Genomic DNA, 230,686 nt, shown 5'->3' with positions numbered 1-230,686 from the left:
TCTTTTCAGCCTTTTCTCAAAAAAATTACCATTCAACCAAACGCTACAAATTGAAACCATTTGCCATTGCCGGAATACAGATGCGGGTGTCGGCGACCTACGCCAACGTCGAACTGATGAAACTGAAACTGGACATCGCCATGAATCTTTACCCCTGGGTGGAAATGGTGGTATTCAGCGAATTGTGCGCTTACGGTCCGTTGCTGCACCATGCTCAGGAGGTACCGGGGCTTTTTGAGGAAGAAATGCGGGCCGCGGCCAAAAAGCATGGCGTGTGGTTGTTGCCGGGTTCTATCTTTGAGAAAAGGGACGGCAAGCACTACAACACCGCCACGGTGATCGACCCCCAGGGTGAAGTCGTGACACGATACAGCAAGATGTTCCCCTTCTATCCCTTTGAGGTAGGCGTGACGCCGGGCCACGAATTCTGCGTGTTCGACGTGCCGGATGTGGGTCGCTTCGGGGTGTCGATCTGTTATGACATGTGGTTTCCCGAAACTATCCGTACACTGACCGTGATGGGAGCCGAAGTCATTCTACATCCGACCATGACGGGTACCATCGACCGCGACGCAGAACTTTCCATTGCCCGCGCGATGGCCACTGTGAACCAATGCTACCTATTCGATGTAAACGGCCTTGATTCGGGCGGCATTGGCCGCTCCATCGTGTGCGGTCCCGACGGCCGGGTCATCTACGAAGCCGGCACGACGGAAGAGATTTTCCCCCTCGAGCTGAACATCGAACGCGTGAAACGCAGCCGGGAGCTGGGGGTACTGCGCCTGGGTCAACCCCTGAAAAGTTTCCGCGACCACATCGGCGATTTCAAGATCTACCAGCCTGGGGCCAAGCATCCTTACCTCGACTCGCTCGGCCCGCTTATCAAACCTACCCGGCTGAACAAGCTGACTGAACTCAAACAAAAGGAAGCCGACCTGGAAATTCCCGTCAGCGGCATCGGCTACAAAGGCGACGAGGCGCTTACTAACGAAATCAATTTTGAATGATGGCATGACTGCTCCGGCATAGCGGCCGCGCGGTAAATGATAGAATATTTTCAATAACTACTAGCCTATCATTTCAACCCTCTATCATTCTGTCATTCAATCAACAAACTATGAAACCCAAAAAGCCCCAATCTTCACCCTATTTTAGCATCGGTCAGCTTCGGCTCGACCATTGGAATGAATTAAAAAACGAGGCCTCCTTTCTGGCGCGTGGCAAGCCGGACTCCAAGCTAGCCAAGCAACACAAGGCCCGCATCGAGGAGCTACTGGACCATCTCAAAACGGTAGAACGGTACTATACTTTTCCGGGCAGTGGGAAGGTGGAAAAGCTACGGCACATGCTGGACCGTGAAGAACACAACGCTCTGGCGCACAATGTGGCCGTTACGACGCGCCAACTCGTGGGCGATGCCTACCGCAGCCATCCGCTATCGGCGCTGGAAGTGGAAAGCGAGCAGGGCGGCGTTCAGGAGATTCGGGAAGCGGGAAACGGGACACAAAAAAATTACTTCGAAGTGCTTTTCGTCGAAGACCTGACTGCCATCGACGAAACGGCCCTGCACGAAAAATTGCAGGATTTGCGCGCTCCCAATGAACAGTTCGTGTACGACGTGCTGGTCCAGCGTTCCTTTCAGGATGCGCTCATTGCCTTGATTTTCAACCATAACATTCAGGCAGTTGTCATTCGCTACGCTCCACCGTTCCTTTCCGAAAACATTTCGCCGCTCATCAAACCCTACATTCAAAATGTACTGAATATCGACCTGGAAGACCGTCCCGAAGCGGAACTCGGTCCGCTTCTGGGTGAACTGGTAAAGCGTTTCCGGCCCGAACTGGACATTTACTACGTCACCGATACTTCGCTCACCGATCTGAAAGACAGTACCCTACAGACTTTCCGTCGGATTTATTACCGCCGCGAGGATTTACAGGAACTGCATCTGGGCATTATCCGGGGAATCCGCGAGCGCTACGAAACGCCGTTTTTTAGTGCTTTGAAAGAATATAGCCAAAAACCGACGGGTGTTTTTCACGCCATGCCGATCTCCCGGGGAAATTCGGTGTTTAAGTCGCGCTGGATCAAGGATTTCGGAGATTTTTACGGACGAAATATGTTTCTCGCCGAGACATCATCCACCACCGGCGGTCTGGATTCCTTGCTGCAACCTACGGGCACCCTGAAGAAAGCCCAGGAAATGGCCTCGGCCGCCTACGGTTCGCAACATACCTACTTCGTGACTAACGGTACCTCCACAGCCAACAAAATTGTGTTGCAGGCGCTCGTAGAGCCCGAAGATCTGGTATTGATTGACCGCGATTGCCATAAGTCGCACCACTATGGCATGGTGCTGGCGGGCTCGTATCCCGTGTACCTCGACTCCTACCCCATCGAAAAATACTCGATGTACGGCGCGGTACCTTTGGCCTCGATCAAGGAAAAGCTGCTGCAACTGAAAGCCGCCGGGCAACTGGATAAAGTAAAAATGCTGCTTCTGACCAACTGCTCATTCGACGGACTGGTGTACAACGTGGAGCGCGTAATGGAGGAAATCCTGGCCATCAAGCCCGACATGATCTTTCTCTGGGATGAAGCCTGGTTTGCCTTTGCGGGTTTTACTTACATCTTCAAGCAGCGCACGGGCATGTACACTGCCAAAAAACTATACGATAAATATCGCACTGAAAAGTACCGCACCAAGTATGGCGAACATATCAAGCAACTAGCCAAGGGCGAGGTACCCCGCATGCCCGATCCCGATCAGGTTCGTATTCGGGTGTACTCTACCCAAAGTACCCACAAGACACTGAGCAGCTTCCGACAGGGCAGCATGATCCATATCTGGGACGAGGATTTCCGCAAAAAATCCGAGACTACTTTCCTGGAAGCTTACATGACCCACACCTCCACCTCTCCGAATTACCAAATGCTGGCCTCGCTGGACGCGGGCCGCCGACAGGTACAGTTTGAGGGGTACGAGATGGTGGAAAAAAGCATCGAATTGGCGATGGTACTGCGCGCCAAAGTCAATGACGACCCGCAGCTCAGCAAATACTTCGATGTATTGACGGTGAAAGATTTTATTCCCGACCAATACCGCCAAAGTGGTCTGGGCGAATACTACGACAAAGAGCGCGGCTGGAACCGCATGGAGGAGGCTTGGGAGAAGGACGAATTCATGCTCGACCCCACCAAAATCACGCTGTTTATCGGTCGGACGGGGGTAGATGGAGATACTTTCAAGAATAAGTACCTCATGGATCAATTCAACATCCAAATCAACAAAACCTCGCGCAACACCGTCCTGCTGATGACCAACATCGGTACTACCCGCGGCAGCGTGGCCTACCTTACCAATGCCCTGCTGACCATTGCCAAGCAACTCGACGAAGAGTTTCTATCGCTCAATCGGCGCGAAACCGAAATTTCTGACGCCCGCATAAAATCCCTGACACAGGATGTACCCCCGTTGCCGGATTTCAGCCGTTTTCATGCTTCGTTCAAAGCCATTCCCGACGTACCGGGCGGCAATCTACGGGAAGCGTACTTCCTGGCCTACGACGAAGACAACTGCGAGTACATTTCGATGGCCGACTGCCGCAAGGCGGTCGAAGCGGGCAAAGAACTCGTCGCTTCCTCGTTTGTGATTCCCTACCCGCCGGGCTTTCCGGTGCTGGTACCGGGTCAGGTGGTAAGTAAGGAAATCATCCGCTTCATGATCGCCCTCGACGTCACCGAGATCCACGGCTTCCGCGCCGACCTGGGTCTGCGCATTTTCACCGAAAAGGTTTTGAATAGAAAAATCAAAATGGTGGAGATCAGTGCCAACGGCAAAGTCGAACAGAAGAAAACGCTGGAAGTCAGCGAAGTTTGAGGCTAGCCAATAGCTGTTAGCTGATGGCTAATTGCTTTAAACCTTTACTATTTTTCCCAAAAGGCTATCGGCCATCAGCCACTAGCCAACAGCTAAAAAAAACCATGACTACCCAACAAATCAACCCTACCCCACCTTTGAAAGGCATTCCTGACATTCGTCGGTATTTTCATAAAAACGAGGTACCCCTGTATTTCATCAGTGCTACCAACTTCAACCTACTGGGGGCCGATGAGTGGATCAAAGGCTTCAAGTTCATCTGCCATATCGAGTGCTTCGACGGGCTCCATCCCAATGTGTTTTCACCGAAGGAAGAGATGCCGCATGACGAATTCCAGAGTATCGAAGACATCAACAACTACCTGCTGATGCATCCCGAAGTGCAGAACTACATCAAACTCCGCTCCAAAGACGGCGTGGCCGGGAAGGTTATGTTCCTGATGTTTGATGAGAAGACGGAAGAACTGGCTGAAAAGCTGGGTCTGGAAATTATGTTTCCGCCCGCTGAAATGCGGACCTTCATGGATAATAAGGTCAATACCAACCGCATCGCCGAAAAAGCCGGCGTGGCTTGCGTACCTTATGTGTTGTCCAAAGTGAAAAATTATCAGGATTTAGGTAAAGTTTCGGCCGAAAAACTGGGTACCGATCTGGTGATTCAAACCCCCTTTGGCGATTCGGGGCACACGACTTTCTTTATTTCCAACGAGGAAGAATACGATAAGTACGCCGAGGAAATCGAGCAGGAAGAGGAGGTGAAAATCATGAAGCGTATCAACTGCCGGGGTTCGGCCATCGAAGCCTGCGTAACCAAGCATGGTACCGTCGTCGCCCCGTTAATGACGGAATTGGTCGGTTTCAAGGAACTGACGCCCTACAAAGGCGGCTGGTGCGGGAATGAGATCTTTCCCGATTCCTTCTCGGACGATATTCGTAAGAAAGCCCGGAAATATACCCAGCTTTTTGGCGACCAGTTGCGTCAGGAAGGCTATAAGGGGTACTTTGAGCTGGATTTCTTGATTGATCAGGACAATGGCGAAATCTACCTCGGCGAACTGAATCCACGTGTGACCGGCGCGAGTTCGATTACCAACCACGCCGTGTTTGCCCTGGCCGACGCACCCCTTTATCTGTTCCACATCCTGGAATGGATGGACGTGGACTATGAATTCAGCGTGAAAGCCATTAACGATCGCTGGGCGCGGCAGGAAAATTCCGATAGCTGGAGTCAAATGGTCATCAAGCACACCCAGAACACCATCGAATACGTCACCGATGCCCCGCAGTCGGGTATCTGGCATATGTTCGACAATGGTCATATCCAGTTCGACCGCATGGATACACACCGCCGGGCCGTCGAGAGCGAAAATGAGGCGTTTTTCCTCCGCATTTCCAAGCCGGGCGACTATTTCTACGAGGGAGCCGACATGGGCATCCTGGTAGCCCGGGGCCGCATGATGACCGAAGACTTCCAACTCACTGACCGCGCCCGCAGCTGGATCGCTGCCATTCACTCCAAGTTCTCCTCTAACCTGATCGAGGATAAGCGGGAGATGCCGGAGTTGATCGGGAGCCTGACTAAATGACTTTGAATTGCGATCGGATTACTAGTACGATGAGTGAATGTCGGAATATTATTCTCTCATTCACTCATTCACATTTTAAAACTATTGCTAGTATGCAATAATTGTTCTAGTTTTCGTGAAAATTTTCTTTCAACCCTTCTCATTTACCTAAACCTCACGACTACGCATGGAACAACAGCTCCCTCTGGAAAAAGAATTACGCGATGTCTTCGCAAATTTCCCCGCCTTCCCCGAAAGCCTCATTGAATTACTGGTCACGATTGCTCCCTGGGGAGCCCTGATAGGCGCAATATTTGGCATTCTCGGGTTCCTGAGCCTAGTAGGTATCGGATCTTTTGTGAGTGTCGCCTCTATTGGGATGGGGGCTTACGGCTCCACCTGGAAAATGTGGGTCAGTATACTCGGATTGGGCATTGCATCGGTCATTTACCTGCTGGCCTTTTCCCCTTTACGTGCCCGCCGGAAGCGGGGCTGGGACCTGATGTACTACGCTTTTCTTCTGAATCTGGTAATCAATGCAATCACCTTCAGTATTTTCGGCCTCATCATCAGTTTCCTGATCGGTGGCTGGATTCTCTTTCAGGTTCGTCCCAAGTATATCTGAAAAACCTAGTGCAAATAATAAAAAACGAGCGGGAGTCCTCCCGCTCGTTTTTTATTATTTGCCACTTATCCCCATTCCTCCTCACTTTATCCTGCGCACCGTTGTACAGGGAAGTAATCCTTTGCAACTTTGAGCAATGGATACCAAGCCATCCAAACATTTTCCTGGCTGAAACTCCTATACCAGTCCCGTACCCTATACTCCTGATTCTGAACCTATGAACTTACTCGAAACCCGCCACATCATCAAGGATTATGCCGAACACCGCGCCCTCGATGACGTAAGCATCAGCATACCGAAGGGCAGTATTTTCGGTTTACTCGGCCCGAACGGTGCCGGAAAAACGTCCCTGATCCGCATTATCAATCAAATCACCGGCCCCGATTCGGGTGAAGTGTTTTTCGATGGCAAGCCCTTGGACGACAGCCACATCCAGCGCATTGGCTACCTACCCGAAGAACGGGGCCTGTACAAGAAAATGAAAGTCGGCGATCAACTGCTGTATTTGGCCCGCCTGAAAGGTCTTTCCAAGAGCGAAGCCATGGATCGGCTGAAAATATGGTTCACCAAGTTCGACATCAAGACCTGGTGGGACAAGCAGGTGGCCGACCTCTCCAAAGGAATGCAGCAGAAGGTACAATTCGTGTCCACCGTGCTGCACCAGCCCGACCTGATAATCCTGGATGAACCCTTTTCGGGCTTCGACCCGATCAACGCCAATCTGATCCGGGACGAGATTCTGGAACTGCGCCAAAAGGGAAGTACTATCATTTTCTCTACGCACCGTATGGAAACCGTGGAAGAACTCTGTGACTACATCGCGCTCATTCACCGCTCCAAAAAAGTGCTGGACGGACCTAAGAAAGCGATTAAGGAGCAGTTCAAAACCAATACCTACTTCGTAGAGTACACGGGTACCCTCAACGGAATTGGCGAGCGTTATGATGTTCAAATGGCACGGCCGCTAACGGCGGGCCTTCAACGCGCCGACATCCGTCTTCCCGCCGGAAGTACCGCCAACCAGCTGCTACAGGAACTGATTCCGCAGATTGAAATCCACGCCTTCGGTGAAAATATCCCCACCATGAGCGACATCTTCATGCGCGCGGTCAACGAAGTACCCGAGGGATAGTCAGGTTCTGAACATTGAGTTCAAAGTTCGTGAGCCTGACTATATTGAATTCAATGTTCCCGACTCTTCTTTTCCCTTCTCATCAACTTATAGACTTTAGACTCATAAATTCCAATGAAAAACATCATACTTGTCCTCCAACGCGAATACCTGGTGCGGGTGAAGAAAAAATCCTTCATCATCATGACCTTCCTGACGCCGTTCCTGTTTGTGGGATTTTACGCGGCAATCATTTTTATTGCCATTGGCAGCAAGGAAACCAAAACCATAGAGGTACTTGACGAAAGTCAACTCTTCGCCAATCAGTTTAAGGAGACTGACGAGCTAAAATTCAGATACATTTCCATGTCGCTGGATTCGGCCAAGACGGGCTTTAAAGAAAATAAGAAAGGCGTGGACGCGCTGGTCTACATTCCCGAAAACGTGCTGGAGAACCCCAAAAATGTACGCATTTATGCCGCCAAAAACGTAAGCCTCGACTTGAAGAGGGACATTGAAAAAACCATCGAGCGCCAGATCGAAAATATCAAACTCACCGAAGCCGGTATCACGCGCAAAATAATCGAAGATGCCCGCGTCAATGTGCAGTCCGAGACCATTAGCCTCAACGAAGAAGGCGAGAAGAGCAGTAGCTCGGGAGCGGCTACGGTAATCGGAGGTATCTGTGCTTTTCTGATCTATATCTCGGTGTTTGTATACGGTACGCAGGTGATGCGCGGTGTTACCGAAGAAAAAACCAGTCGGATTGTGGAGGTTATCATTTCCTCGGTAAAGCCTTACCAGCTTATGATGGGCAAAATCATTGGTGTGGCCTTAGTTGGGCTCACACAATTTATCCTCTGGATTCTGTTAACCGTTATGCTTACCACCGCCGCGGGCTATATTTTCAAGGATAAAATTGGGGAGGGTACCAAGGCCCAGATGGAGCAGGTGCAAAAGGACATGCCCAGCGGCTCGGTAGGAATGGCCGCCGCTTCGGCGGGCAACGACAACCCCGTGACCGAGGTACTTAGCGCGGTCAATAGCCTGAACATCCCCTACATCATTGCCTGTTTCCTGTTTTTCTACCTGGGAGGGTACCTGTTTTACAGCGCTTTGTTTGGAGCGGTGGGCGCCGCCGTCGACAACGACGCCGATACGCAGCAATTCATGCTACCCATCACGATGCCTATTGTCTTTTCGTTCCTTTTTGCCCAGATGGCCCTCCGCGATCCCGATGGCAGCCTGGCCTTCTGGACCTCCATCATACCGTTTACATCTCCCATCGTCATGATGGTACGGATTCCTTTTGGGGTACCTGTCTGGGAACTGGTCCTCTCGATGGTACTGCTCGTGCTGGGCTTCATGGGTACCATCTGGCTGGCTTCGCGCATTTACCGCGTGGGCATCCTGATGTACGGCAAAAAGGTATCCTATAAGGAGCTGGGCAAATGGATCTTCTACAAGATTTGATCTAGAGTTCAAAGTCTGTGTCTTTCGGGTGCGTGCATAAATGGATTTATGCGCACGCACCCGAAACGCGTAGCCCATTAATCCTCCTTTAACCTTTTTTAAGAACGCCAAAAACTTGCCATTGGGGTTATTTTACTAATTTTGGCACCAGGATTCAACTTCCTGAATCTAAGGTTCTACGAGTAGTCGTGAGAAAAGCACCCACGGCCCACTCTCCACTTTCAACTTTCAACTAGTAAAATGACCCGTTTCAACCGCTTTAACAACCTCACCGGTTGGATTGTATTCGCGATTGCTTTCCTGACTTACGCCCTTACCGTCGAACGTACTGCTAGCTTCTGGGACTGTGGCGAATTTATCGCCTGTGCTTTCAAGCTGCAGGTACCCCACCCCCCGGAGCACCCTTCTTTCTGCTGATCGGACGACTCTTTTCCATGCTGGCCCTGGGCGATGTCACCCAGGTGGCCTATTGGGTCAATATGGTCTCGGTGCTGAGTAGCGCGTTTACTATTCTTTTCCTTTTCTGGACCATTACCTTGCTGGGGCTGAAGCTCTTGAACAAATCGGAAGAAAACCTTTCCCTGGCCGATACGGTACTGCTGCTGGGAGCGGGTGTGGTAGGCTCGCTGGCCTACACTTGGTCCGACTCCTTCTGGTTCTCGGCGGTGGAGGCCGAGGTATACGGTATGTCGTCATTTTTTACGGCCATCGTCATTTGGGCCGTGTTCAAGTGGGAGCGTATCGAAGATCCGGCCGCCGAAAACCGCTGGCTGATTTTCATCGCCTACCTGGTGGGTCTTTCCATCGGCGTTCACTTGCTCAATCTGGTCACCATCCCCGGCCTGGCGTTGGTGTATTACTATAAAAAATACCAAAAAATAACTTTTTTCGGCGGCCTGATGGCCTTTGTCGCGGGTGGACTGATTCTCGTTATCATCAACTCGGGCGTCATTCCCGGCCTGCCCAGTCTGGCGGGCTGGTTCGAGATCCGGTTCGTCAATACCCTAGGGCTACCTTTCGGCAGCGGTACCATTTTCTTCGTCATCCTGTTCCTGGGCGGTCTGATCTACGGCATTCGCTACTCCCATATCAAGGGGAATGTCCTGCTCAACACCGGATTATTGTCGCTGGCCTTCGTGCTGATCGGCTACGCCTGCTACCTGATGGTACTCGTACGGGCCAATTACAATCCGCCCATTAACGAAAACAACCCCGATGGTACCCTGAGCTTTGTGTCCTACCTCAAGCGCGAGCAGTACGGCAGCCGCCCGCTGTTGTTTGGCCCTACCTTCGTGGCCCGGCCTATTAGCCAGAAGCGGGGCGAGCCCATCTACCGCAAAAAAGGAGACAAGTACGTCATTTATGACTACCGTCCTGAATACGAATACGAAGCGGGTTCCAACATGCTGCTCCCGCGGATGTATAGCACCCAGGGTAACCACCCCCAGCTCTACCGCCAAATGGAGAACCTGGCCGAGGGGCAGAAGCCTTCGATGGCCGACAACCTGGGCTTCATGTTTAAATACCAGATCGGACATATGTACTGGCGGTACTTCATGTGGAATTTCGTGGGCCGTGAAAGCGACGAGGAAGGGGCGGGCAATCTGCTGCCGTTCGATGCCTTCAAGAAATTCCCCGCTACGATCGCCCATAACAAAGCGCACGATAACTACTTCATGCTGCCATTCATCCTGGGGCTGATCGGAATCGTGATCCAGTACTTCCGCCGTCGACGCGACCTGCTGGTGCTGGGCCTGTTGTTTTTCCTGACGGGTGTCGCGCTGGTGGTGTACCTCAACTCCCCACCCACCGAACCACGCGAACGGGATTACATCTACGTAGGTTCGTTCTATATTTTCTGTATGTGGATCGGCTTCGGTGTTATCGCCGTGGCGGAAGGGCTCGCCTCGTTTCTGAAAAACGCCACCGCCCGGGCTGGGGTAGCCACGGCGGTAGGACTGATCGTGCCGATCATCATGGGCTTTAAGGGCTGGGGTAATCACGACCGTAGCCACCGCTACCATTCGGTTGATTTTGCCAAAAACCTTTTGAATAGCTGTGCCCCCAATGCCATCCTGTTCACGGGTGGCGACAACGATACTTTCCCGCTCTGGTACGTGCAGGAAGTGGAGGGCTTCCGTACCGATGTGCGGGTCTGCAACCTTAGTTTGTTGGGTACTGACTGGTACATCGATCAGATGAAACGCCAGACCTACGAGTCGCAGCCACTGCCTATTTCGCTGGAACACGACAATTACATGTTCGGTAAGAACGACATTGTACCGTTCTATGAGATTCCCGGCGTGAAGGGCGGCATCAACCTGAAGGAGTACCTTGGCCTGGTCAAGACCGAGAATCGGGCCATTCAGGTACCCCTCACCAGTGGCGACATGACTGCCATCCTGCCTTCTTCAGTGCTGTTTTTACCCGTCAATGTAGCCAATGTCAGTAAGATGAACCTGTTGAAGCCCGACGTGGCTCCTTTCCTGCGCGACTCCATCAGTTGGACAATCGGGAAAAACGACCTCTACAAGTCGGATCTGATCATGCTGGATATCATCGCCACCAACGATTGGAAACGCCCCATTTATTTCTCTTCTACGCTGGCGACCAGCAACTATCTCAATCTGAAAGAATACATGCAGGTAGAAGGCTATGCCTACCGGCTGCTTCCGGTTTTCGTGCCGGGTGCCAACGATGGCTACGTGAACTCCGACCTGATGTACAATAACCTGATGACCAAAATGGCGTGGCGTGAGCTGGATAACCCCAATAGCTATTACGACAACACCTACCTGGGCTCACCGGTGTTCACGGCCCGCATCGCTTTCCTGCGCCTGGTGGGTCAGTTGATCGCCGAAAACAAAATGGATAAAGCCAAGCTGGCCCTTAACAAAATTCTGACGGTGATGCCCGACAAAAGTATTCCGTACGATCAGATTACGGCCAATTACATCCGGCCCTTGTTCCAGTTGGGCGAAAACAAAAAAGCAATGGAGATTGCCGAAACAATGGCCGCCCGCTCCGACGAGAATCTGAACTATGCCCAGGAAAACGGCGCGGGCAATCGGCGTGACAACAACATCGACCTCTACATTCTGCAATCCATCGTGGGAGCCCTGCGTGAATCCGGTCAGGAAGAAGCGGCAAAGAAATACGACGCCATCTTCCAGAAACATATTACGGGTTTTAACGTAATGCAGCAATAAGGTTGACTGTAAATGAGTGAGGAGACCTTCCCATGGTGAGAGAATAAAAAAGAGTCGTTATCATAAATAAAAATGCCCTTCCATCTGACACGTGGAAGGGCATTTTTATTAAAACAAAAAAGTGATTTTCAATTCATTCAATCACCTATTCTCTCCTTCACAATTAAATTTTCAATGAAAGAAATCCTTCATTTTATCGAAGAAGCCTTTTTCATTTTTGCCCGGTTTGGGCTGAAAATTGGGTGAGTTACGAAACGTTTCCAAAGCGCTGCGCTCCTCTGAAGACAACTGCTGGGGTGTCCACACATTCACGTGAACCAGCTGGTCACCCCGGCCGTAGCCGTTCAGGTCTTTGATGCCTTTGCCTTTGAGGCGAAGAATCTTACCCGCCTGCGTACCCGGATCTACTGTGATGCGGGCTTTGCCATCGATCGTCGGAATTTCCATGGAGGTACCTAGGGCGGCATCTACAAAACTCAGGTGCATATCGTACACCACGTTGTTGCCGTCGCGTTTGAGTTGTTCGTTTTCCTCTTCCTCGATTACGATCAGCAGGTCACCCGGTGCTCCGCCGCGCTGGGGTACATTCCCCTTGCCCGACATCGAGAGCTGCATACCATCGCCTACTCCACCGGGTATATTGAGCGTAATCAGGTCGTCTTGCATCAGGCGGCCTTCACCGGCACACACGTCGCAGCGGTCGGTGATAATCTTTCCATCGCCATTACAGGTAGGGCAGGTACTGCTCGACACCATCTGACCCAGCATCGTGTTGACAACCTTACGTACCTGACCGTTACCCTGGCAGGTCGAACAGGTCGTGAGGGCGGTACCATTCTTTGCGCCGTTTCCCCCGCAGGTTTCGCAGGTCACGTGGCGCTTGACCTTTATTTTTTTCTCCGCTCCGTTGGCTACCTCGTTGAGGTCCAGCTTCAGTTTGATGCGTAGGTCAGAGCCCCGTCGCTGACGACGTCCCCCACCCTGGCCACCGAACATATCGCCAAAAGGACTACCTCCGCCACCGAAGATATCACCGAACTGCGAGAAAATGTCCTCCATCGTGAAGCCGCCACCGAAACCTCCGGCCCCTGCCCCGGCGCCACCACCCACACCCGCATGACCGAACTGATCATAACGCTTGCGTTTGGCATCGTCGCTCAGAATGCTGTATGCTTCGGCGGCTTCCTTAAACTTATCCTCGGCGGTGGGGTCGTCGGGATTTTTATCGGGGTGAAACTTGATCGCCAGCTTGCGGTAGGCTTTTTTAATGTCCTCAGCCGTTGCCTTACGGTCCACGCCCAATACCTCGTAATAATCTCTTTTCTGTGCCATGTGATTTTTTATAAACAGTACCCTTTATTCGCCTTTGCTCAGGCCCCCACCACGACTTTCGCGTAGCGTATTACTTTATCGTTCAGGAAATAACCCTTTTCTACTTCGTCCACTACCTTGCCCTTCAACTCTTCGCTCGGAGCCGGATACTGCGCAATGGATTCGTGCAATTCGGCATCGAACGGCAAACCGACGGTTTTCATCGCTTTCAGGCCTTTCGCTTCCAGGGTCTTGTACAATTTGTTGTGGATCAGTGCCACACCTTCTTTGAGGGGTTGTACTTCGGTGGTAGCGTCGAAAGACTGCGTGGCCCGTTCGAAATCGTCTACAATGGGCAGGATAGTCTTCATCAGATCGGCGTTGGCAGTACCCAACAACTCCAAGCGCTCTTTGGCAGTGCGGCGGCGGAAGTTTTCAAAATCCGCATAGAGCCGAATGTACTTGTCTTTTAATTCGGCCAGTTCCAGTTTGAGCTTTTCCTCGGCACTCAACTCGGTCTTAAAGCTGTCTGCCGCTTCTGTTTCGGCTCCGGAAAGTTCAGTTTCTGACAATTCATCCGCAAAAGTGTCGGTTTTGCGTTTTTCCGGATTGTCAGTATAGTCCGACGATCCCCACGTCATATCTTCCTGTGGATTGTTATTCTCTGTCATAAAATTACCTGTATGCTACTGTTAAAAACTGGAATATCAGTAAATAGTACAAAAATTAATTCTTTCAACTAACTGACCTTCAAATATATAACAATTAATATTTGGGTCAAATTTTCAATTCACCATAGTACGTTAAAATAAACTTGCCAGCCTTACACTTCTGCCAGATTGACATTTCCGTTATCATAGTACCAATCAATGCATCAAAGCCTGCTCATTAAAAGCCCGGTCATTGCGAGGTTTCCAATACGGGGCAGGTAAAAGAGGTGAGGGTACCCTTCGTGGCACTACTGTCGATGGTCAGGTGTCCGTGCAGGGTTTTCGCCCGCTGCCGCAGACTCAACAGTCCGTTGCCGGGCGGACAAGTCGTAATATCGAAACCACAGCCGTCATCCTGCACCGACAGTTCGATCGTGTCGCGCGTAGCATTGAACTGAATGTGAACATTTTTGGCTTCGGCGTGGCGCAATGTGTTATGCAGGAGTTCCTTATAAATCAAATACAAATCCCGTCGGACAAATGAGGGTACCGTGGCCTTGTCTTCCCCGAAATCAAAATGGAGCTGAATGGGATGGTGTTCGAACATAGTATGGGCGGTTTCGCGCAGCCGTACCACAAAATGATCGGCCGAATCATGGGCCGAATGCAGGCTCCATACGATCTCGCGCATAACCCGGATCACCTTTCGGGCCGTTTCACCAATCTGCCGGAGCGACTGCCGTGCCAGCGCGGGGTTCGTGTTCATCTGGTGGACCGCCGCGTGGCTTACCATACTAATGCTCGCCAGGTCGGCACCGAGTTCGTCGTGAAGGTCTCGGGCGATATCATCCCGGATTTTCAGAAGTTTTTGCTGTTTTTGCTCGTTTTCACGTAGTTGCTCGATAAGCTGTTGTTGTACTCTGATCTTTTCAAGTTCGTTTTCCCGGTTCCTGAGCGACATACCCAATGTAAAGCACAGTACCTCGCCCACGACCCCCAACTCCATATACGTAACCGGAAAGCTGAACGGACTGTCGAGCGAACGGGTGAAAATAGCCGGAATGTAATTGATGAAAAGTGCCAGCAAACAGCCCGCCACAAACAGTAGCGAACCCGTTATGAAATAGGACACCACAGGCTGCCGGAGCTGCAGCAGACGTGGTACCACCACCAGCGCCCCCGCGGCCAACGCAAAGCGAAACAGAGTGTAGCTCAGGCTCTTGATTCCGTTGGATGCTCCCCCCAGGAAGAGTAAGCTTTCGAAAACGGTTTCGATGACCAGTACCAGAAGCATGATCCGCAGAATACGGTAACTTCGCGGGTCACTTTCCCGAATCCCGATAAGTTGTATGGCAAAACTGATATACATGGCAAAAGCCAGGGATTCCAGTACCGATATGAGGTAATTGGTTCCGGGCTGGTAATCGACCCGTCCGTAATCCAGGTCATTGAGGTAGAAGGTAAAAGTGATGCATACGATGTACAGAGCATACTGCCAGTAAATCGCCTTGCGTTGCTGTAGGTAGCTCAGTAATGAAAACAGAGCCATCATGTAGAGCATACCATCCAGAAAAAACCGAAGTCCCTCGTACGTCTGCATGTAGTGTGCCGGTTCTTTTTTACAAATCTATCATTCTCAGGCCGGGAAGCAATTACTTTTGTTGAGGATTCCCCTGCTTTCTATTCCCTATGACAACTGACGACCTAATCCAGACTGAACGGGCGACGCTCATCAAAACCAAAGCCAAAGCCTTGGGCTTTGATTTTTGCGGCATCTCACGCGCGGAGTTTCTGGAAGAGGAGGCCCCGCGCCTGGAAACCTGGCTGAACCACAATTATAACGGAAAGATGGCCTGGATGGCCAATCACTTCGACAAACGCCTCGACCCGCGCAAACTTATGGATGGCGCCCGATCAGTGGTATCGGTGCTGCTCAACTACTACCCTGAAGAGCGCCTGCCCGAAGGCTCCGACGATTACAAACTCTCCAAATACGCATACGGACAAGACTACCATTTTGTGTTAAAAGACAAGCTGAAGGATCTGCTAACCTACATCCAGACCGATATCGGTGAGGTACATGGCCGGGCCTTCGTTGATTCGGCTCCCGTCATGGACAAAGTCTGGGCAGCCCGCAGCGGACTGGGTTGGGTAGGCAAGCATACCAATCTGCTCAACCGCGACATGGGTAGCTTCTTTTTCATCGGCGAACTGATCCTCGACCTCGACCTGGCACCCGATAGTCCGGTAGCCGACTACTGCGGTACCTGCACGCGGTGCGTGGACGCCTGTCCCACCGACGCCATCACCGAGCCCTATGTAGTGGATGGCAGCAAGTGCATCAGCTACTTCACCATCGAACTTAAGGAAGCGATTCCCCAGGAAGTAAAGGGCAAATTTGAAAACTGGATTTTCGGTTGTGATATCTGCCAGGATGTCTGCCCCTGGAATCGTTTTTCCCGGCCGCATCATACCCCGGAATTCAACCTTTCGCCAGAATTACAGGGCATGACGAACTCCGATTGGGAAGAAATCACCGAGGAAGTTTTTAAGGAAATCTTTCGCCGCTCGCCTGTGAAGCGGACAAAACTGGAAGGACTGAAGCGGAATGTGGGGTTTGTGAAGTAGACGATAAAACACCTGCAGAATAAACCGCCTGCCCGACTTACCTTTTGTGGGTTTATTTGATATAGCTTGGTAATCAAGGCACCGCCTTACCGAATAAGCTAAATAATTCCTCATCAGCCTACAAACCCATGAAATCATTCTCTACGATTCGTCTATCCTTCCATGCGCTTCGCAGTACGCGGGCGATCAACTGCTTGTTCCTGGGTGTTCTTCTTGTATCTTGCTTTTCAGCTGCCGCCCAACCTGGCCTCGTGGCGCACTATGCTTTCAATGGGACCTTCACCGACCAAACCACCAACGGCAACCACGCCTTACCCACGGGCAATCCGGCTTTTATTTCCGACCGGAAAGGAATAGCTAACCGTGCCCTTGCACTGGGAGGCTGTGGTAATCTGCAATTCCTAAGGGTACCTAATTCGGCTAGTTTGCAAGTAACCAACGCCCTAACGGTCGCCTTTTGGGCTCAGGTTGACCTCAACAGCGGCATGGATCCCGGCACGGGGGCCTGTAACGCGAATGGCGGCCAGGTGTTTTTTGCCAAAGCGGGTGATGGCTACGGGGTTTCACCTCCTGGACTACAGGGCCTTACCTACCTGGCTGAGGGGCAGCAGCGCATTACTTTTGAAGCCAACGCCGGGCAAGTCGCTACGGGTTTCTCTCGAGAACTTCCCGGCTACACCTGGCACCATTATGTTTACGTACTGAGTACCAGCGAAGTAAAATTATACATAGATGCTCAGTTGGTGCATACATCTCCCGCTGCTTTGTCGTTCGAGGCCGCCAACCAACAGGACCTATACCTTGGCGCGATGGGCCCAAAATCGTCACCCGTACTGGGCACCACCCATTGGTACCCGCTTAAAGGCGCTCTCGACGACGTACGGATATTCAACCGGGAACTCAATTCAGCAGAAATCAGCACCGTGTATGCCTCCGACGATTCGGGAAGCTGTACTCCGGCTCTATCCGTATTGCCCACCGCAGATCAGACGATTTGTGCCGGACAATCTATCACCTTGAAGGGGGTACCTTCAGCGGAGGTACAGTTGCAATGGTTAAAAGACGGACAGCCGATTGCTCAGGCTATACTGGATAGCCTGGTGGTGAGCCAGGCGGGCGCGTATCGGCTTACGGCCACCAGGCGGACTGACAACTGGAAGCACGACATGCAGGGCTTTGACAATACACTAAACGATGTACAGTACATAGGTACTACGGGTTGGATCGTGGGCGAATACGGTACCCTACTGAAGACAACGGACGGAGGTACCTCTTGGGATACCCTCCCCACCTTTCGGGATACCCATTTCTATACGGTCAACTTCATAGACACGCAGGCAGGCTGGATTGGCGGAGCCGGTGGATTGCTGATTAAATCAACCGATGGCGGATCGAACTGGCAGCCACAGTATTTTCCCACCACGGGCGACGTGAATAAGATTCAGTTTCTGGATCAAAATGTAGGCTACGCGCGGGGCGGTGAGTTGCTTTATAAGACGACGAATGGGGGGAATTCGTGGCAAGCCGTGCCCCTGCCCGAATCATTTCCCGTGAATTTCAGCTTTGTGGATGCTGACTTTGGCTGGATTATCATAGGGAAGAATATCTACAAAACGGAAAATGGAGGCGACAGCTGGAATCTGCAAAAGTCGTATTCACAATATTTTTTTCTGGGAAATCTGTATGCCTTGGACCGCAATAGGGTTTGGGTCACCTACTTTCAGGATCAGAATTATTCTTCCGTAACCAGGACTACCGACGGGGGCCTCACTTGGTCTTTCACTGACTTTCCCATACCTGCGCAATACCCGAGCTTATCCGACTTTGGAGCCAGCGATCTTCTCTTTATAAATGCTCAGATTGGCTATGCTATTGGACGCATGTACACCAGAGTGTATGCGAGGTATGGCGTTAATTCCGGTGCCATTTTCAAAACTGAAGATGGTGGTCAAACGTGGTCATTGATTTTTGACAACCAGTACTTTATCTACCCCCGTGCGATTTCGCTTACCAGTCCAACGGAAGGTACGGTAGTCGGTGCGGGCGGATTTTTAGGCAAGCTGAGCGGTTCGCCTACAACCGTTTCGTTACCTTCTGAACGAACCTTTTTACCACTCACTTCGGTCGGAGGTACTTCTGATAGCGTGTTTGCGGTGGGAGGATTTCCCCGAATAATTGAAGAGGGAACACATCCTGATTCTAAGGCGGTATTATTGTCCAAGGTGACCGGGCAGTCGTGGGTAAAAAACGAAACCGGATTTGGCAGGTCTCCCATCGGTGGGTACCCTTTTAACAATGGCTATACCATCCGCCAGATCAAATTCAAAAATGACCAACTGGGCTGGAAAGTGGGGCTTGGGGCACTTTATTCTACTACGGATGGCGGTACTACTTGGAAGTACCTTTTTCCGACCGATTTGCCGCCGCCTACCTCCCTGATAATTGAGAAAGCGTATTTCAAGACCGATACCACCGGATTTTTCATTGCTCGGTACCCGGCCTATGACGGGGCTGGCTTGTTTCGTTTTTCAGGCAAGACCCGCACAGGAATCCCCATAAACTTTAAAGATCCAAGTGATCCCAGCACTACCGGAATGCTCGACCTACAATTCATCAACGATCAGGTAGGTTTCATTACCACCAGCAACGGCAAGCTCATCAAAACCACCGATGGGGGTACCTCGTGGAGCGTTCATGTAGTACAGGCTAACACCGCGCTCAACCGCTGCTACTTCGTCACGGCCCAAACGGGCTGGGTCGTGGGTGAAAATGGATTGATTCTAAAAACCATCAACGGTGGTCAATCCTGGACTACCCAGAATTCAGGCTTGGCGGTTAGCTGGAATGGAATTTACTTCCTGTCGGCGCAGGAAGGGTACCTGGTAGGCAGCCAAGGTACCCTCATCAAGACCTCCGATGGCGGCAACTCCTGGGTCAGAATTGAAACCAATACGCATAATACGCTGAACGATATTACCTTCACAACCCGCGATAAAGGGTACATTGTGGGCGACTACGGCACCATTCTTTCTTTCAACCCTACCCTCTTGCCTGACTGCAAAGCTACTTCCGAGGCCGTTTATGTGAATGTTTCATCGGGTACCCTCTGCCAAACCACCACTACCGGTACGTGGAATAACGTGGCCACTTGGAGCTGTGGGCACGTGCCCCTGGCGTGCGATCAAGTGGCCATCAATCCCGGGCATGTGGTTACGCTTACCGAGTCGGTACAGGTTCACGGTATCGAAATTCGGCAGGATGGGCAATTGCTTATGCAGGGTGGGAATGTGCTGATTCAGGAATAGTTAAAAAGTCCTTTTTTAGCCATAAATCGGATTTGAAATCGGAATGTCACTGTCCACTAAGTGTTTCCAATAAATCAGTTACACGTATTTTTCCGTTTCAATTTAAAAAAACTACTGAGCAGATTTTCAAGATAGTGTTCCGGTGCTTATGGGTGAAACGAACCTGATTGGAAGAGTTAAACGCAACGACAGACCAGTGAAATAAAGCAATACTCTTAGCTTTAATCAACTTACATACAACCTCTTGTCAATATAAATACAAGCCAAAGCTTCTTTGAATAAAACCACGTCTCAGGCTTTCTAAAAGCAGTCTGTATACCCGGAATCGGTTAATTAAAAGATCATTAAAAAGGATTGTAGTATTCGGGATTTTACTTATCATTGCACGCACAACGTCCCTTCGAACCTACCGACTGAATACTATTTATTTCAAGTGCTTACCCATGAGATTAGTCTTTACGTGTTCGCTTCGTCGTTTCCGTTTTGCATGCAATGCCTCTCCGTTGATTCTTTTTTTACTTTGCGCTTTCAGTGCAAAGGCCCAACCTGGACTCGTGGCGCACTATACTTTCAACGGTACCTTTTCTGATCAAACCGCCAATGCCAACCACGCCCAGGCTTCGGGCAATCCGGGTTTCGTACCGGATCGCAAGGGGGTTGCCAACCGCGCCGTGGGCCTGGGTGGCTGCGCCAGCCCCCAGTTTTTGAGGGTACCTCATTCGGCAAGTTTACAGATGACCGGCGCAATGTCAGTTTCTTTCTGGGCTTTGGTAGACCTTAGTAGCGGCATGGATCCGGGCACCGGAGCCTGTAACGCCAACGGTCGCCATGTTTTTTTTGCCAAAGGCGGAGACGGATTCGGGGGTTCGCCGCCGGGGGTACAGGGGTTGACCTACCAACAGAATGGCCTTCAGCAGGTTAGCTTCGAATCAGCAACCAATGCGGGACAGTATAGCGTTATGAGTGCCCGGCCGCTTCCCGGCAACAGCTGGCATTACTATACCTACACCATTACCAACTCACAGTTTCGCCTGTATGTAGATGCCCAACTGGTACGTACCCTGCCCGTTTCTATCGATTTTACGCAGGTCAACCAGCAGGACTTGTTTCTGGGGGTTATGGGACCCAAGTCTCCTCCGGTGCTCGGCATTACCAACTGGTACCCCCTCAAAGGTGCTTTGGACGACGTAAAAGTGTTTAACCGGGAGCTTACGCTGCAAGAGGTAGCGGCCCTGTATTATTCCGATGATTCAGGTAACTGTACACCCAGTGTGTCCGTACTACCTTCCGGAAACCAGACCATCTGTGAGATTCAGCCGCTGACCCTGAAGAATACCTCCTCACTTACCGATGTACAGTGGCAGTGGCTTAAAAACAGTCAGCCCATTGCCCAGGCTACCCTCGATAGTCTGGTGGTGAACCAGGTAGGTAGCTATCGGCTGGAAGCCACCCGACGAACTTCTACCTGGAAGCACGCCATGGAAGGACTGGACAACACACTGAACGACGTGCAATTTGTGGGAAATACCGGTTGGATTGTGGGCGAGTACGCCACTTTACTGAAAACCACCGATGGAGGTACCACCTGGGACACCATACCTATGAATCGGGAAGATACTTTTTACGATGTGCACTTTATCAATGCTCAAACAGGCTGGATTGGAGGTGCGAATGGATTACTGTTGAAGTCGATCGATGGGGGATTGAGCTGGAGTCAGCAGTATATCCCAATTACGGGAGATGTGAGAAAAATTCAATTTTTGAGCGAAACCACAGGGTATGCCCTGGGAAACGGGCAATTATTAAAATCGACTGATGGGGGTATTTCCTGGGCGGGAGTTGCGGCTCCTACTACTAACTTGTTGGTCGATCTTACATTCGGTAGCGTGAACACGGGATGGATCATCACCAACGACCAGCTCTTTAAGACTACCGACGGGGGTACCAGTTGGTTTCTACAGAAAAGTTCGCTTCCGTCGCCTTGCCAGTTTTCCAGTTTTCAGAAGATCTTCGCCCTCAATCCTGACTCTTGCTGGGTAACGTACTATTCGTCATACTGTGAAGGCAAAGCTGTTTCAAGAACGACCAATGGCGGCACGACCTGGACGGATTACAGCATTGACGTCCCTGGCTCCAGTTACCGCGAACTGTCCTACCTGAATCTGAGCGACCTGGTGTTTACGGATGCCCAAACCGGCTATATTACTGGTACCCTTTACAGCCGGACAACGGCCCAATACGGTATAACCGGGGGGGTGGTGTTTAAATCTCAGGACGGAGGGCAAACCTGGACCTCCATCTATGTCAATTATTTCAATGTTCAGCCCAAAGCAGTGGCTTTCGCCGCTCCATCGCGGGGGGTAGTGGTAGGTGCGGGTGGGTTGTACCTGAGTACGGTTACCAACTTTGCCCCCCATCGAACCTACTTGCCCCTAAAGTCAGTCGGAGGAACCACCCAGAAGATCATTTCCGTGGGAGGTAAGTTCAAACCTAGGGAAGATGGAGCACATCCTGACTCCAAGGCTGTGACTCTCACTTCGTCCAATGGTTCGGATTGGACGAAAGAAGAAACCGGTTCGGGCAACGGAGTGGGTAATACTTTGAGCCAGGTCAAGTTCAAAAACAGCCAGTTCGGTTGGAAGGTAGGATACTTCACGTTAAGTACCACCCACGACGGCGGCAACAGCTGGCAATCCTTATTAGCGCCGGGCCCGCCAAGTTCTTTCAATTACATCGTCGAAAAAGCCTACTTTACGGGAGATACCACCGGGTTCTGTCTGTTAAGAACTCACTTTGAAAATTCAGCGGCTGGGTTGATCGCATTTTCGGGCTCCCAATTTGTTACCCCACCTGTTTATTTTAAAGATGGAGGTGACCCTTCCAATACCGGTTTACTCGACCTGCAATTCATTAATGACCGCACTGGTTTCATCACGACCAGCAACGGCAAGCTTATCAAGACCACCGACGGCGGAGCTACATGGAACGTGCTTCTGGTACAAGCTCACGCCCGACTCAACCGCTGTTATTTTGTTACGGATCAAATCGGCTGGGTAGTGGGTGAAAATGGGCTGATTATGAAAACTACCAACGGCGGGCAAAGCTGGACCAATCAGACTTCCGGTCAATCGGCCACCTGGAATGGTATCTATTTTTTGTCGGCCCTGGAGGGTTATGTCGTTGGCGCCGAGGGTACCCTCGTCAAAACCTCCGATGGGGGCAATTCGTGGGTGACAGTTGTGACCAACACGCATCAGAACTTGAATGATATTACGTTCATAACTCCCGACAAAGGCTTCATCGTCGGCGATTACGGCGTCATTCTCACCTTCAATCCCACCCTGCTACCTGCCTGCAAAACCACCTCGGCGGCAGTCAATGTGAGCGTGACCTCGGGCGAGGTATGCGAATCCAGTACCAGCGGTTCGTGGGATAATCTGGCCACCTGGAACTGCGGCCATATCCCCCGGGTGTGTGATCAGATCGTGATCAATCCCGGCCATGTCGTGCAGCTCGGCCAGTCGGTGCAGGTGCGGGGCATCGAAATTCGACAGAATGGTCAACTTTCCATGCAGGGCAAGAACGCCCTGCTTCAGAACTAGAACGCGCGCTGGCAAAAATCAATAAAATATATAGGGTTGGTCGGCTATTTTGGTCAATCTGTATAATAGTTGTGTCTTCCAATTCCCAATTTGCTTTATTTGTAGCCAAACTTGTTTAAATCATCACCTTATCAAATGGCAGCTACCATGTTCAAAAAAACTCTTCTTATGTTCGCTCTCCTGGCGGGTACCTTCGGCGCCTTCGCCCAAACCTGGAAAATGGACAAAGCCCATTCGAAGCTTGGCTTTACTGTTACCCACCTATTGATTTCGGAGGTGGATGGTAGTTTCAGAGACTATGATGTCACGATTACTTCGGCCAAAGACGACCTTTCCGATGCAGTGATCGAGCTTACGGCCGATATCAACAGCATCGATACGGATAACGAACGCCGCGATGGCGACCTGAAAGGGGCCAACTGGTTCGACGCCGCTACGCATCCGACCATGACCTTCAAAAGTACGTCTATCAAAAAAGTGGCGGATAAAAAATACACCCTGATGGGCAACCTCACGATGCATGGAGTTACGAAGCCCGTCACGATGGATATGGCGCTCCTCGGAACGCGGGAGCATCCTCGCACCAAAAAACCCATGGCAGCCATTAAGGTCACAGGAAAAATAAATCGTGTTGACTTTGGCGTAGGAAGCGACAATACCGCCACAGTAGGTGATGAAGTGGAGATCAGAGGGGTAGGTGAGTTCACCAAAGAATAGAACTTCATTTTTCCTTTGTCAACACGCGAAAAGGCGGGCCCGGGCCCGCCTTTTCGCGTGTTGACCCCTGGCTTAACAAACAGGACTTCTGCTTTCTGGCATTATTCTTTACAGGTACTCTGGCGATACCATTTGGTTTCCTACTCAATCAATGTTTTAGCCTAACTACTGAAAAATCATGATAATGCGTATGCACGTACCCGGCATGGCCCTCGCCGCCCTACTCACCCTTTGGGGTTGCGACTCTCAGGAAAAAAAAGAAGCGACCGCTCAAGGCCCCGACCAGGTGCAGACCGAAGTGGATTCACTTACCCTACCCGCTCCCTTCGCCACCGAGTCGGTGCGGAATGAAAGCAAAACCATCGGCTGGGAAGACGGGCAGACGCCCCAGGCGCCCGCTGGCTTCAAAGTGGAGCAATTTGCTGCCGGCCTGGAACATCCCCGCTGGATATACCAGGCACCCAACGGCGATATTTTCGTGGCTGAATCCAACACCAAAAAATCCGCCGACCGTATCACCCTTTTTCGAGATACCAATAACGACGGTAAGCCCGATCAAAAAGAAACGTTCCTGGAAGATCTGAATCAGCCCTTTGGCATGCTGGTGTTGAACGGCTTTTTCTATGTGGCCAATACCGACGGTCTGCTGCGTTTCCCCTACCAGGAAGGCCAAACCAAAATGACGGCCAAGGGCGTAAAAATCCTGGACCTACCCGCTGGTGGATATAACAATCACTGGACGCGCAATCTGTTGTCCAATGCCGATGGTTCCAAAATCTATGTATCCGTAGGCTCGGCCAGTAATGTGGCCGAGCATGGCATGGACGAAGAAAAACGCCGCGCCAATATTCTGGTCATCAATCCTGACGGTACCGGTGAGCAGGTGTTTGCCAGCGGGTTGCGTAATCCCGTGGGCATGGACTGGGCACCCGGTACCAATACCCTATGGGCCGCCGTAAATGAACGCGATGAGCTGGGTGACGAACTCGTCCCGGACTACATAACCAGTGTGAAGCAGGGAGGCTTTTACGGCTGGCCGTTTTCGTACTACGGCGATCACGTGGACCCGCGCCGCAAGGGCGAAAATCCCGAACTGGTCAAGCAAGCCATCGTCCCTGATGTACCCCTGGGATCGCATACGGCTTCATTGGGTTTAGCCTTTTACGATAAGGAAAAATTCCCGGCCAAGTACCGCAATGGTGCTTTCATAGGGCAACATGGGTCCTGGAATCGCTCAAACCTAGTAGGCTACAAAGTGGTTTTCGTGCCTTTTGCTAACGGCAGGCCCACTGGCAAAATGGAGGATTTCCTGACCGGTTTTGTGGCGGATAATGAAGCCAGTAAGGTACATGGACGCCCGGTGGGTGTCACCGTGCTGGCAGACGGCTCGCTCCTGGTGGCCGACGATGAGGGCAATACCATCTGGCGGGTTAGTGCGCAGTAGCCTGGCGGGCATAGCGGGCGAGTAACGGCCGGTTATGAGTAGGATCAGTTCTATCCTTGATTTTATTCACATAAATTTAATGGTCGTCCCAGGTAGGATTTATCTAAATTGGGCAGTCACTCAAAATGTACCCATCTCATGAAAAAGATACTGATTCCTATTGATTTCTCGGAGAACGCCGACCGGACTCTGAACGCCGCCAAAGCGCTGGCCGATAAGGGCGAAACCCAGTTGCTCATTCTGCATGCCTATCAGCCTCCCGTTCCGGATCTGACCGTACCGTCGGGCGCAGGCATGGTACCGTTACCGCCCGACCTGGAAGAAACATTCAGAAAACGACTCGAAGAATTCGTCGCCACTGCCCAGAACCAGGGGTACCGCGCGGAAGGCATCTGGTCGGTGGGCGGAATCCATCCGGCCGTTTTCGACGCTATTAAACACCATAGGCCTGACATGGTGGTGCTGGGACGCTCCGGCACCGGAGGCTTCCTGGATCGGCTGCTGGGTAGTTCGGCCACCCACATCGGTCTCGACGCCACCTGTCCTGTCCTCATAGTACCCCCGCAGGCTACTCCCAAGAAATTCAAAGAAATCGTATATGCCACCCAGTTAGAGTACGATGAGAATGAGATTCTGCGCCGGGCTTTCCCCTTGTTCCAACGACTTGGGGGTAGGGTATCTTTTATAAAAATCAACTCGGACGCGCAGCCCGACATTCAGTCGGACCAGCAGTACATCGATCAGATCACCAGCGAGTTCAGCCTGATGCCGGACGATTTTGTAGTACGGGAATCCGATTCGGTTTTGCAGGGCATCGAAGACTACTGTGATGAAATCCGGGCGGATTTGCTAGTCATGTCCACCCGGCCCCGCGGCTTTCTGGAAGCCTTCATCACCAACCCGAGTGTTACCAAAAAAATGATCGTAGACACGCATGTACCGCTCCTGGTGTACCATATGAAAGAGTAGGTCTTGAAACGTGTTATTTGATTTTGATTACGAGGAAGCCAAGCTTCTGCGGCCCGGGGGTACCCTCGGGCCGTTTCTACTATACGAAGCAGGTCATTCACTGGCTCTTGGTCATTGCCCGTACCGGGAAGCGTATTACTTTTGTCCGATCGGGCCTTTATCTTGGATATAATTAAACCAAAAGCCCGAAAAGCCTGATCGCCTATGGCCAGACCCAACCATCGTAAGCATCGAAAAAACCTTCTTACCTCACCGGGTACCCTTACCTATGTGGGTGAGAAAACGAACATCAAGACGGTGATCAAGCGCATCGAGTACAACGATTCCTTTTATCAGGAAGAAGTGGCCTCGACGATGGAAGTCTGTATTCCCAAGAAGGTACCCACCGATCAGCCCTACATCACCTGGCTCAATGTTACGGGTATCCACGAACCGCAGGTGATGGAGCAGATCGGCAAACTCTACCAACTCCACCCCCTTCTGCTCGAAGATGTGATGAACAGCTACCAGAAGCCTAAGGTTGAAGCCTATGAGGATGGCCACCTGTTCATTACCATGAAGATGCTTCACCTGGGCAAAACCGGCGCAGGCGGTATCTGGGGCGAACATGTGTCGTTTGTATTGGGTAAAGATTACCTGGTTTCTTTTCAGGAACAGCAATCGGGCGACGTTTTCACCCCGGTAATTGATCGCCTCAAAGGTTCCGTGGGAAAAACCCGCCGCAGCGGCTCCGATTACCTCCTGTATGCCCTGATGGATGTCATCGTGGATAATTATTTTCTCCTCTTGGAGAATTTCAGTGACCAACTCGATCAGATGGAGGACCAGGTCATCAACGGCCGTCACAGTCAGTCGTTGGGAGACCTTTACGACTTGAAGCGCGAACTGACCTACACGCGCCGGCTAATCTGGCCACTGCGGGATATGCTGACTCAGTTAGTACGTGCCGATGATCCACTCGTTTCCAAACGGGTGTTTCCCTACATGCGCGACGTGAACGACCACGTGATGCAGATCATCGAAAATCTGGATGCCTACCGCGAACTTCTCGCCAGCCTTGTGGACGTCCATCTGTCGACGATCAGCAACCGCATGAATGAGGTGATGAAAACACTCACCATCTTCTCGGCCATCTTCATGCCCATTACCTTCATTGTGGGGGTTTATGGGATGAATTTTGACAACATGCCCGAACTGCACGAGCGCTACGGCTACTACACCACCTGGGCAGCGATGGCGCTTGTTACCCTGGGGATGCTGCTATATTTCCGCTGGAAAAAATGGCTGTAATATTCATTTCCCATTCTTAATTTGGTACCCTTTTTCATGCGATTGATCGAAGCCGAACCTTCCGACATTACCACCCAGGCACAATACTTGCTCACAGACAGCCGACAATTGAATTTTGCGGCCCGAAGCATCTTTTTTGCCCTACCGGGCGAACATCACAACGGCCACCAATTCCTGAATGAACTGTACCAACGCGGAGTACGCGAATTTGTGGTGGAAAGAACCTCGCTCACCCCCACCCTGAGAGCCCAGCTCACTTCCTGGTCCGATGCTACTATATGGGTAGTAGCCAGCAGCCTGAGCGCCCTACAAAACCTTGTTGCCCGACATCGCCACCAATTTTCGGTCCCCGTAGTGGGCATCACGGGAAGTAACGGTAAAACCACTGTAAAGGAGTGGCTGGCTCAGTTGCTTGGTCCCTCAGAGCGCGTCGTGGCCAGCCCCAAGAGCTACAATTCACAAATCGGTGTACCGCTATCAGTCTGGAACCTGAACGCTTCCCACACACTAGCGTTGTTCGAAGCGGGATTGTCCCGGCCGCACGAAATGGAATACCTGCAGCCCATTATCGATCCTACCCTCGGAATCTTTACCAACATCGGTTCGGCCCATGACGAAGGTTTTCGCAGCCGGAAACAGAAAATTGCCGAAAAGCTCCGCCTATTTACCCACGTGAAGACCCTGATCTATCGGAAAGACTACCGGGAAATCGACGAAGAGATAAACCTGATCCTGCGGCATGTGAACCCGACCCTGAGAACCCTGGCCTGGGGTACCTCGCCCGATGCCGAGGTGCAGGTAGGGTACCTTCCGGGTGAACAAGCCACCACCATCACGCTAACGGGTACCCTGGGCGACTACCAGTTCGAAACTAATTTCCGCAACGAAGCCTCCCTTGAAAACCTCACGCACTGCCTGGTCTTTCTGCTGGATTTCGGCCTCGACCCTTCCGTGATTCAGGAGCGCATTCATGCGCTTCGTCCGGTGTCCATGCGGCTTCAGCTCAAGGAGGGCATTCACCACTGCTACGTGATTGACGATACCTACAACAACGATGTTCAGGGAATTACCATGGCCCTCAACTTTCTGGCGCAGCAGGATACCCGCAGCCGGAGGGCGGTCATCCTGTCGGATGTATTGCAGAGCGGGCAGCCTGCTCCCGAGCTGTACGGTACCATTGCCCAGTTATTGCACCAGAAAAAGATTGATATTTTTGTAGGCATTGGAGCGGAAATGACACAACAAGCCCCGTTGTTTGAGGTACCTGAACGGTATTTCTTTTCTGACACCAACGCTTTCCTACAGGATTTCCCACTGGCTAATCTGACTGATAGCGTCGTGCTGGTGAAAGGAGCGCGGACGTTTCATTTTGAAAAAATCGTCCACCGGTTGCAGCAGAAAGTCCACGGTACCGTGCTGGAAATCAACCTGGATGCCCTGACCCACAACCTGAACTACTACCGGAATAAGGTAGGTGCCCAAACCAAAATCATGGTGATGGTGAAGGCTTTTGCTTACGGAAGCGGCAGTACCGAAGTAGCCAGCCTGCTCCAGTTCCATCGCGTGGACTATCTGGCCGTTGCCTATGCCGATGAAGGAGTAGTCCTGCGCCAGAACGGCATCATGCTTCCTATCATGGTCATGAACCCGGCACAGGGTACCTTTGAAACCCTTTGGGAATACCGTCTCGAACCCGAGATTTATAGCCGCAAGATCCTCGGCGAATGGACGGCATTCGTCGACACCCGGCTCAGCAAATCCCAGCCCCTTTCTCAGCGGGGTACCGCGGGCATGCATCTCAAACTGGACACGGGCATGCATCGCCTGGGTTTTGTGGAAGACGACTACGAGTGGCTGCAGGAGCATTTGTCCGTTCATCCTCAACTTCGGGTCCTTAGTGTATTCAGTCATCTGGCCGGGGCTGATGAAGGGGAGCTCAATTCTTTTTCGCGCCAGCAATACGAACGCTTTGTGCGGGGAGCCATGCAATTAGAACAGGCTTTAGGCTATCCGGTAATCAAACACCTGCTCAATTCGGCGGGTATTGTGCGTTTTCCCGAATACCGGCTGGACATGGTACGCCTGGGCATCGGCCTGTACGGATTGGAAGCATCCGGCCAGGAACAACGGCATCTGCAAACCGTAGGTACCCTCAAAACTACCATTTCACAAATCAAAGCCGTAAAGGCGGGTGAAACCGTCGGATACGGCCGCCGGGGGCGCATCACCCACGACACGCTTGTGGGTACCCTGGCGTTGGGCTACGCCGATGGCTACGACCGCGGGCTGGGCAACGGCGTGGGACACGTGTGGATCAAAGGGGCGCTCTGTCCTACCATTGGCAATGTGTGCATGGACATGACGATGGTCGATCTTACCGGAGTCAACGCCGAAGAGGGTGACGATGTGATCGCTTTTGGCGCCGAAGTACCCATCACCGACCTGGCGCGACGCATTGGCACCATTCCTTACGAGATTCTGACCGGAGTCGGCGAGCGGGTAAAGCGAGTCTTTTTTAAAGAGTGAGATTGGGTACCTATAAAGGTACCTATTTCCTGGTGTAGATATGATTGAGTGATGTATATAAAAAGGAGGCTCCCTGAATCATTCGGGGAGCCTCTTTTTTTTGGTTACTGGCTATCAGCCATTCTATTATACCATATTGTAGACCGTTTCGCCGTGCTCGTACACATCGAGACCTTCTTCTTCGACGCGCTTGGATTCACGCAGGCCAATGGTTTTCTTAATGACAAAGAAGAGGATGAATGAAGTGCCGATCACCCAACCCATGGTTGAGAATACACCGACGGCCTGCACACCCAACTGGGCGAATCCGCCTCCGTTGAGCAGCCCTCCTTCGGTAGCAAAAACGCCCACGAGCAAGGTACCCAAAGCTCCGCACACACCATGTACTGAAATGGCCCCCACGGGATCGTCGATTTTGAGGGTACGCTCGATGAATTCCAAAGAGAAAACCAGCACAACGCCCGCAATGGCACCGATGATGGCCGCACTACCTAACGATACTGCCGCACAACCAGCCGTGATACCAACCAGTCCGGCAAGTGCGCCGTTCAGGGTGATGCTCAGCGAAGGGCGCTTGTAGCGCATCCAGGAAATGATCATGGAGGCCAGTGCCCCCGCCGCCGCAGCCAGGTTTGTAGTGGCAAAAATGTGGGCAATGGCAATCGCATTATCTTTCCCGGCAGCGGCCAGTTGTGAACCCGGGTTGAATCCGAACCAGCCCAGCCACAGGATAAAAACCCCTAATGCACCCAATACCAGATTATGCCCCGGAATTGCCCGGGGTTTGCCGTTGGCGTACTTGCCTACACGCGGTCCCAGAAGAGCCGCTCCCATCAGGGCAGCCCAGCCACCTACGGAGTGTACGACGGTGGAACCGGCAAAGTCGATAAAGCCCATTTCTGACAGCCAGCCGCCGCCCCAGGTCCAGTGTCCGGAAATGGGATAGATGACCAGCGTAATCACCAGGCTATAAATAAGATAGGCACTAAACCGGGTACGTTCGGCCATTGCGCCTGACACAATGGTAGCGGCCGTGGCGGCAAATACAGTCTGGAACATTAGTTTCGTAATTTGGGGCAATCCATCAATTTCGTCGGGACCGAAGAAGAGAGTTATCTGGCCCATGAAACCCGCGATGTCCTCCCCAAACATGATACTGTATCCGATGGCCCAGAAAGCCAGCGAACCGACGGCAAAATCCATCAGGTTCTTCATCAGAATGTTAGCGGCGTTCTTGGCACGCGTGAAACCTACTTCCACGAGCGCAAAACCTGCCTGCATGAACATGACCAGGCACGTCGCGATGAGTACCCACACGTTATCAACGGACATCGACAGATCACTTACTGTTGTAGAAAGCTCTTCCATATTGTAATTAATTGTGAATTTTGAATGAGTGATTGAGTGAATTTTGAGGGGGATATTAGGTGAAGGAATAGTTGAACAAGCAGCGTTGGGTTAGTAGCTCATCCAAAATCCAATCATTCGCTATTAATTCAGCGCATCTACCCCTTCCTCTGAGGTGCGAATCTTGATTGCTTTTTCTACATCCGAGATAAAGATCTTCCCATCGCCGATTTCGCCCGTTTTGGCCGAAGCCATAATAGCCTTGATCGCAGGCTCAATAAACTGATCCTGGCAGTAGAAGGTAACCATAATTCGTTCAATGATACTTGTGTCGTACACGATGCCCCGATACGACCTTTCTTCAACGGCCTTCCCCACACCCCGCACTTCCCAATAGCTCATAAAGTCAATGCCTGCCTCGTGCAGAGCCTCCTGCATTTCGGTAAACTTGGTCTTTCGAATAATAGCCTCTACTCTTTTCATAATAGTTAGAAGGATGGTTTAAGTGAATTAAGATTTTAGCGAATTACGTATGGCATCCGCCCGCCATAAAGTGGATTTCCACCGGATTAATACCCTAAACAAATACAAATTAATAAGTAAGCAAAATATTATAGCGATAAAATGGAAATTATACAATTAAATGGTTCATTATTTATAGATACTTACAATATACTACTATAAAAGTAACTAAATCCAGAATATAATACGGTCAATATAAATATTTTTCACTAGTAGATTTTACCCTATAAATTCAATTTTTATAGTATTCCTACAAAAACTTAATTGATTTTAAACTCAAAACACTAAAAAAAGCGCGTCGTTTAGAAATAGATATGCTATTTCTAAACGACGCGCTCTGTATTCGGAATACTCTACTACCGCATTCAGATGGCTTCCAGAATCCGTTCGATGGCCACAGCCTGACCAATCTTGTCTTTCAGTTCGCTAATGGCTACACGTTCCTGTTCCATGGAGTCGCGGTGACGGATCGTAACCGTGTCATCTTCCATCGTCTGGTAGTCCACGGCGATGCAGAACGGCGTCCCGATCAAATCCTGCCGGGTATAGCGCTTGCCGATGGCGGCGTTGTCATCGTATACGGTCCGGAACGAGGATTTCAGCGAAGCGGCAATACTCTGAGCTTTTTCGGCCAGTCCATCTTTTTTCACCAGCGGCAGCACGGCGGCTTTGATAGGCGCCAGGGCCGGATGCAATTTTAGATAGGTACGTTCTTTGGCGCTATCACCCTCCCCGACCGACTCACGTGTGTAAGCATTGCAGAAGGTAGCCAGAAAAAGTCGATCGGCTCCCACGGAGGTTTCCACCACGTAGGGAATATAATTGCCGTACGGTTTGCCGTTCTCGTCCAGGTCGGCATCGAAGTATTGCTGCTTCTTTTTAGATAGTTCCTGGTGATTGCGGAGGTCGAAATCCGTGCGGGAGTGAATCCCCTCGATCTCGCGGAAACCAAACGGAAACTCGTACTCGATGTCCACGGCGGCATTGGCGTAGTGGGCCAGTTTGTCGTGGTCGTGGTATTTGAGCTTCTCGGCGGGCAGGCCGATGGCTTTATGAAATTTCAGGCGGGTTTCCTTCCAGGCTTCGTACCACTTCATTTCGGTACCAGGGCGGATAAAGAATTGCATTTCCATTTGTTCAAATTCCCGCATCCGGAAGATAAACTGCCGGGCGACAATCTCGTTGCGGAAGGCTTTGCCAATCTGCGCAATGCCAAAGGGTACCTTCATACGTCCGCTTTTCTGGACATTCAGGAAGTTCACGAAAATGCCCTGCGCCGTTTCGGGCCGCAGGTAAATCACGCTGGCGTCTTCCGCCACGGAGCCGATTTGGGTACTAAACATCAGGTTAAACTGCCGTACCTCGGTCCAGTTGGCGGTACCCGACACCGGACATTTAATTTCTTCGGCGATAATTAGCTCCCGAACACCGTCCAGATCCTCGGCCGATAGCAAACGTCCCATTTCGGTCAGCAACGCCTGGCCTTTTTCGGCTTCTCCGGCGGCGGCGTAAGCTTCGGCTTTGCCTTCCAAAAGCTGATCGGCGCGATACCGCTTCTTAGAATCCTTGTTGTCGATCATCGGGTCGTTGAAGCCGTCCACGTGGCCGGAAGCCTTCCACGTCAGCGGGTGCATGAAGATAGCCGCGTCGATACCCACGATGTTGTCATTGAGCTGCGTCATGGCTTTCCACCAGGCGGATTTGAGGTTGTTTTTCAACTCCACACCATTCTGTCCGTAGTCGTATACGGCCTGCAGGCCGTCGTATATTTCGGAAGAGGGGAACACAAAGCCGTATTCCTTAGCGTGGCCGATGATATCTTGCAGTGAAGTGGTAGGGGTAGTACTTGCGGCGGATTCCTGACTCATAGTGATTTGATTGATAAGTAAATGCTACCCGAAGGCAGCGCACAGGCGCAAAATTAGGCATTTTGGCGTTACCCTTGAAGGGGTAGGTTATTTTCGTATTTTTGAATGAATTATAAAAGGCAGCTTATGAAGACGAATGTTGAGATCAATGAAAAACTACTGCAAGACGCGATGATGCTTAGTGGAGCAAAGACAGCGGAAGAGGTCATTAACAAAGCGCTGGATCATTTAATTTACAAATTGGCTCTCAAAAAATTAGAAGCCGCCCGGGGGCCCGAACTCTGGCAGGGAGATCTGGAACAGATGCGCGGCAACACCAATAACCAGGGCGAATGATTCTGTTTGATACAACAATTTGGATTGACCATTTTAAAGGAGTCAGCACTGCAAAGTCCAACTTTCTAAGTCAAGTTTTGACAGACGACAAAAAGGTATTCATTACACCAACAATCATTCAAGAAGTACTTCAAGGATTTTCTGATCCAAATTATTTTCATATAGCCGAAATCGTATTGATCAGACAGCAAGTATTAGATTATGATCCGGTTGGGGCGGCTTTGGCAGGTGCCAAGTTATATGCGAATTTGCGCAGAAATGGCGTTACGATCCGCAAACCAAACGATTGCCTGATTGCCGCCTTTGCACTTCATTTTAATATCGAACTCTGTCATAATGACCGCGATTTCGACCTCATAGCGTCTCATACTGGGCTGAAGATCTGGAAAGAGTAATTCGCAAACCGTCCTTACGAAACCCTTGCTTTTTAGGCTCTTCCACCCTCTCAACTTTCCACCCAACAAAAATGCTCCGCAAAATCCTTTACAAAATCCAGGATTTCTTGGGTATCTCGCCCAAAGAATCACGCGGAGCCTTGGTGTTGATCATCCTGAGTTTCGGATTAATCTGGACACCTACTGTATTCAAGTGGTGGGTGCTTCCGCTTTTTCAAAGCGATACGGTACCGTTCACGATAGAGCAGCTGGACAGCACGGCGGCTTTGATTCCTAAATCAGGTTCGTCATCCAACACCGATCGGAATTTTAGCGAAAACGAGGTACCCTATTCCCGCGATGATGAAAAATCAGCTCCCCCTACTCGTTTTTTTGCCTTTGACCCCAATACCGCATCGACCGCAGAATTGCAGGAATTGGGGGTACCCCGCTTTCTGGCGCAGCGGATTCAGAAGTACCGGGAGAAAGGCGGAAAATTTAGGAAGAATGAGGATTTGAAGAAAATATACGATTTCCCACCCGCGCTGTACAACCAGTTGGAAGGGTACATCGTATTGCCGGGCAGCGGACCGAAATTCGCCGAATCGGAAACGCGTTCCGATGAAGGTACCCCCACGCCCACGCTCCGCGAATTCAAAACCTTTACACGCCCGGTACCGACCGCTTTCGACATCAATACTGCTGACACCACCCAACTCGCCGAGTTACGGGGAATCGGCAGTAAACTATCGGCCCGGATCGTCAAATTCCGTGATGCCCTCGGTGGGTTTTATTCTACCGAACAGTACCCCGAAATATTTGGCCTGGATTCGCTGGCACTTTCCGAACTCCGGCGTTACGCCCGGGTGCAGAGCCCACCCACTAAAATTCCGATCAATACCGCCACCGTTCAGGAATTGAACCGGCACCCGTATTTCCGAAACCGGAAACTCAATGAAGTGATCGTGCGCTACCGCGAGCAGCACGGGCCATTTGCATCGGCCGAGGCGATGAAGGAAATACGTATTCTAGATGAAGCTACCCTGCGGAAAATGGTACCTTATCTGGCTTTTTAAAGGCACAAAGTTCCAAAGGCACATAGGCACAAAGCAGGGTACCCCCTGCCGTGGGGTATCTTCTACACACTAATAATCGAATTATATTTTCCCTTTGTAGCTTTGTCCTCTACCCTATTCAAAAATTGGGCTTCAACAGGTACTTCGAATAAAATTCCTCGATCACCCGCACTGCCTCGTCGGGCGTTTCGACCACGCTGAAAAGCTTCAGATCGGGCGCGCTGATGTTATTTTCTGCTTCCAGGAGGGTATTTTGAATCCAGTCGATCAGGCCCGACCAGTATTTCTTACCTACCAGAATAATAGGGAAACGGCCGATTTTCTTGGTCTGGATCAGGGTCAAAGCCTCAAACAGTTCGTCCAGGGTACCAAACCCGCCGGGTAGTACAATAAAACCCTGAGAGTACTTGACGAACATCACCTTACGGACAAAGAAGAAATCGAAGTCCATATTCTTGTCGGGATCGATATAGATATTGCTTTGCTGCTCAAAGGGTAGAGTGATATTCAAACCCACTGATTTACCGCCTTGCTCGAAAGCACCCTTGTTGGCCGCTTCCATAATACCCGGTCCGCCGCCCGTGATGACTCCATAGCCGTGGCGCACCAGTTTGGCCGCGATTTCCTCAGCCACCTTGAAGTAGGGATTGTCGTCGGTAGTGCGGGCAGAGCCGAAAATGGACACGCAGGGACCGATCTTGGCCAGTTTGTCGAAGCCTTCCACAAACTCGGCCATTACTTTGAAAATCACCCAGGAATCGGCACTTTTAATTTCGTTCCAGTCCCGGTCTTGGAACGCTTCTTTAATCCGTGCCTCATCTTCGGGCACGGCGGGATTCATCAACGAGATATCGGTAGGGTCGGCCGGAAGGCCGTTGTTTTTTACGTTTTGACTCATAATCTCTAAATTGTTTCGGGTACTAAATGGTATAGCTGCTACCTTTGTAACGGTGCCCCCTTAAGGGACAATACTAACGATATTCGCTCGAATGTTGTTACAAGGGTAGCCTTACTTAACACAAATACAATGAAAAAGATTGCGATTGGCGCCGATCACGCCGGATTTCCTTATAAGCAGCCAATCAGCGAATGGCTGCAAAAAAATGGCTACAAAGTGACGGACTACGGCACCAACAGTCCCGATTCGGCCGACTACCCCGACTTTGCCCATCCGGTGGCCAGTGCCGTTGAAAATGGTGAATTCGAGCGGGGCATCCTGCTGTGTGGCAGCGGACAGGGCGTGTGCATCACCGCTAACAAACATCAAGGTATCCGGGCCGCGCTGATTTGGCAGGAAGATTTGGCCGAGCTTTCCCGGAAGCATAACGATGCCAATATCATTTGCCTGCCAGTGCGCTTCATTGAATTAGAACTGGCACTGAAATGCGTGGAAAAATTCCTCAGCACGGATTTTGAAGGGGGCCGGCACCAAACCCGGGTCAATAAAATTGCCTGCTGACCTAGCTGGTTTTCTCGTAGATACCCTTCCAGGGACTGGGCTTGTAGCGTTTTTTCAGGGCGGGTACCCGGTTGAATAATTTCGGCATTACGTTTTCCTTATCGATGACATAGTCGGGCGGGTCCTGCCGAAAATTATCGTAGACATGGATCACGCTATCGAAATTATCCAGATTTTTCAGGTCATAACGGGCCAGATCCCAGTTCAGATAGGGTGTAGCCGTAAAGTTATTCAGGTACTCGCCCTCGTCTTCTCCAATCACCAGAATCCGTTTCTGGCGAATCTGGTCGGGCAATAAGGCGGGTTTGGCTCGCAGGTTTTCGAGCCGGCCGACAGAAAGGGCTGGATTCAGATTCAGCAGCCCCTGGTACTGGATCAGGGCAATTCCGCCCACGAATCCCAGAAACAGCAGCTCAGCCAGCCAGCGTTTTTTAAAACTCAGAAAATAGTAGGTGGCAAAGTAGGCCAGTGCGGGTGTGAATACCACGAACTGCATGGGGGCCAGGTACTGCATGAGCGGGATCATGAGCACGGCCACAATAAGCCAGATGGCCATCATCTGTTGGATTCGGGTTTGATAATTGACAAACCGCGTGGCTGTCAGCATCCGCATGAATCCCAGCCCCCCTACGATCAGCGGGATCAGCAGCGAAATGATCAGCGAAGAAAAGTCGTTCAGGTCATACTGCCGCACCTGGAAAACCGAAGTGAGCAGGTTACGATTAAGGCTCGCCACGCCATCGTTCAGATAAAAATATAGCATAACCATCAGAAGTGGGAAAATCGAACCGAAAAATCCCAGTACGTGCTGACGCAAGGTGGTACCTGTGTAAAAGATCAACGAAATAAAGGCCCACACCATAAACAGAGCCGCAGGCAGATAGAAGAGGGTGGCCAATCCAATGTATAAGCCCATTTCGAATATTTCGTTCGTAATCTGTCGTTTTTCGAGCATTTTGATCACGACTCCCAGCGCTAGCAGCAGGAAGGTAGCGGCCATGAGCATGGGCGAAAGGGTAGCCAGGTCGAACGAGATGGTCAGAAAGATGGCATAGATGGCACCTGGTACCTGGCTGCGCTCGGGTAGCACATCGCGGGTACGGATGATATAGTTGAAATACAGGATCTGAAATACTGAAATCACCGCGGCCACGACCTGATAAGCCAACTGGGAGCGACCGAACAGCCGATCAATGGCCCAGTACACCATGCCCGAAAGGGGGCTGATGTTGTCCCACACGTCGCGGTAGAGCATGAACCCCCGGTTCATTTGCTCTCCGACCAGCATCCAGCTTAGTTCGGGAATGAGCAGGGGTACCTCGCTCCACAAAAAAGGCAAACGCAGCAACATGAAAAACAACACGAGGCTGATGTTTTGGGAGGTGGCGTTAGCACGAAAAAAACTCAGCAAGAAGATAGGAGGTTAGTTGGGATACGCGAATAGTTTTACGAAATTACACCCCCCTTTTCCACAAAAACAAAATAAGTGCGGATATTTGTAAGAATCGTCAGTAATGGGGACTATGAATAATAATCGGAATCGTCGGGTTCGACGGTGCGTCGATTAGCTCATTTGAAAAGTACACAGAATGGAATCCAAAAGACAACAAAAAGTGGCTCGCCAGATCCAGAAAGACCTGGGCGATATTTTCCAGCGGGATGCCCAGCACCTGGTCAATGGTGCTTTCGTAACCGTCACGGGCGTTCGCATGACACCCGATCTGGGCATTGCCCGCGCCTATCTGAGTTTCCTGCCCGAGAAGAAAAAAGAACTCCTGTTTGAGGGCATTCAGGAAAATACACGTTTCATCCGGCAGAAACTGGGTGAGCGTGTGCGTCACCAGCTGCGCATTGTGCCGGAGCTGCAGTTTTACCTCGACGACACGGCTGAGTATGCCGCCAAGATGGATGCCCTGTTTGCTAACCTGGTGATCCCACCCGCGGAGGATAACAAGGAAGACGAAACGGAATAATCTTTTCGTTAGAGGAGCATGAATGTACCCCTTCGGATTGCCCGGCGCTACTTTGTGTCGCACAAAAAGCGCAGCTTCATCAGTATCATCGCCCTTATTGCCATGGTAAGCGTGGGGGTAGGTACGGCGGCGATGGTGGTAGTACTTTCGGTATTTAACGGCATGGAGGCCCTGAACCGACAGATTTTCAAGACCTTCGACGCCGACATTGAGATCACAGCCCGCGAGGGTCGGCGGTTTGGAGTGTCGGAAGCGTTCCTTGACAAAATACGGAAGACCGAAGGCGTGGCGGTAATGACGCAGGTCATTGAAGACAATGCCCTGGCCCGCTACCGCGACAATCAGACGGTCGTGCGCCTGAAGGGGGTGGATAGTACGTTTGCGCAACGGGGACAACTGGATACCGCGATGATCGAAGGCAACCTGCAATTGATGGGGCCTAATGGGACGCCCTTTGCGGTCGTATCGGAAGGAGTGCGCTCGGCGTTGCTCATCTCCACAAACGATCCTCTGACCCCTCTGGAGCTCTGGTACCCACGCTCCGACCGCCGCACGCTTAGCCTGTCGTCGCCCGATGCATTCAATCAGGTGTCGGTTCGGCCCGGTGGCACATTTTTTATTGAAAGCCGCTACGACGACTACGTGATTGCCCCTCTGTCCACGGTTGCCACGCTGCTTCAGTACGGCCGGCAGCGCACCACGCTGGAGATCCAACTCAAACCTGGAGCCTCCGCCGATCTGGTACGTGACCGATTGCAACGTGCGGTGGGAGAAACTTTTGTGGTGAAGGACCGCGACGAGCTGAATGCCGATCTGCTGAGGGCTATTCGCGTGGAGAAACTCTTTGTAACGGTAACTCTCTCTTTCATCATTTTGGTAGCTGCCATCAATATTTTTTTCTCGCTGAGTATGCTGGCGATCGAAAAGAAGGAAGATATCCGGATGCTGTTCGCCATGGGGGCTACCGCTTCGCTGGTGCGGCGGATTTTCCTGTCGGTCGGTGCTATCGTGGCTTTGTCCGGCGCAATTTTGGGTTTAGTTGTGGGCGTTGGCCTCTGCTGGATACAGCAGAAGTATATGCTGGTTTCCATGGGTATGGCGAGTTCGCTCGTGGATGCCTACCCGGTTCAGCTGGTGTGGAGCGACGTACTGCTGACGGCCCTTATCATCGTGGCCATTACCATAGCAGTGTCATTTGTTCCGGCCCGGCGCGCGGCACAGACAGTCAATACCTCGCTACTAGGGTAGGGAATTTCATACCTACGTTTTGAAATTGGTATACTTTGTGCCTGGTTTGTCGGGATAACCCCGTTGATTCTTGTGAAGATAGGATGTATTGATTTTTTAAAAAGCAGGCGGACAATCCGTTTGAAATCCGCCCGATTATTAAAGCAAAATACCGGTATGAATATTAAAATAAATACGGTCAAACTAGCATTCCTGAGTTTGTTCCTTTGGGTGGTATCGGCAGGTAGCACCCAGGCTTCCTCTTCGGTGCTACCTGCCGATACCACCCGCCGGGCGCCGGGTATCGTGACCGCCCAGGGTCCCTACCGCCCCACCCGCACGCTCAAAAATGACATTCTTCATACGAAATTGGCCGTCCGTTTCGACTGGCTGCGTCAGCATGTGCTGGGCAGCGCGGTCATTACTTTCAAACCCTATTTTTATCCTCAAAATACACTAGTACTTGACGCTAAGGGATTTGATATTCAGCGTATCTATCAGTTGGACACCCTAGTCCGGTTCGATTCGCTGGCTAACAAGACTACCCGCGAACCCATTCGCGATTCGCTGGAATACACCTACGACCGCCGTCAACTGACTATCCGGCTGCGTCGGGCCTACACCCGGAAAGAAACACTTCATGTCCAGATCGACTACATCGCCAAGCCCAATGAGCTTCCCCGCGGTGAGCCTGACGACCATCCTGACGACAAGGGTTTGTACTTCATCAATGCCGACGGGCTGGACGAAGGCAAGCCGCGCCAGATTTGGACCCAGGGCGAAACCGAGTCCAACTCCGCCTGGTTTCCTACGGTAGACAGCCCCAATGAGAAATTCCTTCAGGATATCTACATTACGGTAGACACTACCTACAAGACGCTTTCCAACGGACTGATGGTGGCTTCGGTCGGAAACGGCGACGGTACCCGTACCGACCATTGGAAGCAAACCTTGCCCCATGCCCCCTACCTTGTCATGCTGGCGGTAGGCGATTTTGCTGTAGCTAAAGACCTGATGCCCAATGGCCTCGAATTGAGCTACTATGTAGAGCCAAAGTACGCCCAGGATGCCAAAGCTATTTTTGGCCGGACTCCCGAAATGATCGGCTTCTTTTCCAATATCTTCGGCATGGATTTTCCGTGGGAAAAGTACGCCCAGATCGCCGTGCGCGACTTTGTGGCAGGTGCCATGGAAAATACCACCGCCACTGTTCATGAGGAAAGCATACAGGCCGACTCCCGCGCCTTGGTGGACGGAAATTCAGACGGAGTGATTGCGCATGAGCTGGCCCACCACTGGTTTGGCGATCTGGTCACCTGCGAAGAGTGGGGACAATTACCACTCAATGAATCGTTTGCCAACTACGCCGAGTACCTCTGGATGGAGTACTACACCGGAACCGATGAAGCCGACTGGCAGCATTTGCAGGAAATGAAGCAGTACTTCGGCGAGGCAGACCAGAAGCAGGTACCCATGATCCGGTATTTTTACAAAGACCGGGAAAATATGTTCGATAGCCATTCCTACGCCAAGGGCGGACGGATCATGCACATGCTGCGCAGGTACGTGGGCGACGAGGCTTTCTTTCTATCCTTGCAGACCTACCTGAAGGAACACCGTTTCGGAACTGCCGAAATAAACGACCTGCGGCTGGCTTTCGAAAAAGTGACGGGTGAGGATTTGAATTGGTTCTTCGACCAATGGTTCATGAAACCCGGCCATCCCATTCTTAAGGTAGAGCAGCAATATTCATCGGCCAATCAGAAGGTAAGCCTGAAAGTCAGTCAGCTGCAGGATACGTTGGCGACAACAGTATACCGCCTGCCGCTCAAAGTGGATGTGTGGGTAGACAGCGTGAAGACCCGCTACGATGTGGTGCTTAACAAAGCGAAGCAAACCTTGGAGTTCCCGGCCAGACACCGGCCCGATCTGGTGATTTTCGACGCCGAAACCCAACTGCTCGGAACGGTCGATCATGAAAAAAGTCGTCCCGAATACGTTTTTCAATTTTATAAAGCCGACAAGTTTCTATCCCGATACGATGCCCTGACCCATCTGGAAGGTAAGTTGATCGATTCTACTATCCGGCACCTGATGATGACTGCCATGGTCGATCCCTTCTGGAAAATCCGGCAGGTGGCCGTTTCTAATTTTGCCGATTACGACGGTCTGGAATTCGTGGATGTCGAACGTCTCGTGCAAAGCCGCGCCCGCATCGACCCCAACTCCCAGGTACGTACCGAAGCCATCCTGACACTGGCCTCCTTTGGCGACAATTCCAACGATCCGTTGTTTCGCGAGGCGCTCAACGACACTTCCTACCTGGTGGTTTCGGTGGCTCTTGATGCCTACCTGATCGGGAAACCGGGCGATGCCGCCGAGATTGCGGAGCGCTTTGAGAATTCACCCAACGATGCCATCGTCGCCGCTGTGGGTAATTACTACGCCGGTCTGGCTACCCCGGAGCGTTACGAATGGTTTTTGCAGAAAATGGAAACCATGAATCCTTCGGACCGCTACAACTTCCTGCAGGTTTTTGGCAAGTACCTGATCAAATCGCCCTCCGACGTGCAGCGCCGTAGTATTCCGATACTGGAAAGTCTGGCGCGAAACAATCCGGCCTATTTCGTACGGTTCGGGGCCTATCAGGTACTGGGCTTGCTTACGGACATTCAGGGGGTAGCTTCGATTCGTAAAGATATCCGCAGCAACGAGCGTGATCCCAAGCTCAAGGAAATGTACAGCCAGTTTGGGGAGTTATGAGCCGTAGTCTGAATCAGGAATTTTGAGGAAGGTACCCTGGGCGCGCGCAAAAGGGTGATGGTAGAAATGGCTAAAAAATTTCTTCCCGATTCCAACCTTTTATGATTTGGCGAACTCGTCATTTTCGTAACCAAACCCTTTTACGGACATGAACAAACTCATCTACCTAGGCTTACTTACCGCCGTCACGCTGATTACGGGCTGTACCAGCGACTCACCCGCCCCCTCTACCGACATCAGCCAGTTACAGGGCGAGTACCGCACCAATGCTAGTCTCGATCTGAGTTGTGCAGCCATCACCGATGAGCGTCAGTTGCCACAACTTTCCGTGACTCAGAAGTCCGACGGTACCTACACGTTGGTTCGCACCGATTTTATCCCTTCCCGGCGAACTACCGAACTGACTAATGTTACGGTACAGTCCAAACCAGATACCTTGCTGATCTTTCGGGACAACCAGAAGATAGGTAGCTTGTACTTGGGTACCTGGCGGGATTACAGCGGCAAGAAAGTCCGCGAAGTAACGGCCCCGATGCTGTTGGTTTCTATGAACGACACGATCTCGGAAACCTATTTTTTCTTCCTCGGCTACCGGCAGTGAATCTTCTTACATCAAACCTAGCTGGATCTTTTTTTAGCATGGTAGGAAAGGAGTAGCATTATATCCTGAAACTTTCATCTGGCTCTGTGGCCCGGGTAAAAATTGGATGATACCTAACGGCATGATTATTTTGCCTTTTTAACAAACTTTTCCTGGAAATCGGGAAACCTTTGTATCGAAGAAGAATTATTATGGAAAAATCAAGGGAAGAAGTAATCCGTGAAATAGCCGCCGAACACGGGGTCACGGTAAGTACGGTCGCCACGCTGCTGCATGGTTTACAAGCCACGGGCGGCAATCAGGTTCAGTTCAATGTTTCAGAATTGGGCGGAATGGGCCAATGGCAGCCGGGTATGATCATGGTCGGTGATATGTTCAACCACGGCCTCAAAGCCAAAGTGGACCGTTTGTGTACCGCGATTTCGGCCTTGTCGCGGCAACTGCCCCGCGAAGTGGCCGATACGACCGGTACCTTGCTCGGCCGGACTAAAGCTACCTTCAAGGGCAGTCAGAATGACACCCATTATACCTATTATGCCGATGAGCACCGCCTCGTCATTTACCACGAAGGCAAAAATACCAGCTACGATACCACAGGCTACCCGCTAACCGGCGTACAACAGGCCCAGAACAATGGTGGCAAACGCCTGAGTTTCACGCACCCGGGTGGTACTGTCGAAGCAAGGGATCTAAAGGAAATCGAACCGTAGGGCTACGTTTGTTTCGAAATTCTCGAACGGTTGGCACCCAGGCAGCTTCGGCTATCGATTAATGAAAAGGCGCAGACTCATTTTGCATGAGCTGCGCCTTTTTTTGGCTTCAAAGCGGTCAACCGCTTTGAAAAAGCAGATGAATCTCCGCACTAATCGCTAAACCCGAATAGTTCCGCGGCTTCTGCGTACGTAAGTTTCTCGTAGCTGATCCGTCCGGCCTGTCCGCCCGGAATGAGCACATAACGGAACGAGTGATTGGGCGAAGGCGCTACCGGCAGAGCGGGGCCCCGCACCGGAGTGGACCAAACCCGGACTTTTGCGAGAATGAGGGAAAAATCAATGATATCTTCGGTAAACTGGGCGTATACCGTAACGGGCAGTTGCCGTACTTGGTTGTTATCGGTTTCGAGCTTGGCGTACACCAGAACGACACCCCGATCCAGGATTTCCTGGGAAAGGCGATCCGCCTGCAATTCGGTATAAAAACGATCGACTCCAAACACATTCGTCTTGGTCCAGGTACCGGCTCTGATCCAGCTGGAGTAAACCACATTCGCCGTTCCTGTCGGTCCCGCAGGACCTTGGGCACCCGTAGGTCCCTGCGCGCCGGAAGGACCCGCCGGTCCGGCAGGTCCTTCCGGACCCTCGCAGGCGCTCATCCACACCGAGGACAGCAGCACCAGACAAACCCCCAGCCTGCCCCACCGGGATAAATTCTTTTTTATTTTCATTGCGCAAAGTTTTTCCATAGTTTGAAATTTGGCCCGAATATCCTGATTAGGGTAGACAATAGCAAGAAATGTTGTGCGATTGGCAATTTTGCCCGGGGAGATTTCGCCGTACCTGCCTTTGTTTTGGTACGAGCTACTATCTTTGAATGATTATGCGAATCCTGAATTCCGACCGCTAACAGCACTTAACCACAAGTACCCAAGCCCCACCCTATGTCTTCTAAACCTGACCAGAAACTTTTTCTTCTCGATGCCTTTGCCCTGATCTACCGGGCGCACTTTGCTTTTATCAAGGCACCCCGTATCACCTCTACCGGTATGAACACGAGTGCTATTTTTGGGTTTACCAATACCCTGCTCGAGGTACTGAAAAAAGAGAAACCTACCCATATTGGTGTCGTCTTCGACACCCCCAAGCCTACCTTCCGGCATGAGCAGTTTGAAGCGTACAAAGCCCAGCGCGAGGCCCAACCCGAAGACATCACCTTGGCCATTCCGTACATAAAAAAGTTAGTGGATGCAATGAATATCCCCTGCCTGCACCTGGATGGCTACGAAGCCGACGATGTGATAGGTACCCTAGCCAAGCGCGCCTCGGAGGCTGGTTTTGAAGTGTTCATGATGACGCCTGACAAGGATTATGGACAGCTGGTGGAAGAGCATGTATACATGTACAAGCCCGCCTTCATGGGGAAAGGCGTGGAAAAACTGGGGGTACCCGAGATTCTGGACAAATGGCAGATCGAACGCATCGAGCAGGTTACGGATATTCTGGGGCTGATGGGCGACGCCGTGGATAATATCCCGGGGGTACCCGGTGTGGGTGAAAAAACGGCCCAGAAACTTATTGCCCAGTACGGTAGCATCGAAAACCTTATTGCCCACGCCGACGAAGTACCGGGTAAGCTGGGCGAAAAAATCCGGGCTCATACCGAACAGGCCCTGCTCAGCAAGCAGTTGGCCACCATTCATGTAGAGGTACCCATCGAGTTCAATGCCGGTAAATTACTCTACGAAGAACCGGACCGCGATAAGGTGAGCGCCCTGTTCGACGAGCTGGAATTCCGCACGTTACGCAAGCGGGTACTAGGAGATGAGCCGGAAGACGTACCCGTACGTTCCACTACCGCTAAGGGCAACGGGCAGCTGGATTTGTTTGGATCCAGTGCGGCGACAAATCCAGACATCGCGGCGTTTGAAAATTCAACTTCGCGTCCTGGAGATGAACCCGTGGCCCCTACCCTGCGGACGATCGCCACCACCTACCACAACTACCAGACGGTCGACACACCCGAGTTAATGGAAAGCCTGGCTTACTATTTGAGCCAACAGGATGCGTTTTGCTTCGACTCCGAAACTACCTCACTCGACGCCCTGGACGCCGATCTGGTAGGCTTGGCCTTCGCTTACCGGCCCGGTGAAGCCTTTTATGTGCCCGTTCCTCCCGAGCGCGAGGCGGCGCAAGCCATTGTCGAGATTTTCCGACCCGTGCTAGAAAACGAGAACATCATAAAAATCGGACAAAATCTAAAGTACGACCTCATGGTCCTGGGTACCTACGGTCTGGATGTACGGGGCAAACTAGCCGATACCATGCTGGCGCACTACCTGCTCGAACCCGAAAAACGGCATGGCATGGATCGGTTGTCGGTGCAATACCTCAACTACGAACCCGTGTCGATCGAGGAGTTGATTGGCAAAAAAGGGAGCAAACAGGGTAACATGCGCGATGCGGCAATCGCCGAAATCACCGAATACGCGGGGGAAGACGCGGATATTACCCTACAACTGCACCAGATATTGATTCCCGAATTGGCCGAAAAACAAGCGGTCAAACTATTCGAGGGTGTGGAAATGCCGCTTGTGCGCGTACTCACCAGCATGGAGAGTGAGGGAGTACGGGTCGATACCGACGCGCTTTCTTTTATTTCGAACGAGTTGGAAAACGACATCAAACTGCTGGAAACGAATATTTTTGCTTCGGCGGGTACCGAGTTCAACCTCAATTCGCCCAAGCAACTGGGTGAGGTACTGTTCGACAAAATGCAGTTGATTAAAAATCCCAAGAAGACCAAAACCGGGCAGTATGCTACCGGGGAGGACATCCTGTCGGACCTGGAAAGCGAACACGAAATTGCCCGGAAAATTCTGGATTACCGCGAATTGCAGAAACTGAAATCGACCTACGTCGATGCCCTGCCATTGCTGATCAATCCAAAAACCGGCCGGATTCATACCTCGTACAATCAGGCCGTTACCGCGACCGGGCGCCTCAGTTCCACAAATCCCAACTTACAGAATATCCCGATTCGCACCATCCGTGGCCGCGAAATCCGTAAGGCGTTTGTCCCCCGGTCGGATGAATTCCTCATTCTTTCCGCCGACTATTCGCAGATCGAGCTGCGGATCATGGCAGCGTTCAGTGGCGACCCCAGCATGATCGAGGCCTTCAATCAGGGCAGGGATATTCACGCCACCACCGCCAGTAAGGTTTTTCATGTACCCCTGGAAAACGTTACGTCCGACATGCGGCGACAGGCCAAATCGGTCAACTTCGGAATTATTTACGGTATTTCGGCCTTTGGGTTGGCCCGCAATCTGGGAGTTTCGCGCAGCGATGCCGGCGAGATCATCAAAGCCTATTTTGAAGAATTTCCGGCTGTGAAGCAATATATGGACGATACCATTAAGAAAGCCCGCGAATGCGAATACGCCGAAACGATTCTGGGACGCCGGAGGTACCTACCCGATATTAACTCGCGCAATCAGACCAACCGGAGCTTTGCCGAACGCAACGCCATCAACGCTCCCATTCAGGGCTCAGCGGCGGATATGATTAAACTCGCGATGATCAATATCCACGATTTTATCCGGAAAGAAAAGCTCCGGTCCCGCATGATTTTGCAAGTGCATGATGAACTTATCTTCGATGCTCACCGCGACGAGCTGGCTTTCCTGACTCAGAACGTGGAGCATCTTATGCAGAATGCCCTGCCGATGGAAGTGAAGATGGAAACCGGAATTGGCTCGGGCGCCAATTGGCTGGAAGCCCATTGATGCTACCATCTGTTGCCAATCCGAAACAAAATAGCTCCTGGAAGTGAATTATGCATACGTTTTTCTAGTAAGTATTTTTTTATCGGGCGGACGGGTACCCGGTGCGCTTACGACCGCCATACTATTGTACCCCATGCCCTCCGAAACCCAGCTTACCCACGACGCCAAAGGCCACACCCTGAATAATACCCAGGCTTTTTCGCCCGATGACCAGTGGCTGGTGTACGACACCCGAAATCTCGACACTGAACTGGGGCAAACCTGCTGTGTCAGGATGGTGAATGTACAGAACGGCGAAGATCGGCTGCTGTACCAGACTCAAAACCAGACCAGCTTCGGTCCCGGCGTGGGAGCGGCAACTTTTTCACCTACCCGTCCCGAGGTACTTTTCCTGCACGGATTACGCAACGCGGATAATCTACAGCCCTACGCCATGACCCGCCGCACGGGTGTCTTCGTTGCTATTGAACAGCCCCAAAAGCCCCATTTTCTGGATGGGCGAGACATAACCCCTCCTTTCACCCCGGGGGCCTTGCGGGGAGGTACCCACGCCCATCAGTGGAGTGGTGACGGCAGGTTGATCAGCTTCACCTACAACGATGCGGTCATGGAACACCTGGCCGCTTCCAATCCGGCGGTGGCCGATCTGCGGACAGTCGGCGTGATGGACCCCGCGCAGCCGGTAACGGTAGTAAATGGCAACAACCAGGACGAATTCAGTGGAGAAGCATTTGCCGTCGTCGTGGCGCGGGTAACCGAAGTACCCCGGCCCGGCAGTGATGAAATCGACCGGGCTTTCGACGAAACTTGGATTGGTCTGAATGGCTACCAAAAGCCTGACGGAAGCCACCAACGCCGGGCGTTGGCATTTCAGGGCAACGTCCGGAATGAAGCCAATCAATCAATAACCGAGGTATTCGTGGTCGACTTACCCGAGAACCTGACCGCGCCCCTACCCGGTCATCCTTTGGAAGGCACCCCCTCTACCCGTCCCAATCCTCCCGCCGGGGTAGCCCAGCGCCGCATCACCTTTTCCCAAAGGGGCATCGAAGGCCCCCGGCACTGGCTACGCACCACGCCGGATGGTACCCTGATCGGTTTTCTGGCCAAAGATCCGGCAGGATTGATTCAGTTATTCGGAATATCGCCCAATGGTGGGGTACCCCGACAGCTGACACACCAACCTTTCTCAATCCAAACTCCTTTCAATTTCAGTCCAGATGGGCACTTCGTAGCATACGCCGCTGACAATTCTATTTTTATCACTGATCTACGGGATGGAAAGCCACGTCGTCTCACGCCGCCCACGACCGACGACGACCGTCCCATCAACGGTGTAGTGTGGTCGCATAAAGGCGACCGACTGGCGTACAATCGTTATGTCAGCACAACCGCGGGCAGGTACATTCAGATTTTTCAGTTGACAATGAATTGATTAGTCACTTACGCTTCATAAGTTTCTACGCTTTTCCCAAGGTACCCCTTCTCTTTGGCGCGTATCAGTAATCTGGGGGTAGGTTCACATAAAGCACATAAATCAATCAGACTAAAATTCCCTCTATCCAAAGTAGGGAAAGGCGTTCCTGTGCTTATAAATTTTGTTTGACGAATTGACCCAAAGGCAATTTCCAGATACATAAACTTCATGATCGCTTATGCAAAAACCTTTACTCTCAACCTCCTCCGAGGACCACGAAGTAATATGGAAACGCACCTTAGCCGGCCATGTCTCTGCCTTTGAAACGCTTATGGATTCTCATTTCCGGTTATTGTTCGAATATGGACTCAAATTTTCCGACGACGAGGAATTTGTGAAGGACAATATTCAGGATTTGTTTTTATATGTCTGGGAAAAGCGGAGAAATCTGAATACAAATATCCCCGTCAAACCGTACCTGATGGCTTCGCTCCGGCGTATGATGCACCGTGCCAGTAACACGGCGCTGGTGTATAACCCTTCGCTAGAAAACCACCCTACCCTATTTGATGTCAAATTCTCAGTAGAAAAGGAATACATCCGGCGCGAAACTACCCGACTGATGAGCCTTAAGCTCAAAACGACGCTCGAAAAACTCCCGCCCCGCCAGAAGGAAGTAGTATACCTGAAATTCTTCCAGGAACTCAACCGCGACCAGATCGCCACAGTGATGAACATTTCTCCCCAGACCGTTTCCAATCTGCTGCAAATTGCGATGAAACAGTTGCGCAAACATTGGAAAGCTCAATTCGCGACCTCTTCTCTAATGCTGGCTAATTAACTTATTCATAGGCAATTGTAAGCCTACCCTGGGTTTTAATCCTAAGTTTTCTGAAATAAGTTTAATTTTTTAATGGTATCGGACACAAATTTCCGTCTATACTATAGCAGAACGTAAGTATCTGCATGAACCACTACCGCCAATTTCGTTGCGAAGACTTCATCTGGGATGCCGATTTCCGTGCCTGGGTACTCAGTCCAACTCAGGAAAACTACCAGCTGTGGAGTAACTGGCTGGACGAAAACCCCGACCGAATTGAGGTCGTCCGGCAGGCGCGGGAGATCGTTCTGGCGTTGCAATGCGACGAGACTTCACTACAGGACTGGGAAATATCCGCACGAACCAAGGAAATTAAGGATCAAATCTCCCGATAAGGGATTTATGATAAAAACCCTATTGCTATGTGCCACTAAAACACGCTCGCCTATCGAAAATAAGGAAACCATCTAAACAAAAAGAGTCGGAAATGTTGCAGCATTCCCGACTCTAAGAAAATCCCCCGCTTTGATCTCTTGCCTCTGGAAGCAATGACAGAGGATCGTATCGTTTTGCCAACTTTTTAACTTTTAACAAAACAAACAAAAGTATGAAAATAAAAGTATACTATCCCAACATACACTCCGGGATATTATGCAAGTCGATTTTTCGATTTGTACTCGGTATTCTGCTCCTCAGTCCGTCCTTCGGCGGTACGGGTTTTGCAAGCCCTCTGCTTGCTTCCATCGATGATCCCAAGCGCCTGGTAACCGGTACGGTCCGTGATGCCAATAGCGTTTTGCCTGGTGTCAGCGTGGTGATCAAAGGTACCACCCGGGGTACCACTACCAACGGCGAGGGTAAGTTTCAAATTGACGTGCCCAACGACAACACCACGCTGGTCTTCAGCTTTGTGGGCTATGGCTCAAAAGAAGTATTGGTGGGCACTCAAAGTACCATCAACGTGAGTCTTACCATTGAAGATAAGGTACTTAGTGAGGTCGTTGTGGTGGGCTATGGTACCCAGCAGAAGGTAAACCTGACCGGCGCTGTGGGCGTGGCCGACGCCAAGCGGCTCGAAAACCGCCCCATTGCCAATGCGGGCGAGGGCTTGCAGGGCGTAATTCCTAACCTAAACGTGAGCGTCCGGAATGGAGATCCGTCACAGAGTACCTCCTTCAACATCCGGGGCTACGAGTCCATCAACGGTGGCTCGCCGCTGATTCTGGTGGATAATGTTCCGATGGACATCAACCGGATCAATCCCAACGACATCGAGAGCATCAGCGTTCTCAAGGATGCTTCGGCTGCTGCCGTATATGGAGCACGGGCAGCCTTCGGGGTAGTGCTCGTGACGACCAAGAGCGGTAAGGCCGGAAAAGTCACCGTCAACTTCGGTTCGCAGTTCTCGCTGGCCAAGCCCATCTTCAACATGGATGTGGTGACCGACCCTTACGAATTTGCCCTGGCCCGGAATGCTGCCAACGAACGAACCTTCGGTAACCCCAGCTATACCCAGGATATACTGGATAAGTTTAAGCAATATTCTGACAATCCTACCCCGGAAAATGAGTGGGGGTTGTGGATGGTCGCCTCCAGTATTATGGTTATAATAATTACCAGGACCGTATCATGACCGATTACGCGCCGACCAATCAGCAGGATCTGTCGATCTCGGGAGGTAGCGATAAGGCCAAGTTCTTTGTGTCATTGGGTCGGTATAGCAAGGATGGGTACCTGCGGTTGAACAACGAGAAGTTCAAGCGCTACAACTTGCTGGTGAAGGGCGACTTCCAGGTCAACAAATGGTTGAATCTCAACAACAAGGTAGTATTCAACTCGCAGAACAGCGATAAGCCCCACTTTTACAACTGGGATGTCAATATTAATTCGCTGGCGCGGGTGAGCCCGATCATGCCCGTGCAGTTTCCTGATCTGGAATACTATATCACACCCGGCGACCATGACCAGTACGCGCAGTACATCGGCAAATACTTCGGCGGTACCAACTTTTTCCCTTACCTGGAAGATGGAGGCCGCGAAACCTTCACCAAGAACGACATCTGGCTGACGCAGGGCGCGACGCTTACGCCGCTCCCCGGCCTGAAAATTACCGGAAATTTCTCCTATAACCTCTACAACAACATCTACCAGGATGTGCAGAGTAAGGTGGAAATCGTTGATACCGATCTTTTGGCGTCAAACCCGATCAGCAACGGTTTCAGTGGTGACGACTGGATCGAGAACCGAAACACCTATAGCCAGTACTATGTGCTCAATGCCTTTGCCCAGTACGATTTGCAAAATCTGGGCAAGCACCATGTATCAGCCATGGTAGGTTTTAACCAGGAGCGTGGCACCAACCGCAGCATCTACGCCCAGGCTCGCTCACTGATTACGCCGTTGATTACCGACCTGAACGCCACGACCGGCGTTCAGCGAACCGATGGCTATAAGAACCACGTAGCCTTGCGCGGCATGTTCTACCGCCTGACTTACAACTACGACGACCGCTACCTGCTGGAAGCCAATGGCCGCTACGATGGTACCTCGCGCTTTCCCAAAAATGATCGTTTTGGTTTCTTCCCTTCCTTTTCGGCTGGCTGGCGGATCAGCAACGAAGGCTTTATGGCAGGTACTACAAGCTGGCTCGATAACCTGAAAATTCGGGCCTCGTATGGCACATTGGGTAATCAAATATTAGCGCCAAACGGCAATCAAATTTATTACCCCTATATCGCTTCAATGGGTACCGGGCAGGCTCCTTACATGTTCCAGAACAGCGTAATCCCTTATGTTTCCGCAGCCGGATTGGTGAGCCCGACCCTCACCTGGGAGACCGTGACTTCTCAAAACCTTGGTCTGGACGTTACTCTGCTCAAAAGTCGCCTGGATATGTCATTCGATGTGTATACCCGCGACACCAAGGATATGTTGATGAACGTTTCCTACCCGGATATCCTGGGTACCTCGGCTCCCAAACAAAACGCAGCGGACCTGCGGACCAAAGGCTGGGAGCTTTCTTTGACCTGGCGGGACAAGATCAAGACGGACTGGAGCTATGACGTGACGCTGGCCCTGGCTGACGCTCAGGCTACCATCACCAAGTTCGAGAATCCGTCAGGGGCACTGCCCAACAACAGCAGCATCTACTACGTAGGTCAAAAGCTTGGTGAAATCTGGGGGTACGAAACCGTCGGAATTTTCCAGACTGATGACGCCGTAGCCAACGCTCCTGACCAGTCGCGGATCGGGAGTGGCTGGAAGGCCGGGGACATCCAGTACGCCGACCTGAATGGGGATGGCATCATCAGCTCCGGCAAAAATACCCTCGACGATCCGGGCGATCGCCGTATCATTGGCAACAGCACTCCCCGGTACAGCTTCGGGATCAACGCCAGTCTGGCTTATAAGAACTTCCGGCTAACGGCCTTTTTCCAGGGCATCGGCAAAGCCGATTACGCCCATAGCAATGGCAACTGGAACTGGTTCTTCCCCTTCAATGCCGGCCACGTGGAGAAATATTATATCACGGATACCTGGACACCCGAGAATCCTGACGCGTACTTCCCCGCCGCCCACATCTCGACCAGCGACAAGAAGAATATTCAAACCCAGACCCGCTTCTTACAGTCTTCTGCCTACCTGAGAGCCAAGAACATCACCCTCAGCTACACGGTGCCGGTAAATATCAGCAGCAAGATCGGTATGAGCCGGGCGCAGGTTTTCGTATCGGGCATGAACCTGTTCGAGTTCAGCAAGATCCGCAAGCCCCTCGATCCTGAAACGATCAACACCCCCACCATCGAGTACCCCATGCAGCGCATCGGTACCCTGGGGATCAATGTGTCATTTTAGTCAGAAGTCAATTTCTTAAAGGATAAAAATATGAAAAATAATATTTTAAAGTTCAGCTGTGCGCTGATAGTCACGTTTTTAGTCAGCGGCTGCAACGATGAATTCCTGGAAAGGTACCCTCTGGATCAGATTACCAACGAGACGTTCTGGAACACCGAAAACGATTTGGCCGTATACAACAACAGCCTGTACAATCTGGTCAGAAACGATGTCGCCGTACCCATCCTGATGGGCCATACCGATGGCTTCAACAGCCACTTCGGCAATATCTGGGCTCAAGACGAGTTTTCGGACAATATGGCACCCCGTGAACCGCGGCACGTGCGGTTCCAACAGGTACGGGCTGGAAAACACAATGTACCCTCCAATCCCGAATGGTTCGGCTACCAGGGCTGGAATTTCATCCGGGCCATCAACGTAGGCTTGGCCAACTACGACCGGGCCGATATCCCTCAGGCTACCATTAACAAGTATGCCGGAGAAGCCCGGTTGTTCCGCGGCTGGTTTTATGGCGAAAAGGTCCAGAAATTTGGTGACGTTCCTTTCGTAGAACGTGAGCTGAACATCGACTCCGAAGAGTTGTACGCGGCGCGCACGCCCCGGGCCGAAGCGATGCAGAAGGTACTGGAAGACCTCACTTTTGCTGCCGAAAATCTACCGGCCGACTGGGGCGACGGCAATGCGCCGGGTCGGCTCAATCGCTGGGCAGCCCTATTGGTAAAAGCACGGATATGCTTATACGAAGGTACCTGGAACAAGTACCATGGAGCCGGAGACTCACAAATGTGGCTGGAAGAAGCCGCCAAAGCAGCTAAGGAAGTGATGGATAATGGGCCCTACCGCCTGTACATGACCGGCCATCCCGAAAGCGACTACAATGCCTACCACCGCATTCTTGATCTAACCGGCAATCCCGAGGTTATGGCCTGGCGAAAATACAAACTAGGGGTGTTTACTAACCATATCCAGGCTTATTTCGGCTACACGGGAGGGGCTACCAAAAGTCTGGTAGAGGATTACCTCTGCACCGACGGCCTACCCATAACACTTTCACCCCTGTACAAGGGCGACGAAACCTTTGAAGATGTGTTTGAAAACCGTGATCCCCGCCTCCGTCAGACGATTCTGCACCCCGACGATACGGACATCTACCGCTATGACCGCGAAGACGGACGTACCTATCCGAGACTGGCGGGCAATCCGGGAGGCGGGTTTAAAACCACTACGGGCTATCACATCATCAAGCATTACAACGCCGATGACATGATTGGCAAGGCATATAATACGGCCGAATCGCCCGCTATTATTCTGCGTTTTGCCGAAGTCCTGCTGACGTACGCCGAGGCCAAGGCCGAATTAGGTACCATCACGCAGGCAGATCTGGATGCCTCGATCAACAAGTTGCGTGACCGGGTGGCGATGCCGCACCTGATGCTGGGCAATGTACCCGTCGATCCGCGCTATACCGCCGATGGCATCACGCCGCTGATCGCCGAAATCCGCCGGGAGCGTCGCATCGAATTGTTTATGGAAGGCCATCGCTACAAAGATCTTAAGCGCTGGAAGCAGGGCAAAAAACTCGAGATACCCGACATGGGTATGCGGTGGAGCGAAGCCAATAAGGCTCGATTCAGCCCCACGACCATGGAAACCAGTATTGACCCGGTTTCGGGCAAGGAGTACATCGACGTATATAAAGGTACCGACTGGGCGAACCCGGTATTCGATGAGAGTAAGCACTACCTCTGGCCCATTCCGCTCAATACCCTGGCCCAAAACCCTGCGATTGAGCAGAATCCGGGCTGGGACTAAAGACCTACCCGATTGGCTACTTAACGCTTTCTGAACTTAAAAAGCAACCTACCAAAAAGCCTGCCGAACCCAGTTGAAACTGGGTTCGGCAGGCTTTTTAATTTTATAAATTCTTACTGGTTAAACGATTAAGCCTGGAAAAAATCAGTGTAGCTCGGACTAGAATCTTTTTGATTAAAAAAATTCAAGCAGACCCATTAGATCGCTTTCCAATATAGCTTCTAAACTGAAATTCGATCCACAGAACCGGAACAGTTTAGAACTTTCCAGCTGCCAGCCCAAACACCTGCGGTTACCCGGTCTCCACCAACTCCACTACACCATTGAAAGCTTCAACGGGTTGCTTGCTACCTTGATCCAGTCCTGGAAGGAGCAAAGGCAGAGGAAGTAAAGTTCAGCGGATTTGAAGAGCTAACATAAAGAATTGAGACTCAATAGTACTATCGGCAACAGAAAACGTATCGAATTAAAGTCATCCTTCATTTAACTACGTACCCTATGTAATAAATTATCAAAAAAACGGCAGTAGCCAGGCTACCACCGTCAGGTCAAATCACTGAGCATCCACTCGCCAAAGTACCAGCTCAGCAATGTAAGTTCCTATAAGTGAACCTTTAACCTTTTACAAATTTATGAAAAAAAATGCTACCAGAAAATCTGGGCGCATCCTGCTGCGGTATGCAGTAGCGTGCCTCAGCCTCATTCCCCCCTTAGGGAATGTCTCCTACGCCCATCCTTCAGACACGAACGCCAGTCGTTCGGAATCGCCAAAAAGACTAATAAACGGTACGGTAAATGATGAAAACGGCGGTGGGCTTCCGGGCGTCAGCGTGGTGATCAAAGGTACCACCCGGGGTACCACCACCAACGGCGAGGGCAAGTTTCAAATTGACGTACCCAACGACAACACCACGTTGGTTTTCAGTTTTGTGGGCTATGCCTCCAGGGAGGTTGAGGTAGGTACCCAGAGTGTCATTAACGTAAGCCTGGCCATTGAAGATAAGGTACTTAGTGAGGTAGTTGTGGTGGGCTATGGTACCCAGCAGAAGGTAAACCTGACCGGGGCCGTGGGCGTGGCCGATGCCAAGCGGCTCGAAAACCGCCCCATCGCCAATGCGGGCGAGGGCTTGCAGGGCGTGATCCCCAACCTGAACATCGGTATTCGCAATGGTGACCCCTCCCAGCCGACGACCTTCAATATCCGGGGGTACCAGTCGATCAATGGTGGTGCACCGCTGATTCTGGTGGATAACGTACCCATGGACATCAACCGCATCAATCCCAACGACATCGAGAGCATCAGCGTCCTGAAGGACGCTTCAGCCGCGGCCATTTACGGCGCCCGGGCGGCCTTCGGCGTAGTGTTGGTAACGACCAAAAGTGGCAAGGCCGGCAAGGTACAGGTCAATTTTGGAGCGCAGACTTCGCTGGCCAAGCCCATCTTCAACATGGATGTGGTGACCGACCCTTACGAATTTGTTCAAGCCCGTAACATGGCCAATATGCGGACCAGCGGAAGCCCTTCCTACAACGAAGATTTTGTGGCCGCTACCAAAAAGTACTCCGAGAATCCTATTCCGGCCAATGAGTGGGGTGTGGTCAACGGTACCCTCCAATATTATGGCTTCAACCACTATCAGGATAAGATTATGACTGACTACGCGCCCACCAACCAGCAGGATCTGTCGATCTCGGGGGGTGGCGACAAGTCGAAGTTCTTTTTCTCCCTGGGACGGTACAGTAAGGATGGGTACCTGCGCATGAACAACGAGAAGTTCAAGCGCTACAACATCCTGATGAAGGCCGATTTTAAGGTAAACGACTGGCTCAGCTTTGACGAAAAGGTGGTGTTCAACTCACAGAATAGCGACAAGCCCCACTTTTACAACTGGGATGTAAACATCAATTCGCTGGCGCGGGTGAACCCGATCATGCCCGTGCAGTTTCCCGATCTGGAATATTACGTCACGCCCGGCGACCACGACCAATACGCGCAGTACATCGGCAAGTACTTCGGCGGTACCAATTTCTTCCCTTACCTGCAGGATGGCGGACGGCAGACATTCACCAAGAATGACATCTGGCTGACGCAAGGCATGACATTGACACCACTGCCTGGTTTGAAAGTTACCGGTAATTTCTCCTACAACCTCTACAACCAGATGGATCAGGACGTGCAGAGCAAGGTGGACATTGTGGATGCCAACCTACTGGCCAAGACGCCGATCAGCAACGGTTTCAGTGGCGACGACTGGATCGAGAACCGGAATACCTACAACCAGTATTACGTGTTGAATGCTTTTGCTGAGTATACGGTACAAAATCTGGGAAAACACAACGTCACGGCGCTCGTGGGCTTCAACCAGGAACGAGGTCTTAACCGCTACGTATACGCCCAGGCCCGCTCGCTGATCACTCCGCTCGTGACGGACCTGAACGCCACCACGGGTGTGCAAAAAACGAACGGCAGCAAGTCACAGGTGGCGCTGCGGGGCGTCTTCTACCGCCTAACCTACAACTACGACGACCGCTATCTGGTGGAATTCAACGGCCGCTACGACGGCACCTCGCGTTTCCCCAAAGATAGCCGCTTTGGCTTCTTCCCCTCGGTGTCGGCGGGTTGGCGGCTCAGCAACGAAGGCTTCATGGCGGGTACCACCAGTTGGTTGGACAACCTGAAGCTGCGCGCTTCCTACGGTACCTTGGGTAATCAGACCATTGCCGACAGAAACGGCAATCAGATTTACTATCCTTACGTATCCACGATGGGTACCGGACAGTCGCCCTATATGTTCCAGACCAGCGCCATCCCTTACGTGTCGGCCCCCGGACTGGTAAGCCCATCGTTGACCTGGGAGTCCGTGACCTCCAAAAACCTGGGCCTGGACGTGACGCTGCTCAAGAGTCGGCTTGATTTCTCGTTCGACCTCTATACCCGCGACACCAAAAACATGCTCATGAATGTTTCCTACCCCGACATTCTGGGTACCAGCGCGCCCCAATCCAACGCGGCAGACCTGCGTACCAAGGGCTGGGAACTCTCGCTGACCTGGCGCGACCGCATCAAAACCGACTGGAGCTATGACGTGACGCTGGCCCTGGCCGACGCCCAGGCTACCATCACCAAGTTTGAGAATCCGTCAGGGGCCCTGCCCAACAACAGCAGCATTTACTACGTAGGCCAGAAGCTAGGTGAAATCTGGGGGTACGAAACGGTGGGGATTTTCCAGACCCAGGATGCCGTCAAGAATGCTCCCGACCAATCGCGCATTGGTAACAACTGGCGGGCGGGCGATATCCAGTACGCCGACCTGAATGGCGACGGCTTCATCAGCCCCGGCAAGAATACGCTGGCTGATCCGGGTGACCGCAAGATCATTGGGAATTCGACGCCCCGCTATACCTTCGGGATCAATGCCAGCCTGGCCTACAAGAACTTCCGGCTGACGGCCTTCTTCCAGGGCATCGGCAAGCTCGACTACCTACCTGACAATGGCAACTGGAACTGGTTCTATCCCTTCAACGCGGGTCACGTCGAGAAGTACTTCATCACCGACACCTGGACACCCGAGAATCCTGACGCCTACTTCCCTGCCGCTCACATCTCGACCAGCGATAAGAAAAACGTGCAGGGTCAGTCGCGCTATCTGCAGAACGCCGCCTACATGCGGGCCAAGAATATCACGCTCACCTACTCCCTGCCTACTAATGTGGTGAGTAAAGTCGGCATGAGCCGGGCGCAGATTTTCGTATCGGGCATGAACCTGTTCGAGATCACCAAGATCCGCAAGCCGCTCGATCCCGAAACCATTCAGACGCCCACCATCGAGTACCCTATGCAGCGTATCGGTACCCTGGGAATCAATGTATCATTTTAATCACCGCTGATAGCTGTTGGCCAATGGCTCATGGCTTCATTCTGCTGGAAATATGTGCCTTGGAATTATTCAAATAAGCTAAGCGCCAACCGCTATCAGCCAACAGATTTTTAAACTAATCACTATGAAAAAGATACTTTTAAAACTGGGTCTGGGCTGCCTGATGGCCGTAGCGGTCAGTGCCTGCAACGATGATTTCCTGGAAAGGTACCCCCTGGATCGCATTACCAATGCTACCTTCTGGAACACCGAGAACGACCTCGCGGTATATAATAACAGCATTTACGATCTGGTGCGGGTAGAACCCAACGTACCTATTCTGCAGGGCCACAACAATGGCTTCGACAGCCACTTCGGCAGCATCTGGAACCAGGACGAACTCTCGGACAACATGGCTCCCCTAGAACCCCGTCACCTGTTCTTTCAACAGATCCGGAGTGGCAAATACACCGTTCCCTCCAATCCCGACTGGTTTGGCTACCGGGGTTGGGATTTTGTCCGGGCCATCAACGTGGGTCTGGAAAACTACGGCCGTGCCAATGTCACGCAAGCGGTTAAGGATAAGTACATCGCCGAAGCCCGTCTGTTCCGCGGCTGGTTTTATGCCGACAAAGTGGCCAAATATGGTGATGTACCCTGGGTAGAGCGCTCCCTGAATATCGATTCGGAAGAGCTTTACGCCGAGCGCACTCCCCGCGAGGAAGCAATGAAAAAAATACTGGAAGACCTGAATTTCGCCACCGAAAAACTGCCCGCCAGCTGGGGCGACGGCGGTGCCCCCGGTCGGGTAACCCGCTGGGTGGCCCTGCTAGCCAAGGCCCGGATTTGTCTCTTCGAAGGTACCTACCGCAAGTACCATGGCGGCACTGACCCCAACATGTGGATTCAGGAAGCCGCCAAAGCTTCGCAGGAAATCATGGACAAGGGCCCCTACCGCCTCTATTCCACTGGCCATCCCGAAACCGACTACAACGCCTACCACCGGATACTGGACCTGACGGGCAACCCCGAGGTCATGTACTGGCGCAAGTATAAGGTAGGGGTGTATACCAACCACATCCAGTCCTATTTCAGCTACACGGGCGGAGCCACCAAGAGCCTTGTGGAAGACTACCTCTGCACCGACGGGCTGCCTATTTCCCTCTCGCCCCTGTATAAGGGAGACGCCAAGATCGAGGATGTGTTCGAGAACCGTGACCCCCGGCTACGGCAGACGATCCTGCATCCGGCCGATGCCGCTTTCTACAACTACCATCTGGGGGATGGCTTGCCTTACCCCGGCTCAACGGCATGACGGGTGGCTTTACGACGACGACGGGCTACCACATCATCAAGCATTATAACGCCGCGGACATGATCGGCAAAGCCTACGACACCGGCGAATCACCGGCCATCATTATGCGTTTTGCCGAGGTACTGCTTATCAATGCCGAAGCCAAGGCCGAGTTGGGAACGATCACGCAGAATGATCTGGACCTAACGATCAATAAACTCCGCGACCGTGTGAAGATGGCCCACCTGGATATGGCCAACGTCCCTGTGGACCCACGCTACGCCGGGGATGGGGTGTCGCCGCTGATCCAGGAAATCCGTCGCGAGCGCCGGATCGAGTTGTTCATGGAAGGGCAAAGGTACCCCGACCTGATGCGCTGGAAGCAGGGCAAGAAACTGACGGTTCCGGCGATGGGAATATTGTGGGACGCCGCCGCCATCGCCCGTTATCCCAAAGCACTCGTAAAATCGAAGAAGGATCCCGTTTCGGGCAAAACCTACATCGATGTGTACCAGGGTACCGACTTCGCCGTTCCGGTTTTCGACGAGGCCAAGCACTACCTGTGGCCTATTCCGCTCAACACGCTGGCCCAGAATCCCAAGATCAAACAGAATCCGGGCTGGCAGTAAGGTTAATTGCGAATGAGTGAATGATAGCATGAGTGAATAAAAAATCTATCATTCCATCCTTCATTCATAATTAAACAGGCCGTCTCAATAGCATTAGAATTGCTGTTGGGGCGGCTTTCTTTTTTATACAAAACATCCCAATCTCCATGAAAAAAATGATCCGCTTTCGGGCCACAATGAGCGGCTTTTCAACCATTTTCCTGCTTGTTTTTCCATTCCTAACCACCCTCGCGCAGACCATTCCCGAGCCGCCCGCGCAGCACCCACGCCTGTTGATGATGGCGGGAGAAGAAAAGCAGATCCAAAAAACGATCGACACCGACCCCAACTGGCGAAAGGTACACGAAGCCATTTTGGCCGAATCGGATCATCTCATCGACTTACCCCCGATCGAACGCATCCAGATCGGGCGGCGACTGCTGGACAAATCGCGGGAAGCCCTCCGGCGGCTTTTTTATTTGAGCTACGCCTACCGCCTGACGGATGATGTTAAGTACGCCCGACGCGCCGAAAAAGAAATGTTGGCCATCGCCGGTTTCAGCGACTGGAATCCCACCCACTACCTCGATGTAGGCGAAATGACCATGGCGATGGCCATCGGGTACGACTGGACCTACTCTACCCTTTCGCCCCAATCACGCCAGGTGATCAGCCGGGCCATTATCGAAAAAGGGCTGAATACTTCCCTGGATGAGCGATACAACAGTTGGCTGCGGGCGACCAACAACTGGAATCAGGTATGTAATGCGGGGATCACCTTCGGTGCCCTGGCGGTGTACGAAGACGAGCCCGATCTGGCCAAACAGCTTTTCAAACGGGCCATCAACTCCATCAAGCTACCCCTGGAAGACCTGGCCCCGGACGGCGCGTACCCCGAAGGCTACGGTTACTGGAATTATGGCACCACCTTCCAGGTGTTGTTTCTGAGCGCCCTGGAAAAAGCCTTTGGCAGCGACTACGGGCTTTCGCGGCAGCCCGGCTTCATGGCCACCGCCCGCTACTACGAAAACATGACCGGCCCCACGGGGTACTCTTTCAATTATAGCGATGCGGGTGGAGGACGCGGCAGCCTGAGTCCGGCGATGTTCTGGTTTGCGCGGAAAAGCAACGACCCTTCCTTACTCTGGATTGAAAAAGGGTACCTGCAGCAGGACGATCCCGCGCGCTTCACTCGAAACCGCGTGCTACCCGCTATCATGATCTGGGGCGCAGGTACCCCCTTGGACAAAGCTACCCCACCCACTAAAAATCTCTGGACCGGCCAGGGCAAAAGTCCCGTCGCGCTGATGCGCACTTCCTGGACCGACCCGAACGCCATTTATGTGGGTTTCAAAACAGGTACCCCCTCGGCCAGTCATGCCCATATGGACATTGGTTCATTTGTGATGGAAGCCGATGGTGTACGCTGGGCCCTGGATCTGGGAAGTCAGGAATACGAATCACTGGAATCCAAAGGGATGAATATTTGGGGGAAAGAGCAGGACGCCCAGCGCTGGACGGTGAAACGCTACAACAATTTTATCCACAATACCCTCACCGTCAATGATCAGTACCAAAAGGTGCAGGGCTACGCCAAAATCACGAAATCAGGCGAGAGCAAGCAACTGAAATTTGCCGTATCGGACCTATCCGATGTGTACGAAGGCCAACTCGCCGTCGCGCAGCGGGGAATTGGCATCGTCGACGATGCTTTTGTGGTAGTGCGCGATGAGATAAAGGTACCCGATCAAACCACCAAAGTACGCTGGGTGATGCTGGCTCCCGACGACGTGAAAATCAACGGCAATAATCTGGCGGTTTTATCGAAAGATGGCCAGCAACTCACGCTCCGGGTGGACCACCCGGCCGACGCCAAACTCCAAACGTGGAGCACCGCTCCCACCACCGATTACGACGCTCCCAACGAAGGTACCCTGCTGATTGGCTTCGAGTACGAGGTACCTTCCGGAAAATCCCAGGCTTTACAAGTAAGTCTTTTGCCCCAAAAAGTCGTCAGTACTGGTAAGAAGTTCGATAAACCCCTTAATCAGTGGCAACCGTAGGAGGGTACCCATAGGTTGTCTTCCACCCGTTTGAAAAACTATGAAATTTTTATTTTCCTTTTTGACGGCCTTTGCGCTCGTTTCATGGGCACAGGCTCAGGTGACACCCCGCAACATCCTAAGGCAAAAATATGCTTTGAACCAAGTCAAGCAGGCCTTAATACCTAAAAATCAGTACCATCCCTATCCCGCTACTCCCGCCGAATGGAAAAAAGTGGTACCGGATACAGTGCTGCAAGCGGTGATCAAGGCGGGAGAGGCGGCCCTGGACTATACTTTTCAGCCTGTCACGGCCACAGTTTCGCTGGATTTTGTACGTACTGGCGATCGCGAAAGACATCGGGGCGTAGCCTATACTAAACGTTACGCCCTCACCGACCTGCTGCTGGCCGAAAGCGTGGAGGGAAAGGGTCGCTTTATGGAAGCCATCCTGAATGGGGTCTGGTCGATCTGCGAAGAAAGTTTCTGGGGGTACCCGCGCACATCAGCAGCACCGGCCTGCCCGACGTGGAAAATCCGGTGGTGGAATTGTTCAGCGCCGAAACGGCGGCGCTGATGGGCTTGGCGGACTACTTTGTGGGCGACAAGCTCGACGCCATCAACCCTTTGGTGCGCAAACGGATATACTACGAAACCAACCGGCGCATCTTTGAGCCGATGCTTACCCATTCGGGACAGTACAGCTGGATGAGCACCACCCGCCCGGTCAACAACTGGAATCCCTGGATTATGTCCAACTGGATATCGGCCACCCTGATGCTGGAACAGGACGAAAACCGACGAGCCGATATGATCCACCAGGCCATGCTGGGGCTCGACCTGTACCTCAACGGCCTGGGCGAAGATGGTGGCTGCGACGAAGGCCCCAGCTACTGGACCGCCGCCGGAGCCAGCGTGTACGACTGCCTCGAGCTGCTGGGCAATGCCTCCCGGCAGAAAATCCAGATCTACGATCTGCCCCTCATCCAGAAAATGGCCTCCTACTTTTACAAAGTCCATATCGACGGCCATTATTTCGTCAATTTTTCCGACGCCGACCCCAAGCTACGTCCCGACGGGCTGTTATTGTACCGTTTTGGCAAAGCACTCAACGACCCACAGATGGTAAGTATGGGGCAATGGGCTTTCCGAAAATTTCCCGAACGTACCCTGGAACTGAATGGTCACCATCGGCCGCGCAGTCTCGAAAATCTGCTCACCATCAAGAATATGGGTACATCGGCTGCGGACTACGTACCTGTGCGCGATGCCTGGATTTCGGATATCCAAGTCATGACCGCCCGGGCGGACAACGGTTTTGTGCTGGCTACCCACGGTGGCCACAATGCCGAGAGTCACAACCACAACGACGTAGGCGATTTCCTGCTTTATGCCAACGGCGAGCCGGTGATCATCGACGCCGGGCGCGGCAACTACACCGCCCGTACGTTTTCGCCCCAGCGCTACGAGTTGTGGTTCACGCAGTCGCAACACCATAATCTACCCATAATCAATGGCTACGGCCAGTCGGCCGGTCGTTCTTCGGAAGCGACGGAGGTCAGCAGTACCCTTTCTGAAAAGGAGGCAGTTCTGAACATGAATATTGCCAACGCTTACCCTGACGAAGCCGACCTTGCTTCCTGGAACCGGAAGGTAGCCTTGAATCGCCAGAAGAACCGCCTGGAAATCACGGATGCCTACACCATGCGGCAAAAGCCGACCGCCATTCAGCAGGTGTTCATGACCATCTGCGAGGTGGATACGCAGGTACCCGGCAAGGTCGTATTGACTACCCCTACCCGACAGACCTACGTACTGCACTATGACCCCAAACAGTGGAGCGCGGCTACCGAATTCCCATCAACGGAGGGCATGGAGTACAGCAGTTTCAAGACCAAATGGGATGGGCATCCAGTGCAACGGATTTTGCTGACCAACAAGACTCTGAAAACCAAAGACCAGTTTGTATTCACTTTGGAGAATCAAAAAGCAAGGTAGGTACCTGCCCACGGTTATTTCTCAAAAGTCCATTTTTCGCATTTTCAATTCCTAGCCCCACATGAAAAAAATCGTTTTGCTTACCCTCTTCCTGAGCAACTGCTTTCTGGCACAGGCCCAGATCACTCCCCGCAATATCCTGGCCCAAAAATATACCCAAGAGCAGGTGCAACAGGCGCTGGTACCCTACGGCCAGTACAAGCCCTACCCCACCACTGCGGCTCAGTGGAAAACCGAGGTACCCGACTCCGTACTCAGCCAGGTAGTAGAGGCAGGGGAAGCCCAGCTCGACTACGTTTTTCAACCCATTTCGGCTTCCATTTCGCTGGATTTCGTGCGCTCTGGCGACCGTGAACGCCACAGCGGTATCTCATTTGGTAAGCGCAATGCACTCATGGAACTCATTCTGGCCGAAAGCATGGAGGGCAAAGGGCGGTTTACCGAAGCCATCCTGAACGGCGTGTGGTCGATTTGTGAAGAAAGCTACTGGGGGGTACCTGCGCACATCGGCCGCACCGGCCTTCCCGACGTGGAAAGCCCGATCGTGGATCTCTTCACCGCCGAAACCGCCAGCGTTCTGGCAATGGCCGACTATTTTGTGGGCGATCAGCTGGATAAAATCAATCCGTTGGTGCGTAAGCGTATCTACCACGAAACCAATGTCCGCTTCTTTACGCCCATGGTTACCCACGGCGACGAGTACGGCTGGAACAGTCCAAGCCGCCCGGTCAACAACTGGAATCCCTGGATTATGTCCAACTGGATATCGGCCACGCTCATGCTGGAAAAAGATCAAAGCCGCCGGGCATCCATGATTCATAACGCTATGGTCGATATGGACCGCTACCTCAATAGTCTGGGCGACGACGGGGGCTGCGATGAAGGCCCCAGCTACTGGACCGCCGCCGGAGCCAGCGTGTACGACTGCCTCGAAATGCTGGACGAAGCCACGAAGGGAAAAGTGAATATCTATGATAATCAGCTCATCAAAAATATGGGGGCTTATTTTTACAAAGTCCACATCGATGGCAACTATTTTGTAAATTTTGCCGATGCCGACCCTACCCTGATTCCCGATGGACTGCTGCTCTATCGGTTCGGCAAGGCCCTTGACGACCAACGTATGGTGGACATGGGCCGTTGGGCAGTCGGGAAATTTTCCAGCCGCGGAACGGCAGTCACGGGTTTTCACCGTTTCCGTTCCATCGAGAATCTTTTGACGATTAAGAAAATCGATAAAACCCTACCCGCTTACGACAAAGTCCAGGACGCCTGGCTGTCGGACATTCAGGTACTGACGGCCCGCGATGCCGATGCTGATTTCTTCCTCGCTACCCACGGCGGGCATAACGCCGAGAGCCATAACCACAACGACGTGGGTGATTTCATCCTGTATTCCAGGGGCGAGCCGGTAATCATCGACGCCGGGCGCGGTAATTATACCGCCCGCACTTTCTCGGCCCAGCGCTATGAGTTATGGTTTACGCAGTCGAACTATCACAACCTACCCATTATCAATGGTGTCGGTCAGAAAGCGGGTCGCGAGTTCGAAGCTACCGAAGCCAGCAGTACCATCAACGACAAAGAGGCAGTACTAAACATGAATATTGCTAAGGCTTACCCCGCCGAGGCCGGGGTCGCCAGTTGGAAGCGCCGGGTAGCTCTGAATCGGGCCAAAAACCAGGTGGAGATTCTGGATGACTACGTCATGCAACAGAAGCCGACTACGATCCAGGAAGCTTTCATGACTATCGCCGATGTGGATACCTCTACGCCCGGTGTGGTCAGCCTGACCACACCCGATCGGCAGACTTTTGTACTGAAATACGATCCGAAGAAATGGAGTGCGTCCAGCGATTTTCCCTCAACGGAGGGCATGGAGTACAGAAGCTTCAAAACCAAGTGGAGCGGCCATCCCGTGCAGCGGATTTTACTGACCAACAAAGACTTGTCCCAGAAGGGAAAGCATAGCTTTGTGCTGAGCAAGAACTAGGGGGTACCTTCGTACCTACTATTTGCGCACTTTGCCCATAGTTAATTGATTTTTGAGCTCGGCATTGCGACGCATCAAATCGAGGTTGTCTTTCTGAATGGCGACCAGTCTGGTTTTCAGCGTAGGCAGGGTGGTATCTTTGGCTTTTGACAAAGCGATTTCATTGACCAGATCGGTATAGCTGGTCACGATGGTTTCGTAAAAAGGCTGCTGATACACCGTTTTGAGGTCGTTGGTCCATGTGTAAAAGGGAATCAGGGCCTGTGACTCCACCACGGGTGCTTTCTGAATTTTGATCACGAGCGAATCGGCATGGTCGGTATGCTGTACAAATTCTTCAATCCGGTCGTTGGTCAGGGCCGTTTCGCGGTTGTGAATTTTGGGAATTACCACGAACAGATAATAGAAAATCAAAGCAACCAGAATCATCATAGCCAGGTAGCTCAGGGCAAAATAACCGATCATACGGGACCGTTCGGCTTTGTTGATGGCGCTCATGCAGAAGTAGGGTACTTTTTGTTCAATAGATCATTAATTGGGCAGATTCAGCAAAGCTTGCTCCACCATCTGGTTTTGGGTTTTTAGCTCCGCGTTCTGTGCTTCAAGCTCCCGGACCCGACCCGATAGCCGATTCACTTCGTCGGCCTGCAAATGCCGGCGGCCCAGCAGTTTTTGATGGAGCAGCAACCGAAACTCATAGTTCCGTACAAGTTTGGCGGCCAGCACCGCCGGAGGCGAACCGGTTCCCCCATAGCGTGCTTTGATGCCCGACAGTTGCTTGTCGAGCTGGGCCGAGGCTAGCGCAATTGCGCTTTGATTGTCCGCGGCCAGGGTCGCCGACACGTAGTTCCGGTACAGGCTGTCCAGTACCTTTACCTCGGCGCGGAACTCGCTTTCCTTTTCCATACTGATGGCTTTTACTCCGGCATCATACCGCAGCGGCTTGCTTAGGGCATAAAACAGTAGGCCGCCCCCTGCGAGCAGCACCGATGTGACTACGATAAATCCTTGTGATCTGTTCATAACAGCCTGTGGCGTTGTAAATCAGCGAGGGCACCTTTGGCTATCCGATCAAAACCGTCGGTAAGCCCACCATGATGGTACCCCCGTGCGCGGTGGTGTCGCCCATCCGGGCCGCGGGCATTCCACCAATCAAAACGGTAGGTGAGCCCATCGCGATGAGGTCCGGCGGGCCCGTGCATACGCACATCCCGGTAGCGGTGGCGGCCGGTAAACCGCCGATCAAAACGGTAGGTACCCCGGGGGTAGTATCGGCCCACCCACGTGCGGCACCACGCCGGTGACCATCGGACAAACGTGCATATCTCCTACGCGTGCGGCGGGTAATCCCATGATAGTGCTTGGTTATATTGTTGCAAATATTTCATTATAAAACAATTACCTATTCCTTCAAAAAGCAAGTAGCATTACCAACGCCACCCGGCGATAAAAGCTATCGGCCATCAGCCATCGGCTCTCTTTCAGGCAATGTCCCAGCGGCTGGTTGATTCCACATAGGGCAGGGCCAGCAAACTCTGGCATACGAATTCAAGAAAGTCCAGGAACCCCTTCACGTTATCGAGCAAAAGGGTACAGTCATTATGATCATAACCCGCCGTAAGGACGCTATCAATCATGGAATCCATCAATGATTTGGTTACCTCAGGTACCTGACGGTTGAACTTGGTGGTACCTCCCACGTTGTTACGCATATACTGATACAAGCGGGCCAGACTGGTTTCAGGCAGGCAGTCCAGGGCGATTCGCATCGTACGGGCGTAGCGCATGAGGCTCGTGACGAAATAGACCGGAGGCTGCTCTTTGGCAATCATCCGGTAGTCGTCAAGTACCTGCAGGCCCGTCAGCACAAGTTTGTCCATGACAGCGCTGATATCTTTGGCTACTCCCGACGCATTCTGCATGCCGTTGATTTTGCGCAGCGTCAGCAGGGCCGACTGGTGGATGCTGTTGATTTGCTTGCCGCAAGTTTCGTAGTACCACAGCAGGTTTTCGCCGAAAACACCCGTCGTGGGCGGAATGTAGTCGTAATCTGGAGAAAACAACTGCCCCTCGAACCGTACCCGGAAAATGGGTAGGGTGTATCCGTCGGCGATGGTTTCGTGAGCCGAAAGCAATTCCAGCATGGGTTTCAGCACCCGGTGCGGCCGGCGGAGCGGCAGTTCTTCGGTATCGTACTCACCGGCTTCCACCAGACTGGCCAGGGAAATCCGCAGGACGATATAGAAAATCCCTACGCTGCCCAGGCGACTGCGGTAGTCCAGCAGTGATAGGCTGACGCTATCGGGATCGGCACCCGCGTTCCATTCCACCCGCAAGCCGCCTGGCGTGATGGCCCGGCAGGCGAGCAGTTGAATGGTATCACCCATCACGCTCACACTGATGCCCGCGCCCTGTCCGTCCTCGGCGGGCAGAAGTCCATAGTTATGGCCATTTACAAACACGGCCGCTGTATCGCGGATAGCGTCCCGGATGGCCTGGTCATGGGCCGACAGGTGGCTTTGGGTGATTTTCATGCCATCACGCCAATTGACAAACTGATATGCTATGCCGGGAAGTACCATCGCTATGGGGTAAATACTTGATTTTGAAGTTGCTTATTGCTCACTATACGCATAAATGTGTTCGTTGGGAAGTACCTGGTTTTCAAGCAGGGTTTTGTCCATGTCCAGGTACTGTTTCTTCCGTGGCGTCACGGATTTGTACAGAACCCACTCCAAGGGAATCTTGCCATTGAGGTACTGGATAGGCTTTTTGCTGTATTCGCGGTGCTTGTTGTGAAAGGAAATGAAGTAATGGAACAGTTCGCCTACAGACACGTTGGTGGGAAACTCCACCTCGTAGCCCTCGAAGGGGCCGTTTTTTCCCGTGGGTAGGGGCGTAAAATTCATCGTCACCCGCATGGGTTCTACCGGATGCAGCCGGGGTACCGGCAGGTGGGCAGGGAAAAGCCAGGATTTGTATTTCAGGGCCGGAATGCGCATCCAGAGTCCGTAGGAAAAAACGAGCAAAATGGGTACCCAAAAGGTCAGCAAGGCTACCCAAAAATAGAAAACGGAAATTGGGGTACCCGTAAGCAATCCATACAGCAAAGAAAATGCCGCCACGCCGAATAAGAAAAGCGCCAGACCCATGAGCGACACAACCTCGATTCGGGGACGCTGCCAGCCGGTCAAGGTCAGGGGTGCCAGAACCAGGTAGAGGATTCCCAATAAGGCCGCGCCCAGCGTCACCAGCAGGAAGCTGACGTTCAGGGAACTGATCTTGATCGCCATGAAGGCCAGCCCGGCAAAAAGTACAAGATCCCAAACGATCCAGATGATCACCCGCACCACCGAAAGCGTGCCGCGTTTTAAATAAAACAAACCGCCCACCGCCGCCATACCCAGGATGAGGCTAATTAGGGCAGGCAGCATGAGGTCGAATGTCAGGTACTTCATAGGTCATGTTTATTAACCAAGAATCGTCGAATAGCCCAGGACCGCCGCTTCCCGGGTGCGGTTGATCCGAAACTCGCCCTCGCCGGGCAGGAGCTGCATCACCCACGATATTTCCACGGGCAGGAGCAAATCACACAAAAAAGACAGCAATCGGTAGTTCCTGCCCAGAGGTAGGTGTTGCCGGTAGTGCGTCATATCCTCCATTGGCACGGGACCTACCCTGATCCTGACGCAATTTTTATCCCGGTACGAATCGAACGGAATCCAGTTTACGCCTAAGGTACCCCTCCGAGCGACGGGTAGGTACCCGTTGTGGCCACGCCGGCTAGGGTACCTTCGGGTTCTTCGGCCGTTGACCCGAACGCGATGTGCACCGGATGGCCCAGGATTTTTTCAAGGTACCGGCCACAGGCCGGATAGTTTCCACTGAGCTGATGCGCTTCCATCGTAATTTCCAGCAGCGTTGCTTTTTGAAAATCCGTCAGTTCCAAATCGAGTTTCGGCCAGAGTACTTCGTACAACTCCTGACTGTAACGCGCGTAAGTATCCGTAATCGACTGGTGTTCAAACTGCTCCACGGTCAGCCGCTGGCGCCCGAACTCGGCATCGAACGGCAGGAAAAAATTGCGGGCATCCCGGTATTCCGAATCGTGCAGCTCGGCATCTTCCAGCATCACCTCGGTGGTACGTTCGGCCCGGTCGATGGTGGGCTGAAAAATAAGACCCGCCGGAATCATGTCGGTTACGCCTTCCCGCCGCACGTTGACTTTGATAAAATTCCGCGCTTCGTCCTCGTAGTCAAATCCCTGCGTGAGGTCATGTACCTCCCGGGCGAAAGAGCGCTGAAATCCGCCTTCGGGAATGATGAGCGTGTTTTCGGCCGTACCTACCCCTGCCTCGATCAGCTCGCGCACCACCGCCTCGGCCCGGTAATCGACCGCCACCAGCCGTAGCACATCCGATAAGTCTTGTACATCCATCATACTTTCCACGAAAATCCTTCGACCTGTACAAATAAGGGCAGCACGCCCGTCGAGCATTGTTCTAGTTTATTTTTCACCAATTGCGCCTGCTTCAACCAGAATTCCTCCGTTTGCTTTTGGGAAGGGATAGGTACGATACCGACTTCCAACACCAGCCGGACTCCTTCTCTGGCCCCCTCCCCAATGCTCAGGTTTTTGCGAACCGTCACCCGCTCGGCCGAATCACCCAGCACACTGCGCGCGATTGTCCTGAAATCCTCTACCGTTACAGCTTTCCCCCGCGTCAGGATGGCTTCCCGGAACGCCCCCTGCATCTGACCCTCGTCCAGCGGATCGCGCCCGCCCGAAGAGGGTACCATGAGCAGGGCAGCATCGGTCTTGAGCTGATTGGTGGGTTCGGGCTTGAGCTTGGTTTGCGCCGCCAAACCATTCCCCCGACTTCCCAGCGACGACCAGAAATGCACATCCAGCACGCTACCCTGCGATCGGGTCCGAACCAGAATATGGAGCAGGGGGAGCTGGTGCGTAAACGTGTCCAGATGCTCGCGCAGTTTGGTAATGCCCCGGTTGATCGTGTCCAGATGCGTGGTCAGGATAGAATTGTCCAGGGCATTGAAAGCCGCCAGATCGTCGCGCAGGTGGTGCGTCACATCGGTCAGTTTCTCGAAGGCATCGCGGTGGTCGAACCGGGCCACATTTCGTTTTCTCAGGGAATAGACATTATCTCCGCTGAGCGGAGAATGCTGCCCGACGGGAGTCAGTTCTTCGCCATCACCATTCATCACCCGATCGATGGCCAGAAACCCCGACTCCTCTGTGAGGGCAAACACATTGAACAGCGGTTGTAGCTTGCCCCGTTGCCGGACCAGCTTGCGATTGACCGCCGGAAAGCAGTTGGTGGCTATTTCCAAACGGTCGAGCGCTTCGGGCGTGAGCGCCGCTGGCGCTACCATTTTAAGCCAGAACAACTCCTGCTGAAACAGGGCTTTTTCGGCAGGCTCCAGGGTACCCTCCCATGCTTCGGGATATTTTTTCAGTTGTCGTTTGTCGGTCAGAGGTAGGTGGTCGAGCGTGACAAAATGAGGCGCATAAAAATTCTGCACCGTTTCTTCGTACCGAGCCATGTACCCTGCCTGTGGGCCCGACGCATCGCTGGTTGAGTAGATCCCTTGGCGGACTGACACCGGAATGGGAAGCCGGGCCAGCGATGCATCGCGGCCGTAAAAAAACTTCACCGAAGCCGTGTAGGAAAGAAAACGCGCCCGCTCGGCGAGTGCGGACCAATTCAGGAAAAGTACCAGGGAGTCGACTTCACCCACGGTAGGTGGCTCGATCCCGATCCATACGGTATACGCTCCCACGGATTTCCCACCATTCAGCCGGATTACCGTTTCCCGCGAACTACCGGCACCTACCTTGTCGATGCGGCTGCCGGTGGCGATGTACTGTAGGGTAGCACCTGACAACTCAAAGGTACCCGCCGAGGAAAAAACCGCACTATCGCTCCCCGCTGCCAGAAACTGGTCGCGGGGCTGTACTTCCGCCGGACCCGTGACGGGACGCGCCATGAGTACCGTATGCGCGGGCAGAATGCCCGTGATCACCTCGGGTAGCACCGTTTCGACCATACGCTTCACCACACGACTCCGCGCCACTTCCAGTTCATGCCATACCTTCTCGGTTTCTACCGCAAAAGCGCCAAACAGCAAGTCCACGAGCGGATCGAACGAGCCATTTTTCAGGTCGTTCTCGTCCAACCCCCACTGCCGGGCAGCTTCGGCCCGCAGGCGCTGCTTGATGGATGCACGGTTTTCTACGATGGGCATGGGTTGTTGCGTTAAATATGGGCGAAATGTTCCACCTGAGCCCAGTCATTTTCGTTGGGTAATCCTCTATAACGGGGAATTACGTATTGATCGAACCCACCAATGCGTTGCTCCACAGCTTTTTCCATTTTGGCCCTACCTCCAAAGGCCGTCATATTCTCAATTTCCATAAAGTGTTTTTGCATTCCGGTTCGGCCGATGTAGGCGATCACCTCTTTGCTAACTCTTATTTTCAAGCGCCAACTTAGGTTCGACCAACTGGTAAGCACCGCAAGGTTATCTCTCACGTTGGCTTTTTTGTGCGCTTCTGAAAAATTACCGATTGTATGCAGCGCGTTCATCAGGTTCGTCATGGTAGGAGCATCTACCCAAAATGCCCCGAATCGCCGATCGTTTTTTCTTGAGATGAATCTCCAGAGTACGTACCCTACAGGCAACACAACCGTCAAGTATCCTCCCTCGAAGCTAGCTTTTGCTTCGGGATTCATTTCTTCTCCCTTGTCTATGGGGCCTGGGTATATTTTACAGTTCATGCGTTTGAGTATTTAAATTCTGCCAATTCTTGACCTATTTTCTTCCATACATATTCGATTAGGAAGTCGGCCCTACACCACCGTTATAGGGCCAAAGAACATCAGGAAGTTTTCGTCAAAGTTTTCCCCGCTCGCCGCGAGGGCACCCTGTACCTTGATCGTCAATCGGTTGCGGATGCGCCTGATTTTATTTTCCTCGTTCAATTCCGGAATCTCATCCCGCTGAATGTCCACCATTTTGATTTTCAGCCGGGTTTCGTACTGGGTGATCGAGCGCTTGACGTCGGCTTTCACTTCGTCGAGCCACAGATTCAAATTGTCGGTTTGTTCAAAATCCTTTTCCCACAGCACACACTGGAAGTCGGGATCGAAGCGCCACTCGCCCCGCTGCGTCAGCAGCAGCAAAAAGATGTACTCCCGAACGGACTCCTTCAAGGTACCCCTGGGTAGGGGCTGCTTTTGCAGCAAAGCCGCAAAATCGACCGGAAAATGGTAGAGTGGCTGCATGGCTTAATTGATCATGACCATGCCTCCCTTCACGATCGTCATAGCTCCGCCGTCTACGGTGGCCATCGCACTACTTTTAAGGGTAGCCTGAGCGGCACCTTCGATTTCAGCGTTCACTCCTCCCTTGGCTTTCAGATTCACAGAGGCTTCTGCCGTTATATTCATGGCTTCCAGTTTTAGCTCGGAGTCACTCAGCACCCGTATTTCTGTGGGCGACGAAATAGCCACAGAATCAGTCTCTGACCCAATGCCTACCGTACTATTTTTTGCAAAAATCTGGGTAGAATAGTCACTTTCCATGATGGTATTCTTGGAAGTTAGCTTGAAATCTTCTTCGGCTTTTACCGTAATGTTTTTCGCGTTCATCTCGATGGAATCCGCATCCATTTTTATCTTCCCACTGCTCTTGATGTGGATATGCGAACCGCCATCGAGCGACATCACCAGTTCATTTTCAGAATCCTTGTTATAAATCCTGATATTTTCCTTGCCGTTGGTATCGTCAATCAGGATGTGGTTGCCGCCTTTGGTGATGAAGCCCTTGAAGTTGTTGTCGGGTTCGAAGAACTTAGGACCAGGCCTAAAATTGCTGTGGTAGAAAGTACCCCTAACGAAAGGCATATCCGGGTCGCCAAAATCAAAATCCACGAAAACCATTTCGTCCACTTCCGGCACAAAGTACACGCCCGTTTCGTCGCCGCTCATCAGATTGGCCACCCTAATCCAGGGTGTGGTGGCATCGGCAGGGAACTGCCAGGGGAGATGAACTTTCACCCGGCCCATAGCATCCGGATCATTGGTATCGATTACCTTAGCATGTTGACTTTCGGCCCGGGGCTGAACCACTTTGGGGTAGTTCGTCGGGGGATAGTCAGGATCATCGGGAATTGCCTCGAACGTATTCTGATAATGCCCGTTGGCGTCCACATAATGTACTACCTTCGTCAACAGGAATTCACCATAGTTATCGGTGCGGAGCGTCACCCCATTGACCTGCACCGCATCATCGACCGTGACCTTACCGCCAGGCGACAAACCCAGCAATGTGGAGGTACCCTGTAAAAGAACGAGCCGGTTGGCATCCATCCTGACGCCATTTTTTACGCTGTCCTCATGAGAGGTTTCGTCTGTATAATGTTGGAAAGTAAGATCGACATTCTCGGCATGAAGTACTTCCCGTGATTTCTGTAATGCCGTCTGGGCAAAGTTCTGGGCGGTAATATCGCCATCCGCCACCGCGTAGTGGTAGGTACTGTCGTTAGAATAATCATACTGGGCGGATTGAGAAGTAAGATCCACGATCCGGCTTTCGTAGGCCATATCCAGCAAGGTACTTCCGTACTCAAGCGCGATTGGTCCGCGGTTGGAAGCTCCCGATTTTCCAAATATGATTTTCAGTCCATCATACCAGAACCACTCGCCGTATTTCCGGGCCAGCCGCTGCATAAAATGGTAGCTGCTTTCGCGGTAGCAGGTCACGTACGGTATGGTAGGGTTATTGGTCGGTGACACCATATAGTTTGCTCCCGTTGAATCCAATACCTGACTGACGATGCCGGCAAGGCTCATCTCGGTAAAGGAATAGGAATTTTCACCCTGTTCCAGCAGGATGGTAGGACTCTTGGCAGTGAGGACGATGGAGCTGTTCACCGAATCCCGCATCTGAAAACTGATTTTCGTCACCAGCCCTTCGAACACCTGATCGGCCGTGGGCGATAGGATACCAGCCAGGTCGGTTTCACCCTGCGAAATGGTGATCGTGATCTTCTGTCCCGCCCAATCCTGCGTCAGACGACCCAAATTGACCGAACTGCCCGCCCCATCCAGGCCGAGCGCCTCGTTGAGATCGCCCGTATTCAGCCGAACGTCCATCGTGTGATGGTCGTCGAAGGGCTGGGCAATGGAAAGGTTATCGAAATGATCCAGCGCCGTTCCGCCAATTGTGATGTTTACGCGAGCAATCATGGTGAGTATTTTTACTGATGTATCAACTTGCGGTCAGGGTACCTTTGATGTAATTATCTTTTCAGGCCAAGCCCCAGAACCAGACCCGGTTACTCCTGCCGAACAGATTTCCCGAAGATCGTGGGTCCTCAGCTCCGGCGGGTAAATTATTGACCTGATTAAAATAAACCGAGCCGTTCCAAAGGTCTATGTGATCGCCCGCGCTGCCGTCCTCCCGGCGAAAGCAATCGTTGAAATAGATAATCCCTTTCCGGTTTTGTAACAGGTCGGCGGTGGACCGCCTGCCGGGAAAACGCTCCGGCCTTCCCATGGTGGTTTCGAGATAGCTGGCCAACTCATGGGCACCTACCACAAAAGGTACCGGCAGATGCGAGCGGGTTTTCACCCGGCGCGGCACCGGAAATGACTCGAGTCCGAACCCCGCCCGCCCCAGCGCCACACTCATCCTGACCGCGCACTGGTTGCGGGGGGTAGGTCCGGCGGGGGCGGGATTGCCCCGATAATCGCCGTAAGCGCGTTCCAGAATGGCGTACGAGGGACGAATCACACATTGGGGTACCAGTATTTCAAAGGGCATGGCTGTTGTTTTTTCAAAAACTGTCCATACTGAAATCGAGGACATTATTGGCAATCACTTTGAGGGGTACCATATCGCGCCCGGTATACACCGCATCATACATGGCCCGGAGCCGATTGACGTAGGTGCGCCGCTCGCGACCTTGCAAATTGCTGTGGGTAGGTTTGGTAATATCAAAAGCCACCCAAGGGCTTTCGCCCACATGAAAATTCGTGCTGTAATAGGTATGTTCCTCGATACTGACCAGTACACAGGGAGCAAATTCATTGGTTATGATCGCTAACCGCAATGGATCGTAAAGCGGCTTGAGGTGGTTGGTTTCCACCACATGATGCCACTGCCATTCATAGCCTTTTAGTCCCAGTTCTTTTTTCGATAGCAGGCCCTCTACCCCGTTTTTGGCGGATTTGTAATCCGTACACACCAGTACCTTTCCTTTCGAACGACTAAAATAGTAGTACGGAAAATCAATGACTGGCGTCAGACCCTGGAAAAAAACGCGTAAGTCGGGCATATTTTTAAAATGTTCAAGTCGAATAAGGAGCAGTCAGGATTCTTCCGGCAAACAAACCATCATGGCGGGTTCCTGCTTTTTAAAAACCCACCAAAAGCCGCCCGCCTTGGTTTCTAGTTCTTTCCGACGTATATAGTGCATGGCTTTATTCTCATTACGCCCTGGATCCATGACACTGAAAAGTTGGTCGGGTCCGTTGGTACCTTCCACTCCCGAAAGTACCATATAATGCCCCGCGTATGTTACTTTGGGTTTGTCCGAGAGTTTGGCTTTTAATCCATATCCTTTGCAGCTTTTGCACAGAAAAATGATCAGTTTTCCTTGCTGCAAATAAAATACGGCTTCGTCTAACGAAACCCTCGTGCCATCGTACCCGGCCCACTGACCGCTAATGCCCTTGATCATGGGATCTCCGGCGGTACCATGTCCCGAAACCCGGCCATGGGAGGCTGCATATTTTGCAGTATCTATCGGAGTAATGCTGCTGCTTGTTTTGCAGATTGTTTCATCACCCTCGGTAAGACAATCATTTTCCATCAAATATTTGATGACAATGGCCAATGAGGTAGGGCCACAACCGGCTTCTTTCATCGTGGTGTCAGTCGATTTATTTCCATACACCGTTTTTCCCCATCGAGTATCGAACTGAGTGAACAGCTGGAGCGTCCCCTGTTCCTTTTCAATCTCACGCAGTTCTTTATTCAATCCGACGACCAATTGGTCGTCAGTTATATACATACCCAACTTACCCTTGGGAGGCGTCAAAAGCCAAGTGTTTGCCCCTTGCTTATAGAGCCTGTACCCATAGCGATAGAGTTTGCTCGCAACATCCCTGAGGGTGGGTGGCAAGCCAGGAATTATTACTATGCCCATAAATGCAAGAATTTAGAATTAAGTCGCATAAAACCCCTCTTTAAATTTCCCGTGGTAAGAGTTGCCTGTGCTACAAACCACCTCAGACCACGGGCATGGGGCATGCTACCACTTTTTCTCAAAAGCGACTCCGTCCACGGTGAGTTTCTTACACGAAATAGTGACATTCTCGGTCATGGTACCCGTGGTACCTGCATCCATAGATTCGCTGTATCCTACCACGGCACCATCTTCGAATTCAACCGTCTTGAAATCCTTATCGATATCGGCGGGATCTTTGAATACGACTTTGCCTTTACTGCGCTTGGTGGGGTGGATGGCAAGTTTCCAGAACTCGGATTCTTTGATACCCTCCACGACGAGCGAAACATTGCCTGCAAATACCTCAGAAGTAGTTTTTCCGGTCACGTAATCGGCACTTTGCGACACGGAATACGAGCAGTGATGGAGTTTACGGGGTGTGCCGCCGTCAATGGATACTGTTGCTTCAAAAGCCATGATTGAAAAAATGTTTAAGTTGAAAAAAAATGGATTGTTGTTGGTAGGTATTGGATTTTTGATGTTGGATTTAAGATACTGGATGTTGGATCGGAGCCGCGCGTGACTTAGCTTATTTAACCTCAGTATTCCACTCGTCGCCGCCGTCCATGCCCGACAGGCTCACCAGAAAACTACGGGCGGAGAAGTGCGGCGTAATCGAAATATCGAGCATGATATTCTTGATGTCGTTGGGGTCGCGCCGGATGTCTTTGACAGTATAATCCTTAATGAGTTTCTTGGAGCCGGTAATGGAATTGAGGAACTTGGAAATCTGCTTGCGGAGGTTGTCGTCCGTATCGTAAGTCCAATTCTGGAAAGCGTAGCGATCCAGGAAATCCACCAGTACCTTGTTGATCCAGTCGAATACCCGCACGACGGAGTAGGTCTGCAGGCCCACATTGTCGCCATTGAACATGGTCCGATCCGAGAACGCCTGTACCTTCCCGAAGGCCGACAGCATCGGGATTAGTCCCAGACGGTTCATATCACCGGCCTGGTTGCGATCGATTTTGAAGCGGGTACCTTCGGCTCCCATCAGCATCCCGTAGGTAGCTCCGGCGACGGGCTGCGACATCAACACCGAGTGCATCCGTCCGGCCAGAGCCGTGGAAGGCGGGATATGCAGCGCTTCCTCTTCCCCCAGATCATCATGGGCGCCCCGGCCGACCAACCAGTTGCAGGCCATCAGTAAGTTTGCTTTGTGGTTGCTGGCGTCGGCCAGTTTGCCCCGCTCAAACGCCGAGATGGCTTCTTTCGCGTCGGTAAAATCCTCGTAGTCAGTGATCATCATTACCTTATGCTTGCTGGCCACGCGGGCGAAGGCGTCGATCACGGTATTCTTGCCCATGTAGCCGGGTATGACCATCAGGGAATAGTTGTCGCTCAGGTCATACACCTGGTAATTGTTATGCAGCTCTTCGTCGATGGTGTTGAGTACTTCGCCGTCCTTGATGTCCGCCACCTGATCCATAGAAGCGTTCACGATGGTAAGCTTGGGAATTTCGCGCTGCTCGGTGTTGAGCATGAAGGTTGCCAGCCCCTGGTAGGCTACCTCCAGGGCTTTGGATTCTTCCAGGAGCCGGGCCTGGTTCTGTTTCAGCAGTTGTTCGTTGGTTTCCTGTCCCTGTCGGGCTTTAGCCTGCATCTGCTCCACGGTGTCGGATTCGCCGATGAGGGCGGCCCACATTTCCAGGCGCTGAAGCAGGTCGCGGCGTTCCGCTTCGGTATCTTCGTCGGAAAGGTAGCTGGCTTTGGCACCGGCTTTCTGGGGGTTCATGTCCCGGACTCCCTCCACCGTCGTTTCTATGAACTTGAAGCCGCCCTGCGGTTTCAGAACCTCCAGGCTTTCGTTCAGAGAAAGCGGCTGGACGGAGGGGCTGGCGGCGGTGGCCGCAGGGTCGCGATAAGCTGCTTCTTCAACTGATTTTTGGGTTTCTTCCTGTTGCTTTGCCATGTAATATAATGATGAGGGGTCCGCCCCCGCGGTGATGAATGATAAATGATGAATGAATGCCGCAATAGATACCTCAAAGGCTTTCCTTTAACTCGCTGATCATGGTTTGCAGGGCGCTCAGGTAGGCGGCTCGGGCTTCGGGATCGCTGAGGGTTTTCTGGAGTTGCCGGTTGTTTTTGAGGTTTTTGTAAAACCGGTCGTAGTTGTTCTCTTTTCCGGCCAGTTCCTTCAGGAAAGGGCTCTGTCCCATCATTCCTTCCGGTGAGAAATCTTTCATCTTGCCGAAGGTGATGGTTTCAAACACGGGCGCTCCTTCCTCATTCTCGAATTCAGCTTCCACCTGGGGCTTGAAATGGTCGAATACAGACTGCATGGTTTCGAGCCCAGTCACCATTTCTTTCTCGGGTGAAGCATTAAACGCCGAAACGAACAGTGTACGCGAGGGCGGTAGGGCCTCTATTTTCTCGTAGCCTTTGTTTGCATCGGGATCTACGTTGCCTCCCGGTCTGATAAAGTCAAATTGTCCTGCCATTATTAGAATGATGGGGGGTCCGCCCCCGCGGTTGTGAATGGTTTGCTTATACTGCCGCCACTGGTACGTCCTGTTTTTCCCAGAGGTACTCCCCTTCTCCGTTTAGGGTCAGGTTCACGGTGCTTCCCTTGCCGATTTCGCCCGAAATAATCATTTGCGAGAGTGGTTGCCGCAGACGGTTACTGATGACTGCCCGTATGGGTCGCGCCCCGAACTGCGGGTTATAGCCTTCTTTGGAAAGTGCAATTTCAGCAGCTTCGTCAATAGTCAGTGTAATGCCCAGTTTGTCGAGGCTTTTACGGAGGGGGCGCAGTTGAAAATTGAAAATGCGCCGGATGGTTTCCTCCGTAATGGGCCGGAAGGGCGTCAGGCCCGTGAGCCGCCCCAGGAATTCGGGACGAAAGTACCCCTCCATATTCTGAATGAGGTCGGCCTGAGTAGGTACCCTACCCTCGTTAAATTCCTTCACAATGAACTGCGAACCGATGTTCGATGTAAACAGCAGAATGGCGTTGGTGAAATCGCCTTCCCGGTCCAGGGTATCGTGCAGGCGGCCTTCGTCCAGAATCTGCAAAAAGATGTCGTAGACTTTGGGATGCGCTTTTTCCACTTCGTCGAAAAGTACCACCGCGAACGGTTGCTGCCGGATGCGGGTCACCAGCAAGCCGCCTTCCTCATACCCCACGTAGCCCGGCGGTGAACCTTTGAGGAGCGATACGGTATGTTCCTCGGCGTACTCCGACATATCGAACCGAATCAGCGCTTTTTCGTCGTTGAAAAGCAGTTCGGATACGGCTTTGGCCAATTCCGTCTTGCCCGTCCCGGTGGGACCCAACAGGAAGAAGGAAGCGGGCTTTCCGGTTTCACCTACCCCCGAACGGTTTTGCCGGATGGCATTGGCGATGATCTCGATGGCGGTATCCTGCCCTACCACCCGCCGGCGCAGGTGGTCTTCCAGTTGCAGGAGTTTTTCCTGTTCATTGACCTGAATTTTACCGAGCGGAATGCCCGTTTTGTACGCCACTACAGCGGCGATGTCGGTCTTGTCCACCAGCTCCTTATGCTGCTGAGACTGCTCCCCTACCTTAGCCAGCAATTGGGTGAGGGCTTCGATGGCCATTTCTGGATCGTCTATTTCCTTGATATCGTTCAGCTCTTCGATCTGTCCCAACAGTACCGGACTCAGACGGTCGTGGAGTTGCTGCTCAAACCAGCGAAGTTCATCCATATAGCCCGGCAAGTACCCCTCGCTACTTTCGGCTTTGAGCCGTTCAAATTCACCCGTGAGGTAATCGATTTCCTGAGAAGTAGTTTCGGTCAGAAGCTTGCGGGCGGCCATGGTACGGTCGATCAGGTCGAGGGCCGCATCGGGCAGGCGACGATCCTTAATGTACCGCCGCGACAGCAGCACCGCTTCTTTCACGGCCTCGTGGTCGATGCTTAGACCATGGTGTTTTTCAAAATAGGGTACCACTTTCTCGATCATGCGGCGGGCGCGGGTATCGTCCGGCTCTTCTACTTTCACGATCTCAAAACGGCGACTGAACGCTTCGTCGCGCTCAAGGTACTTGCGGTACTCGTCCAGCGTAGTGGCCCCAATCACGGTGAGTTCGCCACGCGCCAGTTCGGGTTTAAGCAGATTGGCCAGGCCGGTCACGCCTCCCTGCGGGTCCATCAGGACGTGGATTTCGTCGATAAAAAGGAGCGCGCGGGGATACTGCTTTATTTCGGCAATAATATTCTTGAGGCGATCTTCCACTTCTCCTTTGTAGGAGGCTCCGGCGATCAGCGCTCCCATGTCGAGCTGAAAAAGCTGGGCATTCTGCAGGTGCGCCGGTACATTTCCGCCGATGATCTGGTGCGTCAGGCCCTCGACCAGAGCGGTTTTTCCTACGCCCGGCTCGCCCACGATGATCACATTAGGCTTGGTACGCCGTCCCAGTGTCTCGACCATCATGCGGGTTTCGCGTTCGCGGCCCACGATGGGGTCCAGTTTTCCGGCCCGGGCCATCGCGATTTTATCTATACAGAATCGCGCGATAGCCTTTGCGGGCCCCGCGGCCCCTGAAGCGGGGCTCGCACTGGAAGGTGAGTTCTGACCGTTGGAAGGTACCCCTGGTATAGGCACCTCTTGTTCTTCTTCCACTTCGGCCAGCGCTTTCTCTAATAAAAAGGATTCCGTGAGGGGAAAGGCTTTGAGTTCATTTTTACTGAAAGCTACCTCAGGCCGACTCATGGCAATCAGCGCGGCAAAAGGAGAAACTTCCGACTGTCCCAGTTTCAAACGGATCACGTCCGCCACTTCCATGGTGAGTAGTATCTTCTCGTCGCCCGTGGGCTCTTCCACCGTCCGGGCCGACTTGGGGTACTTCTCGATTTTGTATTGCGCCCAGTCGCGAATGAACTGGATGTCGGTATCCCAGGCGACGAGCGTACTGCCCAGCCCCACATCATTGTGCAGCAACCCTACCAACAGATGCGCCGGTGAAAACGTAGCCTGACGGTATTCGCGGGCCGTCGCCTGGGCGATCTGGACGGCGCGAATCAATTCTCCGGTGAGGTTGGTGGTGAGCATGGCAAACGTCGGATCTTATGGTGAAATGACGTTGCAATGTTATTGAAGATTAGGGCCTTACGAAATACGTCAAATGACGTATTTTATTACTTGGGCGCATTTTGCTACTTGCATTCGTCCTTCGCGGACTATGCCGCATGAAGAAAGCATTCAATTTAAGTACCTGACTAATAGCCTGTTATTAAAAATGAATCCTTCGACCAAAAGAATCACCATCGGGAGGAAACCAGGCAATACGATTGTACTCAACGCGCACGACGTGAGCGGCACCCACGCCACGCTCACTTTATTGAGTCCGGTTACGAACACCTGGGAGATTCAGGACATGGGTTCGGCGAACGGGACTTTCGTGAACGGTATGCGGGTGTACCGCAAGGAAGTGACGCCCACTAGCCAGATCAAGCTTGGGCAGACCCTGCTATCGTGGGAGCAAATTCTGGGACATCCGTCGCAGGATCGCCTACCGCAGGGTCATTTGCCGCAGGCTATCCTGCCTAAGGTACCCCCACCACTGGTAGTCGTGCCGCCCCCGCTACCCGCCTACGAGGAACCTCCGGCTCAGGATGAAGAGCTGAGGGAAATCGCCTGGAACCTTAAGAAGGTCAGCGATGAGTACCGCGAGAAAAAGTACCGACTGGCCGAAATACAGATGCAGGAATCCATGAATTCGCGCATCCAGGGGTTGGGTTTTCCGATCGGGGCCGTCATGGGGCCGCTGTTGCTCCAGACTTTGCCGCCTGAATATAAGGTATTCGGGTTTATTGGGAGTGCCATTCCGCTGGGGTTCGCGGGAATTGCTTTTTTGAGTTCGCGCAAACTCAGCAAAGAACGCAAGTCCTACAACGGGCTGGAAGACTGGTACCGGATCAATTATGTATGTCCGCACTGCCATACATTCGTTCAGCAACCTTTTGAATTATTAGAAAAAACCAAAAATTGCCGGGCCTGCAAAAAGCCTCTGATACCTTGAAAAGTGGATAATAAATACTGGATTATTGGACGCTATCGCAAAGGTACCCCTCCATCACTGGTGCGCCAGCCGCCGCGGGGGCGGGCCCCTCATCATTCATCACTAATCACTCATCATTACTCTCCATGACCAATCCTGATTTTGAAAAAACACAGATTTGGGCCAAAAGTCTGGTCAACGCACCGGCCGTGGCTCCGCCCCCCGTTGCTGCCGCTGCTCCGGTGATGGCCATGCCGGTGGTACCTAAGAAACCGGCGTTGAAGAAGCTTTCCAAAGAAGAAAAGATCGTTCTGGCTTCGGGTGGTGCCTTGGCAATAGGTTTGGGAGCAATCGTGATCACCAGCCTGCCCAATGAGGCGGTCGCCGCCACGCCGGCCATAGCCCCGGAAACGACGGACTTGACGGCTCCCATTCTGGACTTGGATACTGAACCGGAGGTACCCCTACCCTCCGAACCGATCGCGCCTTCCGCCCCGCCCCGCCCCAGAGCCGCTGCGCCTCACCAGCCAGCTACGCGGCCGGAGGTACCCCCTGCCGCCCCGCCATCCGTTCCCGAAGAGCATCATGCTCTCCTGGAAATACCTGACATTCCGGAGGTAGCTACGACCGTTGGGGACGACTTACCTTTCCTCGAAGCTTTCCATACGGCCCGCGCCGAGGTAGGCCCGGCGGGTCTATTCGCCTGGCGGGGTACCTTCTATAGTACCTTCACCGAGACCGAGTGGGATACGGTACCCGAAGACCAGAAACAGCACTGGCTCGAAGGCGCGGAACCGATCATCCATCCCGGCTATGAAAATCTACAGAACGACTCCCCCGATCTGGCAGCTGCCTTTCAGCATGTAATTGTGGCCGAGCGCGGGGAGTTGGTCTGGACGGGAATTGATAAGAATGGCGACGGTCAGGTCGAGGTACTGATGGGCCGCATCAACGGTCAGTCACCGATGGTACTGATGGATACTGATGGGGACGGAATTCTGGATACCCGTTACGACCTGGAAGCGAAAAGTGGAAAAACGTTCGCTTCCCAGATCGAGCCCTTCTCGATGAGTGCCACTGAAATCGAACACATCGAGTTCGTACCCATTGAGGCGGATATGGGTTTTTATAACGCGGGTACCCGGCATGATTCCCACGAAGTACTCCCGGTATCGATTCATCAGGAAGCGGGGCAATACGTGGTCACCCTGGACAGCGATCGGAACAATACCATCGACGCCATCACTTTCCTGACCGATGAGAAAGGACCCGTGGTAGGCCTGGATTTCGACAATGACGGACAGATCGAGATGGGTTTTTCGTACGATTCAGAAACCCATTCGATTGTAACGGTGGAGGTTGAACCGCTGGAAGAAATGAAGGTGGGGGAAGACGAAATACCGCAGTTTTCGTACGCCGAAGACGACGCCCTGCTCAATAACTATGATCCTGAAGCAGAAACCGATGAGTTGGCTTTCGATGATGAGCCGGATACTGATTCTGACTCCACCTTTCAGGATGGTTACGATGATCACGACCATTCGCTATTTTCTTAATTCAAATTCCTGATCTATGGAGATAACGTGCAGAAAATGCAGTACCCGACTGCTGGTCACCAACACAGCCACCCCGATCATCAAATGTACTACCTGCGGGTACCCCAATCCCGTCATTGCGGGGGGCACGCCGTCGGGTACTGCTCAAGCTACTCCGGTTGTTGCCCCGGCGTCCAGTTCCCCGACGGCTACCGTTCCGCCGCGTACCCCGGCCGCTATCCCTTCGGCCCCTCGTCCTGTTCCCCCGCCCCGGACAGCACCGCCGCCAGCCGCCGCTGCTCCCGAAATGGGTTGGCTGGTAGTGCATGACGAGAACGCTCCTCCCCAAACACACCCGTTGCGGATTGGCCGACAAATCGTGGGTCGCAAGAGCGTAAGCCGACCCTGTGACATCATGATCGAAACCGACGACCCCTACATGGGCCGCAACCACTGCATCGTGGAAGTAAAACCCAGCCGCAGCGGAGGGTACGATTTTTTCCTGTCGGATGTGACCATGACCAGTGGCACGCCCGAGCAAATGAGTACCAATGGTACCTTCGTCAATGCCTACCCCACCGCGCTCCGGCCCAAGGACATGGTGTACCTGAACGACGGTGACACCATTCAAATGGGTAAAACCAAGGTGGTCATTAAAACGCTGATCACGGCCACCAACGGCCAGGACGCCTCCCGGATCGTCCAGGAAACCGATTATTCACCTACCGTTATCATAAAATAAACCAGGTACCTACTCCGATGAGCATCACGATCTATCAGCCGGTCTGCTTCAACGAAACGGGCAACCGCACCCACAATGAAGACAGTGTATTCCCACCCCCCGGACACGCTACTGTGGCCGATCGCCTGTTTCTGGTATGCGACGGCGTGGGCGGAGAGCACCGGGGCGAAGTAGCCAGTGCGGAAGCCTGCCGCTGCCTGAGCGAGTATTTCGCACAGAATCCCGACGCCCTGGCTTCTACAGACCAGGTGCAGCAGGCATTGGAATATACCCGAGGAGTATTTGAATCCATTGAGAAACAAGACCCCGATTCGGCGGGCATGGCCACCACCCTGACTTTGCTGTTGCTGCTGGATAATAAGGTAGCCATGGCCCATCTGGGCGACAGCCGGATTTACCAGGTGCGCGAGGGCAGAATAATCTACCAGACCCGCGACCACAAATGGGTGAATGAATTGATTGCGAGTGGTGTGATCACCGAAGAACAAGCGCGGGAGCATCCCAAAAAAAACGTCATCACGCGGGTTCTGTCCGCTTCCCGCCCCGATCAGGCGGACTTCAAAATCATTGATGATGTCCGGGCGGGCGACTATTTCTTTCTTTGTACCGATGGGGTACTGGAACGGGTGTACGATGGACTGCTCGAGTATCACCTGGGGCAAGTGAGCAGCGAGTCTGCTTCGACCGAAAGCATTATGGCTTCCCTCCGGGAGGAATGTGAGGGCATGACGAATGACAATTTTTCGGCTTATCTGATCCAGATCGAATCGGTGGGTACCGAAGAGTCACTGGTGGCGATACTGGATAAGGAAATCACCGCTCAGCCCGACCGGTCTGCGCCACCTCCGGTACACATCTGGGAATCCAGGCCGATGTGAAGTTTTTTGTTACCCTTCACCTTCAAAAAACGACCTAGTATAAAGCAAATAGACCAAAATGTTCAAGTTTTAAAAACGTAGTGTCAAAATTCCTGATCACCATGAAAAGCCTTTATTCCAAAATATGCCTGTATTCCCTGCTGATTGGGGGTACCATCTCCTGCCAGACCGAGATTCCCGATCCACCGGAAGCCTCGTATACGTTTGAGGTAAACAATATACCCGGGGCCAGCGAAGTGACTTTCACTAATAATTCCAGTAACGCCACCGACTATGCCTGGGACTTTGGCGATGGGGGTACCTCCAATGAAGAGAGCCCCTCGCACACCTACAACTCCGGGGATCGTTACGCCGTGAAGTTGATCGCCCGGGGCGACGGCGGCAGCGACGGCGTAACGCAGGATGTGCGGGTGGTCACCAGCCTACCGGCCCCCGTAGCGGATTTCACAATCGCCAATAATAATTGTGAGGCTCCCTGTACGGTATCTTTTGCCAACACTTCCAGCAACGCCTCGACCTATACCTGGGATTTTAACGACGGGGGTACCGCCACAACGAAGGATGCCTCGCACCGCTACGAGAATGCAGGTACCTACGGTGTCAAGTTGATTGCTTCCAACGCGGTGGGTACCTCGAACACCAAAATTAAGGAGGTTACCATCAAGCCCAAATCCGCCACACCTGTCCTTACTTTGGATTTTAATGATCCCAATGATGTAAAAGCCTGGACCAGGCAATACAACACCAATGGCAATACGGGTGAATTTTTGAGCGTCTCGAACAGCTATCTGGTCATGCGAATGACGGGCGTCCAGAATGAGGTGATTTATGGCCTAAAGCATTCGCAGGACCTCTCGGGACTCACCAACTTCGAGATCAAGGCCAAATTTGGCAAAGAAGATCTCGCTTCCGGCAATCCCCGCTTCGCCCAGATCAAATTTGCCGTGAAGGAGTACGGCAATCGGGATTTGGCCCTGGTCATCCTGTACGAAGATGGCGTGCGCAAGTTGCGCGTGAACCGTTACGGACAACCCAGTATTACCCGTGACTTTCCTACTTCCTGCCGCGAAGCCACTTTTACCGTCAGCAGCATCAACGGTACCCTCACCGTTACGGACGACTGCACCAAAGGTACCTGGTTCACGGATACAGGCATCACCTTGGCGGGCCCGGTCGGGCTGGATATTTTCTACAATTGCGCCACGGGAGTTTGTGGCAAAGCCAGCTACGGAAGCTTTGAGATCGACTACATCCGGGTCAGTAAGTATTGAATCAATACTAATAACGGTACCGAAACCCTAAGTACAGCAAGCCTATGACTGCCAACGAATTTACCGACCGCTTCGACTACGACCCCGACAACGATTTGCTGGGAGAAGGCGGTTTTGGCAAGATTTTCAAGGCCTGGGACAAAGTGCGCAATGAATACATCGCCCTCAAGCTCTCCAAGGTACAGCCCAACATGGAGGAATTCAGCCTGTTGAGCGAATACAAACGGGTGTGTGACCTGGAACATACGAACATAGCCCGGTACATGGATTGCCAGCGGATCAGGCTACCGGGCATCGGTACCCACGATGTGGCCCTGATGAAGTACTACGAACACGGCAATCTCAGTCAGCTTCTGGGCAAGCATACCCTCACCACGGCTCAGAAAGATCGAATCGTGGACGGCCTGCTCGACGGCATCAACTACCTGCATAGGCACCGCCCCCTCATCATTCATAGTGACCTCAAGCCCTCCAATATCCTGATCGTGGAACGGCGGGGGTTTTACATTCCGCTCATCACCGACTTCGGAATCAGTCGCCAGGCCAGTGTGGACGACAAATCGTACGTGACCAATACCATCGGGGCGGGTACCTATGCCTACGCGGCCCCCGAGCAATGGGAAGCCCGGGAACTGCGACCCAATGTGGATCTGTGGAGTTTTGGGATTCTGGCGATCTACGTGTGGTTTAACGGCAAAAAGCTCCCCTTCCGAGCCGATGACATCAGTATTGCCTCCGAGGCCGGCCGCATCGAATTCATGAAGCGGGTGGTCAACCTCGATTTTATTCCCGATTTGATGAAGGTACCCGACAAGTACCGTACTATCGTAGCCACCTGCCTGGTGGTGTCCCCACAGCAACGCATCAAAACCGTAGACGAACTCCTGGCTCACCTGCATCCGAAGGAGATTGCGACTGCGCCCGAAGAAACCACGCAGGTACTCCCTCCACCCACACCGCCCAAAAAACCGATCCGTATCCATGATGAGCGGACCGAGCTCATGCCCGTTGAGGTACCTCTACTCCCGCCTCCCCCGCCCCGCCCCGTGGAGAAGGTACCTGCTGCCCCAGCGCCTACGCCGGGCAAATCCAATGTAAGCGTGTGGGTGGCAGCCTCGGTCGTCATCGCTATGATCGTGGGGGGTACAATCTGGTACGCTCTTCAAGACCACAAGACAATCGCGACTCCGGAAGTAGCGAAGGTACCTGCCAATACCACTGCCCCAATCAGGCCGGACACGGTTTCATTGGCCCCTCCCAAGCTGAACCTGGAACCGGTCGAAGAGAAAAAACCAGATGTGAAAGCGTCAATTGCGGCCGCTCCAAAACCCAAGGTACCGGCCACCGCGCCGAAAAAGAAGACGCCCGACCCCAAAGCCATTTACCGCGTTGTGGACGAAAGCCCTTCGTTTCCGGGGGGAGAAAGCGCCATGCGGTTCTGGCTGGCCCGTAACCGCCGTACGCCGGAAGCGGCCGAACGGTCGTTCATATCGGGAGTAGTCAAGGTAGCTTTCGTGGTCAATACCGACGGATCGAGGCAGGATATCACGGTGATCAAGAGCGTGGGCTATGGCTGCGATGAGGAAGCGGTGCGGCTTGTGAAGTCCATGCCGCGCTGGAATCCAGGGCGCTTTGAGCGGAGGCTCGTACGGGCCAGCCACACCATCGACGTGGTGTTTGAATGAGCATCAACCGCTGGTTAAGCCATCCGACCGATTACCTTGGCCACGGCCTCACCGCTGCCTTTGACGTGAAGTTTCTGGTAAATGTGTTCGAGGTGCTTTCGAACGGTTTTGTTGGAAACGAAGAGTTTTTCACTGATTTCACGAACGTTCAGCCCGCGCACCAGCCATTCCATCACTTCATTCTCCCGCAGGGTCAATTCCGCCGAACGGGATACCGACTGAATCTGCAGATCGCCGGAGCCCTGCCGCAGCAGATCCAGTGCCTTTGAAGCCATGATGGGCGACATGGGTGCGCCGCCTTCCAGCACATCGGTGATGGCATTGATGAGGATGTGGGTTTTTTCTTCTTTCAGCAAATAACCCGATGCGCCCGCTTTGATGGCTTCGAAAAGTTTGCTATCGTCATCGAATATGGTCAAAATGAGGATTTTGACATGAGGGTACTTTTCCTTCAGAAGCCGGGTGGTCGTTACGCCATCCATCTCCGCCATTTCGATATCCATCAGGAAAACGTCGGGTACCTCCGTGCGTAAAAGCTGTTTGAACAAATCCTTACCGTTCACGGCACGCAGAACCAGTTCAATATCATCGCTCAACGAAAGTTTCTCCCAAATATCCCGGGAAATGGTGGGGTTATCCTCGACAAGCCCTACTTTGATCTTTGTCATGACGGTTCTGTTGCTTTTATGCTCTGATTTGCCGAAAATTCGCAAGTGGGTTCATGCATTATCACAAAGTAACATATCCGTCACCAGTCATAAAATACGTCAAATGACGTATTTTATGGGTTGAGGCAGTGGAAACTCGATGTGTATTTCCGTCCCGTCATCCGAAGAATTGAGCACAAAAGTGCCATTGAGTTCCTCCGTTCTGCTTTTGAAATTGAGTAATCCGTAGCCTTTGGGTACGTCCTCGGCGCTAAACCCTTTCCCATCATCACTGATGAGCAGCGTAAGGCTGTGCTGGTCGGTGGCCAGGCACACCGTGATTTCGCTGCACTGGGCGTACTTCATGGCATTATTCACGCCTTCCTGCACAATCCTGAAAATGGAAGAAGCCAGCTGGGGATCCAGCAGGGTGGAAGCGTCGCCGTAGGCCGTCAGTTTTATCGTGGGGCAGGTCACATCGGCCGAGATCCGGGTAAGCAGGCCACGGATACGTTCCGTGAGATTTCCGTAGGCTATTTCCCCCTGATTAAGTACCCAGATCGTTTCCCGAAGTTGCTGAACCGTGTCACGGGCAAAATCCTGTAAATCAATCAACTGATGCTCGAATGTGGGATTCCGATGCACCAGCATATCCAGCCTGGAAATAATGTGCGTAAGCTGCGATCCGATGCCATCGTGCAGGTCGCGGGCAATCTGTTCCCGTTGTTTCCGTAACCTGACTCCAAGTGTTGTATCCTCCATCTCATCAAGACTTTTACGCGCCAGCAGCTGATTGAAGTAAAGATCAGGCGGAGAATTCCGGGGACCCCGAAGACTACGAATCCCAAATTGCGTATACTCGTCATTGCGTTGCGCGATCATAACTGAAAGGGTAAGTGTGTTAGGTAGTATGTAGTGTAGTTTCAAGTATAGGTTTCGTACCAGTCGTCAGTATTATCAGCCTCTGGGGTATCAGGTGAATCGCCGTCATCCGCGTACAAATCCTCGATCTGATCGGACAGATCTTCCTCGATTTCGGCCGGAAGTTCGGCTTCGGTTCCTGGCCAGTCCGCTTCTTCCCGCATGTAGGCAGGATCAAGGTACTGCTGATAGAACATTTGATTCCGGTACGCCAGCGGCTCATCGCCCGAAAAACGTTCGTAATGATACGCGGCTTCCTCCCAATCTTCGTTCAGGACGGCAGCAGTCAATTCCGGAAACCGGGAGAGCCCGCCCGTGTTGTACACATAGTCGAACAGAATCTCTTTCTGTTTTTCTGAAAGAGATTCCCAATCCGCGGCTTCGGGAGAAAATCCACCGTGGTTTTGGACAAAACTCAGGAGTTGATCTTTGGCCCGTTCCTCGTATTCAGGTACCAGTACGTTTTCAAACAAGGCCTGCTGCTGCTCTTCGGTAATGATGATTCCTCCGCGTTGAGCCACCCAGTTGGCGGCATCGGGACCCGTCTTGTGGGCCGCATCGATCAGGGCATAGGCGGTTTCAGGGTCGATGCCCGCCGCGGTGAGGTCGTTGTATATTTCCTGCGGGCTCCGATGTCCCAGGTCGTACCCCGGGCCAATCGTCACACCCGATCGACCGCCTGGATAATGCGGCACCAGGCTCTGCCCCTGATGGCCAATTTCCTGATTGTAGGTAAATGAATAGCTGGCCATTCCAGATCATAGGTTTAGGAAACGATACACCTAACTTCTTTTCTTTCTCCTGGTTAGTCGGATTTCTCAATGAAAAAGGAAACATAAGCACCGCGTTTTTTTTTAATGCAAGCAGCTTCTTTACGGTTCACAGGAAATCCACACCCTAAGTTAATGACTAATAAGAGGTTATTCAAAAGCATTTAGTAAACGGTTGAATCTTTCTTCAAGGCCTTGCCTACCTCCCTGTGTACATCAAAAAATACGTCAGTTGACGTATTGATTGCCGCTGGTGTCCCATCTAATTTTGGCTAATCAATACTACCCGGTTGAAGTATTTACCTAACTCTCAGCTTCTGATGCGGAACTTATCCTTATTACTGGCCTCGTTTCTCGTGGTACTGGGTACCTGCAGCAACGGGTATGCTCAAACCCCGAAGAAGCCGGACGTCATCCAGAAGCTCGATAATACCTCGCTCGAGGTCGTCATCGATGAAATCAATAAAACCGATATCCTGTACCGTAAGCCCAACGATCCGAAGGGGCCTCTGTACGGTATTCCCAAAAAGGACGTACGCCGAATCGTCTGGAGCAATGGCGAGGTAGAAGAAATCACCGTCCCCCCTGCCCCGGCGCAGAAACCCGGCAACCCCACAGCTTTGCTAGTCAAACGCCCCGTCCCTCCTCCCGTTTTTTGGAACCGGAAAGGGCTCTTTCTTGGCTTGCGGCTGGGTGCTGGCGCAGGCCTGGTAGCCACGCCCACCACCGACGCATTGGCGAACGACCCGAAACTCGCCTACCAGGCCGGCGCAACCCTGGGGTACCGAATCAAGGCACTTTCCGTGCAGATCGACGCGCTTTACACCAATCTGACTTACGGACTGATCGTACCGCAGGGTACCCAGGAAATTACGGCCGCCGAGGGGCAACAGCAAAACCTGATGGTACCCCTCACCTTCACTTTGTCGACCCGCCTGAGCAAAGTCAGGGTAGGTGTGACGCTGGGTGGGTACGCGGCGGTGCAGGTTGGTCAGGGCAGCACCCGGATCACCAGTGCTGAAAATGCCGAAAAACAAGTCAGGAATTGCGCCGAATGCACCGATGCCCCAACCTACGGCGTCGTAGGCGGGCTATCGGCTACCCTGGTAGAAAAACGAGGGTACGTTATCGTGATGGATGCCCGCTGGTACCAAAGCCTTGAGAATAATGAGCAGTACCGCATTGCCGAGAGCGGCGTAAAAATGCATCAGGGCATGTTGGGCCTCGGGGTACTTTTCAATCTTTCAGGCAAGTCAAAATAATGCACTAAAAGACCTTTGGAATATGATTTTCAAACGACCATATCCACTCAAAACATTCCGGATCACAGCGCTGGTCTTTCTGGGATTGGGAATGATCCTGCCCGCGCAGGCACAGGAAAAGTTCTACTGGAGCAACGGCAGTTCTTTTTCCAACCGCATTGTGGAGGCGGATGATCGGGAATTGAAGTACGAAGAAAAAAAAGGAGATACGCCCCACAAACGCACGATGGACCGCGAAAACGTGATCGTGGCTTTCAATGCGTACGGCATGTACCTGGTCATCGATAATCTCCCGACCGATCCCGAAACGTCCCGCATGACGCTGAAAAAGTTTTACAACACCACGGGCTGTCCTACCGATGTGCTCATCAGGGCTACGCCTCTGGAAGTCATTCCGGCCACGATCCGGGTTGAGGGCGGAGCCATCAATTACCTGACCGAAACGGGCAAGCCAGCCTCCATCAACAAGCGGGATCTGGTGGCGATTATTTATCAAAACGGGAGCCACCAACTTCTGCGCGAACCCGAAGAGGCCAAGTCCTTTCTGATTTCGGCCTTCGATCAGGTACGGCGCTATTGTAGCAGCAAACCCGCGCCCAAGGATCTGATCATGCCCGATGACGAAAAGATGCCCATCGCCAAGGTACCCGAGAAACCCGCCGGCAAACCTACCCTGGACGAAAAGGAATATCAGGAGTACAGTAAAAAAGCGCTGGTGGTGGTGGAGCAATTTGCGGATTACCTACAGGTGATCGCCAGCCGGAATTTCTCCATGAACGAGCGCGATGCGGCCGTCAAAAACGCCCTGAAGCTATTCCTGCCCGATTCCAAAATCAAGGTTTCGTCCAAAAACCGGAATACCATCACCGAGCAGAGTATCGAATCGTATCTGAAGCGGCTCAAGATGCTTCCCTACGGGGAAGTGCAGATCAAGTGGAGTAATATCGAGTACGTCGATCAGTTCAAACAGGCCGAAGACGGTAATTACTACGGTCGGATTATAGGCAGTCAGACCTTTACGGGTTTTAGCGAAAAGGGAGAATCGGTGAAATACAGCGATGTGACCCGCAAGGATGTGAAGGTAAAATTACAATCGTACGAAAAGCAGGTCAATGGGCAGGAACAGGTCAACTGGTCGGTGCTGCTCGGGAATATTGGGGTGGTGGAGAACGACAAATAAAATGAGCCGGGCGGCCCGCATAGGATTTGTGCTACTGGCCAGTTTTCTGACCGCCACGCCCTACCCCGAATGCGTTGCTCAGGCCTTGCGCCTTGAGGGCTACGTGAGTGATGCGTACTCCCAAAGCAAAATTACGGGCGCTACGATGTACGCGCTGGTGGACAAGCAGCGACTGAAAATCACTGAAAGTGGGACGGAGGGAAGGTACCGGCTGGAATTTCCGGTGGCGGGTCAAGCGCTGATCGTCGAAAAAACGGGTTACCGTACCCTGGTCATTCCGACCCTAAAACAGCCCGCCGCGCCTGGCGATTTGCCGTTTTTTGTGCCGTTGCCGCTGATCCCACTCGATGAGCAGGCCCATGACAAACCCTATATGCAAAGCCAGCAGCAGGATTATACCTTAACCACGACTACCGAAACGAAAACGCAGAAAAAAGTGATCCGGACTTTCAGCATACAGGACGCCGTGAGCAGCCAGCCCATTCAAAAGGCTACCCTCTGCCTACAGTACACGAAGGTAGAGAAAAAGGACTGTCATGAAATTACTCCGGCCGTACCTACCCCGAGCGTGACGTTCGAAGATGCGGATATTGTGAGTGTGGTGGTGGAAAGTGCGGGCTACCAGCCCTACCAAGGCAACTTGATCCTGGACAAAATGGATGGCAGCCATAGTAGCTACGAAATAAAAATGACGCCGGAAATTACCCTTTTGACCATGAACGTACCCAACGCCTCCCCCCAAGTTCGGTATATGCTGATTTCCACCACAGGCGATACGATACCCATACGTCAGGGGAAGGAAAAATCAGCTTTTGCTCGCTGCGCCGAAGGTACCTACAGTCTGCGGGTCCTTAACGCACAGGGGGTACCCTGGCACCGCGAAGTGGTACAGCTCGCCAAGGGTCTAAATTACCGTACCCTAACGCTGCCCCCGCCACCTGCGGGTGAGGTAGATCACGGCCAGCCCGTAGCTAAAGCCAGCTCCCTACCCCCGGTAGCCGACGATGCAGTGCCACTGGCCGATACAGCCCGCCGGATTATCCTGTATTTCATTCAGAGTACGTATGAGCTGCAACCACAAGCCTGCCAGCAGCTGGATCGGCTGGTGCTCATGCTCAGGAATTCCCCCGACCGAAACATACGAATCGAGGGACATTCTGATAACGTAGGCAACCCCGTTCGCAACGAAACCCTGTCGGAATACCGCGCTCGCAAAGTGTACCGCTACCTACAGGAGCGAGGCATTGCGGCCAGCCGGATGGAATGGCGGGGAAAAGGCAGCGCGGAGCCCAAAGCCAGCAACGATTCGGAAGAAACCAGAAAAATAAACCGACGGGTCGAAATCCAGATCTACCCTCAGTAAGCCTAAGATTTGATTTGCCCCATAAAAATCCCTTAACCAATGCGCTACCTATATAGCCTACTCTTCGGATTCTTTTCTTTCTGTCCAGCCTTGGCCCAGGATGCCACGAAGCTGTCGCCCGATGACATCATCGAAATAAAGGCAGAGGCCAGGAAAGTGATCGAAACCCATCTGAACGATCTGCTGAACTCCGTGACCTCGAGTGAAGTGGGACAACAGGGACGAAGGCTCATCATTGTGAATAGTTTCATTCCCGGAGAAAACCAGATTTTCAGCACGAACGCGATCATCGAGGATGATACCAGTCCCGAGTACACCACCTCGGGCAAGGGCTACACCGACCTAAAAGTGCAGACCTACCTGGAAAAACTGGATCTTTTTTACACCAAAAGCGCTGAGTATTCCATCAAGATTTCGGAGGTCAACGTTACGGAAGTAAAGCAGGGCAAAGAGCTACCTTATGTGCAGGTCCATTTCCGGAGCCATTTTACCAATACTCACCGCAACAAGCCCACGCTCAGGTACAGCCCCGTGCTCCGAACCGCCGAGATGACCGCCGAAAAAATTGACAATCAGTGGAAGGTACTCATCACCGGAATCCGATATTACAAAGAAGCTCCCTCCCAGGTAACGGTGGCCCAAGCGCCAAGCCAACCCATTCAAACACAGACTCCTCCTGCGACGAAACCCGTAGTAGAACTAGCTACGGCGCAGCAGAACAAACCCACGGAAATCAAACCCCAACCCAACGCCGGCCAAACGCAGGCTAGCTCTCCGGCTAAACCAGTGGAAGAACCGGCCACGGCGCAACAAACCAAACCCAACGAAACGCACCCTCGGTCAGTGACGGTAATACCGGAACGCGAGGTACCTTCTACCAAAAAGCCCGAGCCAGTGGCGGCCGAGCCAAAACCCGCCGTTACCAAGGCACCTGAAAAAACAGAAACCAGGAAAACGCCCGAAAAGCCCGTCGAAGTCGCCCCACAGAAACCCGACGCGGCACTCGCCGCATTGCAAAAGAAGGCCACCCAATACAAACGTCGGGCTGTATTGATCAGGAGTGTTGCCGGACTGGCCCTGGTAGGTGCCGCGGCTACTTTTTTAATGGTCAATACAGACTATAGTGATTATAAAACCGGGATTGAGAGCAGCAATGCAGAATTTCAGGCCTGGTGGGATGAGTTGGACACCCAGGGAATTCCGAATGGGCAGAATTTTGGCGATATCGACAACTATAAGATCCAGCCCAAGAGCATCATCGAATACGGTAGTCCCACCATTTACCTCGTAGGCGCGGGCGTGGTAGCGGCGGGCGTATTGTGGGCCATAGGCGGGGGCAGCAGCCGAAAGGCGCGGGATTTGCGCAACCAGCTGAAACAGAAAAAACTCTCCCTGTCGCCCCAAATCAGTGGCCCGCAGCGCTACGCCGGATTGAAAGTGCGCTACTCGTTCTAACCAAAAACCAACGCCATGAGTACCTACCTTAAGCCTTTCCTGTACTTCGTCCTGGTGTGGATGGCCGCCGGCTGTCAGCTGGAAGATCCTACCCTCCCCGTGGCCGCCGGGTCAGCATCCGCTACCGATTGTACCGCTCCCTGCACAGTTCAGTTTACCGACGCCTCCACGGGTAGAGGCCTTTATGCCTGGAACTACCGCTGGGACTTTGGGGATGGCACATCCTCCACCGAAAAAAATCCGTCGCATACCTATACCCAGACGGGTACCCACCAGGTAACACTTTCCCTGAGCGGCAAGTACGGAAATGCCACCGACAGCAGCCTGACCGTGACGGTTAAAGGCAAAGGTCCGGTGGCTGGTTTTACCTTTACCGGGGGCAATTGTACCGCCCCCTGCGAGGTTGTCTTCACCAACCAGTCCGAAAACGCAACAACTTACCTGTGGACTTTCGGCGACGGTACTTCGTCCACGCAGCAAAATCCAGTCAAAACCTACACCAGTGCGGGAAAATACAAAGTGGAACTGACCGCTTCAAACGCCCAGGGTACCCACCTAAAATCCGATTCGGTGACGATACTGGGACCCGAGCTTGTGGCCAATTTCGGCGTAGAACTGGACAATTCCCGTACCGACTCGACCAAAGTGAAATTTATCAATATGTCCACCAATGCCACGGGCTACCAGTGGGATTTTGGCGATAAAATAACTTCCACGCTAAAAGACCCGATTCATTGGTACAAGCGGCTCAGTGGCAAAGACACGTCCTACGCCGTGAAGCTCAAAGCCATCGGTATTGGCGAAAGTTTCAAGGAAAAAACGATGAGCCTGGTTATCCAGAAGCCGGAATAACGCCCTGCCCGCCGCGGATCGAGCACTATTCGAATCATTTCGTCATTTTTTTCAATAACCCGAAAAAGCCTTTCTTCCGCTCGCTGTTGATGCTCCAGTCGGCGGGGATGCTCTGGTACCCCTCCACAAAACCTTCATCCTTCATGCGATAGTCGAAGTACCCCCAGGAAGCGCCGGCTTTGGTGGCGGCGATGAAGTTGTTGTAGGGTTTGTCGAAATCAAAGTGATCGTCTTCGTTGAACACGATGGGTTGTCCCCCGTAGCTGGATTTTTCCCGAATGGTTTTTACCATCTGCTCAATCCGGGCGGGGTCCTTGACACCATTCCCGTGCACCAGCACAAAATCATTCACTGCCAGCACGTTGTCTACGGGAATAAACCCGCCCCCAAAGCTCGTCGAAACCAGCAATCGGCGGCCGTCCCGCTGCCTGGATTTCACCAGGCTGATGAGTTCATGAATCCGGTTTTCTTTCAGAATTGCGTGGTCGTATTTATTGATATTGCTTTCGTTATTCACTTCTACCAGCACGTTCCGGTAGTTCTTGTCCAATAGCCAGTCCGTAGCATTTTTCACCGCGTTCACTACGGCCGCTTCGTCATTTAGGCGCTCGTCCTGCCCGAAGTAGAAGTACCCCAGGATCACCACCATGCCCAATTGATCGGCCTTGTCCAGAATCTTTTCCAGGCGCTTCGTGTAAACCTCGTCCAGCGAGCCGTCGGATTTGAAGGCGGTGTTGATCCAGGGTTGGTCTTTCGAATAGCCCTGCGGACTACCACCCTGCAAATTGAGCGTAATGGCCAGCAGACCATGGTTTTTCCACGTCGGCATTGCCTTGATGAACTCGTTAGTGTTGCGGTCGGCGTCCCAGGTACCCGTGTCGGGGTACTTCCACAGGATGCGGGTTTCGGGGTTCAGATCGTCATAAATCCCCTGCACCATCCGCGAGTTGGGCAGCAGGCCTTCCAGTTTCATGCCCTGGTAGACTTTGCCTTTCAGGGTGATTTTCTGGTTGATGTAAAAATCTCCGCCCTGAATGGAAACCTCGGTTTTGCGTTTCTGCGCCTGCACCAGGGTACCTGCCATCAGCAGAGCCAGCACTATTTTTTTCATACAAGATTCAAGATTATGGGTTTTCCCAGATTCGTGTCGATTGAATAAGTCAACGGCTGAAAAAAATACTCTATTCCTGGTCCCAAGGCTAGGTTTTTAGCACTATCCTACTACTTTTTATAAAAAATAGCCAAGAAATAGGGTTAGGTTTTCTCCCAAAGCCGCTCCTACTACCAAACAGTGTAATGCATGACCAGACGGCTTACTTCTGAGGAAACCCAAAAACTGTGGCAGGAATATCGCGGGGGCGACATCTACGCGCTGGCCAACCTGATGGAACGTTCCTACCCCGACCTGTTCAACTGGGGGATGCGCCTGCACAGCGACCGCGAGTTTGTAAAGGACTGTATTCAGGAAATGTTCCTGAGTCTATGGAAAATACAGGCCACCATCGCTTCGGTGGACAATGTGCGTTCGTACCTGCTGGTGGTGCTGAAAAGCCGCATTCTGCGCGAACTTTCCAAAAAAGAACATAAACTCAGCGCTGCGCTCACCGATGATTATACGTTTTGCATCGAATTCTCGGCCGATCTCCGCTTCATCGACGAGGAGCACGAGGTGTACCAGTTGCGCAAGCTGGAACAGGTGATCAACCAGCTTTCGCCCCGGCAGCAGGAGCTGATCTACCTGCGCTTTTACCAGAATCTGAGTTTTGAACAGATCGCCGAAGTGATGCAGCTCGGGCGGCAGTCGGTGTATAATCTTTTACAAAAATCCCTGCTGAGTTTGCGCCGGCACTGGGTGGCCGTTTTTCTGGGATTTCAGTTTTTCCAGGGTATAATGTAATCCGGGCGGTATCATGCTACAAACCGATCGAGCAAACCGATGAAAAACTATGAACAGTATAGCGTAGAGGACTTTATCCAGGACGAATCTTTTCGGGACTGGGTGCAGGGCCATGGCCAGCAGGAGACATTCTGGTTGTCGTTCCTGCAAAAGTACCCCAACACATCGGAAGCCTTCCACCAGGCCGAGCGGTTCATCCGCGCCACGTCGGTCGCCGCCGAACCGCTGGGCGAACGGGAAATCCGTACTGAGGTCCAGCGCTTCCTGGAACGCGCCACTGGTTCGGCCGCTGCCTTTCCAGAACAAGTACCTCCAGCTATACGAACGGGCATTTTCCGCAGCTCACGGTTCCGGCAATTCGCGGCTATTGCGGCCCTGGTCGTCATCGGGCTAAGCCTGAGTTGGTACTATACCGACCTCACACCCAAAAAGCAGACTGCTGAAATTCCCCGCCCGCCCGACCGTTTGGTGGCCCAACTGGTAGAAACGAACAATCCCAGCGACGAACCTCTGCGGTTGTTGCTCAGCGACAATTCGGAAGTGATTCTCGGCCCCCAGAGCCAGCTGAGGTACCCTTCCCGTTTTTCGGATACGGAGCGCGTGGTGTACCTGTCGGGAGAAGCGAGTTTCCAGGTCAATCGACAGAACCGGCCTTTCAAGGTCCATACCGGTGAGATGGTCACGAAGGTACTGGGTACCCATTTTGTGGTGAGTGCCTACGAACGAAACCAGAAAATGACAGTGCAGGTGCTGTCGGGCAAAGTCTCGGTCTACCGTTCCGAACCCAACCGGGCGGCCGAAAGCCGGGAACGGAACGGGGTGATTCTGACGGCCAACCAAGCGGCCATCTTTGAAAAAAAACTGCATCATTTGTCCAAAACACTGGTCGCCAACCCGGTCCCGCTCAATAGGAAAGTGTTGCCCATGGACATCCGTTACGACGAGGTACCCTTGTCCGACATTCTGCATCAGCTGGAAAACAGCTACGGAATCACGATACAATTCGATGAGCAGAATTTTAAACCCTGCCAGATCACCGCCACGCTCTCCAACGAAACGTTGTACGAAAAACTGGACCTACTCTGCAAAACCGTTTCCGCCAGCTACGAAATCGTGGACGGGCAGATTGTGCTGAGTGGAGAAGGATGCCGGTGACCCGGTGCAAATGGAAAGTTGAAAAATGCTTAATTTCTCAAACCCGTGACCTATGTAAATCAAGAACAGAATGAATTGAAGAATCCTAAAAAAACGGCAGTAGCGGGGCTACTGCCGACAGGCCGCATCACGAAGCGCTCGCTCGCCAAAGTAAAGACTTCGTGTTGCACGATTCCCTTGAAAAAGAACCATTAACCTTCTACAAAACTATGAAAAAACCCGCTACCAGACAATTCTGGGTTACACTCATGAAGTTCTCCTTTACGCAAAGTCTAGTTATGCTTTTGCTGGTGGGTGTCTCCTACGCACATTCGTCCAAAGCCCAGGAGTACCTTAGCCGCCGCCTGACCCTGCGGGCGGAGAATCAGGAAATCAAAAAAGTGCTGGCTGACATTGAAAAATCGACCGAGGTACGCTTCGTGTACAGTTCGCAGGTAGTCAGTCCGTCGCTTCGGGTATCCATTCAGAAAAACGATGCGACACTGGGCGAAGTGCTGGACAATCTGCTAAAACCACTAAAAATCAACTATGAACTGGTAGGGCGGAAAATCATCCTGTCTGGAAAGCCGTCCGTTACCGAAAAAGCTTCTTCCTGGCTCAATTCGATTCCGGTGCTGGTACCCAAACAACTCGTGCGGGGTTCGGTGATCGACGAAACCGGTGGCGGTTTGCCCGGCGTAAGTGTAGTTATTAAAGGTACCACCCGCGGCACGACCACCGACACGGAGGGCAAATTCGAACTCGATACCCCCGACGGTGAAACGACGCTGGTGTTCAGTTTTGTGGGCTACAAGAGTCAGGAAGTATTGCTGGGCAGCCGTACTTCCCTCAAGATTACCATGGAGCCCGAAAGCAAGGCCCTCAATGAAGTAGTGGTAGTGGGCTATGGTACCCAAAAAGCCAAGGACGTGACCGGAGCCGTGGCGACCATCAACCAGGAAGTCATCAAAGACCTGCCCGTCGCCACCCTCGACCAGAAGATGATCGGCCAGGTAGCGGGCGTCCAGATCACGCAGCCTTCCGGCTCGCCCGGCGGGGGTACCTCCGTAAGGATTCGCGGCAGCGGTTCGCTGGGTGCGGGCAATGAGCCGCTCTACGTGGTGGACGGCATGCCCTACTCGGCCGGCTTGAACCAGAACCTCAATCCGTTGCTGCTGATCAATCCCAACGACATCGAGTCGATCAACGTGCTGAAAGATGCTTCCTCCACGGCTATCTACGGGTCGCGGGGGGCGAACGGCGTCATCATCATCACCACCAAGAAAGGAGCCTTCAACAAAACAAACGTGACCATTTCTGCCATGACGGGCGTGCAGACGGTACCCCAGAAAGGTCGCCCGAATTTGATGGGAGCGCGCGATTTTGCCGAATACCAGCGCAACAAGATCGATATCGCCGTCCGGCGCGCCGAAAACCGTGAGGCTACCCTGGAAGATTATCCGGTGGAGTACCGGGACCTGGATAAATTGCAGGGCAAAGGCACCGACTGGTACGACCTGCTGCTACGCGACGCCGCCATCCATGACTACAACGTGAGCGTGCAGAAAGGTTCGGAAGATTCGCGCATGGATTTCAGCCTGGGGTACTTCAAGCAGGACGGGGTACTGAAATACACCGGCGTGGAACGCTACAGCAGCAAGCTGAGCATGGAAACCGGCATCGGAAAAAACCTGACGATCGGCGGTACGATCCAACCTACCTTCATCACCCAGGACCGCACCAACACCAACTCCAACCGCGAGGATGTGATCGGCGTGGCCAACTGGGCCAACCCCGTCGTGTCGCCCTACGACGCCAACGGCAACCTGCTGCCCTACGTGACTTCTCCCCAAAGCAAGTACCACTCGGCCTGGAGCTTCGCCAATCCGCTGTTCGTGCTGCGTGAAACTACCCAAACCCAGCAGCAGTTCCAGAACCTGGGTTCGGCCTATGTCCAATGGAACATCACCCCCGCGCTGGTGGCCCGCACGTCGCTCAACACCATCTGGTCCACCTCCAAGTTCAATTCCTATACCCCCAGCACGGTGGGCGGCTCCAACCGCCCACCGGTAGCAGGTACGGGGTCATCGTCCAACAACCGCTCGGAGAATTTCAACTGGCTGATTGAGAACACGCTGACCTACAACAAGAGCTTCGGCAACCACCGCATCAACGTGTTAGCGGGCTACACCACCCAAAAAAGCACGTCCAACAGCATCAACCTCAACGCTAGCCCCTACCCCAACGACCTGATCCAGACCATCAACGCCGCCCAGACTATTAGTACTTGGGATCAGAACGTGAACGAATGGAGCATTGTCTCGTACCTGGGCCGGATCAATTACGGCTTTCAGGACAAGTACCTGCTAACCGCCACCATCCGTTCCGACGGATCGTCGCGCTTCGGGGCCAACAACCGTTTCGCCACCTTCCCATCCATTGCGGGAGCCTGGCGCGTGTCGGAGGAGAATTTTTTGAAGGACAACAAAACCATCAGCTCACTCAAGCTGCGGGCCAGTTATGGTACCAGCGGCAACAACAACATCGGTAACTACTCGCACCTGGCGGCGATTAATGCGGGTTCCTACGTGTTTGCCAACAATCTGGTCACGGCTTCCTTCGTGGGCCTTTCCAACCCGTTCCTGACCTGGGAAGAATCCTCACAGATCGACGCCGGCGTCGATCTGGAACTTTTCAAGAGCAACCTGCTGCTGACGGTTGATTTTTACAATCGGAAAAGCAAGAACATGCTGCTCAACGACGTCATTCCGGCTATCACGGGTTTTGGCTCGCAGATCGTCAACAAGGGCAATGTCCGCAACCGGGGCCTCGAGATTTCGCTTGGTGGGAGTCCCATAGCAGGAGAACTGCGTTGGGACGTCAACGCCAACATCGCCTTCAACCGCAACATAGTTCTGTCGCTCAACGACAATAGCGACCGCATCCTGTCGGGCAACAACGACAACAATCCTACGCACATCAGCGTGGTGGGCAAGCCCATCGGGCAGTTCTACGGCTTCATCAACGACGGGGTGTACACCAAGGCCGACATCGAAAATCCCGATATCATCAAAACGCCCCAGGTCTACGAGGGTAACCCCAAGTACCGCGATGTCAACGGCGATGGCATCGTGAGCGATGTATTGGACTACGCCATCATTGGTAACCCACAGCCGAATTTCACCTTCGGGCTTTCCAACAACTTCAGCTACAAGCGGTTCACGCTGGGTGTCATCATCACCGGCCAGCAGGGCGGACAGGTGATGAACGGCCTGCGCCAGTCCATCGACAACCTGCAAGGCTTTTTCAATGTGCGCGCGGCCTGGGTCGACCGCTGGCGGAGTACCGACGACCCTGGTAACGGAATCCTTTCCGGGGTACCCAAGCTGACCCCAAGCTGGGGGCACCGCGTCAACTCATTGTGGGTGGAGGATGCTTCGTTCCTGCGCATTGCCAATGTCAATATCGGCTATTCGTTGCCCGATCTCATGATGCGCAGGACCGGTTTCATCCGCGGCGCCCGCATCTACGCCACGATCCAGAATCTGGCCATGTTCACCCGATACGAAGGCGCCAACCCCGAAGCCCAGTCGCGTAACATCGACAACACGCTGTCGCCAGGGTTCGACATGTCGTCCTATCCGCTGTCGCGCACCTCGTCGATAGGGATTAATGTAACATTTTAAGATAGCTAATGGCTTTGGACATCAACACAATTTTTAATCAGAAAAACAAAGGCTAACGGCCATCAGCTATCAGCTTTTTCAAAACGATCTCAATATGAAAAAGGTACCCCTACTTCTAATCATCGCTTTCCTGACCTCCTGCTCGGATAAATTTCTGGAGCTTTATCCCCAGGCTACCCTGAATGAAGGCAATTTTTACAAAACCGAAACCGAGTTCATCCTGCTGGCCAACGGCTGCTATGTGCCCATGCGCGACTACGAAAAGAACCAGCACTGGGTGCTGGCCGAACTCATCTCCGACAACACCACCCATCAGAACAACATCCGCACCGGCGAGGCCTCGCGCGGCGTGATCGATCAGTTTATTTTGGGTTCAGACAACCGGGCGTACGAGGACTTTTGGGACTTATCGTACAACGGTATCACCCGCTGCAACAAGCTCCTGAGCGAACTGGACCGGGAGGGGGTGACATTTTCCAAAGAATCCTATAAGGACCGCTGCGCCGGGGAAGCCCTGTTCCTGCGTTCGGTGTACTACTTCAATTTGGTGCGGCAGTTTGGTGGGGTACCCTTGGTCACTACCCCCATCACGTCGCAGGAGGCCGTGGGCGTCAAGCGCTCCACCGAGGAACAGGTGTATGCCCAGATCGTGCAGGACCTGACCGAGGCCATCGCCCATTTTGCCAAAGCCCGCGACGTGGCCGAAACCGGACGGGCCAACGAGTGGGCCGCGCAAGGTATGCTGGGCAAGGTACAGCTCACGCTCCACAAGTACCCCGAAGCGCAGCAGGCGCTGCTGGCGGTCATCAATTCGGGCAAGTACCAGTTGCTGTCCAACTACGCCGACCTGTTCAATCCCGCCAACAAGGACTATAAGGAAACGATTTTCGCGATGCAGTACTCTGAGGCCAGCGCCGAGGTAGCCAACCAGTTCATTTTCCTGTTTGCCCCGCACACCTCCGGCGGTGCCGTGACCCTGCGGCCTAACATCAACATCGTGGGCGCGGGCTGGAACCAGCCCACCGACGACCTGATCAACGCCTTCGAGCCGGGCGACGTGCGCAAGGATGTTTCGATCGGCTACTGGAACGGGCTGGACTGGGACAACAAGGTGCGCCCCATCCCCTACTGCAACAAGTACAAGCCGCCCATCGCCGCCCCCGACAACCGCGCCGGGGACAATTTCCCCATCCTGCGCTACTCCGACGTGCTGCTGATGTACGCCGAGGTACTGAACGAACAGGGCAAAACCAGCGAAGCAATTCCCTACGTGCAGCAGGTGCGCAACCGGGCCAAGCTCACCACGCCCATCACCGCCACGGACAAGGGAGCGCTGCAAGACCTCATCGCCAAGGAGCGTCAGGTGGAGCTGTGCTTCGAGAACCACCGCTGGTACGATCTGAAGCGGACGGGCAAAGCCATCGAGGTGATGACCGCCCACGGAAAACGCGAACAGGCCATGAAGCCCTACCTGTATGATGGTGCTTACACGATTACGCCCAATAAGCTGCTGGCCCCGATTCCGGCCAACGAAGTTCTGGTCAATAAATTACAACAGAACCCAGGGTATTAGGTGGTTTGCTTATTTCGTCGTAAGATCGATAAATTAGGGTTCAGGAGTATGAATGAATCGTTTCACTGTTTTTATATTTCTAGTTGAACCATATCGAAAGTACCCTCTTCCGGAGAGCTTTCCCTAAAATAGAAAAAAATCAGGGCCGGTCCCGCCGGGGCGGGACCGGCCCTTTTAAAGCCTGTCTGTATGAAAATCTACAAAAGTATATTTCTGATTTGTTCCATTTTCTTTCTGTGTGAATTTAAACCCGGTGAGGTAAAAAAGGCCGATAAAAAACCAAACATCGTCTACATTCTGGTCGATCAATGGCGAGCCCAGGCAACGGGCTACGCGGGCGACAAAAACGCCCACACGCCCAATCTGGATCGGCTGGCGGCTCAGAGTGTCAACGTCCACAACGCCGTGTCGGGCATGCCGGTGTGTTCGCCGCACCGCGCGTCGCTGCTCACGGGACAGTACCCCCTCACCCACGGCGTTTTTATGAATGACGTGTTACTGGATACGAATAAAGTCACGCTAGGAAAGGTACTGACCCAAAACGGGTACACGACGGGCATCATCGGCAAATGGCACGTCGACGGGCATGGCCGCCGCAGCTACATACCGCCCACCCGGCAGCAGGGATTCGAGTACTGGAAAGTGCTGGAATGTACCCACAACTACAACCACTCGGAGTATTACATCGGCGACTCCCCCGAAAGAAAAGTATGGGATGGCTACGATGTGATCGCCCAGGCCGACGATGCCTCGAAGTACATTAAGGAAAAAGCCAGACAGGATAAACCGTTCGCGCTGATCATATCCATGGGCGCTCCGCACGATCCCTACCAGACCGCTCCGGAGAAATACCGTAAAATGTATGAAAACAAAGAGCTCATCCTACGCGACAACATTCCCGCCGACAAGCGCGAGCGGGCCATCGAAACCCTGCGGGGGTACTATTCGCACATTGCCGCCATCGACGACAACATTGGCAAGCTCTGGCAAACGCTAAAAGATGCGGGCGTCGAGGAGAACACGATTCTGGTTTTCTCGGCCGATCACGGCGACTTACTCGGTTCGCACGGAGACTGGAACAAGCAGCAGCCCTACGAAGAGAGCATCCGGGTACCTTTTTTGATTCATTATCCCGCCGTTCTAGGCAAAACCGCTCAAACCTCCGACCTACTGCTCAACACGCCCGATATCATGCCTACCCTGCTTGGTATGGTTGGTATCTCCATCCCCAACTCCGTGGAAGGGAAGGATTTTTCGAAAGTTCTGAAAGGGGAAAGTAAGAACAAGGTAGAAGAAACACTCATTTCCTGCGTGCAACCCTTCGGCCAATGGTCGCGGGCACGGGGCGGCAAAGAGTACCGTGGCATCGTGACGCAGCGCTACACCTACACCCGTGACCTGAACGGTCCATGGCTGCTGTTCGACAACGAAAAAGATCCTTTCCAGCTGAATAATCTGGTTGGAAAACCGGAAGTCAAAAAGATCCAGGCCGATCTGGACAAGCGATTGAATAAAGTACTGCGTGAGCGCAACGACCAATTCCGGCCCGGCCTCGAATACGTCAGGCAATGGAACTACGTCATCGACGAAACAGAAACGGTACCCTACAATAAAATCAATTACGAAGGTAAGCCGATTGTGGAGTAGAGGTACCTTGGTCCTAACGCAGACAGCCAATTCCATTGCGGCAATTCCATTGCGGGTTTAAAACGCTGTCTGCGTTCATTGGGAAGTAGGATTGTAAAAATAATTCTTTGATTATAGACACAAAGAATTTCCGTGCACGCCATGCTAGCTTCTCTCCTCTTCTTACTGTTCCTGCCATTCGCAATAGGTACCATCGATCCCCCAGCCGCTCCTCCCCCCAATATTATTTTCATCATCGGGGACGACATCTCGGCCGAGGACATCGGCTGCTACGGCAACCCAAAAATCCGCACGCCCAACATCGACCGCATGGCGAAGGAAGGGATTAAATTCACCAATTTCTACCTCACGGCCAGCTCGTGCAGTCCCAGCCGGACGAGTATCCTCACCGGCCGGTACCCCCACAATACCGGCGCGGCCGAACTGCATACGCCCCTGCCCGCTCACCTCGATTATTTCCCGGAATTGATGAAAAAAGCGGGGTACTACACGGCGCATTCGGGCAAATTCCACGAAGGCCCCAACACCCGCCGCGCCTACGATGTGATGGTAAACGATCGGAAATTGGTGGGTGAGGGTGGCGAACAGCAATGGGTACCCCTGCTGCAAGCCCGGCCCAAAGACAAGCCTTTTTTCTTCTGGTTAGCTCCTTTTGACGCCCACCGGCCCTGGTCGGCGGTGGACAGTTTTCCGCAGCCACACAATCCGGGTACCGACATCACCATTCCTCCCACCCTGCTCGACACCAGGGGTACCCGCACCGATCTGGCCGATTATTACAACGAAATAGGACGCATCGACCGCTACCTAGGCGAATTGCAGCGCGAACTCGATCGGCAGGGCATCGCCGATAACACGATCATCATCTTTATGGCCGACAACGGCCGTCCTTTTTCGGGTAGCAAAACGCGCGTGTACGATACGGGGATGCGTAGCCCGTTCGTCATCAAATGGCCTGCGGGAATTAAAAATATGAACGCCGTTTGTGCGAGTATGGTCAGCAGCATCGACCTGGCACCCACTTTACTGGAAGCCGCCCAGGCCGGGCCGTCGGCCACGGTGCAGGGCGTGAGTTTCTTTGATTTGTTAAAAAATCCAGATAAGAAATTCAGGAACTACGTTTTCTCGGAGCATAACTGGCACGATTACGCCGCCTACGAGCGGGCGGTGCGTACGAAGGACTACCTCTACCTGATCAACCGCCGGCCGGAACTCACCAACGAAGGGCCCATCGACGCCAACCAAAGTCCGTCGGCGCTGGACCTGAAAGCGGCCCGCCAGGAAGGAGCCCTGACGCCCATTCAGGAGGATGTATTCCGCGCGCCTCGCCCGCCCGAGGAGTTTTTTGATGTCCGGACCGATTTGATTCAGGAGAAGAATTTGATTGATGATCCGGCCTACGCGCAAAAAGTAGAAACCCTGCGAAAGGTACTTAACCAATGGCAGGACGAAACGGGCGATACCTTTCCCGAAAACATAACGCCCGACTGGTATCACCGCGACACGGGCAAACCGCTGCCTGCCAAAGACCAGCGGGGCGAGATGCCCGGCGCGGCCAAAAACGCCGATCGGATTAACAAAAAAGGACCTTTTTAAAATTTAGTAGATATGAGATATGAATTATTAGATAGGAGAGTTGGTAAAATCGTTTTTGCAATTTTACTCTTTGTAGCCTCATTTTTGGCGAAAGCCCAAACCTCCGACAAGCCCAACATCCTGTGGATTGTGAGCGAGGACAATAGCCCTTTCATCGGGGCCTATGGCGACACATTTGCGACCACCCCCAACATCGACAAGCTGGCCACACAAGGAGTACTTTATACCAATGCCTTCGCCACTGCCCCCGTGTGTGCGCCCTCGCGCTCGACGCTCATCACCGGCATGTACCCGCCCTCGCTGGGCACCGAGAACATGCGCAGCACCTACCCCATCCCTGATTTTGTCAAATTCTACCCCAAGTACCTGCGCGAGGCGGGGTACTATACCAGCAACAATGTCAAGAAGGATTATAATGTAGATCAGGACCAGGAAGATGCCTGGGACGAGTCGAGCAATAGTGCTACGTACACAAAGCGCAAACCCGGTCAGCCGTTTTTCGCCATCTTCAACACCACCATTTCCCACGAGAGCTGCCTGCATACTTTTATTCCTAATGACAAATTGCGCCACGACCCGGCCAAGGTACCCATCCCCCCCTATCACCCCAATACGCCCGAAATGCGGCACGACTGGGCGCAGTACTACGACAAGGTGGAGGACATGGATACCTTTGTGGGCAAGGTTCTGGCCGACCTGGAAGCTTCAGGCGAGGCGGAGAATACCATTGTCTTCTATTACAGCGACCACGGCGGGGTGCTGGGCCGCAGCAAGCGGTTCATGTACGAGTCGGGGCTGCATATTCCGATGGTGATCCGTTTTCCTAAAAAATACGCGCATCTGGCGCCCGGCCAGCCCGGCACCAAAACCGACCGGATCGTCACGTTCCTGGACTTTGCCCCTACCCTGCTGAGTCTGGCCGGGGTACCTATCCCTGATTACATGCCCGGCAAGGCCTTCCTGGGTACCCAGAATACGCCCGAACGCCAATATGCCCACGCCTTCCGGGGCCGCATGGACGAGCGCATCGACCTGGTGCGTTCCGTGCGTGACAAGAAGTACCGCTATATCCGCAACTACATGCCGCATAAAATCTACGGGCAGTACCTCGAATACCTGTGGAAAGCCCCATCGATGGGCTCCTGGGAGGCCGCCTACAAGGCAGGGACTCTGAACGACGTGCAAAAGAAATTCTGGGAGACCAAGCCCGTCGAAGAACTATTCGATGTGGATGCCGACCCGCACAATGTCAACAACCTGGCCGGCGATCCCAAGTACGCCGCCATTCTGAAAAGGATGCGTCAGGCCAACCACGATTACGTCATTGATAGCAAAGACGTGGGCTTCCTGCCTGAAGCCATGATGGAGGAGATTTCGGGTATCATCCCGCTGTACGACTACGCCCGCAGCGGCCATTATGAGGTAAAAAAGGTGGTTGAAACCGCCGAGTTAGCCTCGCAGGGCGATCCGAAGAACGTGGAAAAAATGATGAAAATGCTGAAAGACAAAGACCCCATCATCCGCTACTGGGCTGCTACGGGCTGCACCATTCTGGGCCACCACGCCACACCGGCCAAGTACGATTTGCTGTCGCTTCTCAGCGACAAGGAAGTGAGCGTCCGCATTGCTGCGGCCGAGGCTTTGACCAAACTGGGCGAAAAGCAAAAGGCAGTCGATGCGCTGATCGACGCCCTCAAACAAGGCAACCAGATGGCGCGGGTGCAGGCGCTCAGCGTACTGGATCAGCTGGGAGACGAGGCCCGCAAGGCCTACCCGGCCGTGAAAGCGGTGATTGTGGGTGAGAAAGTGGACGGCAGCTACGACATCCGCGCCGCCGAACGGATCATCGCCAAAGCCGAGGGCAAGTAGGGTATTAAGACTTACATAAAGGGGGTACCTGCTCGAGCAGGTACCCCCTTTATGTTGACAACCCGTAACGCGTTACAACAAATAATATTCCTCCCAACCCTTGCGGGGGGCAGCTCCAGCAAGCAGGAAATTGGCCAGCGGATTGTTGGTGATCCGCTGCGTTTCGCGGTCGAATAGGAGTTTGGTATTCAGGCGCTGGGCCAGTACCCCCAGGTTGAATACCTGACTTAACGGTCCGGCTATTTCGAACGACGAGCGGCATTTTTCTTCTCCCTTGCAGCCTTTGAGGAAGTTGGCAAAGTGGTTGGATGGACTCGCGGGTACCTCCGGTAACTTTGAGGCCATGTCTTTGGCTTTCTCTTCTGGAATAATGGACAGGGTACTCCCGTGCGAACCACCTTTGAAGGTCAACTCCTTGCTATAAATGATCTTGCCCGGATTCAGTTTGGCTGGTTGCAATTTCCCATTGCTGGGTGGGGGTATGTTGGGGTCAATTTCCGATACGCCATAGCCCGCCGGAACACTCGGAATATTGGTCAAGCCGTCATACCAGTTGATTTCCAGCGGCGGCATGGTACCCCGCTTGGGAAACTTGAACGAAAGCGAGGTAGACATCGGAAAGAAGAACGGATTGTGCCCTTCCAGCATCACCGGGTCAATTTCGTAGGGCAGGCCCAGGTTCAGGAACTGATGAGCCGTATCGATGATGTGCGCGCCCCAGTCGCCCAGGGTACCCATGCCGAAGTCGTACCAGCAGCGCCACTGTCCGTTGACAAAATCCTTCTGATAATCGTGTTCTTGCGCCGTCATGAGCCAGGTATCCCAATCCAGCGTCTTCGGAATCGGCTCGCCGTTCGGAAAATGTGTCATTTTGGGGTCCCAGTCGTGCCAGCGGCGGCGGCTGTTCATGTGGGCCGTGATGGAGGTGACGTCCTTAATAATGCCGGCGTCGGTCCAGGCTTTGAACTGAAAATAGTTGGCGTCTGAGTGTCCCTGGTTCCCCATTTGGGTAGCTACCTTGTATTTCGCCGCACCTTTCATCATCAGCTCCACTTCTCTGAAGGTACGGGCCATGGGTTTTTCCACGTACACGTGCTTGCCCTGTGACATGGCCAGCATGGTGATGGGGAAGTGAGAAAAATCGGGTACCCCCACACTCACGGCCTCAATGTTTTTGCCCATTTTATCAAACATCTCCCGGAAATCCTGAAAACGGGGTACGTCCGGAAACTGCTTCAATACGGCCAAGGTATGCGGTGCTCCCATGTCCACATCACAAAAGGCCACGATATTGGCCAGGCCCGTGGCGTGCAAAGCTCTGGTGATTTCTCCACCCCGGTTGCCGATCCCAATGCAGGCCAGGTTCACTTTGTCGCTGGGGGCTACGTGTCCCAGCGATTTACCGATGGTCCGGGACGGAATAAACGAGATGCCCGCCGCCGCGCCCAGGGCCCCTGCCTTCACGAAATTTCTTCTGTTCATATGATTCTGTTTTTATTCACCTTTTACTATCAGACGATAAAATAGGCAGGTACCCCTTGTTTCAGCGGATTGGAAAGTGGGGTTGAGGGCTCCGGTTTACCGTCAGGTATTTATCCGAAGCTAGTTTTAAAAATATCCTGTACAAGACTAAGTAATTAGCCCGGCTGAATCGTCTTGCTAATAAATACGGAATAACAATATTTGAATAGTACGTTTTCTTTTTCTAAAAGCAGGGTACCCTAATGCAGGAAAAATACTATCACATCCCGGAGAAATCGCTACCGAACAAATCCGTTTCCACGCCACTTCCTGTCAATCATGAGGGGTTTTCGGAAACCGATTTATCCGAAAAAATAATTCAGCAAGCGTTCCAGAACGACCCCAATGAGGGCATTCAGTGCCTTTTCCACTGCTACCACGCTCTGCTGTGCAGTCATGCCGTGCGCTTTGTGTCGTCCAAGGCCATTGCCGAAGACATCGTCTCCGATATTTTCTACGAATTTCACGCCCGCCAGCTCTACCACACCATCACCACCTCCTACCGGGCCTACCTGTTTGCTTCGGTGCGCAACCGTGCCTTCGATTATGTACGCCGGGAGGTGCACCGCAGCAATTCTCTGGAATATGCGGCGCATGTAAGCATCCAGTCGGCGCAGGAGCCCGATTCCATCACCCAATACGAAAACCTGTGCCAGGATGTAGAAGCTGCCATTGGTGGCATGCCCATCAAGCGGCGGCAAATTTACCTCATGCACCGTTTTGAGGGTAAGAAAAACCCTGAAATCGCCCGGGAACTGAGCTTATCCATCCGGACAGTCGAGGCCCATTTGTACCAGGCCATTCGGCAAATCCGGGAAGAGCTTCGTTCCAAATGGTTTCTGCTTGTCCTTTTTTTGTACACTGAGTACCCTGCTAATCATCGCTCCGATCAGGACTTTACGCCCACCAATCCTGCCCCTATGAACACTTCTCCGCACGACGATCTCCTGTTTCGCTATTTCTCCGGACAGGCCAGCAGCTTACAAAAGAATCAGATTGAAGAATGGCTTCGGGATACCTCCAACCTGGCTCTGTTCTACCAAGCGCTGGCCCGGTGGGAAAAGCAAAATCTTCAGTACCAAACCGATACGAAGGAGGCTATACGCCGCCACATGCAGCGCATGGAAAATCTCACCCAAGATTCCGCGAGGCAGGAATTGTCCCGACCAGCGGGCGCTGATTGGCGGCGCAGGACACCCCGGTACTGGCTGGCTGCCGCCTCGGTAGTACTGCTGCTGTGCGCAGCTATCGGCTTGTACCATACCTTTTTCCAATACAAAACCTACGCGACTGAGTATGGCCAGACCCTATCGTTTGGCCTACCGGACGGCAGTCAGGTGACTCTCAACGCCAATTCGTCGCTCCGCCTTCCCCGCTTCGGCTTCGGGGACGATTCCCGGGAAGTGTTTCTTCAGGGAGAAGCCGAATTTCAGGTGAAGCACACCCACAACAACGCCCGGTTTATCGTAAAAACACCCTATGCGCTGGATGTAGTCGTTCTAGGTACCCAGTTTTCTGTCTTTGCCCGTAGCCGGGCCACGCGGGTGGCTCTTACGCAGGGAAAAGTACAGCTTTTCTATAAAGCCGGTAAGAAGGTTCAGAAAAAGAGCATGAAGCCCGGCGAGTTGGCCACGCTGGACCAACGAGGCCACCAGGTGGCCATCACCCCGATGGAGAATCCCGCCGCACCGACCGCCTGGAAAGAGCATCGCTTCGTATTCTCGGCCACTCCACTATCCGAAATTGCCCTTATGGTCCAGGAAGTATTTGGGGTCAAGATACTGATTCTGGAGCCCGCCGTGGCACAGATGACCGTGTCGGGATCTTTCACCGCCCACGATGCCGAAGAACTCATAGAAACCCTGGCCGAGGCTTCTACTTTGACGTATAGTAAAAACAAACGAACCATTACAATCCAAACCCAATCGAACTAACCTGCTTAATCAAACAATACCCATGAAAAAACAAGTACTCGCTCTCTTGTGCGTGACCGCGGCCCTGGGCAGCTACCCACCCGGAGCTCATTCCCAGCTTTTCGCCCGCAATCAGCATGCACGCCCTCTGGTGGACACCCCCTCCCCTGCACGCGACAAAAAGCAGCTAAAAGCCGTGCTTCAGGAATTGAAAGACCATTACAAAGTGGATATTCTTTATTTCGACAGTGTGGTCGAAGACAGAGAGGTACCGGCATCAGCGATTGATGTAAAACAGCAGCTGGATAAAAATCTGGACGCCCTGCTGCGCCCGCTGGGTTTGGTATATAAGAAAACCAAATCAGGTACCTACGTGATTACCAAAGAAAACAATGCCCCGGCCCAAAACACGCCTCGAAAACAGGCTTTCAATTCGCCCTTTGAAACGGAGACACTAGCTCCATACAGGACGCTGGTGCAGGCCATCACCGGTACTGTAACCGACGAAAACGGCACCGGACTACCCGGCGTGAGCGTGGTGCTGAAAGGTACTACCCGCGGTACCACTACCAACGGTGAGGGTATCTTTGAGCTGGATGTACCCGGCAGCGAGTCTGTACTTATTTTCAGTTTTGTGGGCTACACGAGCCAGGAAATCACCGTGGGTAATCAGACGAATATTTCCGTGAAGCTACAGGCCGACGTCGCCAATCTCTCGGAAGTGGTGGTGGTGGGTTTTGGTACCCAGAAAAAAGCAACCATGACCAGTGCCGTGTCCACGATCCAGAGCGAGCAGATTACGGCCCGACCCGTGAGCAATGTACAACAGTCTTTACAAGGCCTGGCGCCCGGCCTCACGGTACTGGACCGCGGCGGAGCACCGGGCCGTTCCAGTGCCACCATGCGCGTACGGGGCATCACCACCCTGGGCGATAACTCGGCTCTGGTTATCGTGGATGGCGTTGAACAGACGTTGTTCGACATGAACCCGGAAGATATCGAGTCGGTCACGGTACTGAAAGATGCTTCTTCCACCGCCATTTATGGTTCTCGTGGCGCGAATGGGGTAATTCTGGTCACGACCAAACGGGGGAAAGCCGGAAAGGTATCGGTCGCCTACAATGGCTATTATGGCATTCAGAATTCGATCAATGCCCCGGAAATGATGGGGCTGGAAGCCTACATGCGTCTGGAGCAGACTGCCTACAAAAATGTCGGAGCGGCGGTACCCGATCGCTACACCGACGAATCCATCAATACCTGGATCACTACGACCGACCGGCTGAAATATCCGTTGCCCAATACCTGGTTTCAGACTTTGCTCAAACCCGCTCCGATGTCCAACCAGACTCTTTCGGTGAGTGGGGGAAATGAAAATTTCCGGGCGCGGGCCAGTGTACGGCTGATGGACCAGAAGGGCGTGGTGCAAAACTACGGCAGCCAGGTAAAAGAACTTCGCCTGACCACCGACTTTACAGCATCGCCCAAAATCCGGTTTAGTGCCGACGCTAACTACCGCTACAATACCTCTACGACTCCATCCGTCAACGCCATCAATAACTTTTTCCACGGCGCGCTGTGGGCGGTCCCCAAGTACCCCGATGGTACCTACGGTCTGAGCCAGCAAGGCAACAACCCCCTAATGTACCTCGAAATTGGCGGACTGTCGCGCCAAGCCGTGGACCGGATCGTGGGGAACGTAAAAGGCGAATGGGACATTCTCGACGACCTTACGTTGTCCGTTCAGGTAGCCGGGAATTATACAGGTACGTACCAGAAAGACTTTAACAACGCCTACACCAACCGCGACCAGAACACCGGCGTAGTCAAAACGGTGGCTAACAACACCCTCACCGAAACCCGCAACCAGCAGCGCGAATACACCATCACCGACCTGCTGACTTATCATCACACCTGGGGCAATCACGATTTCAGCATCATGGGCGGGTACCAGGAGTATTACTATCAGTATTTCGGTCTGAATGCGTACCGTCAGCAGTTTTACAACAACGACATTCAGTCGATCAACCAGGGGATCAACGATGGTACCAAGAACAACGGTGGCTACGACGAAGAAGGCGGTTTGCGGTCTTTTTTCAGTCGGATCAACTATACCTTTGCTAACAAGTACCTCCTGGAAATCAACGCCCGTCGTGACGGTTCGTCGCGGTTCTCGCCCGCGCGGCAGTTTGCCTTTTTCCCATCGGGTTCGGTAGGATGGCGTATTTCGGAGGAAGACTTTTTCAGTCCTTTGAAAAATGTATTTCATGAGCTCAAACTGCGGGCTTCGTATGGGCAGACGGGTAACCAGGCCATTTCGCCCTATTTGTTCTTCCCGCAGCTATCGGCCAGCAGCTACACCTTCGGCGGTACCGTCGTGACCGGCTACCGGCAGTCGACCCGCATCGACCCCTCGGTGACCTGGGAGACCAACACGCAAACCAACTTCGGTCTGGACGCCGCCTTGTTTCAGAAAAAGCTTTCTGTGACGTTTGATTATTACAAAAAAATCACCGACGGTATCCTGCTCAACCTGCCCATTCCGCTCACGATCGGGCTGCTGCCTGGTCCGCAAAACGCCGGGATTGTGGAAAACAAGGGGGTAGAGCTGGGCGTAAACTACCAGAACACCGCGAAATGGGGCTTGAATTACAGCCTGGGAGGAAATTTCTCGATGAACAACAACAAGGTCAAGAGCCTGAACGGTACCGGCCCCTATATTACCGGATCGGACATCGATCCCCGCTACATCATTCAGGAAGGACTGCCCATTAACGCGCACTGGGGCTACCAGACCAACGGCCTCATCCAAACGCAGGCCGAAGCCGACGCGACACCATACTTCCAGCGCTCGGCCAAGCCCGGCGACGTGGCTTTTGTGGATCAGAATGGCGACGGCATCATCACAACCGCCGACATGACCATGATCGGCAATCCCTTTCCGAAGTATTCGTTCAGCCTCACCAGTGGGCTGGGCTATAAGAATTTTCAGTTGAATTTGTTTTTTCAGGGTACCGCCGATGTCGACGTCCGGCTGTCGGGAGCTCTGGCCGAGCAGGGTAACTACGAGGGTTTTACCAGCAAAATATACACAGACAACTACTGGACGCCCGAACGTACCGACGCGCGCTTTCCCCGGCCCACCAAGCTGGATTTGAGAAACCAGGCTACGACCGATCGCCTGATTATCGACGGGTCATACTTCCGACTCAAAAATGTGCAGCTGGTCTACAACATACCAGGTACCTTCAGCAAGAAATTCTGGGTGCAGCGCGCCAGCGTGTATGTGTCGGCTTCCAACGTGTTCACCATTTCGAAGCTGAACGAATGGAACCTGGACCCCGAAGTAGAATCGGGCCGGGCGGTTTACTACCCCCAGACGGCATTGAAAACCATCGGCGTTAACCTCCAATTTTAATTTTTCCTGATTATTCGACTTAGCACGATACTGATATGAACTACCTACTTAAATCAAAAAAAATCCTGGGGGTGGCGTTGCTTGCTACGCTGCTGTCCTGCAAGGACAATTTGCTGGACCCGGTACCCAACGACCGGATTTCGACAGCCATTTTCTGGAAAACTGAAACGGACGCAATACTAGCAGCCAACGCTGCTTATGTATACCTGCCGGGGCATTCAACCTTCACCATCAATAACGTGACGAAGTTATATTCAATCTTCGCCTTCGACGGAGTGACTGACATCGGGCATACCAATCAGGTGTTCAATGTCAACTCCTTCATCGAAAGCGGCTCTTACGACGCGTCTAATTCTCGAGTGACTGACGAGTGGGAAAATGCCTATACCGGAATCGCCACGGTCAACGATTTTCTGGAAAATGTCGACCGCGTAACCACTACCAACACGACCCTGATCGAACGACTGAAGGGCGAAATGCGGTTTTTGCGCGCGTATCACTACGTCAATCTAGCAAGCCTGTACGGGGGGGTACCTATCGTAACCAAAACCTTGAGTACCGACGAAGCCAAACAACTTAAGCGTGACGACATCCAGAAAGTGTGGGATTTTGCTACTTCCGAACTCACCGCGGCAGCAGCGGCATTGCCCACTACCTACCCGGCAGCCGACAAGGGGCGTATCACCAAAGGAGCCGCGCTGGCTTTATTGGCCCGCGCCAATTTATACGCAGGTAGGTTTCAGCAGGCTGCCACAGCGGCCAGTGAAGTCATGAAGCTGGGCTATGACCTATACCCCAACTACGGCAAGCTCTTTACCTACGGGGCCGAAAACAACATTGAGGTCATTCTGGACCACCAGTACGTCAACAGTTCCGGACTCAGTAATAACGTCTTTGCCCAGATGGCCCCTTATAGCCAGAAGACAGCCAACAACACCTTTGTACCCACCAAAGCCCTGGCGGACGCCTTTACGATGAAAAACGGGCTACCCATTACCGACCCGGCCAGCGGCTTTGACCCCCGCGCTCCCTACAAAGACCGTGACCCCCGGCTGGGCTTCACCATGTTTTTGTCCGGCGATCCACTGCCCAGCGGGGCAACTTTCCGTCCTGAGCCCAACAGCGGCACCACCGACGCCGTGGGCAATACCTACCTGGCTACGACCACGGGTTTTGTGGTAAAGAAATACATCAATTCCGAAGACTTCGGTACCCCGGGCGTGAGCGGCATCAACATTATTTTGATCCGCTACGCCGAAGTACTGCTCACCTACGCGGAAGCCAAGATTGAACTCAATCAATTGGATCAATCCGTATACGATGCCATCAACAAAGTGCGCAATGGGCGCCAGGATGTAAAGCTGCCTTCCATCGCCACCGGGCTTTCGCAGGCCGAACTGCGGGAAATAGTCCGGCATGAACGCGAAGTGGAGTTAGCCTTTGAAGGACTCCGTCTATTCGATATCCGGCGCTGGAAAATCGCAGAGAAGGTCATGCCGGGTAGTATTTATGGCATGACCTGGATCAACGAAGGTACCCTGAGCACCATTCAGGTACAGGCGTTTGAGCGCGTGTTCAAGCCCACCCGTGACTACCTGTGGCCAATTCCGCAGAAAGAGCTGGATCTTAACCCAGGTCTTACGCAGAATCCGGGCTGGTAGTCCTATCCTATGAAAACCGGGATTACTTAACATCCCGGTTTTCCTTTTTATCATTAAATTAATACCCATGAAAAGAGTTGTTTCTTTCTCCATTGGTTTTCTTTTTGTATTAAGCCTATTGGCTATTCAGTTAGCCCCAAAACCCACTGCCAAGCCGAATATCATCGTAATTTTCATGGATGACATGGGCTACGGTGATCTGGGAGTCTACGGGGCTACGGAGTACCAGACCCCCAACCTCGACCGCATGGCCAGCGAGGGCATTCGCTTTACCAATTTCATGGCCGCCCAGGCCGTGTGCAGTGCTTCCCGGGCGGCCTTGCTGACGGGCTGCTACCCCAACCGCATTGGCATCACTGGTGCTTTGTTCCCTAACGCCGGGAAAGGGCTCAATCAGCAGGAAACAACGATCGCCGAGCTACTTAAAGGTCAGGGCTATGCGACGGGCATGTTCGGAAAATGGCATCTGGGCGATACGAAAGAATTTCTCCCTTTGCAGCATGGCTTCGATGAATACGTGGGCCTGCCCTACTCCAACGACATGTGGGCGGTGGATTATGATGGCAAGCCGGTAGGCGAGAACGACTGGCGAAAAAAAGCCTTTCCCCTACTCCCCCTGCTGAGCGGGAACGACACGCTCCGGGCCATTACGACGCTGGATGAGCAAGCCGAACTCACCGGGATTTATACCGAAAAGGCGGTTAATTTTATCAAAAAACACAAAAAAGATCCTTTCTTCCTGTACCTGCCCCACTCCATGCCCCACGTACCTATCGCGGCATCGCCCCGATTCAAAGGCAAAAGCAAGCAGGGTACCTACGGCGATGTGGTGATGGAATTGGACTGGTCGGTGGGTGAAATCCTGAAAGCGCTGAAAGAAAACGGCATCGACGATAATACGCTCGTGGTATTTACCAGCGACAACGGCCCCTGGCTCAACTACGGCAACCATGCCGGCTCGACGGGTGGCTTGCGGGAAGGCAAGGGCGTCAGTACCGAGGGTGGCCAGCGCGAACCCTGTATCGTGCGCTGGCCGGGCGTGGCACCGGCGGGTACCATCTGTAATCAGCTGGCCTCGAACATTGATCTGCTCCCGACTTTTGCGGCCATCACTAACGCCAAACTACCCGATCATAAAATCGACGGCGTGAGCATACTACCCCTGTTCAAAGGCGACAATCAGGCTACGCCCCGGAAAATCTTCTATTACTATTATCGCCGGAACAACCTGGAAGCCGTACGTCGGGGTGACTGGAAACTGGTGCTACCCCACGAAGGACGTTCGTACGAAGGGCAGCAGCCCGGCAACGATGGCTACCCCGGCAAGGCACCCGAGAACACCCCTTACCCCATGGCATTATACGATCTGCGGCGCGATCCCGGTGAACGCTACGACGTACAGGCTACCTACCCCACCATAGTAGAAGTGCTGCAGAAAATTGCCGAAGAGGCACGTCAGGATCTGGGCGATGATATCACGAAACGGCCAGGCCATAATGTTCGGGAAGCGGGTCTGACCGCAAAAAATAAGTAATTTAGCCTGACTCGTTTCCGTAACCTTTCCACCAATCTATGCGTATTCTCAGCCTTTTGATCCTTTTGTTTTTGAGTAGCATCACTGGCAGCTTCGCCCAGAAAAGCCAGAAACCGGCCCTACCCAACATCGTCTACATCTACGCCGATGATCTGGGCTATGCTGAACTGGGCGTTTACGGTCAAAAGAAAATCCGCACGCCCAACATCGACCGCATCGGCCGGGAAGGAATCAAATTCACCGACTACTACACCAGCACGCCCGTGTGTGCGCCTTCGCGCTGTCAATTGCTGACAGGTACCCACGCGGGCCACTCTTACATCCGAGGCAATTACGAACTGGGCGGCTTTCCTGACTCCACCGAGCGGGGACAGATGCCTTTGCCAGCCAATACCGTCACTATAGGTACCCTTCTGCAAAAACAGGGCTACCGTACCGCCGCCATTGGCAAGTGGGGGCTGGGAATGGGATACAGTACCGGCAGCCCCAATAAGCAGGGCTTCGATTATTTCTATGGCTACTACGATCAAAAACAGGCCCACAACTACTACCCCACCCACCTGTGGGAAAATGAAAAATGGGACACGCTCAACAATCCGGTGATCGATGTACACCGCCGGCTCGACCCAAAAACGGCTACGGCCGCCGATTTTGCCTACTATAAGGGCAACGACTACGCCATCGACAAAATGGCCGAAAAAGCCCTCAACTTCGTGAGGGAGAACAAGGATCGCCCCTTTTTCCTGTACCTACCCTTCACCATTCCGCATGTCTCGTTACAGGCGCCCGATGCAGCGGTGAATGAATACAAAGGACAATTTCCCGAAACGCCTTACTACGGCGGGCAGGGCTATGCTTCTACGCCCTGGCCCCACGCTACCTACGCCGCCATGATTACCTACATGGACACCAAAGTGGGCCAAGTAATGAGTTTGTTAAAGGAGTTGGGACTGGACGATAACACACTCGTGATCTTTACCTCCGACAACGGTACTACCTTCAACGGGGGCGTGGATGCTAAATTTTTTGAAAGCGTTGGCCCCTACCGGGGTCTCAAAATGGACGTGTACGAAGGTGGCATCCGGATGCCGATGGTAGCCCGCTGGCCGGGCCATATCGCGCCGGGTCGTGTTACCTCCCACGTTGCGGTACACTACGACGTATTGGCCACGCTGGTGGATCTGGTCAAAGCGCCCCCGGTACCCAGCGACGGCATATCCTTTTTGCCTACCCTCCTGGGCAACAACAAGGCCCAGAAAAAACACGAGTACGTCTACTGGGAGTACCCCGAAAAAAACGGACAACTGGCTATCCGGATGGGTAAATGGAAAGGCGTAAAAGTGGAAATGAAAAAGAACCCGCAGGCCCGCTGGGAACTCTACGACCTGGAAAAAGACGAAAGCGAAACCACCGACCTGGCCACCAAGTACCCTGACCTCGTAGCGCGCTTCGACCAGATCGTCAAAAAAGAGCACCGACCCTCGCACGTACCCGCCTGGGAGTTTGTGAAGTAGTGGCCTCATTTGCGAGGTGGTTGATAATAATTTACAGCTATAAAAAACAGCTTATCCGGTGAGTTAATGGGGATTTACTTATCTCTTTATCTCCTTAAATGCCTTTTTTTCTTTTTTTTATACAAATGACTAGGGGAAAGCAAGGGGTAGTGAGTCATATGGGCGACTTACTACCTGGAACATTGTATGCAAGAGCCTTCCCACGAATCTACCAAGTCCGAAAAAGCTTCGTTTCCTCCTCAACCAAAGGTTCAGGGCCGGCACCTCGACGCCGAGCTCTTTCTGAAAGCGACCTTTGAACAAGACGCCCGCAAGGGTCTGGAGCTACTGTTCCGGAAATACCACGCCCCCTTGTGCAGTCATGCGGTCCGTTTTGTGTATTCGCGGCAGATTGCCGAGGACCTGGTGAGTGAAGTATTCTTTCAATTTTATAAAACCGAAGCTTACCGGCATATTACCACGTCCTACACCAGCTACCTGTTCCGGTCGGTACGCAATGAGGCCTTTACGTACCTGCGTCGCGAATTTGGCCGTACCAGTCCGCTGGACTCTACCTATGACAATCAGCACGACCCGCAGGCCCTCAGCCCCGATGCCGAGGTACAGTACAATCATCTTTTGCTGAAAGTCAACGAGGCCATTGCGCAGCTACCCACCCAATGCCAGCGGGTTTTTCTGTTGAGCCGCTTCGAGAACAAGAAATACCACGAAATCGCCGACGAACTCCGCATTTCTCCCAAGACCGTCGAAGTGCATATCTCCAAGGCGCTCCGCTGTCTGCGGGTTGCGCTACAGGGCGAGTGGATGTTGGTATTGATCCTCTTGCTCATCCGCTGATGCTCTCAGCGAAGAGTTTTCCCCGACGAAATATTAACTAAAACAAGCATGGAATATCCAATCAATAAACCGATGGTCTTTAGGTACCTCGCCAATCGGGCTACCCCCCTCGAAAGGCAGGCCGTGGAAGAGTGGCTTAGAAAAGGCGGCGACACCGAAACCTTCCACCAGTGGCTGCTGGAATGGGAAACCAAGTCGCCCCAGTACGTACCTGACTCAGAAACCGCCTATCAGTCGCTGCTGGAACGCATCGATTCGCAGGAAACCATGGCTTCGAATCTCCAAAAAACAGTGCCCCTGCGCCGGCGCTTTTCGTTCCTGAACTGGCCAATAGCGGCCTCCGTGGCGTTGCTGCTTTGTGCGGCTGGCTGGCTGTTGCGCAAACCCCTGCTTTACAAAACCTACGCAACCGAATACGGACAAACCAGTTCTTTTATTCTGAACGATGGCAGTCACGTAACGCTCAACGCCAATTCCTCGCTGGACGTACCCCGTTTCGGCTTCGAAACGGGAGTCCGCACTGTGCACCTGCGGGGCGAAGCCGAATTCTCGGTGCGGCATACCCCTACCCACCAGCGGTTTGTGGTCAGTACGTCCGACCAGTTTCAGATCGAAGTGCTGGGTACCGAGTTTACGGTATTTGCCCGGCCACGAGGTACCAAAGTGGCGCTGAGCAAAGGAAAAATCCGGCTGGACTACCGGCATGGTACTACGAAAAAGCATGTGTTGATGAAACCCGGCGAGCTTGCCACTTTGAACACGGCAGGTAGCCTGCGGGTGAAGCACTCCCCGGATTCCGACGCACTTTCGGCCTGGAAAGAACATCGTTTTGTTTTTAACAATACTTCCGTGGCTGAAATATGCGCCTTATTTGAAGAAAATTTCGGTCTCATCGTTCGCGCCAGCGATCCGGAAATTGCCGCCCGTACCATCTCGGGCAACTTCAAAGCCCAGTCCGCCGAAGATCTGCTTGAGGTACTCGTGGAAGTGCTGAACCTGGAAATCAGGAAAGACAACAAGACCTTACTACTCCTAAACCCTAATCAAAATCCTAAATCCTGATTACCATGTTCAAACCACTACGACTAACCCGGCTGACTGGGCTGGCCCTACTGCTGGCCTTCCTGCTCCCGGCGTCGGTATTTTCGCAAACCCTGGCTTTTGTCCAGCAGCGTACCGTACGGAATGCACCCAAGATGGTCAAGTTAAAAACCCTCCTTCTTCAGGTACAGCAGCATTACAATGTCGAGATCGTATTTGAAGACCGGCTTGTGAGTAGTCAAAGCATAGCCTCCGAAGCGCTGGATTATTCGCTGCCCATCGAGCGTAATCTTGATACCATTTTGCGCAGCACCAATTTGAAATTCAAGAAAATCCGTAAGGGTACCTTCGTCATCACGGAAGTCAAATCGGGGAGTGAAACCTCATCGCGCGCCTTGAAAACCGACCTGGAGTCAGTAGCTGCCAGCCTGCCAGCCGAGGCTGCGACTACCCCATTCCAGATCGACACCCCGGAGCGAGCACAAGCAGAAGCCCCGAAACGCATGGTGCGCGGCACGGTACTCGACGAAAGCGGGACCGGCCTCCCGGGCGTGAGCGTGGTGATTAAGGAAACGACCCGGGGTACCACGACCAACGCCGAAGGTACCTTTGAGCTGGAGGTACCCTCCGACGAATCTATTCTGATATTCAGCTTTGTGGGCTACAAAAACCAGGAGCTTGTGGTAGGAAGCCAGCAGCAGCTCAGCGTGTCGATGGTACCCGAAAGCCGCTCGCTCGATGAGGTAGTGGTGGTAGGGTATGGCACGAAAAAACGTGAAAATGTAACGGGCGCGATTGCCCAAATCAGTGGCGAAGCCTTAACCAGCCGTCCCATCACCAAACTCGGGCAAGCCCTGCAAGGGCTGATCCCGAACCTGAACATCACCAATCCTGACGGAAATCCCAACGCAAACCCCACGTTTAACATTCGGGGTACCACCTCACTGACGGGCGGCAGCGCGCTGGTTTTGGTCGATGGCATTCAGATGGACATGAACCTGCTCAACCCGGCGGATGTCGAGAGCATTACAGTGTTGAAAGACGCCGCCTCGGCCGCGATTTATGGCGCACGGGGGCCTTCGGCGTCATTCTGGTCACGACCAAGAAAGGTACCAAAGACCGCAAACCGGTGATCAGTTATTCGGGGAGTCTGCAATTTAACAAACCTACCTACCTGCCCGACCTTCTGACTACCGAGGAGTACCTCGAATCACAAAACGTGGCGCAGAGGAATCTGAATGGAAGTCAGAAATATTCGGATGAGCAACTCCAATGGGTACGGGACTACAAGGCTGATCCTGTCAATAACCCCAGCTACCACATCCTGCCCAATGGTAAAATTTTCTGGAATGCTTCCAACGATGTAATCGAGGCCATGGTGAAGCCGTGGGCACCGGGCCAGAACCATACCATCAATGTCAACGGCGGAAACGCCAAAACCTCCTACTACGTGTCGGCCGGAGCTCTTAATCAGGATGGTTTGTTCAAAACTTCCACCGACGTTTTCAAACGGTACAATTTCACGACCAACGTCAGCACCGAACTGGCCACCTGGCTTACCGTAGGGGCTAAGGCCAACTACATCTCCACCAGCTACGACGAGCCGCATAAGTACCCCAACAAAGGTTCCGACTGGTGGGAGCAAATGACACGGGGCGAGCCCCAGGTTTTGTTCCCGGCCAAAACCCCGGCGGGCTCACCGGTGGGAGAAGGCATTGCCACGGAAAATTTTGTCAATTTTCTGGAAAGCGGCTCCCGGAGGGTCAACAATTCGGCCACCGGAATTTACAGCATCAATGCGGATGCCTATGTCATAGAGGGTTTGAAAATCAGTGGCAATTTTTCGTATACCTCCATGCGGCAGAATATCAAGGAACATCAGGTGGCCTTTCCTTACATCCGGGATACCTGGATCCCCCAGATTTCGGGTACTTCGCCCTCGTTCGTACAGCGCGATTTCAACGCATCGGATTACTTTGCGACCAACCTCTTTGCCGATTACAGCACCGTCATCAATCAAAAACACAGTCTGGCGGCTTTGGTAGGCTACAATCAGGAATGGTACAATTTTACCGGTGCCCGGATCAAGCGGCAGGACTTGATCAGCGGCGGCGTGCCGGTACTGAACCTGGCCACGGGTCCCATCACCAGCACCGACGAGCAGACATCCTGGGCGATACGCGGCGTGTTCGCCCGCTTCAATTATGACTACATGGGCAAGTACCTGATCGAATTCAATAGCCGCTACGATGGTACCTCCCGGTTCCCGTCCGGTCGTCGGTTCGGCTACTTTCCGTCGGTATCGGCAGGCTGGAGAATTTCGAAGGAAAAATTCATGGACTCCTTTTTCCGGGTACTGCAGGATCTCAAATTCCGCGCCTCGTACGGAAGTCTGGGAAATCAATTGTTGAATGAAAACTTCCCGTACGTTTCTCTCTTCGACATCAACCAGCAGGTACCTTTCATTCTGAGTGGCGCGCTGCCACTTGGCATTTCGGCGCCCGGCCTGGTGAGCCCTGATTTGACCTGGGAGAAAGTTTCCACGCTCGATTTCGGGGCCGATGCCAACCTTTGGGGCAGGCTCAACCTGGGTTTCGACTGGTACAAAAGAACCACTTCGGGCATGCTGGTGGCTGGCGACCGCCTGCCGGCGGTCCTGGGTACCTCGGTTCCCCAACGGAATGGCGCCGAACTGCAAACCACGGGATTCGAATTCAGTGCGAAGTGGATCGGCCAGACCCAAATGACGCATCCCATCAAGTATGACCTTGGCCTCGTGCTGTCGAACTACAAGGCCGTTATCACCAAATTCGATAACAACCCCAACAAACTGATCAACAATTATTACGTCGGACAATCCGTGGGCGAAATCTGGGGGTTCGAAACGGTAGGAATATTCCAGAATACCGGGGATGTACCCAATGCTGCCAATCAGGACCAGCTCGGTAATTCGGGTAAATGGGGCGCGGGCGACATCCAGTACGCCGATCTGAACGGAGACAAAGTCATTACCCGGGGTGCCAATACGGTCGATAATCCGGGCGATCAGCGGATCATTGGCAATACGACGCCCAAGTACCAATATGGCATTGTCGGCAACCTATCCTGGCATAATTTCGATTTCAACCTGCTACTGCAAGGCGTCGGAAAACGGGATTTCGTTCCCAGGGGCAGTTATTTTTGGGGAGCCATCAACAACGCCGGGGCCGTGGGTACCCGGGAAGTGTACCAGGATTCATGGTCAACGGAGAACCCCGAAGGATACTACCCTATTTATAAAGCAAACTCATCCTTCAACATTCTGCCACAGACCCGTTTTTTACAAAGTTCGGCCTACCTACGGCTGAAAAATATTTCGCTCGGCTACACAGTTCCGCTGAAAGCCATTCAAAAAATCAGACTCACCAATGCCCGGCTGTACGTTACGGGCCAGAATCTCTGGGAATACACCAAGTTGAAAGGAAATTTCGATCCGGAAGTTACCGGTTCCGGCGATGTAGGCGTGTTTTATCCCTTACAGCGCGTGGTATCATTTGGGGTTCAGTTATCGCTTTAAAATCATATTGTTATGAGACATAGTTTTTCAAAAGTACTACTGGGAATCACCTTCCTTTTCGCCTCTTCCTGTTCCGATGATTTTCTGGATCGCATTCCCACGGATTCGTTGAATGAAAGTAATTTTTGGCATAATGAGACCGAACTGAAGCAGTATGCCAACACCCTTTACCAGAATTTTGTCGGCCACTCCACGGCCACTTCTCAAAGTCCCCTGGTGGCGGCCGACAACCAGAGCGACAACATGGTTCCACTGAATTTCGATCTGGTGGCAGCGGGCAAAAACATCGTACCTACCTCGGGCGGGGGCTGGAACTGGACTCTGATCCGATCGTGCAATTATTTTTTAGCCCGGTACAACCAGACCCCGATCAGTCAGGAAATAAAAGACAAGTATGCCGGCGAAGTGCGTTTTTTCAAAGCTTGGGATTATTACAATAAAGTGGTTGATTTTGGCGATGTACCCTGGCTTTCGAAAGACCTCACCACTAATTCCCCGGAGTTGTACGCACCCCGCGACAGCCGGGTGCTGGTCATGGATTCTTTGCTGGCTACCATCAATACCGCCATCGCCAACCTACCCACCAAAGGTCAGGCCGAAGCGGGGCGGATCAACAAGGATATCGCCCTGGTGCTGAAAGCCCGGATTTGTCTGTTCGAAGGTACCTTTAGAAAATACCGCGGCATTGCCGGAAGTGAGAAATTTTTGCAGGAAGCCATCGCGGCGTCCGATCAGCTCATCAATGAGCAGCACTACCAGGTATATTCTACCGGAAAACCGGGATCGGATTATGCGGCCCTGTTCAATTCGCTGGATCTGAGCAACAACAAGGAAATCATTTTTTACAAAGCCTACGAAACCGGTCTGCTCGGAAACGCCACTTCGTGGAATATCCAACTCAACAATTTCAATACAAGCGTTTCCAAATCGTTAGTAGAGTCCTACCTGGCCATCGACGGAAAACCCATCTCGCAAAGTCCCCTCTACATGGGTGACGACAGCATCCAGGCGGAAATGAAAAACCGGGACCCCCGGCTGACCCAGACGGTGGTGTATCCGGGAACGGGCATCCAGGCTGGCTATGGAGCCGCTGCGATTCCCGGTTCGGGATTCAGCGGCGTGGGTATTGTGCCCACCGGCTATCAACTGGCCAAGTATTGGGTACCCGACCAGACCGAATTCGTCCGCATTCAGAATGGTATCCTGGATGCCCCGATTTATCGGTACGCCGAAGTGCTGCTCATCAATGCCGAAGCAAAAGCAGAAATGGGCCAGGCCACGCAGGAAGTCCTGGATAAAACCGTGAATCTGCTACGCAAAAGAGTGGGCATGCCTCCTATGGTCATCGGTAGTTTGGTAAAAGATCAAAACTCGGATTTTCCTGAAATTCCGGTACTATTGGACGAAATCAGGCGGGAGCGAAGGGTAGAACTGGCCATCGAGGGTCTCCGTTATGAAGATCTGGTTCGTTGGAAAGCGGGCCGTCTGCTCAACAAGCCTGTTTTAGGCATGAAGTTCATTCAAAGCCAGTACCCCAAGGCAGTGGTCGGTAGTAGTATTTTTGTAAACGACGAAGGCTATATCCTGCCGTATGCCAATTCCCTGCCGGGCGGTCGTACTTTCGATGAAACAAAAAATTATTTCCTGCCGCTCCCGTTGGATGAACTCGGACTTAATCCGAATCTGACCCAGAATCCGGGCTGGTAGGCTGAGTAAAACCTTTATAACACCCTATGAAACAGACATTCAAATCCTCGATTTTCCGCCTCTCGGTCGTTCTGATTTCCGCACTGGGCCTATCCGCGGGTACCCCCGCCCCAAAAAGCAAGGCTCCGGCAGGCAAGCCGAACATTATCCTCATTTTCACCGACGACCAGCGCTACAATACCATCCACGCCCTGGGCGATGCGCAGGTGATTACCCCCAACCTGGACCGCCTCGTGCAACAAGGTACCACCTTCACGCACGCTTACAACATGGGAGCCTGGGGAGGTGCGGTTTGCGTTACCAGTCGGGCCATGTTAGTGACAGGTATGACGGTCTGGGATGTGTATAAGGAAGAAAAGGACTACTCCAGGCTGTTTAATAAGCAAGGTTTTTGGCCTCAGCAAATGAAAAAGGCAGGCTACGAAACCTATATGACAGGAAAATGGCATGTCAAGCAAAAAGTAGAGGACATTTTTGATCATGTGGTCCATGAGCGGCCGGGAATGCCCAATCAAACCCCGGAGGGGTATAACCGGCCGTTGTCAAGGACAGATACCACCTGGCAGCCCTGGGATAAAAAATACGATGGTTTTTGGGAAGGCGGAACCCACTGGACTCAGGTAGTGGCCGATGACGCTATCAACTACATCGGTGAAGCATCGAAAAAAGATACCCCGTTTTTTATGTATTTGGCTTTCAACTCACCGCATGATCCACGTCAGGCTCCCAAACGGTGGGTAGACCGCTATCCTGTGGATGATATTAAACTTCCGGTGAGCTATCTGGATGAATACCCTTTTAAAGAAGAGATGGGTGCTGGTAAAGAGCTTAGGGATGAAAAACTGGCTCCTTTTCCGCGTACTCCCTATGCCGTAAAAAAGAATATCCAGGAATATTATGCCAGCATTTCGTATACCGACGAGCAGATCGGCCGGATTTTGGAAGCCCTTCGTAAAAGTGGGAAACTAGATAATACCTATATTTTCTTTACTGCTGATCATGGCCTGGCCGTGGGCCATCATGGGCTCATGGGCAAACAAAGTATGTTCGACCACAGTATGCGCCCACCACTGATTGTAAGCGGCCCAGATATTCCCAAAAATCAAAAAAGAGATCAGAACGTCTACCTACAGGACATCATGGCCACCGCCCTGGATCTGGCGGGTAGCACAAAACCCGCCCACGTATATTTCAACAGCCTGCTGCCCTATATAAAAAATAAAAATGCCCCCAGCCAGTACCCCAGTATTTACGGCTGTTATATGGACCGGCAAAGGATGGTAAGGACTGACCGCTACAAGCTGATCGTATATCCCAAAGCTTCAAAAACCCTTCTGTTCGATTTAAAGAAAGATCCTGAAGAAATGCATGATATCGCCGATCTAGCATCTAGCAAACCTATTTTGAAGGACCTGAAGGCGAAACTGATTCAGCAACAACAGGAAATGAACGATGAACTAGACCTTAGCGCCTACCTGTAAAGTCATTCAGCAGGTACCTTTTCATTTCTCGATCCCTCAAAAAGCACCTTTCCCAAGGTGCTTTTGGGGTAAATAAGGAAGGGGGGTACCTTTATGCAAGGTAAGGTGTTTACTCACCAAACCGCGTCAAATAAGAATATACATCTCTTACAAAAATCATGTCAAAACCTGTTAAAAGAAGCATAAAAGGCTTATTCCTTTTCCTTACCGTGGCACTGCTCGGATTTACCGCCTTTCGTTTTATCGAAGACGACACGCTGCCCATCGACCGGGGTGAGCGCATCTTCATGGTAGGAGGAAACCTGGGATCGCGGATGATCAACTTCGGGCATTTCGAAACGGAAATGCAGGTACGTTATCCCGATCATCAGCTTTTTATCCGCAACATGTGCGACCCCGGCGATACGCCCGGCTTCCGGCCCCGCTCGGCGCGTTTTTCACCCTGGGCTTTCCCCGGAGCCGAAAAATTTCAGACAGAGTTCGCCAATCCCTCCGACAGCCAGGGTAATTTTCCCTCCGACGACGAATGGCTTATCCGCCTGGGCGCCGATGTGGTAGTGGGTTTCTTCGGTTTCAGTGAATCGTTTCAGGGACCAGCCGGACTGGATAATTTCAAAGCCGAGCTCGACGCTTTTCTGAAGCACAGCCTGTCCATCCGCTACAACGGCATCACGCCGCCCAAAATGGCCATCGTGTCGCCCATCGCTTTTGAAGACATTTCCGACATCAAAGATGTACCCAACGGCAAGAAAGAAAACGAAAACCTGTGGCTTTACACGCAGGGAATGAAGGAAGTTTGCGAAAAAAACAAGGTACTTTTCGTCGATGCCTTCACCCCTTCGAAGGAATGGTACGCCGCCAGCAAAGAACCGCTGACCATCGATGGCTCGCAACTCAACGATGAAGGGTACCAAAAATTAGGCGTACTGCTGGCTGATAAGATTTTCGGTAAAGAATCGGCCAAGTCGGGTACAAACCGCGAAATGGTACATAAAGCCGTGATGGAGAAAAACTTCATGTGGCTCGATGATTACAAGATTCCCAACGGAGTTCACGCCTGGGGCCGACGCTTCAACCCTTTCGGGCCCGACAACTACCCCTACGAAATCGACAAGATCCGGCAGATGACCGCCATCCGCGATACGGCGGTCTGGGCGGCTGCCTGCAACTGCGAGGGCTTCGCCATCGATGTAGCTGCGGCCGACAAGCGTACCCGCAAACTGCCTCCCGTCAAAACCAACTTCAATCCCGAAGCCAACGGCAGCCTGACCTACCTCTACGGCCAGGATGCATTGGACAAATTGAAGGTACCCCAGGGCTACAAAATCGAACTCTTTGCTTCGGAGAAGGAATTTCCCGATCTGGCCAATCCCGTCCAGATGACCTTCGATAACAAGGGCCGCCTGTGGGTGGTGACTATGCCCAGCTACCCTCACTACAAGCCCGGTGACAGCAAGCCTGACGATAAGATCATGATTTATGAGGATACCAACAACGATGGCAAAGCTGATAAAGAAACCATTTTTGTCCGTGGTTTGTCGGTACCTGTGGGCTTTGAAATTACGCCGGAGGGCGTGTACGTATCGCAGGGTACCAACCTGAAACTCTTCACCGACACCGACGGCGACGACCATGCCGATAAGGAAACAATTATCATGAGTGGTTTCGACGACCACGATACCCACCACGAAATCAGCGCCTGGACTTCCGACCCATCGGGTGCCATGTACATGGGCGAAGGCGTGTTCCTGCACACCAACGTCGAGACCTCCTACGGCACGGTGCGGGGTACCAATGGTGGTTTTTACCGCTACGCTCCCCAGCTACACAAGCTAGAGCGCGTATCGCAGGTACCTATTCCCAATCCCTGGGGCATTGCTTTCGACGAGTGGGGGCAACAGATTTATGCCGAAACGTCCAGCCCTGACGTGCGTTGGATGCTGCCCGGTACGGTGAAGCCCATGTACGGCGAGAGTATGGATAAAGGAGTGCAGCTGATCCAACCCGACCAGCGCGTACGACCTACCTCGGGTCTGGAATTTGTTTCAAGTCGCCACTTCCCCGACGATGTACAGGGCAATTTTCTGATCAATAACACCATCGGCTTTCTGGGCATGAAGATGCATACGCTTAAAGATGATGGTACCGGCTACAAAAGCAATTTCGTGATGGATTTGGTGAAAGGCGAAGACCGCAACTTCCGGCCCGTCGATATGGAGTTTGCGCCCGATGGCTCACTGTACTTCATCGACTGGCACAACATTCTGATCGGCCACATGCAACACAATGCCCGCGACCCCCTGCGCGACCACGTCCACGGACGTATCTACCGCGTCACCTACCCTTCGCGGCCGTTGGTAAAACCCGCCAAGGTAGCCGGAGCCACCGTGGAGCAACTGCTCGACAACCTTAAACTACCCGAGTACCGTACCCGCTACCGCACTCAGCGTGAGCTGCGCGGCCGCAAGCCCGCGGAGGTGCTTCCCAAGATCACGAAATGGGTAGCTGGGTTGAACAAGAAAGATCCTAAATACGAACACAACGTACTCGAAGCGCTCTGGACTACCTGGGGTCTGGACAAAGTAGACAGAAAGTTGCTGGATCAGATGCTTCACGCCAAAGACTACCACGCACGCGCCGCTGCCGTGCGGGTGGTGCGTTACGTGGGCCACCAGATTCCCAACCAGACTGAGCTACTCAAAGCAGCTGCCCACGATCCCCACGGCAGGGTAAGGCTGGAAGCAATTGTAGCCGCTTCCTGGTTGGACAAAGACGATGGGTTAGCCGTGTTGGAAGAGGCCAAGAAAATGCCAATCGACTCCTGGATGGAAAAATCGTTCGAAACTGCCGAAGCGCATTTAAATGATCGGTTTGTCAAACAAAAACAAGAGAAGAAGGTAGTTGCGGCTACGAAGGCTCCCGAACTCGATGCCTTTGCCCGAGGTAAGGAAATATTTTCCCGGGATGGTTTCTGTGCTACCTGCCATCAGACCGACGGCCAAGGACTTTCCGCCTCCGGTTTTCCACCGCTGGCGGGCACGAAGTGGGTGAATGGCAACGAAGAGCGTCTGATCAAAATCGTACTGAAAGGTCTTATGGGTCCAATTCAGGTGAATGGAAAAGATTACGCAGGCCAGGTACCCATGACGCCTTTTGGCGGCATGCTCAACGACGAGGAAGTAGCCGCGGTACTGACCTATGTCCGAAAATCATTTGGCAATAATGCGTCGGCCATCACGCCCGAAAAAGTAAAGCAGGTTCGCGCCCTGACCGAGAAAGACGGATCATTTTACAAACCCGCCGAACTGTTGAAGCAGTACCCGATGGAGAAATAGTTGACGATTGACGGTTAATAATGAAGGGCTAATCGTGTTTTTCTACTGCGCCCCGGATGCATTTCTGGGGCGCGTTTTTTTGATCATGAAATACAAAATACGCTTTCCCTGACTTTGTAGAAAAAGGAGAAGATTCAAGCAGTACGATTTTTACTACAATAAATTAAATCCTAACTTGCTTATCCAAGGTTTCCACCTACCATTAAAACCTCGAATCTTCTATGAAAAAGCAAGTCCTATTCTTCGGTCTGCTGGTACTTATTTTAGATGCTTGTAAAAACAAGGACACCAACCCCGACCCTGCCAGTTTTCTCGCGGGTGAATACGTTTCTGATACCTATTATGGTGGTGGTTCATCAAACCCGGTATCCTACCCCATCAATGGCGAAAGTGTGACAATGACAATCACCAAAGTAGCCAACGATACTGTACAAATTGACATTCGATCCACACCGAACGATGAATACTCTCCCGGCCAGAATTTGACATTCCCAAAAGCTTATATCGAATCACGATCCGGAGAAAAAGGCACCACTTCCTACACTGTATTCTTCTATCCTCGTACTAATGACAGCATACCTACTGGCAATTTAACCGATGCGCTTCAATTTTACCTGAGCGATAATAGTTTTGCAGATTACTATTATTTACCCAAGGGAGGAAGCCCACATATTGTACGAACGATTCGTTTTAAGCGCAGATAATCGGTTTATTCCAGCCTTGTCAGGTAGAAGCACCCGACGGCAACGTAAGAGCGCAAAGAGTTTTTCAGTTGTCGGAGGCCCGTCACTTTGCACGTTTACCCATTGTGTTTTTCAGATAACTTCTTCTCACACATCTGCCAATTGCTTTTTCAGGACGGCCAGGCCCTGCCTAACTTCCTTATCGAAATCAGTCCAATTACATTCGAGCGACATGCCTCCGGTATACTTCATTTTCTTCAAGGCACGGAAATAAGGCCGAAAATCATCCCCATCTACGCCGGGTACAGTGCGTTTCCGTTTTTCGGCGATGTGGCAATGCGAGATGTACTGACCATATTTAAGAATCTCGTCTGGGCTCTCGTCTTCTTTGAGCATGTGGTAAATATCGCATTGCAGCCGCATCGAGGGGTTATTGACCGCCTGAATAATCTCCACCCCTTCGGCCAGGCTGTTGATAAAATTCGTTTCACCCCGGTTGAGCGGTTCAATCGCCAACGCTACTTTATATTGTTCGGCCAGGGGTGCCAGTTTCCGACATAGGTCGATATGCTGGGCTTTGGCCTTATCCCGGTCGAAGCCATCGGGAATGAACCGCGAGCCGCCGCTTCCATACACGATGTTCTTTGTTCCAGTCTCTTTCGCCCGCTTGAAAACCAGTTCAGACCGTTCTAAAATAGCCTCATGCTGCACATCAGGGCCGACGGATTTTAGTTTGCCCGGCAAAAAATAGATATATGAGCGGATCGGGAATTGTCCCGTCCTGAGCGCGCGCAGATTCTTCTCGTATTGCACCTCGCTTCCGTCGGGCAGGAGAAATGCGGGTACACTTTCTTCGATAAACGAAAAGCCCAGACTTTTTAACAAATCCACTTTATCATAGGTCGCACAAACCCCCAGCGGTAATGAATAGGCGGCGGGCTGTTCTGCTCCAATTGCCGCCTGAGCGAGGGTATTCGTAGCGGTCAGGCCGATTAGTGCGCCAGTCGCTTGTTTTAAAAATCCTCTCCGCGACGGTTGGTTTTCAAGTTGGTTCATGGTGATTTCGGTACAATCAGTGGTTTTTGGAAGTCGCCTATAAGCATGATCAACGCTTGGGCGTTTTTTTGATAAAGGCTATTGTGTCCTACTTCTATTGGAATACAAAGGCATTTAAATAAAACAGGGGCATTTTTTCGAAAAAGGATTGCTAAAAATAGGGTAAAAAAGTACCTTTAATCGGTATCGCTTCCACTTGACCGGAATGACTATTTTTACCGAAACACAACGCATGACCCAGTGGTGGCTTTGGGCGATCCTGCTCGGTACGACGGGCATCGTACTTGGGGAGTTAGTGGCCGAAACCGTAGCCCGGCAACTTTCACTAGCCGAGTTTGTGTATAGCCCCGAACTCTGGTCTTCGGCCCTTGTGCTGATTCTGGTGCTTGTGCTTTTTTATCTGCTCAGACTCACAACAGAGATTTCTTCGGAGGAAATCCGGGTAATCTACTTTCCTATGTGGCGGACCCGCATTCCCTGGCATGAAGTGGAAAGCGCAGAAATCATAAAATACGGCTTTGTGGGGTACGGCATCCGGTTCTCCTTCCGCTACGGCACGGTATATAATGCCAAAGGAAATTGGGGCTTACAAATCGTAAAAAAAAATGGCGGTAAAATTCTGATCGGTACCCAAAAGCCGAACGAATTGAAAGCAGCGGTAGACAAGTTTTTGTGACTTGTGTTTTAATTCCAATCCTTTTCAGGTAAATTCACTACCCGCTTTCTGAAAAAATCTGATCCCTTTTCCAACCATTTAGGTACGCAAGGTACCCTATCCACAACCCAGCCATTGATTCTTATGAAAACCTTAGCCAGTGGTACCTTCTTTCTTCTGCTCGGGCTTGTCCTTTCGGCCTGTGAGAGAAACGAGATTGATGAAAGCAAGCCTTTGATCAAGTCCATTTCGTTTACCGGAATTCCGGCCAGCGACGTTACAATCGACCAGCGGCTCCATCAGATTACCGTCAGGGTACCCGCCTTGCTGCCATCGGAAGGTTTGATTCCTTTGCTGGACCTGACCCACAATTCCATAGTCTCTGAAGGATTGACTCCCGATGGAAAACTGGATCTAACCCGGTTTTGTGAATGTGGTCATGCGGCTGGCCTGGATGAGGAGAGCCAATTGGTGATTACCCATGATCCAGTCACTACGAATAATTCTTCCCCTGCGACCATTTATAACGTGGCCCTGGCACCTCCCCCAGGTTGCCCCGAGCCGAACGGTGAACTTCCCGTTACCTTCACCCGTCACAAATCATCCGACGTCAATGGCCCGGATTTCATCCAAATCCATTTACCCATCAGGAACCTGTACCAAAGTACCCACGTCGATGGGGTATTTTTGAAAAACGTGGCTACGGGTCAAACGTACACCAATCTGTTCTACGAAACTCCTTGCATCAATATATGCAGCAACGACTCGATCAATCGCCTTACGGTACCCTTCGATACAAAACTCGTCCAGCTACCTACCGGGGTTTATGAGGTTTCTGTCCGGGCATCCTGCGAAAAGGAAAAGGTACCTATCGTTTTCCCCACGCGCATTACCTTCACTAAGTGAAATAAAACATTTGCCATCTGATTACTGAATCAATGAAATCCACTGCAACCTTCCTCGCCCTGAGCCTCGCCGCATTGCTATTTTCCTGTGAAAAGCCCAACGAAATTGACGAAGACAAACCGCGCATCAAATCCATTTCCATCTCGGGTATTCCCGACAAAGACATCGAGTTCATTCCCGAACGTTATGTCATCAATGTGCAGCTTCCGGCCATGGTACCGGAAGGCGGTTTAAAGCCTAATTTTCAACTCACTGAAAATACCGAAATCCTGGAAGGGTTGACCCCGGCCGGTACTTTTGAATCGAGGCTTCTTTGCGGAGACCACTCGCTCAATACATCCAATCCGACAACCCTGATCGTGGCTAATGACAAAAAAACGGCCATATACCGCAATACGACCACCTACCAGATTAACTTCATTCGTCCTCTCGGTTGCCCGGAAGTACTAGGAAATATCCCCATCACCTATTCACGAGACAGCAGTAACGCCAATTCCATGCAAATCCAGGTACCTTTGCAAAATCCGTTCAGTTCTTTTAAGGTTTTTGCAATACGTTTAAAAAACCTGTCAACCGGTGCGCAGCACGACAACACCCTACCGTCCTACCTTGGCGATTATTTTCTTAACAGATGCCCATCCGGAATCGACAACCGCGTAAGCCTGTTTTACACGTCTTCCCCCAAGGTACCCCCCGGCCCAGGTTCTTACGAAGTTTCCGTTACCATGAATTGTGGAGAAAGCCAGCGTACCCTAACCTTTCCGCAGCCGCTGGTAATTGCCGAGTGAAAATTCAGGTAGCTAAAACCACACCCACTATGAAAAAATCGCTGTTATTGCTTTCCGCACTTTTGCCGGGTACCCTGGCTCTCGGACAAAAAACCGAAGCCTTCGTATCGTTGAATTCGGGGCTGTTTTCGTTTCGGGGGTTGTGGTACCTGACAACGTCCGTATCACCTCCTACCTTTCCGTCTATAACAACCAGTACGACAACTCCATTCTGTCGCTGCCCTATGGACCGAAGCAGGGACTCTCCTACGGTACCTGCTTTCAGGTTCAGCGCGTGCACCAGGAACACTTTATCGCGGGGATGAGCCTGGGCTACGAAAATTTACGCAGCAGGGTACCTATCGAAGCGGTGGAGGGGATGGTATACTACACTTCATTCAATACACCCGCTTCCGGTCGGGCGTACTTGGCCAACCACTTCATCAACGGCTTCCCCTACCTCGGCTACCGCTTCGATCTCGGGCCAATGGCACTCGACCTTACGGGTGGCGTGGATGTGGGGTACCTATACTTTGGCCGCATAGTGGGTCGGGCCACCACCGACGAGGGCAAAACATACCAGGTACAAAGGCGCTATAAAACCAACTCTTTCGATGCCCGCACCCGATACCAGCTCACCCTGACGCGAAAGCGGTTTGGGGTGTATGCGGGCTATTCAAACGGGTTCGTGAATTATACACCCCGGAGCTGGACATATGGCTGGAAGGTTGAGCGGACTCGTGTGAAGTCTAACCTGATCCGGTTTGGAATTTTGTATAAAGTAAAGGGCTAAACCTCAATCTACATGAAAAAGCTACTGTTTCTCTCACTACTTGCTTTGTATGCCTGCGACAAACCTTTCTGTAATGAAAAACCCAACGACGAAATCGCGGGAATAGTGATCAAGGTAATCGGCGACCAAACCTACTCGGCCTATGATCCCGAACGGGGCGAGGACCTTGCGCGCTTCGGCATCCACATCACCACCGACGCGCAGTACCGCCGGGTGTTTGCCCATTGTTGCGCCGCCCGGTTGGATAGCCTGGATTTCACGCAATACGATCTGCTGGGATTGACCACGGTCAATAAAGGCCAACACAGTACCTACCTGCGTAATGTGCAGCGTGACGAGAGCGCGAAAAAAGTAACCTACACAGTCACCGAACGCTACTGCAAACGTTCATCCCCGGTCGAAGGCCAGGGCAATTTCGTGCTGGTACCCAAGGTACCCTCCGGCTATTCGGTCGAGTACGTACGGAAATAAAAGGAGAAATTCTTCCAGCCAGGAGTCGGTGCTTTCAGAAGATCCCGGTGCGATCGGGTGGAAACATCCTACCGACGGCTCAACCAACACGTATAAGGTACCTTCCGATTGGAACCCAAAGGGTACCATACTCGCCCCTACCTCGTCCTAAACGTATGTTGTAATCCAGGGTACCTTCACGCAACATACCGGCTTCTATTAAAAAATTGAAAATTCTGCCCAAAAGCGAGAAAATTGGTACGATATCTGCACGAGAAATGCTTTATGGTCTGGTATCGGGACCTTCAAATTTGACAATATCCTACTCATTTTAAATGAGTTGTGGTGGATTGAGGCAGGCATCCCGGCATCGGGAGCAGGTAGGGGATAAAATCTTTGAGAGGTACCTGAGTACCGAGCGGTAGAAAGTGACCGGGTTTCAAGGTCATTTTTCGAATCATTACTTCATCCAGGCAGGCCTGTCTCCTACCCGATTGGGGAACAGCCTGACCCGGTAAGATTTTACGATAGAGCCTTACATTAAACGCTTCAGTTGGAATGAACCGCTACATTACTCAACTAATTGAGGATTTGAAAGCCTTACAGAGAGGTCCATCCGAACCCTGGTACAACCCAGAAGAAGGTGTCGAACTGGACTTTGCGGATGTAGTGCGGTACCTCAGCAGTGATCACGAGCAGCAGCTTGGCGAGATGCTCGATCTCCTGCCGGAGCAGTTCCCGCCCGTGCAGCAGCTTACGGCCCATCAGATGCGGGCTGTGGTTTCGGCTTATACCGAACTGCTTTCAAGCTGGGGCATTTGCTTGGTCATACCCGAGGGGGTACCCGCCGAGATAGCCTACACGACCGCGGTGGGTACATTACAACGGGAGGTTTTTGTGTCCCAGCACGGTATGGTTACCCTTGAATTTTGCAATTACATCCAGGAGGAGTGCCCGTTTGGAGAATGGTGTCACTGCGACGAGTACGATGATCTGCCATCCGATGAGAACGAGGCCGATGACAGCCCCGCTGATCGCCGAAATCCGTAGTTATCCGGGGATGTATCTACCCCTACTTCACACTTTTGTACCGTCGTGGCTACTGCGATAGGTTTATGCTACACGAGCTGTCGTACAGATTCTTTCCCAAGGGCAACTACGCCCTAGGTACCCTCGTTCAACAGGCGGCAATCAGGTACTTTCATCGTATCTTGCTGGCACTGAACCGAAAACAAACGACTTCTTGTATGAAAATCCTGCGTATACTCCTACTCGTCGGCGGGCTGGCGGGGCTGACTGGCCGCGTACTGGCCCAATCGAACTGGAAAATGGCGTTGGACTCCACGCAGTTCAACTACAACGACACATCCAAAATAGCCCGGAGCGGGGCCGTGGTTATTTCGCAGCAGCACAAGCATCCCCTGAACAACATGATGCTGATTAGCACCCGCTACGATTCACTGCTTGCCCGCGGCCTGTACGTGGGCATGAACGAGCCGCGTTACGACCTGGACATCCCCGATTCCACGGCGGTGGGACTAATCGCCCGGCCCCAGGACAGTTCCCAGGGGCTGATTGTGAACAATTTTGCCAATTTCAAAACCGGCGTGATATTTCCCGACGTCCACACGAGCTCGGGCGAGTTCAATATCTTCCGGGGATCGCCCGATACGCTGGGTTACCGCGACGGCGGACAGGTAGCCAAGCTGGCTACCGTGAAGGTATCGGGTACCTTTGGTCACAACGCCCGCCCCTACCGGACCACCGATTTCGACCTGATCAACCTGCGGCTATTCACCGACAGCGAAGCGGGTAACCCGGCCGTGATCGACAACTTTTATGGCCTCCGGCTCGAAGGTTTTCGGGGAGTAAATCCCGGTATCATCAACCAGGGCTGGGGAATCTATATTGCGCCCGCCCAGCTGAAAAACTATTTCTCGGGGTCTGTAGGTATTGGCACCACGGTCATCGCCCATGCGCTCACGGTGTCGGCCCCTACCGATCCGATTCAGGTAACCGGACTACAATACGGGACCGACGACACGGATGTACTGACCATCGATGCGCAAGGGGTATTTCATAAAAAAACTCTGCCCACCTCCCAGCCCCACTTCGTGACTACCACCGGCGACACGGTACTTTCGCCCGATGTAAACCTGTATATTCATAAGGGTGGAGACGCGCGCTTTACGGTACCCCCGGCGGCTAGCCGGAAGGGACAAAGCTGGCGGATCGTCAATCTGGGTTCGGGTACCATCACGCTGTCGGAGCCTTTTTGTGTGGGAAACGAAGCGCGGCAACATATCTTCAACAGCCCGGACGCCTATACTTTTCAGCTATTTTCGGACGGTGAGGTTTATATGGCCCTGCACTGACGGTTGTCTGATGGCCAATAGCTCGCAGCGATCGGATTGGCGACTTTCAAAGGCGGATAAACGAAAAAAACTTAAATGTGAAGGCGCGGCCGGTTAGATTTTCCCGTTTTATTGTTTTGATAGGCAGATCAATCCCTTTTTTTTACAATATGCAACGACGTACCGCGCTTAAAAACGTAGCCACTACCCTGGCCGGGCTGGCCGCCCTCCCCGCCTGGGCTAACGGCTGGAATCAGCAGCAGCTTTCCAAAACCCATTTTCTCACACCCGCCGAAGATACGCTCCTGGCCGAAGTGGTGGAAACCATCATTCCGGCTACCGATACACCCGGCGCCAAGGAACTGGGCGTCCACCGTTTTGTGCAGAAAATGCTCGACGACTGCTACGACCAGAAGGCCCAGGAATCGTTCAAAGCGGGCCTGGCGGCGTTGGATGGGTTCAGTCAGCAGATCTTCAAAAAGCCTTTTGCGGAAGGTACCGCCCCACAACGGATCTATATTCTGGAAGGTACCGAGCTGAGCGACGATCCGGCCAAAAAAGCTTTTTTCGGTATGGTCAAAAACCTCACGATTCAGGGTTATATGAATTCAGAGTACGTCATGACCAACCTCACCCATTATGAGATGATCCCCGGCCGGTTTCATGGCTGCGTACCGGTGGAGAAAGCGTGAAAATTGTTTTTTGTTGAATCGTTTTGTGTTTACTGGTAGGTTGTTCGCTTCAACCAGGCTGTTTTGGAATAGTGTATTCTCAATCAAAACCATTTCGACAAAAAACAAAAAACAGTTCAACAACATTTTAACGCCACAGATCAACCCACATGCCAAATTTCAACATAGATAGTCAGAAAGCCCGTACCTACGACGCCATCGTGATCGGATCGGGCATGAGCGGCGGCTGGGCCGCCAAGGAATTCACTGAGAAAGGCCTGAAAACCCTCGTGCTCGAACGCGGCCGCGATGTAAAACACAACGTAGATTATCCCACGACCAATAAAATGCCCTGGGAGTTTGAGCACCGGGAGCGGATGCCCAGGGAGGTGGTGGAGGCCAACCCCATTCAGAGCAAATGTTATAATTTTAAGGAATCAGCCGCGCACTTTTTTATCCGTGATCAGGACCAGCCCTACGTGCAGGAGAAACCCTTCGACTGGATCAGGGGCTACCAGGTAGGGGGCAAGTCGATGCTGTGGGCCCGCCAAACCCAGCGGTGGAGCAAGTACGACTTCGAGGGCCCGGCCCGCGACGGCTTTGCGGTGGAATGGCCCATCGGCTACGACGACATCGCTCCCTGGTACAGCTACGTGGAGAAATTTGCGGGTATCACGGGCAACAAGGACGGTCTGGACGCCCTACCTGATGGCGAATTTCTGGCTCCCCACGAGATGACGTGCGTGGAGAAGTATTTCAAGGAAAAAGTAGCGGGTACCTACAAAGACCGGCATATCATCATTGGTCGCGCCGCGCACCTGACCGATCCGCAACAGATTCACTACGATCAGGGCCGGGCCAAGTGCCAGCACCGCGTCATGTGCGAGCGGGGCTGTCCGTTTGGCGGCTTTTTCAGCGCCAATGCATCAACAATCCCCTGGGCCATGAAAACCGGCAACATGACCCTGCGGCCCCACTCGGTGGTACATTCGATCATTTACGATGAGAAGAAGCAGAAGGCAACGGGGGTACGGGTGATCGACGCCAACACCAAGGAGATGACGGAGTTTTACGCCAGGGTGATATTCGTGAATGCGGCGGCCATTAACTCCAACCTGATTCTGCTCAATTCCACCTCGTCGCGTTTCCCGAACGGCCTCGGCAACGACAGTGGTACCCTGGGCCGGTACTTCGCCTTCCATAATTACCGCGCCCGGATTTCGGGCGAATACGAGGGCTTTTTGGATACCACCACCGACGGTCGGCGGCCCAACGGCAGCTACATCCCCCGCTTCCGCAACCTGTACAAGCAAGAAACGAGCGGTCCGGCGTCCCGGTTCCTGCGGGGTTATGCCGCCGGTTTCAGCGCCCATCGCCGATCGGGCAGTGACCGCGATTCACTGGGGGCTTCCCTGAAAGAAAGCTTGTTGCATCCGGAGTTGGGCAACTGGAGTGTGGGTTCGCACATGATGGGCGAAACGATTCCCAAGGAGAGCAACTACCTGGCGCTTGACCCTAGCCTGAAAGATCCGTACGGTCTGCCCCAGTTGAAAATTAACGTCGCTTACGACGATAATGACGAGAAAATGGTGAAGGATTATCTGGAGCAAATGACCGAAATGTTTACGATGGCGGGCTTCACCAACCTCCGCACCAGCGACAGCAAGCAGGCCCCCGGCCTGGACATCCACGAAATGGGCGGAGTGCGCATGGGAAAAGACCCTAAAACCTCCATGCTCAACAAATGGCACCAATTGCATGAGGTACCCAACGTGTTCGTCACCGACGGCGCCAGCATGACCTCCACCTCCACCCAGAATCCGTCGTTGACCTACATGGCCTTCACGGCCCGGGCGGCCAACCACGCCGTGGAAGAAATGAAAAAGAAGAACCTGTAACAACAAAACCACAGAATAGAAGAATGGCCCGCCCCGGATAAACCAGGGTGGGCTTTTTTGTGAGTCTATTCTTTTAAAAGCATTGTTTCTGGCCTAAACTTCAACAGTTTTAAAAATTTTCAGAAAAAATAGGATTAAAATCGCTACTTGCTGTCATAAGTATACTAAAGGCCGGTCAGAGCTTGATAAGTCCACCAACCTGAATTCATAAATCCTGTAACTCGGTGCTATCCAAAACCCAAAACAAAAGCTTGTGGAATACTTTCCGGCAGGGCGATCGGACCGCGTTTCAGCGCATTTATGAGCTGCACGCCCGGGAGCTGGTCAGCTACGGGTACCGTATCACCAGCAACGTACAGCTTATCGAGGATAGCCTGCATGATCTCTTCATCGAGCTATGGCAGAGCCGTGAGAACCTCAGTGAAACCGACTCCATTCGGTTTTACCTGTTCAGATCGTTGCGCAACAAGATTCAGCGGGCCCAGCAGCAGGATGTATTCCATAGGGCCACCGACGTAGCCCAAATGCATCACCTGGAAGGCGAAGACGAAATTATAGAAACCCAATGGATCAAAACCGAGGGAGAGGAGCAGCTTCTTCGGCAGCTCAAAGCAGGGTATGCCCACCTGAGTCCACGGCAACAGCAGGCCATCGACCTACGTTTTACACACCATTTTAGCAACGAGGAAATCGCCCGTATCATGGGCATCAACTACCAGTCGGCCTGTAAGTTCATATACTCGGCTCTGAAGGTACTACGTGAAAATATCCGTATTCTGAGTCTGTACGCTGCGCTCTTTTTGAGAGATTTTTTGTGATTTTCCGACATAGCCACCACCTGAACATAAGCCAACTACGACACAATGGACTACTATCAATTCACCGCCGAAGACTTTGCCGTCGACGACTACTTCAAGGAGTGGGTATTGACCCCTACGCCCCGAAGTGAGGCGTTCTGGCGGGAGTTTCTGGCCGAGTATCCTGAGCGGTATTACCAGGTGGAAGAAGCCCGTAGATTGGTAGAAGGCTTGGGGACGATACATCAGGACGTGCTTTCGGCTACCCAGGTAAACCACGTATGGACCCGCATTGAAGGTACCCTTGCCTCCATAGAGCGGGAATCGCCCGGACGCTGGCTTTCCAAGCAGCAATTCTGGCAGCTGGCAGCATCCGTTGCATTGCTGCTAGCGCTGGGCTGGATGTTACGATCTTACAGGCCAACGAACGAGCCTGGACTGGCTTCCTACCCTTCCAAGCAACAGCATGAGTGGATAGATACGGTAAACGAAGCCGAGAAAACGATGCTACTAAAGCTATCAGACGGCAGCAGAATCCAACTGAGTAAGCACAGCCGCCTCAAATATCCCAAGGATTTTACGGGTTCTACCCGTGAAGTATACCTCACAGGCGAGGCTTTTTTCGACATTCAAAAAAATCCCAAGAAACCATTTCTGGTATATACCAATGGCCTGATCACCAAAGTACTAGGTACGAGTTTTCAGGTTCAGGCACCCCTGTATTCTCCTAACGTTACCGTATCCGTCAAGTCGGGTCGGGTATCGGTATATGCCGATAAATCCAATCCCACCCAGGACCCCGAAGCTGAAGGCGTTGTACTTACTCCCAATCAGAAAGCCGTTTTTCAAAGACCGGAGGCGACCATCAGTAAGTCCCTGGTTGAAAAACCTATTCTGCTGATTCCTAAAAGCCAGAAAAATCTTTTTGCCTTTGAAGATGCTTCGGCTCACCACGTTTTTGAATCGCTGGAAAAAGCCTACGGTATCGATGTGGTATTTGATGAAGAATTACTCCGCAACTGTTCGTTAACGGTTAATCTGACCGAAGAAGACTTATACCAGAAGCTAAAAGTGATCTGCAAGGTACTAGGAGCTGAGTATAAAGTTATTGATGGCCAGGTGATTATATACAGCAAAGGCTGTTGATTGGCAATTGATTTTGGGCGGCTTTACCTCTTTGTAGTAAAATTAAACAGTTCCTGAACTCAACATTTTCACAACATGAAAAAATCTTTCCCCTTCCCCTAGTAAAATAAAAGCACCAGTCGTGTTGCGAGCACAACTGATGCCAGTTTCCTCCCTTTGATAGTCCTACTCATCAAGCATCTGTTTCCAGAGGTACAGGAGGAGCCTTTGCTTATCTATTCACAAAAACAACCAAACCTAATGAAAAAAACAGTACGTTTCAAACCCCTAGTTTTTCACCTTATGAAAATCTCACTGATTCAATATCTTGTGGCAGTGGTTTTTACGGGTGTATCCATGGCGCACAATGTCACGGCTCAAGAACTGCTACAAAAGCGGATTAGCCTGAAAATCGAAAATCAGGAAATCCGCCAGGTACTGTTGGCCATTGAGAAGCAGACCAAAGTACGGTTTGCCTACCGCCCTGTACTTATCCCCGCCAATCAGAAGATTACCCTGGTTGTTTCGAATGAAGCACTGAGTTCCATATTGGACAAAATCACCAAGCCCTTACATCTTGTCTATGAGGTAGTTGGTCAGCAGATTATTTTGAGCCCTATTCCCGAAACCGAGTCTTCGCCTACTGGTATAGTGCCACGAACCATTACGCTTCCCGTCGATCGCCAGCTGACAGGTACCGTCACGGATGAAAACAACGCGGGGCTACCGGGCGTGAGCGTGGTGTTGAAAGGTACACAGCGCGGTACCACGACCAATGCTGAAGGTCAGTTTCAATTGGAAATACCCGACACCGGTTCCCCTACGCTCGTATTTAGCTTTGTAGGGTACGTGAGCCAGGAGGTAGCAGTAGGTAATCAGTCTACGTTGCAATTAGCGATGGTACCTGAGAGCAAGGCCCTCAATGAAGTGGTAGTGGTAGGCTACGGCGTACAAAAGAAAGCCGACCTAACGGGCGCTATCGCTACCATATCGGCAGATAAGTTGAAGAACAAGGCGGCGGTTTCTTATGGAGAAGCACTGGTAGGACAAATGGCCGGTGTACAGGTTCAGCAAACCAATGGCGCACCCGGTGGTGAGGGACTTACAATCAGGGTACGGGGTACGGGCTCCATCACAGCCGGTAGCTCGCCCCTGTATGTGATTGACGGCTACCCCATGGAGAGCAGTGCTTTTTCATTGGTAAACCCTTCGGACATCGAGAGTATCCAGGTATTGAAAGATGCCTCTTCCACGGCAATTTACGGGTCACGGGGCTCCAATGGGGTCATCATTGTGACCACCAAAAAAGGCAAGGTAGGTACCCCCACGGTATCGTTCAATACCTTCTTCGGGGTCCAACAGGTGGCTCGTCAAATCGACATGATGAATACGGCTGAATACCTCGAATTTTTCAAGGACGGCCACAACCAGGCGTGGCTCGACCGCGCCCCCCTGCCCGGCGATGCTCCCCACTCGATCACCGATGGCAACGACATCCGGAGCAAGTACACCAATTCCAGTTTTTACATCATTCCCGAAAGCTTTAACAATCCCAGCAATTTTGCCGACATCAACTGGCAGGATCAGATTTTTCGCAACGCGCCCACCCAGCGCCACGAACTATCGGTAACGGGCGGGGCTGACAAAACCCGGTATGCTGTCTCGGCGGGATATACCGATCAGAAAGGGATCCAGATCAACAGTGATTACAAACGGTATAATCTGCGTACCAACCTGACTTCCAACGTCACCTCAAAGCTGGAAGTCGGCGTATCGATCAGCGGGTACTTTTCCGAAAACAATCAGGTGGACAACGGCAAGGATAGCCCCCTTTCCTATGCTCTCTACCTTCCGCCCATTTATCCGCTTCGCAATGCCGACGGTACCTATGGCTCGCAGGTTCGGAATTCCGAAATCTGGGCCGGCGACGTAGCTAACCCCGTGGGTATTGCCGAGAATATTACCAACTTCATGAATCGCAATGGTATCATTGCCTCGGCCTATGCTCAATACAACATCATAGACGGCCTACAATACAAGATCAGTCTGAATGGTACCCTCGAAAACCGGCGTCTTAAATACTACCGTCCATCCTTTGTAGACACTGATGGTTCGCGGGCTCCCAAAACCGCCGATGCCCGCAACGAAACCTGGCTCGACAAGGACTGGCTGATCGAGCAAACGCTGAACTACAACAAAACCATTCAGAAGAATAACTTCAATGTCCTGGTGGGTTATACTACGCAGAAGTCATCCGGGGAGTACGCTCAGATTCGGGCGCAGAATTTCCCGAATGATGTCGTGCGCACGCTCAGCGCCGGACAGATCGTAGGAGGCACCAACACCGAATATCAGAATTCGCTGATTTCGTATCTGGGACGGGTCAACTACTCCTTTGACGACAAGTACCTGTTTTCGGCCAGTATCCGGACGGACGGCTCGTCGCGTTTCGGAGCCAACAATAAGTGGGGTACCTTTCCTTCGGCCTCGGCCGGGTGGCGTATCAGCGCGGAGCCTTTCATGCAGAATATCCGGGCCGTCAGCGACCTGAAGCTCCGCGCCAGCTGGGGATTGGTGGGTAATAATCGCATTGGCAACTACGACGCCATCGCCCGCACCAGCATCAGCTATTACTCCCTGAATAACAACCTGGTCAACGCGGTCAATCCCATCAACTATCCCAATCCCGATCTGGGCTGGGAAAAAACCCGCCAATGGAACCTGGGCATGGATCTGGGCTTGCTCAACGAGCGCATCCACCTGGAAGCCGATGTGTATAACAGCCGCTCGGTGGACTTGCTCCTAAATGTACCCGTACCTACCCTAACGGGCTACGCTTCCCAACTTCAAAACATTGGTCAGGTGGAAAACAAGGGCATGGAGTTTCTGGTGCGGACCCGCAATACAGTGGAACGATTCAAATGGTCGACGGATTTCAATATCTCTTTCAACCGCAACAAGGTACTGGCGCTGGGGCCCGACGAGCGGCCCATTTATGCCGGAGCACCCAATGCCAACAACACCTTCATTACCACCATTGGACGTCCCATTGCCACGTTTTATGGCTATCTCTACGATGGGGTCTTTATGAACCAGGCCGAGCTGGATGCCGCTCCGCACCTGGCCAACGACCATCCCGGCGATCCACGGTATATCGATATCAATGGCGATGGGATGATCAACGCCAGCGACAAAACCTACCTGGGCAACAACCAGCCCAAATTTATCTATGGGTTCAGTAATGATTTCTCATATAACAATTTCGACCTGAATGTACAGTTGACTGGATCACAGGGAGCTCAGCTGTTCAGCTTTTTCAACCGCATGATCGGAATCTATCACGGCGATCGCAACGGCCTCGACAAGCTGAACGACCGCTGGCGCTCAGAGGAAGACCCCGGTTCGGGCCAGATCCTACGTGCTAACCGCGACCCCAAGGGTTTGCAGAAGGAACCGTCGAGCTACTGGGTGGAAAACGGTTCCTTTCTACGCATACGTAACGTCTCGCTTGGCTACACATTCCCGACTACTCTGATTCAAAAAGCGCGTATCAGTGGGCTCCGTGCTTACGTGACGGGCCAAAACCTATACACCTTCACGAAGTACCCCGGCTTCGATCCGGAAACCAGCAGCCAGGGCGATGGCCTGTCGCGCGGGGGTGACTACCTGGGCTACCCCGCCGCCCGTACCATCATCGTAGGCCTCAACGTAACGTTTTAAGTACCCCCTTTTAATTCTTTTGAAAATAAAAAAAACGATCCTATTCACCTTGCTAATCGCCGCTTCTTTTTCGTGCAAAGAGGATTTTATCAATCTTCAGCCCATTTCGGAAATGAACGCGGGGACTTTCTATAAGACCGAACAAGACATGAACCAAGCGGTCATGTCGCCCTACGCTTCATTGCAGGCCCTGTACAATCAGCTCTATATCTATGTAGGGGAAGTACGCTCGGACAACACCACATTTTCGTGGGTACCGGGCAATTCCAAAGACATGACCTCCATTGACAACTTCGGAGATGTGCTACTCTCGGATAATTCGTTTGTCACCAACCTCTGGAATAACGCCTACAATACTATCCTGCGTAGCAATATTGTGCTGGACAAAATCGAAGATGTTCCATTTACAGATCCCAAGCTGAAAGAACAGTACAAAGCCGAAGCCCGCTTCATCCGGGCGTTGACCTATTTCTACCTGGTACGCATCTATGGCGATGTACCTAAGGTGGATCACGAGCTTTCGGTCAAAGAAGCCTACACGCTGGGCCGTACTCCTACCCAGGAAATCTATGATTTCATCGTGGAGGATCTGAAATTTGCGGAAGCCAATCTGCCCGCCAGCTATGCGGCGGTCAATAAGGGCCGCGTGACCGTCGGAGGAGCCAAGGGCCTGCTGGCCAAAGTATACATGACCATGGCCGGGTACCCCCTGAAAAAAGGAGCTCCCTACTACGCCCTGGCCGAAGCCAAAGCCCTGGAAGTGATCAATAGTCCGCAGTACTCCCTGGTGCCTGATTATAAAGCGCTTTTTGATCCCAATCAGAAAAACGGTCCTGAATCACTTTTTGAAGTACAATACAAAAAAGGCGGTACCGGCACGGGCAGCCCCTGGAACAACGATTTCGCCCCTCGCTTCTCCAACAAGGAGGTAGTACTGGTAGGCGACAAGAGTGGCTTCAATGCTCCCACGCCCTCTATGTCCAATGCCTACGAAACCGGTGATCCGCGCAAGGCCATCTCCATGAGCGATGGGTATGTATCAGTACCAGGGGGCGTAACCGTGAACGAGAAGTACGTCAAGAAATATTACGATGTGTCGTTCAGTGGCTCGGATAACAATAACAACTGGATCGAACTACGTCTAGCAGATATCTACCTGCTGTACGCCGAAGCACTGGTGCGTCAAAAAAAGCAACTGGACGTAGCCCTGACCTACCTGAACAAGATTCGGCAAAGGGCCCGGAACAGTACGGGTGGCTCGGCTTCTGTCCTGCCCGATTATGCTCCTTTTAGCTCGGATGATGCCTTTTTGCTGGCGATCGAAAAGGAGCGCCGGGTGGAGCTGGCCTTTGAAAACCACCGCTGGTTTGATCTGGTACGCACGGAGCGCGCCAAACCCGTGATGATCCAGGAACAACAGGTGCAGAATGGCTTCAGTCCTTCGGCCTGGAATGACAACATGCTACTGTTCCCAATTCCTTTGCAGGTGATTCAGTCCAATCCCGATAAAATCAAACAAAATCCCGGCTACTGATGCGTATGAAACCAACGAGTAGGCTATTTACACTGGGATGCCTGGCGGCGGTCCTCGGACTGTCCTCTTCGGCTTTTTCCCAAAAAGCCAATACCCTCACTCCCAAAGAAAAACGCGACGGCTGGCAACTGCTTTTTGACGGCACCAGCACGCAGGGATGGAGTACCCCCAAAGGTGCCGCCGTACCCTCGGGTTGGGCTGTGAAGGAAGGTACCCTTACGGCCCTGAAAGAAGGTAAGGGGGGAGATATCGTCAGCCAGAATCAGTATGGTGATTTCGACCTGATGTTCGACTATAACCTTGAAGTCGAAGGCAATAGCGGGGTCAAGTACTTTTATACTACCTACGAGAAGGGGGCAATCTGGGCATCGAGTATCAGCTTCTTGACGACAAGCTCGCCGAAGACAACAAGAAGGAGAATCACCTGACGGGTTCCTTTTATGATGTAATGCCTCCCAATGCCTCCCTGAAAAAGATGAACGCCCCCGGCCAGTGGAACAGCGTCAGGATTCTGGCTCAGGGCAAAAAGGTGGAGCACTGGCTGAACGGAGTAAAAATCTTGGAATTTACCCGAGGTACCCCTGAATACACCAAAGCCGTGAGCTACAGCAAATTCAAAGATGCGGTACCGGCCTTTGGAACGGTACCCAAGGGCCATATTCTGCTACAGGAGCACGGAGCGGAAGTGGCTTTCAGAAATATAAAAATCAAACCCCTATAAAAATACGGTATGCAAAAGAGACGTGATTTTATCAAAAATATAGCAGCAGGCTCCGTAGGAATGGCCATTGGCAGCTCGGCTTACGCATTCAGTCCCAAAAGCTACAATCGAATCATTGGAGCTAATGAATTACTACGGGTAGCTACCATCGGCGTCAACAGCCGGGGCAACGGCATGGGCGCAACGTTCGCTAAAACTAAAAATGTGGAGGTAGGTACCGTCTGCGATGTGGATTCGCGGGCCATCCCTAAAGCCATCCAAACCATTCAGAAGGCGGGGCAAAAACTGACGCCTACTTCGCAGGGCGATTGCCGCAAGGTAATGGAAGACAAATCCATCGATGCCATCTACATCGCCACGCCCGACCACTGGCACGCCCCACTCGCCATCATGGGCTGCCAGGCCGACAAGCATGTGTACGTGGAAAAACCCGTGAGTCATAATCCCCGCGAGGGCGAACTAGCCATAGAAGCCGCCCGTAAGTACAATAAAGTAGTCCAAATGGGAGCTCAGCGCCGCTCGGCTCCCGTCCTGACGCAGGGTATTCAGCAATTGCACCAAGGGATTATTGGTCGTGTATATCTGGCCAAAACCTGGTACACCAACAACCGCAAGGCTACCGTACTCAAGCCCGCCCCGGTACCCGAGTGGCTGGACTACGAACTGTGGCAAGGCCCGGCCCCTCGTACGGCGTATCAGGACAACCTGATTCACTACAACTGGCACTGGTTCTGGAACTGGGGCACCGGTGAAGCGCTCAACAATGGTACCCACGAGGTCGATGTGGCTCGCTGGGGCTTGAACGTGGACTACCCTACGCGGGTAAGCTCGGTGGGTGGTCGTTATGAGTTCAAAGACGACTGGCAAACACCCGATACGCAGATCGTGATCATGGACTACCCCGGTCGCATCTCCCTGATGTGGGAGTCGCGCAGTTCCAACGGCCGCAAGATCGAGGGCCAGGACCGGGGCATTATTTTCTACGGAGAAAATGGTAGCCTGGATACCGGTGGCGACAGCTACAAGGTGTACGATATGGAGGGCAAACTGGTGAAGGAAGTTAAATCAGTCATGGAAGAGGACGAAATGCAGGGCCGTAACCTGGCCAGTCCCAGCCTGGGCATGGACAGCCTGCACGTGGCTGACTTCGCGGACGCCATTCGCAACAACCGCCGCCCCAACTGCGACGTCGAAACCGGCTACAAGAGTGTAGTAGCCATGCAATTGGGCAATATTGCCTGGCGCGTGGGTCGCGATCTGAATATCGACCCTAAAACCGGCCATATCATCGGCGACAAGGAAGCTCAGAAGCTCTGGAGCCGCGAGTACGCCAAAGGCTGGGAGCCGAAAGTATAAAGTTCAACAGGAGTAAAACACCTTTGATTGTAGTTACCGTATCCGTTGTCTGCTAAGTAGACAACGGATGTTTTTTATTATATGATCATGTACTGTATGTACTGGAAATGGTAGTTTAAAATCGCCCCTTATGGGTTGGCTTTGCAACACGCGTTGGGATAACCCAGCGCGTGTTTTTTATTTTGATAGCTATCATTTCAGACTCATTAACTGACTTTTCAGACAATAAACCCGAAATTTTATACTAATTCTGAAAAAATCATCATATCGAGTAAGTGATTCCTTCTTCAAAAGTCTCCTGTAAGGGAAAGACTTCTTCCACTTTTCTTTTTATGTCCCTACCCAACAACGAAGAAATACAACCCGAACCGTCGCCTTTTGGCGATCCGGGAAAACCGACGAACAGCCAATTCGATGACAGGGAAACATTTATCCGGCAGGCTTTCGAGCAGGATCCCCGGGCCGGCTTTGAATTGTTATTCCGGCGTTATTATCAGCCTTTATACAGCCACGCCACCCGCATACTGTACTCCCCCGATCTAGCGGGGATGTAGTAAGCGAAGTCTTTCTGAATTTTTGGCAGAAAGAAATCTATCTCAAGGTTACGTCTTCTTACCGCCTTTATTTATTGACGTCAGTTCGCTATGCCGCTCTGGCGCACTTGCGCCGGGAATTCAAACATGAATCGCTGGACGATTCGGAAGCCCAGAAATTGGCTTTCCAGTCTCCTTCGGCTGAAAACACGATTCTGTTCGATGAATTGTACCTCGCTATTCAGCAGGGGGTAAAGTCGCTGCCGCCAAAAGGCCAGCGGGTATTTATGCTGAGCCGATTCGAGGGAAAATCACACGCTGAAATTGCCGAGGAATTATCGATCTCCTACAAAACGGTGGAAGTACATATTTATCGGGCTCTGCGGGTACTGCGAAACATTATAGATGATCTGTAAGACATTCTCTTCTTTGAAACACATTATAAATGCCTTTTTATACCTATGAATCAGACCATTAATCGGGAGTTGCTATTTTTATACTGGTCAGGGCTCGCCACGCCCATGCAACAGAAACTCATCGTACAGTGGCTGGAAGATCCCTCCCACCAGGAAACCTTTTACCAGTGGTTGATCGAATGGGAGGAACTACATCCCCAGGCATTGGGCGACTCAGAGGGTGCCTGGGCTAGCCTGACTCAGCAACTGGAGAATCAAATCGAAACTACCCCGACGTACCAGATTTACGAGAGAAATCCGCGTACCTGGCTAGGTATTTTTCGCTGGTGGACGGTGGCGGCCAGTTTGCTTTTATTTGGCGGACTGATCTTCCTTCTTCGAGAAAATCTCTTTTATACTACGTACCACACGGGCAATGGCGAAATCACTTCCCTCCGGCTGCCCGATGGTAGCCAGACCACACTGAATGCCAACTCCGAATTACGTGTCCCGGTTTTGTTCTTGCCCTATTGTGACCGGATCGTCAAACTGGCCGGAGAGGCCGACTTTTCAGTAACCCACCGCACCAATGAACAACGGTTCGTAGTCGAAACGTCCAGTGATGTCAATGTGGTAGTACTGGGTACCGAATTCGTAGTCCGCTCCAGAAAGGACCGGTTTCGGGTGGCCTTGCATACGGGAAAAATCGCCCTTGAGCAGAATAATCGGCAGGGCAGCGAACCCGTAGTTACCCTCCAGCCCGGCGACGTAGCCTATACGGCTGGTGGCAAGGACCGACAACTGCGGCTGATTTCCCATCAGCCCACCCGCCAGTTGGCGGCCTGGCAGAAACACCTGTTTGTGTTCGACCATCACTCCCTATCCGAAGTACTCATGATGCTTAACGACCAGTTTGGAGAGTCTGTCAAGCTGGAAAACGATTCGTTGGCTGCCTACCAGATTACGGGGCGCTTTCGGGCTGAGCGGGCCGAGGATCTGCTGGAAATTATTACGGAGTTGACGGGCTACAGAATCGAGACGCGTAACAACCAAAAGTACTTAGTCAAATAACTTACTATTTCTTTAAGCCTAATCCCTTTCCTGATATGAGGAACATTTTTAAAGTTATCAAACGCTCCTTGCGATGGAGTCTTTTCGTACCACTGTGCCTGACTTTGCAGACAGGCTATCCCCAACTCCTGGCCTCTGCCCGACAACAGAATAGCCAATTGCCCCGGCAGGACTTACCGTCCATTTCTCTGCGCTCAGTATTGCTGGATTTGATGGATCAGGAGCAGGTAGATATCATTTTCGACGAACGATTGCTGGTGGATAAGCAGGTTGTGAAAAAAAATGCCAAATCCGATCAATCCATTGAAAGAACCTTAACGATTCTTCTTGAAGGGACAGGCCTGCGTTATAGAAAGATACGCCGGAATACCTATCTAATCCTGAAAAAAGTTGATGAACGAAAGAAATCATCCAACGAGTCCTCAACCCTACCCGAGCCTCTTCCGAATTCCAGCCGCCCGAGCGGAAACGTGGCCCTTCAGACTCCCTCGGCCGATGTACCAGTAGCGTCATTACAAAAACAATTGGAGCAAATCATTACGGGCAAGGTAACCGACGAAGCTGGCCTGGAACTACCAGGCGTGAGCATTTTAATAAAAGGAACACAACGAGGAACAACGACCAATCAGGAGGGGCTTTTTTCTCTCGAAGTACCTGACCAAAGTGCCGTGCTGGTTTTCAGCTTTGTAGGCTACGTGGCCCAGGAAGTAGCGGTAGGTGATCGGACCCGCCTTAATATAAGTCTTGCAACTGATACGAAGGCGCTGGAAGAAGTGGTCGTGGTCGGTTATGGTACCGTTAAAAAAAGTGATTTGACCGGTTCGGTAGCGCAGGTGAAAGCCGAAGAAATTAATAGCTTCCCCACGGCCAATCCGTTGCAGGCGCTTTCGGGTCGGGCGGCCGGGGTCCAGGTCACGCAGAATACCGGCGCTCCCGGCGGCGGCATTAGCGTGCGCATCCGGGGTACCAATTCTATCCAGGGCAGCAACGAACCGCTGTACGTGGTGGATGGTTTTCCGATTTTTGGCAGTAACCCAACTATACTCAACAACGCCGACATCGAGAGTGTGGAAGTACTGAAAGATGCCTCAGCGACCGCCATCTACGGGTCGCGCGGTGCCAATGGTGTAGTGATTATCACAACCAAACAAGGCAAAACGGGACGCACAAAGGTCGATTTTGAGACCAGCTACAGTCAGCAAACGCTGCGCAAAAAGCTGGACCTGATGAATGGCCGCGAATACGCTATGTTTTATAACCAGCAGGCGGCCAATGACAATTTGGCTCCCTATTTTACGCAGGATCAGGTCAATGCTTTCGGAGAAGGCTTCGACTGGCAGGATCTGATTTTTCAGAAGGCACCCATGAAAACCACTTCGCTGAACATCAACGGCGGAAACGACAAAACCCAGTTTTCGGTATCGGGCAGCTACTTCGGGCAGGAAGGGATCATCAAAGGCAGCGATTACAATCGATATTCCCTGCGTACCAACATCAATCATCAGGTGAGCAAGAAATTCAGCGTGACGCTCTCTAATACCTTATCCCGTTTGAAAACCGATCGTCGGGATAGCCAGGGCGGCTCACGGGGAAATTCCATGATTTCGGCGGCGCTCTCAGCTCCCCCCACCCTTTCTCCCTATAACGAGGATGGTACCTATACGAGACTGGCCATTGCCTACCCTTTCGTAGCCACGGACCTGATCAACCCGCTGAATTTCATCAATGAACAAAGTGAGCAAATCAATGCCAACCGCATCCTGACCAACGCCGCTTTAATATTCAATCCCATTCCTGAACTGACGATAAAAATAGCGGGTGGTATCGAAAACCAGGACGACCGCACGGACAACTACACGACCCGAAATTTTTTCAACTCACCGGGCCGTGCTAGCGTCAGCTCTTATCAGTTTACGAGCCTGCTCAATGAAAACACGGTTAGCTATACCAAGACGTTCAACCAGTTGCATAGTTTTTCGGCGGTGGCGGGTTTTACCTACCAGGATTTCACCACCAAAACCCTGGGCGGAAGTGGCAACGGTTTCCTGAGCGACATCACCGAAAGTTTCGATCTCGGATCGGCCATCACGCCCGGCATCCCGTCGTCGGGCTATGCCAAATCGGTACTGGTTTCGTATCTGGGGCGGGCCAATTATAGTTATGCCGATAGGTACCTTTTGACGGCCAGCATCCGCCGCGACGGCTCGTCGCGGTATAGTCCCGGCAACAAATGGGGGTACTTTCCCTCGGCAGCCGTGGCCTGGAAAGTGGCCAACGAAGACTTCCTGAAAAACAGCCCTGATATCTCCGAACTGAAAGTACGCGCCAGTTGGGGGCTGACGGGTAGTCAGGCCATCGCCGCTTACGCTACCCTCAACGAGCTCAACGCCAACCGGACGGTGTTTGACGATGCCATGTACACCGCCTTCTCGCCAGGTACCCGGCTACCCGGTAATCTGAAATGGGAAACCACCGAACAGCTCGATTTTGGCGTCGACCTGGGGCTGTTCAAAAATCGGTTGCTGTTTACGGCCGACTACTATATCAAGAATACCCGCGACCTGCTGAACACCGTGATTCTGCCCTCTTCCCTGGGCTTCACCTCCACTTTCCAGAACATCGGGCAGGTACAGAATAAAGGATTTGAACTTGGGGTGGACGGCCGTGTGCTGACCGGAGCTTTCAAGTGGAACCTCAACGCCAACCTTTCGATCAATCGTAACAAAGTGGTGAAGCTTTATGGGGGTGAAGATATTCTCGGCGGCAATGTCGGGGTGGTGGTAATTAATGACGTAACCAGCATTCTGCGGGAAGGCCATCCCATCGGGAGTTTTTGGGGGTACCTTGAAGAAGGATACAATGAGCAGGGACGTATCACCTATCAGGATCTGGACGGCAACGGTACCATCAATCAGAACGACAAAACCTTCATCGGGAATCCCAATCCAAAATTTATCTACGGGCTCAATTCTTCGATGTCGTACAAAGGCTTCGACCTGACGCTGTTTGTGCAGGGGGTACAGGGCAACGACCTACTCAACGTAAGTTCCATTGTGAATACCATGGACCACGGTTTCGGCCTCAACATGACCCGCGACGTTTTTCTGAATAGCTGGACGCCCGAAAATCCCAACTCAAAGTACCCCCTGATCAGCCGCAATACTAACGCCCGCGTGTCCGACCGCTTCGTGGAGGATGGTTCCTACCTGCGGCTGCGGAATATTCAACTGGCCTACAACGCTCCGGTCGAGAAATGGGGCATTGCCTGGCTGCGAAGTGCCCAAATTTACGTGAGCGGGCAGAACCTGCTGACCTTTACCAACTACTCCTGGTGGGACCCGGAGGTGAATTCACGCGGCGGGGCCAATTCTACATCACAGGGACTGGATTGGAACAGCTACCCGACGGCCAAATCAACTACCGTCGGACTACGCGTTGGATTCTAAAGTACCCTTTCCTGCCGCTCGATTAATCATTCCAAATTCAGAAAATCATGAAAACATCAAAAATATACCGCCGCCGACTTTCAATGTTGAATCCAGGAAAAATTCTGCTTTGCCTAACCCTGCTGGTTTCGCTGGGTGCCTGCGAAGACGCTCTCGAAGAGAATCCTAAATTCATCGTGGTCGAAAATTTCTTCAATACCGCCGAAGAAGTCGAAGCCGCCGTGAATGCCGTCTATATTCCGCTGCGGGGTACCAACTATACCGTGTACGAAACCACGCTGGAATGCCAGGCCGACTACGCCTACGGCCGGGGCAGCTGGACGCCCCTGCACGAGCACAAGGGCCTGAACGATGCCAATATCACCCGCGTGGCGGGCCTTTGGAACGCCTTTTACCTAAGCATCCGCAACGCCAACCTGGTGATTGCCAACGCGCCGAATGGTACCTCGATCAGTCAGGCCAATATTGATAAGAATGTGGGCGAAGCTAAGTTTCTGCGGGCCTTCAACTACTTACAGCTGGTACGCAACTGGGCGGGGGTACCTTTGCGCACCGAGGCCAACATGACCCAGAACGACCTAAGGAAAAGTCCCCCCGAGGAGGTATATACCCTCATCGTCGCCGACCTGCTGGAAGCCGAACAGAAACTACCCGACCAAGCTTCCAGGGTAGGAAAACCGTCGAAATGGGCAGCCAAAACCCTGCTGGCTGATGTGTACCTGACCCTCGGCCAGTACGCCGAAGCGCGCGACAAAGCCGACGAAGTAATCAAAAGCAATAAATTTTCGCTGGTACCCGTTCAATCGGTCAGCGACTTTCAAACCAAGGTGTTCGGTCCCGAATTGGTGAGTACCTCCGAGGAAATTTTTTATCTGAAATACACCCGGCAGGTCAATCAGGGCAACTACATGCTCTGGATCACCAATCATCCCAGCACCAATCTATTCAACTTTGGCGGGGCCTACGTGGTGTACGGTTTCACGACCGAATCGTTCTATAAAAACTGGGACAGTGGCGACATAAGGAAAGCCCTGTGGCAGCCAGTCAATATTGGATTGGGTGCCAACACGCTCATCAGCGCCAAGTTTGCGGATGCCAACGCTATCAGTCAGCAAGGCGCCGGCAACGACGATCCGGTGTATGGCTTGAACGACGTACTGCTCATCTACGCCGAAGCCGCCGCCCGGGCCGGCAACAGCGTAACGCCCGAAGCGGTGGAAGCGCTCAACCGGGTACATCGCCGCGCCTACGGCAAAGTACCTGCCAGCCCTTCCACGGTAGATTTCAAGGTAGCCGATTATACAGCTGCCACTTTTATCGATCGGGTGATTCAGGAGCGGGCTTACGAATTTTTATATCTGGGTAAGCGCTACCTCGATCTGAAACGGATTGGCAAAGTAAAGGAAGCGATCAAAGCCGTCAAGGGAATCGACGTAGCCGACAAGCATTTGCTTTGGCCCATCCCGGTATCGGAACTGAATTTCAATGAAGCCCTGGACCCGGCTACGGATCAAAATCCGGGCTATTAAACATTAGAATTATGACAAAAATGAAAAGACGCTCAGCCCTGGCTTCACTCGGCTCCATCTCGCTGGGTATATCATCGAAAGACTTTTTGCTCAAAGAGAAAGAGGTACCCGTGAATGTCTATTATTCTATCAAAAAGCAGACGCTGAAAACCGATATTCTGGTGATCGGCGGCGGCACAGCTGGTGTCATCGCCGCTATTCAGGCGGGGAGGGCCGGCAAAAAAACGATTCTGGTCGAGAACGTCAGCCAGTTGGGAGGTACCACCACCACCGGCGGCGTGGCTTATCCGGGGATCTTTTTTGCCTGGGGCAAGCAGGTCATTTCCGGCATTGGCTGGGAGCTTGTCAAAGAAGCCGTGGATCTGAACGACGACGTTCTACCCAATTTTTCTATTCCTCACGGCAAGAATCACCCCCGGCACCAGGTACGGCTCAATGGTCAGCTTTACGCGATGCTCATCGAGGAGAAATGCGTGCAGGCGGGGGTACATATCCGTTTCTATGAAACACCTACCAAAATAACGCCCCAGAAAAATGGCTGGCTGGTGGAAACGATAGGAAAAGGAATCAACACCGAAATCCAGTGCAATCAGCTGATCGACTGTACCGGTAACGCCTTCGCCACAACCTTGGCCGGGTACCCGGTACTTCGGGAGGAGGTCACGCAGCCAGGCTCCCTGATGTTTCAGATTGGCGGGTATGATTTCGAGAAACTTGACCTGAATCTGATCAGGGAAAAGTACCAGGAAGAAATCAAAAAAGGTACCCTCGACAAGTACGAGTTCCGCAACAATGTAATTGGGTTGCTGAAAAGCCGGGGCGATAACATCAGCCACGTGATGGGGGCCGATTCTACTACCTCGGAATCACATACGCTGGCCAATATCAAAGGCCGGGCCTCGCTGCTGAATACGGTGCGTTTCCTGCGTACTTTGCCCAATCTGGAAAAATTGAAAATCATCGATGTCCAGAACGAAACCGCCGTGCGGGAAACCTACCGGATCGACGGTCATTACCAGATTTCGCACGAAGATTACGTGACGGGTAAGATGTTCGATGACGCTGTTTCGTATTCTTACTACCCCATCGACTTGCACGACGAGAAAGGCATCATTCCCAAACACCTGAACGAAGGCGTGGTACCTACCATTCCTTTGCGGGCGCTGGTACCTAAAAACAGCCGAAACCTCATTGTGGCGGGACGTTGTGTCAGCAGCGACCGGCTGGCCAACTCGGCTTTGCGGGTACAGGCATCTTCGATGGGCATGGGACAGGCCGCTGCGGCGGCAGCCGTACTGGCGCACACGCATGGTACTACGCCGCTGGAGGTACCTTTCGGCGAGCTCAAAAACCTTATCGAATCGCACGGGGGCATTGTGCCGGGTTTGGTGTAGTACTTTTGTTTCAAGAAATGGCTTCAAACACCATCACCAGAACGTCCGTTTTCCTTTTTATCGGGATACTGATCCTGTCGGGGCACTACCCTTCCGGCAGGATTCGGTATTCCCATCCCCCTACCCTGCCACTCCCGGTTGACACGACCGTTTACCATGTACTGGATTTCGGCGACGACATCGCTAATGACACCCTGGTCCAGTACTTGTCGAAGGAAGGGTACCCCATCAGCTACGCCCGGCACTTGCGGACTGGGGTCTGTTTTGACAATAAATGCCGGCCGCTGGATATCACGTTGCGCTGGAACGTCACGGGTCGGTACCTGGGCTTTGAACTACCCGAGAAAGAATTCCTCAGCAAGTACGACCACGAACCTTTTACGGAGAAAGAATACCAGCGCCTCCACGCCATCCTGACCGATTCCTTGTCGGCCCTGGCCAATTTCCACTACAACGAGATCGTCCCCAAAGCGGATTCAACTTACGAAAAGGTGGATGCGGTGTCGGGGGCTACTTCGGCCAATGTACTGGAGCATGTAGTCGAGGGCGCTGCTTTCACGACCTACAAACTCTGGCATCTCGTGTACGGTACGGCTAAGCAGAAGGCAGAAACTCTAACCTGCCAGAAACTCACGCCCGAACTCATCCAGCTTATCCTGAACAGTTCGCATCTAAGTGACAAGCTGTGGGCTTTAAACCATATCAACGGGTTTATTCAACCTACCCCCACTTTGCAACGTTCCGTCCTGGCCTGCATAAGCGACACCAACTACAACCTCACCGAGAGGGCACTGAACTCGATTTCTCCGACCGACCTCAAATCGGATACTTTGCAGGCTATCCTGGTTCAGAAATTTCTGCAAACTAATTACAGTACTCAAAAGCTTCTGCTCGCGAAGCTCGACGAGGCATCTCCGATTACTGAAAGAGTCCGGAAGGAATTGGCAAAAAACCTCATTTCCTTTAATGGTCAGCTTGTTTCCAATATTCTGGATCTGTTTCTTCGCCACAACATTACCGATGCCGAAACCTGCCGTAGGGTGTCCGATCTTCTCCTGGTAGAGAATTCATTTGTTTCCAATAAGGCCTATTCTTTCTTGACAAGAATCAATCCTGAGGATGCGGAAGTTAAAGGTAAACTTACTAAGTATCACAGGTTACAGAAATGATTCATTCTAGCAGAAAATAGATTGATGGTCAGCAGAAAATTGTATATTTCTCCCCGGCAATCTGGTCCCTCGTTTCTGCTGCAAGTACCAACCGTTCTTTAGGATAAGTAATACTACTATCGAATTGAACCTACCTGATCGATGGCAGTCGATCCTCCGGAAAGGCCACGCAATTTCTGAGAAGGAAGTTTTCTATGGCTAAGCACTCCCACCACCTCATTGATCGCCTCAGCACCAACTCATTAACCATTCCTATCCTGATTGGCTGTGGGATTCTGTTGCGTTTGTTTCACTATTTGGATAATCGTTCTTTGTGGGAAGACGAAGTATTCCTGGCATCCAGCCTGATCCACATGAACTTTACCCAACTAGCCTCTCAGCCCCTGGAATATCAACAGCGTGCTCCCCTTGGCTTTCTGTGGTTGGTCAGGGCCAGTATCCTGTGTTTCAATAACAAAGAAATGGCACTCCGCCTGGTTTCTTTGCTGGGAGGTGTTGTTTCCATGTTTCTGTCTGTACCCGTGGCAAAATATTTCCTAAAAACCAGCCGTAGCCAGGTAACCGCATTAGCCATAGTAGCATTTGCGCCTCCTTTGGTATATCATGCGGTAGAAGTAAAACAATACGGAACGGAGTTTCTTTCCACTGTGCTCTGCCTGTATCTGTATGCACGCTACCATGCGGCCCGGTCGCTTCAACCGATGGTACTCTGGGCAGTGGGTGGGGCGATCATTTTGTGGTTTTCTTTTTCTTCTTTATTTGTACTTGCTGGGATCGGGATTGCCGTTTCGCTGACAGACCTTCGAACGAAAAATTGGAGGCTGCTTACCCAGCGAGCCATTCCGTTTGGAATATGGTTCATTAGCTTTGGAATAGTGTATACGCTTTTTATCCGCAGGTACCCCGAAGAAACATGGCTTGTTCAATTCTGGCGAAACCGGGAAGCGTTTTGGCCTTTGCCGCCGCATTCAATCCATGAATTAGTATGGCCCCTCCGGCAGACCTACTCACTTTTACATTATCCGCTGGGGCTTACTTGGTTTGATTTGAATTATACCTACCCCTTTTCTGACGCCGCCCGTTTTTTGGCCCGGATGCCGCTTCTTCCTGCTTTGATTGGTGCATGGGGAGCGTTGAGGCTATTACGGTATGAAAAACGAATCTTCCTCTTGTTTGCCATGCCCGTCCTGATGGCGCTGGTGGCATCAGCGTTGGAATTTTATCCTTTGAGTGAGCGGCTGACGGTGTTTCTGGCGCCCATTTTCGTTCTTGTGGTTGCCAAGGGTATTGAAAGCGTTGAGTTTCATTTTTCCAATCCATTCGTTAAAAACCTGGTCATGCTGGCATTGTTGGCCGCCCCATTGATGAATTCGGCCAGACAATTGATCAACCCGGATTTATTCGGTGACTATAAAAAATCCCGGCAACGGGAAGCCATGCAATATTTGCAAAAAAATTACCGGCCTGGTGACGTAGTGTACGTATACTGGAATAATCTCCCCTCTTTTCGCTACTACGAAGAGGCTTACGATTTTCATTTTAACACGATCTATGGCAGCGATGTTCGGTTGGTATCCAGCGACTTCGATAGTTACTTTAAGAATTTGGGCGTTGATTTTCAACACCTACCCGGCCATAACAGACTGTGGTACCTTTATAAACCCTACAACGGCATGAAAATAGGCGATATAGAAAAGCAACCCGATTGGTACTACCACAAGGTCGATGCGGCCGGTAAAGTATTGAAGTACCTGTCAATTTTTGGGAAGGGCGAAAAAGTATATCCACCAGAAAATACTGATTCTGACGTGAACGTATACCTCTTCAAATTGCCGGAAACTACATTTCCAGATTAGCATATTGGTTATATCTTAACTCTAAAGCCCTTATAGTAGAATGCTACTGATCCAAGTTCTAACCTGTAACGGCAATAAAATATACAATCGACAAGGGCGTCATCTGCATGTTCATCCAGTGTGATAAAATGAAACCACATCTCAAAACCTATAATTGAAGGTCATTTCCTTAAAATCAATATGAAAAATTCACTTCCTCAAATACGGATCGAAAATTCCAGCCGCCGCAACTTCCTCACTTCAATCCCTCTGCTTACGGCCACACTCCTGAGCCTGGATTCGCTGGCGTCAAGCGCCAAGGGATCATCTTCCAAGGCAAAAAAAGAACTCGTCCTTCGCTCGTCCTGGCAAACGGTCAACATCGGCGATATTGGACATACCCCGGGCGTATTGAATTTATTGGAAAAGTACCTACCTGAAGTCAACGTGCGATTGTGGGCTTCCGATGTAGGTAACGGCGTACGGGAAATGCTGGCGAAACGCTTTCCGATGCTGGAGATTTTCACCAATGCCGACAAAGAGGCCGTGGGCCGGGCCTTGCACGAATGCGATTTCCTGCTCCACGGCTCCGGACCTTCCCTCGTCGCCCGCAGCGACGTCCAGCGATGGCATAAGGAAACGGGCAAGCCGTTCGGGGTGTACGGCATTACGTTTCCGGGCGTATACAGCGACGATCCGAAAGAGATGGTACAGGCCAATCCACTCGATATCGAACTGCTCAATGCCGCGGCTTTTGCCTTTTTCCGCGATTCGGTTTCGCTGGATCTGGCCAAAAAGCTGGGCGTCCATAACCCCATCATGGAATTTTGCCCCGACGGGGCCTTCGCGGTGGATTTGCGCAACGACCCCGCCGCCGATGCTTTCATGAAGGAGCATGGCCTGGAAGATGGGAAATTCATGTGCGTCATTCCCCGCAACCGTCTGACGCCGTGGTGGGAGATTCCGAGCAAAAACCGGACTTTGGACGAAAAGAAAAATGCCCGCAATGAAGCTATGCGCGAGCACGACAACGCGCCCCTGCGCGAAGCTATCGTGGCTGTCGTCCGGCAGACGCCGATGAAAATCCTGATTTGTCCCGAAGACGAAACCCAGGTTAAGCTGGGCAGACAGATATTGCTGGATAAGCTACCTGACGACGTAAAATCCAAGGTCGTGTGGCGCGACCACTACTGGCTTACGGATGAGGCTGTAAGTACCTACCTTCGTTCGGCGGGGATTTTTGGGTTAGAGATGCATTCGCCCATCATGTGCCTTGGCAATGGCATTCCGGCCATTGTGGGTCGTTTTGCCGAGCAGACCAGCAAGGGTTTTATGTGGCACGACATTGGAATGGACGAATGGCTTTTCGACTTTGATAAAGAAGAGGACATCGCCCGCTACGTGCCGGCCGTACTCGCCATGGCTCAAGATCCCGTGGCCGCACGGAAAAAGGCCGCACGGGGACAGAAGTTCGTCGAAATCAGGCAAAAGGCCACCATGAATCTTCTAAAAAAGAAACTCCCCTCTCCCTAGTTGTATTTTCACATTAATAAAAAAACATTTCGGTACGGGGAGTCGGGTACTTACTTAAGGGTACCCTAGTGGGAAAATTTTCAATATGTCGGTAATAGAAGGCAGTAAAAAGTCATTTTACTGCCTTTTTTGTGACAAGGGTAAAGTAACCCTCATACGACAGCCTTATCCCAATGGCCGAAGCTGATTCAGATCCTCGTTCTACATTTTGTTTTTAAACGGAAAACCCGTTCGAAACAACCGTTTAATCTTTCTCTCTGCATGAAACGCCGTACTTTTCTTGAAAATTCGCTGCTGGCTTCGGCCAGTCTTTCGGTGCTTCCGCCGACCTCTCTGACAAAAGACACCTCGCCCTCACAAGAAAACAACGCCTCGGTTGCCTACGCCAGCAACTGGCATACCCTACCCAACCGTACCTGGGTGGGCGAGAGCCTATGGGCCAATCGATTGCAGGACTGGCACTTACACGACGGCGGTCTGGAATGCATTGTGCGCGGTCGTAATCGTTCAGTGGCCCTGCTCACCCACTCCCTGGGTTCGGAGCGTGGAGATTTTTCGATTAGTACGGATCTGCGATTCCTCAACCGGGACGACCCCTCCGACACATTGGGTGTTCGGATTGGCAGTAAAGGCCCTATCGACGATTACCGGTCGGCGGCAATCTATGGAAAGGGATTGCTTCTGGGCGTGCGGGCCGATGGCAAGTGGGTAGTGGGTGAGAAAAGCATGGACTCGACGCTACCAGCCGACGTACTTTCAAAAACCCTGACCTTTGAAATCAAGGGCGAACCTGCTGGAAATAACCAATACAGTTTGATCCTACGCCTGCGGGATGATGAAAAACCAGTAGCGGAGACCTCGATCGGTCAGGTACCTGCCGCCGACCTTCTGGGCGGACTGGCCCTGGTCAGCCATGGCAATACCCCGCAACAGCAGGAATTCGCCCCCAGCGCCCGGTTTGAAAACTGGCGGGTAGAGGGTACCAAAGTAATTTCCAACCCTGAGCAAACCTATGGTCCACTGTACTTTGCCCAGTATACCCTGCACAATGGTACCGTAAAGCTCTCGGCGCTCTGTGCGCCCGTGGGTACCGCCGGTGGTGAAGTGGTACTTGAACTGAAGGAGGGGGGTACCTGGAAAAAAACCGCCACTAGTGCCGTAGATCCCGTCAGTCGTATTGCGGCATTCCGACTGACTGATTGGCAAGCCAGTTCGCCGGTTGCTTACCGGCTCACCTATCCGTTGCTGGATCACAACAACCAGCCCCTTCCTTATTACTATGAAGGAAGCATCGCCCCGGCTCCCGCTGTCGACAAGCCTATCTGGCTCGGGCTGTTTAGTTGCAATACCGACCACGGATTTCCGGATAATGATCTGCGCGCCAGTATGCTGTATCATACCATCGATGCCGCCTTGTTCTTGGGCGACCAGTTTTATGAGGTTTCCGGTGGTTTCGGCGTGGAGGCCTCCACGCTGGATCGCTCTATTCTGGACTACATGCGCAAGTGGCAGCAGTTCGGCTGGTCCTACCGCGATGTGTTCCGCCATGTACCCTGCATCACCATTCCCGACGACCACGACGTGTACCACGGCAATGTGTGGGGCGAAGGGGGCAAGGCCGCCATCCCCGAAGGCTCGGCCTATATCCGCCAGGATTCAGGGGGCTACAAAATGCATCCTGATTGGGTAAAGATGGTGGATCACACCCAGACCAGCCACCTGCCCGATCCCTATGACCCTACCCCCGTAAAACAGGGTATAGATGTGTACTACACCCACTGGAACTGGGGACCGCTGAGTTTTGCAATCATTGAAGACCGGAAGTTCAAATCGGCCCCCAAGAATATATTTCCCGCCGCGGCGGGTATCCAGAATGGCTTCATCACCAATCTGGATTTTAAGGACGAGCGTTACCTCAGTGCCCCCCAGGCCGAGTTGCTCGGGCCTCGGCAGGAGAAATTTCTTCAGGAATGGGTCACCGACTGGAAGCATGGGGCCCGCATGAAAATCCTGCTCTCGCAGACAAACTTCTGTACATTGGCTACCCTACCCAAAAACTCTACAGGCGACTCGGCCGTACCTACCCTACCTATACCCAAACCCGGTGAGTATGTCGAAGGGGATTACCCTACCCGGGATATGGATTCCAACGGCTGGCCCCACAGCAAACGCAACAAGGCCGTGGATATCATCCGCCGGGGATTCGCCCTGCACCTGGCCGGAGATCAGCACATTGGCTCGGTCATTCGGTACGGCGTGGATACCCACGATGACGCAGGCTTTGCTTTTGCAGGTCCCGCCCTGAACAACATCTTCCCACGGCGCTGGTGGCCTACCCTACCCGCCAATCACGAGCCACTGCCGGGGCAGCCCGCCTATACGGGACGTTTTGAAGATGGATTTAAGAATAAAATCACCGTACACGCGGCGGCCAGTCCACGGCTTACCGGCCTCCGTCCGGCCATTATCCACGACCGCGCTACGGGATACGGTATCGTGAAAATCGATCCGGAGGATCGGCAGATTACGTTTGAATGCTGGAAACGCAGCGCCGACCCTGCCAATCCTACCGCTGACAGCCAGTATGACGGCTGGCCGATCACCGTCAACCAGTACGACAACTACGGCCGCAAACCCTATGCCTATCTGCCTCAGGTCGAGGTCAATGACCAGACCAACGCAGTGGTGCAGGTTGTGAATGAAACTACGAACGAGATCGAGTATACGTTACGGATCAAGGGAAATAGTTTCCGCCCTCCGGTTTTTGAGAAAGGCAAGTACACCGTACGCGTCGGCGAGCCCGACCGGGATGTGTGGAAAGAGTTTAAGGGAATTCGCACCGAAAGAAACGGAAAACCTCTGCGCGTAACACTCGGATAGCGCAGCCAGTACTTTATTTGTTCCGCATTGTCGGGTTTACGCTAAATAAGATGAGAAGACTCTTTCAAGTAGCATTCAAAATCAGTTTCACCCTGGCCCTACCTTTGGCTTTTGGCAGTTGTGACAAAAAAGAGACCACCAAACAACCCAACGTCATCGTCATTTTGACGGACGACCAGCGCTGGGATGCCCTGAGTTTTGCAGGAAACCCTCACCTGAAAACGCCCCATATTGACAAGCTGGCCCAAGAAGGTGTCTTCTTCAAAAACTATTTTTGTACTACCTCGCTCTGCTCCCCCAGCCGGGCCTCCATCCTGAGCGGGCAATACGCGCACGCGCATGGCGTGGTCAACAATTTCACCGAGTACCCCGTGGATCTGCCCAGTTTTCCGCGGATATTACAGGATGCCGGCTACGAAACCGCATACATCGGCAAATGGCACATGGGTGAAGACAACGACAATCCGCGCCCCGGCTTCGATTATTTCGTGACCCACAAGGGCCAGGGGAAATATTGGGACACGGAGTTCAATATCAATGGGGCCGGTAGCAAGGAAATCAAGGGGTACTATACTACGGTGGTCACCCAAATGGCAGACGAGTGGTTGAAAAAGCCCCGCACTAAACCATTTATGCTCATTCTGGGCCACAAGGCTCCCCACAGCTTTTACACTCCCGAACCCAAGTACGCAGGGACGTTCAACGACGTTCGCATTCCCTACCCGGCCAGCGCTTTTGAACTGGACGACAAGCCCGAGTGGATCAGGCAACGGTTGACTACCTGGCACGGCATTTACGGGCCTCTGTTCGACTGGCGCAAGCAATTCCCGGACTCCTCAGCCGAGGCTGTCAAGGATTTTGAGGCTATGATTCACGCTTACTGGGGTACCATTCTTTCCGTTGATGACAGTGTGGGAGAATTATACAAAACATTGAAAGAATCAGGTGAGCTGGACAATACCATTTTTGTGTTTACCTCCGACAACGGCCTGCTCAACGGCGAGCACGGCATGGTGGATAAGCGCACTATGCACGAGCCCAGCATCCGGATTCCGTTGGTCGTGCGGTATCCGGGCCTGACTCCCATCGATCAGCCCGTAATGGTTAGCAAGCAGGTACTGACGCTGGACATCGCTCCTACGATTCTGGAATTGTGCGGCGCCCCGGCACTGAAAAACATCCACGGACAGTCGTTCAAGCGCTTGGTCCAGGGCGACACTACCCACTGGCGCAAGGCGTGGTTTTATGAGTACAATTACGAAAAACAGTTCCCCTACACGCCCAACGTACGCGGCGTACGCACCGACGATTGGAAGTACATTCACTACCCCACCGGCAATGGCTCGACAGACCAGCACATGGCTGAGCTTTACCACCTCACCAATGACCCCGGCGAGAATAAAAATCTCATAGACAACCCTGCTTACGCCGGAAAACGCGATGAATTGAATGCCGAATTGGCCCGGTTACTGAAAGAGACCGGAGCGGAGCCTGATCGGATGCCTCTGGACGAGGGTATCAAATCGGCGCTACCGGACCAAAAGATTCGGTAAACTACTTACTTATCCTATGGAAAGCTACTCAGGCTTTACCTACATTTTGACTTCCTGCATGTTCATGTTACTATGAAAAAAGCTGCAAAAACATAGGTTCGGTACGCGAAAACCTACCCTACATTTTACAGGCGAGCATATTGTAAAATGTAAGGCATCAGAAGACGTAAAATCATTTCAATACGATAACCTGTCCCAGTAAAATATTTTTTTTTACTGGGATAATGATAATTAACAAATATGTGTATATTTGACACTAATCCTTATGTGTCAAATATACACGTTTGCTTTCTTCACAAATTGTTTGAAATATTTTTTTAAACAGGTGGGTAGGCAGGCAATACTTATAAGGCACCACGATTTATACGAACCTAAAAATGATGATTTCTTATAATAGAAAACTGATATCAATTCTTGCCTGGGCTAGTTTCAGTGCAGTAGGTGGTGTTTGCCAGAATACCACTACCCCGGCCAGTCCCAAACCCCTGGTCACCGACCTGTACACGGCCGACCCTTCGGCCCACGTCTTCAACGGGAAGATTTATATTTATCCCTCGCACGACATCGAAGCCAACGTACCACAGGATGATGAGGGCGGCCACTTCGATATGAGGGATTACCATGTGTATTCCATGGACAAAATCGATGGCAAGGTCACCGACCACGGCGTGGCCCTCGACATCAAGGACGTACCCTGGGCGGGTCGTCAGATGTGGGCCCCTGATGCGGCGTATAAAAACGATACATACTACCTCTACTTTCCGGTAAAGGATAAGCAGGATGTGTTCCGCATCGGCGTAGCCACCAGCAAATCGCCCACGGGCCCCTTCAAAGCCGAACCTGCTCCCATTCCCGGCAGCTTCAGCATCGACCCGGCGGTGTTCACCGACACGGACGGTACCACCTACATGTACTTCGGGGGTATCTGGGGCGGGCAGCTCCAGCGCTGGCATACCGGGGAGTACAACGCCTCGCTGAAGACGGATCTGGGCAAAGACAACGAGCCTGCGCTCAGTGCTAAGGTAGTTCGCATGAGCAATGATATGCTCACCTTCGCCGAACCGGTCAGGGATGTGCAGATCCTGGATAAAAACGGCAAGCCGCTGCTGGCGGGCGATCACGACCGGCGCTTCTTCGAGGGGGCCTGGATGCACAAGTACCAGGGCAGGTACTACTTCTCCTACTCCACCGGCGACACCCACTTCCTGGCCTACGCCACCAGCGACTCGCCCTACGGCCCCTTCACCTACCAGGGTACCTTCATGGAGCCGGTTACTGGCTGGACGACCCACCACTCCATCATCGAGTTCAAGGGCAGGTGGTACATCTTCTACCACGACGTGGAGCGGTCGGGCAAGACGCATTTGCGCAACATCAAGGTGTGGGAATTGAAGCGCAAACCCGACGGAAGCCTGGAATTGATCAAACCCTGATCACTTTATCCTCCACGGGTTGCGGCGGGAGAAGACGGCCTACGAGTGCCTGAGCCTTTGAGGCTATTTTTAATTCGATAGTTTTGAATAAAATTTTATTCAAAACTGCTGACAATTACGCTAACTCATGAAAAAACTGTGGTGCATCGTTTTCCTGAACTTATACCATGTCGGCTACTCACAAACGAGTTCCGGTCTAAAATTATGGTACGATCAGCCGTCCGGCAAAACGTGGGAAAATGCCTTACCCATTGGCAATGGTCGGTTGGGCGCGATGGTGTATGGAAACGTGGAGGATGAAACGATTCAGCTCAATGAGCATACCGTCTGGAGCGGAAGTCCCAACCGGAACGATAATCCGGCGGCGTTGGCTTCGTTGCCCGAAATCCGTCAGCTGATATTCGATGGTAAGCAGAAGGATGCCGAGCAGCTGGCCAACAAAACCATCATTACCAAAAAGTCGCACGGGCAAATGTTTCAGCCCGTTGGCAACTTACTGCTCCGTTTCGAAGGGCACGAAAACTTTTCTGAGTACTATCGGGAATTGGATTTAGAAAAAGCGGTCGCCAAAACGACTTATACCGTAGACGGCGTGAAGTATACGCGGGAAATCCTGGCGTCGCTGCCCGACCGCGTCATCTTCATGCAACTGACCGCCAGCAAACCCGGCAGTATTTCTTTTACAGCATCCTATTCCACGCTTCACAAGAAAGCTTCAATTAAAACTACACCGGACCGCGAACTGATCCTCGCCGGTACTACCTCCGACCACGAGGGAGTCGAAGGAAAGGTGAATTTTGAAGGAATCACCCGTATCAAAACCGAAGGAGGTACCCAGATATCCAATGATACTTCGCTCACCGTGACCAAAGCGAACAAGGCTACGATTTACATTTCCATTGCCACCAACTTCAATAATTATAAGGATCTCAGCGGCGATGCTGCCGCCCGGGCCGCGTCTTATTTGGATAAGGTCTACCCTAAATCGTTCGAGTCGATCCAGAAGCAGCATCAGCTGGCGTACCAGAAGTACTTCAACCGGGTAAGCTTCGACTTGGGTACCACCGAGGCGGCCAACTTGCCCATCGACCAGCGGCTGCAAAACTTCCGGAATACCAACGACCCGGCGCTGGTAACACTATATTACCAGTACGGAAGGTACCTGTTGATTTCGGCCTCCCAACCCGGCGGCCAACCCGCCAATCTACAGGGGATCTGGAACAATAAAATGCGCCCGCCCTGGGACAGCAAATACACCATCAATATCAACGCCGAGATGAACTACTGGCCGGCCGAACGGACCAACCTGGCCGAGCTGCACGAGCCTTTTTTAACGATGGTCAAAGAACTGTCGGTAACCGGACAGGAAACGGCCAAAACGATGTACGGGGCAAGAGGCTGGATGGCACATCATAACACTGACATCTGGCGGACGACGGGGGCCATCGACGGTGCCTTTTGGGGCATGTGGACCGCGGGCGGCGGCTGGACCGCGCAACACCTCTGGGAACATTACCTGTATGGCGGTGATAAAACCTACCTGGCCTCCGTTTATCCGGTACTGAAAGGAGCCGCCATGTTCTACGTGGATTTTTTGGTGAAGCATCCCAACTACCCCTGGCTGGTGGTAAATCCGGGTAGTTCGCCCGAAAATGCCCCCAAGGCCCACGCCGGTTCGTCGCTGGATGCCGGTACTACCATGGACAATCAAATTGTATTCGATGCCTTCAGCACGGTCATCCGCGCGGCTGAACTACTGAAAAAAGACGCCAGCTTTACGGATACGCTCAAACAGATGCGCAGCCAATTAGCCCCCATGCACATCGGGCAGCATGGGCAGTTGCAGGAGTGGCTGGACGATGTAGATGACCCCGAGGATCACCACCGGCACGTGTCGCATTTGTACGGACTTTTCCCCTCTAACCAGATTTCAGCCTACCGTACGCCCAAGCTATTCAGTGCCGCCCGCACTACGCTGTTACAACGGGGTGATGTATCCACGGGATGGAGCATGGGCTGGAAAGTCAACTGGTGGGCTCGTCTGCAGGACGGGAATCACGCCTACGCTCTGATTCAACGTCAGTTGTCCCCGCTGGGTACCAATCCGGGCGGTGGAGGTACTTACAATAACCTGTTCGATGCGCACCCACCGTTTCAGATCGACGGCAACTTTGGCTGCACTTCGGGCATTACCGAGATGCTCGTGCAAAGTGCCGACGGGGCCGTGCATTTGTTACCGGCCCTGCCGGATGTATGGTCCGCCGGTCGTATCAGTGGCATACGGGCTTTGGGCGGATTTGAAGTTGAAAGCATGGCGTGGAAGGAAGGCCAGTTGACGCAGGTTAAAATCAAATCAACCCTGGGCGGGAATCTGCGTTTGCGGGTACCCAATGCTTTGGCTGTAAGGGAAGGTACTCTTAAAGCGGCCGACGGAAGCAATACTAATCCTTTTTATCAGCTGCCCGAAACGCCCGCTCCCATTATAGCTCCCTCCGCTGATTTATCCGAACCCAATCTGAAAGCCACCTTGGTATACGATCTGCCCACCCAGGCCGGAAAAGTATACACGCTGATAGCCCAATAACCCAATCCTGAACTTATTATGAACAAGGCTAAAAAAGTACTCACGCTCATTTTTTCGACTCTGTGGCTTGCCAACAGCCCGTTACTCTTGGCACAAACGACCACGCTCGTTAACCCCATCCTGATGGGTTTTTATCCCGATCCCAGCATCGTGCGCGCCGGGGATGACTACTACCTGGTCAATTCCACATTTTCCTATTTCCCCGGCATTCCGGTTTTTCACAGCAAGGACCTCAAAAACTGGAAGCAGATCGGCAATGTCATCGATCGGCCCGAGCAAATGGATTTCATGGGCGAGCGCTTGACGCGCGGTCTGTTCGCCCCGGCCATTAGCTTCTATAAGGGTACTTTCTACGTTACCTGCACCGACATCGACCACGATGGTAATTTTGTAGCGACGGCCAAAGATCCCGCCGGACCGTGGAGTAACCCGGTGAAAGTACCCCAGGTGCGGGGAATCGACCCGTCGATTTATTTTGATGAATCGACTGACAAAGCCTACATCCTTTATAACAGCGATGCCCCCGACCACAAACCCCTGTATCCGGGCCATCGGACCATCCGCATGTATGAGTTTGATTACAAAAACATGAAGGTAGTGGGCGAGGAAAAGCAGTTGGTCAACGGAGGCGTGGATCTTTCGAAAAAGCCCGTCTGGATCGAAGCGCCCCACATTATGAAAAGAAACGACTGGTACTACCTCTACGCCGCCGAAGGAGGTACCTCGGTCAATCACTCGGAGGTCGTATTCAGGAGCAAGGACGTGTGGGGGCCCTATGTACCCTACGAGAACAACCCGATCCTGACCCAAAAAGGACTACCCGAAGATCGGAAAGACCCCGTCACGTCGGCGGGGCACGCGCAGTTTGTGGAAGGCCCGGATGGCAAAACCTACGCAATTTTCCTGGCGGTCCGGCCCTACGAGGGGGACTACTACAACACGGGCCGAGAAACTTTCATCGCGCCCGTCGTGTGGAAGGACGAATGGCCCATCATCAATCCCGATAGCAAGGAAATTAAGTACGCCTACACGGCTGACTTTAAGGAAGTGAAGCAGAAAGACGCGCTGCCGCAGTCCGGCAATTTTTCTTATACCATTGCCTTCGACAAAGCCCTGGACCCTTCGCTGCTGTTCATGCGCACGCTCGACAAAAGCTGGTATTCGCTCTCCAAAAAAGAGGGCCTCACCCTCAAACTTAAGCCTGAAACGATTATGGAGATGGGCAATCCGGCGTTCATCGGCAAGCGCCAGCAACACCTGTACAGTACCGCCGAAACCGAACTGAATTTCACGCCCAACAATGCCAATGAAAAAGCGGGGCTGGTCATTTTGCAGGATGAGGGGCATTTCTATTTTGTCAGCAAAACCTTGGAAGACGGAAAGCCTGTACTTCAATTGCTTAAAAGTGTTCCGAGAGAAAAACGCATGGAAGTCCTGGCCCAGGTACCCCTGACTTCCAATGCCGGCAAGGTAGGCATCCGCATTGCTTCGGCGGGCGATAGCTACCGTTTTTCTTACGCAACAAATGGCAAGGACTGGCAAGTACTGAAAGACAACGTGGATGGTAAATTCCTGAGTACCAAAGCAGCCGGTGGCTTCATTGGCTGTCTCTATGGCTTGTATGCCACTTCTTCGGGAGAAGCCTCTGGCAATACCGCCTCGTTCAAGTACCTGAAGTACAGCGGGGATGATCCCATGTTCAAATAGGTCATTCGGGTTATGTGCTGACTGCCCAAAGTACTATGAAACGATTTTTTCTATCCCATTTCCTGGCGCTCCTTCTGCTTCACCTATCTGCGGCAGCCCAGACGGCGCATAACCCCATCATTCACGCCGATGTGCCCGACATGGCCATGATTCGGGTCGGGGATACTTACTACATGAGTAGTACGACCATGCACATGAGTCCGGGGCTACCGATCATGAAATCGAAGGATCTGGTCAATTGGCAGTTGGTGAACTACGCCTATGATACCCTGGCGAATCTGGACGCCTTAAATCTGACCAACGGGCAGAGCACCTACGGCCGGGGTTCGTGGGCGAGCAGCTTGCGCTACCATCAGGGTACCTTTTACGTTTCGACTTTTGCCCAAACTACCGGAAAAACGCACGTCTTCACCACCAAAAGTCTGGAAAAAGGTCCCTGGAAAGTAAGTGCGTTCCGGCCTTCCTACCACGATCACACTCTGTTTTTTGACGACGACGGCCGCACGTACCTCATCTACGGTGGCGGCAAAATCAAACTGGTGGAGCTAAATGCGGATGCTTCCGGCGTCAAGCCCGGTACCACCGAGCAGGTCATTATCGAAAATGCCAGCGCGCCTTCGGGGACGCAGGGCGGATTACCCGCCGAGGGCTCCCAATTATTCAAGGTAAACGGGAAGTACTACCTGTTCAACATTACCTGGCCACGCGGCGGGATGCGCACGGTGGTCATTCACCGGGCCGACAAAATTACGGGACCCTACGAAGGAAAGGTGGCCTTGCAGGACAAGGGCGTAGCACAGGGCGGACTTATCGATACGCCCGCTGGAAAGTGGTACGCCTACCTTTTTCGTGATTCGGGCGGCGTGGGTCGTATCCCGTATCTGGTCCCGGTCACCTGGGAAGACGGCTGGCCGGTGCTGGGCGAAAACGGCAAAGTACCCGAAACGCTCGCTTTGCCTGCGAGTAAAGGGCTGATTCCCGGCATCGTCGCCTCGGACGAATTCGACCGAAAAAAAGGACAGCCCGCCCTGCCGCTGGTGTGGCAATGGAACCACAATCCTGACAACAACCTGTGGTCGGTCACAGAGCGCAAAGGCTTTCTCCGGCTCAAAACCGGGCGGGTCGATACCTCCTTCGTGATGGCCAGGAACACGCTCACGCAACGTACCATCGGGCCGGAATGCACGGGTTTCACTGTGCTGGATGTCTCCCATCTGAAAGAAGGGGATTTTGCGGGATTAGCGCTGCTGCAAAAAAACTACGGGTTGGTCGGGGTGAAACTACGCAACGGCACTAAAACGATTGACATGGTGAGCGCAGCCTCGGGAAAGGCCGAAACCATGCAGCAAGTACCTCTCAGCCAAGATAAAATCTATTTCAAAGCCCAGTGCGATTTCCGGGATCGGAAAGATACCGCCCAGTTTTTTTACAGCCTCGACGGCAAAAGCTGGCAGCCAATCGGCGAACCCATAAAAATGCCCTACACGCTGCCGCATTTTATGGGCTACCGCTTCGGGCTGTTCAATTACGCGACCCAGGAGACGGGCGGATTTGCCGATTTCGACTATTTCAGGATTGAGAATAAGCTGATGTGAAAAAAAAGTACCTAACCCTTGATTTTAACCTATGAAAATCTCTACGTTTAACTTAATCATAAGCCTGCTTTTGGTAGCGGGCTTTGCCCAAAGCCAGCCGCCGCGGGGACCTTGGGTGATTTCTCCCGAAGTATACGCCGACAAATCCGTCACCTTCCGGTACCTGGCGCCTGAGGCCCAGGTAGTTAAACTGAGTGGTCAGTTTCTGAAAGCGCCCAGCCCGATGACTAAAGACGCTCAGGGGATCTGGAGCGTGACCGTCGGACCCATTGCTCCCGACATCTACCCCTACAATTTTCAGGTGGATGGTATTTCGGTGATGGACCCGGCCAACGTGGCCTTTTTCCCAAACGAGCGATTTAAGGCCAGTCTGGTGGATATTCCCGGCGATACGCCGCTGGTCCACGCCCTGAAAGATGTACCTCATGGGACTGTGAGCTACGAATACTACCCTTCGGTTTCGGGTACGACGGGTTCTCTGGTGGTTTATACACCGCCGGGATACGACAAAAATCCGACGAAAAAGTACCCGGTTTTTTACCTCATCAGCGGTACCACCGATACCGAGGAAACCTTTTTCAAAGTAGGCAAGGTCAACTTTATCCTGGACAACCTGATTGCGGAAAACAAAGCCAAACCCATGATCATTGTCATGCCGTACGGCAATGTGGCGGCCCGAGTAGCCGAACAAAGGGGAGCGGCAAAACCCGCCGATCCTACCAGCCGCGATGGGGACGATGCGGTGAGCCGCGCCAGGGCGTTTGAAAACGATTTGATCAGTCAGGTGATTCCCTACGTGGATAAGAATTATCGCACGGAAGCTACCCGCGACAGCCGCGCCATCGGTGGATTTTCGCGCGGGGGCGGCCAAACCCTGCGGGCGGCCTTCGGGAACATGGACAAATTTGCCTGGGTATGCAGTTACAGCTCCTACCTGTCGCCTGCGGAAATGGACAAAAGTTTCGGCCAGATCGGCAGTCAGCCCGACCAGACTAATAAACAATTGAAGCTACTGTGGGTCAGCGTCGGAAAGGATGATTTTCTGTACAACGGAACCACGGAATTTATGGAGTACCTCAAAGCCAAAAAGGTGGATTTCAAACCCTACATCAGCGAAGGGGGCCATACCTGGATGAATGTAAAAGATTACGTGGCCAAGTCCGCTCCCATACTTTTTCGATAAAATCTAAACCCGATCCGCCCTATGAATCGCTCCCTGTTTTTACTTCTTGCCCTGCTGACGGCGTTTACGTCGGCCATGGCGCAACGTCCCCCCGCGCTCAGCTCGCCCGACGTGCATCCCGACCATACCATCACCTTTCGGTATTTTTCAAAAAATGCCCAGAATGTGACTCTAAATGGAGAATTTCTGAAAGCTCCAATGGCGATGACGAAGGATACCGCCGGAATCTGGAGCGTCACGGTACCCCCAGTGAAGCCGGATATCTACCCGTACAGTTTTACGGTGGATAATGTACAAATGTCTGATCCCAACAATACGTACATCTTTGCCAATGAGCGTTTTAAGCGCAGCATCGTGGAAGTTCCCGGCGACCAGCCACTGGTTCATTCGCTGCAAAATGTGCCGCATGGCAAAGTGAGCTACCGGTACTACAAGTCAAGTACCCTGGACACTACCCGGACTTTGCTGGTGTACACCCCGCCGAATTTTGACCCAAAGGCTAAAACGCAGTACCCCGTTTTGTACCTGATTCATGGCGGGTCTGACACCGAAGAAACCTGGATCAAAGTGGGCCGAGCCAACCTGATTGCCGATAACCTCATTGCGCAGGGAAAAGCCAAACCGATGCTCATCGTGATGCCCTACGGCAATGTGCGTCCCGCGCCCATGGCCGACTTTACCAAAGATGTCGTGAACGATATTATTCCTTTCGTGGAAGCCAACTACCCGGTTATCAAGGACAGTAAAGGCCGGGCGGTGGCGGGTTTTTCAGTCGGTGGCGGACAGACGCTCAATATCGGCCTCACCAATCCTGACAAGTTTGCCTACGTATGCTCGTACGCACCCTATACCGCCACCGAAGAGTTCAAGAAGAATTTCAGCGATTGGTCGCCGAATGCCGATGCGATGAATAAGCAACTCAAACTTTTCACCGTCAGCGTGGGCACCGAAGATTTCCTTTACGAGCCCGTGAAACAAAACATCGCGATGTTTAACGAGAAAAAAATCAACGTGAAACCGCTCATCGTGCCGGGCGGCCATACCTGGATGAACTGCAAACTATATCTGGCTAACACCCTGCCGCAGCTTTTTAAGTGAAGCCCTTTTGAGACAGAACTTGATTCATTTGACATTCTTTAAACCTAAAAACGATAACCCCATGACCCGGATAACACTCGCTACCTTCGTCGTAGCCACCTTTCTGAGCGTAACCAGTTTTTCGCAGACAAGCTCAACGGCCATAGCGGAAGATTTCAAACCGTCCTCGCTGAATCAGCCGGGGCAGGAATACCCGCAGGTAAACTCCCAGGGCTACGCCCGGTTCCGAATCAACGCCCCCAAAGCGGATAGTGTGAAGGTAAGCCTGGGGCTGGGTGGCCGCGGGGGAACAAGGCTCACCAAAGGAGCTGACGGCTTTTGGACCGGCACCACGGAAGGCCCGATGGATGAAGGCTTTCACTACTACAACGTGACGGTTGATGGCGGCAAATTCAACGACCCCGGCGCCAAGAACTACTACGGGTCGGTACGGTGGGAGAGCGGTATCGAAATACCGGCCCACGATCAGGAATTCTACGCCCTGAAAGACGTCCCGCACGGTCATGTACAGCAGATTCTGTTTCCCTCCAAAAGTACCGGTACATCCCGCCGGGCGTTTGTGTACACCCCGCCGGGCTATGAGAAAAACCAGTCCACCAAGTACCCTGTATTGTACCTGCAACACGGCTGGGGCGAGGACGAAACGGCCTGGAGCAATCAGGGGCACGCAAACCTGATCATGGACAACCTGATTGCGGAAGGAAAAACGAAACCGTTTATTATCGTGATGACCTACGGCATGACCAACGAATTGAAGTGGGGAAAGCTACGGGAGTTTAAGATCGACCCCTTCCAGACGGTACTGACCGAAGAGTTGATTCCGTACGTGGATGCTAACTTCCGTACCCTGAGCAACCGGGATAACCGGGCGATGGCGGGTCTGTCGATGGGCGGTATGGAAACCAAAATGATTACCCTCAACAAGCCGGAAACATTTGGGTACTATGGCCTGCTCAGCGGTGGCCTCTACAATCCGGACGACCTGAAAGACGAGCCAAAACCGAAGCTTGTTTTCATTAGCTGCGGCAGCAAGGAACGCCCCGAAGGAGTAAAGAAAGCCGTCGATGACCTGAAAGGCGCAGGATACAACGCGGTTTCGTACGTTTCGGAGGGTACGGGGCACGAATTCCAGACCTGGCGCCGGAGTTTGCATGAACTCGCTCCGTTGCTGTTTAAGTAGCACCAAGTACCCGATCATCACCCCACTAAGAAAGTAATGTACCAAAAATATGACAAAAACGACCAAACTTAAAGGCATCCTAATAGCGCTCGTTCTTCTGCTGACTGGGTCTATGGGCTACGCTCAGACCATCGAGAAAGAAGCACCCAAGGGCTTCGATCAGGTACGTGCGGGCATTGCCACTGGCAAAATCGATACGATTAGCTACCCTTCCAAAACGGTGGGTACCACCCGCCGGGCGCTGATCTATACCCCGCCAGGCTATGATAAAAAAACCAAGTACCCGGTACTGTACCTGCTGCACGGGATAGGGGGTGATGAAAAAGAATGGCTGAAAGGCGGTAGTCCGCAGGTGATTCTGGACAATCTGTACGCCGAAGGGAAAATAAAGCCGATGATCGTGGTGATGCCCAATGGCCGGGCCATGAAGGACGACCGGGCGGTGGGGAATGTATTTGAAAAAGACAAAGTTGAGGCCTTTGCCACGTTTGAAAAAGACCTGCTGAATGACCTGATTCCCTTTATCGAAAAAAAGTACCCTACCCTCACCGACCAAGAGCACCGCGCCATTGCCGGTCTGTCGATGGGCGGCGGTCAATCACTGAACTTTGGCTTGGGGAATCTTGATAAATTCGCCTGGGTAGGTGGGTTTTCATCGGCGCCCAATACCAAACTACCCCAGGAGCTGGTACCTGATCCCGAGGAAGCCAAAAAGAAACTGAAACTCCTCTGGATTTCCTGCGGCGATCAGGATGGGCTGATTACGTTCAGCAAACGTACCCACGACTATCTTTATCAGCACGAGGTACCACACATTTACTACATCGAGCCCGGCGTACACGATTTCAAAGTGTGGAAGAATGGCCTGTACATGTTCTCCCAATTTCTCTTCAAACCGGTAGATACCGCTTCGTTGACAAAGTATTCCGTACTGGGTACCCCAGCTTCGACCAATGTGCGGAATGCAAAATATCCGCAGATTCTGCCCGATAACCGGGTCGTGTTCCGGATAAAGGCTCCCGATGCGCAGAAGGTACAGTTTGATCTGGGCAAAAAGTACGAGGCCGTTAAAGACACGAGCGGATTCTGGACCGTAACTACCGAGCCCATTAGCCGGGGCTTTCATTACTACTCCCTACTCATCGATGGGGTACCCGTCGTCGATCCCGCCAGTGAAACTTTCTACGGCATGGGACGCATGGCCAGCGGCATCGAAATTCCCTTTCCGGGGAGCGGCTACTACACCATAAAGGAGGTACCCCACGGCGATGTGCGGACCAAACAGTACTATTCCAAAGCCCTGGATGCTTGGCGCGAGATGTACGTGTATACTCCACCCGGCTACGACCAATCCGACGAAAAGTACCCCGTGCTGTACCTGTTGCACGGCGGCGGAGAAGATCAGCGGGGCTGGGCCACGCAGGGAAAAACGAACGTCATTCTGGATAATCTGATCGCCGAAGGCAAAGCCAAACCCATGATCGTGGCGATGCTGGACGGAAACGTGAGCAGCGGCGGTCTGGCCGGATTCAACGAAAACATACTGCGGGCCTTTGAAAACGAATTGAAGGTCGCCGCCATTCCTTTCGTGGAAAACAACTTCCGGGTGAAGGCCGACGCCAAAAGCCGAGCCTTGGCGGGCCTCTCCATGGGCGGACTCCAAACCCTGTACGCGGGCATCAAGAACACCGATCAATTTGCGTATCTGGGCGTATTTAGCTCGGGCTGGTTTGCCAACAACCCCAAGCTGTCTGATCCGCAGTACGAGTTTATGAAAAACAACGCGCAGACCATCAACAGTAATTTGAAGGAGCTGTGGATTTCGATGGGCGGCAAGGAGGACATCGCCTATCAGAACTCCCAGGTCATGCTCAAAAAATTCGATGACATGGGAATCAAGTACCAGTACAGCGAGTACGCCGGCGGCCATACCTGGCCGGTCTGGCGCCACGACCTAATGGAATTTTCACAGCTCCTCTTTAAGTAGCAGGTACTTTCGTAGTTAAAACCACTCAAAATTTGAATTATGAAAAAGATATTCCGACTGACGCTTTGCGTAGGTACCCTGCTTTTCTCCTGCGTGGAACCCCAGGCGCAACCTACCCTGAAAGCCGCTTACAAAGACTACTTTCCCATAGGTGTCGCCGTTGCTCCCCGCAATCTGACGGGGCCGGAAGCTGATTTGATCATACAGCAATTCAGTAGCGTTACACCCGAAAATGCCATGAAAATGGGGCCGATCCACCCGGAAGAAAACCGCTATTTCTGGAAGGACGCCGACGCGATCGTCGATTTTGCCCAGAAGAACGGCTTGAAAGTACGAGGCCATACGCTTTGCTGGCACAATCAGACGCCCCGCTGGTTTTTCACGGATGCCGCCGGAAATCAGGTCAGCCGCGAGGTACTTCTGGAACGTTTGAAACAGCATATTACCGAGGTCGTCGGGCGCTATAAAGGCAAAATCTACGCCTGGGATGTGGTGAACGAAGCCGTTCCCGACGGCGGTGAAAGCATATATCGTCCGTCCAAATTTTACGAGATTATCGGAGAAGACTACATCGAAAAGGCCTTTGAATACGCCCACGCCGCCGATCCCGACGCCAAGCTTTTCTACAATGACTACAACACCGAAAACAAGACCAAGCGGGATAAGATATTTCAGATTGTCAAAAAACTGAAAGACAAGAAGGTACCCATCCACGGCGTAGGTCTGCAGGGCCACTGGTCCATTTACGAACCTACTTCTCAGGAGTTGGAAGCGTCTATTGAAAAGTTTGCCAGCCTGGGGCTCGACGTTCAGATTACGGAACTTGACCTGTCAGTGTACCCGAAAGAGCACGCGCGCCGGGCCAAAAAGGACACCGATACCAGCGAGCTGACCGAGGACATGACCAAAAGGCAAACCGCCCAGTACAAAATGCTCTTCGACACCTTCCGGAAACACAAAGGTACCCTGACGGGCGTGACGTTCTGGAATGTATCGGACCGCTCATCCTGGCTGGACAATTTCCCCGTGCCGGGTCGCAAGGATTATCCGCTGCTGTTTGACCAGAACTACCAACCTAAAGAAGCCTTCAAGGCGGTGGTTAATTTTTGAGCTTGTCACTTACTGTGTGGACAAAGCTGACCTACTGATGGTACCATAGGTACCCTTGATGACCGAGGGGCTAAAAGCCCGTAATTACAAGCAAGTTGTCCGGTACAGAAGATACTTTTTTGGTAACAGATCGTAAAAGACTATGAAATACGAGATCCAGGACCAAACACTGTGGAAATCATTTCTGGAGGGCGAAAATCAGGCCCTGGGTCAATTATTGGACCGGTATCACCGCATGCTCAAGCACTATGGGCTAAAATTCATGGTGGACGAGTCGGTTGTTGAAGACTGCATACAGGACCTGTTTTTACAGTTGCACCAAAATCGTATTTACATAAACGATACCAATTCCGTAAAGCACTACTTACTGAAATCACTGCGGAGCCATATCATTCAACATTTGCGGTTTCAAAAGCGGGCCGCTTACGAGGAGCTGGACTGGGATAGCTCGGTCGCTGATGAAGCAGACTCCGAAACACTGATGATCCGGCGGGAATCCCTGGAGCAGCTAACCAGGCAAATGAAAGCCAAACTGGCTACCCTACCCGACCGGGAGCGGGAAGCCCTGTATCTGCGATACTACGAAAATCTGTCAATACCTGAAATAGCAGAGGTCATGCAGGTGAATCGTCAGTCGGTCTCCAATTTCCTGCAGAAAGCACTCTGCAAACTTCGTAATCAATGGATTGGGCCTGCACTACTTATGATTTGTATTTTATTATAAAAAAAATTGACTTAAGAAGGGTATCTGGGTGGCGGTTCTTCATACTATCAATAAAAATACTTGAATAACACCAATGGGCCACTTTCCGCAGCGCTTTTCGACCGTCGAGGATTTTCTGGAAAATGCGGCATTCAGGCGCTGGGTAAAGGAACGGCGCGCCGAAGATCGGGCATATTGGCAAGAATGGCTGGCTCTGAACCCTGAGAAGAGAGACCTCTACGAAAATGCAGTTGCGCTCTATTTAGCTATTCAGGATAGTCCGGTCGAACAACCGGACCGACAAAGCACGGATACCGATCACCCGGTTTACACGATCGGTTCGGCCCGGGCATCGGTAGTGAACTGGAACTGGATGAAGTGGACTGCGGCGGCTGCAATCCTTGTCGGCCTGCTATGGTGGCAACTTGATACACCCCTACTGAAAAAAATAGCGGGGAAGGAAATAGCCGGAGCAGATTCTGTAACGATAAACGAGTGGAGAACAGTGGCCAACGACACCGATGGCCCGGAAGTGACTCTTTTACCCGAAAACTCGTCGGTACTCCTTTCCCCGGGTAGCCAGATACGATTCAGGAACAGTGAAAATAGCCCTTTACGAGAAGTATATCTGAAAGGAGAGGGTTTTTTTGAAGTTTCCAAAAATCCGGATAAACCGTTTATGGTTTATACTACAAATCTGACAACCAAGGTACTAGGTACCAGTTTTCAGGTACGCTCATTCGATGATGAAGCTACTTCCTTCGTAAAGGTCAAGACGGGTAAAGTGACCGTATTTCCAACGAAGTCCCCCAAAAATCAGTCGTTTCTGAATGTGAATGAGCAACTGACTATAAACACCAAGTCAGAAAAAGTAGAAAAGCAGAAGCAAGCGGTCGCAAGCGAAACTTTAACCGACATTATATCCAACCCATTTAAGTTTGAATTTAGTCCCGTTCCTTACGTATTCGATCAGTTGGAGTCTACGTACCATATGCCGATACGCTATGACCGGAATCTTCTTCAAAACTGCACCTTTACCGGCCAACTGGATGACGTTCCCTTCCTTGAGAAAATCCGCCTCATATGCCTGACCATCGACTCGACTTTTGAAATTGTAGACAATCAGGTAGTCATTCAGAGTCGAGGTTGCAACTTGTTACCAACGCCTTAACCTAAACTATATCATGGTATGAAGTAGACGCTATTGATTCGCCAAACGACAAAAGCGGTAGTGCTTCCAACACTACCGCCCGTAAAGTCCCCAGGTATGTGCCTCCAGCAACACGATATCCCTCCTAGGAGGGGAAGGGTTCCTTTGTCCATTCTCATTCGAAAAAAGAACAACAAATTACACAAACTTATGCATTACATTTTTAATTCGCACAATGGTTGGGTCAGATTCATGAAGATCTCAAGCCTCCAAATTCTACTGGCAGTCACCATCGTCCAGGTTAGTTTTGCCTTGAGCAGTAATGCTCAGGAGCTTTTAAATCGCCGGGTGAGCTTTCAGGTACAAAACCAATCCGTCGAATCATTTCTTAAAATGATCGAGCAACAGGCTAATGTCAGGTTGCTTTTCAGCCGGGAGATTATCCAGTCCAAACGTAAAATCTCCTATCAGGCATCCAACGAAAAACTTTCACGCGTACTTGATCAGGTTTTAACCCCTTTGAACCTGGGGTATGAAGTCGCAGGACAGCAGATTGTCATTAAGCGAAGTTACGTTCCGGCTTCCACTCCCAGCTCCGGTCGAAGCTCATCGGTTGATGCCAATATTACGGAAAGCCTGGAGGTAGAAATTACGGGGCGGGTAGTTGGTGAAGATGGCAACGCCCTTCCCGGAGTCAATATTCAGGTAAAGTCCACTACCCAGGGAACAAGTACCGACGCCGAAGGCAGATACCGACTGGTAATCCAGGAAAGGGATAACACCACGCTGATTTTTTCCTATATAGGCTACACGACGCAGGAGGTAGAGGTGGGTACTCAGACGACGATCAATGTAACGATGGCAGTCGATGACAAGACGCTCGAAGAAGTGGTAGTTGTGGGGTACGGTACGCAACGCAAGCGGGATGTTACCGGGTCAGTCGTTTCGGTGAGTGAAGAAACATTGAAGGAAGTACCTGCTCCCAACCTGGTCAATCAGTTGAAAGGACGCGCTGCCGGGGTTACCATTGTTAGCAATGGCTCTACACCGGGTTCGCAGGGGCAAATCAGAATCCGGGGAAACCGAACCCTGACGACCGGTAATGGTGACGGTCTGGATGGGCCTTTGGTCGTTGTCGATGGAATCCCGTTCGGGGGATTGAATGATATCAACCCGAATGATATCGCCAGCCTTGAAATTTTGAAAGATGCCTCAGCCACGGCCATTTACGGTTCGAGAGGGGCCGGCGGGGTGATTCTAATTACGACGAAGCGTGGGAAAATAGGAAAACCCGTCATCAGTTATGACGGCTATCATGGCGTAACTACCATCATGGGCAAATACAATGTCATGAATGGCCAGGAATATGCCCAGTTCAAAGAAGATGCCGCCACATACAACCGTACCGCCCCGGGGACCTCGGGCTACCTGCTTACTCCCAAGGAAACGGAAGCTTTGGCAGCGGGCATTTCGACCGACTGGCAGGATTTGATTTATCAGCCTGGCTTTAATACCAACCATCAACTGGGTTTGCAGGGAGGAGTAGAAAACACTCAGTACTCACTCGGACTTGGCTACTTCAATGAAACGGGTATTATTCCAAGCCAAAATTTTCAAAGGTTCAACATCCGGGCCACCATCGACCAGCGAATCGGCAAGCACGTGAAGCTGGGATTGAATACCCTTAACACGGTTACCTATCAGAATACCCCCGGAGGTGGGGGCATACCGGGCGGCTTGGTACGTCTTACCCCCTGGCCTCTCCGTATAATCAAGATGGTACGGTAAACCTGAACCCGGCCGAAGGATCGATTGATGCCGCCGGGATTAGTCCGTTGACCATCCTCACGAAAAAAGACTCATACTTAGGCCGTACCAGATCTTTGCGGACCTTCAACAGCCTCTACGCTGAGGTAAATATTGTAGATGGCCTGCGTTACAGATTCAATGCCGGTCTGAATTTCAGCCAGTCGACCTACAACGGTTACGGCGGACCGCTTACGTATTTCAATACGGCCACGGTTCAGTCCTCTTCCAACGCCGAAATCAGTAATACCGAGTACTGGGATATCAACCTGCAGCACTTGCTGTACTACGACAAAGTTTTTGCCGGAAAACATAAGTTGGGTCTTACCGGACTCTATGAGATCACCAAAAACCATTCGCTGGGTAGCCGTTTTACAGTCACCGGGGTACCAGCAGATTATATCAAGACGTCAAATTTTTCGCTTGCCTCCGGACAACCAGTCGCGAGTTCTGATTTCGGCAACTCGTTTTCTGAAGTTGGGCTCATCTCCTACATGGGCCGGGTGAACTATAGCTACAACGACCGCTATCTCTTGACCCTGACCCTCCGGCGAGATGGCTCTTCGACCTTGTCGCCTGCCAACCGGTACTTCAACTACCCTGCCATCGGGGCCGGATGGAATGTTATCGAGGAGGGTTTTATGAAAAGCGTCCCCGTTATATCGAATTTGAAATTGAGGGGCGGATGGGGCATATCAGGTAACAGAAACGTGGGGGCGTATTCTACGCTTGGTGCGTTATCGGCAGGCTATTATAATTTTGGGCTGGGTACCGCCGGGCAGCAGTTGGCTTATACCGTCACAAGCCTGCCGGCTACTGATCTGGGCTGGCAATCCACCTCTCAGGTTGACATCGGTATTGACTTTGGCCTGCTGAATAATAGAATTACGGCTACAGTAGATTGGTATCATCAAAAAACCAAGGACATTCTTCTGTCGGTGCCACTGCCACCCAGTAATGGTGCCGGTTCGACCCTGAAAAACCTGGGTAAAACGGAGGGCAAGGGTTTGGAAACGTCCCTGACCATTGAGCTATTCAGAAAGCCGCGAGGGTTTAACTGGAGTGCCGATCTGATTTACTTTTTCAACCGCGAAAAAATCACCCAGCTAACTACCCCCGACGAAAAGGCCAACCTTGGCGCAGGTTGGTTTGTAGGGCAACCGCTCTCGGTGATCTATGACTACCGCAAACTGGGAATATGGCAGCTGGCCGATCAGGAAAACGGGACATTGGCACAACAAACCTCACCGGTACAGTTCCCCGGACAAATCAGAGTGGAGGATGTAAACGGGGATAACAAGATCGACGCTTCCGATCGGCAGATACTGGGTAATTTCCAGCCCAAATGGGAAGGAGGTATTACGAACCGATTTGAATTTAAAAACTTCGATGCGTCTATTGTCACCTACGCCCGGATGGGCATGAAAGTGCTGGTACCCTACCTCACGGGCAATTCCACGGGTTCGGGCGGGTTTGCCTTTTTCAACCAAAGCCGGGTCAATCAGGTAAAAGTGGATTATTGGACGGAAAACAACCCAACCAATGCATTCCCTGCGCCCGATGCGGCTAGCGCTGTAGCCTATTTCGGCTCGACGTTAGGGTACTATGATGGCTCGTTTATTAAAATCAGAAGTATCAATCTGGGGTATACGTTCACAAGTACTTTACTCAAAAAAGCAGGTGCCAGTTCGGCCCGGATTTATATCAACGCAACCAATCCGCTAATCCTTTATTCTCCCTTGGTAAGTCAAAATCTGGCCGTCGATCCTGAGGGAAATAGCTATGCTACTGGTTCGGCAACTTTGAACCCACAAGGAGCCAGCGAACGGGGAGCGCCGGAGCGTCAGATCTCTGTGAACCTGAACAATCCTCCCGTGCGCCAATACACGCTCGGGTTAAACCTCAAATTCTAATTCCAGACATCAATATGAAAACGATAAAAATTGGCTTATTCATCGGCCTTACAGCATTCTTGGGCTCAGGCTGTGAAAATATTTTGGAAGAGCAACCCCAATCACAAATTGTCCCTTCCTATTTTAACAGCCCTTCCGGGGTTTTAGGCGGAATTTCCGGGGTCTATAACGACATACGTTCCCAGTGGGGTACCGAAGGCTTTTCGGTAGAAATGCAGGCCGGAACGGACGAATTTTTGCAGGCTGCCAGTGCTGGCAGTGGTATCGCTTATACCTACAACGGACTCAACGGCAGTAATTTTGGTTCCGCCTGGGGCGTGGCTTTCCAGGACATTAATACCCTTAATGGGGTACTTCAGTACGGACAAACCATTGATTTGCCGGAAGCTACCCGTAAGCAGTACTTGGCGCAGGCCAAGTTTTTGAGGGGATTCTGGTACTTTTATCTGGTACAGACCTGGGGAGATGTTCCGTTGCACACCGAGTTTATCACGGTACCTTCCCAGGCCGCATCCCGGCAACCCGTAGCTGAGGTCTATAAATTGATCATCCAGGATTTGACCGAGGCGGCCGCTGATTTACCCGACAAACCCACGGCACCTTTTTTGGGCAAAGCAGCTACCAAGCCCGTCGCCCAGTTGCTGTTGGCAAAGGCCTACCTGACCCGGGGCTGGCTCAACAATACGGCCTCTGACTTTGCGCAGGCAGCCAGCATCTGCTCGGAGATCATCGCCAACAAATCAGCGTATGGCCTGGATTTATGGCAGGATTACGGTGATGCCTTTGTACCAGCCAATGATTATGGCAAGGAAACGATGTTTGTCAGCGACCACGTACTTGATCCCAAATATGGATATTATACCGTTGGGGGAGCGGCCAGTGGCGGGGCGGCGCAGAATTTGACTCCCTGGTTCACCAATTGGAACTACCCCAACAATAGTGGGATTAATTCGTACGTAAATGCGTCCGGAACGCTGGTCAACAGTGGTACATCCGGTATGATCCGAGATTCTCAGTACGGACGTCCTTATGTACGGATGCGTCCTAATAGTTACGTATGGCCTACGGGCGATAATGCGGGAAAAAACTATTTCCTGGATCAGGCTTTTACAAACCGGAATGTCGATACGCGCTTTGCCAATTCGTTCTATACAGTTTACATCTCCAACACCTCTGTTACCAATACCCCTACGGCTCCTAACAACAAGCGTGGAATCGGCTACACTACCGTAGTGGGTGTTGATACGGCCGCGTGGCTGCCCGATTATGAAGTACCAGGAGCACCACAGTTCGTCGGGACAAGGCCCTTCAAAGGTATTGTGGTACCACCAAGCCTGTGGAACAACGGGATTTTCCCCGCATTGAAGAAGTTTATGGATACCAGTCGGGGCGCCAACTTTAATGATCCCTCGAGTCGGCCCGTAGTGCTGTACCGCTTTTCCGATGTTTATCTGACGGGTGCCGAAGCTTACCTGAAATCAGGGGACGCCGCGAAGGCCGCTGATCTGCTAAATGTAGTACGGCAGCGGGCAGCCTACCGAAAAACCAATACCGCCGCTCAGAATACGGCGGCCGCAACGGCTATGACTATTTCGGCGGCTGACGTTACTGTTGATTTTATTCTTGATGAGCGCAGCCGTGAGTTTTTCGGCGAGTGGCAGCGCTGGCATGATTTGGTTCGTACCCGTTCGCTGGTTCGTCGGGTAAAAGCCTGGAATCCGGAAGCTGCGCCCTATATTAAGGATTTTCATATGCTAAGGCCCATTCCTCAATCACAGATAGACCGGGTTGTGGAGGGACCGACCTTCCCGCAAAATACCGGCTACTAACAGAAATTTCACGTAAGAACCCATTTGCTTTACTGGATGCAGGAGAATCGCTTGAAGCGTTCTCTTGCATCTTTTGAGTTTTTTTGCCTCATTGTACGCTTTGAAATTCAATTGGCCAATGGTCAAGGTTGTCCGGAAGCCTCCCGGGCGCAACTAACACAATAGAATCCGCTTCCGATAGACACATTTTACTAGCCAATTTCTAATAAATAAATATGTATAATTCAAAAAACATCGCACTTGCCGGACTGGTCTTAATCAGTATTGGTTTCAACGCGTGTAATAGTAACAACCAGAAGACAGACACGGCATCCAGTGACACGATATTCAGTCCCAAGCCCTTGGTTACCGACCTGTACACGGCCGACCCCTCGGCCCACGTCTTCAATGGCAAAATTTATATTTATCCCTCGCACGATATAGATGCCAACGTACCACAGGATGATGAGGGCGGCCACTTCGATATGAAGGATTACCATGTGTACTCCATGGACAAAATCGATGGCAAGGTCACCGACCACGGCGTGGCCCTCGACATCAAGGACGTACCCTGGGCGGGTCGTCAGATGTGGGCCCCTGATGCGGCGTCTAAAAACGATACGTACTACCTCTACTTTCCGGTAAAGGATAAGCAGGATGTGTTCCGGATAGGCGTAGCCACCAGCAAATCGCCCACGGGCCCCTTCAAAGCCGAACCTGCTCCCATTCCCGGCAGCTACAGCATTGATCCGGCGGTGTTCACCGATACAGATGGAACCACTTACATGTACTTCGGTGGAATCTGGGGCGGACAGCTTCAGCGCTGGCATACGGGGGAGTATGACGCTTCCTTGAAAACTGATCTGGGGAAAGACAATGAGCCCGCGCTGAGTCCTAAGGTAGTTCGGATGAGCAACGATATGCTCACTTTCGCCGAACCCGTAAAGGATGTGCAAATCATTGATAAAGGAGGAAAACCGTTGCTGGCAGGTGATCACGACCGGCGTTTTTTTGAAGGAGCTTGGATGCATAAATACAATGGTAAATACTATTTTTCTTACTCCACCGGCGATACCCATTTCCTCGCCTACGCCACTAGCGATTCTCCTTATGGTCCCTTTACCTATCAGGGAACTTTCATGGAGCCGGTTACTGGCTGGACGACCCACCATTCTATTGTTGAATTCGATGGCAAATGGTACATCTTCTACCACGACGTGGAGCGGTCGGGCAAGACGCATTTGCGCAACATCAAGGTGCGGGAATTGAAGCGCAAACCCGACGGAAGTCTGGAATTGATCAAACCCTGAGACAAGCGCATATTAAGATCAGCTAACATCATCTAAAAAAAGCGACTTCCAGATTTTCCTTAGCAAAAAGTACTTTCTGTGTAGCCAGCCATTAAAAGCATGTATTCTGTCAGCATGAAAAAAGCATCCCTACTTTTATTTCTCGCCATACTGAGCCTGTCCGCTCAGGCGCAGCTCCGTTTACCCAAATTGATCAGCGATGGCATGGTACTTCAGCGCGATGCCCAACTGAATATCTGGGGATGGGCCAATCCGGGCGAAAAAATTACGGTACATTTTCAAAATAAGCGCTACAAAACTACCACCGATGCTGCGGGAAAATGGCAGGTAGCTTTGCCGGCCCTACCAGCGGGCGGGCCGTATACCATGGAGATAGAGGGCAAAACGCAACTGACGGTCAAGGATATTCTGCTGGGCGATGTGTGGTTTTGCAGCGGACAAAGCAACATGGTGCACCAACTGAATATTCACGACGTTACATATGCCCAGGAAATTGCCGAAGCTAATTATCCACAGATTCGGCAGTTTTTGGTACCTAACCAAACCGATTTACTGGGCCCAAAAGATGATCTACCCCAGGGACAATGGAAAGCCGCCGTGGGTGAGGACGTGCGGCCTTTTTCGGCCGTAGCGTACTTTTTTGCCAAAAAAATTCACGAAAAGTATAAAGTACCTGTCGGTATCATCAACGCCAGCGTGGGCGGTACGCCCATCGAAGCGTGGACCAGCGAAGAGGGACTGAAAGACTTTTCTGATCTTGGCGCCACCATAGAAAAAAACAAAGACACGACTTACGTCAACAGCCTCAACCGCAGACCATCCTCGGCAGCCACCCGTCCTGCTCCCCCGATCGATCTGGGGCTGGAAAGTACCCCCAAATGGTACGAAACTACCTATTCGCCCAAAGGATGGCGTCCGATTAACATTCCTGGTTTTTGGGAAGATCAGGGGATTAAAAATCTGAACGGCGTAGTATGGTACCGCCGGGAAATCGACATTCCGGCGACCATGACGGGCAAAGATGCCAAAGTCTTTCTGGGCCGAATTGTCGATGCGGACGAGTTGTATATCAACGGTCAGTCGGTCGGAAGAACGACCTACCAGTACCCTCAGCGTCGATACAAAGTACCCTCCAATGTGTTAAAACCCGGGAAGAATGTATTCGTGATCCGGGTAACCAATATGGGAGGAAAAGGCGGTTTTGTGCCCGATAAACCCTACTCCATTTTTGCCGGTGCCGATACGGTGGATTTGAAAGGTACTTGGCAGTACAAAGTGGGTACCGTCTACCGTCCTATGAAAGGCGGGTTTGGTGGTGGCATCAGCGCCCAAAACCAGCCGGCGGCTCTGTACAATGCCATGGTAGCCCCGGAAATCAACTACGCGATCAAAGGCATTTGCTGGTACCAGGGCGAAAGCAACGCCGGGAAGCCGGAGGAATACGCCGACCTGCAAACCGCGTTGATTAAAGACTGGCGAAACAAATGGAATCAGGGAGAACTTCCTTTTCTGTTTGTGCAACTACCCGGCTTCATGGACTACAACTACCTGCCTTCCGAAAGCAACTGGGCAATGCTTCGGGAATCGCAATTCAAGGCTTTGTCGTTACCCAACACAGCTATGGTAGTAGCCATTGACCTCGGCGAGTGGAACGACATTCACCCCGACAATAAAAAGGACGTGGGCGATCGGCTGGCTTTGGCCGCCATGAAAACGGCCTACGGAGAAAATCTGGTCTATTCCGGTCCGTTGTTCCAATCGGCGGCGGTGGAAGGCGATAAAATTGTCATCAGTTTTACCAACACAGGCAGCGGCCTGGTCACCAACGACGGTGAAGTATTGAGCGAATTCGCGATCGCAGGAAGCGATAAGAATTTCGTGTGGGCTAAAGCAACCATTGAAAACGGCAAAGTAGTTGTGCAGAGCGACGAAGTACCCAATCCACTCTACGTCCGCTACGCCTGGGCGGATAATCCGGTCAATCCGAATCTTTATAATAAGGAGGGACTGCCGGCGTCTCCGTTCCGAACCGATCAATAAATCCGGCAGTCGGTTAGGGTACCTGCTTGGCCCCACAGATTCCTCCTCAAAACATCAGCACGCGTCGGGGCAGCGCCCCATTTCTACAGTCTTCAAGCGGACGGTATAGCTGTGTATGTGACGCCATGTCTGCCCTTTTTCTATTCCTCTATCTTGGTTCCGAATAAAATAATTCAACTATTTTCTAAAATTATTTAGGGATAGGGCGAAGTTGTTCTACTATACGGGTAACTATTCCTTTACCCTCAGACCCGCATGACCTTGAAACAACTCGACGACGAACGGTTGGTACTTTTTCTTAGGGAAGGCAAAATGACGGCCTTCGAGGAAATCTACCGGCGTTACTGGTACAAGTTGTACAGCATCGCCTACCACCAGACCGGCATCCGCGAAGAAGCTGAGGAACTGGTGCAGGAGGTTTTCCTGAAACTATGGAGCCGCCGTTCGGAGGTACAGATACGGCACCTGGGCATGTACCTGACCATTGCGGTCAGAAACCAGGTCTATGATTACATCAAATCCCAAATCAGCTACCGCAAGTATCAGGAGTACCTCATTTTTCAGGAACTTCACCAGCACTTCGACACCGACGAAATAGTCAACTATACCGATTTGACCGAGGCCGTGGAGAAGGTGCTCAGCCGCTTACCCGAAAAAAGTGCGGAGGTATTCAAGCGCAGCCGCTTCGAAAACCAATCGGTGCGAGAAATCGCTCAGGTGCTCAATCTGAGCGAGAAAGCCGTGGAGTACCACATCACCAAGTCGTTGAGATTCCTCAAAGACAACCTGAAAGAATATCATACCGACAATTAGGAAGTCAATCGCCCGCATCCCATGACACAACAGGAATTCAACCAACTTCTCAAACGCTACCTCGAAGGGAAAACCACCGAGCAGGAGGATCGCCTCTTGGCGGAATGGTATGAAACCCCCGCCAACCAGGTGGAGTTGTCCCTGAGCGAGGCGCAGAAGGTAGGGATCGAGAAGCGTATGTGGCGCAGCCTCCAAACCCGGATCCGACCGGCTGGTGGACGCCGGACAATCCAACTGGCGTGGTTGTCGGGTATTGCGGCCTGCCTGGTGCTGGGTTTTGCCTGGCTGTACAGCCAATCCGACACCGAGCCAGAACCGCGGGTAGCTACCTTAGTGCGGGAACAAACCGGCATTGAGGTAAAAAACACTAATCCCTCTGAGCAGGAGGTAACGCTACCCGATGGTACCACCGTACTCCTGGCTCAGAACAGCAGCCTGGTGTACGAAAAAACCTTCAACCAGGCGCGCCGGGAAGTGTACCTTACGGGAGAAGCCTTTTTTAACGTAAAGCGCAACGTGGCCAAGCCCTTTGTGGTGCATACCGGCGAGTTGGATACGGAGGTACTCGGGACAAGTTTCCGGATCAGGCAAAATGAAAAAGGTAAAACCACGGAGGTATCGGTCCGTACGGGAAAAGTATCGGTATACGCCCGGGGTAAAAATCAGCAACGTGAGCGCAACGGGGTCATTATCACCCCCAACCAACGGGCCGTGTACGACGCCAGCACCCATACCATCACACCGGGTATTGTAGAAAAACCGGTGGCGGTTCAGTCCGGAGAAAAGAAAACGGCATTGGTCTTTCGGGAGGCTTCTTTTGAAAAAGTGCTGGCCGAACTTACCCGGCTGTACGGAATTGAATTCGTGATTTCGAACCCTACGGTTAAAGACTGCCGCATCACGGCCGACCTGAATGGTCTGTCGATGTTCACCCAGCTCGAGTTGGTTTGTAAATCCGTGGATGCCACCTACGAAAAAAGGGGTACCGTGGTGTTTATCAACGGCGACGGCTGTCCATAAAAAAGCCGAACGTGCTGCAAACACGTTCGGCTTCACTTGAATACCCTCTTTCAAACGCCAATCTGTGGGAGGGCATTGTTTCTCAATTTTTACCAATTAAAAAACAAGTAAAACTATGAAAAAACCGGTACCCATTCCCAAAAATTTGTGGAAGGTTATGAAAATCACGTTTTCACAATTGCTCTTACTGACCCTCTGCTGCAGCCTTTCCTGGGCCCACAGCCTCCGGGCTCAGGAGGTACTCAACCGACCCATTTCTATCCGGGGGGAGCAATTGGAATTGAAAGAAGTATTGAACCAAATCGAACAGGAGGCCCGCGTAAAATTCGTGTACAGCACCAAAATCCAGTCGGCCCAGCGGGTATCGCTGAACGTCACCAACCGAAAACTCTCGGCGGTACTGGACGAGGTTCTGAAACCCATTGATGTCGAATATGAAGTAATTGAAAACCGGATTCTACTCCGGAAAAGCAAGCCGGAACGGGCTGAGCCTACCGGCTTCATCCCGAGGGAAGTGAACCTGCCCGTGGATCGCACCATCACGGGTATCGTCACGGACGAGAGCGGCGGCGCTTTGCCCGGCGTGAGCGTGGTGCTGAAAGGTACCCAACGGGGTACCACTACCGATGGTGAGGGGCGTTTTCAGCTGGCCGTTCCCGAAATAGGCTCACCCGTGCTGGTGTTCAGTTTTGTGGGGTACCTTAGTCAGGAAGTGGCGGTGGGTAACCGCTCCACGATTGACCTGGCCCTCGCCCCGGAGGACAAACTGCTCAACGAGGTGGTAGTGGTAGGCTATGGTACCCAGAAAAAGGTCAATTTGACAGGTTCGGTCGCCTCCATTTCCTCAGAAGAATTGGTAAAGCGGCCCGTGGGCCAGACCACCTCCGCTCTTCAGGGCATGGTACCCGGCCTGACCGTAACCCAGCGCTCGGGCCAGCCCGGCCGCGATGGCGGCAATATCCGGATCAGGGGGATAGGTACCCTCAGCGATGCCAACCCACTGGTAATCATGGATGGGATCGAATCGAGCCTCAATAACATTGACCCCAACGAGATTGAAAGCATCTCGGTGCTGAAAGATGCCGCCTCGGCGGCTATCTACGGTTCACGGGCGGCCAATGGCGTGATCCTGATCACTACTAAACGCGCCAACGACAAAGGGTTCAGTCTCAATTATAACACCTACGTAGGTACCCAAACCCCCACCGACATGCCCACCATTGTGAATGCAATGGATCATATGGTGATGATCAATGAGGCGTACACCAACGTGGGACGTACGCCGCTGTACAGCCAGACCTACCTGGACGAGTACCGCACCCAGGCCGCCTCCAACCCCGACCGCTATCCCGATACCGACTGGCAGAAGCTTACGCTGAAAAAAAGCAGCCCCATGCAAAGCCATTATGTGGGCCTCAACGCCGGCAACGATCGCATCAAGGTGTTAGGATCTTTCAGCTATTTCAATCAGGACGGGATTATCCCCAATACCAACTTCAAGCGGTATAACGTACGGCTCAACTCCGACATCAAGCTAAATGATAAATTCAGCGCTTCCATGGATATGTTCCTGCGGAGGACTGATCTGACTGAACCCTCTTCCGGGACGGGCTACGTTTTTCACTGGATGCGGCGGATTCCGGCCAATCAGGCCGGGATACTTTCCACCGGCCAGTATGGCGAAGGCTGGAATGGAGATCATCCCCTGGCCAGAGCGCAGGATGGAGGCCTCAACAACGAGTCGGCCATCAGTGCTATCATGAACCTCAATGTACGCTACAAGCCCACGGACTGGCTGACGGCCAGTGTGATCTACGCGCCTAAGTTCAACGAGCCCCATACCAAGTCGTTTTCCAACATCACCCAGACCTACCGCTGGGACGGTAGTCCCAGCTACGCCATTCCGGGCCGGAACTCGCTGAGCGAGCGTTTTACCCGTACCTGGTACAACAACCTCCGTGCCACCCTCACCCTGGACAAAACCATTGCCACCGATCACCAACTGACGGTGCTGGCTGGTTTTCAGCGGGAAGATGAACGTGACAACTGGATATCGGCCTACCGGGAGGTTTTCATTCTCCCTGATTATCAGGAGATCAACTCCGGAAATCGTGAAAACGAACGTACTGGTGGATCGGCGTCGCACTGGGCGCTACAGTCCTTGTTCGGCCGGATCAACTACAACTATAAGGAAAAGTACCTCTTCGAGGCCAACGCCCGCTACGACGGTTCCTCCCGCTTCGCGACTGGCAACAAGTACGCAATTTTTCCTTCGGTGTCGGCGGGCTGGCGGATCGGACAGGAGTCTTTCATGACGAATCTGTCCCACGTTGTGACCGACCTCAAAATCCGGGCTTCGTGGGGACGCCTGGGCAATCAGAATATCGGCCTGTACCCCTTTTCGGCTTTCATCGGCATTGGCAGCAGCAATTATGTCTTCGGTGATCAGGTAACGACGGGCGCCTCGCTGAATGCCATGGCCAACCCCGAAATCCAATGGGAAACCACTACGCTTTCCGACATTGGGCTGGACCTGAACCTGTGGTCGAAGTTTACGGTTACGGCCGATTACTACCAGCGCAAAACCACCGGTATCCTGCTTCAGCTCGACATTCCCACCATGTTGGGTCTCACGGCCCCCTATCAGAATGCCGGGGTGGTGGAAAATAAAGGGTGGGAACTAGCCCTGAACTACCGCGACCGCGTCGGAGATTTCACCTACGGAGTGACCTTCAACCTGTCGGATGTGAAGAACAAAGTACTGGATATGAAGGGGATTCAGCGCAGTGGACGGCAGGTAAGCCGCGAAGGACACCCGATTGATTCTTTCTTTGGCTACGAAGCCATCGGCCTGTTCCAGAGTGCCGACGAGGTTGCCAACAGCCCCAAACAGTTTGGCAACGTGGCCCCCGGCGATATTAAATACCGCGACGTAAACGGCGACGGTGTAATCAATACGCAGGACCAGGTAATCCTGGGCAGCCCCATTCCCCGCTATACGTACAGTACTAATCTGGACCTGGGCTACAAAGGCTTCGATTTGTCGGTGTTCTTTCAGGGTGTGGGCAAGGCCGACGGCTTTCTGTTCGGGCAGGGCATCATGCCCTTCTACCTGGGAGGTACCGTGCAGGAGCAGCATAAGGATCGCTGGACCCCCGATAATACCGATGCCGCCTTCCCCCGCTTTGCCTTCAACGAAATCAACAATGAGCAGAACTCCGATTTCTGGATGAAGAGCGCCTCCTACCTCCGGCTGAAAAACGTTCAGCTCAGCTATACGGTACCCGGTTCATTTTTAAAAAAATACATCCAGCGGGCCCGCATTTATGTCAGCGGACAAAATCTGTTCACCATCGATAAATTCTGGCAGGGCTACGACGTAGAGGCTCCCGTTAGCGACGGGGGCTGGTACCCGCAAATGAAAGTATACTCCCTGGGCCTGGATCTGAAATTCTAAAAAATGAAGTCTATGAAAACCATCAAGATATTCCTTACCCTCATCATCGGCATGGCTACCCTGTCGTGCAATGACTACCTCGAACGCTATCCGCTCGACAGCCCCGCCGCCGAAACTTTTCTGCGCACCGAGGCCGAGCTCGATCTGGCCGTGACGGGCGTGTACAATACACTCTGGTTCAAACCTATTGACAATGGCCCATTTGCCCTTTCGCTGGACTACGCCTCCGACATTGGCTGGGACCGGAACGGCTCAGCCCTGCAGGAACTGGGCAAAGGCATTGCTACCCCCGACAACAGTTTTACTAAATCCTTCTGGGATACCTTCTACCGGGGCATTGGCCGCGCCAACTACATCCTTTCCCGGGCCGAACCTTTGGCCGAAATCGTACCTGCCGAAAAATACAAGCGTCAAATGGCTGAAATACGTTTCCTGCGCGCCTACTATTATTCCTACCTCAATGAACTCTTCGGAGGGGTACCTCTTCTGACCCAACCTACCCTACTCTCGGAATCGCAGGTACCCCGTAATTCCAAGGCCGAAGTGACAGACTTCATTATTTCGGAGTTGCAGGCAATCAAACAGGACCTGCCCGCCCAGCCCGGCGCGGCCAATAAGGGACGGGTATCCAAAGGCGCGGCGCTGGCCCTGTTGTCGCGGGTGGCGCTTTACAACCAGAAATGGGAAACGGCTGCCCAGGCAGCCGAAGAACTCATGGACTCCAAGACCTACCAGTTGCATCCCAACTATGGTGAGCTGTTCATGTATGCCGGACAGAACTCCCCCGAGATAATCCTGGCGGCGCAATTTCTGAAAGGTACCAGTGTCCACAGCACAGCCCGGCAGTTTTATTCACGGATCGCCTTAGGGCACTCCAACAAAATACCGGTGGAGGCGTTGGTCGACTCCTATGAAATGACCGACGGTCTACAGATTGACGATTCTCCCCAATTCAACCCGGCCAAGCCCTTCACCGACCGTGACCCACGCCTGGGTTATACGGTGGTGTTACCCCAATCCACGTTCATCGGCTATGTCTTCGAAACGCATCCCGACAGCCTCACCACCCTCAATGTAGCCACCGGCAAGCGCGTGCAGAATACCGAAGCTACCCACGCCTATGCCAGTTTCTCGGGGTACCTTTGGCGCAAATACGCCGATCCCGGCGATAAGGACGACCGGGACAACAGCGAACTGGACATCATCCTGTTCCGCTACGCCGAGGCGCTGCTCAACTACGCCGAGGCTAAGATCGAAATGAATCAGATCGACCAATCGGTTTATGACGCCATCAACGCCGTCAGGACCCGCCCCAGTGTCAATATGCCTGCCATCGCGCCCGGCAAAACCCAGACTGAGCTACGGTACATTGTGAGGCGGGAGCGCAAATACGAACTGGCCGGCGAAGGACTCCGCCTGTTCGATATCCGCCGGTGGAATATTGCCGAAAAAGCCATGAAAGGCAAACTGCTCGGCCGGGTGCAGAATGCTTTCCTGAGCAATGCGCCCGACATCGACGAGAACGGAACCCCTAGTTACGACAATGTGGCCAATGCCGATAAAATGCGGGTTATCGAAATCCGCTTGTTCGACCGCAACCGCGATCTGCTATGGCCGATCCCGCGCATTGAGCTGGAAACCAATACGGCACTGGAACAGAATCCCAATTACTAGGAAGTTGGTCTCGCTGTCCGGGGTAAATCTCGGGCGGTGAGGCCTTCTATTCCCATTTCCCGAACTAGCCCTAACTCAGTATGTTGATACGATTCTTGATCACCCGAATAACCAGGGGATTACTACTGGCTGCTCTTTTCCCAATCCTTGTCGCCACCCAGGCAACCCCTCGTTTCCCTAAAGCCGAAAGCTATGATATTTGTGTGTATGGGGCTACCTCGGCTGGTGTCATGGCCGCCTACACCGCCCGGAAAATGGGGAAATCGGTACTCCTGATCGAGCCTACCCGACACCTGGGCGGGCTTACTACCGGAGGCCTGGGCTACACGGATATTGGCAATAAGTACGCCATAACGGGTCTGGCCCGGGATTTTTACCGCCGCATCGGACAGCACTACGGAAAGTTCGAGCAGTGGACCTTCGAACCCAAAGTAGCGAAGCAGACTTTCCAGAAGTACCTCGACGAGGCAGGTATCCAGGTACTGTACTCGCATCGGATTGTATCCGCCCAGAAAACCAGGAACCGAATCCAGAGTATTGTCCTGGAAAACAGTCAGGCTCCGCAGGCCACCACCCACCGCACCGTTGAAGCCCGAATGTTTATCGATGCCACCTACGAAGGCGACCTGATGGCCAAGGCAAGAGTAAGCTACGCCTTGGGGCGCGAAGCCAATAATGTCTACAACGAAACCATCAACGGGGTGCAGCTCATGCACGGCCACCAGTTTCCCGATGGCGTAGATCCCTACAAGGTACCCGGCCAGCCCGAAAGCGGATTGCTGTGGGGCATATCGGATCAAAAACTGGCACCGGCAGGTTCGGGTGACAACAAGGTACAGGCCTACAACTACCGCATCTGCCTCACCTCCGATCCTGCCAACCAAATTCCGATTACCAGGCCGGAAGGTTACGATGCCAGCCGGTATGATCTTCTCGTGCGGCTTTTTGAAAAACAGCCCACTAAAAAAAGTATTCGCGACTACTTCATCTGGAGCAGTATGCCGCACCAAAAAACCGATATCAATAATCGGGGGGATTTTCAACGGATATGATCGGGATGAATTATGCCTATCCCGAAGGTACCTACGCCGAACGTAAGCGCATTATTAAAGACCACGAGCTTTACACGAAAGGGCTGCTCTATTTCTACGGGCATGACCCCCGGGTACCCCATCGATGCAGGAGGAAATGTTGAAATGGGGGTACCCTAAAGACGAATATGTCGATAACAACCACTGGTCGCCCCAAGTATACGTCCGCGAAGTACGCCGGATGGTGGGCGACTACGTCATGACCCAGGCCAACTGCCAGGGGAAAGAAGTGGTAAACGATGGCGTGGGCATGGCGGCCTACACCATGGACTCTCACAATATTCAGCGCATCGTGGTCGACGGGCAGGTCAAGAACGAAGGAAATGTGGAAGTAGGCGGTTTTGGTCCTTATCCCATTGCCTATCGGTCGCTTATTCCCAAAGCTTCCGAATGTGAAAACCTGCTGGTGCCGGTATGTCTGTCGGCCAGCCACATCGCCTACGGCTCCATCCGTATGGAGCCGGTATTTATGGTGCTGGCGCAATCGTCGGCGGTAGCAGCGGTCATGGCAATCGACGCCGGTACTTCGGTACAACGGATCGACGTAGCCCAGCTGCAAAAGCAATTGAAAGCCGATCCGCTGGCCAATGGTACCACCCCCGAAATACTGGTGGATAACGACGATAGCACCTCCGTATCGGTACATGGCCCCTGGGCGGTGGTCAGAAAAGGCAGCTACGGCCCTACCTCGCTGACTTCCGACCCAAAGGGTACTGCTGTGCAAACGGTGCGTTTTACACCTGAAATCAGTCGGCCCGGTCGGTACAAGGCCTACATGTATTTTCCCAAAATGCCCGGTCTTTCTTCTAAAAGTACCCTAATCCTCCACGATGGCAAAAAATCCCGGGAGCTCACCGTCAAGGACTCCGATATCGTGGTAGAAGGACAAACCTCGGGCGAGTGGTTTTCGCTCGGCGAACTGACCTTACCCAAAGGCCGGAAATCCTATGTGGAGATTTCCAATCAGGGCGCGGATGGGGTAGTTATCGCCGATGCCGTTCTTTTTGTGCCTCAGGGACTCTAATTCGTACCTTTCTTTTATCAAACTCAGTTCTATGAAACAGTTGGTTTTTATACTAGTATTTTCACTTCTTCATTTATCTTTTGAAACCGCCCCCACCGCTACGCGGCAGGCCGATGTCATCATCTACGGGGGTACCTGCGCCGCCGTCACCGCTGCCGTGCAGGTGAAGAAAATGGGCAAGTCGGTTATCGTCGTTTCACCCGACAAGCACCTGGGCGGGTTGTCGGCGGGTGGGCTGGGCTTTACCGATACTGGCAACAAATCCGTCATTGGCGGACTATCCAGAGAGTTCTACCAGCGCCTCTATCAACACTACCAGAAGCCCGAAAGCTGGACATGGCAGAAACAATCGGAGTACGGCAACAAAGGCCAGGGTACCCCCGCCATGGATGGCAACAACCGCACCATGTGGATTTTTGAACCCCACGCCGCCGAGCAGGTTTTTGAGGACTTTATCAAGGAAAACAACATCACCGTCTACCGCGACGAATGGCTGGACCGCTCTAAGAAGGGCGTATCCATGAAAAACGGCGAGATTCAATCTTTCAAAACGCTGAGCGGCAATACCTACCAGGGCAAAATGTTCATCGACGTCACCTACGAAGGTGACCTGATGGCCGCCGCGGGCGTGAGCTACCACGTGGGCCGCGAGGCCAACAGCGTGTACGGCGAGCAGTGGAATGGCGTGCAGGCGGGCGTGTTTCAGCACGGCCACTACTTCAAAAAACCCGTGAGCCCCTACAAGGTACCCGGCGATCCCAAAAGCGGCTTGTTGCCCGAAATTTCCTCCGAGCCCATTGCTCCCAACGGTACCGGCGATAATAAGATCCAGGCCTACTGCTTCCGGCTGTGTATGAGCAACGACCCCAACAACCGCGTACCTTTCCCCAAACCCGAAGGCTACGACCCGGCCCGGTACGAGTTGCTGCTACGGGTGTTCGATACCGGCTGGCGCGAAACCTTTGAGAAGTACGACCCCATTCCCAACCACAAAACCGACACCAACAACCACGGACCATTCAGTACCGACTACATCGGCAAAAACTACGACTACCCCGACGCCAGCTACGAACGCCGCCGGGAGATCATTAAGGATCATGAAAAGTACCAGAAAGGGCTGCTGTACTTTATGCAGAACGACCCACGCATGCCCGCAGACGTGAAGCAGGACATGCAACAGTGGGGCCTAGCCAAGGACGAATTCAAAGACAACGGCAACTGGCCACACCAGATTTATGTGCGCGAAGCCCGCCGCATGCTGGGTGAGGACGTAATGACCGAGCAGCATACCCTGGGAACCAAGCCCGTGTCCAACCCCATCGGGATGGGTTCTTACTCACTGGACGCCCACAACGCGCAACGATACGTCAAGGACGACGGCTACGTGCAGAACGAAGGCGACATCGGCGTACATCCCAAACAGCCCTACTCCATTTCCTACGGTTCCATCCTGCCCAAGGCGGCCGAGTGCAAAAATCTGCTGGTACCCGTAGCCATGTCGAGCTCACACATTGCTTTTGGTTCTATTCGCATGGAGCCCGTATTCATGATTCTCGGTCAGTCGGCGGCGGCGGCGGCGGTACTGTCCATCGAAAAAAAGGTTATTCCGCAAAAACTGGATTATGCCGAATTAAAGAAGGAACTACTCAAAGCAGGGCAAAAATTAGAGTTAAATTAAGGTAATTTGCACTTTACTGTCAGGGGTACATGGCTCGGACAAAGTCCTGAGCTATGTACTTTATCTGATTTCCCAACCTTTTCCGCTGTTCCAAGTACCCAATGAACCCAACGATTCAACCTGCCCGCTCTACTGCCTCCCATCTTTTTAGTATTCCCGTGATCGTAGCCGCCCTGGGCTACTTCGTTGATATTTATGACTTATTGCTTTTCGGAATTGTCCGCATCCCCAGCCTGGTTTCGCTGGGACTATCCGAAGAGGCCGTTTCGTCGGTAGGGGCCAGCATCCTCAACTGGCAGATGACCGGCCTGCTCCTGGGAGGTATTCTGTGGGGTATCCTGGGCGACAAAAAAGGGCGGCTCTCCGTACTTTTCGGCTCCATTGTCACCTACTCCATTGCCAACATTGCCTGCGGATTCGTGCAGGATGCCGATATGTATAAAATCCTGCGGTTTGTCGCCGGGGTGGGTCTGGCCGGAGAGTTGGGCGCGGGCATTACGCTGGTTTCCGAAATCCTGCCCAAAGAACTCCGGGCCATCGGCACCTCGCTGGTGGCAGGTATCGGTTTGCTGGGCGCGGTGGTGGGTTACTTCACCGTCGAGTTTTTCGATTGGCGCAATGCCTACTTCATTGGCGGGGGCCTGGGCATTGCCTTGCTCCTGCTCCGGATCGGGGTGTTCGAGTCGGGCATTTTTCAGCAGGTACGGGAACAGAAACACGTGCAGAAGGGAAATTTCTTTGCACTTTTTACCAATAAAGACCGCCTGATCCGCTATCTCAAATGCATCGGCATGGGACTACCTACCTGGTTTGTGATCGGGATTCTGGCCACGTTCAGCAACGAGTTCGGAAAAGCCCTGGGCATTGACGAAGCCATCCGGCCGGGGCTGGCCATCATGTGGTGTTACGTAGGTCTTTCGGTGGGCGACTTATCGAGCGGCCTCATCAGCCACGCGCTCAAATCACGTAAGAAAGCCGTCTTTATTTTTATGCTGTTTACGGCAATAGTCAGCACTGTATACCTCTATGCAGGCATCAATACCGCCGGACAACTGTACTTCCTGGCGGCTTTGCTGGGATTGGGCATCGGCTACTGGGCCATGTTTGTGACCATTGGCGCCGAGCAATTTGGCACCAACCTGCGGGCTACGGCCGCCACCACCGTGCCCAACATGGTGCGGGGTACGGTGGTACTCATGACCACGCTGTACGGCTCGTTCAAAACTTCATTTGCCGTTACCGATGCCGGGGCCCTGGTGGGTCTCATCTGTTTTATCATCGGTTTTTACTCCATCCTGACTATCCCCGAAACCCACGGCCGCGACATGGATTTTCTGGAAGAGTAGAAGGGTATTTTGTAGTGGGTCAGGACTTTCTTTTCCATACTGGCAATCAGTCATATGTTCGTGTACTATGGCTACGAGGGCCTCAAATTATCCTGCCCCATGAAAACTCTATTTTCCTTACTACTGCTCTTCTTCTTATCCTTAAACGGTTTCGCCCAAACATCCCTCGAAGTCGTTTATAAGCGAGTCGACAGCACAGTACTCAACCTGGTACTGGACTACCCACCCGGCTACCAGTCCGGGCAATCCTACCCGACGCTGGTGTTTTTCTTTGGCGGGGGTTGGGTGAACGGGAGCATTGCCCAGTTTGAACCGCATGCCAGGTACTTCGCCAGCCGCGGGATGATCTGCGCGCGAGCCGACTACCGTGTTAAAAACCGGCAGGGCACCCCCCTTTTGCGTCGGTTGAAGATGCCAAGTCGGCCATACGGTACCTGCGGCAGCACGCTGCCCTGCTGGGGATTGATCCGAACCGGCTGATTGCGGCGGGAGGCTCGGCGGGTGGACACCTGGCCGCCGCGGCGGCCGTGCTGCCCGATCTCAATGCCCCTACCGACGATCTTTCAGTGAGCACCGTACCCCAGGCGCTGGTATTATATAATCCCGTTATTGACAATGGTCCCGAGGGCTATGGCTACGAGCGGGTCGGGGAACGCAACAAAGAATTTTCGCCCCTGCACAACCTGGACAAAGGCTCCCCACCCACCATTTTCTTTTTGGGAACAGCCGATAAACTGATTCCTGTCAGTACCGCGCAAGCCTACAAAAAGAAGATTGAGGAAAAAGGCGGACGCTGTGACCTGTATCTGTACGAAGGGCAACCCCACGGCTTTTTTAATTACAAAAAAAACGACTTGGCCAATTTCAAAGATACCGTCCTGAAAACTGACGCCTTTTTGCAATCATTGGGGTACCTCAAAGGCGAGCCAACCTTGGATCAATTCCTGAGTTCGGGATACCAGCCCTAGGCGTAGATCACGGGAATAAGTTAAAATTTTGTTTTCCAGAAAAATGATACACGGCATGATCAAGAAAATAATTCTAGGCAGTCTGGGAGTAGCGGGTACCCTGCTGATGGCCGCTATGCCCACCGAAAACGCGCCACGCCGCGCGGCTCCGAAAAAAAACGTCCTGATGATCGCTGTCGATGACCTGAACAATGACCTGGGTACTTACGGTCACGCGCTGGTCAAATCGCCCAACATCGACCGGCTGGCCCGGCGGGGCGTGCGGTTCGAGCGAGCCTACTGCCAGTTTCCGTTGTGCAGCCCCAGCCGCACCTCGTTGCTCACGGGTCTGCGCCCGGACTCCACCAAAGTTTTCGAACTGAAAACCCATTTTCGCACTACGGTACCCGACGTAGTGACCCTCCCGCAGCACTTTAAGAACAACGGCTACTTTACGGCCCGGGTGGGCAAGCTGTACCATTACGGCGTACCGGGCGAAATCGGTACCAACGGCCTCGACGACGCTCCCTCCTGGAACACCGTCCGCAATCCGAAGGGTCGTGACAAGGCCGAGGAAGATTTACTTACCAACTATACCCCCAAGCGCGGCCTGGGTTCGTCGCTGTCATTTCTGGCGGCGGAAGGTACCGATGAAGAGCAGACTGACGGCATCGTGGCTACGGAGGCCATCAAGCTCATGGAGCAAAATGCGGATAAGCCGTTTTTTCTGGCGGTAGGTTTTTATCGGCCTCACTGCCCTTACATTGCCCCCAAGAAGTACTTCGCCATGTACCCTAAGGATAAAATTGTTCTTCCGGAGCACTCGCCCGGAGATACATCCCAGTACTCCCGCGAGGCCTTTTTCACCTACCCCTTCAATTGGGGGCTTACCGAAGACCAGCGGCGCGAAACCATCCAGGCTTACTTTGCCTCCATTACGTTCATGGACGCCCAGTTGGGCCGCGTGCTGGACGCCCTGGACAGGCTGGGACTGGCCGACAACACCATCGTGGTCTTCTGGAGCGACCACGGGTACCTGCTCAGCGAACACGGCCAGTGGATGAAACAAAGCCTCTTTGAAGAATCGGCCCGGGTACCTATGATTGTGGCCGCACCGGGCGCGAAGGGCAACGGCGCAGCCAGCCCGCGCACGGTAGAGCTACTGGATATCTACCCTACCCTCACCGACTGGTGCGGCCTCAGTACGCCCAGCCACGTGGCCGGCACTAGCCTGGTACCGCTGCTCAGCAATCCCCGGAAGTCTTGGGACCACCCGGCCATCACCCAGGTACTACGCAACAACGGCATGGGGCGCAGCATCCGCACGGAGCGCTGGCGCTACTCGGTGTGGGAAAACGGAACCGGAGCGGAGGAACTGTACGATCAGGAAAAAGATCCTTATGAGTTGAAAAATTTGGCGAAGGATGCTCGTTTTGATAAGACGAAGAGAGAACTACGTACCCAGCTGTTGGGTGCGTCCGTCAAACCCGCGGCTCCCTGATCGCCGTTCTGGAATGACTTCTTCTCTTGCGGACTGTAAGTAGTTTCATTCATCTACCAGTGAGTAGGATATGTGAGGCACCCCCCTTTACAACGCTTTACCACCCTATTCCTTTGCCTTTACAACAACCTGATTTTCCCTCTGAGCTGTGGGCCCGAAAACCGACGATCGTGACGTATGGACTGCCTTCAAAGCAGGCGATGAAAGCGCCCTGGAATTGTTGTATACCCGGTATTTCAAGGCGTTAGGCACCTATGGTTTCCGCATTACCCATGATCGCGAACGGGTGGAGGACGCCATTCAGGATGTTTTTGTCGATCTGTGGCGGCGAAGAGAAAACCTGGGCGATGTCGAAAATATCAGGTTTTACCTATTCCGGTCGTTGCGCAACCAGCTGAGCCGCAACATCCGGCACGATGTCTTCGATGGCGCCGAAGATATTGACGACTTTCTGGATTATCTGGCCACGCTCTCTTCCGAGCAGCAATCCATCGATCAGGAGGTGCAGCTCAGCCGGGCTCAGGCGGTCCAAAAAGCCCTTAGTCAGCTTAGCCAACGCCAGCGCGAAGCCGTTCACCTTCGATTCTACCAGGGCCTCAGCCTCGACGAGTCCGCCGAGATCATGGGAATAGGCAAGCAGGTAGTTAAAAATCTTCTCTCCAAATCCTACGCTATTCTGCGTCTCTCGCTCAAAGTAGCTTTCACGCTATGGGCGTGGTGCTTTTCCCTTATGGGCACTTTCCGGTAGTCCCGACATAGGCACCGGCGAGCAATTTCTCCTCTATTTTTAAAGATTTTCTAAAAAAAGTGCCTCGTAATGGTTACGATTCGCCCGGATATGTACCTGTATAGTTAAGACTTTTTTCTCACCTTGGCTATCAAATGGATCATCCTTACGAACATACCCAGGATTTCCTCAACGATGATTCATTCGTACAATGGGTACTTTTTGGCAAAGACAAAGCCTTGTGGCAGGGGTACCTGCTCGAAAATCCGAGCAAACGCCTCATGGTGGAGGAAGCGCGCCGCCTGCTGCTGGATGTCCGTGCCGCCGAAGGACAGGATACGCCTCTGCTCAACCAGCATTCGGTTTGGAACAAAATACGGAGCGATCTGCGCCTACCCACCGAGCCGCAGAAAACACCTACCCGCTCCCGGCTGGCTTATCCTGCCTGGGCGGCTGGTGTCATACTCGTGCTCGGAATCAGTTGGCTGCTGTGGGAAAGTCAAAAGTCCGGCAGGGTATCGTATCAGGAGCTGACCGCGGTCATAAAAGAGAAAAACGAACTCATTGAGAAAGTATCGGGGAGTAACGATTCCGTCCGGGTTGTACTGGAAGATGGCAGTGTCGTCACCCTGAGCCCCCATAGTAAATTGAGCTACCCCACGCATTTCGAAGGCAGTCGGCGTAGGGTCATCCTGACGGGTGAAGCCTTTTTTGACATTAGCAAAGACCCCAGCCGTCCTTTCTACATCTATGCCGGTGAAGTGGTCACCAAAGTACTCGGTACCAGTTTCCGGATTCAGGCTTTTGACGAAGCCAATCAGGTACTGGTTCAGGTGAAAACCGGACGGGTTTCGGTATACAGCCAGCCGCGCCTCATCCTCTCCGACCCCGAAACCGATGGACTGGTACTGCTTCCCAACCAGCAGGCCGTTTACAGCCGTGCCCAACAGAACCTGAGCCGGCGGTTGGTGGATGTACCTCAGCCTGTCGTGGCCCCTTCCCAAGGTACCCCCCTGCGGTACGACGAAGTTCCGGCGAGTCGAATCCTGCGCGACCTGGAAGCGCAGTACGGCATCACGATCCTGTTCAACGACGATGTCCTGGACCGGTGTGTCCTGACCACTACCCTGGGTGACGAACCCCTGCACGAAAAACTGGACCTGATCTGCCAGACCATCGGAGCCACCTATAAGGAAGTAGACGCCCAGCTGATCGTAGAGTCTAAAGGATGCCGCTAATCGCTAATAAGGATTGATAGTAAGCAAAAACGACTGATTGTTAGCCCTATACATCAAAACCGAACGCAAAGAAATACACTTTTACAACTCCTAAAATCACAAAGAATGGTGCCTATGAATTGATACCCTTTCGATTAAAAAAAGGGAAACGATGCGGCAACATCGCTTCCCCGATCAAGTACGTCTGCGCCCAAAAGGCGGCCAGATGCGTTCGTTTTGTCTTTCCAAACAAAAACAATCAAAGTTATGTCAGAATTAATTACTAAAAAATTGATTTTCAGACTTATGAAAATCTCTCTATTCCAATTTGTGCTGATCGGTATTTTGGCGGGCGTTGGGTACGCCCACCCGAGTGAGGCCCAGGAACTTTTGCAGGAACGGGTGACACTCTCCATCCGAAACGGCACAGTGAAGGAAATACTGCAAAGCATTGAAAAGCAGATGGACGTTGTTTTTTCGTATCAGCGGGAGGTGCTGCCCGCGAATGAAAAAATTACGGTGAAATTCAACCAGGTATCGCTGGAAACGGTTTTGGCGAGTCTCCTCATACCCCGGCACATCAGATATGAAGTGTTCCGGAACAAACAGATCATTCTCAGTAAAAACAATATGCCAGATCATTCCCAGGTACCTCCGCAAACCGACAAACTGGCGGATTCTCCCGCATTTCCCGACGATATTGCTGTTTCGGGCAAGGTGATCGATGAAAACGGGAGTGGACTCCCGGGCGTAAGCATATTGGTCAAGGGTACCCAACTCGGGACTACGACCGACCAGAACGGCAGCTACCTCCTCGACGTGCCAAATCCTGACGCGATCCTGGTTTTTTCGTTCGTGGGCTATATCTCGCAGGAAACAGTGGTTGGCAATCAGACCACGATCGATATCTCCCTGAAACCTGATCTGAAAGCGCTTGAAGAAGTGGTGGTGGTGGGCTATGGTACCCAGAAAAAAAGCGATCTGACGGGTTCGGTGGTGCGGGCCAACATCGAAGCGTTCCGGGAGTCGCCTAATGTCAATCTGGCCCAGTCCTTGCAGGGTACTGTACCGGGCCTCAACATCGGGCAGGTCACGCAGGCGGGCCAAAATCCCTCCATCTCCATCCGGGGCCGCACTACCATTAACGGCAACCAGAATGTGCTGTTGGTGGTGGACGGGATTATTTTTACCGGCAACATGAGCGACCTGAACCCCGCTGATATCGAATCGGTCGACGTCCTGAAAGACCCCAGCAGTATGGCTATTTATGGGGCGCAGGCCGCCAACGGGGTCATTCTGATCACGACCAAAGGCGGACAAAAGGCGACAAAACCGATTTTTAATTACACGGGTAGCTACACCACCCAGACGCCCAGCAATACCCTGCACCTGCTTGATCGTGATGGTTTTATCAAGAAAGCGGGTGATGTCGACTGGCAGAAAGCATTTCTGGCGCCTGATTATACCCAACCCAATCCGGCCTTCAGCTACGCCGATGTCGCCAATGACCCGCCACTGCGGGCAGGCTTCGAAAACGGCACCAACTATAACTGGTGGGACAACACCACGAATCCGGGCTTTATTGCCAGCCATAATCTGAGCGTGCGGGGTTCGGGTCAGGAGTTTTCCTATTTCCTGTCGGGTGGCTACACCAATCAGAAGGGGTTTGTGATGAATGATAAATTCAAGCGTATCACCACCCGCATCAATATCGAAAACAAGATATTCAAGTGGTTTCGGATAGGCGCGCAAACCTTTGGCTCCTTTTCTGATTACTCGGGGGTCTCGCCCGCGCTCAATGGAATCACCATCATGTCTCCCTTGGTGCAACCTACCGATGCGGAGGGCAATTATATTCTCAACCCCAATGGCACCAACAACGCCAATCCTTTTCTAGTAGCGGCTGCCGATGACTTCGACAAACGGAACAATCTGTTCGGCAATTTCTACGCCAACATCGATGTACCCTTTGTCAAAGGGCTTTCCTACCGCATCAACTACGGCCACAATTATTCCTGGGACCGCAACTACAACAGCAACCCCTATGCCAACGGCGCCGCCGGGGGGGCTTTCAAGACCAATGTCCATTCTTACGACTGGACGCTCGACAACATTGTGAACTACAAGAAATCATTCAAGGAAATCCACAATGTCGATGTAACCCTGGTGGCTGGTCGTCGGGAACGAAAATACGAAAACACCACCGCCACGGGTACCAATTACAGTAACCTACGCCTGATTTACAACAATTTAAGCCTAGGCACAATCCAGAACATCGGTTCGGAAGCGTGGGACGAAAGCTACCTCTACCAGACCGGGCGCATCAACTACGAGTTCAAGTACCGCTACCTGCTCACGGCCACCCTGCGGCGGGATGGGTTTTCGGGATTTGCCGAGAACAAGAAAACGGCCCTGTTCCCTTCCCTTGGTTTTGGCTGGGTGCTGAGTGAGGAAAACTTCATGAAGGTACCCGCCATCACAATGCTCAAGCTGCGGGGATCGTACGGTACCAACGGGAACCTTGTGAGCCGTTACGCTTCGCTGGCCCGGCTCAACGCCTACCCGGCCTACGTGTTCGGCGAGGGGGGCTCCACCGAATTCGGGCAGCTGGTGACTACCTTGGCCAATCCCAACCTGTCGTGGGAAACCACCACGGGCTTCAACTTCGGCCTGGATTTCTCGCTGCTGAAAAACCGCCTTTCGGGCAGCGTGGACTACTACCGCACGACCACCAATGATTTGATCTTCAATGTAAACATACCGGAAGTTACGGGCTTCAACCAGATTACTTCCAACGTCGGCAACATAGCCAACCGGGGCATCGAGTTGATTTTAAACGGAAAAGTAGCCGACGCGGGCGACTTCAAGTGGAATGCCACCTTCAACCTGGCCTCCAACCGCAACCGCATTGTGTCCCTGCTTGGGCTCGACAACGACGGTGATGGCGTGGAGGATGATCTGGTGGCCAGCGGCCTGTTCATCGGGCAGCCCATCGGAGCCATCTATGATTACGAATCGGCGGGTATCATCCAGATCGGCGAAGAAGCGCCCACCGGGTACTTCGTGGGTACGCACCGCATTGTGGATCAGAACGGCGACGGCTTCATCGATGCGCAGGATCGCGTGATTCGGGGGCAGAACGAACCGGCCTACAACTTCGGGCTTCTTAACGAGTTCAGCTACCGCAATTTTACGCTTCGCTTTTTCATCAACTCCATTCAGGGCGGCAAAAATGGCTACCGTGCCCTGAACATGCCCTCCAGTCTGGGGATCGGAGATAATATCCGTCGCAATAACTTCTGGCGCGAACTCGACTATTGGACACCCGCCAACCCCGATGCCCGCTACAGGGGACTGGATCAGGGCGCGGCCACTGAGTACAACTATTACGATAACCGCAGCTTCGTCCGCCTGCAGGATGTTACTCTTTCTTACGGACTCGGCCAGTCAGTAGCCGGTAAGCTTGGCCTGCAAGGTCTGAAAGTGTTTGTCAGTGGCAAAAACCTGGCTACCCTCACCAAATGGGTAGGCTGGGATCCCGAGACGGGCAGCGGCCTCGCCACGAACGGGCTCCCGGTAATGAAAGGAATTTCAGTTGGGCTTGATGTCCGTTTCTAACCCTCTAAAAACCCAATAACATGATAACGATAAAGAACACTAGCAGGTGGATTGTCCTACTGGCATTAATACTGACCAGTTGTAACGAAAAAGATATTCTGAAAGAGGTACCCCTGGATTTTGCCAGCCCCGAAAACTCCTTCGTTACCGTGGGCGACTTCAATTCGGCCGTTTATTCGCTGTATGACCTGACCCGGGGTACCCTGTCGGAAGGTGAGCACCGGCCCATGGATTACCACTACGGCACCGATCTGGGCTACAACGGAGCCCAGCAGTTGAACGAACGGTTTGGTAGCTATCCGGCTACGCTGACCCCTACTTCCGTGCAGGCGCGGTTCCACTGGCAGCAGTATTACAAGATCATTTCGAGTGCCAATATCATCCTGAACCGGATGTCAAAATCAAAGCTGACCGAACCCCAGAAAAAGCTGGTTGAGGCCAAAGCAAAATTGTTCCGCGGACTGGCCTACCGCAATCTGGCGCATTTGTATGGGGGGTACCTATCGAACTGGAAGAGGTAAGTTCGCCGAAGACCGACTACGTGCGGGCCACCCGCGAGGCCACCTACCAGCAGGCGGCCGAAGATCTGGAATTTGCGGCGGCCAATCTGCCGGGGATCACGGTGGTACGCGATGGCGAAGTGAGCAATCTGGCGGCCTATCACCTGCTCGCAGAAACCTACCTTTCCCTCAAACGCTACGCCGATGCTGTCAAGGCCGCCTCCGTTGTCATTGACGACCCCAACACCGCCCTGATGAAACAACGCTTTGGCTCGCTATCCAAAGCACCGGGCGATGTGTACTGGGATCTTTTCCGTCGCTATAATCAAAACAGAAGCGTAGGAAATACGGAAGGAATCTGGGTCTTTCAGTACGAAGTGGATGTACTGGGCGGCGTAACCAGGTCCACCGCCCTGGCCGGCCCCATGCTGGAACGAGACTGTTCTCCCCGCCCTTATTCATTTCCCTACAAAGACCCGAAGGGTATTAATCCGTTTCTGCCCCTGGGCGTATCGGACTATACCGGCGGACGGGGCATTGGCCGCTTCCGGGGTACCGACCATTTTACCTACGGCATCTGGCAGTACGACTGGAATGATATGCGCAATTCGGAGTACAATTTCGTGCGGGATGTGGCCTTCAACAACCCGGCTTCGGCCTGGTACGGCCAGAAGCTTTCCGACCACTTGGAGCTGTTCAGGCAGAAGATGGACGACACCATCCGTAATTTCTATCCCTACCAGTCTAAGGTGACCACCCCTGGTCAGCATCCCGCCGAGCTGTTTGTGGACCCGGTACTCAAAACCCTGAACGCTTCTTCGGCCGGTACTACCTATTCTGACCAATATTTTATCCGGCTGGCCGAAACCTACCTACTGCGCGCCGAAGGCCACCTGGGCGCTGGCGATGCGGCCAAAGCCGCCGAGGATATCAACGCAATCCGGGCACGGGCCAATGCCAAACTGGCTACCGCCGCCGATATGAATATTGATTTTATCCTGGACGAGCGCATGCGGGAATTGGGTGTGGAGGAAAAGCGCCGCCTAACACTGAACCGCCTGGGACTGCTGTACGAACGGACAAAAAAGTACTGCAACGGCCATCCTACTGCGGCCCATTTTGGGGTAGACGTTGCGCCTCATAACAATCTTTTCCCGATTCCGTATAGCGAAATCGAGCGCAATACGGGTGCTGTACTCGAACAGAATCCGGGTTATTCCAGCCGCTGATCTATAATTGATCCGGAGGAGCCGATCCTTTGCAGTAGCAAAAAAGGGTCGGCTTCTTTTATTCATCGAAACCCCTTCAAAACCCATGTCGCGCAAAACCACCCTGAGTCTTCGTTTCCTTTGCCTACTGGCTTCCGTTCTGCTTTTTGCCTCCTGCAAAAATTCCGCTCAGAAAAGTACCGGAAAAGCAGCAAGTTCAGAAAATACCCGACGCCCCAACATCCTCTTCGTCATCTCCGACGACCAGTCCTACCCCCACGCCTCGGCCTACGGCTACAAGGCTGTGAGTACCCCCGCCTTTGATCGGGTAGCCCGCGAGGGCATTCTGCTCACAAATGCCTTCGTGGCCTCCCCCGGATGTAGTCCCTCGCGGGCCGCCCTGCTCACGGGCAGGAACTGCTGGCAGACGCGCGAAGCGGGTACCCACGCCAGTACCTTCCCTGCCGACCTGGTCACCTACCCCGAGGTGCTCGAAAAAGCGGGCTATCACGTGGGCATGACCGGTAAGGGCTGGGGGCCCGGCAAGGTGGTAGGACGTGAACATAACCCTGCCGGCAAAGCCTACGGTGCCCGCAAAATGGAAGCACCCAAGGGCATCAGCGATAACGACTACGCCGCTAACTTTGCCGAATTCCTGGCCCAGAAGGCCAACGGCCAGCCCTTCTGTTTCTGGTTCGGGGCACAGGAGCCGCACCGCCGCTACCCCACGGGCATCGGGGTCAAAAGCGGCATGCAGGTAGCCGATGTAAAGGTACCCGGCTTCCTGCCCGACGATCCCGACATCAAGACCGATATGCTGGACTACCTTTACGAAATCCAGTGGTTCGATAGCCATCTCGACCGTATGATCAAATTATTGGAAGAGAAAGGGGAACTGGACAACACGCTGATTGTGGTTACCTCCGACAACGGCATGCCCTTCCCCCGCGCCAAGGCCAACACCTACGAGTACGGCTTCCACGTACCGATGGCTATTCGCTGGGGAAACAGAATCAAGGGCGGACGCACTGTGGACGACCTGGTCAGCACGGTAGACTTGGCCCCTACTTTTCTGGAAGCGGCCGGAATCAAGGACCATCCCATGCAACTCGAAGGCCGTAGTCTGATGAATATTTTCACCAGTAGCAAAAGTGGCGTCCTCGATAAGCAGCGCCAGGCCGTCTACGCTTCCCGCGAGCGGCATTCCTCCTCGCGCTGGAACAACCTGGGCTACCCCCAGCGCGCCCTGCGCACGCCCGACTACCTCTACATCTGGAACATCCAGCCCGGTCGCTGGCCCGCCGGTGCCCCTCAGAAGTACGAGGAAGATGGTACCCTGGGTCCCATGCACGACGCCTACCACGACATCGACGATTTCAACGAGTCGCCGCTGATTACCCGCCGCGAGGAACCGGGCATCAATAAGTACTTTCACCTGGCCGTAGACAAGCGCCCGGAGGTAGAACTCTACGATATCCGTAAGGACCCTTACTGTCTTCAAAATCTGGCCGAAGTACCCGCATTCCGGGCCACCCGGGACAAACTGGGAGCTCAAATGAAAGCCTACCTGACCAAAACCAATGACCCGCGCATGGGGCCTGGCGGGGAAGAAACCTACGAATCTTACATCCGGTACAGCCCGATACGAAAGTACCCTAAGCCTGAGAATTGACATGAATAATCCATTCCATAAAAAGCTCCTGCTGATTACCCTCTCCCTGGCGCTCACCGCGGGCTTGGCCCTAATCCGTCCTAATCCCGACACCGACTGGCCGGAGTTCAACGGCGATGGGCAACGCAGCCACTATTCTCCCCTCAGTCAGATTACTACTAACAACGTGAAAAACCTCAAGGTAGCCTGGACATACGCCTCGGGGGGCGCCGACGAAAAAGGCGGACGTACGCAGATTCAGTGCAATCCCATCGTCATCGGGGGTACCTTGTATGGCGTATCGGCCAATACACAGGCCTTCGCCGTAGAGGCCGCCACGGGAAAGGAAATCTGGAAAACCGAACTCACAGGCACCGAAGGTACCATCAGCCGGGGCCTCACCTACTGGACCGACGGCCAGGTGAAAGTCATTTTCTTTGGGGCGGGTCAGTGGCTGTACGCTCTCGATGCCCATACCGGCCGCCCCATGCCCCGCTTCGGCGCGCAGGGCCGCCTCGACCTGCTGCCGGGGCTGGAACGCCCCGGCGCCGACGAGTATGTCCGTCCCAACACGCCTAACACCATTTACAAAGATCTGATTATCGTAGGCGCGCGGGTATCCGAAAACGAAGCGGCTCTGTTGGGCGACGTTCGTGCTTTCGATGTCCGCACCGGCAAGCTGGTCTGGACATTCCATACCATTCCCGAACCCGGTGAATACGGCTATGATACCTGGTCGCCGGCCAACCCGCGTCAGCGGCTGGGAGGAGCCAACCCCTGGGCGGGCATGGCCATCGACCGCGAACGGGGCATTGTGTACGTACCAACAGGTTCGGCGGCTTTTGACTTCTACGGGGGCAACCGCAAGGGCGACAACCTGTTTGCCAACTGCCTCATTGCCCTCGATGCCAATACCGGCAAACGGCTGTGGCACTACCAACTGGTTCATCACGATATCTGGGACCGCGACCCGCCCGCGCCACCGAATCTCCTGACGGTAACACACAAGGGTAAGAAGATTGACGCCGTTGCGCAAATCACCAAGCAGGGGCAGGTTTTTGTATTCGACCGCGTGACAGGACAGCCGCTATTCGACATTGAAGAGACGCCCTTCCCTCAGGATGCCATGGCGGGCGACGAAACCAGCCCTACCCAACCCATCCCGCAGAAACCGGCCCCGTTTACACGGCAGACTTTCACAGAAAAAGATGTCAATCCATGGGCTTCGGATCGGGATGCCATTCTGGCCCAGCTCCGCGGTGCCCGCACGGGTACCCCCTACTACCCCCTCACTTCGCAAATGACCGTCTTTTTCCCCGGTACCGACGGGGGCGGCCACTGGGGAGGAGCAGCCACCGACCCGGAGGGTACCCTATATGTGCCCGCCAAAGAGGTACCCTGTTTCTCGTCGCTGGTACTGCGCAAAAAGTCCAACACACAAGGCTCCGTTACCAGCGCCCAGCTCTACGCCACGAATTGTTCCTCCTGCCACGGCCCCGACCGCAAGGGTAGTCACGACGGCACCTATCCCTCGCTGGTGGACATCAGCAAGCGGCTTCCGGAGGCTTCGATCAAGCAGGTGCTGCAGAACGGGCGAGGCATGATGCCCTCCTTCTCACATCTGTCCACGGCCGAGCACCAGGCGCTACTGGATTTTCTGGCGGACAAAAATTCCATAGTGGAAGTGGCCAGCACGCAGGACAGCGAAGTACCCTACCAGAATACCGGCTACAACCGTTGGTACGACACCAACGGCTACCCCGTAGGTACTCCACCCTGGGGTACCCTCACGGCCATTGACCTCAACACGGGCGAGCGACGCTGGCAAATCCCCCTTGGTGAGTACCCCGAGCTCACTGCCAAAGGCATTCCCCCCACGGGCACCGACCTCTACGGCGGTCCGCTGGTGACGGGCAGCGGCCTTATTTTCATCGCCGCCACGCGCGACGAACGCCTGCGCGCCATCGACAAGAAAACCGGAAAAATCCTGTGGCAAACCCAGCTACCGGCCGGCGGCTACGCCAGTCCTTCCACCTATTCGGTCAACGGCAAACAGTACCTGGTCATCGCCTGCGGTGGTGGTAAGCTAAAAACCAAATCAGGCGATAAGTACGTAGCCTTTGCGCTCCCGTAGAAGCGGGTAAAGGCAAAAGAATTGAATCAAGGTCAAGAAATCAAAATCCCAAAAAACGATGAAAGCTAAATTACTACTCTTAGCCCTGATTCTGTCGACAACCACCGCCTGGGTAGGTCTGCAAACCCCAACCCCGGAAGCCAAGCCCAAACGCTACCTGTATGTGGTCACGCCCGGCATCCGTAACTACCTCGGCTACGGGGGCCACGGCATCCACGTTTTTGACATTGACAACGGCCACCGCCCCGTCAAGTTTATCCCCACACCCGGTGGGTTCAAAGCCGACGGTACGGTTTCCAACGTCAAGGGTGTGGACGTAAGTCTGACGACCAACTGCATTTACATCAGTACCCTCGAAGCCATCCAGTGCTATGATCTCACGACCGAAAAACTCGTATGGGAAAAGCAGTACGAAGGCGGCGTGGACCGCATCTCCATTTCACCCGACGGCAAAACCATTTATGCCCCTTCGCTGGAAAAGGAGTTCTGGAATGTACTGGATGCCAAAACGGGCAACGTCATTACCAAAATCGTAACCAACTCAGGTTCGCATAATACTATTTACGGTCCCACGGGTGAATACGTATACCTCGCCGGGCTCAAATCCAATATGCTCAATGTGGCCGATGCCCGCACGCATACCATTGCCAAACAGGTCGGTCCTTTTACCGCCGCGATCCGCCCCTTCACCATCAATGGCGCCGAAACCCTGGTGTACGTCAATGTCAACGGATTGCTGGGCTTCGAGGTAGGTGACCTCCGCACGGGCAAAATGCTGCACCGCGTCACGGTGGAAGGCTTCGACATCGGCGATGTAAAACGACATGGGTGTCCCAGCCACGGCATCGGCCTCACACCCGACGAAAAGGAGCTCTGGGTTTGTGACGGTGCCAACGAGCGTCTGCATATCTTCGACAATACCGTCATGCCGCCCGTCCAGAAAACCACCATCCGTACCCGCGACATGCCGGGCTGGATCACGTTCAGCGTGGATGGTACCTACGCCTACCCCTGCACCGGTGACGTCATTAACGTGAAAACCCGCCGCATCGTCGCTACCCTCGAAGACGCCGACCACAACGCCGTACAAAGCGAAAAGATGGTGGAGATCCATTTCTTAAACGGCAAAGCCGTGGCGATGGGCGATCAGTTTGGGCTTGGTGGCGTGCGGTAGGATAGCATTCCCCTCATTTTCTGTACATCTAGGACAGAATTTAATGAAGAAGCTACCTCTCAATGCACCGCCACCAACTGTTCCCAGCGACTCAGTGGGATGGTCAGTTCGGGGTCGAGGCGGCAATCCAGCAAAAAGGGTCGGTCTCGCTGCGCAAAGGCTTGTTCCAGGACGCTGTCTATGTCCGTTTGACCGTCGATCCGGGCGGCATCGGCTCCATAGGCTTTGGCCAGGGCAACAAAGTCGGGGTTTTGCAGGTAGGTACCGAAGGGGGTGGTTTGCTGGTTTTTTACATTTTGTAACACTCCATTATTGAAGATAATCAGCAGGATGGGTAGTTTGTACTGCACCGCCGTAGCCAGTTCGCCTACCACCATCTGAAAACCGCCGTCACCACTAATCCCGACGGTCCGGTGGTCGGGGCGGGCCGTTTGAATCCCGATCAGAGCGGGCAGGCTGAAACCCATCGTACCCAAGTGGCTGCTGACGATGACCGGCTGCTCATCCGACAGCTGGAGGTACCTGGCCGCCCAAACCGTATGTACCCCGGTATCGAGCACAATAATTGTCTTTTCGTCCAGGTACTTATTCAACTTCGTCAGAAAGTTGGCCGGATGCACGTATTCGTCACTAAATGACGCCAATTCGGCAATTTCAGCCATGTGCGCCTGTTTGGCCTCAACAAAATCGGCAATCATCGGGTTGGCCTTAGGCTCTTCAGGAAGCCGACTTGCCAACCCGTCGGCAATGGCCTGTAAGGGCCCGACCAGGGTCCGTATTCGGCTGTACTCGAGGCTGAGCGTGTTAAAGTTCGGCTCGCACTGAATCAGCTTTCGGCGTTGGGTGTCGTCGTCGTCCGTCAAAAAAGGTTTGAGGGTATCGACGCCGAAGGCTAAAACGGTACCCGCCTGCTGGATAATCTGCCTGGTACATTCCAGGCCCGGAAGACCGAAAATACCCAGCACCCCCTGCGTATTAGGATGGGCTTCATTCACAATCCCCTTGCCGTCCAGGCTGGTAATCACCGGAGCGCCGAGTCGTTCGGCCAACTGCGAGATGGCTTTCCCACAGCCCGTGGCCCGTCGCCCCACCACAATGACCACCTGAACGCACTGTGCCAATTCATCAGTAACGAGGTCGAGTGCTTTGTCCGGCGGGGGCATGAGCTGCACAGGATGCGGAATCATACTCGGATCGATCCTGAACAGCGAATCGTTGGTTCCGGTGGGGGCCGTCAGTACATCCATCGAAAGGGCCAGATGCACCGTCTGCTGGTTTTGCCAGGCGTACCCTACCGAGTTGCGGAGCAGGGGCACCAACTGGCGCGTATGGACGCAGCTACTGCTCATGGGTAGTACCGTAGATAGCAACTGGGCCTGGTTGATGTCCTGAAACTCGGAATGTCCCTGATTGTAGGTAGGTACCATCCCCGTCAGGGCCAGCATGGGCGCCCGGTCCAGTTGGGCGTCGATCAGGCCGCAAATGAAGTTAGCCGATCCCGGCCCGGACGTGGCCATACAGACGGTCAGCTGGCCCGTCAGTCGGGCCTGCGCCGAAGCCGCCATCGCGGCCGAGTTCTCGTGGCGCATCAACACCCACTCGATGTCGGATTGCCGCTCCAAAGCAGCCAGAAAAGGCATGATGGGGGTACCGGGATAGCCGAATATCTGGCGGACGCCCACGGCTCTTAAAAAATCGACGATATAATCGGCTGCAGTCATGATATGGATATAAATTGTGGGGCTGAGTGGATACTTTTTTAGGAAAACATACAAAATGATAGACTCCAAAGCATCAGTGCTATATAAACCTACTGTAAAGAGGTGTATTATCGCCCAGCTTCTGGAATCAGGGCACCAAGCTTAAGCAGGTACGTGATAGTTTTTTTTTCTATAAAGGGCTTATTATCTGTACATTTAGGAATTCAGTTCATATTTCTTTATACCTTAAGGCAAGTATCGTGACTCAGGAAACTTCAATGAATCGCCGCAGACGGTGGCACTCTATGAATTTGGGGCAAGAGCACAAACCCTAAGCAAGAGCCTCGGACGGAGACAAGATGAGTCAGCGAGGCAAATTCTTCAATTTTGGCATGCTTTTCAAGCCTTATTCTAGCGGGGGCGGATGGTTATTTGCTATTTATCTGATCTAGGGGAAGAAATTAGATTGACGACTAGCAACTCATGCAGCAAACAAGGCATTGAACCCGCCTGATGATGATCGACCCATACACCCACGCTCAGCATTTCGTCCGACACAATGCCGCCATAAAATTGAGATTCTAAAACACAACTTCAGAATAAACGAAAAGCATGCCTCTAAGCTAGATCATCTCATACTTCTGGGTTGGGAAAGTAAAAATATCAGGGTCAAGTGTATAAAACTGGGGATGTCTAGAAGAGCAATTGTAGGCAATAGCAGCTGGGTATTCGTCAGCCACGTAAAAACCATTAATTGTCCATTCTCCGACTCCTGCCAATTTGGTAGTTTCTCGTTTATGTAATCCAGTAAGAGCAGGTACTTGAGGAAAAGTCTCATCAATACCGCTGCCAAATGCCTTTACAAGGGCTTCTTTCTTAGTCCATAACTCGTAAAAACGGACTAAAGGCTGCTCACCATCTTCAATGTACTTTCGTTCATGGATGCTGAAGCTGAAGGGAAGCACATCTGTAAAAGTAAAGTCAGATTTTACTTCTTCTATATCAATACCCACGCTAAACTTGCCAACAGCTACCAATATCCAGTTTCCAGAATGAGTAGCATTTATATGCCATCCGATATTATCTGATAATTCAGGTTTGTTTCTTAAACCTTTTGTCAGCCGAATTGCCAACGGGTTTTGGTTAGTGAATTTCCCGGCCAGAATTCTCAGAAGACTTCTTGTATAAAGCGAACGCAAACGGTCATCTCTACGATGGTATCGCCAACTTCGCTCAATTTCATCAGTGTGAAGCAATGCACACCAATCCGGTTCATGGGTTTTATCTTCCGCGTAATAAAATCTAAATACTGCTATATCATCTTTGTAAAAACAACTTGTCCAATCTAGCCATTTGACTGGCCCATGATCACTGCAAACAATCAAACAACTATCATGCATTACATTAATGCCCAAAGCGTTCATGGAAAAATATTAAGAAGACTGAAAAAAAAATCATGTACTCTTTAAGTCTTATGTCTAGACTGATGTGCACCTAATTTATTTGGACGGATATTAACTCGAAACCAAATGATGGCTTTACTATGAAAGCTGACAAATTTCATAGTAGAGCCATATTCTTTTTAACTGGCTCAATTTACGAGGTCAGAATAAAATCAACACACTATGCCAGCATTTGTTGATAAATACTGGCTAACTCTTTAGTAATAGTCGTAAGATTCAGTGTGGTGGCAGACATCTTAAAAGAAGATTCTGCCAAAGAATTTCTTACAGCCAGGTCAGAAATGCATTTGGTCAAGCAGTGAGACAAAGCACGGATGTCGCCGGGTTGGTAGATAAGCGCGTTTTGAGAATCAGTAAGCAAATCTGGAATTCCGCCCACAGGAGTAGTGATTACTGGCAGTCCATAGGAAAACGCATCAAGCATAGCCATTGGAAGCCCCTCGGCATAACTCGGCAGACAAAAAATGGATGACTGGCGGAACGCCATATCCTTACTAGAACCGCTTACCCAACCTAAAAACTCAACATTCGTATCAATCTGTAAGGTTTTCGCCAGTTGTTTGGCCGCTTCAATCTCACCGTTACCGGCGAAAACTAATTTCCAGTTAGGATGATCATCTTTCACGGCAGCGAAAGCCTTAATTAAATCCTGATAGCCTTTGCGTTGATTGACCGTTCCGGCGAATAAAATGGCATTCTGCCGCTCGATTAACATTGGCTTTACCTGTGTACAGGGGTTATATATGACCATTATTTTGTTAGTTAAATAGGGCCATTTATGGGCGATTTCTTCTCTCCAGTAATTAGATAATACAATAATCTTATCGGCATTTCGAAAAATGTATTTGTAAACAAAACTGACCCTACCATGAATGGTTGTGTTTGTGCTAAATGCGTGAAAATGCACAAGCAATTTTTTATGGAATAATTTCGTCAGAAACACAAATAATAATTTCCGAACGGCGGATACGGGTTCACTAAAATGGAGGTGAATCAAATTAGCCGACGGTAGGTGATAGAGAAAGATGAATAGTCCTTTAATCAAAATCCACAGCTTGGCTATCTTAGATCGGTCGATGTGAGTTTCAATCCAAACCATATTCCAATCTGTCCAAAGAGTCGATTGCCGATAAGCATTAATGACAGACGTAATACCACCCCGTGTCCGACTGCTGGTTGCAACGGTGACAACTTTATATTTTTTCATATTCTTTCAAATATTTCACCATAATTGCTGGAAATCCAGCAACGATCACATTGTCTGGAACATCACGTATAACGACGCTCCCTGCCGCAATGATGAGTACTATTGCCGTTTTGTCTAGTGTAGTAATCACTAATACTCCTTAAATAAATCATTTGTAAAATGAGCCGAATATAAATACCTATTAAGCATATTATTGATAGGTGAATTAACCTGTAAAGAGAGCTATCTCTTTCTTATGGAAGAATGAGACGAGCAATTCGGTGTCATTTCTGATCTCTTCTATTTTTTCTACCAGCACCCTTGTCAGGTCTTCCAAACTGAGGAACACCGTGTTCTTCAAATCCCTCTTCAGTTGGCTCCACAGCAACTCGACGGGGTTCAACTCTGGCTGTAGCCCGGCAGGGCTACCAGGTGAACCCTGCCCTTCTTGCGTGAGAGGAAGTCCTTGACCTCGTGGCAGCGGTGGATGGTCGCCCCATCCCAAATGACCATCAGGTTCTTGCGTCGGTACTTGCGACACAGGTATTCCAGAAAGCTGACTATCCCCTCGCCGTTGTATGACTTGTTCTGACCGCTCACGTACAGCCGCCCGTTGGGTGCCATCGCGGCGATCACGCGGCTTCGGCCGTCCGATCATGTGCTCCTTACCTGTCTTTTCCTCGATGACGGGCGTCCGGCCCCTCGGCGCCCAGGTGCGGCTGACAAAGGGAAGCAGCTAAAACCCTGATTCATCGACACATAGGATGACCCGATTCTCATCCTCAGCTTTTTTTTAGTCCTGGAAGTACCTCATCCCGCCACTGCTCGACCTTCTGCTTATCTTGCTGTCGAGCTTTCTTGACAGGCTTCTGTAAACTCCATCCCAGTTTTTTCAGGATACGGCCCACTTGGGTCGGGTCATAGCTCACATCGAACATTCTTTCAATCAACGAATTAACTCGCTGTCGGGTCCATACCTCTCCGCTAAACCCGTGGTACTGTGCTCCCCTTTTGAGTTCCTCCACCAGCTTTTCCAATTGATCGGCAGTCAAACGGGGTGGGGCACCCGTAGCCTTGCGGGCCAAAAGACCCGGCGCACCTGATTCTCGGTACTTCTTTAAAGTTTGGCTGACCCAGCCTTCGGTTAGCCCAAGGGCGACCGATATGTCCTTCTGACGCCAGCCGGCTTCTTTCATCTCTATGCAGCGCTTCCGGAAGGCTTCGTAATCAGATGGTTTGTATTTTGCTTTCATAATTGCAATTTACAAACTTTATGTATTTATTCACTAATCAATAATCATTTTTTTTAAAA

165 protein-coding genes and 4 pseudogenes are annotated in these 230,686 nt (G+C 52.5%); 131 read left to right on the top strand and 38 right to left on the bottom strand.

The genetic code is table 11. The features are described from left to right. The first annotated feature begins 50 nt into the window (after positions 1-50). The 8 genes and pseudogenes from GBK04_RS22920 to GBK04_RS22890 all read left to right on the top strand — a co-directional run bounded on the left by GBK04_RS22920 (position 51) and on the right by GBK04_RS22890 (position 11,863). A complete protein-coding gene (locus GBK04_RS22920; protein ID WP_152763750.1) occupies positions 51-1,007 on the top strand; it encodes a carbon-nitrogen hydrolase family protein in 957 nt (318 codons plus the stop codon). A gap of 110 nt (positions 1,008-1,117) precedes the next feature. Continuing rightward, positions 1,118-3,880 (top strand): aminotransferase class I/II-fold pyridoxal phosphate-dependent enzyme, encoded by a 2,763-nt coding sequence (locus GBK04_RS22915; protein ID WP_152763748.1) that lies wholly within the window; start codon positions 1,118-1,120, stop codon positions 3,878-3,880. Positions 3,881-3,984: 104 nt separating this feature from the next. Further along, positions 3,985-5,466, top strand: coding sequence for a biotin carboxylase (locus GBK04_RS22910; RefSeq protein WP_152763746.1), 1,482 nt, complete (start codon positions 3,985-3,987; stop codon positions 5,464-5,466). Positions 5,467-5,632: 166 nt separating this feature from the next. Further along, complete coding sequence (locus tag GBK04_RS22905) at positions 5,633-6,070, top strand: hypothetical protein (RefSeq protein ID WP_152763744.1); 438 nt, start codon at positions 5,633-5,635, stop codon at positions 6,068-6,070. A 217-nt stretch (positions 6,071-6,287) separates the two neighbouring features. Further along, positions 6,288-7,202 (top strand): ABC transporter ATP-binding protein, encoded by a 915-nt coding sequence (locus tag GBK04_RS22900; protein WP_152763742.1) that lies wholly within the window; start codon positions 6,288-6,290, stop codon positions 7,200-7,202. Between the two features lie 114 nt (positions 7,203-7,316). Continuing rightward, the gene (locus tag GBK04_RS22895; RefSeq protein ID WP_152763740.1) at positions 7,317-8,654 is read left to right on the top strand and encodes an ABC transporter permease; all 1,338 of its coding nucleotides are present in this window, start codon (positions 7,317-7,319) and stop codon (positions 8,652-8,654) included. Positions 8,655-8,894: 240 nt separating this feature from the next. Then, a pseudogene (locus tag GBK04_RS31615) lies at positions 8,895-9,475 on the top strand (glycosyltransferase family 117 protein); the annotation flags it as partial. A 78-nt stretch (positions 9,476-9,553) separates the two neighbouring features. Continuing rightward, positions 9,554-11,863: a DUF2723 domain-containing protein gene (locus tag GBK04_RS22890; RefSeq protein WP_505952497.1), complete on the top strand. Its 2,310-nt coding sequence runs from the start codon at positions 9,554-9,556 to the stop codon at positions 11,861-11,863. Between the two features lie 171 nt (positions 11,864-12,034). On the opposite strand, the gene dnaJ is transcribed toward GBK04_RS22890, so the two are convergent. The 3 genes from dnaJ to GBK04_RS22875 form a co-directional block, all read right to left on the bottom strand. Further along, complete coding sequence (gene dnaJ, locus GBK04_RS22885) at positions 12,035-13,195, bottom strand: molecular chaperone DnaJ (protein ID WP_152763738.1); 1,161 nt, start codon at positions 13,193-13,195, stop codon at positions 12,035-12,037. 38 nt (positions 13,196-13,233) lie between these two features. Continuing rightward, positions 13,234-13,845 (bottom strand): nucleotide exchange factor GrpE, encoded by a 612-nt coding sequence (locus GBK04_RS22880; protein ID WP_373331245.1) that lies wholly within the window; start codon positions 13,843-13,845, stop codon positions 13,234-13,236. A 229-nt stretch (positions 13,846-14,074) separates the two neighbouring features. Next, positions 14,075-15,424 (bottom strand): sensor histidine kinase, encoded by a 1,350-nt coding sequence (locus tag GBK04_RS22875; RefSeq protein WP_152763736.1) that lies wholly within the window; start codon positions 15,422-15,424, stop codon positions 14,075-14,077. A gap of 89 nt (positions 15,425-15,513) precedes the next feature. On the opposite strand from GBK04_RS22875, the gene queG reads away from it, so the two are divergent. The 8 genes from queG (at position 15,514) to GBK04_RS22835 (ending at position 30,305) form a co-directional block, all read left to right on the top strand. Then, entirely contained in the window at positions 15,514-16,452 is a 939-nt protein-coding gene (gene queG, locus GBK04_RS22870; RefSeq protein ID WP_152763734.1) for a tRNA epoxyqueuosine(34) reductase QueG, read from the top strand. Between the two features lie 128 nt (positions 16,453-16,580). Beyond that, positions 16,581-19,757, top strand: coding sequence for a YCF48-related protein (locus GBK04_RS22865; protein WP_152763732.1), 3,177 nt, complete (start codon positions 16,581-16,583; stop codon positions 19,755-19,757). A gap of 554 nt (positions 19,758-20,311) precedes the next feature. Beyond that, complete coding sequence (locus GBK04_RS22860; protein ID WP_373331244.1) at positions 20,312-23,359, top strand: YCF48-related protein; 3,048 nt, start codon at positions 20,312-20,314, stop codon at positions 23,357-23,359. 168 nt (positions 23,360-23,527) lie between these two features. Beyond that, on the top strand, positions 23,528-24,076 hold the full coding sequence (locus GBK04_RS22855) for a YceI family protein (protein WP_152763727.1): 549 nt from the start codon (positions 23,528-23,530) through the stop codon (positions 24,074-24,076). A gap of 184 nt (positions 24,077-24,260) precedes the next feature. Beyond that, the gene (locus tag GBK04_RS22850) at positions 24,261-25,520 is read left to right on the top strand and encodes a PQQ-dependent sugar dehydrogenase (RefSeq protein WP_373331483.1); all 1,260 of its coding nucleotides are present in this window, start codon (positions 24,261-24,263) and stop codon (positions 25,518-25,520) included. 138 nt (positions 25,521-25,658) lie between these two features. Beyond that, positions 25,659-26,489 (top strand): universal stress protein, encoded by an 831-nt coding sequence (locus GBK04_RS22845; RefSeq protein ID WP_152763725.1) that lies wholly within the window; start codon positions 25,659-25,661, stop codon positions 26,487-26,489. A gap of 204 nt (positions 26,490-26,693) precedes the next feature. Next, positions 26,694-27,779 carry a magnesium/cobalt transporter CorA gene (gene corA, locus GBK04_RS22840; RefSeq protein ID WP_152763723.1) on the top strand — a complete coding sequence of 362 codons (1,086 nt, stop codon included), beginning with the start codon at positions 26,694-26,696 and terminating at the stop codon, positions 27,777-27,779. A gap of 36 nt (positions 27,780-27,815) precedes the next feature. Further along, positions 27,816-30,305, top strand: a complete 2,490-nt coding sequence (locus GBK04_RS22835; protein WP_152763721.1) for a bifunctional UDP-N-acetylmuramoyl-tripeptide:D-alanyl-D-alanine ligase/alanine racemase — start codon at positions 27,816-27,818, stop codon at positions 30,303-30,305. Positions 30,306-30,431: 126 nt separating this feature from the next. Here the strand turns inward: GBK04_RS22835 and GBK04_RS22830 are convergent, their stop codons facing one another. From GBK04_RS22830 to GBK04_RS22820, 3 genes are all read right to left on the bottom strand, one after another. Next, a complete protein-coding gene (locus GBK04_RS22830; RefSeq protein WP_152763719.1) occupies positions 30,432-31,673 on the bottom strand; it encodes an ammonium transporter in 1,242 nt (413 codons plus the stop codon). Between the two features lie 123 nt (positions 31,674-31,796). After that, the gene (locus tag GBK04_RS22825) at positions 31,797-32,135 is read right to left on the bottom strand and encodes a P-II family nitrogen regulator (RefSeq protein ID WP_152763717.1); all 339 of its coding nucleotides are present in this window, start codon (positions 32,133-32,135) and stop codon (positions 31,797-31,799) included. Between the two features lie 404 nt (positions 32,136-32,539). Then, on the bottom strand, positions 32,540-34,042 hold the full coding sequence (locus GBK04_RS22820) for a glycine--tRNA ligase (protein ID WP_152763715.1): 1,503 nt from the start codon (positions 34,040-34,042) through the stop codon (positions 32,540-32,542). Positions 34,043-34,168: 126 nt separating this feature from the next. On the opposite strand from GBK04_RS22820, the gene GBK04_RS22815 reads away from it, so the two are divergent. The 3 genes from GBK04_RS22815 to GBK04_RS22805 all read left to right on the top strand — a co-directional run bounded on the left by GBK04_RS22815 (position 34,169) and on the right by GBK04_RS22805 (position 35,828). Continuing rightward, on the top strand, positions 34,169-34,378 hold the full coding sequence (locus GBK04_RS22815) for a type II toxin-antitoxin system VapB family antitoxin (RefSeq protein ID WP_373331243.1): 210 nt from the start codon (positions 34,169-34,171) through the stop codon (positions 34,376-34,378). After that, on the top strand, positions 34,375-34,773 hold the full coding sequence (gene vapC, locus GBK04_RS22810) for a type II toxin-antitoxin system VapC family toxin (RefSeq protein WP_152763711.1): 399 nt from the start codon (positions 34,375-34,377) through the stop codon (positions 34,771-34,773). The genes GBK04_RS22815 and vapC overlap by 4 nt, the downstream gene beginning before the upstream one ends. A gap of 71 nt (positions 34,774-34,844) precedes the next feature. Next, positions 34,845-35,828: a ComEA family DNA-binding protein gene (locus GBK04_RS22805; RefSeq protein WP_152763709.1), complete on the top strand. Its 984-nt coding sequence runs from the start codon at positions 34,845-34,847 to the stop codon at positions 35,826-35,828. Between the two features lie 118 nt (positions 35,829-35,946). Here GBK04_RS22805 and GBK04_RS22800 read toward each other — a convergent pair whose 3' ends face one another. Beyond that, a complete protein-coding gene (locus GBK04_RS22800) occupies positions 35,947-36,669 on the bottom strand; it encodes an LOG family protein (RefSeq protein WP_373331482.1) in 723 nt (240 codons plus the stop codon). Between the two features lie 186 nt (positions 36,670-36,855). Here GBK04_RS22800 and rpiB point away from each other — a divergent pair, with 186 nt between their 5' ends. Next, positions 36,856-37,287, top strand: coding sequence for a ribose 5-phosphate isomerase B (gene rpiB / locus GBK04_RS22795; RefSeq protein ID WP_152763704.1), 432 nt, complete (start codon positions 36,856-36,858; stop codon positions 37,285-37,287). Between the two features lies 1 nt (position 37,288). Here the strand turns inward: rpiB and GBK04_RS22790 are convergent, their stop codons facing one another. After that, positions 37,289-38,698 carry a hypothetical protein gene (locus GBK04_RS22790; RefSeq protein WP_152763702.1) on the bottom strand — a complete coding sequence of 470 codons (1,410 nt, stop codon included), beginning with the start codon at positions 38,696-38,698 and terminating at the stop codon, positions 37,289-37,291. 178 nt (positions 38,699-38,876) lie between these two features. Here GBK04_RS22790 and rbfA point away from each other — a divergent pair, with 178 nt between their 5' ends. The 5 genes from rbfA to GBK04_RS22765 all read left to right on the top strand — a co-directional run bounded on the left by rbfA (position 38,877) and on the right by GBK04_RS22765 (position 44,561). Further along, complete coding sequence (rbfA, locus tag GBK04_RS22785; RefSeq protein WP_152763700.1) at positions 38,877-39,260, top strand: 30S ribosome-binding factor RbfA; 384 nt, start codon at positions 38,877-38,879, stop codon at positions 39,258-39,260. Between the two features lie 18 nt (positions 39,261-39,278). Next, on the top strand, positions 39,279-40,508 hold the full coding sequence (locus tag GBK04_RS22780) for an FtsX-like permease family protein (protein WP_152763698.1): 1,230 nt from the start codon (positions 39,279-39,281) through the stop codon (positions 40,506-40,508). Positions 40,509-40,664: 156 nt separating this feature from the next. Further along, positions 40,665-43,250 carry a M1 family aminopeptidase gene (locus GBK04_RS22775; RefSeq protein WP_152763696.1) on the top strand — a complete coding sequence of 862 codons (2,586 nt, stop codon included), beginning with the start codon at positions 40,665-40,667 and terminating at the stop codon, positions 43,248-43,250. A 148-nt stretch (positions 43,251-43,398) separates the two neighbouring features. Beyond that, entirely contained in the window at positions 43,399-43,851 is a 453-nt protein-coding gene (locus GBK04_RS22770; RefSeq protein WP_152763694.1) for a hypothetical protein, read from the top strand. A gap of 191 nt (positions 43,852-44,042) precedes the next feature. After that, the gene (locus GBK04_RS22765) at positions 44,043-44,561 is read left to right on the top strand and encodes an SHOCT domain-containing protein (protein ID WP_152763692.1); all 519 of its coding nucleotides are present in this window, start codon (positions 44,043-44,045) and stop codon (positions 44,559-44,561) included. A gap of 152 nt (positions 44,562-44,713) precedes the next feature. On the opposite strand, the gene GBK04_RS30975 is transcribed toward GBK04_RS22765, so the two are convergent. Continuing rightward, positions 44,714-45,313, bottom strand: coding sequence for a hypothetical protein (locus GBK04_RS30975; RefSeq protein WP_373331242.1), 600 nt, complete (start codon positions 45,311-45,313; stop codon positions 44,714-44,716). Between the two features lie 195 nt (positions 45,314-45,508). Between GBK04_RS30975 and polA the strand changes: the two genes are divergently transcribed. The 14 genes from polA to GBK04_RS22705 all read left to right on the top strand — a co-directional run bounded on the left by polA (position 45,509) and on the right by GBK04_RS22705 (position 68,048). After that, the gene (gene polA / locus GBK04_RS22755) at positions 45,509-48,352 is read left to right on the top strand and encodes a DNA polymerase I (RefSeq protein ID WP_152763690.1); all 2,844 of its coding nucleotides are present in this window, start codon (positions 45,509-45,511) and stop codon (positions 48,350-48,352) included. 133 nt (positions 48,353-48,485) lie between these two features. Then, on the top strand, positions 48,486-49,787 hold the full coding sequence (locus tag GBK04_RS22750; protein WP_152763689.1) for a DUF3748 domain-containing protein: 1,302 nt from the start codon (positions 48,486-48,488) through the stop codon (positions 49,785-49,787). Between the two features lie 220 nt (positions 49,788-50,007). Continuing rightward, on the top strand, positions 50,008-50,610 hold the full coding sequence (locus GBK04_RS22745) for an RNA polymerase sigma factor (protein WP_152763687.1): 603 nt from the start codon (positions 50,008-50,010) through the stop codon (positions 50,608-50,610). Between the two features lie 125 nt (positions 50,611-50,735). Then, the gene (locus GBK04_RS22740) at positions 50,736-50,984 is read left to right on the top strand and encodes a hypothetical protein (RefSeq protein WP_152763685.1); all 249 of its coding nucleotides are present in this window, start codon (positions 50,736-50,738) and stop codon (positions 50,982-50,984) included. A 212-nt stretch (positions 50,985-51,196) separates the two neighbouring features. Continuing rightward, the gene (locus GBK04_RS30970; RefSeq protein ID WP_373331241.1) at positions 51,197-52,222 is read left to right on the top strand and encodes a carboxypeptidase-like regulatory domain-containing protein; all 1,026 of its coding nucleotides are present in this window, start codon (positions 51,197-51,199) and stop codon (positions 52,220-52,222) included. Beyond that, complete coding sequence (locus GBK04_RS22735; RefSeq protein WP_373331240.1) at positions 52,219-54,444, top strand: SusC/RagA family TonB-linked outer membrane protein; 2,226 nt, start codon at positions 52,219-52,221, stop codon at positions 54,442-54,444. Before GBK04_RS30970 ends, GBK04_RS22735 begins: the two co-directional genes overlap by 4 nt. A gap of 30 nt (positions 54,445-54,474) precedes the next feature. Then, positions 54,475-56,256 (top strand): RagB/SusD family nutrient uptake outer membrane protein, encoded by a 1,782-nt coding sequence (locus GBK04_RS22730; protein ID WP_152763683.1) that lies wholly within the window; start codon positions 54,475-54,477, stop codon positions 56,254-56,256. A gap of 632 nt (positions 56,257-56,888) precedes the next feature. Further along, a complete protein-coding gene (locus tag GBK04_RS22725) occupies positions 56,889-60,134 on the top strand; it encodes a SusC/RagA family TonB-linked outer membrane protein (protein WP_152763681.1) in 3,246 nt (1,081 codons plus the stop codon). Positions 60,135-60,258: 124 nt separating this feature from the next. Beyond that, the gene (locus GBK04_RS22720; protein WP_373331239.1) at positions 60,259-61,428 is read left to right on the top strand and encodes a RagB/SusD family nutrient uptake outer membrane protein; all 1,170 of its coding nucleotides are present in this window, start codon (positions 60,259-60,261) and stop codon (positions 61,426-61,428) included. Continuing rightward, the gene (locus GBK04_RS30965; RefSeq protein ID WP_373331238.1) at positions 61,425-62,036 is read left to right on the top strand and encodes a RagB/SusD family nutrient uptake outer membrane protein; all 612 of its coding nucleotides are present in this window, start codon (positions 61,425-61,427) and stop codon (positions 62,034-62,036) included. Before GBK04_RS22720 ends, GBK04_RS30965 begins: the two co-directional genes overlap by 4 nt. Before the next feature lie 146 nt (positions 62,037-62,182). Then, positions 62,183-64,078, top strand: a complete 1,896-nt coding sequence (locus GBK04_RS22715) for a heparinase II/III domain-containing protein (protein ID WP_152763679.1) — start codon at positions 62,183-62,185, stop codon at positions 64,076-64,078. A gap of 40 nt (positions 64,079-64,118) precedes the next feature. After that, a complete protein-coding gene (locus GBK04_RS30960) occupies positions 64,119-64,634 on the top strand; it encodes a hypothetical protein (RefSeq protein ID WP_373331237.1) in 516 nt (171 codons plus the stop codon). Further along, on the top strand, positions 64,586-66,055 hold the full coding sequence (locus GBK04_RS22710; protein ID WP_373331236.1) for a heparinase II/III domain-containing protein: 1,470 nt from the start codon (positions 64,586-64,588) through the stop codon (positions 66,053-66,055). Before GBK04_RS30960 ends, GBK04_RS22710 begins: the two co-directional genes overlap by 49 nt. A gap of 61 nt (positions 66,056-66,116) precedes the next feature. Then, the gene (locus GBK04_RS22705; protein WP_152763677.1) at positions 66,117-68,048 is read left to right on the top strand and encodes a heparinase II/III domain-containing protein; all 1,932 of its coding nucleotides are present in this window, start codon (positions 66,117-66,119) and stop codon (positions 68,046-68,048) included. A gap of 18 nt (positions 68,049-68,066) precedes the next feature. On the opposite strand, the gene GBK04_RS22700 is transcribed toward GBK04_RS22705, so the two are convergent. The 18 genes and pseudogenes from GBK04_RS22700 to GBK04_RS22615 form a co-directional block, all read right to left on the bottom strand. Then, entirely contained in the window at positions 68,067-68,546 is a 480-nt protein-coding gene (locus GBK04_RS22700) for a hypothetical protein (RefSeq protein WP_152763675.1), read from the bottom strand. Positions 68,547-68,579: 33 nt separating this feature from the next. Continuing rightward, positions 68,580-69,071, bottom strand: a complete 492-nt coding sequence (locus tag GBK04_RS22695; protein ID WP_152763673.1) for a hypothetical protein — start codon at positions 69,069-69,071, stop codon at positions 68,580-68,582. 40 nt (positions 69,072-69,111) lie between these two features. Then, positions 69,112-69,401: pseudogene (locus GBK04_RS22690) on the bottom strand (PAAR domain-containing contractile injection system baseplate protein). A 128-nt stretch (positions 69,402-69,529) separates the two neighbouring features. Continuing rightward, positions 69,530-70,630 carry a hypothetical protein gene (locus GBK04_RS22685; RefSeq protein ID WP_152763671.1) on the bottom strand — a complete coding sequence of 367 codons (1,101 nt, stop codon included), beginning with the start codon at positions 70,628-70,630 and terminating at the stop codon, positions 69,530-69,532. Positions 70,631-70,663: 33 nt separating this feature from the next. Further along, positions 70,664-71,506: a TssN family type VI secretion system protein gene (locus tag GBK04_RS22680; protein WP_152763669.1), complete on the bottom strand. Its 843-nt coding sequence runs from the start codon at positions 71,504-71,506 to the stop codon at positions 70,664-70,666. Between the two features lie 12 nt (positions 71,507-71,518). After that, a complete protein-coding gene (locus GBK04_RS22675; protein WP_152763667.1) occupies positions 71,519-71,710 on the bottom strand; it encodes a hypothetical protein in 192 nt (63 codons plus the stop codon). 71 nt (positions 71,711-71,781) lie between these two features. Next, on the bottom strand, positions 71,782-72,489 hold the full coding sequence (locus GBK04_RS22670) for a hypothetical protein (protein ID WP_152763665.1): 708 nt from the start codon (positions 72,487-72,489) through the stop codon (positions 71,782-71,784). Continuing rightward, a complete protein-coding gene (locus GBK04_RS22665; RefSeq protein WP_152763663.1) occupies positions 72,486-74,315 on the bottom strand; it encodes a type VI secretion system baseplate subunit TssF in 1,830 nt (609 codons plus the stop codon). The genes GBK04_RS22670 and GBK04_RS22665 overlap by 4 nt, the downstream gene beginning before the upstream one ends. 11 nt (positions 74,316-74,326) lie before the next feature. Beyond that, complete coding sequence (locus GBK04_RS22660) at positions 74,327-74,848, bottom strand: hypothetical protein (protein WP_152763661.1); 522 nt, start codon at positions 74,846-74,848, stop codon at positions 74,327-74,329. Positions 74,849-74,920: 72 nt separating this feature from the next. Continuing rightward, complete coding sequence (locus GBK04_RS22655) at positions 74,921-75,355, bottom strand: GPW/gp25 family protein (protein ID WP_152763659.1); 435 nt, start codon at positions 75,353-75,355, stop codon at positions 74,921-74,923. A gap of 3 nt (positions 75,356-75,358) precedes the next feature. Further along, entirely contained in the window at positions 75,359-77,320 is a 1,962-nt protein-coding gene (locus GBK04_RS22650; RefSeq protein ID WP_152763657.1) for a type VI secretion system Vgr family protein, read from the bottom strand. A gap of 61 nt (positions 77,321-77,381) precedes the next feature. Continuing rightward, positions 77,382-77,897, bottom strand: a complete 516-nt coding sequence (locus tag GBK04_RS22645) for a type VI secretion system amidase effector protein Tae4 (RefSeq protein ID WP_373331235.1) — start codon at positions 77,895-77,897, stop codon at positions 77,382-77,384. Between the two features lie 13 nt (positions 77,898-77,910). Continuing rightward, a complete protein-coding gene (locus GBK04_RS22640; protein ID WP_152763653.1) occupies positions 77,911-78,411 on the bottom strand; it encodes a hypothetical protein in 501 nt (166 codons plus the stop codon). A 33-nt stretch (positions 78,412-78,444) separates the two neighbouring features. Continuing rightward, positions 78,445-79,284 (bottom strand): C39 family peptidase, encoded by an 840-nt coding sequence (locus GBK04_RS22635; RefSeq protein WP_152763651.1) that lies wholly within the window; start codon positions 79,282-79,284, stop codon positions 78,445-78,447. A 105-nt stretch (positions 79,285-79,389) separates the two neighbouring features. Next, the gene (gene tssD / locus GBK04_RS22630; RefSeq protein ID WP_152763649.1) at positions 79,390-79,782 is read right to left on the bottom strand and encodes a type VI secretion system tube protein TssD; all 393 of its coding nucleotides are present in this window, start codon (positions 79,780-79,782) and stop codon (positions 79,390-79,392) included. A 112-nt stretch (positions 79,783-79,894) separates the two neighbouring features. Next, a complete protein-coding gene (locus tag GBK04_RS22625) occupies positions 79,895-81,277 on the bottom strand; it encodes a type VI secretion system contractile sheath protein TssC (protein ID WP_152763647.1) in 1,383 nt (460 codons plus the stop codon). A gap of 73 nt (positions 81,278-81,350) precedes the next feature. Further along, positions 81,351-81,809, bottom strand: coding sequence for a type VI secretion system contractile sheath small subunit (locus tag GBK04_RS22620; protein WP_152763645.1), 459 nt, complete (start codon positions 81,807-81,809; stop codon positions 81,351-81,353). 46 nt (positions 81,810-81,855) lie between these two features. After that, the gene (locus GBK04_RS22615) at positions 81,856-84,384 is read right to left on the bottom strand and encodes an ATP-dependent Clp protease ATP-binding subunit (RefSeq protein ID WP_152763643.1); all 2,529 of its coding nucleotides are present in this window, start codon (positions 84,382-84,384) and stop codon (positions 81,856-81,858) included. A 130-nt stretch (positions 84,385-84,514) separates the two neighbouring features. On the opposite strand from GBK04_RS22615, the gene GBK04_RS22610 reads away from it, so the two are divergent. From GBK04_RS22610 to GBK04_RS22585, 6 genes are all read left to right on the top strand, one after another. Beyond that, a complete protein-coding gene (locus GBK04_RS22610) occupies positions 84,515-85,354 on the top strand; it encodes an FHA domain-containing protein (protein ID WP_373331234.1) in 840 nt (279 codons plus the stop codon). A 125-nt stretch (positions 85,355-85,479) separates the two neighbouring features. Then, on the top strand, positions 85,480-86,889 hold the full coding sequence (locus GBK04_RS22605) for a hypothetical protein (protein WP_152763639.1): 1,410 nt from the start codon (positions 85,480-85,482) through the stop codon (positions 86,887-86,889). Positions 86,890-86,905: 16 nt separating this feature from the next. Further along, positions 86,906-87,610 (top strand): FHA domain-containing protein, encoded by a 705-nt coding sequence (locus GBK04_RS22600; RefSeq protein ID WP_152763637.1) that lies wholly within the window; start codon positions 86,906-86,908, stop codon positions 87,608-87,610. 17 nt (positions 87,611-87,627) lie between these two features. Next, a complete protein-coding gene (locus GBK04_RS22595; RefSeq protein WP_152763635.1) occupies positions 87,628-88,488 on the top strand; it encodes a PP2C family protein-serine/threonine phosphatase in 861 nt (286 codons plus the stop codon). Between the two features lie 101 nt (positions 88,489-88,589). Further along, positions 88,590-89,759, top strand: a complete 1,170-nt coding sequence (locus tag GBK04_RS22590; RefSeq protein WP_152763633.1) for a PKD domain-containing protein — start codon at positions 88,590-88,592, stop codon at positions 89,757-89,759. A 44-nt stretch (positions 89,760-89,803) separates the two neighbouring features. Further along, positions 89,804-91,444 carry a TonB family protein gene (locus GBK04_RS22585; RefSeq protein ID WP_152763631.1) on the top strand — a complete coding sequence of 547 codons (1,641 nt, stop codon included), beginning with the start codon at positions 89,804-89,806 and terminating at the stop codon, positions 91,442-91,444. 14 nt (positions 91,445-91,458) lie between these two features. Here the strand turns inward: GBK04_RS22585 and GBK04_RS22580 are convergent, their stop codons facing one another. The 3 genes from GBK04_RS22580 to GBK04_RS22570 all read right to left on the bottom strand — a co-directional run bounded on the left by GBK04_RS22580 (position 91,459) and on the right by GBK04_RS22570 (position 93,764). Next, a complete protein-coding gene (locus GBK04_RS22580; RefSeq protein ID WP_152763629.1) occupies positions 91,459-92,112 on the bottom strand; it encodes a response regulator in 654 nt (217 codons plus the stop codon). Positions 92,113-92,211: 99 nt separating this feature from the next. Next, positions 92,212-92,973 (bottom strand): sensor histidine kinase, encoded by a 762-nt coding sequence (locus GBK04_RS22575; protein ID WP_152763628.1) that lies wholly within the window; start codon positions 92,971-92,973, stop codon positions 92,212-92,214. A gap of 41 nt (positions 92,974-93,014) precedes the next feature. Then, positions 93,015-93,764, bottom strand: a complete 750-nt coding sequence (locus tag GBK04_RS22570) for a pesticin C-terminus-like muramidase (RefSeq protein WP_152763626.1) — start codon at positions 93,762-93,764, stop codon at positions 93,015-93,017. Positions 93,765-94,102: 338 nt separating this feature from the next. Between GBK04_RS22570 and GBK04_RS22565 the strand changes: the two genes are divergently transcribed. The 5 genes from GBK04_RS22565 to GBK04_RS22545 are packed head-to-tail and all read left to right on the top strand — an operon-like array spanning position 94,103 to position 99,894. Beyond that, positions 94,103-95,044, top strand: a complete 942-nt coding sequence (locus GBK04_RS22565; protein WP_152763624.1) for a hypothetical protein — start codon at positions 94,103-94,105, stop codon at positions 95,042-95,044. Between the two features lie 22 nt (positions 95,045-95,066). Continuing rightward, positions 95,067-96,224, top strand: coding sequence for a hypothetical protein (locus tag GBK04_RS22560; protein ID WP_152763622.1), 1,158 nt, complete (start codon positions 95,067-95,069; stop codon positions 96,222-96,224). Position 96,225: 1 nt separating this feature from the next. Beyond that, complete coding sequence (locus GBK04_RS22555; RefSeq protein ID WP_373331233.1) at positions 96,226-97,587, top strand: OmpA family protein; 1,362 nt, start codon at positions 96,226-96,228, stop codon at positions 97,585-97,587. A gap of 39 nt (positions 97,588-97,626) precedes the next feature. Continuing rightward, on the top strand, positions 97,627-99,042 hold the full coding sequence (locus GBK04_RS22550) for a hypothetical protein (RefSeq protein WP_152763618.1): 1,416 nt from the start codon (positions 97,627-97,629) through the stop codon (positions 99,040-99,042). Between the two features lie 15 nt (positions 99,043-99,057). Then, the gene (locus GBK04_RS22545) at positions 99,058-99,894 is read left to right on the top strand and encodes a PKD domain-containing protein (RefSeq protein WP_152763616.1); all 837 of its coding nucleotides are present in this window, start codon (positions 99,058-99,060) and stop codon (positions 99,892-99,894) included. A 34-nt stretch (positions 99,895-99,928) separates the two neighbouring features. Here GBK04_RS22545 and GBK04_RS22540 read toward each other — a convergent pair whose 3' ends face one another. After that, positions 99,929-101,005, bottom strand: coding sequence for a hypothetical protein (locus GBK04_RS22540; RefSeq protein ID WP_152763614.1), 1,077 nt, complete (start codon positions 101,003-101,005; stop codon positions 99,929-99,931). Positions 101,006-101,194: 189 nt separating this feature from the next. On the opposite strand from GBK04_RS22540, the gene GBK04_RS22535 reads away from it, so the two are divergent. From GBK04_RS22535 to GBK04_RS22505, 7 genes are all read left to right on the top strand, one after another. Beyond that, the gene (locus GBK04_RS22535; RefSeq protein WP_152763612.1) at positions 101,195-101,791 is read left to right on the top strand and encodes an RNA polymerase sigma factor; all 597 of its coding nucleotides are present in this window, start codon (positions 101,195-101,197) and stop codon (positions 101,789-101,791) included. A 39-nt stretch (positions 101,792-101,830) separates the two neighbouring features. Then, positions 101,831-102,946, top strand: coding sequence for a FecR family protein (locus GBK04_RS22530; RefSeq protein WP_152763610.1), 1,116 nt, complete (start codon positions 101,831-101,833; stop codon positions 102,944-102,946). Positions 102,947-103,155: 209 nt separating this feature from the next. Further along, on the top strand, positions 103,156-106,611 hold the full coding sequence (locus GBK04_RS22525) for a TonB-dependent receptor (RefSeq protein ID WP_152763608.1): 3,456 nt from the start codon (positions 103,156-103,158) through the stop codon (positions 106,609-106,611). Positions 106,612-106,705: 94 nt separating this feature from the next. Beyond that, positions 106,706-108,184, top strand: a complete 1,479-nt coding sequence (locus tag GBK04_RS22520) for a RagB/SusD family nutrient uptake outer membrane protein (protein WP_152763606.1) — start codon at positions 106,706-106,708, stop codon at positions 108,182-108,184. Positions 108,185-108,373: 189 nt separating this feature from the next. Continuing rightward, a complete protein-coding gene (locus GBK04_RS22515) occupies positions 108,374-109,831 on the top strand; it encodes a sulfatase family protein (protein WP_152763605.1) in 1,458 nt (485 codons plus the stop codon). Between the two features lie 141 nt (positions 109,832-109,972). Continuing rightward, positions 109,973-111,427 carry a sulfatase family protein gene (locus GBK04_RS22510; RefSeq protein WP_152763603.1) on the top strand — a complete coding sequence of 485 codons (1,455 nt, stop codon included), beginning with the start codon at positions 109,973-109,975 and terminating at the stop codon, positions 111,425-111,427. A gap of 84 nt (positions 111,428-111,511) precedes the next feature. Then, complete coding sequence (locus GBK04_RS22505; protein WP_373331232.1) at positions 111,512-113,296, top strand: sulfatase-like hydrolase/transferase; 1,785 nt, start codon at positions 111,512-111,514, stop codon at positions 113,294-113,296. Between the two features lie 72 nt (positions 113,297-113,368). Here GBK04_RS22505 and GBK04_RS22500 read toward each other — a convergent pair whose 3' ends face one another. Next, a complete protein-coding gene (locus GBK04_RS22500; RefSeq protein ID WP_152763599.1) occupies positions 113,369-114,778 on the bottom strand; it encodes a Gfo/Idh/MocA family oxidoreductase in 1,410 nt (469 codons plus the stop codon). Positions 114,779-115,020: 242 nt separating this feature from the next. Between GBK04_RS22500 and GBK04_RS22495 the strand changes: the two genes are divergently transcribed. From GBK04_RS22495 to GBK04_RS22435, 13 genes are all read left to right on the top strand, one after another. Beyond that, complete coding sequence (locus GBK04_RS22495; protein ID WP_152763597.1) at positions 115,021-116,751, top strand: sigma-70 family RNA polymerase sigma factor; 1,731 nt, start codon at positions 115,021-115,023, stop codon at positions 116,749-116,751. 22 nt (positions 116,752-116,773) lie between these two features. Continuing rightward, positions 116,774-120,148, top strand: coding sequence for a SusC/RagA family TonB-linked outer membrane protein (locus tag GBK04_RS22490; RefSeq protein WP_152763595.1), 3,375 nt, complete (start codon positions 116,774-116,776; stop codon positions 120,146-120,148). Between the two features lie 35 nt (positions 120,149-120,183). Beyond that, positions 120,184-121,809 (top strand): RagB/SusD family nutrient uptake outer membrane protein, encoded by a 1,626-nt coding sequence (locus GBK04_RS22485; protein WP_152763592.1) that lies wholly within the window; start codon positions 120,184-120,186, stop codon positions 121,807-121,809. A 67-nt stretch (positions 121,810-121,876) separates the two neighbouring features. After that, positions 121,877-123,343, top strand: a complete 1,467-nt coding sequence (locus tag GBK04_RS22480; RefSeq protein ID WP_152763590.1) for a sulfatase family protein — start codon at positions 121,877-121,879, stop codon at positions 123,341-123,343. A 38-nt stretch (positions 123,344-123,381) separates the two neighbouring features. Further along, on the top strand, positions 123,382-124,857 hold the full coding sequence (locus tag GBK04_RS22475; protein WP_152763588.1) for an arylsulfatase: 1,476 nt from the start codon (positions 123,382-123,384) through the stop codon (positions 124,855-124,857). Positions 124,858-125,043: 186 nt separating this feature from the next. Continuing rightward, on the top strand, positions 125,044-125,694 hold the full coding sequence (locus GBK04_RS22470) for an RNA polymerase sigma-70 factor (protein ID WP_152763585.1): 651 nt from the start codon (positions 125,044-125,046) through the stop codon (positions 125,692-125,694). Between the two features lie 48 nt (positions 125,695-125,742). Further along, positions 125,743-126,756 (top strand): FecR family protein, encoded by a 1,014-nt coding sequence (locus GBK04_RS22465; protein WP_152763583.1) that lies wholly within the window; start codon positions 125,743-125,745, stop codon positions 126,754-126,756. A gap of 5 nt (positions 126,757-126,761) precedes the next feature. Next, positions 126,762-127,868 (top strand): carboxypeptidase-like regulatory domain-containing protein, encoded by a 1,107-nt coding sequence (locus tag GBK04_RS22460; protein WP_152763581.1) that lies wholly within the window; start codon positions 126,762-126,764, stop codon positions 127,866-127,868. Beyond that, positions 127,865-130,291 (top strand): SusC/RagA family TonB-linked outer membrane protein, encoded by a 2,427-nt coding sequence (locus GBK04_RS22455; protein ID WP_373331231.1) that lies wholly within the window; start codon positions 127,865-127,867, stop codon positions 130,289-130,291. The genes GBK04_RS22460 and GBK04_RS22455 overlap by 4 nt, the downstream gene beginning before the upstream one ends. A 12-nt stretch (positions 130,292-130,303) precedes the next feature. After that, positions 130,304-131,998, top strand: coding sequence for a RagB/SusD family nutrient uptake outer membrane protein (locus GBK04_RS22450; protein WP_152763577.1), 1,695 nt, complete (start codon positions 130,304-130,306; stop codon positions 131,996-131,998). A 26-nt stretch (positions 131,999-132,024) separates the two neighbouring features. Next, complete coding sequence (locus tag GBK04_RS22445) at positions 132,025-133,479, top strand: sulfatase family protein (protein ID WP_152763575.1); 1,455 nt, start codon at positions 132,025-132,027, stop codon at positions 133,477-133,479. Between the two features lie 158 nt (positions 133,480-133,637). Next, positions 133,638-136,814: a PVC-type heme-binding CxxCH protein gene (locus tag GBK04_RS22440; protein ID WP_152763572.1), complete on the top strand. Its 3,177-nt coding sequence runs from the start codon at positions 133,638-133,640 to the stop codon at positions 136,812-136,814. 221 nt (positions 136,815-137,035) lie between these two features. Next, complete coding sequence (locus tag GBK04_RS22435) at positions 137,036-137,518, top strand: hypothetical protein (RefSeq protein ID WP_152763570.1); 483 nt, start codon at positions 137,036-137,038, stop codon at positions 137,516-137,518. Between the two features lie 126 nt (positions 137,519-137,644). Here GBK04_RS22435 and GBK04_RS22430 read toward each other — a convergent pair whose 3' ends face one another. Next, positions 137,645-138,553, bottom strand: coding sequence for a sugar phosphate isomerase/epimerase family protein (locus tag GBK04_RS22430; RefSeq protein WP_152763568.1), 909 nt, complete (start codon positions 138,551-138,553; stop codon positions 137,645-137,647). Positions 138,554-138,758: 205 nt separating this feature from the next. On the opposite strand from GBK04_RS22430, the gene GBK04_RS22425 reads away from it, so the two are divergent. From GBK04_RS22425 to GBK04_RS22145, 61 genes and pseudogenes are all read left to right on the top strand, one after another. Then, positions 138,759-139,229, top strand: a complete 471-nt coding sequence (locus tag GBK04_RS22425; RefSeq protein WP_152763566.1) for a hypothetical protein — start codon at positions 138,759-138,761, stop codon at positions 139,227-139,229. 123 nt (positions 139,230-139,352) lie between these two features. Then, positions 139,353-140,114, top strand: coding sequence for a hypothetical protein (locus GBK04_RS22420; protein WP_152763564.1), 762 nt, complete (start codon positions 139,353-139,355; stop codon positions 140,112-140,114). A gap of 32 nt (positions 140,115-140,146) precedes the next feature. After that, positions 140,147-140,902 (top strand): hypothetical protein, encoded by a 756-nt coding sequence (locus GBK04_RS22415; RefSeq protein WP_152763562.1) that lies wholly within the window; start codon positions 140,147-140,149, stop codon positions 140,900-140,902. 142 nt (positions 140,903-141,044) lie between these two features. Next, a complete protein-coding gene (locus tag GBK04_RS22410; protein ID WP_152763560.1) occupies positions 141,045-141,674 on the top strand; it encodes a hypothetical protein in 630 nt (209 codons plus the stop codon). Positions 141,675-141,686: 12 nt separating this feature from the next. Continuing rightward, entirely contained in the window at positions 141,687-142,145 is a 459-nt protein-coding gene (locus GBK04_RS22405) for a hypothetical protein (protein WP_152763558.1), read from the top strand. Between the two features lie 28 nt (positions 142,146-142,173). Next, on the top strand, positions 142,174-142,296 hold the full coding sequence (locus GBK04_RS30955) for a hypothetical protein (RefSeq protein ID WP_373331230.1): 123 nt from the start codon (positions 142,174-142,176) through the stop codon (positions 142,294-142,296). A gap of 386 nt (positions 142,297-142,682) precedes the next feature. Further along, positions 142,683-143,174 (top strand): hypothetical protein, encoded by a 492-nt coding sequence (locus GBK04_RS22400; protein WP_152763556.1) that lies wholly within the window; start codon positions 142,683-142,685, stop codon positions 143,172-143,174. A gap of 65 nt (positions 143,175-143,239) precedes the next feature. Then, on the top strand, positions 143,240-144,499 hold the full coding sequence (locus GBK04_RS22395) for a hypothetical protein (RefSeq protein ID WP_373331229.1): 1,260 nt from the start codon (positions 143,240-143,242) through the stop codon (positions 144,497-144,499). A gap of 149 nt (positions 144,500-144,648) precedes the next feature. After that, entirely contained in the window at positions 144,649-145,170 is a 522-nt protein-coding gene (locus tag GBK04_RS22390) for a gluconate 2-dehydrogenase subunit 3 family protein (protein WP_152763552.1), read from the top strand. A 149-nt stretch (positions 145,171-145,319) separates the two neighbouring features. Beyond that, on the top strand, positions 145,320-147,047 hold the full coding sequence (locus GBK04_RS22385; RefSeq protein ID WP_152763550.1) for a GMC oxidoreductase: 1,728 nt from the start codon (positions 145,320-145,322) through the stop codon (positions 147,045-147,047). A 224-nt stretch (positions 147,048-147,271) separates the two neighbouring features. Continuing rightward, a complete protein-coding gene (locus tag GBK04_RS22380) occupies positions 147,272-147,865 on the top strand; it encodes an RNA polymerase sigma factor (protein ID WP_373331228.1) in 594 nt (197 codons plus the stop codon). Positions 147,866-147,910: 45 nt separating this feature from the next. Beyond that, on the top strand, positions 147,911-148,990 hold the full coding sequence (locus GBK04_RS22375) for a FecR family protein (protein ID WP_152763548.1): 1,080 nt from the start codon (positions 147,911-147,913) through the stop codon (positions 148,988-148,990). 282 nt (positions 148,991-149,272) lie between these two features. Then, positions 149,273-152,689 (top strand): TonB-dependent receptor, encoded by a 3,417-nt coding sequence (locus GBK04_RS22370; protein WP_373331227.1) that lies wholly within the window; start codon positions 149,273-149,275, stop codon positions 152,687-152,689. A gap of 19 nt (positions 152,690-152,708) precedes the next feature. Next, the gene (locus GBK04_RS22365; RefSeq protein WP_152763544.1) at positions 152,709-154,223 is read left to right on the top strand and encodes a RagB/SusD family nutrient uptake outer membrane protein; all 1,515 of its coding nucleotides are present in this window, start codon (positions 152,709-152,711) and stop codon (positions 154,221-154,223) included. After that, positions 154,223-154,944: pseudogene (locus tag GBK04_RS22360) on the top strand (3-keto-disaccharide hydrolase). Before GBK04_RS22365 ends, GBK04_RS22360 begins: the two are co-directional and overlap by 1 nt. Positions 154,945-154,953: 9 nt before the next feature. After that, positions 154,954-156,300 carry a Gfo/Idh/MocA family protein gene (locus GBK04_RS22355; RefSeq protein WP_152763542.1) on the top strand — a complete coding sequence of 449 codons (1,347 nt, stop codon included), beginning with the start codon at positions 154,954-154,956 and terminating at the stop codon, positions 156,298-156,300. Between the two features lie 332 nt (positions 156,301-156,632). Beyond that, entirely contained in the window at positions 156,633-156,854 is a 222-nt protein-coding gene (locus tag GBK04_RS22350) for an RNA polymerase sigma factor (protein WP_152763540.1), read from the top strand. After that, positions 156,773-157,249 (top strand): sigma-70 family RNA polymerase sigma factor, encoded by a 477-nt coding sequence (locus tag GBK04_RS22345; protein ID WP_373331481.1) that lies wholly within the window; start codon positions 156,773-156,775, stop codon positions 157,247-157,249. Before GBK04_RS22350 ends, GBK04_RS22345 begins: the two co-directional genes overlap by 82 nt. A 45-nt stretch (positions 157,250-157,294) precedes the next feature. Next, positions 157,295-158,299, top strand: coding sequence for a FecR family protein (locus tag GBK04_RS22340; protein WP_152763536.1), 1,005 nt, complete (start codon positions 157,295-157,297; stop codon positions 158,297-158,299). A gap of 35 nt (positions 158,300-158,334) precedes the next feature. After that, complete coding sequence (locus GBK04_RS22335; protein WP_373331226.1) at positions 158,335-161,745, top strand: SusC/RagA family TonB-linked outer membrane protein; 3,411 nt, start codon at positions 158,335-158,337, stop codon at positions 161,743-161,745. A gap of 47 nt (positions 161,746-161,792) precedes the next feature. Further along, the gene (locus tag GBK04_RS22330) at positions 161,793-163,274 is read left to right on the top strand and encodes a RagB/SusD family nutrient uptake outer membrane protein (protein ID WP_373331225.1); all 1,482 of its coding nucleotides are present in this window, start codon (positions 161,793-161,795) and stop codon (positions 163,272-163,274) included. 20 nt (positions 163,275-163,294) lie between these two features. Continuing rightward, positions 163,295-164,668: an FAD-dependent oxidoreductase gene (locus tag GBK04_RS22325; protein WP_373331224.1), complete on the top strand. Its 1,374-nt coding sequence runs from the start codon at positions 163,295-163,297 to the stop codon at positions 164,666-164,668. A 17-nt stretch (positions 164,669-164,685) separates the two neighbouring features. Next, entirely contained in the window at positions 164,686-165,837 is a 1,152-nt protein-coding gene (locus tag GBK04_RS22320) for a hypothetical protein (protein WP_152763532.1), read from the top strand. A 194-nt stretch (positions 165,838-166,031) separates the two neighbouring features. Further along, entirely contained in the window at positions 166,032-167,693 is a 1,662-nt protein-coding gene (locus GBK04_RS22315) for a glycosyltransferase family protein (protein WP_152763530.1), read from the top strand. 180 nt (positions 167,694-167,873) lie between these two features. Continuing rightward, positions 167,874-169,205: a polysaccharide pyruvyl transferase family protein gene (locus tag GBK04_RS22310; protein ID WP_152763528.1), complete on the top strand. Its 1,332-nt coding sequence runs from the start codon at positions 167,874-167,876 to the stop codon at positions 169,203-169,205. Between the two features lie 261 nt (positions 169,206-169,466). Continuing rightward, positions 169,467-172,085: an alkaline phosphatase D family protein gene (locus GBK04_RS22305; RefSeq protein WP_152763526.1), complete on the top strand. Its 2,619-nt coding sequence runs from the start codon at positions 169,467-169,469 to the stop codon at positions 172,083-172,085. Between the two features lie 50 nt (positions 172,086-172,135). Then, entirely contained in the window at positions 172,136-173,638 is a 1,503-nt protein-coding gene (locus GBK04_RS22300; protein ID WP_152763524.1) for a sulfatase family protein, read from the top strand. A gap of 377 nt (positions 173,639-174,015) precedes the next feature. Next, complete coding sequence (locus tag GBK04_RS22295) at positions 174,016-175,071, top strand: glycoside hydrolase family 43 protein (RefSeq protein WP_373331223.1); 1,056 nt, start codon at positions 174,016-174,018, stop codon at positions 175,069-175,071. A 127-nt stretch (positions 175,072-175,198) separates the two neighbouring features. Further along, positions 175,199-177,655: a glycoside hydrolase family 95 protein gene (locus GBK04_RS22290; RefSeq protein WP_152763522.1), complete on the top strand. Its 2,457-nt coding sequence runs from the start codon at positions 175,199-175,201 to the stop codon at positions 177,653-177,655. 18 nt (positions 177,656-177,673) lie between these two features. Continuing rightward, complete coding sequence (locus GBK04_RS22285) at positions 177,674-179,362, top strand: glycoside hydrolase family 43 protein (RefSeq protein WP_152763520.1); 1,689 nt, start codon at positions 177,674-177,676, stop codon at positions 179,360-179,362. A gap of 35 nt (positions 179,363-179,397) precedes the next feature. After that, positions 179,398-180,957, top strand: coding sequence for a glycoside hydrolase family 43 protein (locus GBK04_RS22280; RefSeq protein ID WP_152763518.1), 1,560 nt, complete (start codon positions 179,398-179,400; stop codon positions 180,955-180,957). 31 nt (positions 180,958-180,988) lie between these two features. Next, the gene (locus GBK04_RS22275; RefSeq protein WP_152763516.1) at positions 180,989-182,140 is read left to right on the top strand and encodes an alpha/beta hydrolase-fold protein; all 1,152 of its coding nucleotides are present in this window, start codon (positions 180,989-180,991) and stop codon (positions 182,138-182,140) included. 21 nt (positions 182,141-182,161) lie between these two features. Continuing rightward, complete coding sequence (locus GBK04_RS22270; RefSeq protein ID WP_152763514.1) at positions 182,162-183,238, top strand: esterase; 1,077 nt, start codon at positions 182,162-182,164, stop codon at positions 183,236-183,238. A 61-nt stretch (positions 183,239-183,299) separates the two neighbouring features. Then, positions 183,300-184,418 carry an alpha/beta hydrolase-fold protein gene (locus GBK04_RS22265; RefSeq protein ID WP_152763512.1) on the top strand — a complete coding sequence of 373 codons (1,119 nt, stop codon included), beginning with the start codon at positions 183,300-183,302 and terminating at the stop codon, positions 184,416-184,418. A gap of 112 nt (positions 184,419-184,530) precedes the next feature. After that, positions 184,531-186,405, top strand: coding sequence for an alpha/beta hydrolase-fold protein (locus GBK04_RS22260; RefSeq protein ID WP_373331480.1), 1,875 nt, complete (start codon positions 184,531-184,533; stop codon positions 186,403-186,405). Between the two features lie 39 nt (positions 186,406-186,444). Next, entirely contained in the window at positions 186,445-187,515 is a 1,071-nt protein-coding gene (locus tag GBK04_RS22255) for an endo-1,4-beta-xylanase (RefSeq protein WP_152763508.1), read from the top strand. Between the two features lie 142 nt (positions 187,516-187,657). Then, positions 187,658-188,239: an RNA polymerase sigma factor gene (locus tag GBK04_RS22250; RefSeq protein WP_152763506.1), complete on the top strand. Its 582-nt coding sequence runs from the start codon at positions 187,658-187,660 to the stop codon at positions 188,237-188,239. 73 nt (positions 188,240-188,312) lie between these two features. Further along, positions 188,313-189,389 (top strand): FecR family protein, encoded by a 1,077-nt coding sequence (locus tag GBK04_RS22245; protein WP_152763504.1) that lies wholly within the window; start codon positions 188,313-188,315, stop codon positions 189,387-189,389. A gap of 231 nt (positions 189,390-189,620) precedes the next feature. Further along, entirely contained in the window at positions 189,621-191,156 is a 1,536-nt protein-coding gene (locus GBK04_RS30950; protein WP_373331222.1) for a SusC/RagA family TonB-linked outer membrane protein, read from the top strand. Beyond that, positions 191,123-193,087, top strand: coding sequence for a SusC/RagA family TonB-linked outer membrane protein (locus GBK04_RS30945; protein ID WP_373331479.1), 1,965 nt, complete (start codon positions 191,123-191,125; stop codon positions 193,085-193,087). Before GBK04_RS30950 ends, GBK04_RS30945 begins: the two co-directional genes overlap by 34 nt. A 14-nt stretch (positions 193,088-193,101) precedes the next feature. Next, complete coding sequence (locus GBK04_RS22235; RefSeq protein ID WP_152763502.1) at positions 193,102-194,916, top strand: RagB/SusD family nutrient uptake outer membrane protein; 1,815 nt, start codon at positions 193,102-193,104, stop codon at positions 194,914-194,916. A gap of 215 nt (positions 194,917-195,131) precedes the next feature. After that, a complete protein-coding gene (locus GBK04_RS22230; protein WP_152763500.1) occupies positions 195,132-196,205 on the top strand; it encodes a glycoside hydrolase family 43 protein in 1,074 nt (357 codons plus the stop codon). 114 nt (positions 196,206-196,319) lie between these two features. Continuing rightward, complete coding sequence (locus tag GBK04_RS22225; protein WP_152763498.1) at positions 196,320-198,245, top strand: sialate O-acetylesterase; 1,926 nt, start codon at positions 196,320-196,322, stop codon at positions 198,243-198,245. A gap of 255 nt (positions 198,246-198,500) precedes the next feature. Beyond that, complete coding sequence (locus tag GBK04_RS22220; protein ID WP_152763496.1) at positions 198,501-199,058, top strand: RNA polymerase sigma factor; 558 nt, start codon at positions 198,501-198,503, stop codon at positions 199,056-199,058. Between the two features lie 21 nt (positions 199,059-199,079). After that, positions 199,080-200,078 (top strand): FecR family protein, encoded by a 999-nt coding sequence (locus GBK04_RS22215; protein ID WP_152763494.1) that lies wholly within the window; start codon positions 199,080-199,082, stop codon positions 200,076-200,078. Between the two features lie 115 nt (positions 200,079-200,193). Continuing rightward, positions 200,194-203,535, top strand: coding sequence for a TonB-dependent receptor (locus GBK04_RS22210; protein ID WP_152763492.1), 3,342 nt, complete (start codon positions 200,194-200,196; stop codon positions 203,533-203,535). A 12-nt stretch (positions 203,536-203,547) separates the two neighbouring features. Beyond that, positions 203,548-205,209, top strand: coding sequence for a RagB/SusD family nutrient uptake outer membrane protein (locus tag GBK04_RS22205; protein ID WP_373331221.1), 1,662 nt, complete (start codon positions 203,548-203,550; stop codon positions 205,207-205,209). Between the two features lie 80 nt (positions 205,210-205,289). Next, positions 205,290-207,324: pseudogene (locus GBK04_RS22200) on the top strand (FAD-dependent oxidoreductase). Between the two features lie 31 nt (positions 207,325-207,355). Then, on the top strand, positions 207,356-209,002 hold the full coding sequence (locus GBK04_RS22195) for an FAD-dependent oxidoreductase (protein WP_152763487.1): 1,647 nt from the start codon (positions 207,356-207,358) through the stop codon (positions 209,000-209,002). Positions 209,003-209,103: 101 nt separating this feature from the next. Then, positions 209,104-210,348: an MFS transporter gene (locus tag GBK04_RS22190; protein ID WP_152763485.1), complete on the top strand. Its 1,245-nt coding sequence runs from the start codon at positions 209,104-209,106 to the stop codon at positions 210,346-210,348. A gap of 99 nt (positions 210,349-210,447) precedes the next feature. Next, on the top strand, positions 210,448-210,828 hold the full coding sequence (locus GBK04_RS30940; RefSeq protein WP_373331220.1) for an alpha/beta hydrolase family protein: 381 nt from the start codon (positions 210,448-210,450) through the stop codon (positions 210,826-210,828). Further along, a complete protein-coding gene (locus GBK04_RS30935) occupies positions 210,774-211,316 on the top strand; it encodes an alpha/beta hydrolase (RefSeq protein WP_373331478.1) in 543 nt (180 codons plus the stop codon). The genes GBK04_RS30940 and GBK04_RS30935 overlap by 55 nt, the downstream gene beginning before the upstream one ends. 55 nt (positions 211,317-211,371) lie before the next feature. Next, entirely contained in the window at positions 211,372-212,796 is a 1,425-nt protein-coding gene (locus GBK04_RS22180; RefSeq protein WP_373331219.1) for a sulfatase, read from the top strand. 148 nt (positions 212,797-212,944) lie between these two features. After that, positions 212,945-213,544, top strand: a complete 600-nt coding sequence (locus tag GBK04_RS22175; RefSeq protein ID WP_373331218.1) for an RNA polymerase sigma factor — start codon at positions 212,945-212,947, stop codon at positions 213,542-213,544. A gap of 134 nt (positions 213,545-213,678) precedes the next feature. After that, complete coding sequence (locus GBK04_RS22170) at positions 213,679-214,761, top strand: FecR family protein (protein WP_152763483.1); 1,083 nt, start codon at positions 213,679-213,681, stop codon at positions 214,759-214,761. A gap of 285 nt (positions 214,762-215,046) precedes the next feature. Continuing rightward, positions 215,047-218,358: a SusC/RagA family TonB-linked outer membrane protein gene (locus tag GBK04_RS22165; protein ID WP_373331217.1), complete on the top strand. Its 3,312-nt coding sequence runs from the start codon at positions 215,047-215,049 to the stop codon at positions 218,356-218,358. 20 nt (positions 218,359-218,378) lie between these two features. Continuing rightward, positions 218,379-218,879, top strand: a complete 501-nt coding sequence (locus GBK04_RS30930; RefSeq protein WP_373331216.1) for a RagB/SusD family nutrient uptake outer membrane protein — start codon at positions 218,379-218,381, stop codon at positions 218,877-218,879. 20 nt (positions 218,880-218,899) lie between these two features. Then, on the top strand, positions 218,900-220,087 hold the full coding sequence (locus tag GBK04_RS22160; RefSeq protein WP_373331215.1) for a RagB/SusD family nutrient uptake outer membrane protein: 1,188 nt from the start codon (positions 218,900-218,902) through the stop codon (positions 220,085-220,087). Positions 220,088-220,172: 85 nt separating this feature from the next. Next, complete coding sequence (locus tag GBK04_RS22155; protein ID WP_152763481.1) at positions 220,173-221,738, top strand: sulfatase family protein; 1,566 nt, start codon at positions 220,173-220,175, stop codon at positions 221,736-221,738. Between the two features lies 1 nt (position 221,739). Then, on the top strand, positions 221,740-223,851 hold the full coding sequence (locus GBK04_RS22150) for an outer membrane protein assembly factor BamB family protein (protein ID WP_152763479.1): 2,112 nt from the start codon (positions 221,740-221,742) through the stop codon (positions 223,849-223,851). Between the two features lie 58 nt (positions 223,852-223,909). Further along, the gene (locus GBK04_RS22145; protein WP_152763477.1) at positions 223,910-225,025 is read left to right on the top strand and encodes a YncE family protein; all 1,116 of its coding nucleotides are present in this window, start codon (positions 223,910-223,912) and stop codon (positions 225,023-225,025) included. A 59-nt stretch (positions 225,026-225,084) separates the two neighbouring features. Here GBK04_RS22145 and GBK04_RS22140 read toward each other — a convergent pair whose 3' ends face one another. The 5 genes from GBK04_RS22140 to GBK04_RS30920 form a co-directional block, all read right to left on the bottom strand. Next, positions 225,085-226,746, bottom strand: coding sequence for a thiamine pyrophosphate-binding protein (locus GBK04_RS22140; RefSeq protein ID WP_152763475.1), 1,662 nt, complete (start codon positions 226,744-226,746; stop codon positions 225,085-225,087). A gap of 602 nt (positions 226,747-227,348) precedes the next feature. Next, positions 227,349-228,149, bottom strand: coding sequence for a 4'-phosphopantetheinyl transferase family protein (locus tag GBK04_RS22135; RefSeq protein WP_152763473.1), 801 nt, complete (start codon positions 228,147-228,149; stop codon positions 227,349-227,351). A gap of 199 nt (positions 228,150-228,348) precedes the next feature. Continuing rightward, the gene (locus GBK04_RS22130) at positions 228,349-229,395 is read right to left on the bottom strand and encodes a glycosyltransferase family 4 protein (protein WP_152763471.1); all 1,047 of its coding nucleotides are present in this window, start codon (positions 229,393-229,395) and stop codon (positions 228,349-228,351) included. Between the two features lie 378 nt (positions 229,396-229,773). Further along, complete coding sequence (locus GBK04_RS30925) at positions 229,774-229,998, bottom strand: transposase (RefSeq protein ID WP_373331214.1); 225 nt, start codon at positions 229,996-229,998, stop codon at positions 229,774-229,776. A gap of 158 nt (positions 229,999-230,156) precedes the next feature. After that, positions 230,157-230,627, bottom strand: a complete 471-nt coding sequence (locus GBK04_RS30920) for a helix-turn-helix domain-containing protein (protein ID WP_373331213.1) — start codon at positions 230,625-230,627, stop codon at positions 230,157-230,159. Positions 230,628-230,686 lie beyond the last annotated feature (59 nt).

This window comes from Salmonirosea aquatica (genome assembly GCF_009296315.1).
GTDB classification, from domain to species: domain Bacteria; phylum Bacteroidota; class Bacteroidia; order Cytophagales; family Spirosomataceae; genus Salmonirosea; species Salmonirosea aquatica.
This window is presented reverse-complemented; position numbering and strand designations above follow the sequence as displayed.

What these genes read in the sequence shown, in the direction of transcription:
- GBK04_RS22245 (WP_152763504.1), top strand. Translation starts at nt 188,313, where the DNA reads ATGGGCCACTTTCCGCAGCGCTTTTCGACCGTCGAGGATTTTCTGGAA.
- GBK04_RS22765 (WP_152763692.1), top strand. Translation starts at nt 44,043, where the DNA reads ATGGAAAAATCAAGGGAAGAAGTAATCCGTGAAATAGCCGCCGAACAC.
- GBK04_RS22265 (WP_152763512.1), top strand. Translation starts at nt 183,300, where the DNA reads ATGACCCGGATAACACTCGCTACCTTCGTCGTAGCCACCTTTCTGAGC.
- GBK04_RS22475 (WP_152763588.1), top strand. Translation starts at nt 123,382, where the DNA reads ATGCGTATTCTCAGCCTTTTGATCCTTTTGTTTTTGAGTAGCATCACT.
- GBK04_RS30965 (WP_373331238.1), top strand. Translation starts at nt 61,425, where the DNA reads ATGACGGGTGGCTTTACGACGACGACGGGCTACCACATCATCAAGCAT.
- GBK04_RS22585 (WP_152763631.1), top strand. Translation starts at nt 89,804, where the DNA reads ATGACTGCCAACGAATTTACCGACCGCTTCGACTACGACCCCGACAAC.
- GBK04_RS22770 (WP_152763694.1), top strand. Translation starts at nt 43,399, where the DNA reads ATGAACAAACTCATCTACCTAGGCTTACTTACCGCCGTCACGCTGATT.
- GBK04_RS22295 (WP_373331223.1), top strand. Translation starts at nt 174,016, where the DNA reads ATGATGATTTCTTATAATAGAAAACTGATATCAATTCTTGCCTGGGCT.
- GBK04_RS22675 (WP_152763667.1), bottom strand. Translation starts at nt 71,710, where the DNA reads ATGGAGGATATGACGCACTACCGGCAACACCTACCTCTGGGCAGGAAC.
- GBK04_RS22355 (WP_152763542.1), top strand. Translation starts at nt 154,954, where the DNA reads ATGCAAAAGAGACGTGATTTTATCAAAAATATAGCAGCAGGCTCCGTA.
- GBK04_RS22645 (WP_373331235.1), bottom strand. Translation starts at nt 77,897, where the DNA reads ATGCCCTTTGAAATACTGGTACCCCAATGTGTGATTCGTCCCTCGTAC.
- GBK04_RS22255 (WP_152763508.1), top strand. Translation starts at nt 186,445, where the DNA reads ATGAAAAAGATATTCCGACTGACGCTTTGCGTAGGTACCCTGCTTTTC.
- GBK04_RS22590 (WP_152763633.1), top strand. Translation starts at nt 88,590, where the DNA reads ATGAAAAGCCTTTATTCCAAAATATGCCTGTATTCCCTGCTGATTGGG.
- GBK04_RS30950 (WP_373331222.1), top strand. Translation starts at nt 189,621, where the DNA reads ATGAAGATCTCAAGCCTCCAAATTCTACTGGCAGTCACCATCGTCCAG.
- GBK04_RS22720 (WP_373331239.1), top strand. Translation starts at nt 60,259, where the DNA reads ATGAAAAAGATACTTTTAAAACTGGGTCTGGGCTGCCTGATGGCCGTA.
- GBK04_RS22700 (WP_152763675.1), bottom strand. Translation starts at nt 68,546, where the DNA reads ATGAGCGCCATCAACAAAGCCGAACGGTCCCGTATGATCGGTTATTTT.
- corA (WP_152763723.1), top strand. Translation starts at nt 26,694, where the DNA reads ATGGCCAGACCCAACCATCGTAAGCATCGAAAAAACCTTCTTACCTCA.
- GBK04_RS22130 (WP_152763471.1), bottom strand. Translation starts at nt 229,395, where the DNA reads ATGAAAAAATATAAAGTTGTCACCGTTGCAACCAGCAGTCGGACACGG.
- GBK04_RS22560 (WP_152763622.1), top strand. Translation starts at nt 95,067, where the DNA reads ATGATTTTCAAACGACCATATCCACTCAAAACATTCCGGATCACAGCG.
- GBK04_RS22735 (WP_373331240.1), top strand. Translation starts at nt 52,219, where the DNA reads ATGACCGATTACGCGCCGACCAATCAGCAGGATCTGTCGATCTCGGGA.
- GBK04_RS22530 (WP_152763610.1), top strand. Translation starts at nt 101,831, where the DNA reads ATGAAAAACTATGAACAGTATAGCGTAGAGGACTTTATCCAGGACGAA.
- GBK04_RS22260 (WP_373331480.1), top strand. Translation starts at nt 184,531, where the DNA reads ATGGGCTACGCTCAGACCATCGAGAAAGAAGCACCCAAGGGCTTCGAT.
- GBK04_RS22680 (WP_152763669.1), bottom strand. Translation starts at nt 71,506, where the DNA reads ATGAAGTACCTGACATTCGACCTCATGCTGCCTGCCCTAATTAGCCTC.
- GBK04_RS30940 (WP_373331220.1), top strand. Translation starts at nt 210,448, where the DNA reads ATGAAAACTCTATTTTCCTTACTACTGCTCTTCTTCTTATCCTTAAAC.
- GBK04_RS22695 (WP_152763673.1), bottom strand. Translation starts at nt 69,071, where the DNA reads ATGAACAGATCACAAGGATTTATCGTAGTCACATCGGTGCTGCTCGCA.
- GBK04_RS22565 (WP_152763624.1), top strand. Translation starts at nt 94,103, where the DNA reads ATGCGGAACTTATCCTTATTACTGGCCTCGTTTCTCGTGGTACTGGGT.
- GBK04_RS22170 (WP_152763483.1), top strand. Translation starts at nt 213,679, where the DNA reads ATGGATCATCCTTACGAACATACCCAGGATTTCCTCAACGATGATTCA.
- GBK04_RS22820 (WP_152763715.1), bottom strand. Translation starts at nt 34,042, where the DNA reads ATGAGTCAGGAATCCGCCGCAAGTACTACCCCTACCACTTCACTGCAA.
- GBK04_RS22510 (WP_152763603.1), top strand. Translation starts at nt 109,973, where the DNA reads ATGCTAGCTTCTCTCCTCTTCTTACTGTTCCTGCCATTCGCAATAGGT.
- GBK04_RS30975 (WP_373331242.1), bottom strand. Translation starts at nt 45,313, where the DNA reads ATGGAAAAACTTTGCGCAATGAAAATAAAAAAGAATTTATCCCGGTGG.
- GBK04_RS22540 (WP_152763614.1), bottom strand. Translation starts at nt 101,005, where the DNA reads ATGAAAAAAATAGTGCTGGCTCTGCTGATGGCAGGTACCCTGGTGCAG.
- GBK04_RS22235 (WP_152763502.1), top strand. Translation starts at nt 193,102, where the DNA reads ATGAAAACGATAAAAATTGGCTTATTCATCGGCCTTACAGCATTCTTG.
- GBK04_RS22815 (WP_373331243.1), top strand. Translation starts at nt 34,169, where the DNA reads ATGAAGACGAATGTTGAGATCAATGAAAAACTACTGCAAGACGCGATG.
- GBK04_RS22580 (WP_152763629.1), bottom strand. Translation starts at nt 92,112, where the DNA reads ATGACAAAGATCAAAGTAGGGCTTGTCGAGGATAACCCCACCATTTCC.
- GBK04_RS22315 (WP_152763530.1), top strand. Translation starts at nt 166,032, where the DNA reads ATGGCTAAGCACTCCCACCACCTCATTGATCGCCTCAGCACCAACTCA.
- GBK04_RS22340 (WP_152763536.1), top strand. Translation starts at nt 157,295, where the DNA reads ATGAATCAGACCATTAATCGGGAGTTGCTATTTTTATACTGGTCAGGG.
- GBK04_RS22725 (WP_152763681.1), top strand. Translation starts at nt 56,889, where the DNA reads ATGAAAAAAAATGCTACCAGAAAATCTGGGCGCATCCTGCTGCGGTAT.
- GBK04_RS22320 (WP_152763532.1), top strand. Translation starts at nt 164,686, where the DNA reads ATGGCTTCAAACACCATCACCAGAACGTCCGTTTTCCTTTTTATCGGG.
- GBK04_RS22210 (WP_152763492.1), top strand. Translation starts at nt 200,194, where the DNA reads ATGAAAAAACCGGTACCCATTCCCAAAAATTTGTGGAAGGTTATGAAA.
- GBK04_RS30930 (WP_373331216.1), top strand. Translation starts at nt 218,379, where the DNA reads ATGATAACGATAAAGAACACTAGCAGGTGGATTGTCCTACTGGCATTA.
- GBK04_RS22165 (WP_373331217.1), top strand. Translation starts at nt 215,047, where the DNA reads ATGAAAATCTCTCTATTCCAATTTGTGCTGATCGGTATTTTGGCGGGC.
- GBK04_RS22825 (WP_152763717.1), bottom strand. Translation starts at nt 32,135, where the DNA reads ATGAAAAGAGTAGAGGCTATTATTCGAAAGACCAAGTTTACCGAAATG.
- GBK04_RS22595 (WP_152763635.1), top strand. Translation starts at nt 87,628, where the DNA reads ATGAGCATCACGATCTATCAGCCGGTCTGCTTCAACGAAACGGGCAAC.
- GBK04_RS22375 (WP_152763548.1), top strand. Translation starts at nt 147,911, where the DNA reads ATGGACTACTATCAATTCACCGCCGAAGACTTTGCCGTCGACGACTAC.
- GBK04_RS22535 (WP_152763612.1), top strand. Translation starts at nt 101,195, where the DNA reads ATGACCAGACGGCTTACTTCTGAGGAAACCCAAAAACTGTGGCAGGAA.
- GBK04_RS22805 (WP_152763709.1), top strand. Translation starts at nt 34,845, where the DNA reads ATGCTCCGCAAAATCCTTTACAAAATCCAGGATTTCTTGGGTATCTCG.
- GBK04_RS22195 (WP_152763487.1), top strand. Translation starts at nt 207,356, where the DNA reads ATGAAACAGTTGGTTTTTATACTAGTATTTTCACTTCTTCATTTATCT.
- GBK04_RS30925 (WP_373331214.1), bottom strand. Translation starts at nt 229,998, where the DNA reads ATGGCACCCAACGGGCGGCTGTACGTGAGCGGTCAGAACAAGTCATAC.
- GBK04_RS22470 (WP_152763585.1), top strand. Translation starts at nt 125,044, where the DNA reads ATGCAAGAGCCTTCCCACGAATCTACCAAGTCCGAAAAAGCTTCGTTT.
- GBK04_RS22600 (WP_152763637.1), top strand. Translation starts at nt 86,906, where the DNA reads ATGGAGATAACGTGCAGAAAATGCAGTACCCGACTGCTGGTCACCAAC.
- GBK04_RS22140 (WP_152763475.1), bottom strand. Translation starts at nt 226,746, where the DNA reads ATGACTGCAGCCGATTATATCGTCGATTTTTTAAGAGCCGTGGGCGTC.
- GBK04_RS22280 (WP_152763518.1), top strand. Translation starts at nt 179,398, where the DNA reads ATGAAACGATTTTTTCTATCCCATTTCCTGGCGCTCCTTCTGCTTCAC.
- GBK04_RS22485 (WP_152763592.1), top strand. Translation starts at nt 120,184, where the DNA reads ATGAACTACCTACTTAAATCAAAAAAAATCCTGGGGGTGGCGTTGCTT.
- GBK04_RS22745 (WP_152763687.1), top strand. Translation starts at nt 50,008, where the DNA reads ATGCAAAAACCTTTACTCTCAACCTCCTCCGAGGACCACGAAGTAATA.
- GBK04_RS22450 (WP_152763577.1), top strand. Translation starts at nt 130,304, where the DNA reads ATGAGACATAGTTTTTCAAAAGTACTACTGGGAATCACCTTCCTTTTC.
- dnaJ (WP_152763738.1), bottom strand. Translation starts at nt 13,195, where the DNA reads ATGGCACAGAAAAGAGATTATTACGAGGTATTGGGCGTGGACCGTAAG.
- GBK04_RS22465 (WP_152763583.1), top strand. Translation starts at nt 125,743, where the DNA reads ATGGAATATCCAATCAATAAACCGATGGTCTTTAGGTACCTCGCCAAT.
- GBK04_RS22390 (WP_152763552.1), top strand. Translation starts at nt 144,649, where the DNA reads ATGCAACGACGTACCGCGCTTAAAAACGTAGCCACTACCCTGGCCGGG.
- GBK04_RS22865 (WP_152763732.1), top strand. Translation starts at nt 16,581, where the DNA reads ATGAAATCATTCTCTACGATTCGTCTATCCTTCCATGCGCTTCGCAGT.
- GBK04_RS22215 (WP_152763494.1), top strand. Translation starts at nt 199,080, where the DNA reads ATGACACAACAGGAATTCAACCAACTTCTCAAACGCTACCTCGAAGGG.
- GBK04_RS22330 (WP_373331225.1), top strand. Translation starts at nt 161,793, where the DNA reads ATGAAAACATCAAAAATATACCGCCGCCGACTTTCAATGTTGAATCCA.
- rbfA (WP_152763700.1), top strand. Translation starts at nt 38,877, where the DNA reads ATGGAATCCAAAAGACAACAAAAAGTGGCTCGCCAGATCCAGAAAGAC.
- GBK04_RS22205 (WP_373331221.1), top strand. Translation starts at nt 203,548, where the DNA reads ATGAAAACCATCAAGATATTCCTTACCCTCATCATCGGCATGGCTACC.
- GBK04_RS22705 (WP_152763677.1), top strand. Translation starts at nt 66,117, where the DNA reads ATGAAAAAAATCGTTTTGCTTACCCTCTTCCTGAGCAACTGCTTTCTG.
- GBK04_RS22620 (WP_152763645.1), bottom strand. Translation starts at nt 81,809, where the DNA reads ATGGCAGGACAATTTGACTTTATCAGACCGGGAGGCAACGTAGATCCC.
- GBK04_RS22900 (WP_152763742.1), top strand. Translation starts at nt 6,288, where the DNA reads ATGAACTTACTCGAAACCCGCCACATCATCAAGGATTATGCCGAACAC.
- GBK04_RS22400 (WP_152763556.1), top strand. Translation starts at nt 142,683, where the DNA reads ATGAACCGCTACATTACTCAACTAATTGAGGATTTGAAAGCCTTACAG.
- GBK04_RS22290 (WP_152763522.1), top strand. Translation starts at nt 175,199, where the DNA reads ATGAAAAAACTGTGGTGCATCGTTTTCCTGAACTTATACCATGTCGGC.
- GBK04_RS22480 (WP_152763590.1), top strand. Translation starts at nt 121,877, where the DNA reads ATGAAAAGAGTTGTTTCTTTCTCCATTGGTTTTCTTTTTGTATTAAGC.
- GBK04_RS22845 (WP_152763725.1), top strand. Translation starts at nt 25,659, where the DNA reads ATGAAAAAGATACTGATTCCTATTGATTTCTCGGAGAACGCCGACCGG.
- GBK04_RS22335 (WP_373331226.1), top strand. Translation starts at nt 158,335, where the DNA reads ATGAGGAACATTTTTAAAGTTATCAAACGCTCCTTGCGATGGAGTCTT.
- GBK04_RS22430 (WP_152763568.1), bottom strand. Translation starts at nt 138,553, where the DNA reads ATGAACCAACTTGAAAACCAACCGTCGCGGAGAGGATTTTTAAAACAA.
- GBK04_RS22285 (WP_152763520.1), top strand. Translation starts at nt 177,674, where the DNA reads ATGAACAAGGCTAAAAAAGTACTCACGCTCATTTTTTCGACTCTGTGG.
- GBK04_RS22850 (WP_373331483.1), top strand. Translation starts at nt 24,261, where the DNA reads ATGCGTATGCACGTACCCGGCATGGCCCTCGCCGCCCTACTCACCCTT.
- GBK04_RS22445 (WP_152763575.1), top strand. Translation starts at nt 132,025, where the DNA reads ATGAAACAGACATTCAAATCCTCGATTTTCCGCCTCTCGGTCGTTCTG.
- GBK04_RS22615 (WP_152763643.1), bottom strand. Translation starts at nt 84,384, where the DNA reads ATGCTCACCACCAACCTCACCGGAGAATTGATTCGCGCCGTCCAGATC.
- GBK04_RS22610 (WP_373331234.1), top strand. Translation starts at nt 84,515, where the DNA reads ATGCCGCATGAAGAAAGCATTCAATTTAAGTACCTGACTAATAGCCTG.
- GBK04_RS22415 (WP_152763562.1), top strand. Translation starts at nt 140,147, where the DNA reads ATGAAATCCACTGCAACCTTCCTCGCCCTGAGCCTCGCCGCATTGCTA.
- GBK04_RS22550 (WP_152763618.1), top strand. Translation starts at nt 97,627, where the DNA reads ATGCGCTACCTATATAGCCTACTCTTCGGATTCTTTTCTTTCTGTCCA.
- rpiB (WP_152763704.1), top strand. Translation starts at nt 36,856, where the DNA reads ATGAAAAAGATTGCGATTGGCGCCGATCACGCCGGATTTCCTTATAAG.
- GBK04_RS22855 (WP_152763727.1), top strand. Translation starts at nt 23,528, where the DNA reads ATGTTCGCTCTCCTGGCGGGTACCTTCGGCGCCTTCGCCCAAACCTGG.
- GBK04_RS22730 (WP_152763683.1), top strand. Translation starts at nt 54,475, where the DNA reads ATGAAAAATAATATTTTAAAGTTCAGCTGTGCGCTGATAGTCACGTTT.
- GBK04_RS22635 (WP_152763651.1), bottom strand. Translation starts at nt 79,284, where the DNA reads ATGGGCATAGTAATAATTCCTGGCTTGCCACCCACCCTCAGGGATGTT.
- GBK04_RS22605 (WP_152763639.1), top strand. Translation starts at nt 85,480, where the DNA reads ATGACCAATCCTGATTTTGAAAAAACACAGATTTGGGCCAAAAGTCTG.
- GBK04_RS22575 (WP_152763628.1), bottom strand. Translation starts at nt 92,973, where the DNA reads ATGATCGCGCAACGCAATGACGAGTATACGCAATTTGGGATTCGTAGT.
- GBK04_RS22310 (WP_152763528.1), top strand. Translation starts at nt 167,874, where the DNA reads ATGAAAAATTCACTTCCTCAAATACGGATCGAAAATTCCAGCCGCCGC.
- GBK04_RS22895 (WP_152763740.1), top strand. Translation starts at nt 7,317, where the DNA reads ATGAAAAACATCATACTTGTCCTCCAACGCGAATACCTGGTGCGGGTG.
- queG (WP_152763734.1), top strand. Translation starts at nt 15,514, where the DNA reads ATGACAACTGACGACCTAATCCAGACTGAACGGGCGACGCTCATCAAA.
- GBK04_RS22650 (WP_152763657.1), bottom strand. Translation starts at nt 77,320, where the DNA reads ATGATTGCTCGCGTAAACATCACAATTGGCGGAACGGCGCTGGATCAT.
- GBK04_RS22145 (WP_152763477.1), top strand. Translation starts at nt 223,910, where the DNA reads ATGAAAGCTAAATTACTACTCTTAGCCCTGATTCTGTCGACAACCACC.
- GBK04_RS30960 (WP_373331237.1), top strand. Translation starts at nt 64,119, where the DNA reads ATGAAATTTTTATTTTCCTTTTTGACGGCCTTTGCGCTCGTTTCATGG.
- tssD (WP_152763649.1), bottom strand. Translation starts at nt 79,782, where the DNA reads ATGGCTTTTGAAGCAACAGTATCCATTGACGGCGGCACACCCCGTAAA.
- GBK04_RS22190 (WP_152763485.1), top strand. Translation starts at nt 209,104, where the DNA reads ATGAACCCAACGATTCAACCTGCCCGCTCTACTGCCTCCCATCTTTTT.
- GBK04_RS22420 (WP_152763564.1), top strand. Translation starts at nt 139,353, where the DNA reads ATGAAAACCTTAGCCAGTGGTACCTTCTTTCTTCTGCTCGGGCTTGTC.
- GBK04_RS22325 (WP_373331224.1), top strand. Translation starts at nt 163,295, where the DNA reads ATGAAAAGACGCTCAGCCCTGGCTTCACTCGGCTCCATCTCGCTGGGT.
- GBK04_RS22740 (WP_152763685.1), top strand. Translation starts at nt 50,736, where the DNA reads ATGAACCACTACCGCCAATTTCGTTGCGAAGACTTCATCTGGGATGCC.
- GBK04_RS22775 (WP_152763696.1), top strand. Translation starts at nt 40,665, where the DNA reads ATGAATATTAAAATAAATACGGTCAAACTAGCATTCCTGAGTTTGTTC.
- GBK04_RS22665 (WP_152763663.1), bottom strand. Translation starts at nt 74,315, where the DNA reads ATGCCCATCGTAGAAAACCGTGCATCCATCAAGCAGCGCCTGCGGGCC.
- GBK04_RS22490 (WP_152763595.1), top strand. Translation starts at nt 116,774, where the DNA reads ATGAAAAAACAAGTACTCGCTCTCTTGTGCGTGACCGCGGCCCTGGGC.
- GBK04_RS22150 (WP_152763479.1), top strand. Translation starts at nt 221,740, where the DNA reads ATGAATAATCCATTCCATAAAAAGCTCCTGCTGATTACCCTCTCCCTG.
- GBK04_RS30970 (WP_373331241.1), top strand. Translation starts at nt 51,197, where the DNA reads ATGAAAATAAAAGTATACTATCCCAACATACACTCCGGGATATTATGC.
- GBK04_RS22880 (WP_373331245.1), bottom strand. Translation starts at nt 13,845, where the DNA reads ATGACAGAGAATAACAATCCACAGGAAGATATGACGTGGGGATCGTCG.
- GBK04_RS22495 (WP_152763597.1), top strand. Translation starts at nt 115,021, where the DNA reads ATGCAGGAAAAATACTATCACATCCCGGAGAAATCGCTACCGAACAAA.
- GBK04_RS22425 (WP_152763566.1), top strand. Translation starts at nt 138,759, where the DNA reads ATGACTATTTTTACCGAAACACAACGCATGACCCAGTGGTGGCTTTGG.
- GBK04_RS22500 (WP_152763599.1), bottom strand. Translation starts at nt 114,778, where the DNA reads ATGAACAGAAGAAATTTCGTGAAGGCAGGGGCCCTGGGCGCGGCGGCG.
- GBK04_RS22715 (WP_152763679.1), top strand. Translation starts at nt 62,183, where the DNA reads ATGAAAAAAATGATCCGCTTTCGGGCCACAATGAGCGGCTTTTCAACC.
- GBK04_RS22440 (WP_152763572.1), top strand. Translation starts at nt 133,638, where the DNA reads ATGTCAAAACCTGTTAAAAGAAGCATAAAAGGCTTATTCCTTTTCCTT.
- GBK04_RS22625 (WP_152763647.1), bottom strand. Translation starts at nt 81,277, where the DNA reads ATGGCAAAGCAACAGGAAGAAACCCAAAAATCAGTTGAAGAAGCAGCT.
- GBK04_RS22155 (WP_152763481.1), top strand. Translation starts at nt 220,173, where the DNA reads ATGTCGCGCAAAACCACCCTGAGTCTTCGTTTCCTTTGCCTACTGGCT.
- GBK04_RS22225 (WP_152763498.1), top strand. Translation starts at nt 196,320, where the DNA reads ATGAAAAAAGCATCCCTACTTTTATTTCTCGCCATACTGAGCCTGTCC.
- GBK04_RS22515 (WP_152763605.1), top strand. Translation starts at nt 108,374, where the DNA reads ATGAAAATCTACAAAAGTATATTTCTGATTTGTTCCATTTTCTTTCTG.
- GBK04_RS22545 (WP_152763616.1), top strand. Translation starts at nt 99,058, where the DNA reads ATGAGTACCTACCTTAAGCCTTTCCTGTACTTCGTCCTGGTGTGGATG.
- GBK04_RS22350 (WP_152763540.1), top strand. Translation starts at nt 156,633, where the DNA reads ATGTCCCTACCCAACAACGAAGAAATACAACCCGAACCGTCGCCTTTT.
- vapC (WP_152763711.1), top strand. Translation starts at nt 34,375, where the DNA reads ATGATTCTGTTTGATACAACAATTTGGATTGACCATTTTAAAGGAGTC.
- GBK04_RS22800 (WP_373331482.1), bottom strand. Translation starts at nt 36,669, where the DNA reads ATGAATCCCGCCGTGCCCGAAGATGAGGCACGGATTAAAGAAGCGTTC.
- GBK04_RS22875 (WP_152763736.1), bottom strand. Translation starts at nt 15,424, where the DNA reads ATGCAGACGTACGAGGGACTTCGGTTTTTTCTGGATGGTATGCTCTAC.
- GBK04_RS22670 (WP_152763665.1), bottom strand. Translation starts at nt 72,489, where the DNA reads ATGATGGATGTACAAGACTTATCGGATGTGCTACGGCTGGTGGCGGTC.
- GBK04_RS22395 (WP_373331229.1), top strand. Translation starts at nt 143,240, where the DNA reads ATGCTACACGAGCTGTCGTACAGATTCTTTCCCAAGGGCAACTACGCC.
- GBK04_RS22385 (WP_152763550.1), top strand. Translation starts at nt 145,320, where the DNA reads ATGCCAAATTTCAACATAGATAGTCAGAAAGCCCGTACCTACGACGCC.
- GBK04_RS22570 (WP_152763626.1), bottom strand. Translation starts at nt 93,764, where the DNA reads ATGGCCAGCTATTCATTTACCTACAATCAGGAAATTGGCCATCAGGGG.
- GBK04_RS22220 (WP_152763496.1), top strand. Translation starts at nt 198,501, where the DNA reads ATGACCTTGAAACAACTCGACGACGAACGGTTGGTACTTTTTCTTAGG.
- GBK04_RS22135 (WP_152763473.1), bottom strand. Translation starts at nt 228,149, where the DNA reads ATGAACGCTTTGGGCATTAATGTAATGCATGATAGTTGTTTGATTGTT.
- polA (WP_152763690.1), top strand. Translation starts at nt 45,509, where the DNA reads ATGTCTTCTAAACCTGACCAGAAACTTTTTCTTCTCGATGCCTTTGCC.
- GBK04_RS22460 (WP_152763581.1), top strand. Translation starts at nt 126,762, where the DNA reads ATGTTCAAACCACTACGACTAACCCGGCTGACTGGGCTGGCCCTACTG.
- GBK04_RS22300 (WP_152763524.1), top strand. Translation starts at nt 172,136, where the DNA reads ATGAGAAGACTCTTTCAAGTAGCATTCAAAATCAGTTTCACCCTGGCC.
- GBK04_RS22270 (WP_152763514.1), top strand. Translation starts at nt 182,162, where the DNA reads ATGAATCGCTCCCTGTTTTTACTTCTTGCCCTGCTGACGGCGTTTACG.
- GBK04_RS22780 (WP_152763698.1), top strand. Translation starts at nt 39,279, where the DNA reads ATGAATGTACCCCTTCGGATTGCCCGGCGCTACTTTGTGTCGCACAAA.
- GBK04_RS22890 (WP_505952497.1), top strand. Translation starts at nt 9,554, where the DNA reads ATGGCCTTTGTCGCGGGTGGACTGATTCTCGTTATCATCAACTCGGGC.
- GBK04_RS22685 (WP_152763671.1), bottom strand. Translation starts at nt 70,630, where the DNA reads ATGGTACTTCCCGGCATAGCATATCAGTTTGTCAATTGGCGTGATGGC.
- GBK04_RS22520 (WP_152763606.1), top strand. Translation starts at nt 106,706, where the DNA reads ATGAAAAAGGTACCCCTACTTCTAATCATCGCTTTCCTGACCTCCTGC.
- GBK04_RS22180 (WP_373331219.1), top strand. Translation starts at nt 211,372, where the DNA reads ATGATCAAGAAAATAATTCTAGGCAGTCTGGGAGTAGCGGGTACCCTG.
- GBK04_RS22655 (WP_152763659.1), bottom strand. Translation starts at nt 75,355, where the DNA reads ATGCAGCCACTCTACCATTTTCCGGTCGATTTTGCGGCTTTGCTGCAA.
- GBK04_RS22640 (WP_152763653.1), bottom strand. Translation starts at nt 78,411, where the DNA reads ATGCCCGACTTACGCGTTTTTTTCCAGGGTCTGACGCCAGTCATTGAT.
- GBK04_RS22750 (WP_152763689.1), top strand. Translation starts at nt 48,486, where the DNA reads ATGCCCTCCGAAACCCAGCTTACCCACGACGCCAAAGGCCACACCCTG.
- GBK04_RS22910 (WP_152763746.1), top strand. Translation starts at nt 3,985, where the DNA reads ATGACTACCCAACAAATCAACCCTACCCCACCTTTGAAAGGCATTCCT.
- GBK04_RS22555 (WP_373331233.1), top strand. Translation starts at nt 96,226, where the DNA reads ATGAGCCGGGCGGCCCGCATAGGATTTGTGCTACTGGCCAGTTTTCTG.
- GBK04_RS22250 (WP_152763506.1), top strand. Translation starts at nt 187,658, where the DNA reads ATGAAATACGAGATCCAGGACCAAACACTGTGGAAATCATTTCTGGAG.
- GBK04_RS22405 (WP_152763558.1), top strand. Translation starts at nt 141,687, where the DNA reads ATGAAAAAGCTACTGTTTCTCTCACTACTTGCTTTGTATGCCTGCGAC.
- GBK04_RS22830 (WP_152763719.1), bottom strand. Translation starts at nt 31,673, where the DNA reads ATGGAAGAGCTTTCTACAACAGTAAGTGATCTGTCGATGTCCGTTGAT.
- GBK04_RS30920 (WP_373331213.1), bottom strand. Translation starts at nt 230,627, where the DNA reads ATGAAAGCAAAATACAAACCATCTGATTACGAAGCCTTCCGGAAGCGC.
- GBK04_RS22915 (WP_152763748.1), top strand. Translation starts at nt 1,118, where the DNA reads ATGAAACCCAAAAAGCCCCAATCTTCACCCTATTTTAGCATCGGTCAG.
- GBK04_RS22835 (WP_152763721.1), top strand. Translation starts at nt 27,816, where the DNA reads ATGCGATTGATCGAAGCCGAACCTTCCGACATTACCACCCAGGCACAA.
- GBK04_RS22275 (WP_152763516.1), top strand. Translation starts at nt 180,989, where the DNA reads ATGAAAATCTCTACGTTTAACTTAATCATAAGCCTGCTTTTGGTAGCG.
- GBK04_RS22230 (WP_152763500.1), top strand. Translation starts at nt 195,132, where the DNA reads ATGTATAATTCAAAAAACATCGCACTTGCCGGACTGGTCTTAATCAGT.
- GBK04_RS22660 (WP_152763661.1), bottom strand. Translation starts at nt 74,848, where the DNA reads ATGAACTGTAAAATATACCCAGGCCCCATAGACAAGGGAGAAGAAATG.
- GBK04_RS22435 (WP_152763570.1), top strand. Translation starts at nt 137,036, where the DNA reads ATGAAAAAGCAAGTCCTATTCTTCGGTCTGCTGGTACTTATTTTAGAT.
- GBK04_RS22905 (WP_152763744.1), top strand. Translation starts at nt 5,633, where the DNA reads ATGGAACAACAGCTCCCTCTGGAAAAAGAATTACGCGATGTCTTCGCA.
- GBK04_RS22525 (WP_152763608.1), top strand. Translation starts at nt 103,156, where the DNA reads ATGAAAAAACCCGCTACCAGACAATTCTGGGTTACACTCATGAAGTTC.
- GBK04_RS22305 (WP_152763526.1), top strand. Translation starts at nt 169,467, where the DNA reads ATGAAACGCCGTACTTTTCTTGAAAATTCGCTGCTGGCTTCGGCCAGT.
- GBK04_RS22370 (WP_373331227.1), top strand. Translation starts at nt 149,273, where the DNA reads ATGAAAATCTCACTGATTCAATATCTTGTGGCAGTGGTTTTTACGGGT.